This window comes from Sphaerotilus sulfidivorans (assembly GCF_013426975.1).
Lineage (GTDB): Bacteria > Pseudomonadota > Gammaproteobacteria > Burkholderiales > Burkholderiaceae_C > Sphaerotilus > Sphaerotilus sulfidivorans.
On the sequence record NZ_JACCPY010000001.1, the window covers coordinates 1 to 226,176 of the forward strand.

Here is a 226,176-nt window from a genome sequence, read left to right on the forward strand (position 1 = left end):
GTCGCGCTCTGGTCAGTGATCGGAGACGCCACCGTCGGCGCATCGTTGACGTTGGCGATCGTCAGCACGAAGGAATCACTGGCCGCGGCGTTGCTCCCGTCCTTCGCCGTCACCGTGATCGTCAGCGTGCCGACGTCGGCGTTGGCCGGTGTGCCGCTGAAGGTGCGTGTCGCCGCATTGAAGCTCAGCCAGCTCGGCAGCGTGCTCGTCGTGTAGCTCAGCGAGTCGCCCGCGTCGACGTCGGCGAAGGTGCCCGAAGGGATCTGGAAGCTGAACGGCTGATCCTCGGTCGCGTCCTGGCCGGCGATTGGCGTGGCGACTGTCGGCGCGTCGTTCACGTTCGTCACCGTCAGCACGAAGGAATCGCTGGCCGTGGCGTTGCTCCCATCCTTCGCCGTCACCGTGATCGTCAGCGCGCCGACATCGGCATTCGCCGGCGTGCCGCTGAAGGTGCGCGTCGCGGCATCGAAGCTCAGCCAGCTCGGCAGCGCGCTGGTTGTGTAGCTCAGTGAATCGCCTGCGTCGACATCGGCAAACGTCCCGGCGGGAAGCTGGAAGCTGAAGGGCTGATCTTGCGTCGCGCTCTGGTCGGCGATCGGAGACGCCACCGTCGGCGCGTCGTTCACATTCGTCACCGTCAGCACGAAGGAATCGCTGGCCGTGGCGTTGCTGCCGTCCTTCGCCGTCACCGTGATCGTCAGCGAACCGACATCGCCATTCGCCGGCGTGCCACTGAAGGTGTGCGTCGCCGTGTTGAAGCTCAGCCAGCTCGGCAGGGCGCTGGTTGTGTAGGTGAGTGAATCGCCCGCGTCGACATCGGCAAACGTCCCTGCAGGGATCTGGAAGCTGAACGGCTGATCTTCGGTCGCACTCTGATCGGCGATCGGAGACGCCACCGTCGGCGCATCGTTGACGTTGGCGATCGTCAGCACGAAGGAATCGCTGGCCGTGGCGTTGCTGCCATCCTTCGCCGTCACCGTGATCGTCAGCGCGCCGACATCGGCATTGGCCGGCGTGCCGCTGAAGGTGCGCGTCGCCGCGTTGAAGCTCAGCCAGCTCGGCAGCGTGCTCGTCGTGTAGCTCAGCGAGTCGCCCACGTCGACATCGGCAAACGTCCCGGCCGGAAGCTGGAAGCTGAAGGGCTGATCTTCGGTCGCGCTCTGGTCGGCGATCGGAGACGTCACCGTCGGCACGTCGTTGACGGCCGAGATCTGGATCGACCGGGTGGCAGCGGCGCTGGACAGGCCGGTGGTGTCGGTCACCGTGAAGCTCAGCGTGCGGCTGGTGCCGCTCGGGCTGTCGCTGCTGTTGGCGTAGCTGACCGAGCGTAGCAGCGTGCGGTAATCGGCCAGAGCGGCGGTGCCACTGAAGCTGAGCGTGCCGGTGGCAGCATTCCAGCTGCCGCTGATGCCCGTCACCGCGGCCCAGCTCAGCACATCCTGCGCCGCCACATGGCCAGCGCTGATGACGACGCTGGCACCGCTGAGCTGGGTGCTGTCGGCGTCCGAGAGCGTCAGCGCCGGGTCGACCGCCACCGGCGCGGCGTTCTCGACATAGCTGGCGCCGCCGGCGCTGGTGCCGAGCACCGGGGTCTGGGGCACGGTGTAGGCGACCGTCAGATAAGGCCGAAGCATCACATCGGCCGACTCGGAGGACGCAAAGGCCCAGGTGTCGGCGGCGTCCGACACGATCGCCCAGCCGAAGTTGGGCGCGCCATCCACCCAGGCCTGGACGGCGGCGGCCAGGCCGGAAATGTTGATCCATCCCGACAGGCCGGCATCGATGGCGATGCCGCTGGCCTCGGCATCGCTGCCGTCGGCCTGGATGCCGTTGACCAGCGAAGCGTGGGTGGAGCTTTCGCTCCAGTCGATTCGCATCCGGTGCAGCACCACGGTGTCGGCGGCATCGCGTTCGGTCACATACAGCGACAGCGTCGCCGAGGTGATGGTGGCACCTGCCGGAACCTGGCCGGCACCGTTGCCGATGATCTGGTCGAAGCGGATCAGCGCGGTCTGGCGTGGCGAACCGTCATCGGCGCGCACGGCGGTCGAGGTGCCGAAGGCGCTGCCGGGCGCGCTGTCGTCGATGTAGGTGTCCTGCGTGCCGGCATAGCCGGCGCTGCCGTCACGGAAGCGCAGCGCGCCGACCTCCACGATGACGCTGCCGGTGGTGGTCAGCGTGCCGCCGGAGCCGCTGCCACCGAGATCGCTGACCGAGAAGCCGATCGTCGCGCTGCCCTGATAGGCCGCCGACGGCACGAAGCGCAGCCCGTCGAGCGCGGCGTTGATCGCGGCGGCGCTGCCGCTGAAGGTCATCGCCGTGTCGGCGCTGCCATCGCCGGCCGAGAAGCTCAGGCCGGTGGTGCCCGACAGCGTCAGCAGACCATGGCCATCGCTCGTCAGCGTGACCTGCAGCAGCGCCGCATCGGCATCGGCCACCTGCGGCGCCCGGCCCGAGGCGGAGTCGAGCACCAGCGGGGTGTCGACCGGGGTCGACTGCCGGCCCGGCAGGGCCAGCGTCGGCGCGTCGTTGACCGCGGTGATCGCCACCGTGACGCTGCCGGCGCCGGCCAGCGCGCCGCCGCTGCCCTGCGCGCCGGTGTTGCCGTCGGCCAGCGTCCAGGCGATCGTCACGCTGGCGGGCGGCGCGTCCGAGCTGTTCCAGTAGACGATGTGGCGCGCGAGCCGGTCAACGCGGTCCTGCGTGGCCTGTGCGCCGAAGCTGACCTGCATCTGGCCGCCGGTGAAGGTGTAGCTGCCGACCTGCACCCCGTCGACGAGGACCGCCGTGCCGCTGACGGTCACCACCAGCCCGTCGAAGGCGAGCTGGTCCTGGGCCTGCGCGCCGCCCTGGCGCGCCAGCGTCAGCGTCGCGCCGGCGTAGCTGCCGGCCTGGGCCAGATCGGCATCGTTCAGGCGCACGTCGGCGTCGAGCACGACCGCGGCGCTGTCCTCGGTCCAGGCCACCGTGCCGCCCAATGTCGCCGCCGCGCTGCCGACGCCCGGATCGAGCGAGCCGTCGGTCAGCAGCCCCAGCAGCAGCGGATCGCGCTGCGTGCCATCGGACGACCAGCCCGCGGCCACCAGCCGGCCGTCCGGGCGCAGCGCCAGCGCACCGGCGCCGGAACTCGCGCCGATCGCCTGCTGCACGAGGCCGCCCTGGCCGAAAGCGGTGTCGAGCGAGCCGTCGGCCAGATGGCGCACCAGCGCGATCCGACCCGAGCCGTCGTAGCCGGCCAGCACGATGCGGCCGCTGGCATCGCGCACCATCGCCTGCACGATGTCCGCGCCGCTCAGATCGGTCGTCACCCGGCCATCCCCGGAAAAGCCGGTGTCGAGGCTGCCGCTGGCCAGGTAGCGCAGCAGCGTGAAGTCGATGTCGCCGCCCGCCTGGGTCGAATAGCCGCCGGCGAGAATGCGGCCGTCGTCCTGCACCACCAGCGCGCGGATCATGTCGAAGCCGCCGGCCACGTCGGTGCGCACGATGCCGCCGCTGCCGAAGCCGGCATCCAGCGTGCCGTCGTCGTTCCAGCGCACCAGGGCATGATCGTTGCCGGCCGATCCGCCAAGCAGGATGCGGCCGTCGGACTGGATCGCCAGCGCGCCGACCAGGTCGGCACCGAGGCCGGCATCGACCCAGGCATAGCCGTTGCCGCCGCCGAAGGCGGTGTCGAGCATGCCGTCGACCGTCACCCGCGCGACCGCGGTCGCGCCGCTGACCGTGCCGCCCAGCACGATGCGCCCCTGCGCATCGATCGCGACCGCGCTGGCCTCGCAGAACTGGCTGACATCGCCCCACAGCGCGGTGCCGTCGCCGGAGAAGCTGCTGTCGAGGCTGCCGTCGGCCAGGTAGCGCTGCACCAGCGCGTACTGCACGCCGCCGACCGTCGTCTGACCGGCCAGGACGATCGCGCCGTCGGCCTGCACCGCCATCGCCCAGACCTGGGCGGTGGTGCCGCCGAAGCTCGCGGCCGCGACCGTGACCCGGCCGCCGCTGCCGAAGGTGGTGTCGAGCGTGCCATCGGCCCGGTAGCGCATCAGCAGCACGTCCTGGGCGCCGCCGGCACCGGGCTGATGGCCCGCGACGAGAATGCGACCGTCGTCCTGGATCTGCATCGCGCGGATCCAGTCGTCGCCGCCGCTGACCGCGGTGATGACCTGGCCGCTGGCGGCGACGAAGCCCGGCGCGGTGTTGGCCCGTGCGGCGACCGTGACCGGCACGGCCGCCTCCGAGGTGCTGCCGCTCGATACCCGGGTCGCCGTCGCGGTGACCGTCGCTCCGGCCGCCAGGCTGGCCTCGAGCAGCACGTCGATGCTGGCGCGGCCGCCGGCATCCGACGTGACCGTGGTCTGGCCGAGGTAGACCCGCGCATCGCCCTGCCCGCTCGGATCGGCGAAGAACTCGATCCGGTACAGCGCCGAGGCCGCGCTGTCGAGCTGGCCGAGCACCCGCAGCGTGCCGGCGCCCAGCGTCGCGCTGCTCAGCAGCGGATGGTTCTGCAGGTCGTTGACGCCGCTGTCGGCGTCGAGCGAGTCGTTGCCGTCGAGCCCGTCGACGCCGAGGTTGATGTCCTGACCGACATTCGAATACAGCGTGTTGCGACTGATCAGGTTGCTGCTGCCGGCGGTAGGCAGCAGCTCGATGCCGGCGGTGTAGACCCCGCCCTGGCCGCTGAAGGCCACCGTGTTCTCGACGATCGAGGTCTGCGCCGCGCCGTTCTCGAGCCGGATGCCGTTCTGCTGCGCGCCCAGACTGGCGGTGCCGGCCAGATCGGTGCCGACGCGGTTGCCGCGGATCGTTGTGCCGGTCGAGTCGCCGTCGATCTTGATGCCGACCAGACCGGCTCCGATGACCCAGTTGCCCTCGCCCGGCGCGGCGCCGCCGATGCGGCTGCTGTCGGCGCCGTTGCGGATGAAGATGCCGTCACCGCCATTGCCCAGCGCTGCGGTGCCAGCGGCATTGCTGCCGATCCAGTTGCCCAGCACCGCGTTGCCATCGCTGTTCTCATCCGTGATGCGCACGCCATCGCGGCCATTGCCGCTGATGACATTGCGCAGACCCGCGCTCGCGCCGCCGAGGGTGTTGCCGCTGGCGCCGTTCTCGAGCCGGATGCCGTCGAAGGTGTTGCCGATCGCGCTGCTGCCGGCGGCCGACAGGCCGACCCAGTTGCCCAGGATCTGGTTGCCGCTGGCCGACCCGCCCGACAGCACGATGCCGTCGCCGTTGCCCGAGACGATGTTGCGCGCGCTGCTGCCCGTACCGCCGAGGGTGTTGCCGGAGGACTCGACGCGCAGGCCGGCGCGGGCGTTGCCGAGCGCTGCGGTGCCGGCCGCGTTCAGGCCCAGGGTGTTGCCGGCGACCAGCGTGCCCGAGGCCCCGGAGCCGAGCATGATGCCGTCGTAGTTGACGGTGGCCGCGATCACGTTGCCCTGGCCGATGACGGTGCCGCCGAGGGTGTTGCCGGCCGACTCGACCAGGATGCCGAAGTTCAGGTTGCCCACCGCCGCCGCGCCGGTGCTGTCCAGGCCGATCCAGTTGCCCTCGATGCGGTTGGCGGTGGAGCCACCTCCGATGTAGATGCCGACGCCGCTGTTGCCGGAAATGATGTTGCGGTCAGCCTCGCTGCTGCCGCCGATCCGATTGCCGCTGGTGTTCCAGAGGTTGACGCCCTGCTGGTTGCCGGCGGCGCCGCTGCCCAGGCTGTCCAGGCCGATCCAGTTGCCGGCGATCACATGGTTGCCGCTGCCGGAAATGTCGATGCCGTCCTGCGAGAAGTTCTGGATGCGCAGGCCGCGCACGGTGCTGCCGTCCGAGCCGCTGTAGAGCTGCAGCCCGTCCGCGCCGCCCCCCAGGAAGCGGCCGTCGAGCGTCACGGTCGGCGCGCCGCTCGACGAGGCGTCGATCGACACGGTGCCGGTGATCGTCGGCAGCATCGAGCTCAGCTCGATCGTCATCGGCACGCCGAAGTTGGCGAAGGTGATGGTGTCGGCGCCTGCACTGGAGTTGGCCGAATCGATCGCCGCACGCAGCGTGAAGAACGAGAACGGGTTGTCGCTGAAGTCGGTGACGGTGTAGCTCGCCAGCCGCCCCTCCCAGCGCGCCAGGGCCTCGGCCGCCGGCGCGGACAGCGTCGTCTCGACGGTGCCGCGTGCGGCCTCCAGCTCCCAGTCGGCGTCGGCGGCGCTGCCGCCGGTGGCGTCGGTGCTGGCCGCCACGTCGGCGCCGGTCAGCGCCTGCAGCGCCTCGAGCAGCGCCTCGCCCTGCGAGCCCGCGCCGGTGTCGCAGCCGTAGAGCAGCAGGTCGCCGTTCTCGGCCAGGGCCTGGCCCCAGGCACGCAGCGCCGCCTCATGCCGCGCCAGCGTGCCCGCGTCGATCGCGTCGCCGCCGAAGGAGAACTGTCCGGCCGTGCCGTGGCCGACCAGATGCAGCGCCGCCAGCCCCTCCTGTCCGCCACGTGCAGCCAGCAGCTCGCCGATCTGGCTCAGGCCGTCGCGCGACGGATCGGTCACGATGACCTCGAGCGTGCGGGTGCTGTTCTCGTCCTGCCACCACAGGGCGGCCAGCGCCCCGGCGCCCTCGATGCGACCGTCGATGATGACCAGCTCGCGCCGCACGGCCAGCGTCCAGTCCTCGGCCGGGCCGGTCTCGACCGCGGCCGCCAAGGCGGCGGCGACCGGCGGCGGCGACGGTGGCGGTGGTGCGGCATCCAGCGCGCTGCGGCCCAGCCAGGCGCGCCCGTCGGCATCGGTCCAGGCGGCGACCAGCGCAGCCTGCGCGCCATCGCCCTCGCCGACGGCGGTGCGCAGCGCGGCGCCATCCTCGTCCGGCTCGACCCAGCGCAGCTGCAGCGGCCGCGACGGATCCAAGGCCTGCGCCTCGGCCAGCAGGCGGTCCCAGTCCTCGGCGCGGCGATCGACCAGCAGCCAGCGCGCGCCGCTGTCGTCCTGCGAGGAGGCCGCAGCCGACGCGGAGGCGACCTGGCGCACGTCGGCCACCGGCAGCCCGCCCAGCAGCAGCGCCGCGTCGGCCGAGTACAGCAGACGCGGCTCGATCTCCTCGAGGCCGGGACGCGGACCGCTGGGCAGCATGGAACGGACAGGCCCGGCTCAGCGCAGCACCGCAGGCCGCAGATCGCGCGTCGGCGTGGCACCGGAGGTGCCGGACGCCGCCTTCGCATCGCCCCAGTCCGCGACGCAGCGCACGCCCGCAGGGATCGCATGCTCCGGATTGGGCAGCGTCAGCCGCGCGCGGAAAGTGCGGCTGGCCGCATCGACCACCCGGTCGACGCGCTCGACGGTGGCACTGCGCGTCGGCGCGCCGGGATAGTCGGGCTTGAGCGTGATCGTGTCGCCCGCCTTCAGCCGGCCCATGTCGGCCAGCGGCAGCACCAGCTCGACCCGCAGCGGATCGAGCCGGGCGATGCGCAGGATCGGCTTGTCGTCGACCCGCTCGCCCGGATTCAGGAAGCGCTCGGTGACGATGCCGTCGAGCGTGGCGGCCAGCTCGCGCTGCGCGAACTGGGTGCGTGCGGCCTCGGCGTCGCTGGCGGCGGCGCGCTGCTGCTCGCGCACCGCGTCGACGCGGCGCTGCGCCACCTCGGCCTCGGAGCGCGCCTGCTCCAGCGCGACCTCGGAGATGAAGTTCTGCCGGCGCAGATCCTCGGCGCGCGCGAGCTTGCTGAGCGCCAGGTCGGCGGCGGCACGGGCCGCGCGCAGCTCGGCCTGGACCTGCGAACGCGCGGTGGCCGCGCCCAGGTTGGCACGCTCGACATCGCGGCGCAGCGTCGCCACCACCATGCCGCGGCGCACCGCGTCGCCGCGCTCGACCTCGACGCTGGCGATCACGCCGACCACCGGCGAGCCGATGTCGACCACCTGCGAGGGCTCGATCAGGCAGGCCAGCGGCGCGGCCGCCGCCAGACCTGACGCGCCCGCCAGGACTGCAGCCAGCAACAGCGTCGTCATCGATGGCAGCTTGGGTAGATCAGGTGCATTCAGGTTCATCGCCTCACTCCTCCGGCCCGCTCCAGGCCATGCGCTCGGCCTGCCGGCGGTCCTGTCGCTGCAGCGCATGGCGGGCCCGGATGCCGTCGAGCTCGTCCAGCCACTGGGCCAGGCGCCACAGCCGCTCGGTCAGGCGCGAGCCGGCCGGCCTGCCGACGAGGGTAATCGCCAGCCAGCGCGGCAAGCGCCGGAACAGCACGCCTTCCGCGCAGCTCAACAGGGTTTCTGCCGATCCCGGATCGCCCTGGCGGGCGCAGCGCCCGACCAGCTGACGCCAGGCGCGCCGACCGAAGTCGTCGGCGCAGGCCAGCACATGCAGGCCGCCCCGCCGGTGGACCGCCGGGTCGAGCGCGATGTCGGTGCCGCGCCCGGCGATCTGGGTGGCCACCGTGATGCGCCCAGGCCGACCGGCCCGCGCGATGACCTCATGCTCGAGCGCGCCCTGCAGCGCATGCAGCACCAGCGGCCGCAGCCCGCGCTCGCGCAGCAGCGCCGCGATCCGCTCCGATTCGGCCACCGAACCGGTGCCGATCAGCACCGCACGCCCGTCCTGCGCCAGGGCCTGCGCCCGCTCGCAGGCGGCCTGCCAGCGCTCGGACGCATCGGCGAACACCCGGATGCCGCCGAGCTGCAGCCGCGAGGGCCGGTGGCGCGGCAGCCTCAGCACCGGCGTGCCGAAGGCCAGCGCCAGATCCAGCCCGACCTCGGACAGCGTGCCGCTGAGACCGCCCAGCAGGTGATAGCGCGAGAACAGCCGCCGGTAGGTGAGCTGCGCCAGCGTCTGCTGCGCATCGGGCAGCGCCAGGCCCTCCTTGAGCGCCAGCAGCGCATGCAGGCCGCGGGACCAGCGCCGCTCCGGCGCGGCACGCCCGGTCAGCGCATCGACCAGCACCACCGCGCCGTCCTGCACCACATAGTCGCGGTCGCGCTGCAGCCGGTGCTGCGCGGTCAGCGCCCGCAGCAGGCCGTCCTCATGCCAGCGGCTGTCCGACCAGGGCCGCGGCAGACAGGCCGCCAGCGCCGGCAGCGCATGCCGTCCGGCCGGGGTCAGCCTCACCGCTGCGCCGTCGACCACGAACTCGATGCCCTGCCGCCAGCCACCGGCCTGCGCCAGCAGCTGACGCAGCACCGGCTCGGGCAGATCCTGCGGTGCAGCCGCGGCCAGCACCAGGGGCACGCGGGCCTCGTCGCAGAGCACGCTGTCGACCTCGTCGATCAGCGCCAGGCACAGGCCGCGCAGACGCGGCGCCGTGCCGCTGCGCTGCACGCGGGCCTGCCAGGCCAGGCTGCCGTCGGGCCGGCCGAAGTCGACCCGGTCGCGCAGATGGTCGAAGGCCAGCTCGCGCGCGGGCGCATGCACGACATCGCAGGCATAGGCGGCGCGGCGCCCGGCCTCGTCGGTGCCGCTGGCGATCCAGCCGGAGCTCAGCCCGAGCGCCTGGTAGAGCGGCGCGAGCCGGCGGGCATCGCGCTCGGCCAGATAGTCGTTGGCGGTCAGCACATGGACCGGCACGCCGGCCAGCGCCGCACTGGCTGCGGCCAGGAAGGTGGCCACCGTCTTGCCCTCGCCGGTGGCCATCTCGACCAGGCTGCCCTGCAGCATCGCCCAGGCCGCGAGCATCTGCGGCGGATGCGGCATGAAGCCCAGCTCGCGCTGCACCAGCAGGCCGAGCCGGTGCAGCACCTCGGCCATCAGCGCCGCCTCGAAGCCCTCGCCGCGCAGGCGGGCGCGCCACTGCGGCGCAGCCAGATCCTCGAAGGCGGCCGTCCCGCCGGCCAGCGCCTGCAAGCGGCGCAGGAACAGCGGTCGTGCGCGCTACAGGCGCAGCCGCGTGCGCAGCGCCTGCCAGGGCGGCGGCGGCTCGCTGCGCAGCGGATAGGGGCCCCAGACCGGCCCCGGCCGGACCCGGGGCGGGCCACCGTCAGCGGGCGATGCACGCATCGCGCGCTCAGCCGCCCGCGGGCACGTCGACCGCCTCGCCGAAGCGGCCCAGCACCAGGCGCTGCAACGCCTCCAGCAGCCGGCCGCCCAGCGGGCGCGGACCGTGGTCGAAGCGCACCTTCAGCCGGCCGCCCAGCCGGTCGGCCGCCAGCGCCGGCACCTCCACATCGATCACCGCCACCGGCGCGAGGGTGCGCAGCCCCTCCGCATCGGCCGGATCGACCTCGATGGCGCCGCCGCCGCTGCTGCCCAGCGCGCGCACCGGCAGCCGCAGCGCGGTCTGCGGCAGCACCCCGTCCCAGCGACCGGCCTGCGGCCGCGCGGGCGCCTCCAGCGCCAGCACCTCGACCACCTGCACGCCGCGCATCAGGTCGGCCACCCGCTCCCCCGGCACCGCGACCCGGGCGATCAGCCGGTCGCCGGCCAGCACATGGCCCAGCACCTCGCCACGGCTGACGATGCGCCCGGCCACCAGCCGCTCCGGCGCGATCCAGCGCAGCTGCCCGGCACGCCGGCTGGCACTGTCGAGCTGCGCCAGCCGCCGGGACAGCTCGTCTTCCTGCTGCTGCAGCGCCTGCGCACGGGCCTCGGCGCGCGCGGCGCCGGCCGGATGGCGGATCTGCTGCTGCAGCGCCTCGATCTCGAGCGCGATGCGCTGCGCGTGCACCTCGGCCCGCTCGACCTGCAGAGCCGGGCTGTGCAGGCGCAGCAGCGGCGCGCCGGACTCGACCCGCTGCCGGTCGGCCGCCTGCACCGCGACGATCTCGCCGTCGGCGGGCGCACGCACCAGCGCCTCTTCCGGCATCCAGGCCACCGCCTCGGCCACGGTGGCATGCGGCAGCGGCAGCCACAGCAGCACCGCCAGCAGCGTCGCACCCGGCAGCAGCAGCTGCAGCGCCACCCGCAGCCGACGCCCGCCCAGCTCGGGCGCGCCGGCCAGCCAGCGCATCAGCTGCAGCAGCGGCCGCAGCAGCAGCGTCCAGCCCGACAGCGCCGCCACCAGCAGCGCCAGCAGGGCCGACACATGCGCCAGCCACAGCACCACCGACACCGCCACGCCCACGCCGAACAGCCAGGCCAGCGGCGCATGCAGCGCCAGCGCCAGGCGCTGCGCGCGGCCCGGCCGCGCCCGCTGCGGACGCGGCTGGCGCAGCAGCGCGCTGCGCAGCGCCTCCAGCCAGGCCGAACGGCTGCGCGAGGCCAGATTGGGCAGGTCGAGCAGGTCGGCCAGCACGTGGTAGCCGTCCATGCGCACCAGCGGATTGGCATTGGCCAGCAAGGTCGATCCGGCCCCGACCAGCGCCAGGGTCAGCGCCAGATCGCGCACCGGCCCGGGCTGGAGCACCGACCAGGCCAGCACGCCGAGCGCCGCCAGCACCAGCTCGATCGCGATGCCGGCCAGCGCGACCGCCGCGCGCTCGCGCCGTCGCGCCAGACCGCTGGCCGCCGAGGCATCCACATACGGCGCCGGCAGCAGATAGATCACCGCGATGCCGACATGGCGCACCTCGGCACCGAAATGCCGCACCGCCAGCGCATGGCCCAGCTCGTGCAGCGCCTTCATCAGCGGATAGACCGCCCAGACGCTGGCCAGGAAGACCGGGCTGGCCAGGCGCTGGCGCACATCGGCCAGCAGCGCCGGCCCCTCCAGCAAGGCCTGGGCGGCGCCCAGCAGCACCAGCAGCAGCGCCGCCAGCAGCAGCAGCGGATGCGCCAGCAGCCGGCCGAGCGGATCCAGCCGCACCAGCCAGCGCCCCGGATCGCCCAGCGGCAGCCGCCAGGACAGCGGATTGATGCGGGCCTGGCGGTGGCGCCGCTCCTCGCGTTCCTGTCCGCGCAGCAGACCGGCCAGATCGGGCAGGCGATCGCACTGCAGCAGGCCCGCGGCATCGAGCCTCGACAGCCATTCGACGATCTCGTGCTGGGTCGGCGGCTGGCGGCCGTTCTCGCCCAGCCACTGCCACAGCTCGCCGATGCTGCGCCGGCCGTCGAAGCGGCCGACAAAGGCCCAGGCCGCCTCGTCGAGCAGATGGTGGCGGCCGGTGAGCGTGTCGGCCAGCAGATGGCGCGCCGCCTCGCCCTCGCCGCGGTGGCGCACCCGCACCGTCGGCCGCAGCCGCGGCACCAGGTCGGCGACCCGGTGCCACAGCGGGCTGTCGATCATCGCTGGAGGCTGCATCGCCGTGTGCCGCCTCAGCCCAGCAGCGTCCACCAGCCGATGCGCAGGCTGTCGGGCAGACGGCCCAGCAGCGCCTGCAGCAGCAGCTGCCGCCCGGCCCCGATCCGGGCCACGCCCTCGAAGCCGGGACGCAGGCCCGGTGCCGCACCGCTCAGCGCCGCCTCGACCTCGAAGCCGTTGCGCCCCTCGCGGGTCACCGCCACCGGCGTGACCCGGGTCACCGTCAGCGCCAGCGCCTGGCCAGGCCGGGCCGCCACCCGCAGCATGCCGGACGAGCCGACCCGCACCCGGGCGACATCGCGCTCGTCGACCCACAGCACCAGCCGGAAGCCTTCGGCCGGCGCCACCGTCATCAGCACCTCGCCGCGACGCACCGGCGCGCCCACCGAGCGGCTCAGGTCGCCATCGACCACCAGACCGTCCATCGGCGCCAGCACCCGGCTGCGCTCCTGATCCTCGCGGGCCTGCTCCAGGCGGGCCCGCGCCTCGTCGACCCGGGCCATCTGCACCACCAGCTGGGCCTGGTCATGGCGGGCCAGCGCCTCGCTGACCGCGGTCTCGGCCTGGCTCAGGCTGGCCTCGGCGGCGCGCTGGGCCTGCCGGACCGCCTCGCCGTCGAGGTCGAGCAGCGGCTGGCCCTCGGCGATGCGCACGCCCGGGCGCGCATGGACCACCGCGATGAAGCCATCGCGCGGCGCCACCAGCTGGCGCTCGTGCAGCCCGCGCACCTGCGCCGGCGCGACCACCTCGCGCTCGACCGGCAGCAGCGCCAGCGCGCTCAGCAGCGCCAGCGCGCCGATGGCCAGATGCGGACGCAGCGGACGCAGCCAGGCCGGGCCGTCCGGCAGCGCATCCAGCGCCAGCCGCCGTCGCCCGGCCAGATGCAGCCGCAGCATCGGCGCCAGGAACTGCGCCGCCTGCTCCAGCCGAAGAATCTCCTCGGTGCGGAAGGGAGCGCCCAGGTCGCGCTGCAGCGTCAGCGCGCCGATCACCCGCCCGTCGAGCGCCAGCGGCACGCTGCAGACCGCGCAGGCCCCCAGCACCCGGCCGAGCTGCACATGCGCCAGCCCCGGATGCAGCGGCAGCGCCCGGCGCGAGGGATGGGTCAGCGTGCAGGCGCTGGCCGCAGCCTCCATCATCGCCGCGTGAAGATCGCGCACCAGCTCGCCGGCATCGGCTGGACGCACCAGGTCGGACACCGCCAGCACCTCGATTTCCGAGCGGCTGCGTCGACGCAGGCCCAGCGCGACACGGTCGCAGCGCAGGCTGGCGGCCAGATGCAGCACCAGCGCCCGCAGCGGGTCGGTGCCGCGCGGCGCCTGCAGAAAGGCCGCCAGCGTCTCCATCAGCCAGCCGGCGGCGGGCATGGGCAGAGGCAGCCCGTCCTGACCGTTCAGGTCTTTCGGGCCGTTCGGACGGAGAGGATGGGGAGCATTCACCGTCCGGTATTGAAGCGCTCCGGCGGCGCCGCGGTACCGCGATGAAAGCGGAAAAATCCGCTCAGACGCCCAGCAGATCGGCCAGCCGCGCCAGATCGGGCACGGTCAGATGGTGCAGATGGTCGAGCGCATCCTGCGGCTGGCCGCTGGCCGGCCCGGGCCGGTGCGCGGCATCGCTGCGACGCACCCAGGCGCTGTGCAGCCCGGCCTGGCGGGCGCCCACCACATCCAGCGCCCAGTCGTCGCCGACATGCAGCACCTCGGCCGGCGACACCGCCAGCGCCGCGCAGGCCGCGGCGAAGATGCGCGCATCGGGCTTGGCCACGCCGCAGTCACGCGCGCTGATCACGCCGCGCAGGTGCGGCGTCAGCCCGGTGGCCTCCAGCCCGGCATTGCCGTTGGTCAGGCCGAAGAGCACGAAGCGCCGGCCCAGACGCGCCAGCGCCTCGGCCACATCCTCGTACCAGGTCACCTGCTGGCGCGCGGCGAAGAAGACCTCGAAGGCCGGATCGGCCAGCCCCGTGTCGTCGCCCGAGGCCGCGAGCGCCTCGCGCAGCGTGATGCGGCGCAGCTCGGTCAGGTCATGCGCCAGATCGGGCCGGCGCCGCGCCACCTCCTGGCGCAGTGCCACCATGCGCTCGACGCCGAAGGCCGCGGCGGTGGCCGGCGCCTGCGCGCGCAGCCAGTCGTGCAGCATCTGTTCGGCACGCACCAGCGTCGGCCCGACCGGCCAGAGCGTGTCGTCGAGATCGAGCGTGAGCACCCGGATCGGGCCGGCAGCGCCCGGCGGCAGGGAGGAGAAGGCTGGACAGTCGATCGACATCATGAACAGGGAAGACGGCACGGCCCCGCAGTGTCGCCGAGTGGGCGAGAATCCGCCCCGCCATGCGATATGCCCCCGAACCCGAACACCGTCACGGCCGTGCCACCCGCACCGGCGTGCTGCTCGTCAACCTCGGCACGCCGGATGCGCCGACCGCGCCGGCGGTGCGCCGCTACCTGGCGCAGTTCCTGTCCGACCCTCGGGTGGTCGAGATCCCGGCGGCGCTCTGGAAGCCGATCCTGCACGGCATCATCCTGCGGGTCAGGCCGGCGAAGTCGGCCGCCAAGTACGCCAGCATCTGGACGCCCGAAGGCTCGCCGCTGGCGGTCTGGACCCGTCGCCAGGCCGAGGAACTGCAGCGCCTGGCCGATGCCGCCGGCGAGGTGCTGACGGTGCGCCATGCGATGCGCTACGGCCAGCCCTCGATCGCCACCGGGCTCGACGCGCTGAAGGCCGAGGGCTGCGAGCGCATCCTGGTCGTGCCGATGTATCCGCAGTACTCCGGCACCACCACCGCCAGCGTGATGGACGACGTGCACCGCTGGCAGCTGGTGCAGCGCACGCTGCCCGAGATCCGCTGGGTGCGCCAGCACCATGACGAACCGGCCTACATCGACGCGCTGGCCGCGCGGGTGCGCGACCACTGGGCGCGCGAGGGCCGCGGCGACCACCTGCTGCTGAGCTTCCACGGAGTCCCGGAGCGCACGCTGCACCTGGGCGACCCCTACCACTGCCATTGCTACAAGACCCGGCGCCTGCTGGCCGAGCGCCTGGGCCTGACGGCAGACCAGATCTCGCTGAGCTTCCAGAGCCGTTTCGGCAAGGCCAAGTGGCTCGAGCCCTACACCGAGCCGACGCTGCAGGCGCTGGCGAAGAAGGGCGTCAGGCACCTGCAGGTCTTCTGCCCCGGCTTCGCCGCCGACTGCCTGGAGACGCTCGAGGAGATCGCCATCGAGGGCTCGCATGTGTTCCTGCAGGCCGGCGGCCAGCGCTTCGAGCACATTCCCTGCCTGAACGACCATCCGGCATGGATCGCCGCGCTGCACGCGATCGTGCGGCGCCACAGCGCCGGCTGGCCGCTACAGCCCGCGGAGCTGCCGCGCGCGGCCGAACGCGAGGCGCAGCGGCTGCAGGCACTGGCGCTGGGCGCAAAGCAGTAGGCGACGGCAGAGCCGCCCCGCGATCACGGGGCGTTCAGCCCTGCGGAAGAAACCTCTTCTTACAATCGCGGCCCATGCGCCGCCCCACCCTGCTGCCCTCGCTCGACTCGGCCCACTCGGCCCGCCGGATCGCCCCGATCTGTCTGACGCTGCTGCTGACGCTGCCGCTGACCGCCTGCCTGGAGCGGGAGGGCGAGCTGGCCCTGGCACCGGCCCCGATGCCGACATCGACCTCGACGCCGTCGAACACCGCGCCGGGGCCGGACGCCGCGCGGCCGACCGGCTCCTTCGCGCGCATCATCACCCTGGACGGCCTGCCGCCCCAGGCGCTGCGGCCGCCGGCCGGCGAGACCGATGCCGCCTCGACCGGCACCGAGCACCGCCCGCTGGCGGCTGCGGCCGGCGGCGGATGCAGCTGCGGCCTGCGCCACGCCCAGGCCGGCAGCGTCGGCCGCTGGCATCTGATCAGCGAAGAACAGCTGCCCTGACCGTTGCTCAGGCGGCGCAGAGGCGCGGCTCAGGCCGCCGGGCCCTGCTCCGACGTCTCGCCAGAGGATGAAGCCGAGGGCGCCGCTGCCGGCGGCGCCAGCAGCCAGGCCGGCAGCACCGGCACCGGCGGGCGCTGCGGCGGCGCGGCCTGCGGCTCGGCGGCTGTCTCGGTCTCGCCGCCGGCACGGCCTTCATCGAAGATCGAATCCAGCGCCTGCGCGATGTCGCGGAAGACCGACAGGTCCATGCCGGGCGCGCGCATCAGCGCGGGAGGCGCCGCCACCGGTGCTGGCGCGGCGGCCGGCGCCGGCTCGTCCTCCAGCGGCAGGGCCAGCTGGCGCAGCGCGCAGCCGGCGACCAGCTCGCGCACCGACTGCACCGCCACGCCGGCCTGCTGCGCCAGCGCCCGCACATCGGCCGGCATGCTCAGCAGCGCCGCGCCGCGCAGCCGCGCCAGCACCACCAGCTGACGCCGCTCCAGGCTGGCCGCCTTCAGGGCCACCGCCAGCGCGGCGCCCTCGCCGGCCAGCCGGGCCTGCTCGCGCGCGGCCCGCTCGTCGAAGGGCAGCACCTCGACCACCCGGTGCGCATGCAGCGTGCGCCAGGCGCCCTCGCCGGCCCGGCCGGTGTCGGTCAGCACCTCGGCCAGCACGGTGGCCGGCACCAGCAGCGTGCCGCGCTGCTGGTCGATCTGGTCCAGCCAGGCAGAACGGCTCGCCACCGGACGGTGCTCGGCATCGTCATGCTGGCCCAGCAGCCAGGTCAGGGCATCGGCGTCGGTGAGATAGCGCATCGGGATCATCGGTCGGAGCGGGCATGAATGCAGCAGGCCCGCACGGCGTGATGTCGTGCGGGCCTGCAGGGGCGTCATGGTAACGCCGCGGGAGAATCCACCGAAGCGGCGGCGCGGGAATCAGCCCTGGCGGCGCAGCATCTTCACCAGGCGAGGCAGCACCAGCACCGAGACGATCACCGCCAGCAGCGTGGCCGACATCGGCCGCTCGACCAGCACGCTCCAGCGGCCCTCGCCGATCGACAGCGCGTTGCGCAGCTGGGCTTCGGCCAGCGGGCCCAGGATCATGCCGACCACCACCGGTGCGGTCGGGAAGCCGAAGCGGCGCATCACCACGCCCAGCAGGCCGATCGCGAACATCAGGAACAGGTCGAACGCGCTCTGGCGCATGCCGTAGACCCCGACGGTGGCGAAGATCAGGATGCCCGCATAGAGCGGCGGCTTCGGAATGCGCAGCAGGCGCACCCACAGCCCGACCATCGGCAGGTTCAGGATCAGCAGCATCACGTTGCCGATGTACAGCGACGCGATCAGCGCCCAGACCAGCGCGGCATTGGTGTCGAAGAGCTGCGGACCCGGATTGATGCCGTAGTTCTGGAACGCGCCCAGCAGGATCGCGGTGGTGTTGGAGGTGGGGATGCCCAGCGTCAGCAGCGGGATCAGCGTCGCGGTGATCGCGGCGTTGTTCGCGGCCTCGGGGCCGGCCACGCCTTCGACCGCGCCGGTGGTGCCGAACTCTTCCTTGTGCTTGGAGAGCTTCTTCTCGGTCGCGTAGCTCAGGAAGGTCGGGATCTCGCTGCCGCCGGCCGGAATCGTGCCGAACGGGAAGCCGATGAAGGTCGCGCGCAGCCAGGCCGGCCAGGAGCGGCGCCACTCGTCGCGGGTCATGTGGACGCGGCTCATGCGGTTGTAGCTCTCGACCTCGCGGCCCTGGTAGAGCACCGCGTAGAGCACCTCGGCCACCGCGAACAGGCCGACCGCGACCAGCACCACCTCCAGGCCGTCCATCAGCTCGGGCACGCCGCCGGTGTAGCGCGCCTGGGCCGAGATCTGGTCGATGCCCACCAGGCCCATCGCCAGGCCCACGCCCAGCGCGGTCAGCCCGCGCAGCGTGCTCTGGCCGAGCACCGCGCTCACGGTGCAGAAGGCCAGCAGCATCAGCATGAAGTATTCGGGCGGGCCGAGCTTGACCGCATGCTCGGCCACCAGCGGCGCGAACATCGTCACCAGCACGGTGGCGATGGTGCCGGCGACGAAGGAGCCGATCGCCGCGGTGGCCAGCGCGGCGCCCGCGCGGCCGCTCTTGGCCATCTTGTTGCCTTCGAGCGCGGTCACCATCGAGCCGGCCTCGCCGGGCGTGTTGAGCAGGATCGAGGTGGTCGAGCCGCCGTACATCGCGCCGTAGTAGATGCCGGCGAAGAAGATCATCGAGGCGGTCGGATCCACCTTCAGCGTGATCGGCAGCAGCATCGCCACCGCGGTGGCCGGGCCGATGCCGGGCAGCACGCCCACCGCCGTGCCCAGCGTGCAACCCACCAGGGCCCACAGCAGGTTGACCGGCGTGCCGGCCGTCATGAAACCGTTCAGCAGCTGCTGCCAGAGATCGAGGTTGCCCATGTCAGATCCATCCCGTCTGGGTCAGGCCGGGAAGGCTGATCGCCAGGCCCTTGGTGAACATCCAGAAGACCGGCGAGGCGATCGCCAGCCCGACCAGCGCGTCGGTGATCCAGGCACGTGCGCCGCCGACGGCGCTGCCCTGCGCGCGCCGGAAGCCCTGCACCGCCAGCAAGTAGCACAGCGCGCAGCTCAGGATGAAGCCGATCGTGGTGATCAGCGAGGCATTGAGCAGGATGCCGGCGGCGACCCAGACGAAGCTGCGCCAGTCGCCCTGCTCGGCGCCGTCGACCTCGTCGAGATCGCGGAATCCTCCGGTCAGCGCCTCGCGCAGCATGAACACGCCGCACAGCCCCAGCAGCACGCTCACCACCCACGGCAGGAAGTTCGGTCCGACGCCGGCATAGCCGGCATCGGCGGGAATCGACGCCGCCCCCCAGGCCAGCCATGCGGCCACGGCGAGCGTGCCCAGGCCGACGAGCACCTGCGGCAGCGGAGAGATGGCGGCGGGCATCTGCCCGGCCGCGGGCGCAGACACCGGCACGGAGGACGTCGCACTCATCAGACCATTCCCGCCTTGACCATCGTGGCCCGCAGCGAGGCGAACTCGCGCTCGACGAACTCGTCGAAGGCCGGGCCGGCCAGCCAGGCGTCGGTCCAGCCGTTGCGCGCCATCGCCTCGGCCCAGGCCTTGGACTTGACCGCCTTCTGCACCATCGCGGTCAGCGCCTTGCGCTGATCGGGCGTGATGCCGGGCGCGGCATAGACACCCCGCCAGTTGCCGATCTCGACATCGAAGCCCTGCTCCTTCATCGTCGGGACGCTGGGCGCGTTCTTCAGGCGGGCGGCCGAGGTCACGCCGATCGGACGCATCTTGCCGGACTCGATGTACTGCTGGAACTCGCTGTAGCCGCTGCCGCCGACCGACACGTTGCCGCCCAGGATGGCCGCGGTGGCCTCGCCGCCGCCGCGGAAGGGCACATAGTTGATCTTCGCGGCGTCCAGGCCGGTGGCGCGCGCCAGCATCGCCGCGGCGATGTGCTCGGTCGATCCGCGCGAGCCGCCGCCCCACTTGACGCTGCCCATGTCCTTCTTCATCGCCTCGACCACATCCTTCATCGACTTGAAGGGCGAGTCCGCCGGCACGACGAAGACGTTGTATTCGCTGGTCAGGCGCGCCACCGGAGTCGCCGCGGTCAGCGACACCGGCGGCTTGCCGGTGATGATGCCGCCGATCATCACCGCGCCCATCACCATCAGCGCGTTCGGATCGCCCTTGCTGGCGTTGACGAACTGCGCCAGACCGATCGCGCCCGCCGCACCGCCCTTGTTGTCGAACTGCACCGAGGCGGCCGCACCGGCATCCTGCAGCGCCTTGCCCAGCGCCCGGCCGGTGGTGTCCCAGCCGCCGCCCGGATTGGCGGGAATCATCATCTTCAGGTTGGCATTGGCCAGCGCGGGCAGCGGCAGCGCACCGGCAGCGGCCAGCGCGGCCAGCGACTTCAGGAAGGTGTCTCGACGCATGGGACCAGTCTCCAGGAGGGTTTTCGATGGGAGGAGGGACAGCGCCGATGCTCCTGTCGGTGGCTGTCAAACGGCTGTCCGTGACCCTAGGGGAAACGCCAAGCACCACGGCGGCTGCGCGCCCGTGCCGATGGCGCTAGGCTTCGCGCCCATGAAACTGCTGCTGGTGGAAGACAACCCGACGATCCAGACGACCCTGCGCCGCGCCTTCGAGCGCCGCGGCATGCAGGTGATCGGCTGCGAGGATGGCGCGCGCGCGCTCGACCGCTGGGAGGCCTCGATGCCCGATGTGGTGCTGCTCGACCTGAGCCTGCCGGGGCTGGACGGGCTGGAGGTGCTCTCTCGCGCCCGTGCCGCCGGGCTGCGCACGCCGGTAATGATCCTGACCGCGCGCGGCACGGTCGGCGACCGCATCCTGGGCCTGAACACCGGCGCCGACGACTATCTGGCCAAGCCCTTCGACCTGGACGAGCTGGAGGCGCGCATCCGCGCGCTGGCACGCCGGGCGGCGCCGACCCTGCCCGGCGCCAGCGCGCAGGCGCCCACCTTCTGCGGTCTGCGCATCGACGCCGAGAGCGGCGCGGTCTGCCATGACGACCGGCCGATGGACCTGACCGCGCGCGAGCTGGCACTGCTGCGCGCGCTGCTGGCGCGGCCCGGCCAGGCGGTGGCCAAGGAGCGGCTGTTCGAGCTGGTCTTTCCCGGCGAGCGCGAGGTGCAGACCGAGGCGATCGAGGTGGTGGTCTACCGGCTGCGCAAGAAGCTGGCGCAGACCGGCGTGCAGCTGGTGACGCTGCGCGGCCTGGGCTATCTGCTCAAGGCCGCGCCGGCACCGGCATGAGCGCGGCCACCCCGGGACCGCTGGCGCGGCTGCGCCAGCGCCTGGCCCACCGCATCGCGCACCTGTCGCTGCGCGCCGAGCTGCTGGCGGGCATCCTGCTGCCGGTCACGGTGCTGGTGGTGATCCACACCGTCAGCCTCTACCACGAGGCGAGCGAGGCCGCCGGCATCGCCTACGACCGCACGCTGCTGGCCTCGGCCAAGGCCATCGGCGAGCGGCTGGAGGTGCGCGCCGGCAGCGGCGGAGCGCAGGTCGCGGCCGACGTGCCCTACTCGGCGCTGGAGGCCTTCGAGGCGGACAACCGCAGCCGCATGTTCTTCCGCGTCAGCGGCTTTTCCGGCGAGATGGTCAGCGGCTTCGAGGACCTGCCGCGCTGGGACGGCCGCATCCCGCAGCGCAGCGTCTATGCCGCGCTGGTCGACTTCCAGGATGCCGAGTACCGTGGCATGCCGGTGCGCATGGCGGTGCTGCTGCAGCCGGTGGCGGGCCAGGCCGGCCAGGGCATGGCCACCATCCAGGTGGCCGAGACGCTGGAGCTGCGCCACACGCTGGCGCGGCAGATCCTGATCGGCACGCTGTGGCGCCAGGCGGCGCTGGTGGCGGTGATCGCGCTGGTGGTGGTCTGGGTGGTGCAGCACGCCACCCGGCCGGTGCGCCGGCTCAGCGAGGAGATCGCCCGCCGCGCCGAGGACGACCTGACCCCGCTGGCGACCGAGGAGGCACCGCGCGAGCTGCGCCCGCTGGTGGAGGCCACCAACGCGATGATGGACCGCAGCGCGCGGCTGCTCGAGCACCAGAAGCGCTTCGTGCGCGATGCCGCGCACCAGCTGCGCACGCCGCTGGCGGTGCTGAAGGTGCAGGTGCAGTCGGCCCGGCGCGGCGACACCGACAGCGCCACCGCGCTGGCCGAGATCGAGCACACCGTCGACCGCGCCACCGGCCTGGCCAACCAGATGCTCGCGCTGGCCAAGGTCGAGCAGCTGCGCCAGCAGGGCCAGCCGCCGCTGGCCGACTGGGAGGCGCTGGTGCGCGATGTCGCGCTGGATCTGGCCGCGCTGGCCGCCGAGCGCGATCTGGACTTCTCGGTCGAGACGGTGCCGGCCACGGTGCGCGGCCATGAGTGGGCGCTGCGCGAGCTGGCCCGCAACCTGCTGCACAACGCGATCAAGTGCTCGGCGCCGGGCGGCATGCTGGCGGTGACGATGCACCGCGACGGCCACCACGCCACGCTGACGATCGCCGACAGCGGCCCCGGCATCGCCGAGCCGCTGCGCGAGCGCCTGTTCAGGCCCTTCGCCGCCGGCCCCGAGCGCGGCGACCTGAGCGGCGGCTCCGGCCTGGGCCTGGCGATCTGCCGCGACATCGTCGACTCGCTCGGCGGCACGCTGGTGCTGGACAACCGCATCCGCCGCTCCCGCATCACCGGGCTGGATGCCACGGTGCGCCTGCCGCTGGCAGGGCCTGCCAACCCGGCCGGGCCCGGCGCGGTGCATCATTCAACCTCCTGAGTTCGATTTCCCGAGCCGTCTGCCCGACACGATGAGCCGATCCGCCCGATCTTCCTCCCCCGCACCTGCTGCCGGCAGCCCGGCCGGCCAGCGCCTCGACAAGTGGCTCTGGGCCGCCCGCTTCTTCAAGACCCGCTCGCTGGCGGCCGACGAGATCGAGCGCGGCCGGGTGCGCGTCAACGGCCAGGATGCCAAGCCCTCGCGCGAGGTGCGCGCCGGCGACCGCGTCTCGGTGCGCCAGGGCGACTGCCCGACGCCCCGCGAGGTCGAGGTGCTCGGCCTGTCGGCGGTGCGCGGCCCGGCGCCGCAGGCGCAGCGGCTCTACCGCGAGACGCCCGAGAGCGTGCTGGCCCAGGCCGAGTGGCGCGAACGGCGCCACTACGCCGCCGACCCGGCGCTGAGCATCCAGCAGGGTCGGCCGACCAAGGCCGACCGGCGTCAGCTCGCCGACTGGCAGCGCTGGAGCGTGTCGGTCGACGACCTCGCCTGAGCCTCCGGGCGCATGCCGGCCAGGCGGGCGGCGGTGTCCCCGGAGGTATCGTCCGGCGCCGGCTGTCCGGGCGAGCGCTCATGACGATCGTCCGTCGAAGGGTGCAGGCGCACCCGCCGGGCCTGCAGCAGGCCCTCGGCCGACAGCGTGCCCTCGATCTCGACCAGCCGGCCCTCGGCCGCCAGCGTCGCCAGCAGGTCGGCCGAGCCCCGCACCGGATCGCGCCAGTGGGTGGACTCGCTCCAGCTCACCACGATCTCGCGCACGCTGCCGTCCCCGGTCGTCTGCTGCAGCGTCAGCCGGCGCGCCTGCACATCGAAGGACAGGATGCGGCCCTGGCGGGTGATCTGCGCGGTGCCGTCTCGCGGCTCCTTCAGGCAGCGCACCCGATCAGCCACGATGCCGCGCGATCCAACGCTGCCGGTCACCTCGACATGCAGGCCGTCGACCAGCGTCGCGGTGGCCGCGGCGGCGATGCAGTCCCCCAGGTCCAGCACGGTGGCCGAGGTCAGCGTGACCCGGGTGTCGCGCACCCGGAAGCTGGCCGGACTGTCGGCGGTGGCGGCCGACCAGTCCGACAGCGTGCCCACCAGCAGCGCCGAGCCGGTGGTGGCGACCGCCTCGATCGAGACCGCCTGCCAGCGCAGCGCGTCGCTGCTGCGCAGCGCCACTACCCGGGCATGCAGCCCGTCGGCCGGCAGCAGCGTGGCCGGCTTCAGCACGGTGGCGGCGTCGACCTCCATCGTGATGCCGTCGATCGTCAGGCTGCGCCCGCTCCAGCCGGCGATCAGGCCGGCGCGCTCGATGCGCGATCCGGCCGCCACCAGCGTCGAAGCCGCATCGACCTGCACGCGCGAAGCCCGCAGCACCAGCGTCGCGGCATCGAAGTCGGCGGGGGGCGCATGCAGCGTCAGCATCTGGCCGGCCTGCGCCTGCTCGCCGGCCGGCAGCCAGACGGTGAGCGCGCCGATGCGGACCTGCTGGCGCGAGGTGCCGGCACGGTCGGCCAGGACTTCGCTCACCGGCGCGACCAGGCGCAGCGTGTCCGGCGAGGCCGGGGTGTCGATGCGGGTGGCCAGCAGCCGACGCGCGCCGCCCGGCGCGCCGGTCACGATCGCATGCAGCTCGACCGCCTCGCCCAGGGCGATGTCGGCCGCGCTGCGCCAGCGCTCGCCCAACACGGTGATCGGGCCGCGGGTCGGATCGGCATTGATCACCACCGTCTGGCCAAGCACGCCCAGCGTGTCGGCTGTGCGCTCGCTCACCCGGCCGACCAGCGAGGGTCGCACCTCGATGCGGCCCAGCACCTCGGTGCCGGCGGCGTCGGTCGAATACTCCAGCACCACCCGCTGGCCGAGCCGGATCTCGGCGCTGTCGCGCCCGCCGTCGGCGCGCTCGCGCTCGACCCGCGCGGCGCTGTCATCCCTGCGCACCCCGTCGACGACGACGCTGCCGAAGCCCGACACCGTGCCCACGCTCTGCGACAGCGGCACCGGGCTGCCGGTGCCGTTGCTGCCGACGCCGCTGCCGCCGCAGCCGCCCAGCAGGCCACCGCCCAGTCCGATCAGACCCAGACCGGCCGCCCGGCCGAACAGCCGCCGGCGTTCGGGCTGGAATTCAGCGGCGCGGTCGCGCTCGACCCGCGTCGTTGTCGTCATCGGCATCCTCCATGTCGGTGAAGTAGTAGACCCCGAAGCGCATGCGCGCAACCGGCGCGGCTTCTGCGGACGCTGCGGCGTCGCGGTCACGGTCGAGCCGCTGCTCGGCCTCGTGCACCATGCGCTCGAGCGCCTCGGCCCAGATCGCGCGGGCCAGCACGCCCAGCTCGGCGCCAGCCTGCGGCGACAGGCCCTCGGCGAAGACGCTCTGCTCGAGCAGGCGCTGTCCCGGCCGATCGCAGCCCAGGTTGTGCACCGCCGCGGCCAGATGGTCGGCGACATTGACCGCCATCGCCTGCGCGGCCGCCGGGTCGCGGCCCGGCAGCACGAAGCGATCGCTCAGGCGCAGCACCTCCTCGCCCTCGGCCCGCACCAGGCCCAGGCGCTGCAGCTCCTCGAGCAGGGTGCGCGGATGCACGTCGCTGCAGACCTCGCGCGCGAGCGACTCGAAGCTGGGCGCCCGCCCCTGGCGCGGCAGGCGGGTCCGGGCCCGGCCCTCGGCATCGCGGCAGGACAGATCGGTGATCCAGCGGGTGAACAGCATCGCCGCGGGGGTAGGCGCCAGCGCCGGCCGGCCCGGCAGCTCGGTCGGCATCTGGCGCACATCCTTGCGGTGCACGCCCGTCAGCACGCTCAGCGCCGAATCGGTGACCCGCTGGCCGCGGCGCTCCAGCTCGCGGCGACCCTCGTCGAGATAGACCTGCTTGAGCGTGCGCGTGAGCGCGCCCAGCGGCACGCCATGCCCGAGCAGCCAGCGCACCATCGGCGCGAGCATGACCGCCGCATCGGCCAGCACGGCGGCGGCCGGGTCGTCGACGGCATCGGAGTCGGGGTCGGGGGAAGAAAGACTCATGATCAGCGTGACAGTTTGCATGAAACCGCGACGCACCCGTGACCGTGCCGCCCGGTGACGCCCTGTCGTGCCGATGCAGCAGCCTCTTGAAGCCCCTGGAGCCGACCCCATGTCGCACCGGGATGCCGCTCCAGCGGCCAAGGAAGAGACCATGTCCGACACCCAGAACACCCCGCCCTTTCCCGACACCGAACCGGCCTCGATGAACGGCGCAGCCGCCCAGGCCGACACCAGCGAGGCCCTGGCCCGCGTGGCCGAGCTCGAGGCGAAGAATGTCGAGCTGGCCGACGCCTATCTGCGCGCCAAGGCCGAGATGGAGAACATCCGCCGCCGCGCCGACGAGGAAGTCGCCAAGTCGCGCAAGTTCGCGGTCGAGTCCTTCGCCGAGAGCCTGCTGCCGGTCTGCGACAGCCTGCATGCGGCCATCGCCGCGCAGAGCGCCGGCCAGGGCACGCCCGAGCAGCTGCTCGAGGGCGTGCAGGCCACGCTGCGCCAGCTCTCGCAGGCGCTCGAGCGCAACAAGGTGGTCGAGGTCAATCCGCCGGCCGGCACGAAGTTCGATCCGCACCAGCATCAGGCCATCAGCATGGTGCCGGCCGATCAGGATCCCAACACCGTGGTGAGCGTGCTGCAGAAGGGCTACCTGATCGCCGAGCGCGTGCTGCGCCCGGCGCTGGTGATGGTGGCCGCGCCGAAGTGACGCCGCCGCCCGGTCACCCCTGAAAAGACCCTTCCGCACACACAGAAAAGCGCGCGACCGGCAAGCAGGGCTCTTGAAACCCGCCGGTCCATCCGCAGATCAGCAGCAACCAGACAATTTCCCCGGAGTCAGCAACACCATGGGCAAGATCATCGGCATCGACCTCGGCACCACCAACTCGTGCGTGGCCATCATGGAAGGCAACACCACGAAGGTGATCGAGAACTCGGAAGGCGCGCGCACCACGCCCTCCATCATCGCCTACCAGGAAGACGGCGAGATCCTCGTCGGCGCCTCGGCCAAGCGCCAGGCGGTCACCAACCCGAAGAACACGCTGTACGCGGTCAAGCGCCTGATCGGTCGCAAGTTCACCGAGAAGGAAGTCCAGAAGGACATCGACCTGATGCCCTACACCATCACGGCCGCCGACAACGGCGACGCGTGGGTGTCGGTGCGCGGCAACAAGCTCGCGCCCCCGCAGGTCTCGGCCGAAGTGCTGCGCAAGATGAAGAAGACCGCCGAGGACTACCTCGGCGAGCCGGTGACCGAAGCGGTCATCACCGTGCCGGCCTACTTCAACGACGCGCAGCGCCAGGCGACCAAGGACGCCGGCCGCATCGCCGGCCTGGATGTCAAGCGCATCATCAACGAGCCCACCGCCGCAGCGCTGGCCTTCGGCCTGGACAAGGGCGGCAAGGGCGACCGCAAGATCGCCGTCTATGACCTGGGCGGCGGCACCTTCGACGTCTCGATCATCGAGATCGCCGACGTCGACGGCGAGATGCAGTTCGAGGTGCTGTCGACCAACGGCGACACCTTCCTGGGCGGCGAGGACTTCGACCAGCGCATCATCGACTACATCATCGGCGAGTTCCGCAAGGAACAGGGCGTCGACCTGACCAAGGACGTGCTGGCCCTGCAGCGCCTGAAGGAAGCCGCCGAGAAGGCCAAGATCGAGCTGTCGTCGTCGACCGCCACCGACGTCAACCTGCCCTACATCACCGCCGACGCCACCGGCCCGAAGCACCTGAACATCAAGCTGACCCGCGCCAAGCTGGAGTCGCTGGTGGAGGAGCTGATCGAGCGCACCATCGCGCCGTGCCGCACCGCGATCAAGGACGCGGGCGTCTCGGTCGGCTCGATCGACGACGTCATCCTGGTCGGCGGCATGAGCCGCATGCCCAAGGTGCAGGAGAAGGTCAAGGAGTTCTTCGGCAAGGAGCCGCGCAAGGACGTCAACCCGGATGAGGCGGTGGCCGTCGGCGCCGCGATCCAGGGCCAGGTCCTGGGCGGCGAGCGCACCGACGTGCTGCTGCTCGACGTCACCCCGCTGTCCCTGGGCATCGAGACCCTGGGCGGCGTGATGACGAAGATGATCAAGAAGAACACCACCATCCCGACCAAGTTCGCGCAGACCTTCTCGACCGCCGACGACAACCAGCCGGCGGTGACGATCAAGGTCTTCCAGGGCGAGCGCGAGATGGCCGGCGGCAACAAGCTGCTGGGCGAGTTCAATCTGGAAGGCATCCCGCCGTCGCCGCGCGGCGTGCCGCAGATCGAGGTCTCCTTCGACATCGATGCCAACGGCATCCTGCATGTCGGCGCCAAGGACAAGGGCACCGGCAAGGAGAACAAGATCACCATCAAGGCGAACTCGGGCCTGTCGGAGGACGAGATCCAGAAGATGGTGCGCGATGCCGAGGTCAACGCCGCCGAGGACAAGAAGAAGCTCGAGCTGATCCAGGCCCGCAACCAGGGTGACGCGATGGTGCACTCGGTGCGCAAGTCGCTGACCGAGTACGGCGACAAGATCGAGGCGGCCGAGAAGACCGCGATCGAGGCCGCGATCAAGGAGGTCGAGGAAGCGATCAAGGGCGACGACAAGGACGCCATCGAGGCCCGGACCAACGCGCTGATGACCGTGAGCCAGAAGCTCGGCGAGAAGATGTACGCCGACATGCAGGCCCAGCAGGCCGCCGCGGGCGCAGCTGCCGGTGCAGCCGGCGCCGGTGCGGCCGGTGCCGGCGAGGCCCCGAAGAACGACCCGAAGGATGCGGACGTCGTCGACGCCGAGTTCAAGGAAGTCAAGAAGTGATGGCGCCGGACGCGCGCCGCGGCGGGGCCTGAACCCGGCTGCGCCCGCGTCCGCCGTGCCTGTCGCCGCGCTCGAGTCGCCGGCCCTTCGCGGGCCGGTGCCGCTCGGCGCGGCGTTCCTGTTTCACCGCTGTCGCAATCCGGACCACTTCCATGGCAAAGCGTGACTACTACGAAGTCCTTGGCCTCGCCAAGGGCGCGAGCGAAGACGACATCAAGAAGGCCTATCGCAAGCTGGCGATGAAATACCACCCTGACCGCAACCAGGGTGAAGGCGCGAAGGTGGCCGAGGAGAAATTCAAGGAGGTCAAGGAGGCCTACGAGATGCTCTCCGACCCGCAGAAGCGCCAGGCCTACGACCAGTTCGGCCACGCCGGCGTCGACCCGAACGCGGGCGGCTTCCGTCCGGGCGGCCCGGAGGGCTTCGGCAACGGCGGCTTCGCCGAGGCCTTCGGCGACATCTTCGGCGATATCTTCGGCCAGGGCGGCGGTGGTCGCCGAGGCGGTGGCCAGCAGGTCTACCGGGGCGCGGACCTGTCCTACGCGATGGAGATCACGCTCGAGGAGGCGGCCCTGGGCAAGGAGGCGCAGATCCGCATCCCGTCCTGGGAGGACTGCGACACCTGCCACGGCAGCGGCGCCAAGCCCGGCACCAGCGCCAAGACCTGCACCACCTGCCATGGCTCGGGCACGGTGCATCTGCGCCAGGGTTTCTTCAGCATCCAGCAGACCTGCCCGCACTGCCACGGCAGCGGCAAGATCATTCCCGAGCCCTGCACCACCTGCGGCGGCAAGGGCCGGATCCAGAAGCACAAGACGCTCGAGGTCAAGATCCCGGCCGGCATCAACGAAGGCCAGCGCATCGCGCTGCGCGGCCACGGCGAGCCCGGCACGCATGGCGGCCCGGCCGGCGATCTGTATGTCGAGATCCGCATCAAGCAGCACGACATCTTCGAGCGCGACGGCGACGACCTGCACTGCACCGTGCCGGTCAGCATCATCACCGCGTCGCTCGGCGGCACGGTCGCGGTGCCGACGCTCGGCGGCGAGGCCGAGATCGAGCTGCCCGAGGGCACCCAGCACGGCAAGACCTTCCGGCTGCGCGGCAAGGGCGTCAAGGGCATCCGCTCGAACTATCCCGGCGACCTGTACTGCCACATCCAGGTCGAGATTCCGGTCAAGCTCACCGAGCACCAGCGCAAGCTGCTCAAGGATCTCGACGAATCGCTGAAGAAGGGCGGCGACAAGCACTCGCCGAACGCCAAGAGCTGGACGGATCGGGTCAAGGACCTGTTCAAGTAAGCATCGCCGCAGGCCGATCGGCGATCATCCCCAGGCGTGCCACGATCTGGCACGCCTTTTTTCATGGCTGACGACGACGTGATGCCAATCCTGGAAGGATGTTCCGATGCCCTGCGTGCCCGTGCCCCCCGTTCCCCAGATGCCGGCCCTGCCCGCGCTGCCCGCCGCCGCCACCGGCGACCTGATCCGTCAGATGACCGAGATGACCTTCTCGGTGCCCTTCGTCGTCAACCATCGGCTGACGCGCATGGCACTGGCCGGCCCGAACCCGTCGGCGCGCGACCGCCAGGAATTCATGACGATGGGGCTGGAGAAGGTCACCGCCTTCCAGCAGTCCTGGCTGGCGATGATGTGGACCGGTGCCGGCGTCTCGCAGGACCTGATGGCCGCCAGCCTGCGCTGGTGGATGATGCCGTGGTCCGCAGCGCCGGCCAGCAAGGCGATGGAGGTGATGCACCATGCGCCGATGAAGGTCGCCAGCGCCGGGCTGAAGCCGGTCAGCCGGCGTGCCGGCGCCAACGCGCGCCGGCTCTCGCGCAGCGCCCCCAAGCCCTGATCAGTCCCGCGCCGGCTCGCCCAGCCAGTCGGCGAGCACCGCCGCGCCGTCCTGCCCGAGCACCGGCGGCGCGCTGCGGTAGACCGGCGGCGTGGCCGACAGCCGGATCGGGCTGGCCACGCCCGGCACGCTGCCCGCCACCGGGTGCGGCAGATCGACCCGCAGCCCGCGGGCGACGACCTGCGGATCGGCGAACACCTCGTCGAGCCGGTTGACCGGCCCGCAGGGCACCGCCTTCGACTCCAGCGCCGCGATCCATTCGCGCGTCGTGCGCATCACGGTCGCCTGGCGCAACAGCGGGATCAGCACCGCGCGGTGCGCCACCCGCGCCGCGTTGGTGGCGAAGCGGGTGTCGCTGGCCCACTCGGCATGGCCGGCAACGTCGCAGAAGCGCGCGAACTGGCCGTCGTTGCCGATCGCCAGGATCATGTCGCCGTCCGCAGTCGGGAAGTCCTGGTAGGGCACGATGTTGGGGTGCGCATTGCCCATGCGCTTCGGGACCGTGCCGCCGATCAGCCAGTTGGCGGTCTGGTTGGCCAGCGCGGCCACCTGCACGTCGAGCAGCGCCAGGTCGATGTGCTGGCCCTCGCCGGTGCGGTCGCGGTGGCGCAGCGCGGCCAGGATGCCGACCGCCGCATGCAGCCCGGTCATCACGTCGGTCAGCGCCACGCCGACCTTCTGCGGCCCGGCGCCCTCCTCCGCGTCGCCGCGGCCGGTCACGCTCATCAGCCCGCCCATGCCCTGGATCAGGAAGTCGTAGCCGGCGCGCGGCGCATAGGGCCCGGTCTGGCCGAAGCCGGTGATCGAGCAGTAGACCAGCCGCGGGTTCAGCGCATGCAGGCTGGCGAAGTCCAGGCCGTAGGCCTTCAGGCCACCGACCTTGAAGTTCTCGACCAGCACGTCGGCCTCGCCGGCCAGCCGGCGCACCAGCGCCTGACCCTCGATTGTCGCGATGTCGATCGCGATCGAGCGCTTGTTGCGGTTGGCGCAGCAGAAATAGGCGGCGTCCGGGGTGTCGCGGCCCTGCGCGTCCTTCAGCCACGGCGGTCCCCAGGCGCGGGTGTCGTCGCCGGCGCCGGGACGCTCGACCTTGACGACATCGGCGCCGAGATCGGCCAGCGTCTGCGTCGCCCACGGCCCGGCCAGCACGCGCGACAGATCGAGCACCTTCAGGCCATCAAGCGCGGTGGCCATGCTCAGAACGCCGCGATGCCGGTGATCGCGCGACCGAGAATCAGCGCGTGGATGTCGTGCGTGCCCTCGTAGGTGTTGACCACCTCCAGATTGACCAGGTGGCGCGCCACGCCGAACTCGTCCGAGATGCCGTTGCCGCCGAGCATGTCGCGCGCGGTTCGAGCGATGTCGAGCGCCTTGCCGCAGGAATTGCGCTTCATGATCGAGGTGATCTCGACCGAGGCGGTCCCGTCGTCCTTCATCCGGCCCAGGCGCAGGCAGCCCTGCAGGCCCAGGGCGATATCGGTCAGCATGTCGGCCAATTTTTTTTGCACCAGCTGGTTGGCCGCCAGCGGACGGCCGAACTGCTTGCGGTCGAGCGTGTACTGGCGCGCGGTCTCCAGGCAGAACTCGGCCGCGCCGAGCGCGCCCCAGGCGATGCCGTAGCGGGCGCTGTTCAGGCAGGTGAACGGGCCCTTCAGGCCACGCACCTCGGGGAAGGCGTTCTCCTCCGGGCAGAAGACCTCGTCCATGACGATCTCGCCGGTGATCGAGGCGCGCAGGCCGACCTTGCCGTGGATCGCCGGGGCGGAGAGGCCCTTCCAGCCCTTCTCCAGCACGAAGCCGCGGATCTGGCCCTCGTCGTCCTTGGCCCAGACGACGAACACGTCGGCGACGGGTGAGTTGGTGATCCACATCTTCGCGCCGCTCAGGCTGTAGCCGCCGTCGACCTTGCGGGCGCGCGTCACCATGCTGCCGGGGTCGCTGCCGTGGTTCGGTTCGGTCAGGCCGAAGCAGCCGATCCACTCGCCGGTGGCGAGCTTCGGCAGGTACTTCTGCTTCGTGGCCTCGTTGCCGAATTCAAAGATCGGCACCATCACCAGCGAGGACTGCACGCTCATCATCGAGCGGTAGCCCGAGTCGACGCGCTCGACCTCGCGGGCGATCAGGCCGTAGCTGACGTAGTTCAGGCCGGCGCCGCCGTAGGGCTCGGGGATCGTGGGCCCGAGCAGGCCCAGCTCGCCCATCTCGCGGAAGATGGCCGCGTCGGTGCGCTCGTGACGGAAGGCCTCGGTGACGCGCGGCATCAGCCGGTCCTGGCAGTAGGCGCGTGCGGCGTCGCGCACCGCGCGCTCGTCGTCGAGCAGCTGGCTGTCGAGCAGCAGCGGGTCGTTCCACTGGAAGGAAGCGCGGGACGTGCGGGGGGTGCTGGCCATGACGGGTACTCCTCGAAGGTTCTGAAGTTCGATGGATGCAATCCTAGGGAGCCCGGCCTGCAGGCACAACCGAATAATATGCATCGATCTGTTCCATGAACGCACTCCGAGATCGTCCCCGATGAGCGAACTCTCCCGCCGCCGCCTGCCCGGCACGACCGCGCTGGCCGTCTTCGAGGCCGCCGCGCGCCACGAGAGCTTCACCCGCGCCGCCGAGGAGCTGGCGATGACGCAGAGCGCGGTCTGCCGCCAGGTCGCGGGGCTGGAGGCGCTGCTGGACGTCAAGCTGTTTCGCCGCACCCGCCGCGGCGTGCGCCTGACCGAGGCCGGCAGCGGCTACGCGCTGCGGGTGGCCGACTGGCTCGACACACTGGAGCGCGACACCCGCGAGCTGATGGCCGGCGCCGGGCGGGTGCCGGTGATCGAGCTGGCGGTGGTGCCCACCTTCGCCACCTGCTGGCTGCTGCCGCGGCTGCCGGCCTTCCGGCCTGGGCGGGTGCAGGTCAACCTGCACAGCCGCACCCGCCCCTTCCTGTTCGACGAGACCCGGCTGGACGCGGCCATTCACGCCGGCGACGGCCACTGGCCGGGCTGCACCAGCCGGCCGATCCTGTCGGAGCGGCTGATCCCGGTGGCCAGCGCCGGCCTGCTGACCGCGCACGGCCTGGCGCCGGACGGCGCGCCGCTGCCGGCCGAGGCGCTGGCGCGGCTGCCGCGCCTGCAGCAGACCACCCGGCCGCTGGCCTGGCGGCGCTGGTTCGCCGCCGCCGGCCTGCGGGTGGCCGACGACCAGAGCGGGCCCGCCTACGAGCAGTTCTCGATGAGCGTGCAGGCCGCCGCGCTCGGCCTGGGCGTGGCGCTGGTGCCGGACTTCGCCGCGGCCGCCGCGCTGGCCGACGGCCGCCTGCGCGGCGTGGCCGCCGCGCTCGACAGCGAGCTGGCCTACCACTATGTCGTGCCCGAATCCCATGCCGACGACGCGCTGCTGCGCGAGTTCGGCGACTGGCTGGCAGCGCAGGCGGAGACACATCGTGAAACTTTTCATGCCGCCCGCTCGACGGATCTGAAAGAATGACACGGCACCTCCCACCGCCCCCCCGGACCGATCCCCTGACCGATCCCAGACCGATGCCCACCGAAGATGCTTCACCCCATGCGACTGATCCTCTGGCTGGGCCTGGTCATGACGGTCACGGTCGCGGTGATCGTGTCGATCGGCCGCAGCCCGGCGCTTGACGGCCCGCAGAGCCCGGGCCCGGACCGTCCGCTGCGGGTCGGCTACGCGATCGAGGCGCCCTATGCCTTCCGCGATCCGGGCGGTGGCCTGCAGGGCGAGGCCGTCGACATGATGCGCGCTGCGCTGCGCCGCATCGGCCGGCCGGAGCCGGTCTGGATCCATGCCGAGTTCGGCGCGCTGATGCACGAGCTGGACATGGGCCGCATCGACGCCATCGCCTCCGGCCTGTTCATCACGCCGGAGCGGGCGGCCCGGCTGGCCTTCTCCCGCCCCACCGCCGCAGTGCAGCCAGGACTGCTGGTGGCAGCCGGCAACCCGCTCGGGCTGCACAGTCTGGCCGATGTGGTCGGCGATGCGCGGACACGGCTGTGCGTGCTGGAGCAGTCGGTCGAACAGGACATGGCCCGACGCGCCGGCCTGCCGGATTCACGGCTGCGCACCCGCACCAGCGCGGCCGGCTGCCTGACCGAGCTGCAGCAGGGTGCGGTCCAGGCGATGATGCTGTCGGTGCCCTCGCTGCGCTGGATGGTGCGGCAGCTGGAGCAGCAGGCACGCAGCATCTCCCAGGCACGGGCGCAGCCTCTGCCCGAGCTGGCCCAGCCCTTCTGGGTCTCGTCCGGTCCCGACGGCGCCGCGATCGGCTATCCGGCGCTGGCCTTCCGTCGCGGCGACCGGCTGCGCGACGAGATCGACGCGGCGCTGGCCGCCTACATCGGCAGCCCGGAGCATCTGCAGCGGGTCAGCGTCTACGGCTTCGACGAAGGCCTGATCGCGCCGGTGCGCGGCGAACCGCTGGCAGGCCTGCGCGGCACGGCAACGCGATGAACCGGTCTGTGCCACGGTCCTCGCCGACTTCGCTGCCCTCGCTGATGCTGCCGGCCCTGGCGCTGTTCGGCATGCTCTGCCTGGGCCTGCTCGGCTGGAGCCACCAGCTCTGGAACGAGACGCTCACCGACGCGATGCTGCCCGGCAGCACGCTGGCGCAGATGCGGCTGAACCTGAGCCAGGCCAGCACCCATGCGGAACACGACCTCCACGAGGGCGAGCACGGGGATCTGAGCCGGGTCGACGCGGAGCTGGAGAACGCCCGCCTCGGCGGTCTGCAGCTGGTGGCCCAGGTGGAGCGGATCCAGACCACGCCGGCGCATGCCGACCAGCTGCGCCGGCTCGCCAGGGGCTTTGTCGACTCGATCGACGGCATTCGCGACACCCTGCGCCATCGGGCACTCACGCCGGACGATCGCTCGCGGGTCGCGCTCGATCTGCAGCAGGGCCGCATCGACAGCGCAGTGCGCGAGATGGAGGCGATCATCGAGACGATCCGCCATGAGCGGCTGCAGCGCCAGGCGCGTCTCGGCATGGGCATGGCCGCGCTGATCGGCCTGGGCGTGGGCCTGCTGCTGCTGCACCACCGCCAGAGCCATCTGCGCCAGGCGCTGCTCGAGGCGCTGCAGCAGCGCGAACGCCACATGCAGGCCTTTGCCGAAGCGGTGCCGGACCTGTCCTTCGTGCTCGATGCCGAAGGGCGCTACATCGAGATCTACGGCAGCCGGGACCGGCTGGTCGCGACACGCGAGCAGCTGCTGGGGCAGCAATTCCAGGAGATGCTGCCGCCGCTCGCGGCCGCGCGGGTCGAGGCGGCGGTGCGCCGGGCGCTGGAGACCGGCGAGGTCTGCCGGACCGAATACAGCCTGGAGATCGACGGCAGGGCCTGCTGGTTCGAGGCCCGCACCCATGCGCTGCCCGGCGAGCTGGACCGGGTAGCGCTGATCAGCTGGGATGTGACCGAGCGCAAGCGCAACGAGCAGCGGGTGGCCACGCTGGGTCGGCTCTACAGCTTTCTCAGCCAGGTCAACCAGGCCATCGTCTGGACCCGCCAGCCGCCGGAGCTGCTGCAGCGCATCTGCAATGTCGCGCTCAGCCACGGCAGCTTCCGCGGCGCCTGGATCGCCGCGTCCGGCCCCGACAACCGCACGCTGGTGCCGGTGGCGGTCGGCCCCGGCAACCGCGAGCTGCCGGCCGGCCGGCAGGCGGCGCGGATCGACCCGGACCTGCACCCTCAGCATGTCGTCACCCTGACCTGGCGCAGCGCCGAGCTGCGCTGGGACACGCCGGCCGGCGGCAGCGCGCTGCATGCGGTGGCCATTCCGATCACCTGCGAAGGCCGCATGCACGCGGTGCTGGTGCTGATCCGCGACCAGCTCTCGAGCGAGGATGCCGAAGAGCGCGCGCTGTTCCACGAGATCGGCTCGGATCTGTCGCATGCGCTGACGCAGATGCGCCAGCAGAAACGCTGGCTGCAGGACCAGGAAAGCATGCGCCTGCATGCCGCGGCGCTGGAGAGCACGCAGGACGGCGTCATCGTCTGCGACCGCTCGGGGCGGATCGTGTCGGTGAACCGGGCCTTCTCGACGATCACCGGGCATCGGCGCGAGGACTGGATCGGCCAGCCGCTCGGCCGGCTCGATCCGCAGCCCGGCACGCAGCCCGGCACGCCGGATGACGCCGAGCGTGGCGTCGACGGCTTCGGTCCGCTGCTCGAGCAGGTCGTCAGCCAGGGCGCCTGGTCCGGGGAGATCCGCAGCCGCCACCGCGACGGCCACCTGCAGACGCTGTGGGCCTCGGTGGCGACGGTGCATGACGAGCAGCAGGTGCCCACCCATCTGGTCACCGTCTTCACCGACATCAGCGCGAAGAAGCAGGCCGAGCACGACCTGCACCAGCTCGCCCATGTCGACCCGCTGACCCAGCTGCCCAACCGGCGCCGGGTGCTCGAACGGCTGCGCCAGGCGCTGGCGGCCGCACAGCGCCAGCATCACCGCGTCGGGGTGATGTTCATCGACCTGGACAACTTCAAGACCGTCAACGACAGCCTCGGCCACAGCTGCGGCGACCGGCTGCTGCGCGACGTGGCCGAGCGCCTGGCGCAGCGCACCCGGCGCGAGGACACGCTCGGGCGGCTGGGCGGCGACGAATTCATCCTGGTGCTGGAGGCGCTGCGCGAGCAGGAGGACGCCGCGGTGGTCGCCCGCGAGCTGCTGCAGCTGCTGGAGAGGCCCTTCCAGATCGACGGCAGCGAGGTCTGGGTCCAGGCCAGCATCGGCATCAGCCTGTACCCGGAAGACGGCCATGAGGTCGAGGAGCTGCTGCGCGATGCCGATGCGGCGATGTACCAGGCCAAGCACGCCGGCCGCGGCACCTACCGCTACTACACCGAGGCGCTGACCCAGGCCGCGCAGAGCCGCCTGCAGCTCGACGGCCGGCTGCGGCGTGCGCTCGAGCGCGGCGAGTTCGAGCTCTGGTACCAGCCGCTCTACCGGCTGGCCGATCGCCATCTGATCGGACTGGAGGCGCTGGTGCGGCTGAACCAGCCCGGCCTGCCGCCGATCGGTCCGGCCGAGTTCATCCCGCTGATGGAAGACAGCGGCCTGATCGTCGAGCTGGGCACCTGGGTCACCCGCGAGGCCTGCCGGCAGGCGCTCGCCTGGCTGGACGAGGGCCTGGACTGCGGCCGCATCGCGGTCAACCTGTCGGCCGCAGAGATGCGGCGCGGGCAGACGCTGGCCCGGCTGAGCCAGGCGCTGGACGACAGCGGCCTGCCGGCGGCGCGGCTGGAGCTGGAGATCACCGAATCCGGCCTGATGGAACACATCGACGCGGTCGAGCCGGTGCTGCGGCAGATGCGCGAGATGGGCGTGCGGCTGGCGATCGACGACTTCGGCACCGGCTACTCCTCGCTGGCACGGCTCAGGCGGCTGCCGGTCGGCAAGCTGAAGATCGACCGCAGCTTCATCGCCGACCTGGGCGGCGAGACCGACCCGCAGGGCGCGCAGCTGGTCAGCGCGATGATCGCGATGGGCCGCGGCCTGGGCCTGTCGGTGCTGGCCGAGGGCATCGAGACCGAGGTGCAGGCCCGCCAGCTGATCGCGCTGGGCTGCGAGGCCGGGCAGGGTTATCTGTTCGGTCGCCCCGCGCCGGCGGCGGTCGCCCGACAATGGCTGTCCCCGCTGCCGGAGAACGCCGATGAAGCCCTCGCCCAGACGATCTGGCCCGACATCTGAGTCTGCGGCCGCCCCGTGGCCCGTCCTGCCGAAGGCCGTGGCGCTGGCCACCCTGCTGGCCACGACGCTGACGCCCTCCGCGCAGGCCGGTCCGGTGCAGACGCTGGCCGGCGGCTGGCAGGTCGAGACGATCGCCTCCGGCCTGGAGCATCCCTGGTCGCTGGCCTTCCTGCCCGATGGCCGCATGCTGGTGACCGAGCGCCCGGGCCGGATGCGCATCGTTCAGCCCGACGGCCGCCTCGGCCCGCCGCTGGCCGGCCTGCCGGCGGTGGTGGCCGGCGGCCAGGGCGGCCTGTTCGATGTGCTGCCCTCGCCCGACTTCGCCAGCAGCCGGCGGCTCTACTGGAGCTATGCGGCGCCTGCGCCGGGCGGCCGGGGCGCCAATTCCACCGCGGTCGCGCGCGGCCGCCTCGACGGCGAGCGCCTCGTCGAGGTCGAGGTGATCTTCCGCCAGCAGCCCGCGCTCGACAGCCGGCTGCATTTCGGCGGCCGGCTGGCCTGGGCCGGCGACGGGCGGCTGTTCGTCACGCTGGGCGACCGCTTCTGGCGCCGCGACGATGCGCAGACGCTCGACAACCACCACGGCAAGGTGGTGCGCATCGAGGCCGATGGCCGTGTGCCTGCCGACAACCCGCTGGTCGGCCGCGCGGGCGCGCGCCCCGAGATCTGGAGCTGGGGCCATCGCAATGTGCAGGGCGCCGCGCTGCATCCGCTCACCGGCCAGCTCTGGACCCACGAGCATGGCCCGCAGGGCGGCGACGAGCTCAACCTCACCCGCGCCGGCGCCAACCACGGCTGGCCGCGCGCGACCTGGGGCTGCGAATATGTGACCTGCTTTCGCATCGGCGAGAAATCGGTGGCCGGCCTGGCCGAGCCGCAGACACGCTGGGTGCCGTCGATCGCGCCCTCGGGGCTGGCCTTCGTCACCTCCGAACGCTATCCCGGCTGGAAGGGCAGCGTGCTGGTCGGCGCGCTCAAGGCCCGCGCGCTGGTGCGGCTGACGCTCGACGGCGAGCGCATCACCGGCGAGGAGCGGCTGCTGACCGATCTGGAAGAACGCATTCGTGACATCCGGCAGGGTCCGGACGGCTGGATCTACCTGCTGACCGATGCCCCTGAAGGACGCATCCTGAGGCTGGCTCCTACAATCGCCCGGTGAACAGCACCTGCCTCCTCAACGCCGACCTGCACTGCCACTCGATCGTGTCCGACGGCACGCTCAGCCCCGAGGATCTGGCCGCCCGGGCCAGCGCCAACGGGGTGGAGCTGTGGGCCCTGACCGACCATGACGAGATCGGCGGCATCGCCCGCGCCCGCGCCGCCGCCCACGCCGCAGGCATGGCCTTCCTGAGTGGCGTGGAAGTCTCGGTGACCTTCGCCGGCGAGACGGTGCACATCGTCGGCCTGGGCTTCGACGAGAACGACCCCGGACTGCGCCGCGGCCTGGAGTCGACCCGCGGCGGGCGCGAGGGCCGCGCCCGCGAGATGGCCGCCGAGCTGGCCCGGGTCGGCATTCACGGCGCCTTCGAGGGCGCGCTGAAATATGTCGGCAACCCGGACCTGATCTCGCGCACCCACTTCGCGCGCTACATCGTCGAGGTCGGCGCCTGCGGCGACACCGCGGAGGTCTTCCGCAAGTACCTGGCCGACGGCAAGCCCGGCTTCGTGCCGCACCGCTGGGCCACGCTGGGCGATGCGGTGCGCTGGATCCGCGAGGCCGGCGGCGTGGCGGTCATCGCGCACCCGGGCCGCTACCACCGCTTCGACGCCACCAAGGAATACGCGCTGTTCTCCGAGTTCCGCGAGCACGGCGGCCAGGGTGTCGAGGTGGTCACCGGCAGCCACACCGCGGCCGAGTACGTCAAGTACGCCGACATGGCGATCGAGTTCGGCCTGGCGGCCTCGCGCGGCAGCGACTTCCACTCGCCGGCCGAGAGCCGCACCGACCTGGGCCGGCTGCCGATGCTGCCGGGCAAGCTCACCCCGGTCTGGTCGCTGCTGCAGGAGCGTGTCGCGCTGCCGCCTCAAGCGGCCTGAGAAGACACGGGCACCGACCCATCTGGCGGACAATGCCGCCACCATGGCCCAGTTCTTCGAAGTCCATCCCGACAACCCGCAGCCCCGGCTGCTGCGCCAGGCCGCAGCGATCCTGTCGGCCGGCGGCATCGCGGCGATCCCGACCGATTCCAGCTACGCGCTGGTCTGCCACCTCGACGACAAGGCGGCGGCCGACGCGCTGCGCCGGGTGCGCGGCGTCGACGACAAGCACCACCTGACGCTGCTGTGCCGCGACCTGTCCGAGCTGGCCAGCTACGCGCGCGTCGACAACCGCCAGTACCGGCTGCTCAAGAGCGCCACGCCCGGGCCCTACACCTTCATTCTCGAGGCGACCAAGGAGGTGCCGCGGCGCGTCTCGCATCCGTCGCGGCGCACCATCGGCCTGCGCGTGCCCGAGCATGGCGTGACCCAGGAGCTGCTCGGCCTGCTCGGCCAGCCGCTGATCTGCACCACGCTGATTCCGCCGGGCGAGCGCGAGCCGCTCAACGACGCCGACGAGATCCGCGAGCGCTTCGAGCGCCAGATCCAGGCCATCGTCGCCGCCGGCCCCTGCCCGGCCGAGCCCACCACCGTGATCGACCTGAGCGGTGGCGAGCCGGTGGTGATCCGCGCCGGCCGCGGCGACCTGGCCGCCATCGGCCTGGCCTGAGCGCAGCAAGAACCGCAAGAACCTCAAGATCAGCACGATGGCGAAGAAGACCGCCCACGTCAGCGAGACGCCCGCCACCCAGTGGCTGCGGGCCCACCGCGTCGAGTTCACCGAGCACCCCTACGACTATGTCGACCACGGCGGCACCGCCGAGTCCTCGCGCCAGCTCGGCGTCGACGAGCACGCGGTGGTCAAGACGCTGGTGATGCAGGACCAGGACGCCAAGCCGCTGATCATCCTGATGCACGGCGACCGCCAGGTCAGCACCAAGAACCTCGCGCGCCAGATCGGCGCGAAGAAGGTCGAGCCCTGCAAGCCCGAGGTCGCGCAGCGCCACAGCGGCTACCTGGTCGGCGGCACCTCGCCCTTCGGACTGCGCAAAGCCATGCCGGTCTACGCGGAGTCGAGCATCCTCGCGCTGGAGCGCATCTGGATCAACGGCGGGCGCCGCGGCTTCCTGGTCGGCCTGGCGCCGACGGTGCTGACCGAGGTGCTGGGCGCCCAGGCGGTGCAGGCCGCCGACCCGGCGTCGGCCGGCTGAAGCCGCGCGCTTACACTGGCGGGCTGTTCCTCCGAACGATACGCATCCGTTCCCGTACACCATGACCACGCTCTGGATCGCGGCGGCCTTCGTCGCCGCCTACCTCATCGGCTCCCTCTCGTTCGCCGTCATCGTCAGCCGCGCGATGGGCCTGGACGACCCGCGCAGCTACGGCTCGGGCAATCCCGGCGCGACCAACGTGCTGCGCTCGGGCAGCAAGAAGGCCGCCGTGCTGACGCTGCTGCTCGACGCGGTCAAGGGCCTGATCCCGGTGCTGCTGGTGCGCCTGTTCGGCGAGCGCGTCGGCCTGGGCGAAGGCAGCGCGATGCTGGTCGGCCTGGGCGCCTTTCTCGGCCACCTGTGGCCGGTGTTCTTCCGCTTCCAGGGCGGCAAGGGCGTGGCGACCGCCGCCGGCGTGCTGCTCGGCTTCGAGCCGCTGCTCGGCCTGGGCGTGCTGGCGATCTGGATCCTGGTGGCGAAGACGACGAAGTACTCCTCGCTGGCCGCGCTGATCGCCTCCGGCGTCGCGCCGCTGCTGCACGCGATCTTCTGGGGCGGCTCGTCGGCGACGCTGGCGATCTTCGTGATGTCGCTGCTGCTGATCTGGCGCCACGCCAGCAACATCGCCAAGCTGATCAACGGCACCGAGAGCCGCATCGGTCAGAAGGCGAAACCGGCTGAGGCCGGTGGCGCTGCAGCGGCAGACGCGGCCCCGGTCGCCGCACCGGCCAACCGCGCCGAGCGCCGCCGCAATGCCCGCCAGGCCAAGCGCAAGACGCACTGAGCCTGCCGCCCCGACACGCCTCACCGGACCTGGATCTCGAGAGATGACGACCGCCTCCCCCACTCCGCTGCAGCGCTTCGACGTCGGCCCGCGCCTGTCGGAAATGGCCATCCACAACGGCACGATCTGGCTGGCCGGCCAGGTGCCCGACGACGCCAGCCAGGACATTCGCGGCCAGACCGCGCAGGTGCTGGCGATGATCGACCGCCTGCTCGAGCGCGCCGGCTCCGACAGGAGCCGGCTGCTGATGGTGCAGATCTATCTGGCCGACCTGGCCGACTTCGACGGCATGAACGCGGTCTGGGACGCCTGGGTGCCGGCCGGCCACACGCCGCCGCGCGCGACCGTGCAGGCGAAGCTGGCACGGCCTGACTGGCGCATCGAGATCGTCGCCACCGCTGCGGTGGCCTGAGCCGCGCCCCCGCACGCCGTCCGATGAGCGACACGTCGCCCCCCCGCCCGAGCCTCTGGACCCGCGCCCGCCAGAGCGGCCTGATCGCCGCGCTGGTGATCGGCGTGGCCGCCTGGGGCGTCGGCCGGCTGGTCCAGCAGCAGGCCCGCGACAGCCATGCCGAGACGCTGCGCCAGCTCGTCCAGCCCGGCGACCTGAAGCTGATCTCCTCGACCAGCTGCCTGTTCTGCACCCGCGCGCGCCAGTACCTGACCGAGCAGCGCATTCCCTTCGAGGAATGCTTCATCGAGCGCGACAGCGCCTGTCTGGCCGAGTACCGCGCCCGCGGCGCCGCCGGCACCCCGACGGTGCTGGTGCGAGGCCAGGCGCGGCTGGGCTTCGACCCAGGCCAGGTGGCCGAGACGCTGGCGGCAGCGCGCTGACGCTCGTGGGCCCCCGCCTGCGCGGGGGTGACGGGCAGCAGTGATGCCGTCATTCCCGCGAAGGCGGGAACCTACGTGTCACCACGGCCGCTGCCCTGCGTGGCCCCCCCGCCTGCGCGGGGGTGACGGTGGCGGCAGGCTCGCTCGTCGGCGTCAGACTGCCGGATCCCAGTAGCGGCGGCGCAGCGCGTCGATGCGCTCGAGCAGTTCGGGCGCGAGCGCCACGTTCCACGCCGCGACGTTCTCCTCGAGCTGCGCCACGCTGGTCACGCCGATGATGGTGCTGGCCACCGACCAGCGGCGGTAGCAGAAGGCCAGCGCCAGCTCGGTCGGCGTCAGGCCGTGCTCGCGCGCCAGCGTGTTGTAGGCACGCGCGGCCTCCAGCGCTTCGGGCCGGGCCCAGCGCTGCTTCTTCATGCTGTCGAACAGCGCCAGCCGGCCCGGCTGCTGCGCCGGATCATGCAGGCCGACCTCGTCGTACTTGCCGGTCAGCAGCCCGAAGCCCAGCGGCGAGTAGGCCAGCAGCGACACCTGGTGCTGGTGCATCGCCTCGTCCAGGCCGTTGTCGGGCACGCGGTTGACCAGGCAGTAGGCGTTCTGCACCGTCGCCACCCGCGCCAGACCGTGCTGCTCGGCCAGGCGGATGAACTCGCACACGCCGTAGGGCGTCTCGTTCGACAGGCCGATCGCGCGCACCTTGCCCTCGCGCACCAGCCGGTCGAGCGCGCGCAGCTGCGCCTCGATCGGGGTGACCTGCGCCTTCGCCGCACGCACCGGATCGAAGTAGGTCGCGCCGAACATCGGCACCGGCCGGGTCGGCCAGTGCAGCTGGTAGAGATCGATCGTCTCGACGCCCAGGCGGCGCAGGCTGCCCTCGCAGGCCGCGACGATGTCGTCGGCCGTCAGGTCGGCGCTGCCCGCCCGGATCCAGTCCATGCCGCGCGACGGGCCCGCCACCTTGGTGGCGATCGTCAGCTTCTCGCGCACGCCCGGCCGCGCCGCCAGCCAGCGGCCCAGGATGATCTCGGTGGCGTTGAAGGTCTCGCGCCGCGGCGGCACCGCGTACATCTCGGCGGTGTCGATGAAGTCGATGCCCAGCTCGAGCGCACGATCCAGGATGCGGAAGGCGCCGGCCTCGTCGACCTGCTCGCCGAAGGTCATCGTGCCCAGGCAGACGGGCGAGACGCGCAGATCGCTGCGGCCGAGGGAAACGGATTGCATCGGGAGGACTCCTGCAGGAAGAATGCCGATCTTAGGCGACACCGCCGCGCGCCGCTTCACACGGGTTCTCGCCGCTTCAGCCCACCACGCTGCGCACGAATCGGGTGCAGACCTCGCCCGGGTTCTCGTAGGCGTAGGCACGGGCGCTGTCGTAGATCGCGTGCGCGCCGGCCTCCAGGCGCAGCGTCTCGTCGTCGAAGCGCAGCAGCAGGCAGCCGGCGGTGACGACGATCATCTCGTGCCAGCCCGGCGGGTCGGGCTCGGCGCGGTAGATCTCGCCGGGGCCGAGCGTCCAGGACCACAGCTCGACGCTGCTGCGTGCCGGCGCGCTGCCGAGCAGCACCGCGCGGCTCTCGGCATGGCCGCCGCGCCAGGCCAGCGCGTCGACCCGCTGGCGTGCGGCGCCTGGCGCGGCCACCAGCGTGACGAAGTCGGTGCCCAGCGCACGCGCCAGCCGGTCCAGACCGGCCAGGCTGAGGTTGGCCTCGCCCGCCTCCAGCCCGACGATGGTGCGCCGGCTCAGGCCGGCGGCCGCAGCCAGCGCGGCCTGGCTCAGCCCGGCGGCCGCACGCAGCCGGCGCAGATTGGCCCCGACATGCGCCAGCACCGGCACCTCGCTGGCCTCGGCGTCGGTCTCCGGTTGACTGCGCAATATTTTGCTCATACGCTCAGACTTTTCGTGATGCGCGATATTTTGCGCAATTTCTTGCCCGCATCGTCCATCTCCATGTCCGCCTTGCCCTCTTCCGCCTCGCGCAGCACGCTGCGCACCGATCTGCTGATGCTGCTGACCGCCGCCATCTGGGGCTCGACCTTCGTCGCGCAGCAGATGGGCATGGACTCGGTCGGACCCTTCACCTACACCGCCTCGCGCATGCTGCTGGGCGCGCTGCTGGTGGCGCCGCTGTGGTTCTGGCGCGGCGGGCCGTTCGCGGCCATGCCGGTGGTCGAGAGCCGCGGCTGCATCGGCGCGGGCGTGCTGCTCGGGCTGGTGCTGTTCATCGCGATCAATCTGCAGCAGGTCGGGCTGCTGGGCACCTCGGTCAGCAATGCCGGCTTCATCACCGGGCTGTATGTGGTGGTGGTGCCGGTGCTGATGCGCCTGGGCGGCGCCAGCGTGTCGGCGCAGGTCTGGGGCGCGGTGCTGCTGTCGGCGGCCGGCCTGTACTTTCTCAGCGTCAAGCCGGATGCGGGCATCGCACCGGGCGACTGGCTGCAGCTCGGCGGCGCGATGATGTGGGCGGTGCATGTGCTGCTGGTCGGGCATCTGGCGCGCCGGCATGATCCGCTGCGGCTGTCGGTGCTGCAGTACCTGGTGGCGGGCGCGCTGTCGTGGGTGGCGGCGCTGGTGCGCGAGCCGGTCAGCCTCGACGGCATCCTGCAGGCCGGCGGCGCCATCGCCTGGGGCGGCATCCTGTCGATCGGCGTGGCCTACACGCTGCAGGTGATCGCGCAGCGCGACGCCAAGGCCTCGCACGCCGCCATCATCTACAGCAGCGAGGGCGTGTTCTCGGCCATCGGCGGCTGGCTGGTGCTGGGCGAAAGCATCGGGCTGCGTGGCTGGAGCGGCGCCGGCCTGCTGCTGGCGGCGATGCTGCTGGCGCAGTGGCAGCGCGAGCCGAAGACGCCGGAGGCACCGGAGGTTCCGAAGGCACAGGACAAGCCTGTCGCGGCTTCGCCCTGAGCTTCACCCGGATCAAGGACAGCTCAGGACGACACGGCACAATCGCGACCCACAATCGCGCCCCATCATGTCCGTCACCTTTCCCCATCCCGACGCCCTGCAGCGCGCTGACAGCCAGCGCGCCGCCTCCTGCCTGCGCGAGCAGGGTTTCGTGCGGCTGTCGGCCGCCGCGCTGGCCGAGATCGCCGGCACCCCGAGCGAGGCGCTGCAGGCGCTCGGCGCGAGCTGGCGCGAGCTGCCCGCCGACGAGCATCTGAAGGACGGCGGCCGCTACCGCCGCCGCCGCCACGGCAGCCTGGTGCAGGACACCCGCACCGGCCGGCTCGAGACGGTGCCGCACCGCCCGCACTGGCAGCCGACCACCTACAACGCGCTGCACGGCGGCATGCTGCGCCACTTCGCGCCGCTGGACGCGGCGATGGCCGCCTCGCCCGCCTTCCTGGCGCTGGTGGCGCGACTGGGCGAGGTCTTCGCCGCGGCCGCGCACGACACGCCAACCGAGCCGGCCTTCGACGGCCGCTGGTTCATCGAGGCCCACCCCTTCCGCATCGACACCACCGGCGGCGTCGGCCGGCCGACGCCGGAGGGCGCGCACCGCGACGGCGTCAATTTCGTCGCGGTGGTGCTGGTCGACCGCCAGGGCGTGCGCGGCGGCGAGACGCGCGTCTTCGAGGCCGAGGGCCCGCACGGCGTGCGCTTCACGCTCGACGAGCCCTGGAGCGCGCTGCTGCTCGACGATCCGCGGGTCATTCACGAGAGCACGCCGATCCAGCCCGACGGCGATCGCGGCTGGCGCGACACGCTGGTACTGACCTACCGCGCCGGCGGCTTCCAGGACCCGCCCTCGGCCTGAGGCACGGCATCGGCGCCCCCGGCGCCGGCATCGATCGCGCGCAGCAGCGCGATCTTGTCGTGCACGCCGAGCTTGCGGTAGACCTGCTGCAGCTGGCTGCGCACCGTGTCGGGCGCCACGCCCATCGCCCGGGCGATGACCTTGTAGGACTCGCCCGCGGCATAGCGGCGCGCCACCTCGGCCTCGCGCGCGCCGAGCCGCGCCAGGCAGGATGGCGGCGCGGGCCGGCCGGCGGCCTCGGCCTGCGCCAGCCGCGTCGCCAGCCGGTGCGCCTGACGCCAGAAAGGCAGCGCCTGCGCCAGCGCGAGCTGCTCTCGCCCACCCAGTGGCCGGTTCGCCTCGGCGCGGTAGAGCGTCAGCCAGACCAGATCGTCGCCATCGCCCTCCTCCAGGCCGCCGAGCATCAGCTGGGCGATGTCGTACTGCGCCAGATAGTCGCGCAGGTCGGCGTGGCCGGCGGACCGGTACAGGCCGAGCGGCCCGTCGACAGCACCGCCGCGCACCGGCCGCGGCGCGGCGATGAAGGCCGCCGTCAGCGGATCGGAAGCGGCCACCGCCGCATAGTCGCTCAGCAGGCCGTCCGGGCGCTGGTGCACCACCGCATGCCGGATCCGCATCGCGCCGCCCTCGCGCCGTCCCCAGCCCCAGACCGCGCCGTCGCAGTCCAGCGCCTCGGCCAGCAGGCGCAGCGCCTGGCGCTCGAAGCGCGGCAGCGGCTCGTCGCCGGCGCAGTCGAACAGCGCCAGCAGCGGCAGCACCGGAAGCAGCGACAGATCGGACGGATTCGTGGGGGGCGATGAATGATGCATCTGCATGATGGATCGACGGATCGCGACGCCCGATCATCGCCGACACCCGAGGAGGAGACACCCGATGCGAACCCGAACCCCGATCGCGCTGGCAGCCGCCACCGCGCTGGCCGCGCTGGGCACCAGCGGCTGTGGCAGCCTGTCCGACGAGGACGATCTCAACACCCGCCCGAGCTGGCTGGGCAGCGTCAGCGCCGCCTCCTACGACGGCAGCAGCGACGACCTGCTGAGCGCCGGCCTGGGCAAGACCGGCCTGGGCTCGGCCACTGCGCCGACCTTCGCGACGCCGACCGCCCCGACCGCGGCCGAACTGCGCCGCCTGGCCATTCACACCAACTACCGCGCGCTGGCCGACATGACGGCCAACGGCGGCTACGGCCGGCTCTACGGCCCGAACATCGACCTGGCCGGCAACGACACGCTCGGCGAGGGCCGGATCGCCGGCATCGAGTACCGCGCGCTGATGGACGACGGCTCCGGGCGCGACAATGTCGGCGTGATGGTGCAGGTGCCGGCGAGCTTCAATCCGGATGCGCCGTGCATCGTCGCGGCGCCCTCGAGCGGCTCGCGCGGCATCTACGGCGCGATCGGCACCACCGGCGAATGGGGCCTGAAGCGCGGCTGCGCGGTCGCCTACACCGACAAGGGCACCGGCAGCGGCGCGCACGAGCTGTCCACCGACACCGTCACCCGGCTCGACGGCACGACCGCCGCGGCCTCGGCCGCCGGCAGTGCCGCGCACTTCAATGCCGGACTGAGCGCCGCGGAGCGCGCGGCCGTCAACACCGCCCGGCCGAACCGCTACGCCTTCAAGCACGCGCACTCGCAGCGCAACTCGGAGAAGGACTGGGGCCTGTGGACGCTGCGCTCGATCCAGACCGCCTTCTGGCTGCTCAACGAGACCTACGCCGGGCTGGATGCGAAGGACCGGCGCAAGGTGCGGCTGCGCCCGGACAACACGCTGGTGATCGCCGCCAGCGTCTCCAACGGCGGCGGCGCGGTGCTGGCGGCGGCCGAGCAGGACAGTGGCGGCCTGATCGACGGCATCGTCGCCACCGAGCCGCAGGTCAGCCTGCCGGCCCATGCCGGCATCGCGGTGCGCCGCGGCGGCATGGCGGTCAGCGCCTCCGGCCGGCCGCTCTACGACTATTTCACCACCGCCAACCTCTACCAGCCCTGCGCCGCGATCGCCGCGTCCAACGCCGCCAGCCCGTTCAACACCATCAACGCCACCCGTGCGGCCAACCGCTGCGCCAGCCTGAAAAGTGCCGGCCTGCTGAGCGCCGCCACCACCGCCGAGCAGGCCGAGGAAGCCCGGCAGAAGCTGCGCGACGCCGGCTGGGAGGCCGAGACCGACCTGCTGCACGCCTCGCACTGGGCGACGAACGCCACCGCCGGCGTCGCGGCGACCTATGCGCAGGCCTACAGCCGCGCGCGGGTCGACTCGGCGGTCTGCGGCTACTCCTTCGCGACGGTGGCGGCCACCACCGGCATGCCGACTGCGGCCGCCACCAGCCCGATGACGACCATCTTCAGCATCGGCAACGGCGTGCCGCCGACCAGCTCGATCGCGCTGATCGCCGACAACGCGCCCGGCGGCGCGATCAACTACCTGCTGGCCCGGTCCGCATCGAGCAACACCGAGGATCTGGACTTCGATGGCGCCAGGTGCCTGCGCGACAAGCTGAGCGACGCCACGCTGGCCGCCGGCATCGACGCGGTGCGCCGCAGCGGCCGGCTGCAGGGCAAGCCGACGCTGATGCTGCACGGCCGCGCCGACACGCTGGTGCCGGTCAACCACAGCTCGCGGCCCTACTTCGGCCTGAGCCGCCAGGTCGACGGCAGCGCCAGCCGGCTGAGCTACATCGAGGTGACCCACGCGCAGCACTTCGACGCCTTCATCGGCCTGCTGCCCGGCTACGACACCCGCTTCGTGCCGCTGCACCACTACAACCTGCAGGCGCTGAACTGGATGTGGGACCACCTGCGCTCGGGCAAGGCGCTGCCGCCCTCGCAGGTGGTGCGCACCACGCCGCGCGGCGGCACCGCAGGCGCCGCGCCGGCGATCACCGCGGCCAATCTGCCCGCCATCAGCGCCAGCCCGGCCAGCGCCGACCAGATCGACTTCGCCGCCGGCACGGTCAGCGTGCCGGACTGATCCGGTGGCCGCGGCGAGCGTCACCGGCCGGACACCCGGCCAGGGCGGCCAGCCCCTACAGTGGCGCGGATGCACACCTCCACCGCCACCCCCGCACCTGCCCTGCCCTACGTCCCGCGCCGGCGCGCGCGTTCGCTGTTCGTGCCGCTGCGCGGGCTGCGCTGCCATGTGATGACCTGGGGCGAGCCCGCGCTGGCCACGCCCGAGCGGCCGCCACTGGTGCTGGTGCACGGCTGGATGGACGTCGGCGCCTCCTTCCAGTTCCTGGTCGATGCGCTCGACGCGCTCGAGGCCCGGGACGGCGGCGGCGCGGCGCGCTTCATCATCGCGCCCGACTGGCGCGGCTTCGGCCGCAGCGACAGCGCGCCCGGCGGCCAGCGCACCGACACCTTCTGGTTCCCGGACTACCTGGCCGACCTCGACGCGCTGCTGCGCGCGCCCGGCCTGGGGCTGGCGCACGAGCCGGTGGTCGATCTGGTCGGCCACAGCATGGGCGGCAACGTGGCGATGATGTATGCCGGCATCCGCCCGGCGCGGGTGCGCCGCCTGGTCAATCTGGAGGGCTTCGGCCTGCCGCAGAGCCACCCGGCGCAGGCGCCGGGCCGCTACGCGCAGTGGCTCGACCAGCTGCGCGAACCCGCCACGCTGCGCGACTACGACAGCCTGGACGCGGTGGCCGCGCGGCTGAGGAAGAACAACCCGCGCCTGCGCACCGACTTCGCCGACTGGCTGGCGCCGCACTGGTCACGGCGCAACGAGGCCGGCCGCTTCGAGATCCTCGGCGACCCCGCGCACAAGCAGCTCAACCCGGTGCTCTACCGCAAGGAGGAGGCCGTGGCCTGCTGGTCCCGGATCACCGCGCCGGTGCTGTGGGTCGAGGGCCGCCAGACCGACGTGAGCAAGTGGTGGGGCGACCGCTACCCGCGCGAGGACTTCGAGGCACGCCTGGCCGCCGTCCCGCAGCTCGCGCGCGCCACGCTCGACGACTGCGGCCACATGCTGCACCACGACCAGCCCGAGGCGCTGGCGGGGTGGATGGCGGGGCATCTGGGGGCGGCCCCGCGAGGCCCAGGTCACGCTCTAGCCGCAGGAGATGCCCGGTTCGGGTGTGGCAGGCATCAGACACCCTCGATTTCATGACTTATGTACATCGCGCCGCAAGTTCTGCAGAGCATTCTTAACAGAATCCAAGCACGATCAACCCTGACAATGCGGGTCAACCCTGGTGGCGTCAGCATCCGTGCCTGGCTCATCCGCTAAAAAGGCGGACCGCTGGGATCTGGATTCCAATGCTGGCGTCCAGTCTGCAACCTGAACACCATTTCGCACTTCTTTTCGCGCTCCTGTCGGGCGCTTCGTTTTTGAGGACATCCAAGCAATGAAAGTCACCGTCATCGGCACCGGCTATGTGGGACTCGTGACCGGCGCGTGCCTGTCGGAAATGGGCAACCATGTGATGTGCCTGGACGTGGATCCGGCCAAGATCAGGATCCTGAACGACGGGGGCATCCCGATCCACGAGCCGGGGCTGCTGGAGGTGGTGCGGCGCAACGTGGCGGCGGGCCGGCTGGAGTTCACCACCGACATCGAGAAGTCGGTGGCGCACGGCACGCTGCAGTTCATCGCGGTGGGCACGCCGCCGGACGAGGACGGCTCGGCGGACCTGCAGTACGTCACCGCGGCGGCGCGCAACATCGGCCGGCTGATGACCGACCACAAGGTGATCGTCGACAAGAGCACGGTGCCGGTGGGCACGGGCGACAAGGTGCGTGCGGCGGTGGCCGACGAACTGGCCAAGCGCGGCCTGTCGGAGATGGAGTTCTCGGTGTGCTCGAACCCCGAGTTCCTGAAGGAAGGCGCGGCGGTGGCGGACTTCATGCGCCCGGACCGCATCGTGGTGGGCGCAGAGGACGAGCGCGCGATCCTGCTGATGAAGGCGCTGTACCAGCCCTTCGTGCGCAACCGCGACCGGATGATCATCACCGACATCCGCTCGGCGGAGTTCATCAAGTACGCGGCCAACTGCATGCTGGCCACGCGCATCAGCTTCATGAACGAGATGAGCCGGCTGGCCGAGAAGGTGGGCGCCGACATCGAGATGGTGCGGGTGGGCATCGGCTCGGATCCGCGCATCGGCACGCAGTTCCTGTACCCGGGCGTGGGCTACGGCGGCAGCTGCTTCCCGAAGGACGTGAAGGCGCTGGCGATGATCGCGGCCGAGAACGGCATGCCGAGCAAGATGCTGACGGCGGTCGAGGAGGTCAACGAGGAGCAGAAGATGGTCCTCGTGCACAAGATCGTCGCCCGGTACGGCGAGGACCTGTCGGGCAAGACCTTCGCGATGTGGGGCCTGGCGTTCAAGCCCAACACCGACGACATGCGCGAAGCCCCGAGCCGGGTGATCATCAAGGAGCTGCTGGCACGCGGCGCCAAGGTGCAGGCCTATGACCCGGTGGCGGCCACCGAGGCGCAGCGGGTGATGGAGGGCTGGGCGGGCCTGAGCTATGCCGAAGGCCAGAAGCAGGCGCTGGAAGGCGCCGACGCGCTGCTGATCGTCACCGAGTGGAAGGAATTCCGCACGCCGGACTTCGACGGCATCGCCGCCAGCCTGCGCGACAGGATCGTCTTCGACGGCCGCAACCTGTACGAGCCGGAGCTGATCCGCTCCTTCGGGCTGGAGTATCTGTCGATCGGCCGGCGCTGAGCGGCCGGACGCCGGATCACGGGCCGAAGCCGGCCCGCAACGACAAGGGGCGCCGCGGCGCCCCTTCTTCATGCATCCGGCATGCGCTCGGCGCGCTCAGTGCGCTCCTCAGCGCAGATAGATCTGGCCGGAGCAGCTGTAGGTGGTGACCTTGTACTGGGTCGACAGCTGACTGGTGGTGGCGTAGGACACCGAACGGTTCGCCCAGGTCAGGCCGCAGCCCAGATCGATGTTGCGCATCAGCGCGTAGCTGACATTCAGCGACAGGCCGGTGGTGCGGTCGCTGCCGCTGATCAGGCCCTGCTCGAGCGAGCGACGTGCGTAGGTCAGGCCGGCATCGACGCCGATCTTCGCGGTCGCCTGCCAGTTGGCGCCCAGCCGCAGCGAGGTGGTGTTCTGGGCCTGGTCGGTGTTGGCGCGCAGCAGGTTGCTGACATAGTCGAAGCTGGCGTTGCTGGTGTCGCGGCTCAGGCGCAGCTGGGTCGAGAACTTGCCGGTCGGCCTCCAGTTCCAGCCCAGCGAGCCGGTCCAGGCATTGCGGTCGCGCTCGAGGCCGGTGGCATAGGTGTAGGCCTCGCGGGTCAGGCTCAGGCGGGCGTCGTAGCTGCTGGCGCCACCCGGATTGACGAAGGCCAGCAGGTCCAGATCGTTGCGGCCCACCTCGCTGCCGACATCGACATAGTCGACCTTGCCATGACGCAGGCTGGCGCCCAGCGTCAGGCCGCTGGCCGGGCGCACCCGGAAGCCGGCGTTGAACGAGGTCTGGTCGGCGTTGGAGCCACGGTAGGCCGCCGCGCTGTAGCGGGTCTGGCTGGCGGCCGCGCCGGCCTCGAAGGTCCACATCGTCACCAGACCGACCCGGCCGGTGGCATTGAGCGAGCGGGTGCTCAGCAGGTTGCGCTGGCCGGTCGTCAGGTAGTTGGAATCGGTCGGCAGGCTCTGCGCGGCACGCAGCACCACCACGCCGGACACCCGCTCGACCGTCTCGAGATCGAGCCGGGCGTCGAGCGCGTAGTCGGTGTTGTTCAGGTAGTCGAGGCTGCTGTAGCGGTTGTGGTTGGCGCTCAGGCTGGCCGACAGGCGCTGGCGGCTGATCGGCTGGTCCAGGCCCAGGCGCACGCCGGTCGAGGAGATGGTGTCCGACAGCGCCTTGTCGTCGACGCCGTAGAAGACATTGCTGTTGCGGGTGAAGGCCTGGGAGGCGCCGACGTACCAGGGGCTGGTCTCGGCCTGCGCGGCCTGGGCGGCCAGCAGCAGCATGGCGGTCAGCGGAAGAAGGCGGGCAGCGTGTCGGTTCATGGGGGCGGTCCCTGTCGATTCGGTCGGTTGGCTCGAAGCGCCCGCGATCCTAATGCACCCCGGGCCTGCACGGATTCTGTCGCCATGGAACCCCAGGTTTCCAGGCCAAGCCCCGCCGAACCGGCACGATTACCGCGGAATCTCGCCGCACCGCCGGCAAGGCCGCCGGCACTGTGGCTCAGACGCCGCGCCCGGCTCGGCGCCTGAGCCAGCGAACCACCTCGTCGGCCGGCATCGGATGCGCGAAGCGCCGGCCCTGCAGGGTGTCGCAGCCCAGCCCGCGCAGCACCTGCTCCTGCAGGTCGGTCTCCACCCCTTCGGCCACCACCCGCAGCCGCAGCGAGCGCGCCAGCGCCACCACCGCCGTCACCACCGCGGTGCTCTGCTCGCGCTCGCCGAGATGGCACACGAAGGAGCGGTCGATCTTGAGCTCGCGGATCGGCAGCTGGGTCAGATAGGCCAGCGAGGAGTAGCCGGTGCCGAAGTCGTCGATCGCGATCTCGATGCCGGCCTGGGTCAGCCGGTGCAGCACCGGGATGACCTGGTCGAGATTGCGCATCAGCCCGGTCTCGGTGATCTCGAGCTGCAGCGCACGCGCCGGCAGCCCGGCGGACTGCGCGGCCTCGCGCACCTGCTCGACCAGATCGAAGCGCTCGAAGGCGCGGCTGGGCAGATTGACCGCCACCACCAGCTCGATGCCGTGATGGTCGCGCCAGGCGGCGATCTGGCGCGCGGCCTCGCCGATCGCCCACTCGCTCATCGGCACGATCAGGCCGGTCTCCTCGGCCACCGGGATGAAGTCAGCCGGCTGGACCAGGCCGCCGCCGTCCCGCCGCCAGCGCATCAGCGCCTCGACCGCGCGCACCCGGCCATCGATCACGTCGACCTGCGGCTGGTAGTGCAGCACCAGCTCGCCGCGCTCGAGCGCCTTGTGCAGCGCGGTCTCGATCTCGAGCTTCTCGCGGCCGCGCCCGACCAGATCGGGATGGAAGACATGGCGGGCATTGCGCCCGTCGGCCTTGGCGGCGTACATCGCCATGTCGGCATTGCGCAGCAGATCGACCACCGAGACGCCGTCGCGCGGATACAGGCCCACGCCGATGCTGGCGGTGACGAAGTACTCGCGCCCGGCCAGCACCACCGGCTCGCGCAGCGCCTGCAGCATCGCGTCGGCCACCGCGACCGCCTGCGCCTCGTCGGCCACCTCGGGCAGCAGCGCGACGAACTCGTCGCCGCCGAGCCGGCCGACCGCCTCCAGCGCGCGGTGCGAGCGCAGCGTGGCGCTGTCGATGCCGGGATCGAGAATCTGGTCGCAGTGATGCACGCAGCTGCGCAGGCGCCGGCCGATCTCCACCAGCAGGTCGTCGCCTCGCGCATGGCCGAGGGTGTCGTTGATGGTCTTGAAGCGGTCCAGGTCGATCAGCAGCAGCGCGAAGGTGTGGCCCAGCCGCTGTGCGCTCTCCAGCGCCTTGCCGGCACGCCAGATCAGCTGGTGGCGGTTGGGCAGCTGGGTCAGCGAGTCGAAGTTGGCCAGCACCCGGATCTTGTCCTCGGCCTGGCGGCGCTCGGTCACATCCTGCAGGATGCCGCCGTAGCCGGCCAGCCGGCCCTGCTCGTCGAACTGCGGCTCGGCCTCGACATGCAGCACCCGCTCGCCGCGGATCGCCACATCGCAGTCGATCATGCAGGCCTGGCGCACCGCCTCGCGCAGGCGCACCAGCATCGGCCGGCGCTGCGCCGGCACCACCAGATGAAGCACCTCCACCGGAGACAGCGCGCCGGCATGGCTGCGCCCCAGCACCCGCAGGGCCTCGGGCTCGAGCACCAGGCCCTGGCCGTCGCGCCACTCGAAGCTGCCCATGCGGGCCAGATCCTGCGCCCGCGACAGGCGCGCCTGGCTGCGCAGCAGCTCCATCTGCACCCGGGCCGAGCGCAGCAGGTAGTGCAGCCGTGCCGCCAGCAGCGTCCACTGGTGGGACTTGACGAAGAAGTCGGTCGCGCCGGCCTCGAAGGCCTGCTCGATCGAACCCTCGTCCTCCAGCCCGGTCAGCATCAGCACCGGCATCAGCTCGAAGCCGGGCAGCTCGCGCAGCTCGCGGCAGGTCTCGAAGCCGTCGATGCCCGGCATCATCGCGTCGAGCACGATCACGTCGGGCAGCCAGTCGGCGAGCTGGCGCAGCGCCGCCAGTCCGCCCTCGGCCTCGCTCACGGAAAAGCCGCGATCGCGCAGCGCGGCGGCGGTCAGCAGCAGATTGACCGGATCGTCGTCGACCAGCAGGACACGCGGCGCGCGGTCGCCCTGCCCGAGGTCGGGCATGTCCAGCTCATCGCCAAGATCCCTGCCCCTGTCCCTGTCCATGTGTCGAAGATTCACTGCAATCGTCCTGTCTGCGCGGCCTTGACCGGGGCCGCCGCCGTCATCGTCTCCAGCCGCTGCCGCACCCCGGTCTGGATGCGGATCATCTCCTCGCTCAGGCCCTGGAGCATCGTCGCCAGGGTCCGGGCATCCTGGCCCTGGCGCAGCGCCTGCTCGCACTCGCCGCACAGCGCCGCCAGCCGCAGCGCCCCGAGGCTGGCCGCCGACGAGCGCAGGGTATGGGTGACATGGCGCACCGCGGCCGGATCATGTCCGAGCGGCCCGGGCTCGAGCATCGGCAGCAGCCGGCTGATCGAGGCGTCGAAGGCCTGCATCACCCGGCGCACCAGCTGGTTGCGCCCGCCCGGGTCGAGGTCCTGCAGGCGCTTCATCGCCTGCGGATCCAGCAGTTCGGCCGGCGGTTCCGGCTCCGGCTCGGGCAGGTCCAGCCGCAGCGAATGCTCGATGCGCTCGAGCTCGGCATCGACCCGTGCCGGCGCGAGCTCGCCCGGCGCGGTGTGCGCCGCCGCCTCGACCTCGGCCATGCCCTCGGGCCCGAGCCGATCGCCCAGGAAGCGCGCCAGCAGCGCCAGCAGCTGGGTCTGGCGATAGGGCTTGGCCAGATAGGCATCGAAGCCCAGCGACAGGAAGCGGTCCTCGTCGCCTGCGAGCGCATTGGCGGTCACCGCGATGACCGGCGTGCGCCGCGGCGTGACGAAGCGCCAGCGCGCATCCGGGCCGCTGCGCAGGCAGCGCAGCGCCTCGATGCCGTCCATGCCCGGCATCTGGATGTCCATCAGCACCAGGTCGAAGCGGCGCTCGCAGAGCTGGCGCAGGCCCTCCATCGCCGAGCCGGCCACCCGCACCGCGCAGCCCAGGCGCTGCAGCATCTGGCCCATGACCTCCTGATTGACCGGGTTGTCCTCGACCACCAGCACCTGCGCGCCGAACTGCGGCGCCGCCACCTCGCCGGCCGGCCGGGCCTCGGCGCCCAGGCCCAGGATCAGCTGGCGCAGCTCGGTGCGGCGCACCGGCTTGTGCAGGAACAGATCGAAGCCGGCATCGCGGGCGATGCGTGCGTCGTCAGGCGCCGCCACCGACGACAGCAGCACCTTGTGCGCCTGCCGGGCCAGGCCCTGCTGCCGCAGGTGCTGCGCCAGCGCGATGCCGTCCATGTCGGGCATGTGCCAGTCGATCAGCAGCAGGTCGAAGGGCAGCTCGCCCGGGCGCTGCGCCTGCTGGCGCAGCAGCGCCAGCGCCTGTTCGCCGCCGCCGGCCAGCGTCACCCGCAGTCCCCAGGCGCCGAGCAGGTTGCCGAGCACCGTGCGGTTGGTCTCGTGATCGTCGACCACCAGCACCGACAGGCCCGGCAGCGGGGCCGTCTCGGCCGGATCGCCCAGGGCGGGATCCTGCGGCGGCGAAGCGGCAGCCGGCCCGACCTCGGGCGCCGGGCCGGGCGCGCCCGCTGCCGGCAGGCCGACCGGCACCGTGAAACGAAAGACCGAGCCCAGACCGGGCCGGCTCTCGACCTCGATGGTGCCGCCCATCAGCTCGACGAGCTGACGCGAGATCGCCAGGCCCAGGCCGGTGCCGCCGTAGCGCCGCGCCATGCCCTCATGCACCTGGGTGAAGGCGGTGAACAGCCGCGGCACCGCCTCCGGCGCGATGCCGATGCCGGTGTCGCGCACCTCGAAGACGAGGTCATGGCGCACACCGTCAGCCGGATCGCCGTGCGAGGGCTGGGGGGGCGACAGCAGACGCAGATCGACCGTCACCTCGCCGCGCTCGGTGAACTTGATCGCGTTCGAGACCAGATTGCTCAGCACCTGGCGCAGCCGCAGCGCATCGGCACACACCACCGGCGGCAGCTCATCACCGGCCTGCGCGATCAGCTCCAGTCCCTTTTCGTGCGCACGCGGCGCCAGCAGCTCCAGCGTGTCGTCGAGCAGCGCATGCAGGCCGAACTCGGTGGTGACCAGCTCGAGCCGACCGGCCTCGATCTTGGCGAAGTCCAGCACGTCGTTGATGATCTCCAGCAGCGACTCGCCCGAGCGGTAGACCGCCTGCGCGAAGCGGCGCTGGCGGTCGTCGAGCCGGGTGCCGAGCAGCAGCTCGGTCATGCCGAGAATGCCGTTCATCGGCGTGCGGATCTCATGGCTCATCGTCGCCATGAACTGGCTCTTGGCCCGGCTGGCGCTCTCGGCGGCATCGCGCGCGGTCTGCAGCTGCAGCTCGCGCTCGCGCTCCTCGGTCACATCGTCGAGCAGGCCGTAGACACGCATCTCGCCGCCGGGCAGCTGGCGCACCCGGGTGCGCTGACGCAGCCAGCGCAGGCCGTGCACTGGGTGGTGGATGCGCAGCGTCACGTCGCTGGCACTGCCCTGGCGCTCGAGCTCGCGCTGGCGCGCCAGCAGCGGCCGGTCCTGCTCGAGCACCCGCAGCGACAGCAGCCCGTCGGCCGGCCAGGGCGGCTGGCCCGGCAGGCCCAGCATGTCGAGCACCCGCGCACCGACATAGCTCGGCTCCGCGCTGCGGTTGCTGGTGACGAAGACACCCTCGTCGATCGCCTCGACCAGCTCGCGGTAGCGCTCCTCGGACTCGCGCAGCTGCTGCGCGTCGCGGCGCTGCTGGGTGATGTCGCGCAGCTGGCAGATCAGCACCGTCGGACGGCCCAGCCGGTTGCGCACCGCGACATGGCGGGCGCTGAACAACCGCTCGCCGTCTGCGCCGCCCGGACAGGAAAATTCATGCTCGACCGAGCCGGTGCTGCCAAGCGCACGCACCAGCTGCGGGCGCAGACGCTCCTCCACCGGTGCGCCCAGCAGCTCGTCGAGCCCCCAGCCGCTGGCCTGCTCGCCCGCCACCGAGAACTCCAGCTCGGCCTGCTGGTTCAGCGACACCACACGGAACTGCTGCGCATCCAGCACCACCAGGCTGATCGGAATGTGCTCGGTCAGCACCGCCAGCAGCGCACGCCCCTCGTCGATGCCGAACTCGCGCTCCTTGCGGTCGGTCACATCCCGGCAGACGCAGACCCGCCGCGGCTGGCACTCGACGGTGTCGATGACGATGCGCCCGTCGATCTCCAGCCAGTAGCTGCCGCCGGGCAGCACATCGTCGACGCCGCGCAGCGCCACCATCTCGCGCACGAAGTCGTCGCCGCGCAGCAGGCTGTCGCGCAGCATCAGCGCGGCGCGCGTGTCCTCGCCCCCCGTGCCGGGCAGGATCTCCCAGAGCCGTCGGCCCTGCAGGCGCTCCGGCGCATGGCCGCTCACCTGGGCGAAGCCGGGATGCACCCACTCGACCCGGCCCTGGGCGTCGGTGATCAGCACGCCCCGGCCGATGCGCGAGGCCAGCATCTGCAGCCGGGCCTCGCGCCGGCCCGCCTGCGCCAGCCGCTCGCGCTGGCGGTCACGCTCGGCCAGCAGCCCGAGCGTCTGCCCGAGCCATTCGAGTTCCAGGCGGGCCTCGGCGGCCAGCGGGCGCGGCTGGTGCAGCTCCAGCACCGCCACCGCGCGGTCGGCGCAGACCACCGGCAGCACCAGCAGAGCGCTCAGGCCCGGCGGCCACCAGGGCATCGGCACGAGGGCATCGGGGCGGATCCGGCCCTGGGCCGGCGCCAGCGTGGACAGGGCCTGACCGAGCGCGCCCTGGCCCGGCGCACAGGGCGCCAGCTGGTCGAGATCGATGCGGTCCTCGTCCGGCCATGACGACAGCGGCCAGGGCCGCAGCAGCACGCAGCCCGGCTGTCCGTTCTCCACTTTCAGTACGCTGCCGCCGGACGCGCCGGTGTGCTGGCGCAGCCCCTCGAGGGCCTGCGCCAGCGCCTCGCCCAGAGTCGTGCAGGCGCGCAGCCGCCGGGCCAGCCGCAGGACCGGGCTGCCCGCCTCGGGCTCGTGGTGCAGGACGGAATCAGGCGACATGGCAGACAGGATCGGCGGGCAGGACCGGGATCGGAGACGGGTTTCTCAGGACGGATGCGCGACCACCGGATCCGGACTGCGCGCAGCATAGGCGCTGCCCATCCGCCTCAAGCCGCGAAGAAGCGGCACCAGACCCCTCGAACGCGCAATTTCGCCGAACTCGGAAACGGGCATGATGCTTTCCCGCATCGGTGCCGGGCATCGGCGGGAGCCGTCCCTACAATCGCCCGCCATGTCCCTGCCACCGCGCGAACCGGCCTCCTGGCCCCTGGCAGCCCGCCTGGGCGGCATCGTCGTGACCGCGACGCTGCTGCTGCTGTGCGTGCACTGGCTGGCCGGTCCCCGCCCGCCCTGCCGATGGCCGCCCTGCTGACCCTGCTCATGCTGGTGCTGGCCGCGCTGGTGGCGCAGCTTCAGGCCCTGCTGATGCGCCTGGCGGGTCTGACAGGACTGAAGGGTCTGCATCGATCGACCGAGGCGGAGCCGCCTTCAGGGGCCTCGCGACTGCCGCAGCAGCCCGGCGCCGAGGCCCTGCAGCCCCCGGCGCTGCGCCTGAGCGTCGCCCAGCTGCTCGAGCTGCAGCGCCAGCTGCTGCAGGGCCTGCCCGGGCCAGCGGTGCTGCTGCGGCCGTCCCGGGCGGCGACATCGCCGTGGCAGCTGCTGAGCGCCAACGAGATGGCCCGCGCTACCCTGCCACCGCAGGACAGCCTCGCGCTCGACCGGATGCTGGCGGAGCTGGTGGGCCGCAGCGCGGCCCCTGGCGCGCGGGCGCGACGCATCGACCTGCCGGACGGCAGCCTGGTGCTGTGGCTGCCCCCGGCCGCCGAACCCGAGTCCCCCACCCCGCCGTCCCCGCCCGAGGCCTCGGCCGACGCCTCGTCCGCCACCGAGGCCGCACCCGAAGTCCGCGCCGCCGAGGACGACCGCGCCGCGATCGTCTACACCGTCTCGCACGACCTGCGCGCGCCGATCCGCGTCATCGAGGGCTTCACCCGGATCGTGCGCGAGGACTACGGCCACCTGCTCGACCGGGTCGGCAACGACCATCTCGAACGCATCATGGGCGCGGCCACCCGCATGAACGGCATGATCGACGCGCTGCTGGCGCTGTCGCGGCTGTCGACCCAGCCGCTGCAGTCGGTCGAGGTCGACCTGAGCGCGATGGCCCGGCAGGTCATCGAGGAGCTGCGCCAGCAGTCGCCCGAGCGCCAGGTCGAGGTGCAGATCGCCGAGGGCCTGCGCGCCAGCGGCGACCCGGCCCTGCTGCGCATCGTGCTCGACAACCTGATCGGCAATGCCTGGAAGTACTCGTCGCGCCGCGAGAACGCGCGGATCGAGTTCGGCCGCGCCCGCGACCCGGTGCACGAGCGCGAGTCCTTCTTCGTGCGCGACAACGGCGCCGGCTTCGACATGCGCTTCGCCAGCCGGCTGTTCGGCGCCTTCCAGCGCCTGCACGGCGCCACCGAGTTCGCCGGCACCGGCGTCGGCCTGGCCTCGGTGCGGCGCATCCTGCGCCGCCACGGCGGCGACATCCGCGCCGAGGCGGCGGTCAATCAGGGGGCGACGTTCTGGTTCACGCTGGGCTGAACGCTGGGCCGAACCACGCCCGGCGGCGACCAAGGCCGAAGCTCAGATCCCCCCCGCCAGCGCCAGCCGCTCCAGCGCCTCCACCATCGCGCGACAGCTCTGCGGCAGCGGCCGGCCTTCCTGGCGAGCCAGGCGCTCCAGGCGCTGCAGCGCGGCGGCGCGGTCCAGCGAGAAGCGGTGCATCACGATGCCGACCGCGATCGCGACCATGTCGTCGAGCGGCTTCGGCTCCGCCGGCGCCTCGGCCGGCACGCGGGTGACGGCCGCCACCGGCACGGACTCGGGCGGCTGCAGCACGGCGTCGCGCTGGCTGCGCACCTGCGCCAGCGCCTGCTCGACCGCCGGGATGATCTGCGCGATGTCGAGCGGCTTGACCAGCGAGGCCAGCGCGCCCAGCGCACGGATCTGCGCCAGCGTCGCCTCGTCGGAGAAGGCCGACAGGAAGACGAAGGGCACCTGCAGCGCGTCGCGCAGGTAGCGCGCGACATCGAAGCCGCTCATGCCGTCCATGCGGATGTCGAGCAGCGCCAGGTCCGGGCGGTGCTCGCGCGCCAGCAGGATGGCGTCGTCGCCGTTGTCGGCATCGATGATGTCGAAGCCGGCGTCGGCCAGCCCGTGCACCACGGTGGCCAGCACCAGGCGGTCATCGTCGACGACCAGGATGCGACCGCGCGAGGCGGCAGCCGCAGGAGGAGCCGGGAAAGGGGCGGCGGATCTGTCAGACACCGTGTTCCTGCCTTGCTGATGCATGCGTTGCGGGGGAGGTGGAAGGCGAAGGGGCCGACGATTGTCGCGCGGCGGCAGCCGCTCCGGCACCGTCGCGCACCACGGGCGGGCCGAGCCGCACGGTGGCGCGCACCCAGCCGTCCGCCGCGTCCATCGTCAGGCTGGCCTGGCGGCGCGGCAGCAGCGCACGCACCAGGCCCAGGCCGGAAACGGTGGCCGGCCGGTGATCGATGCGGAAGCCCTCGTGCAGCCGCCCGGCATTGCGGATGACGATCTCGACCGCATCGGCCTGCAGCGCCAGCCGGCAGTGCACCGGCGCCTCGGCCGAGGCGCTGTGCTTGACCGCGTTGGTGAACAGCTCGTTGAGCGTCAGCGCGATCGGGATCGACTCGGCCTCGGGCAGCACCCAGGCGGGCGCGCCGTCACGCTGATCGAGCTGCAGCTCGATCGGGTGCCCGAAGGTGCGCTGCACCGACTGCGCGATCGCCTCGACCACGCTGCGCACCGCCAGCAGTCCGGTGTTGCCGACCTGCAGGCCGTAGACCTGCGCGATCGCCTGGACCTGGCCGACCACCTCGGCGATCAGCGGACGCACTTCGGGGCGGCGGTTCGCCGCCTGCTGCATCAGGCCGGCCACGCCCTGCAGATTGTTCTTGATGCGGTGGTGAACCTCCTGCACCAGCATCTCGCGCTGCGCGATCGCCGCCTCCAGCTCGGCCTTCTGGGCCGCACGCTGGGCGCTGACATCGGTGGCCACCATCAGCAGCTGGTCGACCCGGCCTGCGCCGCGCGCCAGCGGCAGGAAGCGCGCGTCCCAGACCTCGTCGACCCCCTTGCGGCGCAGCATGTACTCGCGCTGCGTCACGCCTTGCGGCTGCGCCAGCGCGGCGTCGAAGTCGGCGCGCAGCCGCTGCGCCACCTCCAGCGGATAGAGATCCTCGGGTGTGCGGCCGATGGCCTGCTCGGGCGCGACCACGCCGCACAGGCCGGCGGCAACATGGTTGAGCTGCTGCACCGCCATCGTCGCGGCATCGCAGACCGCGATCGCCATCGGCGCGGCCTCGATGATGCGCTGCAGCGAACTCTGCGCCTCCGCGATGCGGGCCTCGGCCTGGCGGCGCTGGTCGATGTCCATCATCGCGAAGGTCATCTCGCGCCGGCCGTCCAGCCCCTGGGTGGCCACCGCATTGCCGACGATCCAGAAGGTGCGCCCGTCGCAGGCCTGGACCTGGCACTCGAACTGCACCGCCTCGCCGTCGCGCAGCGCCTCGAACAGCGCCACCGTGCGGCGGAAGGGATGCGAGGCCTGCGTCGTGGCGACGATGTCGAGCGGCCGGCCGAGAAAGTCGCCCAGGTCACCGCCGAACATGCGCCGCGCCGAGCGGTTCAGCCACAGGATGCGACCGCGCTCGTCGGCGGTCACGATGCCCACCAGCACCGAGTCGAGCACCGCACGGGTGCGGTCGGCCTGCTGGCCCAGCGCCAGCGCCATGCGCTCGCGCTCCAGCGCCAGATGCTCGAGCTCGACCTGCTGGGTCTTCAGCCGGGTGATCTCGCTGAGCACCGCGATCGCCTGCGGCGCCTCGCCGGGCGGGCCGATGCGGCGGATCGACAGCGCGTGCCAGTGGGCCTGGCCATCGTCGCCACGCACCTCGATCTCGGTCTCGTGCAGGCCGCCATCGGCCAGCGCCGCGCCGATCGGGCCGTCCTCGTCATAGGCGGTGTCGGCCGCCTCGCCGGTGCCGGTGCACAGCAGCCGGCGGATGTCGGCGCCCAGCGCCTCGCCGGCGGGCACCTGAAGCATGCGCTCGAAGCGCCGGTTGCTGTGCACCACGCGAAAGCCCCGCAGCGAGGCGATGCCCACCGGCGAGCTCTCGACGATGCCGCGCAGCTCCTCCAGCATCTGCTCGGCCTGGTCGCGCTGGTGTTCGGCGCTGCAGTCCTCGATCAGACCGAGATAGCGGCGCACGCCCTGGCGCAGGCCGCTGCAGCGCACCCGTGCACGCAGCCAGCGCCCGGTCTGGCCGGCGGACTCCTGCAGCTGGCACACCCGCCAGCTGCCGTCGCCAGGCTGCAGGCTGTCCAGCACGCCCTCGCCCCAGCCCAGCAGGCCGCGCAGCAGCGCGCCGGCCTCGCCCAGGTCGACCGGCACCTCGCCGACCAGCTGGGCCAGCCGCACATTCGACTGCAGCACCAGCCCGGTCGCGTCGAACAGCACCAGACCGACCGGCACCGATTCGAACCAGTGCAGATGCTCGTGCGACAGCCGCTCCAGCTGCTCGCGCAGCGCCGTCGCCTCGTCGGCGGGCAGCGACGCCAGATCCGGCCCGGCGGGGCCCTGAGCGGCCGGCAGCACCAGGGCCCAGCGCCCCTGGCCGAGCGCCACCAGCGCGCCGGCATCGCCCGGGGCGGGCGGCAGCGGCCTGTCTCCGACCAGCGCCGCATGCAGCCGGGCATGCAGGCGATCGCCCAGCACCGGGCGCAGATCGGCCAGTGCCGTTCCGGGCTCGAGCGCCAGACGGCGCAGCGCAGCACGGTTGAGCCGCTCGAGCCGCGCATCCGGCCCGATCACCAGGACCGGGTCGGACAGCGCATCGAGCAGCGCGGACGGCAGCAGGAGAAGATCGGCGGCAGCCGACGGAGCAGGCGCGAACATGGCTGCAGTGTAGGCAGCCCCCACGGACTTTTCCGGATCCAGCAGCCTGTCTGCCCGGCCTCAGGCCGGGGGCTGTCCGCTATGTCACGCCCTCATGGGGTGTCGCCTGCGGATCAGCCCACATGCAGCGCGCTGCCCAGCGAGCGCAGCAGCGCCCGATTGACATGCCGCATCGACAGATTGCAGGCCTGGACATGGTCACGCACATCCAGGCCGCTGCCCCCTTCCAGCGTGCGCACCAGCTCGAGCACGCAGTGGTAGGGGCCGCTCTCCCCGACCAGCGCCGCATGCACATCGGCGGGCACCGGCAAGGTCGACAGCAGCTCGTCGAAGGGCTTCTGGAACATCCGGTCCAGCAGCGAGAACACGCCGCAGATGAACATCTCGCTGCGCTCCTCGCTGCCGGCGTTCTCGCCGGCCAGCGCCTCCATCAGCAGGCCGCGACGCACCGCGGCGAACATGACCGGGCGCTGGTTCTGGTCATTGCCGGCGGTCACCAGCAGCAGCGACAGCCAGCGCTTCAGGCGCTGGTAGCCCAGCAGCATCACCGCATGCGAGAACGAGGTCACCTCGACCGTCAGCCCGAAGACCGGCGAGTTGATGTAGCGCATCAGCTTGAAGGCCAGCGAGGGATCGCGCTTGAGCGTGGCCTCGAGCACCGACAGCGGCTCCTCGTTGTTGACCTGGTTGATCAGGTCGAGCGTGACCTGCAGGTCCGGGCGGATGCCGCCGCTGCTGCCGCGACGCGGCTTGACCGCCTCGTCGACCGGCCAGCCCAGCACCGCGATCGCGCCGCGCCGGAAGGCACCCTCCATCTGCGCGATCGTGGTCACGCCCTCCTGGAAGAAGCCGATCGAGCGGGTCACGCCCGGCGGCGGCGGTCCGGCATCGAGCCGGCGCTCGTCGGCCAGGTCGATGATCGAGTAGCGGAAGGCGCCCAGCAGCTCGCGCGGCAGCGGATGGTTGGGCCGCCCGGACAGCAGCAGCATGTTGCCGTTGGCCGCCAGCTGCAGGATGTCGTCGCGGTGCGCCGGATCGCCCGCCATGAACTTCGGCACCTCGATCACCACGTTGGCGGACGGCTGGACCATCAGCAGATCGGCCAGCAGGCTCTCGCAGCGCACCGACAGCACCACCTGAGGCCCGTCCTGCGGCCAGACCTCGCTGACGGTGCGCAGCAGCTCGCCCACCGGCAGCCAGCGGGCCTGCCCGAGCGGGAAGACCGTCAGGCGGGTGGCCATCACGTTGCGGTGACGGTCGATGATCGGGCAATAGCTCAGCGCGACCTGCCCGAGGATGGGGGCGTCCGGAAACAGCATGATGGGAAGATCGGGCTCGGGAGTTGATCGGCGGCGACGAGTCGCGCGGGCGGCGGCATCAGGTGCCGATGTAGTCGAACAGCGACATCTTGCCCATGGTCGCGTAGGACTTCAGTGCCGCCTGGTAGACCGTTTCCTTGGTGCTCAGATCGGAGATCGCCTCGGCCAGATCCAGATCCTCGGCCTTGGAGCGGATGACCTGATCGGCCTCGATGCGGCTGTCGGTGCGCGACTCGAAGCCGTCGAGGCGATTGAGCGTGTCACCGGAGCGCGAGCGCATCATCTGCAGGTTCGACAGCACCTGGTCGATGTCGCGCAGTCCGGAGTTGCGCGCCTGATCGAGCGCACCGCTGCCCGCCGACTTGTCCGACAGCACCGAGATCACCTTGTCGAGCGCGTCGAAGACGCTGAGATCCTCGGTCGAGGGCTCGACGGTGAAGACATCGCCCGCCTGCGGCGTGCCGCTGATCGCGAAGCTCATGCCCGGCAGCGCGGTGATCGTCTGACCGGACACATAGGCCCGGGTGCTGCCAGCCGCATCCGGATAGGGCGAGCTGCTGCCGTCGGCCGCGATGCGGGTCACGGTGTAGGTGGAACTGTCGGAGAAGGTCAGCGCATAGCTCTCGCCCGCGCCCAGCTCCAGCGCCGACGGGTTGCTGACGCTGCCTGCGCCGATCCAGGCGGTGCTGCCCGCGCCAAGGTTGCCGGGTGCGGTCTTGAACACGCCGTTGCCGCTGCGCGCGCCCAGCCAGGCGGCCTCGCCGTCGAGCGTCAGCGGCAGCGCCTCGTCGAGCGAGCCCTGCGCACTCTCGGCCACGCCATTGAAGACCACGCCGCCCGCGGTGTCGACGAAGGGCACCCGTTCGGCCGCCTGGCCGCCGAAGATGTAGTGGTCGCCGGTGTCGGTGGTGTTGGCCAGACGCAGCAGCTCGCCGCGCACATGCTTGAGGCTCTCGGCCAGCGAGGTGCGGTCGGCGGCGTTGTAGATGCCGTTGCCGGCACCCACGATCGTCTCGCGTGCGCCCTGCAGCAGCTCGATCGCGCCGCCCATCGTCGATTCGGCCAGCGACATCGCGGTGCGGCTGGCCTCCATCGAGCGCAGCAGACCCTCGCTGCGGGTCTGGTTGACGCGGGCCCGCTCGGCGCGGGCTGCGGCGGCCGGATCGTCGCTGGGCTTGTCGACCCGACGCCCGCTGATCAGGCGCTCTCGCGCCTCGCTCAGGGACTTCTCGTGGCGCTGCAGCGCGATCAGGCTGGAATCCCGGCTCTGGGCCGAGGCGATGCGGTAGCTCATGGCAAGGCTCCTGGTTCGTTGCCGTCTCAGGGCAGGCTCAGTTCATGATCGACAGGATGGTGTCGAAGATCTTCTGGGTGGTGGTCAGCACCTTGGCCGCCACCTGGTAGTTCTGCTGGAACTGGATCAGGCGCGCTGCCTCCTCCTCGAGGTTCACGCCGGTCTCCGAGCTGATCTGCTCGGTGACCCGGTCGGCGACCTTGGTCGAGGCATCTGCATCGGACTCGGCGCGCTGCACCTTCACGCCCAGGTCGGCGACCATGCGCGAGTGCGCGTCGGTGAAGGAGCGGCCCTCGAAGGTCTTGGCGGTGGTCAGCGCCTGCAGCTTCAGCGCGTTGGCATTGCCCGAGCCGGCCGAGCTGGCGCCGGCTGCGGCGATGCGGCGGCCGTCGGTGATGGCCGAGCGGGCATTCTGGGCCGCCTGGCTGACCGGCTGCAGCGTGAAGCGGTCGCCCGTGGCCATCGCCGCACCGCTGATGTCGATCCGGAAGCCGTCGATGGTCGTGCCACTGGCCACGCCCGAGAAGACGGTGCCGTCCGAGGTCCGGGTGACCTGGTAGGCGGACGGATCGGCCGGATCGGCGCGCAGCTCGTAGTCGCTGGCGCGCAGCGCGCTGCCCTGGCCGGCGACCCGGGTGATCTGCACCGAGGTGGCCGGCTGGCCGAAGGCATCGCGGGCATTGCGGTCCGACGGGCGCACGGTGGCCTCGCCGACGCTGAGCAGGTCGCCGCCGGTGCGGCCGTCCAGATCGGTGCCCTGGGCATGCTGGGTGTTGATCGTGTCGGCCAGCACCGCGGCCAGCATGCCGAGCTGGCTGCGCGCCTCCGGCAGATCCTCGTTCTGGAAGCGCAGCAGGCCACCGATGCTGCCGCCGGTCACGCTGGCCGAATCCAGCGGCCGCTTCGTGCCGCTGGCCTCGATCTCCAGGCTGGCCACCTGCGGCGAGCCCTGCGAGATGCGCACGCCCAGCTCGCGGGTGTCGCCCCCCAGCACCAGCGCCTGGCCGCCGGCGACGAACAGGCTGACGGTGCCATCGGGCTTGCCGTCGGCGCCGCGGGTCTCGACGCGGCTGACATCGATGTGCTGGCTCAGTTCCTTGATCAGCTGATCGCGCTGGTCGAGCAGATCGTTGGGCTGGTTGGCCTGGGCGCCGGTGCCAGCCAGCTTGCCGTTGAGCGTGGCGATCTTGGCGGTCAGGCCGTTGACCAGCGAGACCTGGTCCTCGATCTCCGACAGCGTCGACTCGTGCAGCTGCTCGATCTGGTCACCGGTGGAGCGGAAGCGCGAGGTCAGCTCCTGGACCTTGCCCAGCACCACCTCGCGCACCGACTCGTCCTTCGGTGCGCTCGACAGGTCGGAGAAGGAGGCATACAGATCGGCGGTGGCCTGGCCCAGACCCTCCTCGCCCATGCCGTAGGCGCTCTCGAGCTGCTCGAGCAGACCGAAGCGGGCCCCGTCGGCCGCGGCCTGCGACTGGGTCTGGATCACCTGCCCACCGAGAAAGGTGTTGTGCGAGCGCTCGATGGTCTGCACCGACACGCCCCGGCCGATGTAGCCGGCGGACGTCTCCTGGCCGGCCATCGTGCCGAGCTTGACCTCCTGGCGCGAGTAGCCCTTGACGCTGGCGTTGACGATGTTGTGGCCTGCGGTGGCGATCTGCGCCTGCGCGGCGAACATCGCCTGCACGCTCATGTTCATCAGGATGGAGGTGCTCATGACGGTCTCGGTGATGTCTGGATCGGAACGCTGGAATTCGGAAAGTCAGGATGTCGAGGCGGTGGCCAACCCGCATCACGCAAAGGCCGCACTCGAACTGCAAGAACTCATGAGGTGATGTCGGCAGAACCCAGGTGGCGCTGAAGCCTGCGAGTCGTATCAATCACACGCTTGAGCTTGCCGGCGTAGTCCGGATCGGTCGCATAGCCGGCGCGCTGCAGGCTGCCGGCGAAGGCGGCGGCGTCGCCGGTCGAGCGCATCGCCTCGGCATAGCGCGGACTGGTGCCGATCAGCCGGGCGTAGTCGCGGAAGCTCTCCTCGTAGGACGCATAGGCGCGGAAGTTCGCCCGCACCTTGCGGGGCATGCCGTCGATGACCTCGGTGGTGGTGATGGTCACCGTCGGGCCGGTCCAGCCGGCACCGGCCTTGATGCCGAACAGGTTGTGCGAGTTGCTGCCATCGCTGCCGCGGATCTCGCGCCGGCCCCAGCCGGTCTCGTGGGCGGCCTGCGCCAGCATGAAGTCGGCCGGAATGCCGCTGCTGCGCGCCACCGCCTGCGCCGCCTCGGCATGGCGGCCGATGAACTGGCGGGCGCTGGCGCCAGGATCGCGCGCCACCGCGCCGGCAACGCTGGCCTCGTCGTCGCGGTCGACCGGCGCGACTGCAGGTGCGGCACGGCGCCCGGCCATCGCGTTCATCGCCCAGGTCGACATCGGCAGCATCGTCATCGCGCCCGGCTCCGGGGCAGCGCCGCCCAGGCCGGCGGCACCCGCCGGCAGACCGGCCTGACGCTCGAGCTGGCGCGCGATCGCCGCGGCCAGGCCGCCGGGCTGGCCCGACATCTGCACCGCGTACTGCTGGTCGAGCATGTCGCGGCCCATGCCGGTGGCCTGGTTCTCGAACAGGCCCTCCGACATCGTGGTGGAGCGCATGCTCTTCATCAGCTCCTGCATGAACAGCGCCTCGAACTGCTTCGAGACCTCGCGGATCGCCGCCTTCGGATCCTCGGCGGCGGCACGCCGCAGGGCCTGGAGGGAAGCGCCGCCGGCGGCGAGCTGCTGCGGGGACGAGACCATGTCAGATCACCTCGAGTTCGGCCTGCAGGGCACCGGCCGCCTTGATCGCCTGCAGGATGGTCAGCAGATCGGCGGGCGTGGCGCCGAGCGAGTTCAGCGCCTTGACCACCTCGGTCAGCCGGGTGCCGGCGGGCAGCTGGATCAGCGCGCCGCCGTCCTGCTGCATCTTGATGTCGCTCTTCTCGGTCACCACGGTCTGGCCGCCCGACAGCGGCGCGGGCTGGCTGACCTGCGGCGTGGTGCTGATGGTCACCGAGAGATTGCCGTGCGCCACCGCGCAGGGACCGAGCGTGACGGCCTGGTTCATCACCACCGAACCGGTGCGGGCATTGACCACCACCTTGGCCGCCGGTGCGGCCATCTCGACCTTGAGGTTCTCGACCTCGGCCATGAAGCTGACCCGCTCGTCGGGCGTGGGCGGCAGACGCACCTTGACAACCCGGCCGTCGAGCGCCTGGGCGGTGCCGGCGCCGAAGCGGGTGTTGATCGCACCGGCCACCGCGCGGGCGGTGGCGTAGTCGCTGCTGGAGAGATCGAGCTGCAGCGCATCGCCCTGCCCCAGCGGGCTGAGCACGCCGCGCTCGACGGTGGCGCCGCCCGGAATGCGTCCGGCCAGCAGATGGTTGACCTGCACCTTCGAGCCACCGGCCGAAGCGCCGGCGCCGCCCACCATCAGGTTGCCCTGGGCCAGCGCATAGATCTGGTTGTCGGCGCCGCGCAGCGGCGTGGCCACCAGCGTGCCGCCGCGCAGGCTCTTGGCATTGCCCAGCGAGGAGACGGTGATGTCGAGCAGCTGGCCGGGCTGCGCGAAGGGCGGCAGCGTGGCGGTCACCAGCACCGCGGCGACGTTCTTCAGCTGCATCGAGGTGCCGGCCGGCACCGTGACCCCGAGCTGCTGCAGCATCGCGTTCAGGCTCTGGGTGGTGAAGGGCGTCTGCGTGGTCTGGTCGCCGGTGCCGTCCAGGCCGACCACCAGGCCGTAGCCGATGAGCTGGTTGGGCCGCACGCCCTGCACGGTGGCGACCTCCTTGATGCGTGCGGTGGTGGCGGTGGCCGGCTGCACCACCGGCGCCGCCGCCGGCGCAGCCTGCACCGGCGTGACCCAGGCCGACAGCAGCGCCAGCAGCATCACCACGCCGACCGGCAGGACCGGCGAGCGCCGGAGCATCAGGAGACTGGACATCGGGAACTCCGCCGATCGTGCTGCCCGCAAGGGCCTCAGATCGGCATCAGGTTGAGAAAGAAGCGCGACAGCCAGCCGATCTGCTGCGCGTCGGCCTGGCCGCCCCGGCCCTTCTGCTCGACACGCACATTGGCGATCTGCGCCGACGCGACCTGGTTGCCCGGCTGGATCACCCGCGGATCGATCTGGCCGGAAAAGCGCAGCACGTCGACGTTGTCGTTGACGCCGATCTGCTTCTCTCCGGCGACGATCAGATGCCCGTTGGGCAGCACGTCGACGACGGTGGCGGTGATCGTGCCGCTGAAGTTGTTGCTGTTCTGGGTGCCGCCCTTGCCGCTGAAGGTGTTGGCACTGCTGCCGCCCACGCCCGCACGGGTGAAGGAGTTGGCCGACAGCATCGGCAGCGCGGTGATCGAGCCCGACAGCTCGCCCTTCTTCTCGACCGTGCTGGTCGAGTTGGAGCTGGCGCTGACCCGCTCGATGATCTGCACCGTGATGGTGTCGCCCACCAGCCGGGCGCGGTGATCCTCGAACAGCGGCCGGTACTGGCTGGCCTGGTAGATCGAGCCGTTGGCGCGCACCGGCACCGGCTGCGCGTAGGGGCGCACCACCGGCGTCTCGGGCATGTCGACCTTGGCGACCGTGGGCAGCATCGTCGTCTGGCAGCCGGCCAGCAGCAGGGCGCCGGCCGACGCGATGCGCGCCGCACCCAGGACGCATCGCCGCGAAGCCGGCGCGGTCACAGCTGCGCCAGACGCTGCAGCATCTGGTCCGAGGTCGAGATCGCCTTCGAGTTCAGCTCGTAGGCGCGCTGGGTCTGGATCATGCCGATCAGCTCCTCGACCACATTGACGTTCGAGGACTCGACGAAGCCCTGCGCCAGGCTGCCGGTGCCGTCCGCGCCGGGCGCGGCCACGTTCGGCGTGCCCGACGAGGCCGTCTCGGTGTACAGATTCTGGCCGCGCGGCTCCAGACCGGCCGGATTGACGAAGTTCGCCAGCGTCAGCTGGCCGACCTGCTGCGGCGCAGCCTGACCCGGCACCGCCACCGAGACGGTGCCGTCGGCGCCGACGGTGACCGACTGGGCATTGGCCGGAATCGTCACGCCGGGCAGCACTTGCTGGCCGTTGTTGGTCACCAGCTGGCCGGTCGAGCTGACCTGGAAGGCGCCGTCGCGGGTATAGCCGGTGGTGCCGTCGGGCATCTGCACCTGGAAGAAGCCGTTGCCCTTGATCGCGACATCCAGCGGATTGGTGGTCTGCTGCAGCGTGCCCTGGCTGAACTGGCGCGAGGTCGCCACCGTGCGCACGCCCAGGCCGACCTGCAGGCCGGTGGGCAGCTGCGCCTGCTCGCCGTTGGAGGCACCGGTCTGGCGCAGCGACTGGTACATCAGGTCCTCGAAGACCGCATGCGACTTCTTGAACCCGTTGGTGGCCACGTTGGCCAGATTGTGCGAGACGACATCCAGCTGAGTCTGCTGGGCTTCCATGCCGGTCTTCGAGATCCACAGCGCGCGCATCATGGCGTCGGCTCCTTGTTCATGGTCGGTTCAGATCCGTTCGGGATCCGTTCGGGATCCGTTCGGGATCAGTTCATCGACAGCAGCTGCTGGGCCTGCTGCTCGTCCTTCTCGGCGGTCTGCATCGCCTTGGTCTGGGCCTCGAACTGGCGCGCGGCGGCGATCATCGCCACCATCGTGCCGACGGCGCTGACATTCGAGCCCTCCAGCGCGCCCTGGGTGACGCGTGCGGTCGGCTCGGCCGCCAGATCGCCGCCCTCGGCGCGGAACAGGCCGTCGTCGCCCCGCTTGAGCGCGGCCTCCGGCACCACCAGCTTGAGCCGGCCGACCGCGGTCGAGGCGCCGCCCGGCACCTTGGCCGCGACGGTGCCGTCGTCACCGATCGTGACCTCGGCATTGGCGGGAATCGAGATCGGGCCGCCCTCGCCGATCACCGGCAGGCCGCCGGAGCGGGTCACCAGCGTGCCGTCGGCGGTGGTCTCGAAGCCGCCGGCGCGGGTGTAGGCCTCGGTGCCGTCCAGCGCCTGGACCGCAAACCAGGCATTGCCCTGAGCCGCGACGTCGAGCGCGCGGCCGGTGGCCATGACCTGGCCCGGCGCCGGGTTGTAGCCGGTCGTGGTCTCCAGCGCATAGGCCCGCGTCGTGGCGCCGTCGCCGCGCACCGGCACCGCGCGGAAGGCCTGCAGCTCCTCGCGGAAGCCTGCGGTCGACACATTGGCCAGATTGTTGGCCAGCACGTCCTGGCGCTGCATCGTCGCCTTCGCGCCCGACATCGAGAGGTAGATCCTGCGGTCCATCGCCGGCTCCGTTCAGTGGATGGGCCGGCCGCTCAGCGCAGGCTCACCAGCGTCTGCAGCACCGAATCCTGCGTCTTGATCGTCTGCGCATTGGCCTGGTAGAGGCGCTGCACGGTGATCATGTTGACCAGCTCGGCGGTCATGTCGACGTTGGACTCTTCCAGCGCCCCCGACTTCAGCAGGCCCAGCGTGGCCGATCCCGGCACGCCGGCGATCGGATCGCCCGAGGCGAAGCTCGAGGCCCAGACATTGCCGCCCATCGACTTCAGGCCCTGCGGGTTGCGGAAGTTCGCCAGCTCGATCTGGCCGGCGGTCTGGGTCATGCTGTTCGAGTAGCGGGCGGTGATGACGCCGTCCTCCTCGATGGTGAGCTGGGTCAGCTGGCCCGGCGCATAGCCGTCCTGGCTGACATCGGTCACGCCGAAGTTGCCGCCGAACTGGGTCAGGCCGGACAGGTCGAGCTTGATGTTGCTGATCGGATCGTAGGCCGCACCGCCCCCCGGAATGTTCAGCGTCAGCTCGGTCACGCTGGGATTCAGGCCGTTGGAGTCGAAGGTCACCGCCGAGACGTCGATCTGCTCGGGCGTGCCGTCGCCGTTCACGTCCGGTGCGGTGGTGTAGATGTTCCAGCTGTCGGTGCCGGTCTTCTGGAAGTACAGCGTCACGTCGACCGGCTGGCCCTTGGCGTCGTAGATGCGCACCGAGGTGGCGTTGTGATAGGTGGCCGGATCGTCGTAGTCGATGGCACCGGCCACCGCGGTCTTGCGCGAGTCCAGGTTCATCTCGAACTTGACCTCCTCGGTGGCTTTCGGGGCGATGCCCACGGTGGGCAGCTGCAGCTGCGAGCGCACCTGCGTCACCAGATTGCCGACGTTGTCGACCGGATAGCCCAGCAGGCGATGCCCGGCGCCGTTGACGATGAAGCCATCGCTGTCGAGCTTGAACTGGCCATTGCGCGAATACAGCATCTGGCCGCTGGTGTCCTGCATCTGGAAGAAGCCGTCGCCGTTGATCGCCACATCCATCAGGTTGTTGGTCGAGACGATGCCGCCCTGGGAGAACTGCTGTGCGATGTTGGCCACCTGCACGCCGATGCCGGCCGCATTCGCGCCACCGAGCGAACGGGCATAGAGGTCGGCGAACTCGGCCCGCGCGGCCTTGGCGCCATAGGTGCCGGCATTGGCGATGTTGTTGCCGATGACCTCGAGGCTCTTGCTGGTGGCGTTCAGGCCCGACAGGCCTTGCTGAAAGCTCATGGGGGACTCCTGGGGGGAAATTCGGGGAGAGAAGACGACGGGTTCAGCTGCCGAAGGCACGCACTGCGCTGTAGGCGACGGTCGATCCGTCCTTCAGCGTCAGGTTCATCGAGGCGCTGCCGCTGCTGCCGGCGGCCACCGAGGTGATCTGCTGGCTCTGCAGCGCGGTGCTGCTCACCGCGGCGGTGCCCCGGGTGGCGCTGACGCGGAAGCGCAGGCCGGTGGTGTCGACGCCCTCGGCCGGCGTCCAGCTGAACTGGTGGCGGCCGGAGGTCTCGGCGCCGATGTCGATGGTGTCGATCACCCGCCCGGCGCTGGAGAGCACATCGACCTTGACCGAGTCGGCCGCGCTGGACAGCTCGAACTGGCCGGTGGCCTTGCCGTCGGACACCGTCAGCGCGTTGCCCGGCACGATCACCGAGCGCCCGACCAGCGAGGCGCTCTGCATCGCCTGCATCTGCAGGAACTGGCTCGACATCGACGAGATGCTCTCGTTGACCTTCTCGAGGCCGGAGACGGTGTTGATCTGCGCGAGCTGGCTGGTGAACTGCGCGTTGTCGGTCGGGTTGAGCGGGTCCTGGTTCTGGATCTGCGTGATCAGCAGCTTCAGGAACTGGTCCGACATCGCCTTCGTGGTGCTGGCGGTGCCGCTCGAGCTGCCTGACGAGCTGGCGTTGATCTGCGCGACCAGCGCGCTGGTGGACGATGCGGTCGACGAAGTGGTGGTGGTCATGGTGGTCCTGCGGCCTGGTGTCAGCCTCAGCCCTGGCCCATCTGCAGCGTCTTCAGCAGCAGGGACTTGGCGGTGTTCATCACCTCGACGTTGTTCTGGTAGGAACGCGAGGCGGAGATCATGTTGACCATCTCCTCCACCGGATTGACGTTGCTGAAGGTCACATAGCCCTCGGCATCGGCATTCGGGTGGGCGGGGTCGTGGATGCGGCGGCCCGGCGTGTCGTCCTCGCGCACCGCCGAGACCTTGACGCCGACGCTGCTGGCGTCGTCGCTCATCGGCAGGGTCTGGAAGACCACCTGGCGGGCCTTGAAGCTCTTGCCGTCCGGGCCGGCCACGGTGTCGGCATTGGCGAGATTGGACGAGACGGTGTTGAGCCGCTGGCTCTGCGCGCTGACCGCGCTGCCGGAGACATGGAAGATCCTGAGCAGAGACATCATTGCCCCTTGATGGCATCGAGCATGGTGCGCACGCTGCCGTTGATGAAGCGCAGCGAGGCCTCGTACTTGACCGCGTTGTCGGCGAAGCTGGCACGCTCGCGGTCCATGTCGACGGAATTGCCGTCGAGGTTGGTCTGGCTCGGCAGCGCGTACAGCAGCGAGGCCTCACGTGTGGCGGGCAACCGGCCGATACCGAGGTGGCGCTCGCTGGTGCCGGCCATCGCCACCGCAGGCACCGTGGAGCCGCCGGTGGCCTGACGCAGCGCGGTGGCGAAGTCGAGATCGCGCGCCTGGTAGCCGGGCGTGTCGGCATTGGCGATGTTGCTCGCGATCAGCCGCTGGCGCTCGGCGCGCAGCAGCAGGGCCTGGGACTGGAAGCCCAGCGAGCTGTCGAGACGGTTCAGCATGACATCCTCGGCATCGGGGTCGGGGTTCGGGGATCTGGCGGCATTCTTGATGCCCCCCCGGGACCGCGCTCACCGGAAAAGGCCGACGCGTGCGCCCCATCTTGGGCACTGGAACGCCCGGGGCGCAACCTACAGTGGCGTGTCATGATCGAGTCACCGTCCCCCTCTGCTGCCCTCGCTGCGCCTCGGCCTGCACCGTCTGCCCGGTGCACCGCGCCACGCCTGGCTCTGGCCGGGGCACGGACGCTCGCGGCGGTGGCCTTGCTGATGCAGGCGCTGGCGCTGCCGGCGCACGCCGACGCACCGACGCCAATTCCCATGCAGCAGCTGATGGAACTGGCCCGTGGCGGTGCCGCCGCGCTGCCCGCCGATGTGCGCATCGAGATCGAGCCCGGACAGCTCGATGCCCGCCTGAAGCTGGCGCCATGCCGGCGCATCGAACCCTACCTGCCGACCGGCTCGACCGCCTGGGGCCGCACCCGCGTGGGCCTGCGCTGCACCGACGGACCGGTGAACTGGAATGTCTTCCTGCCGGTCACCGTGCGGGTCTGGAGCCCGGCGGTGGTGAACGTCGGACCGCTACAGGCCGGCGCCGAGATCCGTGCCGAGGACCTACAGATCCGCGAGGTCGACATCGCCAGCGCCGCAGCGCCGGTGTTCCGCGATCCGCAGCTGCTGGTCGGACGGCTGCTCGCCGCCACGCTGCCGCCCGGCACCCCGCTGCGCCCGCAGCACCTGCGCGTGCGCCAGTGGTTCGCCGCCGGCGAGACGGTCACGCTGGTCTATGTGGGCGAAGGCTTCTCGGCCAGCACCGAGGCCCAGGCCCTGTCGAACGGCCTGGACGGACAGGCGGTCCGGGTGCGCACCCCTTCCGGCAAGATCGTGACCGGATGGCCTGCCGGCGAGCGTCGCGTCGAGGTGCGCTCATGAGCCGCAAGATCCGCCGTGATGCCGAACGAGACGGCCATCCCTGGCTTGCGGAGCCCGGGATGGCCCACGGACCTGAAGTGCATCTTCACGCAGATTTGATACACAAGCAGATACAACTTCTCCACGCTCCGGCTAAAGTGACCGGCGGGCAGACCGATACCCAACTTGACACAGAGGTTGCGAGAATTCGGTCACACGCCACGACACAGGGGTTGTGTTCTGGCAGTCGAATGCTCGACACCCGGAACAAGGACCACCCAAGGTCTGCAGGAGTACGTGATGAAGATCGGCAACAGCAATCCCCTGAACACCCCGGCGCCAGCCCTGGCGGCGGTCAATCCAACGGCCCCGCCCGTCCGGCAGGAGGCCGCACCGCGTGATGCCACGCCTCCGGCTCCGACCAGCGGCACGCCGGCCGATGCCCCGGACAGCAGCACCAACGTGCAGATGTCCGAGACCAGCGCCGCGCTGCGCGAGGGTGGCATGGCCGACGCGAATGCGGAGTTCGACACCGAGAAGGTGCAGCGCATGCGCCAGGCCATTTCCGACGGTGTCTACCGCATCAATGCGGAAGCCATCGCCGACAAGCTGCTGGCCAATGCCCAGGATCTGCTGGGCCAGATCGGAACCGGTCGCTGAGGACAGGGCGCCCTGCCCGCTCGCCGCGGCGACCGCCAACGCGAGACCCCGTCGACCATGAACTCTTCACGACACACCCCGCCTCCCGCCCCGAACGCCCTGTCACCCGAAGCGCTGATGGGCCGCCTCGAGCGCGAGATCGCGCTGCTCGAGCATGCGCTGAGGCTTCAGGACCATGCTCGCATCGAGCCGCAGGCCCGGCGCCTGCATGAACTGCTGGCCTGCACGATGGACACGCTGACCCCGGCGGCCCGTCAGGGCCGGCTGTCGACAGCGATGCGCGACCGGCTGAGCCAGGCCTCGGGCCGCGTGCGCGAAGCCTTGGCGCGCCTGCAGCGCAGCCGTGCGCCGGTCGACCGGGCGGTGGCGGTGCTGGCCGGCGAGGAACAGGATCCGGTCCGACGCAGCTACAGCGCCTGAGCCAGAGGCCGGGTCGTCACAGGAAGCGACGGGAAGTCAGCGCGCAACGGCCTGCAGCAGGCCGAGCGAGGCCCGCACCACCTCGCCGATCAGCAAGGCGTCGACCGGCTGGCTGTAGCGGAACTTCAGGATGCGCATGCCCCGGCCGACGCCGTCGAGCTGGGGAAAGCGCATCATCAGCTCCGCCCCGTTGAGCACCTGCAGATGCGCCTGGCCCTTGTGCAGCGCCATCGCCATCAGGTTGCTGCCGCGATACAGGAACATCAGATTGCCCCAGCGCACCGTCTGGGCCAGATCAGGCTCGGCAGCGATCACCGCCTGCTGGATCGCGGTTGCCGTCGCGACTTGCGCAGGCGGCAGCATGTCGAAGAAGTTGGCCACCAGTGCGGCGGGCCGGACAAGATGTCGCATGGAGGAATTCCGTCGCGGCGGAATGTCTGGGGGAGCGGATGCGCCTCGTCCGTGGTGCCGCGATGCGGCAGGGTTTCACGCCCGACCCGCATTGACGGGATGGGACGAACAGCCGTTCGATGTTAGCAAAGCGCCCCGGAAACGGACCGGGGCAATCCCCCATGGGCGCTCAGGTGCGCGGCAGCGTGACGCCGGTCTGGCCCTGGTACTTGCCGCCGCGGTCGCGGTAGCTGGTCTCGCAGATCTCGTCGGACTCGAAGAACAGCACCTGCGCGCAGCCCTCGCCGGCGTAGATCTTGGCCGGCAGCGGCGTGGTGTTGGAGAACTCCAGCGTCACATAGCCTTCCCACTCGGGCTCGAAGGGCGTGACGTTGACGATGATGCCGCAGCGCGCGTAGGTGCTCTTGCCCAGGCAGACGGTCAGCACGCTGCGCGGGATGCGGAAATACTCGACCGTGCGCGCCAGCGCGAAGCTGTTGGGCGGGATGATGCAGACCTCGCCCTTGAAGTCGACGAAGCTCTTCTCGTCGAAGTTCTTCGGGTCGACCACCGTGGAATGCACGTTGGTGAAGATCTTGAACTCGTCGGCGCAGCGGATGTCGTAGCCGTAGCTCGAGGTGCCGTAGCTGACGATCTTGTGGCCGTCCGGAGCGAAGCGCACCTGGGACGGCTCGAACGGCTCGATCATGCCGTGCTGATCTGCCATGCGGCGGATCCACTTGTCGCTCTTGATGCTCATACGGACTCGGGGTCGGAGGGGGAAACGGGGCGTGATTCTATGCCCAGGCGACAGGCCGGCATCGGCCGCTCAGCGGATCAGCCCGGCCTGCCGGGCCGCATCGCGCACCGGATCGAAGGCCTCGGGCGGCGCCAGCACGAAGCGGCGGGTGCCGTGGCTGCGCAGGATGTCCTTGCCGCCGGGCACCGCCTCCAGCGCCAGGAAGGCCGCCGCGATCGCGTTGCGGTGGCCTTCGCCGAAATCGCCGCGCACGCTCAGCGAGCGGTCGGCGCGGGGCTCGGTGCTCATCAGCACCCGCCACTGGCGAGCATCGACGCGCGCGGCCGCGCTCCAGCCCTCCCAGGTGGACTGGGAGAACGCCGCCGCGTCGACCTGACCGGCCTGCAGTGCCTGCAGCACCGCGTCCTCGCTCTGCGCATGGCTGACCTTGAAATCGCGGCCGGGCTCGATCCGGGCCGCCAGCAGCGCCGCGCGCGGCATCAGGTGCGCCGCGGCGCTGCTGACCGGCCCGAAGCCGAGCGTGCGCCCCTTCAGGTCCTGCGGCTTGCGCAGGGCCGAATCGGCGCGCACGACGATGACCGAGCGGCTGCGCGCATCCTCGTCACGCTGCACCAGCGGCAGCACCTGGCCGGGCGCCTGCGCCTGCAGCATCACCAGCGTGCCGGCCGGAATCCAGGCCAGGTCGACCTTGCGGGCCAGCAGCGCGGCCGAGAGCTGCGCCTCGGTCTTGAACGGCACCCACTGGGCGCGGGTCTTCAGCCGCTTCGACAGGTACTCGCCCAGCGGCTCGAACTGCTCGGCCTGCTGCTCCGGCGTGCGGCCGTCGGGCGCTGCACTGATGCGCAGCACGCTCTGCGCGGCGGCGGCGCCGGTCAGGCCGGCCAGCAGCAGGCTGGCGCCCCAGCGCAGCAGGAATCGGTTCATGGCGATCGCTCCTCGTGTCGGGCCGGTTCGGTTCGTCTCAGTGGGGAAAACGCAGCCCCAGCCGCGCCGCGGTGACCACCGCCTCGGTGCGCGAGCCCACGTCGAGCTTGCGGAACAGCGCCAGCAGATGCGTCTTGATGGTGGACTCGGCCAGATCGAGCTCGCGGCAGATGATCTTGTTCGACTGCCCGGCCGCCAGCAGCCGCAGCACGTCGACCTGACGCGGCGACAGGCCGAGCCGGTCGATGATCTCGGCATTGCGCGCGTCCTGCGACACCGAGGGCACCGAGGCCACCGGCGCAGGCGCCACCGCGTTGTAGACCGCTGGCGGCAGGTAGACGCCCCCGCCCAGCACCACCCGCAGCGCACTCTCGACGCCGCCGCCCCGGGTGGTCTTCGGGATGAAGCCCGCCGCGCCCTCGTTGAGCGCGGCGATCATGGTCTCGGCGTCATCGGTGGCCGACATCACCACGATGGTCAGCTCGTCGGACACCGCACGCAGCTGGCGCAGCGTCGACAGGCCCTGGCTGTCGGAGACGCCCAGATCGAGCAGCACCAGCTCGATGTCGGGCTCGGCCTGCAGGCGCTCGAGCGCCTCGCGCACGCCGCCGGCCTCGCGCATCTCCACCTCGGGAAAACGGGCGGACAGCAGCATCATCAGGCCGGAGCGGAACAGCGTGTGATCGTCGACGAGGAGAGCCTTCATGCAGCGGCCAGCGAATCGGAGGAGCCCCGACTATAGCCAAGCCGGCCTGCGTTCAGCTTGCAGGCGCCTGTGCCGCCCTCCGTGCTGTCACCGGTGTGGTGACAGCGCGTCGGCTGCCTCGGCCAGGCAGCGGCAGCCGGTCAGCGCCATCGCGATCTCCAGCTCGTCGCGCAGCAGGCGCAGCATGTGCGCCACGCCCTGCGCGCCGGCCACCGCCAGCGCGTGCACCTGCGGGCGGCCCACCAGCACCGCAGACGCGCCCAGGCCCAGCGCCTTGAGCACATCGGTGCCACGGCGGATGCCGCCGTCGACCAGCACCGGCAGCCCGTCCGCCGCCGCGACGATGCGCGGCAGCAGCTCGGCGGTGGCCGGCAGGGTGTCGAGCGTGCGCCCGCCGTGGTTGGAGACGACCAGGCCTGCGGCGCCCGACTCGCGCGCCAGACGCGCATCCTCCGGATGCGTGATGCCCTTGAGCAGCACCGGCAGCCGGGTGTGCCCGACCAGCCAGGCCACATCGTCCCAGGTCGGCATGGCGGCCAGCAGGCCGTCGAAGAGTGCGCTCTGGCCGGGCAGCAGCGCCGGTGCCGGCGGCGGGCGCAGGCCCTCCAGATGCACCGCACGCACGCCCGGCGGCAGCCGGAAGCCGGTGCGGCGCTCGCGGTCGCGCGCGCCGCTGACGGGGGCGTCCACCGTCAGCACCAGCGCCTCGCAGCCGGCCGCTTCGGCACGGCGCACCAGCGCCAGCGTGAAGTCTCGGTCGGGCTGGATGTAGACCTGGAACCACAGCGGCCCCGAGTCCGGATCGCGGCGCATGATGTGCGCCACCGCCTCGACCGGCACGCTCGACTGGGTGCTGAGCACCATGCCCGCCTGCAGCGCGGCCGCCGCCTGCGCGGTGGCGAGTTCGCCCTCCGGATGCGCCAGGCGCTGGTAGGCCACCGGCGCCAGCAGCACCGGATGCGCCAGCGTGCGCCCGAGCAGCTCGACCCGGGTGTGCGCACCGGCCATCGGGCGCAGCACCCGCGACTGCAGCCCGATCTGCTGCCAGGCGCGCAGATTGGCCGCCAGCGTCAGCTCGTCGGCCGCGCCGCCGTCGAAATAGGCGCGGGCCTGGGCCTCCAGCCGCTCGGCAGCAGCGGCGGCATAGTCGGGCAAGGCGACCGGCAGCGCCACCGGCGGCGTCACGGCTCGGGCTGGCTGACGAAGCCGACCTTGCTCAGGCCGGCCTTCGTCGCATCGGCCAACGTCTGCGCGACATGGCGGTAAGGCACGTCCTGGTCGGCGCGCAGATGGATCTCGGGCTGCACCGGCTTGAGTCCCTCGGCCTGGAAGCGCAGGGCCGCCTCCTCGCGGCTGACGCGCTCGCCGTTCCAGTAGCGCTGGCCCTCGGCATCGATGGCGAACTCGATCTTGTCGGGCACCGGCAGGTTCTCCTGGCTGGTGGCCTGCGGCAGCTGCAGCTTGACGGAATGCGTCAGCAGCGGCGCGGTGACGATGAAGATCACCAGCAGCACCAGCATCACGTCGATCAGCGGCACCATGTTGATCTCCGACACCGGGGCGCCGGAGGACTGTCGGTCGAAACTGGCGAAGGCCATGTCGGTTCTCCCGGTTCCGCGCGATCAGGCCGCAGCCGGACGCAGCGGGCGCACCGCACCGGCCTCGGCGCCACGATCGCGGCCGTTGTCGGCCAGCGTCGAGCCGGTCGACAGGAAGGTCAGCAGCTCGAAGGCGAAGGCGTCGAGCTTGGCATTGAGCACCCGGTTGCCACGGTTGAAGGCGTTGTAGGCGATGACCGCCGGAATCGCCACCGCCAGACCGATGCCGGTCATGATCAGCGCCTCGCCGACCGGACCGGCGACCTTGTCCAGCGTGCCCGCACCGCTCATGCCGATGGCCAGGAGCGCGTGGTAGACGCCCCAGACGGTGCCGAACAGGCCGACGAAGGGCGCGGTCGCGCCGACGGTGGCCAGCAGCGTCAGGCCGTTCTCCAGCCGGGTGGTCTCCTCGTCGAGCACCTTCTTGATGGTGCGGGTGACGAATTCCTGGCCGGTGCCGGCCTCCTGCAGCTTGGCCGCGCCGTACTTGGCGTGGTGGGCCTGGGCATGGATCGCATGCGCGGCCAGGTGGCCGAAGGGATCCTGCACGCCATGGGCGCGGATCTCTGCATCCACCTCGTCGAGCGAGCGGGCATTCCAGAAGAAGTTCAGGAACTTCTCGCTGCGACGACGGCGGATGAACTGCGACAGGCCCTTGATGATGATCAGGGCCCAGGAGGCCACCGACATCAGCACCAGCACGCCCAGCAGCGCCTTGCCGACGAAGTCGGCCTGGGCGATGAAGTGGCCGAAGCCCATGGCCTGGCCGGCAGCGGCGGTCTGGGCGACCGCCTGGGTGGCGGTGGCGGCAGCGGCATCGGCCGCCGAGGCGGCCAGCGTGGCGGCCGAGGCCGCGGTATCGGTCGTGGACGGGTTCATCGGAGCTTCCGTTTCAGTCTGTTCGTGTTCGTGTTCGGTTCGTGTTCATGTTTCCGGATGCGATCGGGCAGGCGCCCTCACTCCAGCTCGAAGGCCAGCGGCATCGCGATCCAGAACTCGAAGGGCACGCCGTTCTCGGTGCGCGGCTTGACGCGGGCGCCCATCGCCGCACGCAGCGCCGCCTGGTCGAGGCGGGCATGGCCGGAGGAGCGCTGCAGCAGCACCTGCTTCGGCGCGCCGCGGGTGTCGATCAGCGCGCGCACGATCACGGTGCCCTCCTCCTTGAGCCGGCGCGAGGCCAGCGGGTACTCGATCTCGGGCACCCGCACCCAGTCGCTGTCGGTCAGCACCACGGTGCGCGGCGCCGCCGGTGCGGGCGCCGGCGGCGTCGGCGGTGCAGGAGGAGCCGGCGGTGCCGGGGGCGCGGGCGGCACCGGCGGCGCTTCCGGCGCGGGCAGCGGCGGCGGCTCGGCCGGTGGCGGCGGCGCGACGAAGGCCGGCTGCGGCACCGGCAGCGGCGGCGGCTTGGCCGCCAGCACCGGTGCGGGCGGCGGCGGCGGGGTCTTCGGGCGCGGCTGGGGCGGAGGCGGCGGCTTCGGCGCCTCGGGGGTCGGCGCGATCAGGTCGACCATCATCGGCGCCATCTCGGCGGCGGCCTCGCGCACGGCAGGCACCTGCAGCAGGGCCCAGCCGGCCAGCAGATGCGCGCCCAGCATCGAGCCGACCAGCACGCGGCGCGCGCCCGGGCCCAGCGCATCGGGCGAGGCGCTGCCCAGGTGCAGCGGCGGCAGCGGTGCCGGCGGAAGGGGTGCGGTGGTGTCCATCGGGTTCAGGTGTCAGCCCACAGGCGCAGCAGGTTGTGGTACGAGCCGGTCAGGCCGACCACGCCGGCATCGGTCTCGCCGACGGTGCTGCGCAGGTGCATCAGGTGGCGGTCCATGTCGTGGAGCAGGCGGCGCTGCTCGTCGCTGCGCACCATGCTCTCGACCCAGAAGAAGCTGGCGACACGGTGGCCGCGCGTCACCGGCTCGACCCGGTGCACGCTGGTGCCGGGATAGACGACCATGTCGCCGGCGGCCAGCTTGACGCGCTGCTCGCCATAGGTGTCGTCGATCACCAGCTCGCCGCCGTCGTAGTCGGCCGGATCGGCCAGGAACAGCGTGCAGCTGATGTCGGTGCGCACCCGCTCGGGCGGCAGGCCGCCGCGCGCCGGCACATAGCGCACCGCGTTGTCGACATGGGCGCCGTAGGTGTTGGTCCGCCCGCCATAGCGGTTGAACATCGGCGGAAAGACCCGCTTGGGCAGCGTCGCCGAGAAGAACAGCGGGTGGCGGTCGAGCGCCGACAGGATCAGCCCCTGCAGCGCCTGCGCCACCGCGCTGCCGACCGGCAGCTGCTCGTTGTTCTTGACGGTCAGGGCCTGGGCGCCGGCGGTGACCGCGCCGTCGCTCCACGGCGCATCGGCCAGCAGGCGCCGGGCCTGCGCGAGTGCCGCGGCATCGAGCACGGCGGGAATGCGGATCAGCATGGCGCCCGGCCCTTTCCGATCAGAACTTCAGCGAGCCGGTGACCTGGATCAGGCGGCCGGCACCCGGCACATAGTGGCCGGAGTACAGCGAATCCGCATACAGCTTGTTGGTCACGTTGCTGACATTGGCCTTGACGGTGAAGTCCTCGCTGACCTTGTACTCGGCCATCAGGTCGCCGGTGATGAACTTCGGTGCGGCCCAGCCGGGGTTGCGGTTCGGGGTCTGGCTGCTGCGGGCGTTCAGGCCGCCACCGACACGCACCTTCGGGGTCAGCTGGTAGGTGGTCCAGATGGTGCCGCTGTGCTTGGGCGTCAGCGACGGACGGGTGCCCTGGCCTTCCGAGCCGGCCACGCCGACATCGATGTTGGCCACCGGCAGCCACATGTACGAGCCGAAGACTTCCCACGCCGGCGTCAGGCGGCCCGACAGGTCGATCTCGGCGCCCGCCACATGGCGCTTGCCCGACAGCGTGACCAGCGCGCTGTCCGGATCGGTGTTGCGCTCATGCAGCTTGGTGGTGCGGAAGATCGCGAAGCGGCCGGTGAAGTTGCCGTCGGCCGAGGTCAGGTAGCCACCGAACTCAGCGTTGATCGACTGCTCCGGCGGCACCGCAGCGTTGCCCGCGCTCAGCGAGTAGGCATCACCCGAGGTGTTGAACGAGGTCGCACCGGTCAGATGGAAGGACATGCGCTCGCTCGGCTGGAAGATCACGCCGGCGCGCTTGCTCCACTCCGAAACTTCCATCTTGTAGCTGGTGGTGGTGACCGGGCTCAGCGAGGCGGTCGGCACGGTGTAGATGTCGTAGTCGCCATCCAGTCGGTCGTAGCGGGCACCGACCAGCACCTTCCACATCGGCGCGACCTGCACCAGATCCTGGGCATAGAAGCCCACGCCGCGCGAGACGTACTCGTTGCCGGTGCGGAAGCTGCGCAGGCTCTCGTCGACCCAGCCGCTGCCGCTGTCGGCGCCGACGGTGGTGGTGGCCTTGGTCGGCACCACGCCGCCCTGGGCCGCGGTCACCTGCGCGTAGACCTTCTTCTTCTCCAGCGCGTAGTCGGCACCGGCAAGCACCTCGTGCCTGACGCCCAGGCCCTCGAACTTGCCGCTGAAGTCGGTCTGCGCATAGATGTTGCGCACGTTCTGCACCTTCAGCTGCGTGCCGCGGGTCAGCACCGTCGCATTGCTGAAGTTGGCCAGGCTGGCCGCGACGCCGCCGGGCTGCAGGGTCGCCGCCGCCAGACGCACGGTCGAGGCGCGCTGGTTGCGGTCGTAGTCGCCGATGCGCACCTTGGTGTTCAGCTCCATCGTCGGCGAGAAGCGGTGCACATGACCGAAGCCGACGGTGGTGGCCTCGCCCTGGTTGCGGTCGCTGGTCATGCCGTAGTAGGCGCTCGGATCGACCGGCAGCAGCGTGGTCGTGCCGACGGCGGACGTCGCGGTCGGGCGGACCCACGGCAGGCCGTAGTTCATGCCGTTGTCGTTGTCCAGATGGTAGAAGGACAGCGTGAACTCGTCCTTCTCGCCGATGCCGGTGCGGTAGGTGCCGGCCAGGCCGGTCTTGTTGATCGACGAGCCGGCGCCGTTGTTGTCGGCCTGGGTGTCCATCACGCCCAGACGCAGCGCCGAGCTGTCGCCAGTGCGGATGTTGAAGTCGCCCACCACCCGCAGGTAGCTGTGGCTGCCGACGGTCACATCGACCTGGTTCTCGTTGATCAGACGCGGGGTCTTGGTGACCTGGTTGACCGCGCCGCCGGTCGAACCCCGGCCGAACATCATCGACGCCGAGCCACGCAGCAACTCCAGACGATCCAGGAAGAAGGTATCGCGGTCGTAGAAGGCCGGATCACGCATGCCGTCGACGAAGACGTCGCCGGTCGACTGCAGCGGGAAGCCGCGCAGGCGGATGTCCTCCTCGCCGCCTTCGGCCGCCAGGAAGCTGATGCCGGCGGTGTTTTTCAGCACATCCTTCATCGTGTCGAGATTGCGATCGTCGATCAGCTTCTCGGTGACCACGGTGACCGACTGCGCCACGTCGCGCAGTTCCTGCCGGCCCTTGCCGATGGTGGTGGTGGTGGCCTGCAGGCTGTCCTTGCCGCGCTCCTCGTCCTTCTTGCCCTTGACGGTGATCTTGCGCAGCGTCGAGACCTCGGCGGCAGCCGGCTCGGTGGCGGCGGCAGGCGCCTGCTGGGCCAGCACCTGCGGCGCCAGGCAGGCCAGGCCGAAGCCGGCGGCCAGCGCGCCCAGCGGCAGCGCCTGGGCCAGAGAAGGACGGGTTGCGGGAGCTGCTGGCGCAGCAACGGAGCGGGAACGACGGCGAGCCATGTCGGAGTCCTGATGCAGTGAAGTCGTTGGGGAGAGCGCGATGCATCGACGATCTGCCTGGCTCGCGGCTGGGTGTCATCGTCAGTTCATTAATGATAACGATTCTTATTATTTTGACTGCAACCCTTCTTGATCTTGCTGGAGCGCAGGCGCTGCAGAAGGCAAAACCGTCGCCAAAGAGCAACAGATCATGGGCAAAGAAGAAGTCGAGACCTTTGAACGTGCGTCAGATCACATCCGACACAAAAATAACATTAGTAAGAATGAGTCGCAAAAAGATTGCCGCCAGATCGGTGCATGCTTCGCACAGGTGCCCTTTCCCCCATGCAGTTCCCGCACACCATGCCCACGCCCCTGAACGCCTCCTCGTCGACCCGCAACGGACTGGAGATCCTGCAAGGCCGCAGCGGCTTCGCGCAGCTCGCGCCGGAGTGGCGGCGGCTGGTGGAGACGCAGACGCCGGCGCAGACCAGCCCTTTCCAGCATCCGGACTGGATCGGCGCCTGGCTGGCATCGATCTGCACCGAGCCGGACGGGCTGCGGCTGCTGGCGCTGCGCCACCACGGCGAGCTGGTCGCGGTGCTGCCGCTGGTGCCGCATGCCTGCCCGCTGGCGCGGCTGCTGCCGCAGTGGACGATGATCCAGGGCCCGCACATGGTGCTGACCGAGCTGGCCGGCGGCCCCTCGCGCTGGCCCGCGATGCTGCAGGCGCTGCTCAGGCAGCGCACGCTGCGCTGCAGCGCGCTGCAGCTGCCGGCGGTGATCCATGAACTCGCCCCGGCCGCCGAGGCCCTGCCCGCTGGCAGCACGATGCGCCGGGTGCACCGCAGCGAATCGGCCTGGCTGGACTGCAGTGGCGACATCGAGCAGGCGCTGGCGCGGGTGCAGCGCTCCTTCCGGCAGAACCTGCGCCGGCTCGGCCGTCGCGCCGACAGCCAAGGCCAGGTCGCGCTGGAGGTGGCCGACACGCCCGCGGCGCTGGAGGAGGCGCTGACGCATTTCCTCGACATCGAGGCCTCCGGCTGGAAGGGCCGCAGCGGCTCGGCGATCCGCGACGATGCGCGGCTGGTCGGCTTCTACCGCGCGCTGGTGCGCGACTTCGGCGCACGCGGCCAGTGCCGCATCCACCGGCTGACGCTCGACGGCCGCACCGTCGCGGCCCAGTTCGCGCTGCGGAGCGGGCGGCAGCTCAACCTGCTGAAGATCGGCTACGACGAAGCCTTCTCGGCGATCGCGCCCGGCCATCTGCTGATGATGCGCATCATCGAGCGCAGCTGCGCCGACCCGGATCTCGACCGGCTCAGCCTGGTCACCCATCCGTCATGGGCGCATCTGTGGAAGCCGCAGCTGGCCGAGGTCGATCACCTCACGCTGACCATGCCGGGCTGGGACGGCCGGCTGCTGGGCCGCCTGATGCAGTGGCGCGACCAGCGCCGCGCCCGCACGGCCGCGACTCCGGACGAGCCGGCGGCCAGCTCGGGCCTGCCGACCCGGACTCAGTTCGACGGCACCTGAGCCGCAGCCGTCGAGATGGCCTGCTCCAGCCCGCGCACCAGACCGCTGGCGCTCGGCCGGTCGACGAAGACGCACTGCTTGCCGGTGCGCCGGCAGTGGTCCTTCACCCGCCAGTAGGCGTTGTGGCTGATGCAGCCGGCCTGGCAGATCACCAGATCGGCCGCCGCCAGATGCGCATCGAGCTGGCCGGCGGCATCCTCCTCGCCGCCGTCATGGTGCAGGAAACGTGCGCCGCGCACCTCCACCAGCTGCCGGTAGACCGGCACGCTGGCGGTGCGGCCGCCCACGCAGAGCACCGCCTTGTCGCGCAGATCCTCGGCGACCAGCACCGCACCACCGGGCGGGACCGCCGCGACCGGCACGGCCACCACCGGCGACGGCACCGGCCGGCCGGCATCGGCCCGCTCGGTCGGCCGTGGCGTCTGCCACTGACGACGGCTGCCCTGCAGCCGCATCTCCAGCTCGCGGATGCGTGCCTGCTGCTGCTCGATCTGGCGCGCCATCGCCTGGCGGCTGCGCAGCGAGGGGGACGCGTCCTCGAGCTGCGCGACCTGGGCGCGCAAGTCGTCGATGGTGGTGTCGCGGGTGATCAGCCGCGCGCGCAGCCGCACCAGCTCGGCCTGCTGGCGCTCGATCTGTGCCGACTTCTCGGCCAGCATCTGGGTGGTGCGCTGCTGCGCGGCGGCCAGCTCGCGGCCCAGCGTGCCGTTCTCGCGCTGCAGCGCGTCCAGGCGCTGCACGTCGGCGCGCACGCCCACGCCGGCCTGATGCTGCAGCATGTGGATGTCGCGCTGCACCTGTTCCTCGAGCGCGGCATCGCAGTCGGGATGGGTCAGCGTGACCCACAGCGCCGCGGCCACCTCGCTGCCCGCGCAGGCCTGGCGCCAGTGCGCGACCAGCGCCGCATGGCCCTTGATGGCACGCGACTGGCGCACCGCCCGCTCGAAGCGGGTGTCGAGCTCGCGCTGCAGCCGCTCGGACAGCTCGCTGCGGCGCGCGCTCTCGGCGATGGCGCGGCAGTGCAGCTCGTAGTCGTCGACGGCCGCGCAGTCGGGCAGCACCGCCGCCGTCAGCCGGCGCAGCCGGTCGATCGTCAGGCAGGTGCCCAGCACCGGACAGAAGACATTGCGCGGCAGCTCCCAGAGCCGCCGGCGCCGGGACGAGCGCTCGACCGGCACGGGCTCCGTGGCCGCACCGGCTCTGGCCTGGACCTGGCGGGCGACCGCGCGAGCCAGGTCGGAGCCCGCCGCGTCATCGGACGCCGCGAAGCCGCGGCGCAGCAGATCGCTCAGCGGGGTGGAAGAGGAGGTCTGGCACATCGAATCGATCCCGCGTTTCTGCTCGTCTCAGTTCAGCTCGTCTCAGTTCAGCGCCTGCTGCAGCGCCAGGCGCCAGCCGCAGGGATCGCCCCGGCCGGCGCTTGCCGCCGGACCGAGACGCGCCAGCAGCTCGCCACCAGGCCCGCCCAGCTCCAGTCGCTGGTGCAGCCCCCGGGCGCTGGCATGGCCGACCAGCTCCAGACGGGCCAGCCGCATCTCGTCGAGCTGCCAGAGCCGCGCCTCGCCCCGCACCGTCAGCCGCCGCCGTCGCATGCACAGCGCGACCTGCTCCGGCATGAAGCCGATCTGCAGGCGGGCGGCCTCGCCACCCACCTCGGCCTGCAGCGCCAGCCGCTGCAACCGGGCCTCGTTCAGGATCTGGTGCAGGACCTCGATGTCGCAGCCCTGGCGCCAGGCCGGATCGACAGGCACCCCAGCGGCGGGATGCGCATCGAAGCCCGTCGGCGCCGTCCAGGCCAGGCCTTCGCTGCCGCAGGCCAGCAGACTCTCCCAGGCCAGGGTCGGCACGGGCGAGCGCCATTCCAGCGTCAGCACCGTCTGCCCGCACACATCATGGAACTGCAGCCGGCGCCAGACGGCACCGCGCGGCGAGAGCATCTCGAGCGCAAAGCCCCGGGCCCAGCGCCGCGGGTCGGCCTCGAGCCGGGCGGGCAAGCACTGCGGCGAGTCCGCCGCCACCAGCGCCAGCCGTCGGGCCGACGCCGGCACCCGGCACCACCGCGCATCGACCTCGATGCGGCAGCTCGCGTCGCCGCAGCCGAGCCGGGCCGGACCGAAGGCCTCGATCCGGTCGAACAGCCCGGGCATGTCCTCAGGCAGCCGCACCGCGCGCAGCACCACCTCCTCAGGCCCTCTTTCCATCGCGACTCCTCGGACCGACGACAGGATTCATCGGGAGAAAAAAGCGCGGGCTGGCAGGAACCCGGCCGGGTTCCCTGGTGACAGGCTGGCTGGCGCAGACAAAAGGCAGGCGGACCGCCAGGACCGTTCTGCCACCCTCATTCGAGGACCGGCGACTCTTGTCGCCGATCCGGTCACTTCATCACTTCACTTCGTCAGGATCAGCTTGCCCAGCGCGGTGACACGCAGCCGGTACAGCATGCCCTCATGCTCGATCTCGACCTCGCGGGCCGGGCCCAGCAGATCGCGGCTCGACAGGCGCGGCGCCGACGGCTGGGCCGGCCCGACACCCGAGCTGGCCAGGATGCGGGCATCGGCGCGTTCGTGGGACATCGGCTGGGGGAGTGCGGAAGTGATCATGGCTCGATATTAATGAGAACGATTCTTATATGCAAGAAAAATCTCGCCAGGGCCTCAGCCGATCGTGCCCCCACCCGGCGGACGCCGGCGCGCGGTCCCGATGCCGGGACGCTCCTGGCTGCAGCCGCCGCAGATGCCGAACATCGCCAGCCGGTGCTCCACCAGCGAGAAGCCGCGGCTGCGCGCCACCTCATGCTGCAGCGCCTCGATCTGCGGATCGAAGAACTCCTCGACACGGCCGCAGTGCACGCACACCAGATGGTCGTGATGGCCGCCGTGCTCGATCTCGTACACCGCCCGACCGGCATCGAACACATTGCGGCGCACGATGCCGACCTGCTCGAGCTGGCCCAGCACCCGATAGACGGTGGCCAGGCCGATGTCCTCCCCCTGGAGCAGCAGCCGGCGATGGATCTCGTCGGCGCTCAGATGCGCGCGCTCCTCGCGCAGCACATCGAGCACCTTCATCCGCGGCAGCGTCGCCTTCAGGCCGTGAATGCGCAGGTTGTCGTCATGGTTCATGCAGTCATGATAATCATTCCCATTAATAGCGAAAAGCCGTCGACAGCGATCTTGAATAGCAAATGGCTATCTGAAACAAAAAAACAGTCAATTGGCACTATGTACCGGGTCGAGCCTAAGATTCATCCCGTCGGTGCTGCAGTTCCCGGCCGGTGCAGCCGGCCCGCACCGCACCCAGACACCTGTCGATCCATCAACCCAGCTCGAGGAGCGCGATTCATGTCCCTGATCAACACCCCGGTCCAGCCGTTCAAGACCACCGCCTTCGTCAACCGCGCCGGCAAGGGCGAGTTCATCGAGGTCACCGAGGAGAGCCTGAAGGGCAAGTGGTCGGTCCTGATCTTCATGCCGGCCGCGTTCACCTTCAACTGCCCGACCGAGATCGAGGACGCCGCCGACAACTACGCCGCCTTCCAGGCCGCCGGCGCCGAGGTCTACATCGTCACCACCGACACCCACTTCTCGCACAAGGTGTGGCACGAGACCTCGCCGGCGGTCGGCAAGGCCAAGTTCCCGCTGGTGGGCGACCCGACCCACACCCTGACCAACGCCTTCGGCGTGCACATCCCGGAAGAAGGCCTGGCGCTGCGCGGCACCTTCGTGATCAATCCGGAAGGCGTCATCAAGACCGCTGAAGTGCACTCGAACGAGATCGCCCGCGACGTGTCGGAAACCCTGCGCAAGCTGAAGGCCGCCCAGTTCACCGCCGCCAACCCCGGCCAGGTCTGCCCGGCCAAGTGGAAGGAAGGCGCCGCCACCCTGGCCCCGTCGCTGGACCTGGTCGGCAAGATCTGATCCTGCTGCCGTGCCTGCCCCTCGCCGGGGCAGGCCTCGGGCGGGACCGGTTCTCGCTCCCGCCCGCTCGCCTCGATCCCCGGGGCCCCAAAAAAGACCTCAACCCCTCGCCGACGGACCCGAAGGATTGCAGAGCCTGCAGCCCTTCCGGCCTGACACGCCCGTACCCCACCCCCCTCTCAAGGAGCACCCACCATGCTGGACAGCAACCTCAAGACCGCACTGAAGGGCTACCTCGAGCGCCTGGTGCAGCCGATCGAGATCGTCACCTTCGCCGACGACGGCGAGAACTCGCGCCAGATGCTCGAACTGGTCGCCGACATCGCCTCGGTCGCGCCGGCCGGCCGCCTGAGCGTGCGCAGCGGCTCGACCGCCGGCGAGCGCCTGCCCTCCTTCCAGATCACCCTGGCTGGCCTTGACACCGGCGTGCGCTTCGCCGGCCTGCCGATGGGCCACGAGTTCACCTCGCTGATCCTGGCGCTGCTGCAGACCAGCGGCTACCCGGCCAAGGTCGAGGCCGACCTGATCGAGCAGATCAAGGCGCTCGAGCCGGCGCAGGAACTGGTCTTCGAGACCTACATGTCCCTGACCTGCCACAACTGCCCGGACGTGGTGCAGGCGATCAACCTGATGGCGGCGCTGAACCCGAAGATCCGCCACACCACCATCGAAGGCTCGATGTTCCAGGCCGAGGTCGAGTCGCGCCAGATCATGGGCGTGCCCTGCGTGTTCCTGAACGGCGAGATGTTCGCCAGCGGCCGCATGGAGCTGGGCGAGATCCTGGCCAAGATCGACACCGGCGCGGCCGACCGCGAGGCGAAGAAGCTCTCGGCCAAGGAGGCGTTCGACGTGCTGGTGGTCGGCGGCGGCCCGGCCGGCGCGGCGGCGGCCATCTACGCCGCCCGCAAGGGCATCCGCACCGGCGTGGCGGCCGAGCGCTTCGGCGGCCAGGTGCTCGACACCCTGGGCATCGAGAACTTCATCTCGGTCAAGGAGACCGAGGGGCCGAAGCTCGCCGCCGCGCTGGAGCAGCACGTCAAGGAATACGACGTGGACATCATGAACCTGCAGCGCGCCACCGCCCTGGTTCCGGCGGCCGCGCCGGGCGGCCTGATCGAGGTCAAGCTCGAGAACGGTGCCAGCCTGCGCAGCAAGAGCGTGATCATCTCGACCGGCGCGCGCTGGCGCTCGATGAACGTGCCCGGCGAGGCGGAATACCGCACCAAGGGCGTGGCCTACTGCCCGCACTGCGACGGCCCGCTCTTCAAGGGCAAGCGCGTCGCGGTGATCGGCGGCGGCAACTCGGGCGTCGAGGCGGCGATCGATCTGGCCGGCATCGTGGCCCATGTGACGCTGATCGAGTTCGACTCGAAGCTGCGCGCCGACGCGGTGCTGCAGACCAAGCTGCGCAGCCTGCCGAACGTCACGATCCTGATGTCGGCGCAGACCACCGAGGTGCACGGCGACGGCCAGAAGGTCAACGGCCTGTCGTACAAGGACCGCGTCAGCGGCGAGCTGCGCCGCGTCGATCTGGAAGGCATCTTCGTGCAGATCGGCCTGCTGCCCAACAGCGACTGGCTCAAGGGCACGGTCGAGCTGAGCCCGCGCGGCGAGGTCATCGTCGACAGCCACGGCCAGACCTCGGTGCCGGGCGTGTTCGCCGCCGGCGACGTGACCACGGTGCCCTACAAGCAGATCATCATCGCGATGGGCGAAGGCGCGAAGGCCTCGCTGGGCGCCTTCGACCACCTGATCCGCAGCAGCGTGGCCGGCTGACCCCCCTGCCCCCCCTGGCTCGCGATGCCGGCGAGCCGGCCGGCTGCAGGTGCGGCCGGGCAGAGAGCGCGCAGATCTGAAAGAACGTGACCCCGATCACGAAACGCTCAGACTGCCGGCGCACAGGTCGATAAGCGTGATGGATCCCCGGCCCCGTTCCGGGGGGTTCAGACGACCCGACCCTCTGCCCGAATCATGCCGAACCTAGCATCGCGGTCCATGAAAACCTCTCTTGCGCTGCTGATCGGCGCCCTGCTGCTGGGGGGCGCGGCCGCCGGCGGGCGAGCACAGCAGATCACCACGCTGTCCACCGGCTCGAGCCTGGTCCCGCAGGGCATCACGCTGCTGTCGCGCACACCGCAGCTGGTGCTGCGGGTACGCGGCTCGCTGGTGCGCGGGGTCGGCCCGCGCATGACGGTGCGCCTGAACGGCCAGCCGCTCGGCACCGTCGCGGTCGACCACACCGACTGGCGCGACCATGCCTTCACCGTGCCGGCGCTGCTCGCCAGCGGCACGACGCTGGAGATCGTCTTCGACAACGACGCGGCGGCCGGCGGCGAGGACCGCAATCTCTTCATCGCCTCGGTCGGTCAGGGCAGCACCCGCTTCCAGCCCGGCCCGCTGCAGTCGGTCTATGACCGTGGCGCCGGTGCGCGGGCCTTCGACGGCCGGGAGGTGTCGGCTGGCCGCAGCGATCTGCCCTGGGATGGCGCACTGCGCATCACCTGGCCTGAAAGCTTGACCCCGCTGGCCACCACCGCGCGCCTGCAGCGCCAGCAGGCCGCACGGCTGCTGCAGCAGGCCAGCTTCGGCGCCCTGCCCGGCGAGATCGAGCAGCTCGCCGTCACCGGACTGCCGGCCTGGATCGACCGGCAGCTGGCCCTGCCGGCCTCGGCCGACTTCGTCGGCGCGGTCCAGGCCCGCTACGACCTCGGCCCGGAACACCGGCCGCGCGGCGCGCAATACCACCCGCACCAGATCGGACACCATTTCTGGCGCCATGCCAGTCAGGCGCCGGACCAGCTGCGCGCGCGCACTGCCTTCGCGCTGCACCAGATCTTCATGGTCTCGCAGCATGACGACAGCCTGTGGCTGCATGCACGCGCCTACGCCAGCTATCTCGACCTGCTGAACCGCCAGGCCTTCGGCAATTTCCGCGACCTGATCGAGGAGATCGCGCTGTCGCCGGCGATGGGCCTGTACCTGTCGCACATGCGCAACCAGAAGGAAGACCCCACCCGCGGCCGCCTGCCCGACGAGAACTTCGCCCGCGAGCTGATGCAGCTCTTCACCATCGGCCTGCATGAGCTGCGACCGGACGGCAGCGTGGTGACCGACGCCAGCGGACGACCGGTCGAGACCTACGGCAATGCCGACGTGATGGCGCTGGCACGGGTCTTCACCGGCTACGGCTGGGCCTTCCCGGACAGCGAGCTGACCGAGGCGAAGCTGCGCGCCGGCTGGCCCGACTACAGCGCTGACGGCGACCGGCGCATCGACCTGCAGCGCATGAAGGCCTATCCGGGACAGCACTCGCCGCTGGAGAAGCGCCTGTTCACCGGCAAGCCCTGGGAGCGCAGCATCGCGGCCGGCGGCAGCGCCGCCAGCGACCTGAAGATCGCGCTCGACACCCTGTTCAACCATCCGAACGTGGGCCCCTTCATCGGCCGGCAGCTGATCCAGCGCCTGGTGCGCAGCGACCCCAGCCCGGCCTATGTGGGCCGCATCTCCGCGGTCTTCGCCAACAACGGCCGGGGCGTGCGCGGCGATCTGGGCGCGGTGGTGCGCGCCATCCTGCTCGACCCGGAGGCACGCAGCCTGCCGACCGCCGGCACCGGCCACAAGCTGCGCGAACCGGTGCTGCGGGTGACGCAGTGGATGCGCGCCTTCGAGGCACGCTCGCAGACCGGCCAGTTCCGCATCGACACCGAGATGGATGCCACCGGACAGCGGGTGATGATGTCGCCCTCGGTCTTCGGCTACTTCCGTCCGGGCCATGTGCCTGCCGGCACGGCGATGGGTGCGCAGAGCCGCACGCTGCCGGAGTTCCAGCTGGTCAGCGAGACCTCGATCGCGACCTGGGCCAATCTGGCGCTGCGCATGAGTGGCGCCGGCCTGGGCTGGACCGGCTCGAGCGCCGACGTGAGCGCGCGCTATGACGCGCTGGCCGAGCTGGCCGGCCGCGGCGATCTCGAGGGCGTCGTCGACCAGCTCGATCTGCGCCTGTTCGCTGGCGGCATGAGCGCCGGCCTGCGCCAGACCCTGATCGACACCATGGCCGATGTTCGCGGCCATGACGCGACCAGCCATCTGAACCGCGTGCGCGCGGCCGTGCTGTTCGCGCTGGCCTCGCACGAGTACCTGATCCAGCGCTGAATCCAGCACGGAACCCCGCACTGAAGCCGATCGGCCGGAGATTTCCGCATGAGTTCTTCATCCCCCTCTTCCCGCCGCGCCTTCCTGCGCACGCTCGGCCAGCTCGGGCTGCTGGGCGGCCCGGTGGCGGCGGCGCGACCGGCCTTCACGCTCGGCCTGGCCGGCCTGGGCGCAATGGCGGCGCAGTCGTCGAGCGCCGCACAGCTCGACCGGCCCTATCGCGCGCTGGTCTGCCTGTTCATGAACGGCGGCAACGACGCGCACAACTGGCTGGTGCCGCTCGACAGCGCCGAGCATGCGGCCTACACCCGCGCACGGGGCGATCTGGCGCTGCCGGCCAGCGCGCTGCTCGAGATCGCCAGCCGCAGCCAGCAGGCGGGCCGGCGCTTCGGCCTGGCGCGCGAGCTGCAGCCCCTGAGCACCTGGTACGGGCGCGGGCGCTGCGCCTTCGTCGCCAATGTCGGCCCGCTGAGCCAGCCGACCACGCTGGCCGATGTGCAGGCCGGCCGCGGACTGCCCGCCAAGCTCTACTCGCACAACGACCAGCAGGCGACCTGGCAATCCCTGCAGCCCGAAGGCATCGCACGCATCGGCTGGGGCGGCCGGATGGCCGATCTGCTGGCCTCGGCCAACCAGAACACGGTGCTGACGACGATTTCCGCCGCCGGCCAGGCGATCTTCCTGAACGGCAGCGGCGTGCAGCCCTACCAGATCGACCCGGAGGGCCTGGTGGACGTGCGTGCGCTGCAGTCCGGCGCCTGGCTGCACGGCAGCGCCGGCGCGCAGGCGCGGCTCGAGGCCCTGCTGCGCAGCAATGGCAGCACCGACCTGCAGGCCGAGCACGCCCGGGTGACCCGCCGGGCGCTCGACACCGCAGCGCAGCTGCGCGGTGCGCTGGCCGGCACGCCGGAGCTGCCGCTGGGCGCGGTCACGCTGACCGACGGCAGCCGGCTCGATCTGGCGAAGGATCCGCTGGCGCGCCAGCTGCGCATGGTCGCGCGGCTGATCGCCGCCGCGCCGGCGCTCGGCCTGCGCCGCCAGGTCTTCATGGTCTCGATCGGCGGCTTCGACACCCATGCGCAGCAGGCGGCGCGCCATCCGCTGCTGGGCGCGCGGGTCGCGCATGCGGTCGACGCCTTCCTGAACGGCCTGCAGGGCCTGGGCCGGCTCGACGATGTGCTGCTGTTCAGCGCCAGCGACTTCGGCCGCACCCTCACCAGCAACGGCTCGGGCAGCGACCATGGCTGGGGCGGACACCATTTCGTCGCGGGCGGTGGCATCCGGGGCGGCGACATTCTCGGCCGCTTTCCCACGGTCGCGCTGGGCACCAGCACCGATGTCGGCTCCGGCCGGCTGCTGCCGACCACCTCGCTGACCGAGTACGCCGCCTCGCTCGGGCGCTGGATGGGCCTGAGCCCCAGCGAGCTGCTGACGGTGCTGCCCGGACTGGAGCGCTTCGCCACCGCCGGGCCGGATCTGGGCGGAGGCTGAGCGCCGAGCCCGTGGTCCAGCCCGACAACCCCTGGCAGCGCTGGCCTCGGCCGCGCTGAGCGCCAAACGCCGGACTTCAGCCGGCGAAGCGCGAGAACACCAGCGTCGCGTTGGTGCCGCCGAAGCCGAAGCTGTTCGACATCACGGTGTCGACGCGACCGTCGCGGCGCTCGCGCAGGATCGGCAGGCCTTCGGCGGCCGGATCCAGCGTCTCGATGTGGGCCGAGGCGGCCAGGAAGTCGTTCTGCAGCATCAGCAGCGAGTAGATCGCCTCCTGCACACCGGCCGCACCCAGAGAGTGGCCGGTGATCGACTTGGTCGAGCTGATGAAGGGCACTTCCTCGCCGAAGACCTGGCGCACCGCGCCCAGCTCGGCCAGATCGCCCACCGGGGTGGAGGTGCCGTGGGCGTTGATGTAGTCGATCGGCGTCTTCACGGTCGACATCGCCTGCTGCATGCAGCGCATCGCGCCCTCGCCCGACGGGGCCACCATGTCGTGGCCGTCGGAGGTGGCGCCGAAGCCCACCAGCTCGGCCAGGATGGTGGCGCCGCGCGCCTGCGCATGCTCCAGCGACTCCAGCACCAGCATGCCGCCGCCGCCGGCGATGACGAAGCCGTCACGGCTGGCATCGAAGGCGCGCGAGGCGTTGGTGCCCGGCTCGTTGTACTTCGAGGACATCGCGCCCATCGCGTCGAACAGCAGCGACAGCTCCCAGCTCTCCTCCTCGCCGCCGCCGGCGAAGACCACGTCCTGGTTGCCCCAGGCGATCAGCTGCGCGGCATGGCCGATGCAGTGCGCGCTGGTGGCGCAGGCCGAGGTGATCGAGTAGTTGACGCCCTTGATGCCGAACGGGGTGGCCAGGCAGGCCGACACGGTGCTGCCCATCGTGCGGGTGACCATGAAGGGGCCGACGCGCTTGATGCCCTTGGCGCGCAGCGTGTCGGCGGCCCAGACCTGGTTCAGGCTGGAGGCCCCGCCTGAGCCGGCGACCAGGCCGGTGCGCGGGTTGGAGACCTGCTCCGGGGTCAGGCCCGACTGCGCGATGGCCTGCTGCATCGACAGGAAGGCGTAGGACGCGGCGTCGCCCTGGAAGCGCAGGTCGCGGCGGTCGATCGCCGCCGCGAGGTCGATGTCCGGGCGGCCGCTGACCTGCGAACGCATGCCCTTTTCCGCATAGACCGGGTTGAACTTCAGGCCGCTGCGCGCCTCGCGCAGGCTGGCGGTGACTTCCTCGGCGTTGTTGCCGATGCTGGAGACGATGCCCAGGCCAGTGACGACGACACGGCGCATGATCAGAAGTCCTGGGTCGAGGTGAACAGGCCGACCTTCAGGTCGGTGGCGGTGTAGATCTCGCGGCCGTCGACGAACATCTGGCCGTCGGCGATGCCCATGACCAGCTTGCGCTCGATGACGCGCTTCAGGTGCAGGCGGTAGGTGACCTTCTGCGCGGTCGGCAGCACCTGACCGAAGAACTTGACCTCGCCGGAGCCCAGCGCGCGACCGCGCCCCGGGTTGCCGCGCCAGCCCAGCCAGAAGCCGACCAGCTGCCACATCGCGTCCAGGCCCAGGCAGCCGGGCATCACCGGATCGCCCTCGAAATGGCAGCCGAAGAACCAGAGGTCCGGGTTGATGTCGAGCTCGGCCTCGATCAGGCCCTTGCCGTGGTTGCCGCCGGTGTCGTCGATGCGGACGATGCGGTCCATCATCAGCATGTTGGGCAGCGGCAGTCGCGCGTTGCCCGGGCCGAACAGCTCGCCGCGGCCGCAGGCCAGCAGCTCTTCGCGGCTGTAGGCGTGACGACCCAGTTCTCGCTGGCTGGTGGTCGGGGGGGCAGAAGTCATGGTGGGGTCGGTGGAGCGGGTCATCGGACTCTTGCCCGCGAGGGCAAGAGAGAAGGGAAATCGCTGCGGGCGGCCCGGCGCTGCCGGACCTCGCAAAGTTCCCGATCTTATTACGCCCGCTGCCGACCGACCTGACACCCGGCTCCGGGTGGGGTCCCGGAGCGGGTCTGGGAAGGCAGAGAAAGGATCAGTCCGGCCTCAGGCGGCGCTGTCGGCCGCAGCCGCCTTGCGCAGGATGACGTAGAGCTGGTCCTTCAGATGCAGCTTCTCCTTCTTGAGCGTCTCGATCTCCTCATGGGTGCCGCCGACGATGTGGGCCTCCATGTTCTTGATCTTCTGGTCCAGCTCGTTGTGGCGGTCGAACAGGTTCACGAAGTGATGGTCAGTGGTCTTGAGCTGGGTGATCAGGTCGCGGTATTCGGGGAACATCGTTCGGACTCCTGGTGTGTGCGGTGAAGGGGGACGCCTCCAATCTAAGCCCGCGGCGACGGCTCAAACTCGATCCAGGTCAAGGTCTGCTCAGGTGCGGGGCGTCAAGTGCTTGCCACTCGGCATGGGCGCTCCTGAGACAATCCACCCCATGCTGATCTTCCCGCCCACTTGCTTGCACAGGAGCCGCCAATGCTGACACGCCTGCAGATCAAAGGCTTCAAGAATCTGCATGACGTGGACTTGCGCTTCGGTCCGTTCACCTGCATCGCCGGGCGTAACGGGGTAGGCAAGTCGAACCTGTTCGACGCGATCACCTTCCTGAGCGACTTGGCCTCGATGCCCTTGCTGGCGGCGGCCCTGAAGGTGCGGGGAACGGGTGACCGCATCGGCGGCATCGAGAACCTGTTCGCTCGATCGGATGCCGAATCGAAGCAGATGACGCTGATCGCGGAGATGATCGTTCCGGGCGAAGTCACGGACGACTATGACCGCCAGGCCACAGCAAGCGCGACCTTTCTTCAATACACACTGGTCCTGGGCCTAGACACCCAGCGATCTGACGATTTAGGGAGGGATCCGATCTACATAGAAAAGGAAGAACTGATTGCGCGCAGCTCGAGTGACGCGGCAAAGCAGTTGCCTTTCCAGCCGAGCAAGGAGTGGCTGATGCGCCATGTCATTGGCCCGGGCAAACGCACAACCCCGTTCATCGCCACCGAAGGCATCGAAGAGCCCGCCATCAAGATTTACGGCGAAAAGACCAGCGCCCGTCGCCCGTCGACAGTTCCTGCCAAAAAGTCACCTCAGACCGTCTTGTCAGGCGTCAATGCCTCGTCACACCCGACTGCGCTGGCGGCTCGCCGTGAAATGCAGTCGTGGCGACTGCTGCAGCTTGAACCCAGCGCACTGCGCGCGCCCGACGAGTATCGTGGTCCGGCACGCCTGAGCGCCACCGGCGGCCATCTGCCCAACACGCTGATGCGCATCGGCAGCCAGAACGAAGTGGCTGAGCAACTGGCCGAACTGATTCCGGGCATCGTCTCGGTGGATGTGGACAGCGACGACGTCCGCCAGCAGCGCACGCTGGGCGTCACGATGCGCAACCGGGAGCGCTATGCGGCCAGTTCACTGTCTGACGGCACGTTGCGCTTCCTGGCACTGGCCGTGCTGGCTTCGGATCCACAGGCCTCTGGACTGACCTGCCTGGAAGAGCCAGAAAACGGCATCCACCCTCAACGCATTCCAGAAATGCTTCGGCTGGTGCGCCGGCTGGCCGAGGAGGTCGAGCCAGAGGAGAAGCACTTGGTGCCCCCGTTGCGCCAGGTGATCATCAACACGCACTCACCTCTGGTGGTCGCCGAATTGCACGATGGCGATCTGCTGATGGCCGAAACCCTTCGAGCTCGCCGAGCAGAGTGGATCCACTTCAAGCCTCTGGGCAACACCTGGCGCGCCACGGGTCTGGAGCCCACGGAACTGATCAGCAAGGGTGAGCTTCAGGCCTACCTGGGCGGCCCGACCACACGTGCTCCCGGCACGCAGCGGAGGGTGCTCGATCATTACAACCAGCAGTTGGACATGTTCAATGCACCCGCCGATCGGAGCGCCTGATGCACGCCACACGGCACAAGCCGCTGACCTGCACGCTGGTCGCTGATGGCAGTTCCGACCGAGTGCTTGTTCCACTGATCGAACTGTTGCTCGACGAGCACTGTGATCGCGCCTATCGATCACCCCACTTCGCAGAACTGCCTGCAGGAACTCCGCTGGAACAACGCATAGCCAGCGCACTGGACCAGTTTCCGTGCGATCTGCTGTTCGTCCACCGCGACGCAGAAAAGCAAAGCCCGGCGCACCGAAACGAAGAAATCAAGCAGGCCATGGCCTCGCTGAAGACGCCTCCCGACTTCGTGGCTGTCATCCCGGTGCGCATGACAGAGTCCTGGCTGCTGGTCGACGAAAAAGCCATCCGGACCGCAGCCGGCAACCCGTCCGGCAAGGTGCGACTCGATCTGCCGACGCTGGCCCGGATCGAATCCTTGCCCGATCCCAAGCAGGTCCTGTTCGACGCCCTGCGCACGGCCAGCGAGCTGTCTGCCAACCGGCTTCGCAAGTTCAACCCCGAAGAGAAGCGGCATCGGGTCTCCGACCTGATGGACAGCCTGGACCGGCTACGCCAGATTCCCTCGTTCGCGCACCTGGAAGACCAGATCCGCGCCCATTTCGCCGCCTGAATTTCCCCATGCTGCAATTCGACCTCCTCGCCACCGAAGGCCATGCCCGCCGCGGCCGCCTGACCCTGAACCACGGCGTCATCCAGACGCCGATCTTCATGCCCGTGGGCACCTATGGCACCGTCAAGGGCGTGATGCCGCGCGACCTGGAGGCGATGGGCGCGCAGATCATCCTGGGCAACACCTTCCACCTGTGGATGCGCCCCGGGCTGGACGTGATGAAGCAGTTCGGCGGCCTGCACAAGTTCGAGAACTGGAACAAGCCGATCCTGACCGACTCCGGCGGCTTCCAGGTCTGGAGCCTGGGCGACATGCGCAAGATCAGCGAGGAAGGCGTCAAGTTCGCCTCCCCCGTCAACGGCGACAAGCTCTTCATGACGCCCGAGGTCTCGATGCAGATCCAGACGGTGCTCAACTCCGACATCGTCATGCAGTTCGACGAGTGCACGCCCTACTGGCAGGGCGCCAAGGGCTCGGGCCACATCACCAGCGAGAAGGAAGCGCGCAGCTCGATGGAGCTGTCGATGCGCTGGGCCAAGCGCTCGAAGGCCGAATTCGAGCGCCTGGGCAATCCGAACGCCCTCTTCGGCATCGTGCAGGGCGGCATGTTCGAGAACCTGCGCGAGGAATCTCTGGCCGGCCTGGTCGAGATGGACTTTCCCGGCTACGCGATCGGCGGCGTCTCGGTGGGCGAGCCGAAGGACGAGATGCTGCGCATCATGAACCACACGCCGCACCGCCTGCCCGCGCACAAGCCGCGCTACCTGATGGGCGTGGGCACGCCCGAGGATCTGGTCGACGGCGTGGCCGCCGGCGTCGACATGTTCGACTGCGTGATGCCGACCCGCAACGCGCGCAACGGCCACCTCTTCACCCGCTTCGGCGACCTGAAGATCCGCAACGCCCGCCACCGCAGCGACGAGCGCCCGATCGACGAGACCTGCAGCTGCCACACCTGCCAGAACTTCAGCCGCGCCTACCTGCACCACCTCGACCGCTGCGGCGAGATGCTGGGCCCGATGCTGACCAGCATCCACAACCTGCACTACTACCTGAACCTGATGCAGGAGGTACGCGATGCGCTCGACGCCGGCCGCTTCGAGGCCTTCCGCGCCCAGTTCAAGGCCGACCGCGCCCGCGGCGTCTGAATGCGCATGAGCGACGCACACGCCGCCCTCGAGGCCGGTCTGGCCGCGCTGGCCGCCGCGCTGGGGCAGCCGCTGCCGGCGGACTACCTGGCCTTGCAGCGCGCGCCCGGCCCGGTGCCCGGCCCCTTCGGCGCCCATGAATGGCTGCGCCCGGCCGCCGCCCTGGCGCAGTGGCAGCAGAACCAGGAACTGCACGGCAGCGGCACGCTGCGCGCGCTGCCGGTGGCGGCCGATGCCGGGGTGCGGGCCCAGGCCTGGCATCCGGGCTGGCTGCCGCTGACGCACGACGGCGCCGGCACCCTGGCCGCACTAGATCTCGCCCCGGCCGAGGGCGGCCAGGCCGGACAGGTCATCCTGGTCGATGCCGAGGGCGGACGGCGGCGCCGGCTCGGCCGCGATCTGGCGGACTGGCTGGCCCGCCCTGGTGCCGGCCTGGCGGACGACGCGGGCTGAGCGCCCGACTCAGCTCGCCAGCAGCTCGTCGATCACCTCGATCCAGTGCCGCACCGGCGTCGGGGTGCCGCTCTGTAGATGCTGGATGCAGCCGATGTTGCCCGAGACGATCAGCGGCGCCTCGCGCGCGGCCAGGGTCTCGAGCTTGCGGTCGCGCAGCCGGTAGGCGATGTCGGGCTGCAGCACCGAGTAGGTGCCGGCCGAGCCGCAGCACAACGCCGCGTCCTGCAGCGGCAGCCGCACCTCGAAGCCCAGCGCGCCCAGCGCCGCCTCGACCTGGCCGCGCAGCTGCTGGCCATGCTGCAGCGAGCACGGCGGGTGATAGGCCAGCACCCCGCTGGCGCGCCGGTTGCCGAGCGCCGACTTCAGCGCTCCGGTCAGGCCCGGCAGCAGCTCGGAGAGATCGCGGGCGACCTCGCTGACGCGCCGCGCCTTGTCGGCATAGTCCGGATCATGGGCCAGCGCGCGGCCGTAGTCCTTGACCGACACGCCGCAGCCGGAGGCGTTGACGACGATCGCCTCGACCGGATCGAGCCCGCCCAGGCCCTCGACCTGCGGCCACCAGGCGTCGATGTTGCGGCGCATGTCGACCAGCGCACCCTCATGGTCGCCGAGGTGGTCGCGCACCGCGCCGCAGCAGCCCGCCTCGTCCGAGACCAGGGTCTGGATGCCGCAGGCGTCGAGCACGCGGGCGGTGGCGCTGTTGATGTTGGGCGCCAGCGAAGGCTGCACGCAGCCCAGCAGCATCAGCACCTTGCGGGCATGCTGGCGGGTCGGCCAGCGCTGCGCATGGGCCAGTGCGCGGGCGCTGGGCTTCGGCGGCACCTTGTTCTTGAGCATCGCCGGCAGCAGCGCGCGCACGTTCTGGCCGGCACGCAGCGCCGGACCGAAGCTCGGCGAGGTCATGCCCTCGCGCAGCATCCAGCGCACGCCGCGCTCGGCACGGCTGCGCTCGACCTTGCGATCGACGACCTTGCGGCCGATCTCGAGCAGGTCGGCGTACTCGACGCCCGACGGGCAGGTGGTCTCGCAGCTGCGGCAGGTCAGGCAGCGGTCCAGATGCTCCTGGGTGCGGCGGGTGGGCATCGCGCCCTCCATCACCTGCTTGATCAGGTAGATGCGTCCGCGCGGGCCGTCGAGCTCGTCGCCGAGCAGCTGGTAGGTCGGGCAGGTCGCGGTGCAGAAGCCGCAGTGCACGCAGCGGCGCAGGATCTCCTCGGCGCGTTCGCCTTCGGGGGTGTCCTGGAATTCGGGAGCCAGATGGGTCTGCATGCGTCTCAGAGCCCCGGATAGAGGCGGCCGGGATTGAACACGCCGTCGGGATCGAAGGCCTGCTTCAGCTCCTGGTGAATGCGGTCGAGCGGTGCCTTCAGCGGCGTGAACACGCCCAGCCCGCTGGAGGCGACGGCCTTGTCGCGGGCCCGGAACAGCGTGGCATGGCCGCCGCTGGCCGCGGCGATCTGGCGCACCCGCGCAGCCGACTCGCGGGTGACCCACCAGCGCTGCGCCCCGCCCCACTCGATCAGCTGCTCGCCGGGCAGCGGCACCGGCGGCGCCCCGGCCGGCAGCGACAGCCGCCACAGCGCCGCGCCCTCGGCCAGCGAGCGTCGGGCATCGACGAAGAAATCGTCGGTCTGGTCGCGCATGCCCAGCCAGAAGCGCTGCGCCAGCGCGTTGTCGATCGGCTCGCCGCCCATCTTCTGGTTGGCCGAGGCCACCGCTGCGGTGGCACCCGCCAGGCGCACCACCAGCGCGCCCTGCCACCAGGCGGTGGCGTTGACCGGCAGCGGCTGGCCGGCCCAGCGCTGCATCAGGTCGAGCGCCTCGCCCTCCGAGCAGTCGAAGCGCAGCGTGCTGGTGTAGGACGGCACCGGCATGACCTTCAGCGAGACCTCGCAGATCACGCCCAGGATGCCCAGCGAGCCGGTGACCATGCGCGCCACGTCATAGCCGGCGACGTTCTTCATCACCTGGCCGCCGAAGCTCAGCACCTCGGCCTTGCCGGTGAGCAGGGTCAGGCCGAGCACATAGTCGCGCACGCCGCCCACCGCCGCGCGCGACGGCCCGGCCAGGCCGGTGGCGACCATGCCGCCGATGGTGCCGCCGCGCTGGCCGGGGCGCTCGATGTCGGGGTAGCGCGGCGGCTCGAAGGCCAGGTACTGGTTGCGCCGCGCCAGCTCGGCCTCGACCTCGGCGATCGGGGTGCCGGCGCGCGCGGTGATGACCAGCTCGCTGGGCTCGTAGCGGGTGATGCCGCTCAGGCAGCGCACGTCAAGCAGGCGCCCCTGGACCGGCTCGCCGTAGAAGGACTTGGTGCCGCCGCCACGGATCGCCAGCGTGCCGCGCGCCTCGCGGGCCACGCGGACCCGCTCGATCAGGCTGTCGAGTGCCTTGATGCTCATGGGAGGTGTGTTCTGTGTTCTTCGGTTCGTCGTCGGGTGCGGTGCGGCGGCCGGGCTCAGAAGCGCGGCAGCTCGCTGAAGGGCAGCAGCCCGCGGCGCACATGCATCTTGCCGTATTCGGCACAGCGGTGCAGCGTCGGGATCGCCTTGCCGGGATTGAGCAGGCCGGGCGCATCGAAGGCGTGCTTGACCGCGATCATCATCGCCAGTTCCTCGGGCGAGAACTGCACGCACATCGAGTTCAGCTTCTCGACGCCCACGCCGTGCTCGCCGGTGATCGTGCCGCCCATCTCGACGCTGAGCTCGAGGATCTCGGCGCCGAAGGCCTCGGCGCGGCGCAGCTGGTCGGGATCGTTGGCATCGAAGAGGATCAGCGGATGCAGGTTGCCGTCGCCGGCATGGAAGACATTGCAGCAGCGCAGGCCGTGCCTGTCCTCCATCGCGGCGATCGCGCGCAGCATGTCGGCCAGGCGACGGCGCGGAATGGTCGAGTCCATGCACATGTAGTCGGGGCTGATGCGCCCCGAGGCCGGAAAGGCGTTCTTGCGACCCGACCAGAACTTCAGGCGCTGCGCCTCGTCGCGGCTGACCTCGATGCCGCTGGCGCCGCAGCGCGTCAGCACCTCGGTCATGCGGCCGATCTCCTCCTCGACCTCCTCGGGCGTGCCGTCGCTCTCGCACAGCAGGATCGCGGCCGCGTCCAGGTCGTAGCCGGCATGCACGAAGTCCTCGACCGCGGCGGTCATCGGCTTGTCCATCATTTCCAGGCCGGCCGGAATGATGCCGCTGGCGATGATCTCGGCCACCGCCTCGCCGGCGGTCTCGACGGTGGGGAAGCTTGCCATGATGCAGCGTGCCAGCTGCGGGCGCGGGATCAGCCGCACCACCACCTCGGTGACGACCGCGAGCATCCCCTCGCTGCCGATGACCACGCTCAGCAGGTCCAGCCCCGGCGCATCCAGCGACAGGCCGCCGAACTCGACCGCCTCGCCGTCGATGGTGTAGCCGCGCACCTTCAGCACGTTGTGCAGCGTCAGGCCGTACTTCAGGCAGTGCACGCCGCCGGAGTTCTCGGCGACATTGCCGCCGATGGTGCAGGCGATCTGGCTGGACGGATCGGGCGCGTAGTAGAGGCCGTAGGGCGCCGCCGCCTCGCTGATGGCGAGGTTGCGCACGCCGCACTGCACGACGGCGACGCGCTCGCGCGGATCGACCTTCAGGATGCGGCTGAACTTCGCCAGCGACAGCGTGACGCCGTCGCGGTGCGGCATCGCGCCGCCGGACAGGCCGGTGCCGGCGCCGCGCGCCACCACCGGCACCGACAGCTCGCGGCAGGTCCTGAGCACCGCGGCGACCTGCGCCTCGGTCTCGGGCAGGGCCACCAGCAGCGGACGCTCGCGGTAGGCGCTCAGGCCATCGCACTCGTAGGGAATCGTGTCTTCGGCATGCCACAGCAGCGCGTGGGCCGGCAGCACGCCGCTCAGCGCCGAGACCAGACGCTGCTGGCGCTCGCGGCGGGCCGACAGGGTCTGAGCGGTATCAGGTCGCACGCTGCCAGCGGCCGGGCCGGCGGCCAGCGCATCCTGCGGCAGGGGGGCATTCATCGGACATCTTCTCCAGCTGGGGCGGGCAGCTCGCCGGCTGCCTCGCATGGGGGCGCACTGTAATGGCTTGACCCCCTGTTTTGCGGGCTTGCGCTCAATATTCCACGAAGACCGTGAGAACTCCGGTGTACCCGTACAGATGGCGCCGGGCGATCTCGCCCCCCGCGAAGAAGCCGACCAGCGGCACCTCGCCCAGCGCATGGCGCAGGATCTGCAGCTCGGCCGACGGTCCGCCGAAGTGCGGGCCGCCCCGGCCGGAGCAGCTGACATAGATCGCGCCGAGAATGCGGCCCGGCGCACTGCCGTCCTCGGGCGAGAGCTCCTCGCGGATCTCGGCGCAGATGCGCATCAGGTCGCGCCGCGCCGCCTCGGCATCGCGCCGGCAGAAGGTCATCGACATGCCCGCCTCGACCCGGTCGGCGATCGCCACCGCCGAGCGCATCGGGTCGAGGCCGATCAGGTGGCGCACCCGGGTGTCGGCGCCGAACTGGCCGCGCGAGAGCACATCGTCGCCGGCGTCGGTCAGGCCGACCAGCGTGGAGCGCAGCCGGGGCACCGCCTCGCGCGGACGGCCCAGGTCGATGCCGAGATCGTCGAGCAGGCACTGCAGCGCGCTCTGGCCGTCGAGCTTCAGCACGATGTTGTCCTGCGCGGCCTCGACCCGGCGCACCGGACCGACCGGCTGGCAGCCCTGGGTGACCCGCGACAGCAGCGCGACCTCGGCGGTGAAGGCGACGCCGGACATGCCGCTGTCGTAGAGGCCGGCCGGCGCCGGCAGCCCGGCAGGCGGCACCGGCGCGCAGAACTGCACCCCGCGCCGGCGCGAGGCGCTCAGGCCGCCGAACAGGTAGCCGCTGCCGACCCGCCCGGCCAGCTCGCCCACCAGCTCGCCGATGTCGGGCATCGCCCCGTCGGCATGCACCAGCGCGGCGTGCAGATCGTCGCGCAGCAGCGGACGCTCGCCGCTGAACAGCTCGAAGCTGCCCGGCGGCAGCTCGGCCAGCATCAGCACCAGCGCCGGCTCGTCGAAATACTCGACCCCGCAGACCGCCACCCCGATGCCGACCGAGCCGACCCAGGGCACGCCCGGCCAGCGCAGCTTCAGCTCGGCCAGCAGCGCGTCGGCCTGGTCGGCATGGTGGTCGGTGATGTAGATGAAGCCCAGCGGTGCCAGACGCCCGCGATCGACCGGCGCACGCGAGGCGCGCTGCCCGTCGAGCTGGGCGGCCGCCAGCGCCAGCGCCATCGTCGCGTCGGGATGGGTGGCATGGGCGATCAGGAAACCGGGGGTCGGCACGCGGGACACCTGCTGCTCGGGGCCGGCCGCCGCTCAGGTCTTGCGCGACGCGGCCGCGGTCTTGCGGGCGGCCTTCCTGGCCGGCGCCGGCGCCGATGCAGGCTCTGCAGGCGGGCTGCGGCGCGCGGCAGCCTTCTTCGCCGCGGCGGGCGCCGGCTCCGGTGCGGCCGGGGGCGTGACGGCGGCCGCGGCCACGCTGCTCATCACATCCTGCATCGCGCCGGCGGCACGGGCCTGGGCCTCGGCGGCGGCGCTCGAAGTGGCCTGCACGGTCTGGGTGGCCAGCTCGGTGAACTGCTGGGTGAGCGCACCCCACCACTGCATCGGATCAACCGCCGGCGGCGCCGGCTCGGCGGCGGCCGGGGCCGGGGCCGCTGTGGCCGGAGCGGGCGCCGGGGCCGGGGCGGATGCCGGCGCCCGGGCCGGAGCGGCCGCGGCCGCGGCCGCGCTGAAGACATCGGGCACCCGCACCTTCAGCGCCTCGCCGAGATCGGCCATCGGCACGTTCATCGTGCGCAGCGTGCCCAGCGTCATGCGCTGGACCTCCAGCGCCTGCACGGTGGTGGCGATCATTCGCGCGTTCTGCTCGAGCCAGAACTGCACGGTGCGCAGCTCGCCGATGCGCTTGTCGAGCTCCTGCGGATCCAGGGTCGGCGCCACCCACTGCCCGATGCTGGGCAGGGTCTGGCCGGCGTTCTTCACCAGGCCCTGCAGAAAGTCGAAGCCGGGCACGAACTTGGCGAAGGCCTCGGTGCAGGCCTGCGAGTAGGTGTTGCCGAACGGGTTGCTGCTGTCGCTCATCGGATGCTCCTCATGTCTTCGTGCCGTCGTGTTCGTGTGTCTTCAGGAAGCGCAGGATGCCTGCATTTCCTTCATTTCCACCGCGCCGGCCCATTGTGCCGACCGATGCCGGACGTGTCACTGACGTCGCCGACGTCAATGACGCCCCGCCTGCGGCAGCAGCAGCTCGACCTGGAAGCCGCGCCGGGCCAGCAGCGCCGGCAGCCCCTCGGGGCCGGTCATGTGCAGGGCGCCGACCGCGGCGAAGACCCGCGCGCCGCGCTGATGCAGCGTGGCGATGCGCTCGGCCATGGCGGGATTGCGCGCCAGCACGCCCGCTTGGTGCGCCTGGCGCTCGGCCTCGCTCTCGAGGCAGCCGCACCACTGCGCGAAGTTCTCGATCGCGGCCAGATCCGACGCGGCCCAGTGCTCGGCCAGCCGCAGCGCCACCCGGCGGGTGGCCGGATCCTCCAGCTCGTCGAGGCCGCGGCGCACCACCGTCGCCACCTCGGCGGGACGCGGCGCCACCAGGAGCGCGACCTGCTGCTCCGGCGTCTCCAGCGAGAGCACCGTCTGGCGACGCGCATGGGCCAGCCGCGCCAGCCAGCCGTCGATGCCCCAGGCCGGATCGAGCCCGTCGCCGCGCAGCGACAGCGACACCAGCGTGATCACCTGCAGCTCGGGCCTCAGACCCTCGAGCAGGCTGCCGACGCAGGCCAGCGAGCGCTGCTGCGCCAGGCGCTCGGCCAGATCGTCCGGCAGACGGGGCTGACCGGCCGGAACACGGGCGGCGCGCTGCAGGCGCTGCAGCACATCCGGATCGAGCAGATCCAGCTCGAAGGCGACCCGGTCGGCGGCCGCCAGCGCCGCCATCACCTGGGACCCCGGCGAGATCCAGTCCGGGCGACCGACATGCACCGTGCCATAGAGATGCGAGACGCGCCCGTCCTTCTCGATCCGCCACAGCAGGCCGCGATCGACCGGGCCGGGCAAGGCCTGCAGCCACTGCGCCTGCGCCGGCGGTTCGGCCAGCGGCGGGCACAGCGCCTCGGCGGCCAGCGGCGCCTCGAGCGCCTGAGCCCGCAGCAGACCCGGTGCCATCAGCAGCGGCAAGGACAGCAGCACGGCCAGCAGCCGGCGCGCAAGCAGCTTGGAGAGCATCCGCCTCGGCCCTCAGTCGCGCCGCAGCCGGCGCAGGCCGACGTCCAGCGTGCCGAGCGGCATCTGGCCACGCGGCGCCAGCGCCGCCAGCACCACCCGCTCGACCTCGCCCAGCGGCTGCGCCGCCGGACCCAGCGCCAGCAGCGTGCCGGCCCGCACGCCCCGCGCCCGGGCCAGCCGGGCCAGCAGCGGCCCGATCGGCGTCGAGGGCTGCACCGGCGCGCCGGCCGGTGGCAGGCCCTCGGGCGCCAGGCTAGGCGTCAGGCTCAGCGCCAGCCGGCCGCGCCCCTCGCCACGCTCGCCCGCCTGCAATGCGTCCGGCGTCATCAGCACCGGCGCCAGGCTCAGCCAAGGGCGCGGGCAGGCCTCGTCCCGCTGCTGCCACTGCAGGCCTGCACCGACCAGACGCACGCTGCCCAGCGCCTGCTCCGGCGAGGCCCCGACCGGCAGCTCGCCGCTCAGCACGATCCAGCGGGGCGCCACCGCCAGCGTGGCCGCCGGGCCCGCCAGCGACACCTCGTCGCAGGCGCCCAGCAGACCGTCGCCCGGCAGCGGCTGCCAGGCCTGGGCCTCGTCCCCGCCCGATTCGTCGCCAAGCTGCACCTCGACCGCCCGGCAGGCGCGCGGCAGCGGCGCCATGCACATGCGCGGATCGAAGGGAAAGGCATGGCGGGCCCGGCCCTCGTCGAGCGTGCGCGCCAGATCCTGCAGCTGCGGTGACAGGAAGGACCAGTCATCGAGCACCTGCTGCAGCCGCGAGGCGATCGCGCTGACATGGTGGGCGGTGGTCAGATCGGACGAGACGACGACGAGCTGGCCGTCGCGCGAGCCGTCCTTGTAGGTCGCGAGCTTCATGGGCGCAATGATCGCAGACGTGGCAGACTGGGGCGAACGCCACTTGAATGCGCCACGGAGGTCCGCCGCTTGCTGCCCGATCGCCCTGCCCTTGCGGCCCCGCGCCGCGCCGTGCGCTCCCGACGGGCGCTGGCCGGCCTGCTGGCGCTCAGCGCCGGGCTGCATCTGTGGCTGATCGACCGCTGGCAGCCGGCAGCGGCGACTTCTTCCTCTGCATCTGCCACCGCCCCTGCCCCTGCATCCGTTGCGGCTGCGCCTCCCGCACCGGCCCGCCCGGTCGAGCTGCTGTCGATCCCGGCGCCGCTGCCTCCGCAGGCAGCGCCCGTGCCGCCCGCACCGGCTGCGGCCCTCGTCACCCAGGCGCAGGTTCAGGCCCCCGCGCCGATGCCGGCGCCCCGCGCGCCTGCCGCCCCCGCACGATCGGACCCGCCGGTCCAGGCCCTGCCCGCCCCGATACAGACAGCCGCCACCCAGTCCGAGACCCCGCCAGCCGAACTGCTGGCCGTGGCAGCCCGGCCGCTGGTGTCGCTGCCAGCGGCCGGGCCGGTCGTGCCGCCTTCGGTCCGACTTGACTACCGCATGAGCCGCGGCGCGCTGGTCGGCCGGGGTCAGATCGACTGGGACAGCGACGGCCAGCGCTACCGCATGCGGCTGGAGGCCCGCGTGCCGGTGGTCGGGCTGATCCTGGCGCAGAACAGCAGCGGCCGCATCGATGCACAGGGCGTCGCGCCCGAGCGCCACACCGAGCGGCGACTGCGCCGCAGCGAGCGCGCGGTCAGCTTCGTGCGCGAGGGCGCCAGCCCGCATGTGAGCTTCTCCAGCCGCGAGGGCCAGGAGCCGCTCGAGCCCGGCATGCAGGACCGGCTGAGCTGGATCGCGCAGCTGACCGCGCGGCTCGATGCCCCCGGCCTGAAGCCGGGCGGGCAGATCCTCATGCCAGTGGCCGGCACCGGCGGCGAGGTGCAGCACTGGGTCTTCACGCTGATCGAGCGCGACGAGGCCGGCCGCTGGCACCTGCGCCGCGAGCCTGAGGGCCCCTTCGACACCCGCGCCGAGGTCTGGACGCTGCCGCAGGCGCCGCACTGGCCGCAGCGGCTGCGCCTGAGCGAGGCCGACGGCGACGCGCTCGAGCTGCTGCTGCTCGCGTCTTGAATCCCGCCGCGCCTGCCCCAGATTTCCTCCAACCGTCACTCAACCGTTCCTCAACCGTTTCCCAAGGAGATCACGATGCACATGCTCTACAACTCCGAGAACTTCGCGGTGATGCAGCACATGGGCGACGGCCATCCGCACGGCGGCTTCGAGATCGTCGACAAGACCTCGCGGCGCGAGATCTATCTGGCGGGCCTGCTGGCCGAGCATTTCCAGGCCGGCGTCGAGCGGCTGATCGGCGACGAGGTCGACGAGATGCACATCGACGATTTCCTCGCGGCCTACACCACGCTGGCCCACCATCCCGTGGTGCTGCACTGAACCTCGGGCGTCGGGCCGGTCGCGCGCCGTCGCCCCATCACCCCCGGACCGCGTCGGGGCGCGCGGTCCGGCCTTGCATGTCTCGCCCGGTTGGCGCGAAGATGGCAGACCAGCAGGCCGAAGAAGGCCTCGAGATGGCCCGAGAATTTCCCGAGATCGCGAGGAGACCGCATGCGCAAGGAAGTGTCCCGCCCCGAGCCGGTCCGCCGCTCGCGCAGCCGCAAGGGCGGCGCGCCGGTGCTGCTGTCGCCGGGCCTGCTGGACTCGCCGGTGCTCGATCAGCTCTGCACCCATTTCGTGCTGACGCTGACGCTGCGCCAGGCCGGCCGCTTCGCCGGGCGACGCGACTGGAACAGCCTGCTGTCGCTGACCGCGCGGCATCTGGTCTGGCCGGTCAGCGTGCTGCAGCGGCTGCGCGAGTTCCTGGGCCGCCGGGTGCGCGACCATGAGGCCTGGTCGGACCATGCGCAGCTCGACGACGCGGCCTTCCTGGAGCGCCACGGCTGGTGGGGCGGCCCCTACGAGGAAGGCACGCTCTACTTCTACCTCGACGAATACATCAAGGACGCGCCCAAGGACCTGATGGCGATCCTGGGCACCACCGGCGACTGGCTGGCGCAGCACCTGCGGCAGAACGACACGCTGGTCGAGAAGAACGTCGAGCTGCTGGCCGGCCTGCTGCAGCTCAATCCGGCCGAACGTGCGCTGATCCTGTACGGCACGCTGGCGCGCTACCAGCGCGACCTGCGCGGCCTGCTGGTCGAGTTCAAGGTCGCCAGCGCCCAGGAGGCCTACGCGACGCTGGCCGAGGTGGCCGGCGTCGACCAGCGCGATGTGGCCGAGGCGCTGCGCGCCGGCAGCCGGCTCGAGCGCATCGGCATGATCGAGAACCTGATCTCCGAGCACAACATCACCGACCTGGCCGACCTGATGAAGGTCTCCGACCAGCTGCCGCCTGTGCTGATGCGCGAGTACCGCGACCCGCAGGACCTGATGGCGGTCTTCACCCGGCCCTCGGTCAAGAGCGAGCTGACGGCGGCGGACTTCCACTTCGTCGCCGACGAGGTCGAGGTGCTGACCGCGCTGCTGAGGAACGCGGTCGCGCGGCGCGAAGGCGGCGTCAACGTGCTGATGTACGGCCCGCCCGGCACCGGCAAGACCGAACTCGCCCGGGTGGTGGCGCAGCAGGCCGGACTCGAGCTCTACGAGGTCGAGCATGCCGACCGCGACGGCAATTCGCTGTCGGGCCGCGACCGCTACCGCTCGCTGCAGATCAGCCAGGTCTTCCTGAAGGCCAGCCCGGAGGTGGCGCTGCTGTTCGACGAGGTCGAGGATGTCTTCCCGCCGATCTCCTCGGACGCGGCGCAGCTGATCGCCCGGCTCGAGAGCAGCGGCGATGGCGGCGCCTCCGGCTCGGTCAACGGCAAGGCCTGGGTCAACCAGATCCTCGAGAGCAATCCGGTCCCGGTGATCTGGGTCACCAACCGCATCGAGCAGATCGATCCGGCCTTCCGGCGCCGCTTCCAGTACCACCTGGAGCTGAAGTCGCCACCGCCGGGCGCGCGCGAGGCGCTGGTGCGCCGGGCGCTGGGCCCGGCCGAGGTCAGCGCCGAGTTCATCGAGCGGCTGACGCAGCGCAAGGCGCTGACGCCGGCGCAGATCCGCACCGCGGTGCGCTTCGCCCGGCTGGTCGGCGAGACGACACCCGGCGACGCCACGGCGCTGGAGCGCCTGATCGAGCGCCAGATCGCGCACGCCGACCTGGCGCTGGGCAACACCGACGCGACCCGCCCGGCCGCGCGCCCGGCGGTGACCGGCTATGACCTGGCGCTGCTGAATGTCGAGAGCCGCTTCGAGGTGCCGCGCATCGTCGAGGCGCTGCGCCGGCGCGGCCACGGCGCGCTGTGCTTTCACGGCGCGCCCGGCACCGGCAAGACCGCGCTGGCCGAGCACATCGCGCAGGCCCTGGGCCGCCCGCTGATGATCCGCCAGGCCAGCGACCTGGTGAGCAAGTTCGTCGGCGAGACCGAGCAGAACATGGCGCGCATGTTCGCCGAGGCCGGCGCCGAGCAGGCGGTGCTGCTGCTCGACGAGGCCGACAGCTTCCTGCGCACCCGCCGCCGCGCCGAGCGCAGCTACGAGGTGACCGAGGTCAACGAGATGCTGCAGGGCATGGAGCGCTTCGGCGGCGTCTTCATCTGCACCACCAACCTGTTCGAGGATCTCGACGAGGCAGCCCTGCGGCGCTTCACCTTCAAGATCCGCTTCCTGCCGCTGCGCGCCGAGCAGCGCGAGCGCATGTTCGTCGCCGAGGCGCTGGGCGGCGCGGCCGAGCGGCTGAGCGACGAGCAGCGCCGGCGCCTGGCGCTGCTCGACCAACTCGCCTGCGGCGACTTCGCTGCGGTGCGCCGCCAGGTCGACATTCTCGGCGAGGCCTTCGAGCCCGACGAGTTCCTGGCCCAGCTCGAGAGCGAGCACCGGGTCAAGCCGCAGGTGCGCGAGCGCCGCTCGATCGGCTTCACGCACTGACGCTGGGCGACGGCGCCCCCCGGGAGACTGCGCCGCCGGGCGCGTCCCGGCCGGCGGGGCCTGGCCTCAGCGGCGCACGCCGCCCTTGAGCTCGGCGGCCAGCGCGGCGAAGCCAGCCTCGTCGCCGGCGGCCAGCAGCGCGGCCTGCTGCGGCCAGCTGGCCGGCTGGGCCAGCCGGAAGCGCGGGCCGGCTGCGGCCAGCACCGCCGCCAGTTGCTCCGCATGCGCGTCCGCCAGCGCGGCAAAGCCGGTGATGCCGGCTTCCTTCAACAGCGTGGCGATGCGCGGGCCGATGCCCTCGATGCGGGTCAGATCGTCGTCGACGGCAACCGCAGCCACCGGAACCGGATCGGCCACGGGCGCCGGCTCGACCGGCTCGACCGGCTCGGCCGGCGGCTCCGGCGTGGCCGTGCCCCCCTGCGAGGCCGGTGGCAGCCAGGCCGCCCAGGACATCCAGGCCCACCACTACGCTGCTGCGCCCATCAGCGCCAGCATCTGCTGTCCGGCCTGCACCGGCTCGAAGTCCTGTGTCGTGTCCATCCGTTCCTCTTTCTCTCCAGAGATCATCGAAAGCACGCTTCCCGCATTGAATCACCCTTGTCCTGCGGCACTGTTGCATCCCCGCCGCAGCAGCACGATTACCTACAATCTGCCGCCATGACCGCCCCGACCCCCGCCTATACCCGCGCCGCCCGCCTGCCCGAGCTGCTCCAGCAGCGCATCGTCATCCTCGACGGCGCGATGGGCACGATGATCCAGCGCTACAAGCTCACGGAAGCCGACTTCCGCAGCGAGCGACTGAAGGACCACCCCAAGGACCTCAAGGGCAACAACGACCTGCTGGTGCTGACCCGCCCGGACGTGATCGGCGAGATCCACCGCCAGTACCTGGCCGCCGGCGCCGACCTGATCGAGACCAACACCTTCGGCGCCAACCGGGTCGCGCAGGACGACTACGACCTGGGCGCGCTGTCCTACGAGATGAACGTCGCCGCCGCGCGGCTGGCGCGCCAGTGCTGCGACGCGTTCAGCACGCCGGAGAAGCCGCGCTTCGTCGCCGGCGCGATCGGCCCGACGCCGAAGACCGCCTCGATCAGCCCGGACGTCAACGATCCCGGCGCGCGCAACACCAGCTTCGACGAGCTGCTCGAGGCCTACAAGGAGCAGGCGCGCGGCCTGCTCGACGGCGGCGCCGACCTGTTCCTGATCGAGACCATCTTCGACACGCTCAACGCCAAGGCCGCGATCTTCGCGGTCGACGAGCTGATGGAGGAGACCGGCGAGCGTCTGCCGGTCATCATCTCCGGCACCGTCACCGACGCGTCCGGGCGCATCCTGTCGGGCCAGACGGTGGGCGCGTTCTGGAACAGCGTGCGCCACGCCCGCCCGATCGCGATCGGCCTGAACTGCGCGCTGGGCGCCACGCTGATGCGGCCGTATGTGGAAGAACTGTCGAAGATCGCTGGCGACACCTTCATCTCCTGCTACCCGAACGCCGGCCTGCCCAACCCGATGAGCGACACCGGCTTCGACGAGACGCCCGACATCACCGGCCGGCTGGTCGAGGAGTTCGCGCAGGCCGGCTTCCTCAACATCGCCGGCGGCTGCTGCGGCACCACGCCGGACCATATCCGCGAGATCGCCGAGCGGGTCGGCAAGTACCAGCCGCGCTGCCGCCATGCCGCGCCGTTCACCTCCCTCATCGGCGACTGAAGCCTGCAGGACCACAAGAACATGAACACCTCCCTCACCCCGCCGCCGATGCGCCTGTCGGGCCTGGAGCCGGTCGAGATCGGCCAGGGCAGCCTCTTCGTCAACGTCGGCGAGCGCACCAACGTCACCGGCAGCCGCGTCTTCGCGAAGATGATCCTGGCCGGCGAGTACGAGAAGGCGCTGGCCGTCGCGCGCCAGCAGGTCGAGAACGGCGCGCAGATCATCGACATCAACATGGACGAGGCCATGCTCGACAGCAAGGCCGCGATGGTGCGCTTCCTCAACCTGATCGCCGGCGAGCCGGAGATCGCGCGCGTACCGGTGATGATCGACTCCTCCAAGTGGGAGGTGATCGAGGCCGGCCTGAAGTGCATCCAGGGCAAGGGCGTCGTCAACTCGATCTCGCTGAAGGAAGGCGAGGCCGAGTTCAGGCGCCAGGCCACGCGGGTGCGCCGCTACGGCGCCGCGGCCGTCGTGATGGCCTTCGACGAGAAGGGCCAGGCCGACACCTTCCAGCGCAAGATCGAGATCTGCGAGCGCGCCTACCGGGTGCTGGTCGACGAGGTCGGCTTTCCCCCTGAGGACATCATCTTCGACCCGAACATCTTCGCGATCGCCACCGGCATCGAGGAGCATGACAACTACGCGGTCGACTTCATCGAGGCCACCCGCTGGATCAAGCAGAACCTGCCCGGCGCCAAGGTCTCGGGCGGCGTGTCCAACGTCTCGTTCAGCTTCCGCGGCAACGAGCCGGTGCGCGAGGCCATCCACACGGTGTTCCTGTACCACGCGATCCAGGCCGGCATGGACATGGGCATCGTCAACGCCGGCATGGTCGGCGTCTACGACGACCTGGAGCCCGAGCTGCGCGAGCGCGTGGAAGACGTGGTGCTCAACCGCCGCAAGGATGCCGGCGAACGCCTGATCGAGATCGCCGACCGCGCCAAGAGCGCCGGCAAGGACGAATCGGCCCGGCTGGCCTGGCGCGGCACGCCTGAACAGCCCGCGCCGGTCGAGCAGCGCCTGTCGCACGCCCTGGTGCACGGCATCACCGATTTCATCGAGGCCGACACCGAGGAGGCCTGGCAGGCGATCCGCGCCCGGGGCGGCCGCCCGCTGCATGTGATCGAAGGCCCGCTGATGGCCGGCATGAACGTGGTGGGCGACCTGTTCGGCGCCGGCAAGATGTTCCTGCCGCAGGTGGTCAAGTCGGCCCGCGTGATGAAGCAGGCGGTGGCCCACCTGCTGCCCTACATCGAGGCCGAGAAGAAGGCGCTGCAGGACGCCGGCGGCGACGTGAAGCCCAAGGGCAAGATCGTCATCGCCACCGTCAAGGGCGATGTGCACGACATCGGCAAGAACATCGTCACGGTCGTGCTGCAGTGCAACAACTTCGAGGTGGTCAACATGGGCGTGATGGTCCCGTGTCAGGACATCCTCAGGAAGGCCAAGGAGGAAGGCGCTGACATCATCGGCCTCTCCGGCCTGATCACGCCCAGCCTGGAGGAGATGCAATACGTCGCCGCCGAGATGCAGCGCGACCCCTACTTCGCCGAGCGGGCCACGCCGCTGCTGATCGGCGGCGCGACCTGCTCGCGCGTGCACACCGCGGTGAAGATCGCCCCGAACTTCAGCGGCCCGGTGGTGTACGTACCCGACGCCTCGCGCGCGGTGGGCGTGTGCTCGGACCTGCTGAGCGAGGAGCGCGCGCCCCAGTACATCGCCGAGCTGAAGGCCGACTACGACCGGGTGCGCGAGCAGCACGCCAACAAGAAGGCCACGCCAATGGTCACGCTGGCCGAGGCGCGCGCCAACAAGACGCCGCTCGACTGGGCCACCTACACGCCGCCGGCGCCGAAATTCCTCGGCCGGCGCGAGTTCCGCAACCAGGATCTGGCCGAGCTGGCCGCCTGCATCGACTGGGCGCCCTTCTTCCAGACCTGGGACCTGGCCGGCAAGTACCCCGACATCCTGAGCGACGAGGTGGTCGGCGAGCAGGCCACCCGCGTGCTGGCCGACGGCCGCCGGATGCTGCAGCGCCTGATCGACGGCCGCTGGCTGCAGGCAAGCGGCGTGATGGGCTTCTGGCCGGCCAACACGGTCGACGACGACACCATCGAGATCTACGCCGACGAGTCGCGCAGCCAGGTGCTGATGCGCTGGCAGCCGCTGCGCATGCAGACGGTGCGCCCGGTGATCGACGGCGTGGCGCGGCCGAACCGCTCGCTGGCCGACTTCATCGCCCCGAAGGGCACGAAGCCGGACTACATCGGCCTGTTCGCGGTCACCGCCGGCCTGAACGTCGAGAAGAAGGAGGCGCAGTTCCTCAGCGAACATGACGACTACAGCGCCATCATGCTCAAGGCCCTGGCCGACCGCCTGGCCGAAGCCTTCGCCGAGCGGCTGCACCAGCGGGTGCGCACCGAGCTGTGGGGCTATGCGGCCGACGAGGCGCTCTCCAACGAGCAGCTGATCGCCGAGGCCTACCGCGGCATCCGTCCGGCGCCCGGCTACCCGGCCTGCCCCGACCACCTCGTCAAGCGCGCGATGTTCGAGGTGCTGGATGCGCCGGCCATCGGCATGGGCCTGACCGAGAGCCTGGCGATGACGCCGGCCGCCTCGGTCAGCGGCTTCTATCTGGCCCACCCGCAGGCGACCTACTTCAACGTCGGCCGCATCGGCGAGGACCAGCTCGCCGACTACGCTGCCCGCGCCGGCCTCGATCTGGCCGACGCGCGGCGTGCCCTGGCCCCGGTGCTGGGCTGATCCGAGCCGGCGCCAACAGCCGGCAGCAAGCAGAAAGGGCACCCCGAGGGGTGCCCTTTTGCAAGGAGCGCACCGCGGACATCGTCCGCGGAAGACGCTCGCCGCGGTGACTCAGCCCAGGCGAGCCGCGCCCTTGCGGCGACGCGACATGAAGCCCAGCGCGCCCAGACCGGCCAGCATCATCGCGTAGGTCTCGGGCTCCGGCACCGGTGCCGAGATCGCGACGTTGTCGAGGGTCACGCCCGAGCCGAAGCCCGAGAAGTACAGATGGTAGGAGGTACCGGCCACGCCATTGAAGTTGTAGCTGGCGGTCACCGGGGTCGAGCCCCAGTCGGTGACCTCGTTGAGCACCGTGCCGCTGGTAGCCACCGGCGTGGTGAAGTTGCTCAGGCCGACATCGCTCGACAGGAACAGGCGCGAGCGGCCTTCGCCGGCCACGGTGAAGCTGATCTGGTAGACCGCCGTGCTCAGCACCGAGAAGGACTGGTAGACCGAGTCGCCTGCGTCCAGATCCAGCATGCCGCCGACCAGCTCGGGCGTGCCCGAGCCGATGCTCCAGGAACCGTTGGCATAGCCGAGATCCGAGGCGCTGAAGGTCGGGTCGAGCAGAGAAATGGACTGGGCCTGGGCGGCGCCCGCCAGAGCGGTCAGCAGGGCGGCGGCCAGCGGCAGGCGCTTCAGGAATCGGGTGGTCATCGGGGAAATCTCCTGGACATGGATCGGCAGACGCGATTGCTGCCGTGGTTTTCCAGTCTAGGCAAGCCCTGCGAACACGCCACCCTCATTCACGGGGTAGGTCGCGAAGACCGTCAGGCAATTCACCGACTTATTTCATGTTCCCCCGGAAACCGGGGGGACACCCCCGGGAACTCCTTGGGATTCAGAGCCGGACCAGGTTGTCGCGATGGATCAGCTCGGGCTCGTTGGCATAGCCCAGCAGCCCCTCGATCTGCGACGAGGGCTTGCGCGCGATGCGCCGGGTCTCGCTGGCAGCGTAGTTGGCCAGACCGCGCGCGATCTCGGCGCCGGCAGCAGTGCGCACCGCGATGACATCGCCGCGCGCGAACTCGCCGCTGACCTCGATCACGCCGATCGGCAGCAGGCTCTTGCCCTCGTCACGCAGCTTCAGCGCCGCGCCGTCGTCGACGACCACCGCGCCGCGCAGCTGCAGGTGATCGGCCATCCACTGCTTGCGCGCGGCGACCTTCTGCGTCGCCGCCACCAGCAGCGTGCCGATCGATTCGCCCTCAACCAGGCGCAGCAGCGCATCCTGCTCGCGGCCCCAGGCGATCACGGTGCTGGCACCGCTGCCGGCTGCGCGCTTCGCGGCCAGGATCTTGGTGATCATGCCGCCCTTGCCGATCGAGCTGCCGGCGCCGCCCGCCATCTGCTCGAGCTCCGGCGTGCCAGCCACCGCCTCGTGAATGAACTTCGCGTCCGGATCCTTGCGCGGATCGGCCGAATAGAGGCCCTTCTGGTCGGTCAGGATGACCAACGCATCGGCCTCGATCAGATTGGCCACCAGGGCGCCGAGCGTGTCGTTGTCGCCGACCTTGATCTCGTCGGTGACCACCGTGTCGTTCTCGTTGATGACCGGCACCACGCCCAGCTCCAGCAGCGTCAAGAGCGTCGAGCGGGCGTTGAGGTAGCGCTCGCGGTCGGCCAGGTCGGCGTGCGTGAGCAGCACCTGCGCGCTGCCCAGGCCCTGCTCGCGCAGCGAGGTCTCGTAGATCTGCGCCAGGCCCATCTGGCCGACGGCGGCCGCGGCCTGCAGCTCGTTGATCTCCTTGGGCCGGGTCGCCCAGCCCAGGCGCTTCATGCCCTCGGCGATCGCGCCCGAGGACACCATCACCACCTCGCGGCCCTGGCGCACCAGCGCCGCCAGCTGCACGCACCAGGCGTGGATCGCGGCGGCGTCGAGCCCGCGCCCCTCGTTGGTGACCAGGCTGGAGCCGACCTTGACGACGATGCGGCGGGCGTTCTTCAGGACATCACTCATGGCAGCGGGCCGCGGCGACCGCGGACGAAGAGGTGGAGACGGAATCAGCGGAAGCGGGGATCGTCGGAGTCGGGCACGTAGGCGGCCTCGTCGTCCTTCGGCGCGGTCGGCTTCAGCGCAGCCTTGGCACGGCGGCGCGGCGCGGGCGCGGCGACCTCGACCGGCGCCGGCTCGGCCGACTCCTCGATGAAGCGCACATCCGGGGCCTCGATCGGCGGCGCATTCAGCTTCGAGACATGGTCATAGAGCGCATGCACCAGCGGATCGCAGCCCTCGCGGGTCAGGGCGGACAGCTCGAACACCGGGCCCTTCCAGCGCAGCCGGCGCACGATGTCCTTCACCCGCGCCTTGCGCTCGACCGGATCGGGCAGCATGTCGAGCTTGTTGAGCACCAGCCAGCGCGGCTTCTCGTAGAGCGCCCTGTCGTACTTCTTCAGCTCGCGGGCGATCGCGCGGACCTCGGCGACCGGGTCGACGTTCTCGTCGAAAGGCACCGCATCGACCAGATGCAGCAGCACGCGGGTGCGCTGCAGGTGGCGCAGGAACAGGTGGCCCAGGCCGGCGCCCTCGGAGGCGCCCTCGATCAGGCCCGGCACGTCGGCGACGACGAAGCTCTGACTCGGACCGACGCGCACGACACCCAGGTTCGGATGCAGCGTGGTGAAGGGATAGTCGGCGATCTTCGGCCGCGCGTTCGAGATCGCGGTGATCAGCGTCGACTTGCCGGCGTTGGGCATGCCCAGCAGGCCGACGTCGGCCAGCACGCGCAGCTCCAGCTTGAGCGCCTTGATCTCGCCGGGCCAGCCCGGGGTCTTCTGGCGCGGCGCGCGATTGGTGCTGGACTTGAAGTGCAGGTTGCCGAAGCCGCCGTCGCCGCCCTTGGCCAGGACGATCTTCTCGCCGTGCTCGAGCAGCTCGGCGATGATCTCCTCGGTCTCGGCGTCGCGGATGATCGTGCCCACCGGCATGCGCAGCACCACGTCCTCGCCAGCAGCGCCGAACTGGTCCGAGCCGCGACCGGCCTCGCCATTGCGCGCCTCGTGGCGGCGGGTGTAGCGGAAATCGACCAGCGTGTTCAGGTTGCGGTCGCCCAGCGCGTAGACATGGCCGCCGCGGCCGCCATTGCCGCCATCGGGGCCGCCAAAGGGAATGAACTTCTCGCGCCGGAAGCTCGCGCAGCCGGCACCACCGTTTCCGGCGGCCACGTCGATCGTGACCTCATCGACAAATTTCATGCGTGTTCTCCGGACGAGAGATCTTTGCAATGCAAAAAGCCCCGGCACGCCGGGGCTTCATGCGCATGAGGCGAAAGGACAGGTGTGTCCGTTCGCTCAGACCGGCGTGACGACGACGGTCTTGCGGTTCTCGGCGCCCTTGACGGCGAACGAGATCGTGCCGTCGACCAGCGCGAACAGCGTGTGGTCACGGCCCATGCCAACGCCCGGACCGGCGTGGAAACGGGTGCCGCGCTGACGCACGATGATCGAACCTGCGCTCACGACCTGGCCACCGTAGGCCTTGACGCCGAGCATCTTCGGCTGGGAATCACGGCCGTTCCGTGTGGAACCGCCGCCTTTTTTCTGTGCCATGTTTCAGCTCCTGGGAGATCTGGAATGAGGACCGGGGATCAGGCCACGACCGCGCTGATCTGCAGCTCGGTGTAGTTCTGGCGATGGCCCTGGCGCTTCTGGTAGTGCTTGCGGCGACGCATCTTGAAGATGCGGACCTTGTCGTGACGACCGTGCGAGACGACGGTGGCCGTCACCGAGGCGCCATCCACCAGGGGTGCACCGACCTTGAGCTCCGCGCCGTTGCCGACGGCGAGCACCTGGTCGATCACGATCTCCTGGCCGACGTCCGCAGTGATCTGTTCTACCTTGATTTTTTCGCCGGCTGCAACCTTGTATTGCTTGCCACCGGTTTTTATGACCGCGTACATGTCAACCCTTTCGTGGGGAAAAGAACTTCCTGATCGCGCGCCGTGGCCTGCCTGCCTTGTGAAGCAGCAGACCCGTTCCGCGCGAAGCCGAAGATTGTAGCACGGCTCATGCAAGCAGTCCGCAATCCTGTCGGATCGGGCCGACGCACCCGCGCCGCCGGACTGTCGGGCGATACCGTCACGGGCAGGCGGGGGCCGCAGGCTTCCTATAATCCACGGATTGTGCCCTCCCGACCTGAGAAGTCCTCCCTCGTGAGCCTCGCCACCGATTCCTCGAACAACCAGGCCGCCATCACCGAACTGATGGCCGGCGAGATGGCGCAGGTTGACGCCGTGATCCACCGTCGGCTCGCCTCCGAGGTGGTGCTGATCAACCAGATCTCGCACTACATCGTCAGCGCGGGCGGCAAGCGGCTGCGCCCGATGCTGGTGCTGCTGTTCTCGCGCGCGCTCGGCTTCGAGCAGCCGGCCCGCTTCGAGCTGGCCGCCACCGTCGAGTTCATCCACACCGCGACGCTGCTGCATGACGACGTGGTCGACGAGTCCTCGCTGCGACGCGGCCGCCAGACCGCCAACGCGCTGTTCGGCAATGCCGCCAGCGTGCTGGTGGGCGACTTCCTGTACTCGCGCGCCTTCCAGATGATGGTGTCGGTCGACAGCATGCGGGTGCTCGAGGTGCTGGCCGACGCAACCAACGTCATCGCCGAGGGCGAGGTGCTGCAGCTGCTGAACATGCATGACCCCGACATCTCGGTCGAGGACTATCTGCGTGTCATCCGCTACAAGACCGCCAAGCTCTTCGAGGCCAGCGCCCGCATCGGCGCGGTGCTGGCCGGCAGCGACAGCCCGCTCGAGGAGGCCTGCGCGGCCTACGGCCAGGCGCTGGGCACCGCCTTCCAGATCGTCGACGACCTGCTCGACTACGAGGGCACCACCGCTGCGCTGGGCAAGAACGTCGGCGACGACCTGCGCGAAGGCAAGCCCACGCTGCCGCTGCTGGCGGCGATGAGCCGCGGCACGCCCGAGGAGCGCGAGCTGATCCGCCATGCGATCCAGAACGGCCAGGTCGAGCGCCTGGACGAGATCGTCGCCATCGTGCGCCGCACCGGTGCGCTGGACATCACCCGCGAAGCCGCCCGGGCCGAGGCCGAACGCGCTCGCGAACATATTTCTGCGCTCCCCTCTTCCCAATTCAAGGATGCGCTGCTAAGATTGACAGTCTTGGCGGTTGACAGAACTTCCTGAGCAATCAGACGAGTTCACGACTGAAGAGCACACGGGGTGTAGCTTAGCCTGGTAGAGCGCTACGTTCGGGACGTAGAGGCCGGAGGTTCGAATCCTCTCACCCCGACCAGCTTCTTCAGCATCCATGTCAGCCAGACGCCAAATTTCGGGGTGTAGCTTAGCCTGGTAGAGCGCTACGTTCGGGACGTAGAGGCCGGAGGTTCGAATCCTCTCACCCCGACCAGACATTTCCTTGCACGACAAGGACGCATCAAAGCCCCACCTGCTGGGGCTTTGTCGTTTCCGGCCCCGAGCGCTGTCGATCCTCGGGCGCGGCGGGCCAACGGAGTCAGAATCCCCCCATGACCCACGCCCCCTGCACGACCCTGCCCTCGTGGCCCCACGCCTATCCGGCCAGCGGCGCCCGCGCCACGCTGAAAGCCCTCAACGAGGACTTCATCGTCACCGAGCTGCCGCTGCAGCTGCCCGGAGGCACGGGCGAACATCTCTGGCTGGATGTCGAGAAGAACGGCGCCAACACCGCCTTCGTCGCGCAGCAGCTGGCTGCCGCCTCGGGCGTGACCGAGCGCGACGTCGGCTACGCCGGCCTGAAGGACCGCCACGCGATCACCCGCCAGTGGTTCAGCATCTACCTGCCGACCGGCAAGGCTGGCGAGACGCCCGACCTGACGACACTCGAGCACCCGGAATTCAAGGTGCTGGCCCAGAGCCGCCATGTGAAGAAGCTGCGCCCCGGCGATCTGCAGGGCAACCGCTTCCGCATCACTCTGCGCGACGTGAAGGGCGAGCGCGAGGCCATCGAGGCCAACCTGAAGGCGGTTGCCGCGCAGGGCGTGCCCAACTACTTCGGCGCGCAGCGCTTCGGCTTCGACGGCGGCAACGTCGAGCAGGGCCGGGCCATGCTGGCGCGCGAGATCCGCGTGCGCAACCCGAAGAAGAAGGGCATCTACCTGTCGGCGGTGCGCTCCTTCGTCTTCAACGAGGTGCTGGCGCAGCGCATCGCGCAGGGCCTGTGGGGGCAGGTGCTGCCCGGCGACGTGATGGACGAGGCCGGCCGCCCCACCGGGCCGCTGTGGGGCCGCGGCCGCGTGAGCACCGCCGACGAGGCGCAGGCGCTGGAGAACGGCGTGGCCGAGCGTCACGCCACGCTGTGCAGCGGCATGGAATTCGCCGGACTGGACCAGGAACGCCGCGCCCTGGTGGCGCTGCCGGCCGACATGACCTGGGAATGGCCGCAGGCCGACCAGCTGGTGCTGAGCTTCAGCCTGCCCGCCGGCAACTACGCCACCTCCGTGCTCGACGAGATCCTGCACACCACCGAGCCCGAGCGGCACGCCGAGAACGAGCCCGAAGCCGAAGCGCCATGACCGCCGCCGCCCGCCTGCTCGCCCTGCCCGTGCTGCTGCTGCCGCTGGCCGCGGCGGCCCAGACGCCACCGAACGCCGCGCCCGAGGCCACGCTGCAGGCCTGCTTCGCCGAATTGCAGCCTGCCGCCCGCGCAGCCGGCGTCACGCCCGAGACCTGGCAGCGCCACACCGCCGGCCTGGCCGCCCTGCCCGACGTGCTGGACAAGCTCGACCAGCAGCCCGAGTTCCGAACGCCGATCTGGGACTACCTGGCCGCACTGGTCGATGACGAGCGCGTCGCGCAGGGCCTGGCGATGCTGGAGCAGCACCGCCTGGTGCTGGACGAGGTGGCGCAGCGCCACGGGGTCGACCCGGCCACCGTGGTCGCCGTCTGGGGCGTCGAGAGCAACTTCGGGCAGACCTTCGGCAAGTACCCGCTGGTGCAGGCGCTGGGCACGCTGTCATGCCAGGGGCGGCGCCAGACCTTCTTCCGCGGCGAGCTGTTCGCGGCGCTGCGCATCCTGCAGGCCGGTCATGTCGCGCTGGAGCGGCTGGTCGGCTCCTGGGCCGGCGCTTTCGGACACACCCAGTTCATGCCGACCACCTACGAGCGGCTGGCGGTCGACTTCGACGGCGACGGCCGCCGCGACCTGATCGACAGCGTGCCCGACGCACTGGCCTCGACCGCGAACTTCCTGACCCGCGCCGGCTGGAAGGACGGCCTGCCCTGGGGCTTCGAGGTGCGGCTGCCGGCCGGCTTCTCCACCGAGGGCCAGGGCCGGCGGGTGCGCCAGCCGATGGCGCGCTGGCGCGATCTGGGCCTGCGCCGCGCCGACGGCTCGCCGCTGCCGGAACTCGAGCAGCCCGCCGGCCTGATGACGCCGGCCGGCGCACGCGGCCCGGCCTTCCTGGTGCTGAAGAACTTCGACGCGATCTACAGCTACAACGCCGCCGAGAGCTACGGGCTGGCGATCGCGCATCTGGCCGACCGGCTGCGCGGCGGCGGCCCCTTCGTGACGCCGTGGCCGACCGACGACGCCGGCCTGTCGCGCGCCGAGCGCCGCGAGCTGCAGCAGCTGCTGGCCGGACGCGGGCACGACATCGGCACGATCGACGGCCTGCTGGGCGAGCGCAGCCGTGCGGCGATCCGCGCCGAGCGCCAGCGCCTGTTCGGCGAGCGCACCCCGGACGGCCGCGCCGGCCAGAAGCTGCTGCGCACGCTGCGCGCCGAGGCGCTGCTGCCGGCGACCGACAGCGCAGCACCCGCCTCGCCCGACATGCCGATCAGCCGGTGAACAGCGCGCGGTGGGCGTCGCGCAGCAGGTTCTTCTGCACCTTGCCCATCGCGTTGCGCGGCAGCTCCGTCACCACGAAGGCGCGCTTGGGCACCTTGTAGCCGGCGATCTGCGTCTTCAGCCGCGCCACCAGCGCGTCGGCGTCGAGCGCGGCGCCCGCCTTGGGCACGATCAGCGCGATCACGCCCTCGCCGAAGTCCGGGTGCGGCACGCCGACCACCGCCGACTCGGCCACGCCGGGCATGTCGTTCAGCCAGCCTTCGATCTCGGCCGGGTAGACGTTGTAGCCGCCGCTGATGATCAGGTCCTTGCTGCGGCCGACGATGGTCAGGTAGCCCTGCGCGTCGAAGCGGCCGACGTCGCCGGTCCTGAACCAGCCGTCCACGGTGAACTCCTCGGCCGTCTTTTCCGGCATGCGCCAGTAGCCGCCGAAGACGTTGGGGCCGCACACCTGCACGTTGCCGATCTCACCCACGGGCAGCGCCACGCCCTGGTCATCGACGACGCGCACGCCCACGCCCGGCAGCGCCGGCCCGACCGTGCCACCCAGGCGACGCGGCTCCGGCTCGCCATCGGCGGCGCGGCAGGGGTTCGACGTCAGCATGATCGTCTCGCTCATGCCGTAGCGCTCCAGGATGGTGTGATGGGTGCGCGCCTGCCAGTCGCGGAAGGTCTCGATCAGCAGCGGCGCCGAGCCGGAGATGAACAGCCGCATGCGCGCGCAGGCCTCGCGCGTCAGCCCGGCCTCCTGCAGCAGCCGCACGTACAGCGTCGGCACGCCCATGAAGACGGTCGCGCGCGGCAGGCGCTCGACCACCGCCTTGGGGTCGAACTTCGCCAGCCACAGCATCTTCGAGCCGTTCAGCAGCGCGCCGTGGCTGGCGACGAACAGGCCGTGGACATGGAAGATCGGCAACGCGTGGATCAGCACGTCGCCCTCGCGCCAGTCCCAGAAGTCCTTCAGAACCTGCGCGTTCGACAGCAGGTTGCCGTGGCTGAGCATCGCGCCCTTGCTGCGGCCGGTGGTGCCGGAGGTGTAGAGGATCGCGGCCAGATCGCCGGCCGCCTTCGGCGCGATCTCGTGCGTGTCGGGAAAATGCGCGGCGCGGTCGAGTAGCGTGCCGGTGCGATCGTCGTTCAGCGTGAAGACATGTGCCACGCCCTTCTGGAAGGCGAGCTGGCTGATCCATGGGAAGTTCCTGCCGGCGCAGACCACCACCGCCGGCTCGGCGTTGCCGATGAAGTAATCCAGCTCGGCCGCCTGGTAGGCGGTGTTCAGCGGCAGGTAGACGAAGCCGGCGCGCAGGGTCGCCAGGTACAGCATCAGCGCCTCGACCGACTTCTCGGTGTGCGCGGCCACCCGGCTGCCGGCCGGGATCTCCAGCGACTGCAGCAGGTTGGCCAGCATCGCGGTGGCGCGGTCGAGGTCGCGCCAGGAGTAGTCCAGCCCGCTGTCGGTCTCGATCGCGATCGCGTCGAGGTCGGCGGGAAAGGCGGCGCGCAGGGCGGCGAAGAGGTTGGGATTGGCGGCGGGGCTCATGGGCGGCGGGCGTGGATCCCCGCCTGCGCGGGGATGACGGAAGGAAGGGGCGGACTCAGGCGCCGAAAGGCTCAGGTGCAGGCGGACTCAAGCGCCGGTGAACCTCGGGGCGCGCTTCTCGATGAAGGCGGTGATGCCTTCGCGGTGGTCGGGACCGCTGGCGTAGGCGGCGAGCTGCTGGCGCTGGGCCTCGGAGAACGCGAACTGCGGCGCGACCAGACGCAGCGCCTGCTTGTTCAGGCGCGCCGCGCGCGGGGCGCCGGCGGCGATGCGCCGCGCGGTGGCCTCGGCCTCCTGCGCGACCTCCTCGTCGGGCATCACCCGCTGCACCAGGCCGCGCTGCAGCGCGACCTCGGCCTCGAGCAGCCGCGCCTCCAGCAGGATCTCCGCGGCGGTGGCCAGCCCGGCCACCCGCGCCACGCCGGCAAGCTCGTCGATCGCCATCGGGAAGCCCAGCCGGGCGATCGGCGCGCCGAAGCGGCTCGAGCGCCCGGCGATGCGGATATCGCACTGGCAGGCGATCTCCAGCCCGCCGCCGACGCAGGCGCGCTCGATCTGCGCCACCAGCGGGATGTCGCAGCGGTACATCGCGTCGAGCGCCGGCGCGACGATGTTCTCGTGGAAGTCGCGCACCGTGTCCGGCTCGAAGCGGAAGGCCGGGAACTCCTCGATGTCGCCGCCGGAGACGAAGGTGCCGCCCTCGCCGCGCACGATCACGCAGCGCAGGTCGGGCTCGCGCGCGGCCAGGCCGTCGAAGATCTGGCGCAGCTCGCGCCACATCGCGACATTGACGGCGTTGAGCTTGCCCGGGTTGGACAGGGTGAGCACCGCCACGCCCGACAGCGTGGCGTGGGGTTCGAGGCGGACGGCGGACGGGGCCGGGGCATTCATGCGGGACGATCTCCAGAGAAGTCCTGAAAGGACGGATGCGCAGGCATCGGGGGCGACGATGCTAGGCCGGCTCGCTGACCGCAGGCTTGAGCGGCGCCCGGCTCACTTCAGCGCATCCCACAGCAGCTTGACGCCGGTCAGGAACATGCCCCACTGCACCAGCCGGTAGAACCAGCGCGGCGAGACATGCTTCGTCGCCTGGATGCCGATCAGCACGCCGGCGGCGGCCACCGGCATCAGCGCCGCCGAGGTGGCGAGCTGCCCCCAGTCCAGCAAGCCCAGCAGCCCGTAGGGCACCCACTTGGCGGCGTTGATCGCGGCGAAGAACACCGCCGAAGTGCCGGCATAGGCCAGCGGCGCCATGTGGCGCGGCAGCAGCGCCATCACGATCGGCGGGCCGCCGCTGTGCGCGATGAAGCTGGTGAAGCCGGAGGTCAGCGCCAGCGCGCCGCTGGCCGCCGCGCCGGGCGGTGCGGCATCGGCCTGCGGCGGGAACTTCAGGTTCCAGGCCAGGAAGATCAGCGTGACCAGGCCGGTCAGGCCGCCCACCCACTGCGGCGACAGCACGCCGAAGCCGATCCAGCCCAGCACGATGCCGATCAGGCCGGCGGGCAGCAGCTGGCGCAGCACCGTCCAGTCCGCATGACGGCGCAGCGTCATCAGACCCATGACGTCGGAGAGGCACAGCAGCGGCAGCACCAGCGCGGCGGCCTGCGGCACGGTCACGCTCATCGCCAGCAGCGGCGTGGCCAGCGCGCCGATCCCGGAGGCGAAGCCGGACTTGGAGATGCCCACCAGCAGCGCGGCCGGCACCGCGACGGCGTAGAACGCCGGATCGGTGATCACAGGATGCGGCAGGCGTCGTCGAAGTCCAGGCGCGCGGCACGCGGGCGCAGGCCGGCGGGGTCGCCGTGGCCGAGATTGCACACCAGCAGCGTCTTCACCGCGGTGCCGCCCCAGAAGGCGGCGTCCACGCCGGCGGCGTCGAAGCCGGCCATCGGGCCGCAGTCCAGGCCCAGCGAGCGCGCGGCCAGGATGAAGTAGCCGGTCTGCAGCGTGGCGTTGAAGCGCGCCATGTGCTCGACCTTGGCCGGCTGGCCCGCGAAGGCGGCAGCAGGCACATGCGGCGCCAGCCGGCCCATCGTCGCGGGAAAGTCGAGGTCGGCGCCCAGCACCGCCACCACCGGCGCAGCGGCGGTCTTGGCACGGTTGCCCTCGGCCATCAGCGGCAGCAGCGCAGCACGCGCCTCGGCCGAGACGATGAAGCGCACCCGCAGCGGGCCGCAGTTCATCGCCGTCGGCGCCCATTTCAGGCGCTCGTGCAGCTCGCGCAGCAGTTCGGGCGCGACCGGGCGATCCTGCCAGGCGTTGTGGGTGCGCGCCTCCGAGAACAGCTGCGCAGAGGTGAGCGTGATCGTTTCCGGCGAGGTCGTCATGGCGGGGCCGTCCGGCCCGCAGCCGGCAGCGACAGTGGAAAAAGGCCACAATTGTCGGATGTTTGCCCCCAGCCAGAACGACGTCCGGACATTCTTCTGCGAGGCCTGGCGCAAGTCGCGCGCCGGCGAGCCGCTCTCGCCGATCGAGACCCTCGCGTCGCAGTGGATCGAGCTCCACCCCGAATACCATGCCGAGCTGGCCGACCTGCCCGCCGCGCTGGCCGCCGTCTACCAGGTCGAGGACGGCCGCACCAATCCCTTCCTGCACCTGTCGATGCACCTGAGCATCAGCGAGCAGGTCTCGATCGACCAGCCGCGCGGCATCCGCCAGGCGGTCGAGCTGCTGGCCGCCAAGCGCGGCGACCTGCACGCGGCGCAGCACGAGGTGATGGAGTGCCTGGGCGAGATGATCTGGGCCTCGCAGCGCAGCGGCCAGCCGCCCGACCCGCACGCCTACCTCGACGGCGTGCGCCGCCGCGCCACCGCCGACCGCGGCTGAAGCGGCAGATCGCCCCATGAGCGCCACCTCCCCCGCCGCCACCACCGTGGCCCGCCCGGCCGATCTGATCATCGCCATCGCGCTGGCGCTGCTGCTGGGCCTGCAGCCGGTCTCGACCGATCTCTACCTGCCGGCGCTGCCCGGCATCAAGACCGAGCTGGGCGCCTCGATGGTCGCCACCCAGCAGACCATGGCCGCACTGCTGCTGGCCTTCGGCTTCGGCCAGCTGGTCTGGGGGCCGGTGGCCGACCGCTTCGGCCGCCGGCCGGTGCTGCTGGTGTCGCTGTCGGCCTATCTGCTGTCCAGCCTGGCGGCGGCCGCCGCGGCCGACATCCAGGCGCTGATCCTCACCCGCATCGTGCAGGGCGCGGCGATGTCGGGCGCGGTGGTGGTGGCCCGCGCGATGGTGCGCGACCTCTACCAGCCCAGCGAGGGCATGCGCATCATGTCGCTGGGCATGTCGGGGCTGGGGCTGATCGCGCTCTCCAGCCCGCTGCTGGGCGGCCTGGTGACCGGCTGGTTCGGCTGGCGTGCCAGCTTCGTGACGATTGCGCTGATCGTGCTGGGCGCGCTGCTCTTCGTCGCGCTGCGCCTGCCCGAGACGATCCGCGAGCGCAATCCACACGCACTGCAGCCGGGTCCGCTGCTGCAGGGCTGGTCGCGCATCCTGCGTCATCCGACCTTTCTCGGCTGGTCCGGGCTGACCGCGGCGACCTACGGCGGCCTGTTCCTGTTCCTGTCGGGCTCGTCCTTCGTCTACATGCAGGTGCTGGGCCTGAGCGCGACCCAGTACGGCCTGGCGCTGTGCAGCAGCTCGGTGGCCTATCTGGCCGGCACGGTGGTGTGCCGGCGCTGGCTGGTGCGCCACGGCCCGACCGGCGCGGTGCGCCGCGCGGCGCTGATCTCGCTGGCCGGCGGCCTGTCGATGGCCGCGCTGGCGCTGGCCGGCGTGCAGACGGTCTGGGCGGTGCTGCTGCCGCAGCTGGCCTATGCCTTCGGCCACGGCACGCACCAGCCCTGCGGGCAGGCCGGCGTGGTCGGCCCCTTCCCCCAGCAGGCCGGCATGGCCTCGGCGCTGTCGGGCTTCATTCTGGCGGCGACCGCCTTCCTGCTCGGCCAGTGGCTGGGCGGCGCGCTCGACGGCACGACCCGGCCGCTGGCCTGCGGCGTGGGCGCGGCCTCGGTGGCGGTGGCGCTGATCGGCTGGACCGTGGTGCAGCGCCACGGCCTGCCGGCGGAGAAACACGCATGAGCGCCGCCCCGGTGCTGGTGATCGCCGGCCCGACCGCCTCGGGCAAGACCGGCGCGGCGCTGGCGCTGGCGCGTGCGGCGCGCGCGCGCGGCCTGCCGCCGGTGGAGATCATCAGCGTCGACTCGGCGCTGGTCTACCGCGGCATGGACATCGGCACCGCCAAGCCCACGCCGGCCGAGCGGGCCGAGGCGCCGCACCACCTGATCGACCTGATCGAGCCGACCGCCGCCTACTCGGCCGCCGAGTTCGTCGCCGACACGCGCCGGCTGATCGGCGAGATCCGCGCGCGCGGCGCCGAGCCGGTGCTCGCCGGCGGCACGATGCTCTATCTGAAGGCGCTGTTCGACGGCCTGGACACGCTGCCGCCGGCCGACGCCGCGCTGCGCGCCGAGCTGGACGCGCAGGCCGCGCAGATCGGCTGGCCGGCGATGCACGCGGAGCTGGTGCGCATCGACCCGGTCACCGCCGCGCGGCTGGCGCCGAACGACGCGCAGCGCATCCAGCGCGCGCTGGAGGTCTGGCGCCTGAGCGGGCAGCCGCTGTCGGCCTGGCACACCGGACGCTTCGACCGCGCGCGGGTGGCCGAGGCGGCCCGGCCCGACGAGTTCCGGCTGCTGTCGCTGGAGCCGCAGGAGCGCGCCTGGCTGCACGCGCGCATCGCGCAGCGCTTCGAGGTCATGCTGGCCGAGGGCTTCGTGCCCGAGGTCGAGCGGCTGCGCGCGCGCGGCGACCTCGACCCCGGCCTGCCGTCGATGCGCTGCGTCGGCTACCGCCAGGCCTGGGAGGCGCTCGACGGCCTGTGGCCGGCCGACGAGCTGGCCGAGCGCGGCATCGCCGCGACCCGCCAGCTCGCCAAGCGCCAGCTCACCTGGCTGCGCGGCATGCCGCAGCGCGAGGTCATCGCCGCCGACGGGCCCGACCCGGTCGGCGCGGTGCTGGCGCGCGGCCTGCCGCTGCTGGAGGCGCGGGCACGATGACGCCGGCACCGCTGCTGCGCCTGCAGGGCCTGGGCAAGGCCTACCGCGACACGCCGGTCTTCGACGCGGTCAGTCTGGAGATGGCGCCGGGCGAGGTGGTGGCGCTGGTGGGCGACTCCGGCGTGGGCAAGTCCACGCTGCTGAACTGCATCGCCGGGCTGGACCGCGCCGACCGCGGCCAGGTCGAGATCGCCGGCCGCGAGGTGCAGTCGCTCGACGATCACGCCGCCGCGCTGCTGCGCCGCGAGGCGCTGGGCTTCGTCTTCCAGGCCTTCCATGTGCTGCCGCATCTGAGCGTGGCCGACAACATCGCGCTGCCGCTGCTGCTGCTGGGCTGGCGCGAGCGCACGGCCATCGACGCCCGCGTGGCCGAGCTGCTGGCCGAGGTCGATCTGGCCGGGCTGGGCCCGCGCCGCCCGCGCGAACTCTCCGGCGGCCAGCTCCAGCGGGTGGCGATCGCACGCGCGCTGGTGCACCGCCCGGCGCTGATCCTGGCCGACGAGCCCACCGGCAATCTCGATCCGCGCACCGCGCAGCGGGTGCTCGACCTGCTGGTCGGCCAGGCACGGCGCCACCGGGCCGGCTGTCTGATCGTCACCCACTCGGAGAGCGCCGCCGCGCAGGCCGACCGGCGGCTGCGGCTGCGCGCCGACGGCATCGAGGCGCTGCGATGAACCCTGCCGAGCGGTCCGCGACCTCAGCCGCCGAGCGACAGCGGCAGGGTGTGCACCCGGTCGCGGCCGGCACGCTTGGCGTCGTAGAGCGCCTGGTCGGTGGCACGGATCAGCGCATCCAGCGTCGGCGTGGCCGCGCTCATCGCCACCACCCCGAGACTGATGGTCACCGGCACCTGCAGCGGATGCTGCGGATCGCGCAGCCCGGTCTGCACCGCCTGGCGCATGCGCTCGGCCAGCCGCACCGCCTCGCGCTGGCCGGTCTCGGGCAGCAGCACGATGAACTCCTCGCCGCCGAAGCGCGCCAGCAGATCGGTGCGCCGCAGCGTCGCCGCGCAGGTCTGCGCGATCTCGACCAGCAGCCGGTCGCCGGTCTGGTGGCCGTGCTCGTCATTGACACGCTTGAAATGATCGACATCGATCAGCACCAGCGCCAGCGCACGGCCATGCCGGGTGGCACGCTCGAACTCCAGCGCGGCCTGGGTCATGAACCAGCGGCGGTTGCGCACACCGGTCAGCGCATCGGTCAGCGCCAGGTGCTCGGCACGGCTGCGCGCCTGGTCGAGCGCGACGATCAGCCGCAGCGTGATGCCTGCGCCCAGCCCGGCGATCGGCACCGGCAGCAGCGTGGCCAGCAGCAGCGAGCGGGTGCTCAGCGGCCAGCCCGCCAGCAGATGCCACAGCACATCGAGCAGCACCGACAGCAGCACGCTGGAGCCGACGATGGCCAGCGTGGCCTGCCTCACCCCGATCCGGTGCACCCAGTCGGCCAGCCGGTCCATCCACGGACCGAAGCCGGTCGGCAGGCGCTGCGCCGCCTCGACCGGTTCACCCACCGCCGCCGGATTGGCCAAGTTTGCCGGATGGGTTTCGGGATCGTTCATGTTCTTGGATTGAATCTGGAACGTGGATCAGGTACTGCAACGGATTGTGCGCTCAAATCTGCTCACAAACGGTACCGAACCGTTGCAATGCAGACACGCCTGTGACGACCTCGCCTGCCTCGCCCCCCCTCGTGCGCCCGAGTCGCCCGGCCGGCGCCCTGCCGCTGCTGCTGACGCTGATCGCGCAGGAGATGCGCCACCATCCCGGCCGGGTCGCGGTGGCGCTGCTGGCGGTCGCGCTGGGCGTGGCGCTGGCCTTTGCGGTGCATCTGATCAATGCCTCGGCGCTGGCCGAATTCGGCCAGGCGGTGCGCACCGTCAACGGCCAGCCGGATCTGGAGCTGCGCCCGGCCGGCGCCCGGCAGCTCGACGAGGCGCTGTATGCGCAGGTCGCGGCGCGGCCGGAGGTGGCGCTGGCCAGCCCGGTGATCGAGATCGACACGGTCGCGCTGGACGCGGGCGGGCGCAAGCGCGGCCTGCGGGTGATCGGCCAGGACATGCTGGTGGCCGCGTCGCTGGCGCCGGCGCTGCTGCCGCGCGCCGATCCGGCGCTGCGCGAGGCCTCGGGTGACGCGCCCCGGCTGGCGGCGCTCGATCCGGACCGTGTCTTCCTGAACCCGGCGGCGCAGCGCCTGTTCGGCGTGGCCCCGGGGGGAACGCTGCGGGTGCAGAGCGGCGGCCGGCTGGTGGCGCTGACGGTCGGCGGCTCGGTGGCGGCCGACACCGCGCCGCTGGCGGTGATCGACATCGCCGGCGCGCAGGCGCATTTCGACCGGCTCGGCCAGCTCGGCCGCATCGACCTGCGCCTGGTGCCCGGCGCCGACCGCGCAGCGCTGCTGGCCGCGCTCGGCCCCGGCGTGCGCGCGGCCGCGCCGGACGAGGCGGCGCAGCGGGTCTCCAATCTGTCCCAGGCCTACCGGGTCAATCTGACGGTGCTGGCGCTGGTGGCGCTGTTCACCGGCGCCTTCCTGGTGTTCTCGGTGCAGTCGCAGGCGGTGGCCAAGCGGGTGCCGCAGCTCGCGCTGCTGGGCGTGATCGGCATGACCGGCCGCGAACGGCTGGCGCTGGTGCTGCTGGAATCGGCGCTGCTGGGCGGCGCGGGCGCGCTGATCGGCCTGGCGCTGGGCGCCGGTCTGGCGCTGCTGGCGCTGCAGGTGCTCGGCGGTGATCTGGGCAGTGGCCTGCTGGGCGGCGGTGCGCCGGCGCTGCAGTGGTCCGGCCGCGCGGCAGCGGTCTATGGCGGCCTGGGCCTGCTGGCGGCGCTGGCTGGCGGCTGGCAGCCGGCGCAGGTCGCCGCCCGGCTGGCCCCGGCCCAGAGCCTCAAGGGCCTGGGCGGCGAGGATCTGCAGGCGCGCCGGCCCTGGCTGGGCCCGCTGCTGCTGGCGCTGGGCGTGGCGCTGGCCTTTGCGCCGCCCTGGCAGGGCCTGCCGCTGGGCGCCTATGCGGCGGTGGCGCTGCTGCTGGTGGGCGGCATCGTCACCGTGCCGCTGCTGGTGGGCGGGGTGCTGGGCCGCCGGCCCGGTGCGCGCCAGCCGATCCTGCTGCTGGCGCTCGAGCGCGCCCGCGACCAGCGCGACAGCGCCACCATCACGGTGGCCGGCGTGGTCGCCAGCCTGGCGCTGTCGGTGGCGCTGACGGTGATGGTGGCGAGCTTCCGCGACTCGGTCACCGGCTGGCTCGACGAGGTGCTGCCGGCCGACCTGTACGCGCGCACCGCCGCCACCGTCGCCCAGGCCGACGGCGCCTATCTGGAGCCGGACTTCGTGCGCGCCGCCGCCGCCCTGCCCGGCGTGGCGCGGGTGCAGGCGCAGCGCATCGTGCCGGTCGATCTGGATCCGGCGCGGCCACCGCTGGCGCTGATCGCCCGCGAGATCGGCGACGCGCGACGCACGCTGCCGCTGGTGGGCGAGCCGACCGAGCCGGCCGGCGACGGCCTCCCCGAGATCTGGGCCAGCGAAGGTGCGGTCGCGCTGCATGGCCTGGCGCCGGGCCGGGTGCTGGCGCTGCCGCTGCCCGATGGCCGCCGCATCGAGGTGCGGGTGCGCGGCGTCTGGCGCGACTACGCGCGCCAGAGCGGCGCGCTGGCGATCGAGCGCGACACCTGGCAGCGCCTGAGCGGCGACCGGCGGGTCAACGATCTGGCGCTGTGGCTGGCGCCGGGCACCGATCCGGGCGCGGTGCAGGCCGGCCTGCGCGCGCTGGCGGCCGATGCGGCGCTGCTGGAGATCGCCACGCCGGCGCAGATCCGCGCCACCTCGCTGGCGATCTTCGACCGCAGCTTCGCGGTGACCTACTGGCTGCAGGCGGTGGCGATCGTCATCGGGCTGTTCGGCATCGCGGCGAGCTTCTCGTCGCAGGTGCTGGCGCGCCGGCGCGAGTTCGGCGCGCTGCAGCATCTGGGCATGGCGCGCCGCCAGGTGCTGGCGCTGGTCTGCGCCGAAGGGGCGGTGTGGACCGGCTTCGGCGCGCTGCTCGGGCTGGCGCTGGGGCTGGCGGTCAGCGTGGTGCTGGTGCATGTGGTCAATCCGCAGAGCTTTCACTGGACGATGGAGATGGCCCTGCCCTGGGGCCGGCTGGCCGCGCTGGTCGCGGCGGTGCTGGCCGCCGGCACGCTGACCGCCTGGATCGCCGGCCGGGCCGCCGCATCGCGCGAGATGGCGCTGGCCGTCAAGGAGGACTGGTGATGACACCGATCTCGCCGCCCCCACCACCACGCCGGCTTTCACGCCGCGCGCTGCTGCGTGCCGCCGCACTGACAGCACCGCTGCCGGCCGCTTCGGCCCCCTCGGCACCGGCCGGCGTGCGCCCGCGCGCACTGGTCTTTCCGGCCGACTTCGGCGCCCATCCCGACACCCGCACCGAATGGTGGTACGCCACCGGCTGGCTGGCCGACCCGGCCCGGCCCGGCGAGCCCACCCACGGCTTCCAGGTGACGTTCTTCCGCTCGCGGACCGCGCTGGCGCAGCGCCAGCCGCCGCATCCGAGCGCGTTTGCCGCGCGGCAGCTGATCTTCGCCCATGCCGCGCTGACCGATCTGGGCGCGCGGCGCCAGCATCACGACCAGCGCATCGCGCGCGAGGGCTTCGGCCGCGCCGGCGCCGCCCTCGGCGACACCCGCGCCACGCTCGGCGACTGGCATCTGGCCCGCGAAGCCGGCGTGAACAGCGACACCAGCCTGTACCGAGCCCGGGTCGGGTCGGCCGCGCTGGGCGGCACGCTGAAGCTGGTGCTGCGCACGACGCAGCCGCTGCTGCTGCAGGGCAGCGCCGGCTTCTCCCGCAAGGGCCCGGACCCGGAGCAGGCCAGCCACTACTACAGCCAGCCGCAGCTGGCGGTCGAGGCGCGCTGGCAGCCCGAGGGCGCTGCGGCCGCCGCACGCACGCTGGCCGGCCGCGGCTGGCTCGACCATGAGTGGAGCGAAACGCTCCTGCACCCGCAGGCGGTCGGCTGGGACTGGATCGGCATGAACCTGGACGACGGCAGCGCGCTGACCGCCTTCCGGCTGCGCCGCGCCGACGGCAGCACGCTGTGGGCCGGCGGCTCCTGGCGCCGCGCCGGCCAGACGCCGCTGCAGGCCCGGGCCTTCGGCCCGGACGAGGTGCGCTTCACGCCCGGCCGCCACTGGAGCAGCGCGGCCACCGGCGCACGCTACCCGGTCGAATGGCAGGTCGGGACGCCGGCCGGACGCTGGACGGTGCAGGCCCTGCTCGACGCGCAGGAACTCGACAGCCGCGGCAGCACCGGCACCGTCTACTGGGAAGGCCTGAGTGCGCTGATCGGGCCCGACGGCCGCCGCGCCGGGCTGGGCTACCTCGAGATGACCGGCTATGCCGGCCGGCTGGCGCTGTAGGCTGCCCCGACCTCCCCACTGGATTGCACACGACTTTGCACACGATTGCGCACGATGTCCGCACCCGCACGATGAGCCCGCCTCGACCTGATCGCCCTGCCGCCCCCACCGCCCGCCCGCTGGCGGCGCTGCGCCCTTTCTTCGCCCCCTACCGCCCGCAGATCCTGCTGGCGGCGATCTTCCTGCTGCTGGCCGCGGCCAGCACGCTGCTGCTGCCCTTCGCGCTGGGCACGCTGGTCGACCGCGGCCTGGTCGCGGCCGATCCCGGCGACCGCATCATGGCGCTGCGCGAGCATTTCCTGGCGCTGTTCGCGGTCGGGGCGGCGATCGGGGTGTTCTCGGCGGCGCGCTACTACATGGTGAGCTGGCTGGGCGAGCGCATCACCGCCGACCTGCGCTCGGCCATCTACGCGCATGTCATCCGCCAGAGTCCGGCCTTCTTCGAGACCACCCGCGGCGGCGAAGTGCTGTCGCGGCTGACCACCGACACCACGCTGGTGCAGACGGTGGTGGGCTCGAGCCTGTCGATGGGGCTGCGCCATCTGGTCACCGGCCTGGGCGCGCTGACCGTGCTGGTGCTGACCAATCCGGGCGTGATGCTGCCGGTGCTGGGCGTGCTGATGCTGGTGGTGCTGCCCACGCTGCTGGTGGGGCGGCGGGTGCGCCGGCTCAGCCGCGCCAGCCAGGACCGGGTGGCCGACACCAGCGCGATCGCCGCCGAGGTGATCGCCGCCATCCCGGTGGTGCAGGCCTTCGGCCAGGAGGGACGCGAGGCCCGGCGCTACCGCGACGCGGCCGAGGCGGCCTTCGAGACCGCCGGGCGGCGCTCGCGCATGCGGGCGCTGATGATGGCCTTCATGATGACCGCCACCTTCGGCGCGGTGCTGTGGGGCCTGCACCAGGGCACCGGCGCGGTGCTGCGCGGCGAGCTCTCGGCCGGGCATCTGGGCCAGACCGTGGTCTATGTGGCGCTGCTGGTGGGCAGCGTGGCGGTGCTGTCGGAGGTCTGGGGCGACCTGCTGCGCGCCGCCGGCGCCACCGAGCGCCTGATGGAGCTGCTGGCCGAGCGCTCGCCGGTGCAGGATCCGCCCGCGCCGCGCCGGCTGCCGCCGGCGGCCGGCGGCGCGGCGCTGAGCCTGCGCGGCGTGGTCTTCCACTACCCGTCGCGGCCCGACCGCGCCGCGCTGGCCGGCATCGACCTGGAGATCCGGCCCGGCGAGACGATCGCGCTGGTGGGCCCCAGCGGCGCGGGCAAGACCACGCTGCTGCAGCTGCTGCTGCGCTTCCATGATGTCGATGCCGGCGCGGTCGAGATCGACGGCGTCGACGTGCGCACTCTGGCGCTGGCCGAGCTGCGCGCGCGCATCGGCCTGGTGCCGCAGGACAGCACGATCTTCTCGGCCGACGCGATGGAGAACATCCGCTACGGCCGCCCCGATGCCAGCGACGAGGCGGTCTTCGCCGCCGCGCGCGCCGCGCAGGCCGACGGTTTCATCCGCGCGCTGCCCGAGGGCTACCGCACCTTCCTGGGCGAGCGCGGCGTGCGGCTGTCGGGCGGCCAGCGTCAGCGCATCAGCATCGCCCGCGCCATCCTGGCCGACGCGCCGCTGCTGCTGCTCGACGAGGCCACCAGCGCGCTGGACGCCGAAAGCGAGCGTCTGGTGCAGAGCGCGCTGGACGCCGCCATGAAGAACCGCACGACGCTGGTGATCGCGCACAGGCTCGCGACGGTACAGCGTGCCGACCGGATCATCGTGCTGGACAATGGCATGATTGCCGAACAGGGGCGGCACGCCGAACTGGTCCTGCGCGGAGGACTCTATGCCCGGCTGGCCGCCATGCAATTCCAATCCAGCGCCACGACATGACGACACCCACCCAGCGAGGATCGATCGACGACCGCAAGGAGCCGCGCTACCAGGTCAACTGGCGCGCCCGCATGACCCTGCCCGACGGGCAAGTGCTTGATGTGCGCGTGCAGGACATCTCGCAGAGCGGCGTAGGCATGCTCAGCGATGTGCCCGTTCAAGGCAACACGGTCATGAACGTGGTGATGGGCGTGCCTGACCCGGACAACCTGGCTCGGGTGATGGGCGTGCCGGTGCAGGTCCACATGGCCTATGTGGTGCTGAACAACCACGACTTCCGCGTCGGCGGCAAATGGGTCAACCTGCAGCCGGCGGCACGCGACCTGCTGCAGGCCTGGATCCGGCGCCTGAGCTTCCAGGACTGAAGGCGGCCGGAGCGCGGGCCGGCCGACCGGGCCGGCGCATGACAGAATCGCGGGCCTTTCCCTGTCCGCTGTCCTGCCCCTGCCGCCGATGAGCCCGTCCACCGATTCCCGCCCCGTCCGCACCCCGTACGAGGACTTCCTGCGCCATGTGCAGCAGCACGGCACGCCCAAGTCCGACCGCACCGGCACCGGCACCCTGAGCGTCTTCGGCCACCAGATGCGCTTCGACCTGCGCGAGGGCTTCCCGCTCATCACGACGAAGAAGGTGCACTTCCGCTCGGTGGCGCTGGAGCTGCTGTGGTTCCTGCGCGGCGACTCGAACGTGAAGTGGCTGCAGGAACGCGGCTGCACCATCTGGGACGAATGGGCCGACGACAGCGGCGACCTCGGCCCCGTCTACGGCGTGCAGTGGCGCTCGTGGCCGGCGCCGGACGGCCGCCACATCGACCAGATCGCCCAGGTCATCGAGCAGCTGCGCAGCAACCCGGACTCGCGCCGCATCCTGGTCAGCGCCTGGAACGTCGCCGATCTCGACCGCATGGCGCTGATGCCCTGCCACGCGCTGTTCCAGTTCTACGTCGCCAACGGCCGCCTGAGCTGCCAGCTCTACCAGCGCTCGGCCGACCTGTTCCTGGGCGTGCCCTTCAACATCGCCAGCTACGCGCTGCTGACGCACATGGTGGCGCAGCAGTGCGACCTGGAGGTGGGCGACTTCATCTGGACCGGCGGCGACTGCCACATCTACAGCAACCACGCCGCGCAGGTGGCCGAGCAGCTCTCGCGCGAGCCGATGTCCTTTCCCACGCTCAAGCTGGCGCGCCGGCCGGCGTCGATCCTCGACTACGAGCTGGCCGATTTCGAGATCGTCGACTACCGCCACCACCCGGCGATCAAGGCGCCGGTGGCGGTATGAGCGGCCCGGCCCGCCCGATCGTCGCGCTGATCGCCGCGGTGGCACGCAACCGCGTCATCGGCCGAGGCAACGAGCTGGTCTGGCACGACCCGGCCGACGCGCGCCATTTCCGCAGCAGCACGATGGGCTGCCCGGTCATCATGGGCCGGCGCACCTGGGAATCGCTGCCGGCGCGCTTCCGGCCGCTGCCCGGCCGGCGCAATGTCGTCGTGACCCGCCAGACCGACTGGAGCGATGCCGGCGCCGAGGTCGCGCACAGCCTGGATGAGGCGCTGGCGCGGCTGGCCGAGGCGCCCAGGGTCTTCGTCATCGGTGGCGGCCAGCTCTACGCGCAGGCGCTGGCGCTGGCCGACGAGCTGGTGCTGACCGAGATCGACGCCGACTTCGACGGCGACACCTTCTTTCCCGAGTGGCGCGGCGCGGAGGCCGGCTTCGTCGAGGTGACGCGCCAGGCCGGCACGCCACAGCCGGGCGGCCCGGCCTTCGACTTCGTCAGCTGGCGGCGGACGGCGCCTCTGCCTCATCCGGCAGCGTGAAGCCGATCAGCGCCAGCCACAGGCGCTGGGTGTCGGCCAGGCGCCAGGCGCCGGGCTCGAAGGCCAGACCGGCCAGCAGCGTGGCGGTGTCGCTCAGCCAGGGCTCGACACCCGCTTCGCGCAGCAGGCCGGCCAGATCGCTCATGCCGCGGGTCAGCGCGACCTGATGCGCCGGCGTGGCCTGCTCGTCGGCCACCTCGGCCGCCAGTGCCAGCACCGGGCGCAGCAGCGCCGCCACCCGCGCGCCGAAGGGCGCCTCCTGCGGCAGCGTCACGAATTCCGGCAGCGGCGCGACCGTCTCGCCGCGCGCCAGCCGGTCGCCGCGCTCGGCCTTGCTGCGCACGTCCAGCCACAGCCCGAAGGCCTCGACCCACAGATAGGACTGCGCCAGCAGCCCGTGCGCCGAGCCGTCCAGCAGCTCGAACTCGATCTCGTGCACCGGCAGCGTCGCGCTGCCCGCCTCGATCGTGCCGATGTCCAGCGCCAGCTCGACGCGGGCGCCCTCAGCCTCGATCTCGCGGCTCAGGCGCTGGATGTCGGTGGAGAACTGCAGCGCCAGGTCGGCCTCGCCCAGGCCGCGGCTGGCCAGCAGCGCCGCCAGCGCGATGCCGGCGGGCGTGCCGGCGTGGCGTCCGAGCGACAGGGCCGGCACCGCATCGGCGCCGGCGCGCGGCGGCAGGTCGACCGGCGCGTTGTGCTCGAGCCGGCGCATCATGCCGTCGCCGCGGCCCTTGAGCGTCTGCACCCAGCCCTCGTGCTCGCGACGCAGCCGCAGCGCGAAGGCCGCGCCGGCCAGGTCGCGCGCCGCGGTGTCGAAGTAGCGCGCCTGCAGCCGCACCGCCCGCACCGCGCCGTCCTCGTCGACGGTGCTCGCCAGCGCGTCGCGCCCGCGTGGCGGAATCTGGAACTTCAGCTCGATCTCTTGCATGGATGGCCTGAGTGACAAGGATGGTTTGTAGAATCGGGGGTTACTCTAACCCTTCACCTGCCGCCATGCCGCTCTTCTGGAAGCCCTATCAGTCCGACGCCACCCAGTTCATCGAGAGCCTGAAGAAGCAGGATCCGCAGCTCGAGCAGCGCCAGCGCGAAGGCCGCGCGCTGCTGTGGGACCGCGAGCAGGACCGCTCCGCCCAGGCCGGCTTCAATGAAGCCCGCGTGGCCCAGCAGCCCTACGTCTACCAGACCAAGGCCTGATGAGCGTGCCAGCCGCTGCCGGCGAGACCGCCGGTGACGGCGACGGCGGCGCCCCGCCCGACAGCGCCGAAGCGCCTGCGGCGCGTGCGCTGCTCTACGGCGAGCCGCTGCTCGACCTGCCGCAGGACCTCTACATTCCGCCGGAGGCGCTCGAGGTCTTTCTAGAGGCCTTCCAGGGCCCGCTGGACCTGCTGCTCTACCTGATCCGGCGCCAGAACTTCAACATTCTCGACATCCCGCTGGCCGAGGTCACCCGCCAGTACCTGGGCTATGTCGAGCAGATCCGCCGCAGCAATCTCGAGCTGGCCGCCGACTATCTGGTGATGGCGGCGATGCTCATCGAGATCAAGTCGCGGCTGCTGCTGCCGGCGCGGCCCAGCGAGCCCGGCGCCGAGCCGGAAGACCCGCGCGCCGAGCTGGTGCGCCGACTGCTCGAGTACGAGCGCATCAAGCTCGGCGCGCTGCAGCTCGACGAGCTGCCGCTGCGCGGGCGCGACTTCCTGGTCGCGCAGGTCCACATCGAGCAGGCGGTGGCCGAACGATTCCCCGATGTCAGCGCCGACGAGCTGCGCGCGGCCTGGGCCGACATCGTGCGCCGCGCCCGACTCACCCAGCACCACCGCATCAGCCGCGAGCAGCTCTCGGTGCGCGAGCACATGACGCTGGTGCTGCGCCGGCTGCAGGGCCGGCGCTTCGTCGAGTTCCACGAGCTGTTCGAGATCGAGCGCGGCGTGCCGGTGCTGGTGGTCACCTTTGTCGCGCTGCTGGAGCTGGCGCGCGAGCGCCTGCTCGAGATCACCCAGGCCGAGGCCTTCGCGCCGATCTACGTGCGTCTGAGCTGGCAGCCGGCCTGAGCCCTGGATCCATCGGGAAGTCCCCGCCCGATGTGCAATATTTACATTGATCTGCAAAAATGCAGCGCGATCCGCGTGCTGTTCTCGACCTTGCTGTTCCGGTCGACGGTCTGTCGCACCCGCCACACCCGACCCACAGGAACGATCCGAGACCATGCTCCGCCTGCCGACGCCGTCCCTCCTTGCGCTGCATGGGCTGTGCGGGTTGATCGCCGGCCTGGCCAGCGCCACGGCCGTGCAGGCGGCAACGCCGGACCTGCTCTACACCGTCCGCCCGGGTGACAGCGCCTGGAGCCTGATGCAGCGCCACCTGAACGATCCCGCGCGCTGGCTGGACCTGCGCCGCCTCAACCGGCTGCAGGGCGACCGGCTGCGCCCCGGCCAGGTGCTGCGCATTCCGGTGCCCTGGCTGCGGCTGCACAGCCGCCAGGTCCGGCTGCTGGCGCTGAGCGGTCAGGTCCGCACCGGGCCGGCGGGTTCGCCCGGTCAGTGGACAGCCGCCCGCGAAGGCATGACGCTCGGCCCGGAGCAGGTGCTGAGCACCGGCGCGGACGGCAGCGCGACGCTGCAGGTCGACGACGGCAGCGTGCTGCTGCTGCGGCCCGACAGCGAGCTGCAGCTGCGACCGGTCGATGCCGAGCGGGCCCGCCAGGCCCTGTCGCGCAGCCTGGACAGCCCCGCGAGCGGTCCGGCCGCACCGCCCGCGACACCGCAGATCGGCCTGCGCCTCGAGCTGCTGCGCGGCGGCCTGGAAAGCCGGGTCGCGCCGCAGCGCGACGGCACCCGCCTCGAGGTGATCACCCCGTCGGCGGCCACGGTGGTGCGGGGCACCGAGTTCCGGATCCGCGCCACCGACCAGGGCAGCCTGGCCGAGGTGGTCCAGGGCGAGATCGGCTTCGGCAATGCCGCTGGCGAGATCGCGCTGGGCCGCGCCACCGGATCGGTCGCCGCGGCGGCCGGTGGCGCGCCGCTGCCGGCGCAGCCGCTGCTGCCGGCCCCGGACCTGGCGGCCCTGCCGTCGCGCCTCTCGGTCACCCGGCTGCGCCAGATCGACTGGTCGCGCCCGTCCGGCGCCGGTCCGCTGCAACTGCAGTGGCTGGACCGACCGGCCGATGCAGCGCCGCCCGAGCCCGCGGCGCCCCTGCCCCGGCTGGTCGCCGAACACCGGCTCATGCCGGATGCCAGCGGCCGGCTGCCGCAGCTGCAGCCGCCGCCGCCCGGCGCCTACCGGCTGCGCGTGCGCGGTGTCGACCGGCACGGTCTGGAGGGCCTGTCGGCCGAGCGCGAGGTCGAGATCATCGCCGTCGAGCCGCCGCGCCCGCTGCTGCCGCCTGACGAGGGCTGGATGCCCTCGGGCCTGCCGCTGCTGCAGTGGAGCGCCTCGGCCGGTGCCGACCGCTACCGGCTGCGCATCGAGGCCCAGGACGACCGCCCGGCGATCGAGGTCGAGGTCGATCGACCGCAGTGGCAGGCGCCGCGGCTGCCCCCGGGGCGCCACCTGTGGCGCATCGCCGCGCTCGAGTGCGCGAGCCGGGCCGGCCCATGCTGGCCGGCCGGCGACTTCGGCCCGGCACGCGCGCTCAATGTGCCCTGGCCGGCGCCGGAGCTGCTCGAGCCGCAGCTCGACGGGCACGGCCGGCTGCTGCTGCAGTGGCGCGGCATCGAGCCGGAAGCCCTGGTGCAGCTGCAGATCGCCACCGACGAGGACTTCCGCGAGGTGCTGCTCGACGAACCCCGGCACGGCGACCAGGTGCGGCTGCCGCTCCCCCCGCCCGATCTGGCCGGCCCGCTGCATGTGCGGGTGCGACCGCTGCCGGCCGGCGGCGGCCTGGGGCCGTGGTCAGGCACCCGCCTCGTGCACGGCCCGATGCTGCGGGCAGGCCGGGACTGAGCATGACCGGAACCTCCTGGCGCGGGCTGCGCGCGCTGGCCGCTCCGGCCCGCCTGCCCTGGCTGCTGGCGCTGCTGCTGGCCCTGGCCCTGCTGGGGCCGGCGCAGCCGCTGCGGGTGCGCATCGACCTGCTGGTCCATGACCTGGTGTCCACGCTGGCGTCGGCCCGTCTGCCAGGCCAGGCGACCGACCCCGCAGACGGCACCGAGGGGCCGGTCATCATCGCCATCGACGATGCCAGCCTGCAGGCCCTGGGCCCCTGGCCCTGGCCGCGGACGCTGCATGCCGAGCTGATCGACACCCTGCGCCGCGCCGGCGTGCAGGCCATCGGCTATGGCGTGATGTTCGCGGAGCCCTCGCGACAGCCCGAGGATGATCTGAGACTGGCCGCGGCGATGCGCGCCCAGGGCCGGGTGGTGCTGCCGGTGCTGCCGCTGCGCGACGGCTCGGGCCGGCCGCAAGGGGTGCTCGAGCCGCTGCCGCTGCTGGCGGCCAGCGCTGCCGCACTCGGTCATGCCGAGGCACCGATCGACGCGGACGGCCGCATCCGCGGACTGGCGCTGCAGGCGGGCAGCGGTCTGCAGCGCTGGGAGGCGCTGCCGCTGGCGCTGCAGCGGGTCGCGGCCACCGGCAGCGGTGGGGGTGGTGGCAGCCCCGGCAGCAGGCTGACCGAGCCGCCGCCAGAGCCGGATCCGACCCTGCCCTGGTGGCGCCACGACCTGCGCCTGCTGCCCGACCGCCCGGCGCGGCTGCACGAGATCTCCGCGATCGACCTGCTCGGTGATCCGGCGCGGGCCGGCGCGCTGCTCGGGCGCAGTGTCTGGGTCGGCGTGACCGCCACCGGCATCGATCCGGCCCTGCCGACCCCGGGCCGGGCCGGCCAGGTCGATCTGCTCAGCACGGTGCAGTGGCAGGCCCGGGTACAGGCCGCGCTCGAGCAGGGCACGCTGGTGCGCCCGCTCGGCGGCCTCTGGCTCTGGCTGCTCACGCTTCTGCCGCTGCTGGGCATGCTGCTGCGGCCGCTGCCGGCGTCCCCTGCGCTGGCGCTGGGCTGGCTGCTGCTGCCCTGCGCGGCGGCCACGCTGCTGCTGACGACGCAGGCGCTCTGGCTGCCGGTCGGCACGCTGGCCTGCGCGGGCGCCCTGGCGCTGCTGCTGGAGCGCCTGATGGCGCTGCAGGGCGCACGGCGCGGCCTGCGCGAGGAACGCGAGCTGGCGCTGGCCACGCTGCAGGTGCTGGGCGAGGCGGTGATCTCGCTCGACGGCCAGGGCCGCATCGTCCAGCTCAATGCCCGCGCCCGCCAGTGGCTCGGCGCCGATGCCGCACCGGGACGGGCGCTGGCGCCGCTGCTGCGCATGCCCGCGCTGGACCGGCGCATCCTGCTGCAGGCGCTCGACGACAGCCGGCACCAGACCGCGCCGCTGACGCCGGACCTGCCGCTGCGGCTCGCCCGCGACCCCGGCCAGGCCGACCGGCCGCTGCTGGCCTCGATCCAGCCCCTGCCCGCGCCGCGCGACGACCAGCTGGTGCTGGTCCTGACCGACCTGAGCGAGGTGATGAGCGCACGGCGCCAGATCGAGCACGACCGCCGGCATGACCGACTGACCGGCCTGCCCGAGCGGCGCCTGTTCATCGAGCAGCTGACGCAGCAGCTCGGCGCGGGGCCCGCCGGGCCGGACGCGTCAGGTTCGTCGGCGCCGGCGCCGCGGCTAGCACTGCTGTTCATCGACATCGACCGCTTCGCCCGCATCGGCGACCACCTCGGCCATGCGCAGGCCGACGAGGTGCTGCTGCGGCTGGCGCGCCGGCTGCAGGACGGCTGCCACCGCTCCGAGCTGCTGGCGCGCTGGGGCGGCGACCAGTTCGTGATGCTGCTGCGCCAGGCCTGCGACCCGGACGCGGCACTGGCGCGTGCGCGGGAGCTGCTCGAGCTGGTGTCGCCCGACATCGAGGTCGGCGGACTGGCGCTGGGCCTGGGCGCCAGCATCGGCGTGGCCTGCGCGCCGCGGGACGGCCGGGATGCCGACACGCTGCTGATGCGCGCCCGCACCGCGATGGGCCGTGCCAAGGCGGCCGGCGGCCACCGCGTCGCCGGTGGCGGGACCGATCCGGCGCCGCCACCCGACCCACGCCAGCTCGGTCTGGAAACCCGGCTGCGCCAGGCCATCGAGCAGGACGAGTTCGTGCTGCACTACCAGCTGCAGTTCGCGCTGGACGATGGCCGTCCGGTCGGCGCCGAAGCGCTGCTGCGCTGGCCGCGCGAGGACGGGCTGTGGCTGCCCGGGCGCTTCATCGGCCTGATCGACGAAGGCGGCATGACGGTGGCGCTGGGCGAGCGGGTCATCGCGCAGGCGATCGCGCAGCTGCGGCGCTGGCGCGAGGCCGGCCTGGCGCCGGTGCCGGTGTCGGTCAACATCTCGCCGCGCCAGTGCCTGGACACGCGCCTGCCCGAGCTGGTGGCCGAACGGCTGGCGCAGGAGCAGGTGCCCGCCGCGCTGCTGAAGATCGAGATCACCGAGAGCGCGGCGATGCATGACCCGCAGCATCTGCGCGGACTGCTCGAGCGGCTGCGCGCGATGGGCGTGCAGATCGCGCTCGACGACTTCGGCACCGGCTACTCCTCGCTGGCGCATCTGCGCGACATGCCGGTCGACCAGATCAAGATCGACCCCGGCTTCGTCGGCTCGATGGAGCAGCATGCCGGCTCGCGCGCGATCGTCGAGGCGACGATCGCGCTGGCGCACGGCCTGAAGGTGCCGGTGGTGGCCGAAGGCGTGGAGAGCGCCCGCCAGCTCGAGCTGCTGCGCGAGCTGGGCTGCGACCAGGTGCAGGGCTTCCTGCTGGCGCACCCGCTGCCGCCTGACGCGCTGGCCGCGATCCTGGCCAAGCGCCTGCGCGCCGACGCGCCCTCGCCTCACATCAGCAGATGCTCTCCGGCGTTGTCGCCGCCCAGGATCACGTAGTTGACGCGGCGGATGTCGGCCAGCCGGGTGCCACCGGCATACGAGATCGAGCTCTGCAGGTCTTCCTGCATCTCGCGCAGCGTGTCGGCCAGCCGGCCCTTGACGGGTTCGAGGATGCGCTTGCCCTCGACATGGCGGTACTCGCCCTTGTTGAAGTCGCTGGCCGAGCCGTAGTACTCCTTGTAGAGCCGGCCGTCGACCTCGACCGTCTTGCCCGGCGACTCCTCGTGGCCGGCGAAGAGCGAGCCGATCATCACCATGGCCGCACCGAAGCGCACGCTCTTGGCGATGTCGCCGTGGTGACGGATGCCGCCGTCGGCGATGATCGGCTTCGTCGCCACCCTCGCGCACCACTTCAGCGCCGAAAGCTGCCAGCCGCCGGTGCCGAAGCCGGTCTTCAGCCGGGTGATGCAGACCTTGCCCGGGCCGATGCCGACCTTGGTGGCGTCGGCGCCCCAGTTCTCCAGGTCGATCACCGCCTCGGGCGTGCCGACATTGCCGGCGATGACGAAGGCCTGCGGCAGCCGCGCCTTGATGTGCTCGATGGTGCGGCGCACCGATTCGGCGTGCCCGTGCGCGATGTCGATGGTGATGTAGTCGGCGCCCAGGCCCTCGGCGGCGAGGCGGTCGATCACCGCGAAGTCGTGCGGCTTCACGCCCGAGCTGATCGAGACGAACAGGCCCTGCTCGCGCATCGAGCGCGCGAAGGCGACCGTGTCGAGGTCGAAGCGATGCATCACGTAGAAATGGCCGTTCGCCGCCAGCCAGGCGGCCAGCGGCGCGTCGAGCACCGTTCTCATGTTGGCCGGCACCACCGGCAGGTGGAAGCGGCGGCCGCCGAAGACGACGGAGGTGTCGCACTCGCTGCGGCTGTCCACGCGGCACTGGCGCGGCAGCAGCAGCACATTGTCGTAGTCGAAGATGTCCATGACGGGAAAGGCTCTCGGAGTCGGTGGGGTGCGGCGACGGGAATGCAGTGCCGCCGCAGGACTGCGAGCGCTTGACCTGGGGACCGGTCGAAGGCGGCTGGGGAAGCCGCCGGCACCGGGCCGCAGAATTTGGGCCCGATGAACGATTCTACGCGGGGTCGTGACATCTTCGGCGCCACGAATTGGCATCTGCACGCCCGCCCGATGGACAGAAAAGCGCCGGAATTCTCCACTTCCATCCTCGATCAAGATTTCAGATCGGGACACATCAGGAAGGAAACCGCGCATGAGCACCACCCCGACCAGCGCCCCGAAGAAGCGCGCCACCCCCCGCCCGGCCGCATCGGCCTCCGCCGCTGCCAAGCGCCGGGCGCTGTCGCTGCACATCGGCCTGAACAAGGTCGATCCCGGTCACTATGCCGGCTGGGACGGCGAACTCTTCGCCTGCGAGGCCGATGCGGCCGACATGCGGGCCCTGGCGCTGTCGAAGGGCATGAAGCCGACGGTGCTGCTCGGCGCCCAGGCCAGCCGCGCGGCGGTGCTGAAGGCGCTGCGCGCGGCATCGGGAACGCTGAAGTCGGGCGACTATTTCCTGCTGACCTTTTCCGGCCACGGCGGCCAGGTGCCCGACACCAGCGGCGAGGAAGTCGATCGCCTGGACGAGACCTGGTGCCTGTGGGACGGCCAGCTGATCGACGACGAGCTCTACCTGGAGCTGAGCCGCTTCGCCGCAGGCGTGCGGGTGCTGGTGCTGTCCGACAGCTGCCACAGCGGCACGGTGACCCGCGCGGCGCCGGCCTCGCCTCCAGTGGTGCTGCCGGGCCAGCCGCGCCCGCGCCTGATGCCGCGCCAGATCGCGCGCAAGACCTACCGCGATCACCAGGACTTCTATGACGGGCTGCAGCAGGAGGTCGCGGCCGAGGCCGCCCGGTCCGGCGGCGTGATCGATCCGGATGCGGCGCTGGCGCAGGTGCGCATCGACAGCAGCCGGCTGACCGGCGTGGTCACGAAGTTCCTGCCTTCGGTCATCCTGATCTCGGGCTGCCAGGACAACCAGACCTCGATGGACGGCGAATTCAACGGCGCCTTCACCGGCCGGCTGCTGGAGGTCTGGAACCAGGGCCGCTTCGGCGGCAACCACACCCAGTTCCGCCATGTGATCGTCGCCGGCATGGAGCCGACGCAGACGCCCAACCTCTACACCCTGGGCCCCTGCGCCACCTTCCTGGCCCAGAAGCCCTTCACCGTTTGAGCGCGGACACGGACGCCGCCACGGCCGCCCCACCCGCCCGGCCGACGCTGAGCGTGCTGGTGCGTGCCGGCGATCTGCGCGGCCTCGCGCTGCCGCTGCTGGTCGGGCAGCATGAGCAGGATCCGATCGCCGGACCGCAGGCGCTGATCGACCAGACGCTCGACGGCGCCCTGAGCGATCGCCATCGGCTCGGCCTGTACGCCGGCCCGATCGGCACCGCGACCGTGGTGCTGCGCGGCGGCCAGAGCGACAGCGAGCCGCTGCGCGGCGCGGTCGTGACCGGACTCGGGCCCTATGACGGCACGCTGGGCAGCCTCGGCCTGACCGAGGCGGTGCGCACCGGCGCGCTGCGTCTGCTGCTGCAGGTGCGCGACCAGCTCGGCCCCGGCCCGCGCGCCTTCACGCTGGGCACGCTGCTGCTGGGCAGCAACTCGGCCGCGAATCTGGGCCTGGAGACCGTGGTCGAGGCGCTGGTGCTCGGGGTGCTGCAGGCCAGCCAGCGCTTCGCCGAGGTGGCCGGCAGCGCCATCCGCATCGCTCGTCTCGAGCTGGTCGAGCTTCGCCCCGACCTGGCGCAGGCGGCGGCGGAGCAGCTCGACCGGCTGGCGCCGCGGCTGCAGCGGCTGGCCGAGCACGGCGGCCTGACGCTGGACTGGCAAGGCACGCTGCTGCGCAGCCGCGGCCATCGTGTGCGTGCCGCCTCGGGCTCGACCGTCCATGGCGGCTCGAACGCGGCCGGCACCGCTGGCAGCTACTGGCCGCGGCTGCTGGTGCGCACACGCGCCGACGGCGCGCTGGACTATCTGCACCTGGGCGCACGGGCACGCGCCGAGGCGGTCGGCCAGCCGCTGCAGCCCGGTCTGCTCGATGCGCTGCTGCGCCCGGCAGACATCGCTGGCGCGCCGGGCTGGGATGCCGAGCTGGGCCGAACGCTCTTCCATCTGCTGGTGCCGCCGGACTTCCGGGAAACCGTGCGCCAGCTGTCGCGCGCGGTGCTGGTGGTCGATGCGCACAGCGCCGCGGTGCCCTGGGAGCTGCTGCTGGCCGAAGATCCTGCCATCGGCCCGGCCGAGCCTCTGGCGCTGCGCATGCCGCTGGTGCGCCAGCTCGCCAGCAGCAGCTTTCGCCGCCAGGTGCGGCGCAGTCCGGGCCAGGCGGCGCTGGTCATCGGCAATCCCTCCACGCTCACCCGCAGCGGTCAAGGCAGCGGCGACCCGCTCGAGCCCCTGCCCGAAGCGGCCGAGGAGGCGACGCAGATCCACCGGCTGCTGCAGGACTGCGGCCAGGCGTCGACGCTGCTGGTCGGCGAAGAGGCCCTGGCGGGCCGGGTGCTGCGCCAGCTCCATGCCCGGCCGCTGCATCTGCTGCATGTCAGCGCGCATGGCCGGCTGCCGGACGGCCCCGGCGGGCGCTGCGGCGTCATGCTCTCCGACGACCTGATGCTGACCGCCATCGAGATCGGCGCGATGGACCCGGTGCCGGAACTGGTCTTCCTGAACTGCTGCCATCTCGGCCGTCTGGACGACGGCCGCACGACACCGCCGCAGCGCGCCGCCAGCCTGGCGCAGACGCTGATCGACATCGGCGTGCGCTGCGTGCTGGTGGCGGGCTGGGCGGTCAGCGACGCGGGCGCGGCACAGTTCGGCACCACCTTCTACCGCGAGCTGCTGCAGCACGGGCGGCCCTTCGGCGAAGCGGTCTTCCGGGCTCGGCAGAGCGCGCGCGAACGGGCCCTGGCGGGCGACCTGAGCTGGGGCGCCTTCCAGGCCTACGGCGATCCGGCCTGGACGGCGGTGCGGCCGGCACGGCCGTCCGCACCGGTCAGCATCAGGTCAGCGCCCGCAGCCGGGCGCCCGCGCCGCTGACCCGGCGGTCGTTCATGCCGGGCGGCAGCGGCACCACACGCCGGCGCCGCTCGGACGGCAGGTCGACACCGCCCTCGTCCGCGCCGGTGCCGCTGACCCCGGTGCCGCGCAGCGCCAGCCGCACCGGACCGGCACGGCGCCCCTCGGCCGCCACCGCCGAGCGCGAGACCGGCGGCAGACGCTCCACCCGCGCCTGCAGCCGCGCACGCGCCGCATCCGACTCCTCGAGCAGGCCGAGCAGCTGGGCCACTTCGGCACGCGCGGCCGCGAGCTGGCTGCGCAGCGCCTCGACCTCCCGGCGATGCGCCGCGCGCTCGCCGCCGATCTGCCGGTCCTGCTGCACCAGCTGCTGGCCCAGGGCCTGCTCGACATGACGGCGCGCCGCCTGCAGCGCCTCGATCTCGCGCTGCAGCTCGGCCTCGCGCCAGACCGCCTCGTCGCGCACCTGGCGCAGCGCGGGCAATTCGCCCTCGAGCGCCTGCAGCCGCGCCTGATGCTCGTCGAGCCAGTGGTCCTGCTCGGTCCAGCACTGGCGCTGGTGCGCATCGAGATGCGCGCGCACCCGCTGCCGGGTCAGCAGATGCATGCCGCCCGCGCCCGCCAGCAGCAGCCCCGCCGCAGTCGCCAGCCCGCCCAGTCCATGCCACAGTGCCATCGCTTCCATGTCGCCCTTGGCCTCCCGCAAGTAACAAAAAGAAACAAATTGAATGATGCCCGGGGCCTGGCGGAACATCTTGAAGAGAGCCTGAGCACATGCCGCCGCCCCCCCGCCCTGCAAGCGGAACACAAGGACAGGAGCGCCCCGGGCTGCTACCTTGGCTGGCATCGCTTTCAACCGGAAACCGCCGGAACCTTGACCTCATGAACCAGCTGCGCATCGTGGTGATGGAAGACGGGCCGCTGCAGGAGCAGGACCATGACGCGACGCTGCGTCATCTGGGCCTGATCGATGCCCGCACCGGTCTGCCGCACCGTGACCTGCTTCTCGACCGGCTCGGCCAGGCGGTGGCCTCGGTCAGCCGGGGTGGCGCGGCCTTCGCGCTGATGTGCATCGGCATCTCGGTGCTGCCCGGGCCACCCGGCCCCAGCCGGGCCGAACCCGAGGCGCTGCGCGACGAGTTCGCGCATCAGCTGCTGGCGATGAGCCGCCATACCGACAGCTTCGCGCTCAGCGGCCCGGACGAGTTCCTGGCGCTGATTCCCGGCAATCCATCGGTCGGCGGCCTGATGACGATGGGCCAGAAGATGGCCGCGGGCTTCGCCGGACGGCTGCAGGTGCACATCGGCGTGGCGCTGTGCCCGCGCCATGCGGCCGATGCCGGCGTGCTGCTGCAGCAGGCCTGCGCCGCGCTGGAGCAGGCCCGCGGCGCACAGGTCATCACCGCGCTGTACGAGCCGCGCGGCCTGGGCACCGCCAGCCGCTGCGAACCCGCGCCGGAGCCCGAGGACGAGGCCTGCACACCCGGCTTCGTGCCGGTGATCGACCTGCAGGAAGGCGGGCTGCTGCGACTGCAGATCGTGGCCGGCGCCGGTGGCCCGGGCAGCGGCAGCAGCACCGACTTCGCACCGACCTCGATCGGCGCGCCGCCACGCCAGGACCGCAGCCAGCAGCAGCATCAGCTGCTCGGCCTGCTGGACCGGGCGCTGCAGGCCGCCAGCGGCTGGCGCCGCCAAGGCCTGAAGGTCAGGCTGTCGCTGCCGCTGCCCGGCCGGCTGCTGGACGAACCGACGCTCGCACCCGCGCTGCTGGCCCTGCTCGACCGCCACCGCTGGCCGGCACCCGACCTGACGGTCGAGGCCCGCAGCGCCGCGATCATGCAGCGCGGCGCCGAGGTGATCGAGGCGCTGAGCAGCGCCGGCGTGCCGCTGTCGATCGACGACGAGGGCGACGGCATGGCACTGCATCTGGCGATGGCCGCCCCGGCCAGCGTGGCCGAGCTGAAGTTCGACTCCACCTCGCTGGGCCTGCTGCGCAGCGAGGCCCAGCGCATCGCGGTGGTGCGTGCGCTGGTCGCACTGGCACAGGGCTGGCAGGCGCGGGTGGTGGCCACCGGCGTCGACGATCTGCTGACCCGCGCCTGGCTGGCCGAGCTGGGCTGCGATGCGGCCCAGGGCCCGGCCTGCGGACGCGAGCTGCCCGCCGATCAGGTGCCTGCCTGGTGCGCCGGCCGCTCGGGGCCGCCGGGCCTGTCGACGAACACCGCCGCGACTCAGGCCACGATGCCCGCCTCGGCCGCGGGATCCAGGCTGGCACACGGCCAGAGCGGCGGCGCCAGCGCGGCAGAAGGCTCGCGGCCGCGCTGACAGGCGGCGGCCATCCGCGCGAGCCGCTCACGCTGAGCGGCAGCCGGATCGGCATCCCCCGGCTGCGCGGCCAGCGCCCGCACCAGGCAGACATCGGCCGCGCCGGCGGCCATGACCGCCTCGACCTGCGTCTCATCCAGCACGCCGCCGATGCCGACCACCGGCACCGGCGCCATGCGCGCCCACCAGCCCAGGTTGTGCAGGCCCTGCGGCGTCCACGGCATGTCCTTGGTCGTCGTCGCCCAGACCGGGCCGCAGGCGACATAGGCCGGCTGCAGCGCGGTCGCGCGCGCCAGCTCCCACAGGCTGTGCGAGCTCAGGCCCAGCCGCAGCCCGCGCGCCTGCGCCGCGGCCAGCCGCGCGCGCCCGGCCGCGCCCAGCGCCAGCATGTCTTCCTGACCCAGGTGCAGCGCGATCGACGCCGCGTCCAGCCGGCCGGCCTCGATCGCGTCGAGCACCAGCGCGTGGTGGTCGTTGATCACCAGCACCGGGCGGCGCGCGGCCGGCAGCGCCGCGATCGCCGCCTGCGCCTGGCCGATCTGCGCCTGCAGCGCCTCGGCGAAGGCTGCGTCGTCCAGGCCGCGGTGTGCGGTGCGCTTGATGCGCAGCTGCAGCGCGCACAGGCCCGCCACCTCGGCGGCGGCGGCCAGCAGCGGCGCGGCCTGCGCGAACGAGTCGCTGATCGCGTAGAGGCCGCCCGGCCACCGCTCGGGCGGTACGACCACCGGCCCCGGCGGCGTCTCGTCGCAGCCCAGGCGCGGCAGCCGGCGCGCATCGCCCGCGAAGCCCGCATCGAAGCCGACCGGCCCGGCGCCCTGGCCCGCCGCATGGCCGGCCGCGATCGCCGCGGTGGTCGCCATCTTGGCCAGCACCAGCGCGTCGGCGGTGACGAAGCCGCGCGCCATCGCCGCGGCGGCGCTGGTCGCGAAGGTGCAGCCGGTGCCGTGCGTGTGGCGTGCGTCCAGCCGCGGCAGCGCGAGCCAGCCGCGCGCCAGCGGCGTGTCGATCCAGTCGAGCGCATCGGCGCCGTCCGCGCTGTCGCCGCCGGTGATCGCCACCGCGCCGGCCCCGAGCGCACGCAGCGCCGCGGCCTGCGCCGGCACCTCGGCCGACGTCGCGGCGTCAGCAACGCCCAGCAGCCGTGCCGCCTCGCGCCGGTTCGGCGTGATCAGGTCGGCGCGCGGCAGCAGCCGCTCGCGGTAGGCCGCCAGCAGCGCGTCATCGCAGAAAGCCGCGCCGCCCGCGCTGGCGCCCAGCACCGGATCGACCACCAGGCGCACGCGCGGCCCGCCCTCGGCATCGAAGCGCGCCAGCCAGCGCATCAGCACCGCCACGCCCTCGGCGCTGCCGATCAGCCCGGTCTTGATGACGCTCGGGCGCAGGTCGGCCGCCAGCGCGGCGAGCTGTGCGTCGAGCACCTCGGCCGCCACCGGCACGACGCGGTCGACGCCGAGCGAGTTCTGCGCGGTGATCGACGCGACCACCGGGCAGAGGTGGACCGCGCAGCCCTCGGCGGCCCGGGCGTCGGCGCTGAGACCTGCGCCGCCGCCGCTGTCGTTGCCGGCGACGCTCCAGAGAACAGGACGATCCGACATCCGTGCGGCCGTCACAGCAGGAAGGGCCGGCCGCTGACCGGCGTGGTCGCCACCGCCATCGCCTGCGGCGCCATCACGCCGGCCTCGAAGCCGAGCCGCCCGGCCTGCACCGCGCGCCCGAAGGCGGCGGCCATGCGCACCGGGTCGCGCGCCTGCGACACCGCCGAGTTCAGCAGCACCGCGTCATAGCCCAGCTCCATCGCCTGCACCGCATGCGCGGGCGCGCCGATGCCGGCGTCGACGATCAGGGGCACATGCGGCAGCCGCTCGCGCAGCGTGCGCAGCGCCCACGGATTGATCAGGCCCTGGCCGGAGCCGATCGGCGCGCCCCAGGGCATCAGCACCTCGCAGCCCACGTCGAGCAGGCGCTGGCAGGTGACGAGGTCGTCGGTGCAGTACGGGAAGACCTGGAAGCCCTCGCGCACCAGCTCCTCGGCGGCCAGCACCAGCTCCCACGGGTCGGGCTGCAGCGTCTGCTCGTCGCCGACGACTTCCAGCTTGATCCAGGCGGTGCCGTACAGCTCTCTGGCCATGTGCGACAGCTCGACCGCCTCGCGGGCGGTGCGGCAGCCGGCGGTGTTGGGCAGCAGGCGTGCGCCCTGCTCGCGCAGCGCCGAGCGGATCGCGGCGATGTGGCCGTTGTCGCCGCCACCCTCGCCCGCATGGACGCGGCGCAGGCCGACGGTGACCACCTCGGTGCCCGAGGCGACGATGGCCTCGTGCAGCGCCTGCGGCGAGGGATAGCCGGCGGTGCCGAGCAGCAGGCGGCTGTTCAGCGTGACGCCGTAGGCGTGCCAGGCGGACGGGTTCAGCGTGGCATTCAGGGCGCTCATGGCGTTTCAGCCTCCGACGATGGGTTGGAACAGCGTGACCGACTCGCCGTCGGCCAGCACCCGCGTGGCGCGGGCGGCGCGCGGCACATGGCGGCCATCGACCGCGCTGCCGACCGCCTCGGGCGCGTGGCCCAGGCGCTGCAGCAGCTCGGCCAGCGTCGTGCCCTCGGGCAGCTCGACGGGGTCGCCGTTGACGTGGATCTTCATGATGACAAGGTCGTGTGTTGCAGCGCCTGCTCGATCAGGGCCGGCGCGAGCAGCCAGCCGTGGCGGAACAGGCCGTTGATCGCGACGCGGCCGGGTTCGATGTCGAGCCGCGGCGCGTTGTCGGGCAGCGCCGGGCGCAGATTGGTTTCCATGTGCAGGATGCGCGCCTCGGCCAGCGCCGGCAGCACGCTGTGCGCGGCGGCCATCAGCTCGACCGCGCTGCGCAGGCTCACCGGCGAGCGGTCCTCGCTCTCGATCTCGCTGGCGCCGATGACGATGCGATCGTCCGGCCGCGGCACGATGTAGACCCGGTGGCGCGCATGCAGCAGCCGCAAGGGGCGCGACAGCAGCACGCCCGGCGCATGCAGCCAGATCACCTCGCCGCGCACGCCGCGCAGGGTCGCCACCTGCGGCCGCGCGCCCAGGCCGCGCACGTCGAAGACGAGGTCGAAGCCGTGCGCCGTGCCGTCGTCCAGCGTGATCGTGCCGGGCGCGGTCGAGGCCACCGCGCGGCCCCAGTGCCAGCGCACCTCGCGGGCCAGGGCGCATAGCGCCGGCAGCAGCGCCTGCGGCATGACCTGGCCCTCGCCGTCGAGGAACCAGGCGTGCAGGCCCGGCAGCAGCGCGGGCTCGAGGTCGAGCAGCGCCGGGCGGGTCAGCCGGCGCGGCTCGGGCAGACCGGCCGGCGCGGTCGACAGGCGCGCGAGCACCCGCTGCGCCGCGCCCAGGTCCGGCCCGTGGGCCAGCATCAGGCTGCCGCGCTGGCGGAAATAGCGCGTCGCATCGCCCTGACCGTCGAGTGCGGCCAGCCGCTGCGCGACCTCGGCCCACAGCGGCACCGAGCGCAGGCCCAATGTCGCCACCTCCGGCCCGGCCGCGTCCAGCTCGGCCAGCGGGCTGAGCATGCCGGCGGCGGTGAAGCCCGCCGGCCCCAGGCCGTCGCCGCGCGGCTCGGGCCCGGGAGCCGGGTCGAACACCTCGACCGCATGCCCGGCGTGCGAGAGCTGCCAGGCCAGCAGGCGGCCCAGCACGCCCGCGCCGGCGATGCCGATGCGCAGCAGCATGGCTCAGCCCTTCGCCGGCTGGATCGGGATGTAGAACTCGCCGCCCGCCGCCTTGAACTCGGCGGACTTCTCGGCCATGCCCTTCTCGGCATAGTCCCGCACGTCCTGCGTGATCTTCATCGAGCAGAACTTCGGCCCGCACATCGAGCAGAAGTGCGCTTCCTTCGACGAGTCCTTCGGCAGCGTCTCGTCGTGGTATTCCTCGGCAGTCTGCGGATCCAGGCCGAGCGCGAACTGGTCGCGCCAGCGGAACTCGAAGCGCGCCTTGCTCATCGCGTCGTCGCGCGCGCGCTGGCCCGGATGGCCCTTGGCCACGTCGGCGGCATGCGCGGCGATCTTGTAGGCGATGATGCCGGCCTTCACGTCGTCGCGGTCCGGCAGGCCCAGGTGTTCCTTCGGCGTCACGTAGCACAGCATGGCCGTGCCCATCCAGCCGATCATCGCCGCGCCGATCGCCGAGGCGATGTGGTCGTAGCCCGGGGCGATGTCGATGGTCAGCGGGCCCAGCGTGTAGAAGGGCGCTTCCTTGCAGTGCTTGAGCTGCTCGTCCATGTTGGCCTGGATCATGTGCATCGGCACATGGCCCGGGCCTTCGATCATGGTCTGCACGTCGTGCTTCCAGGCGATCTCGGTCAGCTCGCCCAGGGTGCGCAGCTCGGCGAACTGCGCCTCGTCGTTGGCGTCGGCACCCGAGCCCGGGCGCAGGCCGTCACCCAGCGAGAAGGTGACGTCGTAGGCCTTCATGATCTCGCAGATTTCCTCGAAGTGCGTGTAGAGGAAGTTCTCCTTGTGGTGCGTGATCATCCACTTGGCCAGGATCGAGCCGCCGCGGCTGACGATGCCGGTGCGACGCTTCGTGGTCATCGGGATGAAGGGCAGGCGCACGCCGGCGTGGATGGTGAAGTAGTCCACCCCCTGCTCGGCCTGCTCGATCAGCGTGTCGCGGAAGATCTCCCAGCTCAGGTCCTCGGCGATGCCGCCGACCTTCTCCAGCGCCTGGTAGATCGGCACCGTGCCGATCGGCACCGGCGAGTTGCGCAGGATCCAGTCGCGGGTGGTGTGGATGTTCTTGCCGGTGGACAGGTCCATCACCGTGTCGCCGCCCCAGCGGATCGACCAGACCAGCTTTTCCACTTCCTCTTCAATCGAAGAGGTGACGGCCGAGTTGCCGATGTTCGAGTTGATCTTCACCAGGAAATTGCGGCCGATGATCATCGGCTCGACTTCCGGGTGGTTGATGTTGGCCGGGATCACCGCGCGGCCGCGGGCCACCTCGTCGCGCACGAACTCCGGCGTGATGATCTCGGGGATGCGCGCGCCCATCGCGTTGCCCTTCAGGCGGGCCTCGCGCTCGGCGTCCTGCAGGTACTCGCGCATCCACTCGCGCTTGCCGTTCTCGCGGATGGCGATGTATTCCATCTCCGGCGTCACGATGCCCTGGCGCGCGTAGTGCATCTGCGAGACGTTGGCGCCGGCCTTGGCGCGGCGCGGCATGCGCTGCAGGCCGGCGGCCTCGGCGCGCAGCTGCTCGATGCGGCCGCCGTCGCGCTCCTCGTTCTTGCCGCCGTCGTCCAGCGCGACACGCTGGCGGCCGGTGTAGCTTTCGGTGTCGCCACGCGCCTCGATCCAGCCGGCGCGCACCGGCGCCAGGCCCTGGCGGATGTCGATCGCGGTGGTCGGGTCGGTGTAGGGGCCGGAGGTGTCATAGACCGTGACCCGCTCGCCGTTGGTCAGCGCGATCTCGCGCATCGGCACGCGGATGTCGGGCCGGCTGCCTTCGACATGGACCTTGGTGGAGGCGGGGAACGGCTCGCGGGTCAGCGTGAGCAGTTCCTGGAGCTTGTCGGGGGCGTTCATCGGAGGGTTCCTTCGGTTTCAGGCGGTCGGGTCGCGCTCCGAAGGGACTCCCGGGGCCGCGGTGCCGGTCGTCGCGAGAGAGGCGACGGACTGGCAGGGGCCGAGGTGCAGGCTCTTCTTACGCCGGTATTAACCGGGTCAAGTACAGCGGGTTCGGTCTTCGACCATCTCAGCACATCGGATCCGCAAGACCTCGTCCCGGTCCGGGATGAGGCTTTGCCGACCCGGGGCACCCCGGAGCGTGGGGCGCATTGTGGTGACATGCCCTCCAGGCGTCAAGCCGGGGTCATGCAGCAACAGGTCCGTGTCACGATCGCGGTCCGCGCGCGGCCCGGCTCGCGCGTTGACCCACCTGAAGCCCCCTCGAAGAACGATCCCGCCGCCGCTGATGACTGTCGACGTCCCCGAGAACACCCGCCCGCACCGCCCTCACCGGCTGCTGCGTGCCGCCACGATCATGCTGGCCGGCCTGCTGCTGCTGTGGCTGCTGGCCTGGCTGGCGCTGCCGCCGCTGCTGAAGTCGCTGGTCGAGCGCCAGGCCAGCCAGGCGCTGGGGCGGACGGTCACGCTCGAGCGGGTCAGCATCCGTCCCTGGGCGATGGATCTGGCGATCGAGCGGCTGCGCATCGGCGCCGCGCCCGGCGCGCCATCGGCCGAGCCGCTGCTGGAAGTCGCACGGCTGCGGGCCGATCTCGACGCGGCCTCGCTGTGGCAGCTGGCGCCGGTGGTGGCGGCGCTGGAGATCGAGGCGCCGACACTGCGCCTGACCCGCACCGCCAAGGGCCGTTACGACATCGACGACCTGATCGCCCGGCTGGCCGCGCCATCGCCCGCGCCGCAGCCCGAGCACGGCCCGGCACGCTTCGCGCTGCACAACCTGCGCCTGAGCGGCGGCTCGGTGCATTTCGACGACCGGCCGACCGGCCGGATCCACCAGCTCGGCGAGCTGACGCTCACGCTGCCCTTCCTGTCGACGCTGCCCTCGCAGGTCGAGATCGAGGTGGCGCCGCGGCTGGCCTTCGTGCTGGATGGTGCGCGCTTCGACAGCCAGGCGCAGGGCCGGCCGTTTGCGCCGCACCGCCGCACGCAGGCGAGCTTCTCGCTGCCGCAGCTCGACCTGGCGCCGTGGCTGGGCCACTGGCCGGCGGCGCTGCCGGTGCGGCTACTGCGCGGGCGCATCGGCACCGAGCTGAAGCTCGACTTCGACGCCCCGGTCGGTGCGCCGCCGGTGGTGCGCCTGAGCGGCCGGGTGCAGGCGCAGGCGCTGGCCTTTGCCGACCGCGACGGCCGCGCGCTGCTGGGCTGGAACGACCTCGACATCGCGCTGCGCGACGTGCAGCCGCTGGCGCGGCGCCTGGCCTTCGGCGCGATCACGCTCGACGGGCTGACGCTCGACCTAGCACGCGACGCGCAGGGGCGGCTGAATCTTGCCAGGCTGGCGGTACCGGACAGTGCCGCGTCGCCGGCCTCCGCCGCGGCCACACCGGCCTGGCAGGTCAGCGTCGAGGCGCTGGCGCTGCACGACACCCGCATCGGCTGGCAGGACGCGACGACGCAGCCCGCCGCCCGCCTCGCGCTCGAGCGCCTGTCGCTCGAGACCGGCGCGCTGGCCTGGCCGATGCAGCAGCCCGCGCGGCTGAAGCTCGAGGCCGCGCTGGCCGCACCGGCGCGCGGCACGCTGGCGGTCGAGGGCCAGGCCGATCCGGGCGCGGCCGATCTGGCCCTGAAGATCGACGCGCTCGGGCTGGAGGCCTTCGCGCCCTATCTGCGCCCGGTGCTGAAACCGCGGCTCGACGGCCGGCTGGCGGCGCAGGCGCGGCTGCGCTGGCAGGCGGGCGACGCGCCGGCACTGAACATCGCGCTCGAACGCGGCGAGCTGACCGCGCTGAAGCTGAGCACGCCCGACGCCCCGGCCGCCACGCCGCCGCTGGCGACGCTGGAGCGCCTGGAGATCGAGGCGGGCCAGATCGACCTGAACGCCCGCCAGGCCGAGATCGGCCGGCTGCGGCTGCAGCAGCCGCGCACCCGGCTGGAGCGCGACGCGCAAGGGCGCCTGAATCTGGCCGACTGGCTGGCCGCGCCCCCGGCGGCATCCACGTCGGCGCCCCCGAAGGCGTCGGCCGCCGTCGAGCCGTCGACGCCGGGCTGGTCGCTGCGGCTCGGCACGCTGCAGATCGAGGACGGCCGCCTGGGCTGGCGCGACCTGCAGCCCGAGGACGATGTCGCGCTCGAGATCGAGCGGCTGCAGCTCGGCGTGCAGGACCTGCAGTGGCGCGGCGACCGGCTGGCCGCGCCGCTGCGCTGGCAGCTCGCCGCCGACCTGCGCGGCGAAGGCGGCACCCGCCGCGCCGGCCCGAGCGCGCCGGTGATCGACGCCCGCGGCCAGCTCGCGCTCGAGCCGCTGGCGGTGTCGGCCCGGCTGCATCTGCAGGCGCTGCCGCTGCACCTGCTCGCGCCCTACGCGCCGCCGATGCCCGGCGTCGAGCTGGTGCGCGCGCGGCTGGGCTGGGACGGCGAGCTGACGCTGCGCCAGCCCGCCGCCGGCCTGCAGCTCGCGCTGCGCGGCGACGGCCGGCTCGCCGACCTGCAGCTGCACACCCGGCAGCGCAGCGCCGGCGCAGGCAGCGGCAGCGGCAGCGGCGGCAGCACCGAAGGCGACGACGGCGCCGAGCTGCTGAGCTGGCAGACGCTCTCGCTGCAGGGCCTGGACGTGGCGCTGCAGCCGGGCGCGCGCCCGAAGGTGCGCCTGCGCGAGACCGCGCTCGACGGCCTGTTCGCGCGGCTGATGATCACGCCGGAGGGCCGCTTCAACCTGCGCGACGCCGGCGAGCGGCCGGTCGCCGTCACGTCCGCACCGGCGGCAGCATCCGCGGCGGCCTCGGCGGCGTCCGCGCCCGCCTCGAGCCCGGCGGCGGGCGCACCACCGGCCGAGCTGCCGGTCGACCTCGACATCGGCCCGACCCGGCTGAGCCGCGCGCGCATCGACTTCGAGGACCGCTTCATCCGCCCGAACTACAGCGCCGACCTCGACGACCTGCACGGCCAGCTCGGGGCCTGGCGCAGCGGCTCGCGCGAGATGGCAACGCTGACGCTGGCCGGCAAGGTCGCGCGCACTGGCGACCTGTCGGTGTCGGGGCGGCTGCAGCCGCTGGCCAGCCCGCCGGCGCTCGACATCCAGGCGCGCGCCAGCGACATCGAGCTGGCGCCGCTGTCACCCTATTCCGGCAAGTACGCGGGCTACGGCATCGAGCGCGGCAAGCTGTCGATGGACGTGGCCTACCGCATCGACGAGAGCGGCCGGCTCGACGCGAAGAACCGGCTGGTGCTCAACCAGCTCACCTTCGGCGAGGCGGTCGACAGCCCCGACGCGACGAAGCTGCCGGTGCGGCTGGCGGTGGCGCTGCTGAGCGACCGCCACGGCGTCATCGACCTGGACCTGCCGATCGGCGGCTCGCTGAACGATCCGCAGTTCAGCGTCTTCGGCCTGGTGCTCAAGGTCATCGGCAACGTGCTGAGCAAGGCGCTGACCGCGCCGTTCGCGCTGCTGTCGGGCGGCAGCGGCGAGGACCTGAGCCGGGTGGCTTTCCTGCCCGGACTGGCGCAGCCTCAACCGGATGCACCGGCGCTGCTTGACCGCGTCGCGCGCGCGCTGGCCGACCGGCCGGCCCTGACGGTGACGCTGGCCGGCGAGGCCGACCGCGAGGCCGAGCGCGCCGCCTGGCAGGCCGCGGCGCTCGAGCGCCGGCTGCAGGCGCTGCACCGGCGCGAGCTGGCCCGCGCCGGCGCGCGCGCCGATCTGGCCGACGAGACCGCCCGCGCGATGACCGACGCCGAGCGCCAGCGTCTGCTCGCGCTGCTGGTGACGCAGCGGCTCAAGGGCGGCGTGCCCGCCGGCAGCACCGCCACCGCCGCGCTGGCCGCGGCCGAGCCGGTCGACGACGAGGACTGGCGCGAGCTGGCCACCGCACGCGCCGAAGCGGTGCGCGACGCGCTGCGCGAGCGCGGCCTGGCCAACGAGCGGGTCTTCGTCGCCGCGCCGAAGCTGCTGGCGGGACAGGCCGGCTGGACGCCGCAGGTCGGCATGACGCTGTCGGCGCGCTGAGGGCACCGACAGCGGGCGGTCCGCTCAGCCGCGCAGGCGCCGCCCCAGGCCTTTCAGGAAAGCCACCGGCGCCAGCTTCGAGTGCAGGTTCCAGACCGACAGGCGCCGGGTCTGGAGGCAGTCGTCGTACCAGGACATCGCCGAGGCCGCTGCCCCGGCGGGCTCGCGCAGATTCACCAGCCGGCTCTCGGTCGCGGTGGTGGCGAAGCCGTGCTGCAGCGCCTCGAGCAGCAGCAGCAGGCTGGGCGTGTGCGCAGCGCGGGCCGGATCGAAGCAGGCGTGGCGCTCGATCCAGATGTGGCCGCTGCGCAGCCGCAGCAGACCGGCGACCTCGCCCTGCTCGACGCTGCCCAGCAGCCAGACCGCCGCGTCGCCGTCGGCCGCCAGGCGCGGCAGCCACTCGCGGTAGAAGGCGACCCGGCGCTCGTCGCTGCCGATCGTCACGCCGCCGCCCTGCTCGCGCAGCCCGGCCTCGAGCGCGAGATAGCGGTCGAAGGCGGCCAGGATGTCCTGCGGCGTGTCGGCCACCGCCACGCACAGCCCCGGCATGGCCGCGGCCAGCTGCTGGCGCGCCTGCAGCCGCTGCTCGCGCAGGGCCTCCGGTCGGCGAGACAGATGGGCCGGCCAGGTGCCGGTCAGCGGCTGGAAGGTCGAGATCACGTCATCGCCCAGCTCGGCCTGGAAGCCCGGACCCGGCTCGGCCAGCTCGCGCAGCGGCCAGCTGCCGGGGTCGAGCTCGCGCAGGTCCAGCACCTGCCAGTCGGCCCGGGTCGCCTGCAGATGGCGCCACAGCGCGGCCCAGACCGCATCGGCATCGTCCAGCGCGAGCACGCCCGGGCGGTCGCCCTCCAGGATGCCGATCTGGCGCAGCACCTTCAGCGTCATGCCGTAGTGGCGCTCGCTGGTGCGCAACAGCGGCAGCACGCCGATCAGGCGCTCGTCGTCGGCGCGAACCGTCAGCACATGCAGCTCGTCGCCGGCGCCGAGCAGGTGACGCGCGGCCAGCTGCACATGACGCCAGCGCACGAAGGGCCCGCCATGCACCGCCCGGCGCTCGAGCGCTTCCCAGTCGGTGCGCAGCGCGCTCAGGCCGTCGGCATCACGCACGACGCTGACGCTCGGTTCGATGGCAGGGGACAGCAGCGGAGCGGGGGCGGAGACGTTCATGGGGTCGGTGTCGATGTTCTGGAAAGGGAATGAATGTCGAGCAGTTGCTGCACCTGGTGCTGCAGGGCTTCCGGCGTGAGCCCGCGGGCGGGCATCGGCGCGGCCACCGCCACGCCGATGCGGCTGAACAGACCCCGGCGCAGCGGCCGGGCCAGCGCGCGGCCGCCCTCGATGCGAGAGAAGCTCGAGCCCCACAGGTCGAGCAGCGCCACCGGCACCACCGGCACCGGATCGCGCTCGATGATGCGGGCGATGCCGCCGCGGAAGGGCTGCAGCCGGCCGTCGCGGGTGATGCCGCCTTCGGGAAAGATGCCCAGCAGGTCACCATCGGCCAGCACCTTCGAGGCGGCCTCGAAGGCACGCTGGTAGACCACCGGATCCTCCTTCTGCGGCGCCACCGGAATCGCGCCGGCCAGCCGGAACAGCGCGCCCAGCACCGGGGTGGCGAAGATGCGGTGGTCCATCAGGAAGCGGATCGGCCGCGGACTGGCCGCGGCCAGCACCAGCGCGTCGACGAAGCTCACATGGTTGGCGGCGATGACCGCCGGCCCCTCGGTCGGAATGTGCCCGGCGCCGCTCACCCGCAGCCGGTAGACGACATGGGTCAGCAAGAAGGCGACGAAGCGCAGCAGGTACTCCGGCACCAGCAGGAAGATGTAGCCCGCCACCAGCGCATTGGCCAGGCCGGTGGCCAGGAAGACCTCCGCGATGCTGAAGCCCGCCGACAGCATCGCGCCGGCCAGCAGCGAGCTGGCGATCATGAAGAGTGCGTTGAGGATGTTGTTGGCGGCGATGATGCGCGCGCGGTGGCTCTTCGGGGCGCGCAGCTGGATCAGCGCGTACATCGGCACGCTGTAGAGCCCGGCCGACAGTGCCATCAGCGCCAGGTCGAGCATCACCCGCCAGTGCGCCGGCTGCGCCAGGAAGCCCGCCACACCCCAGGGCGCGGCCGGCGTGGCCAGACCGCTCGACGCGAAGTACAGGTCGACCGCGAACACCGTCATGCCGATCGCGCCCAGCGGCACCAGGCCGATCTCGACCTGGCGGCGCGACAGCACCTCGCACAGCAGCGAGCCCGCGCCGATGCCCACCGAGAACACCACCAGCAGCAGCGAGGCCACCCGCTCGTCGCCGTGCAGCACCTCCTTGGCGAAGGCCGGGAACTGGCTCAGGAAGACCGCTCCGAAGAACCACATCCACGAGATGCCCAGCAGCGAGCGGAACACCACGAGGTGGCCATGCGCGAGCTTCAGGTTGCGCCAGGTCTCGGTCAGCGGGTTCAGGTTGATGCGCAGGCCCGGATCGGTCGCCGGCGTCGCCGGCACCTGATGCGCGGTCAGCCGGCCCAGCAGCGCCAGCGCCACGCAGGCCACGGCCACCGCCGCCGGCCCCACCTGCGGCAGGCCGATCAGCAGGCCGCCGGCCACATTGCCCAGCAGGATGGCCACGAAGGTGCCCATCTCGACCATGCCGTTGCCGCCGGTGAGCTCGCGCTCGGACAGGTGCTGCGGCAGGTAGGCGAACTTGACCGGGCCGAACAGCGTCGAGTGCAGCCCCATCGCGAAGACGCAGGCCAGCAGCGTGGCCACCCGCACCTGGTCGTCGGTCTGCACGAAGGCCCAGCCGGCCAGCGCCATGATGCCGATCTCGAGCGACTTGACGAAGCGCATCAGCAGCGCCTTGTCGAGCTTGTCGGCGAGCTGCCCGGCGGTGGCCGAGAACAGCACGAAGGGCAGGATGAACAGCGCCCCGATCACCAGCCCGGCCAGCGACGGCGGCAGCCAGGCCAGCTGCAGCTGGTAGGTCACCAGCACGGTCAGGGCGAACTTGAACAGGTTGTCGTTGGCCGCCCCCAGGAACTGGGTCCAGAAGAAGGGCGCGAAGCGGCGCTGGCCGAGCAGCGCGAACTGGCTCGGCTCGGCGGCAGGCGTTGACGGGGTATCGATGGGCATCATCGCGGTCAGGCTTCAGGCGCACGGCGGGAACCGTGCCGATGATCGCGGCAATCCGGAGAATCCCGCGCGCGGAAAGAACGGTTTTGCCGGTTCAGTTTTTCCGGATCCGATCAGGATCCGGTGCGCAGACCCTCAGGGAATCGCCTGTGCCGGGCCGGCCAGTCTCGCACTCTGCAGGAAGGCGAACACCGAGTCCACGGTCACCGTGTCGATGCGGTCGGAGAAGCGGCGGGCGCCGGGATGATCGTCGAAGGCGATGTTGGCGGTGCCGACGCGGGCGCCCAGGCGCTGGCCGGCGCTGAGGTTCAGCGTGGTGGGCTGGTAGCCCTTGAACTGCAGCCAGGCCTGGGCACGGCTGCGGTCGCAGGCGCCGGGCTCCATCGCGCAGGCCAGCGTTTCCAGCGCCCACTGGTTGCTCTGCTGATAACGCTGCGCCCAGGGATAGGCCACCATGCTGTAGGGCTTGTGATGCAGCACGGCCGCCCGGGCATTGTCCTGCAGCATGGGCAGCAGCGCCTCCTGCACGGCCGGCGTCGGGACCATCAGGCCGGCCTCGAAGGCGTAGAGATCGTCGCTGAAGAACTCGGCCAGCCCCTGCCGGTAGAGCGCGGATTCGGCCGTGCCGCATTGATTGAGCTTGTGGACCACACGCCAGGCCTTGGCCGCATCGTCGCGGTAGACATAGCCGAGGTGCGAGTAGCGCAGACCGTAGCGGTCGAGGTTCTGGCCACGCCGGGCGATGACGACCAGTCTGGCGCCGCTGTCGTCCAGCCAGCGCGCCGTCTTCACGGCCAGATCGAGCGAGCGGCGGATCTGCTCGATGCCGGGCGGCTTCTCGGTGCAGTTCTGGCCGGCCTGCGCCGGCACCGCGGCCAGCCCGGCGGCCAGGGCCAGCGCCGCGGCGGCCACGGCACGGATCGCGGCGGTGCTCATCGCGTCATCCGTTCGTTGTGGATCAGCGAAAGGCCGATCTCGTTGGGCACGAAGCACAGCGCCTTGCCCGCCGCCGACAGGATCCAGCCGGCACTCAGCGCGGTCACCACCACGGCGGTGCCGGCGGTGACGGAGACGGCCTCGGCACCGGCTGCGCTCAGCGTCAACACCACACTGGCGCCGGTCGAGGCCTGGGTCAGCACCCAGACCGTGCCGGCAGCGGCGACCTGCACGCTGGCCACCGTCAGCGTGGCGCCGGCCGAGAGCAACGCCGCGGCCGGCGCCGCCGAGATCGCCAGCGGCACGCCCAGCGACAGGGCGGACAGGACGCTGGCTTCGGAGCCGTCCCGGTGGGCGTGGGTGGCCATGGGGGCCACGGCGAGGGCGGCGGCCAGCAGGAGGCCGAGGAGCTTGTTCGGGGTCTTCATGAGGTCACCTGGTGGGGTGGGTGCCCGCTTGCGCGGGCATGACGGAGAAGGGTTGCGGCGGGATCAGGCTTCGTCGCGGGCTTCGCGGCGGCCTTGCAGGCGGGCTTCGAGCACATCGGCCTCATGGGCATCGCGCAGCGTCTTGGCCAGCGTGAACACCGAGGAAATCAGGTAGAGCCAGCTCACCACCAGGTAGGCCTTCCACACCGGCTGCACCTCCATGCGCCACAGGCCCCAGCCCGTCAGCACCATGGCCAGGAAGAAGCCGCCCCAGACGACCCACTTCCAGCCCGGGGTGTCGCTGCGGCGCTTCTCGTTGTCGCGAATGAACTTCGACAGGCCGAAGGCCGAGGTCAGGCAGAACAGATAGCCCATGACCATGAAGGCGCGGTCCAGATCCTGGCCGGGCAGCCACGCCAGCCCGGTGGCGCACAGCATCGCCGCCAGACCGAAGGAGATCCAGACCTGGGCGCGCCAGGCGCGGGTGTCGCGGCGCACGACCGGCGCAGGCATCGAGACCGAGAACGGGGAAGAGGCATCGGAAGACATGACGTGCGACCTTTCGGCAGAGAGTTGCGGGGCACGGGACGGATGCTCCGTGCATCCCCTGCACGGTGCAACAAGGCGCCACGGAATATCGGATAACGCCCATAAAAGTATCATCAGAAGATACTTTTCAGACCTTGTCCCTTCTCCATGAGCACCACCGCCGACCTGATCCGCGTCCTCAAGGCCGAACTGAAGAGCGCCGGCATCACCTATGCCGCGCTGGCGGCGCAGCTCGGCATGGCCGAGTCCAGCGTCAAGCGCATGTTCGCGCAGGGCGACATGCCGCTGTCGCGCATCGACGCGATCTGCCGGGTGCTGCGCACCGACTTCGCCGAGCTCTCGCGCCGGCTCGCCGACGAGCAGCCCGCGCGCACGGAGCTGACGCAGGAGCAGGAGCGCGCGGTCGTGGCCGACCGGCGTCTGCTGCTGGCGGCGATCTGCTGCCTGAGCCAGTGGACCTTCGAGCAGATGCTGGCCAGCTACCGCTACGAGCCGGCCGAGCTGGTGGGCCTGCTGCTGCAGCTCGACCGGCTGGGCATCATCGAGCTGCGCGAGCACAACCGCTACCGGCTCAAGGTCAGCAAGACCTTCCGCTGGCGCCCGCACGGGCCGGTGATGCAGTTCTTCCGCGCCGAGGTGGTGCCGGACTATTTCCGCGGCGGCTTCGACGGCGAGGGCGAGCAGCTGATGCTGGTGCACGGCGAGATCAACCGCGCGCTGGCACCGGTCTTCAACGAGCGCCTGGCGCGCCTGGGCGCCGACTTCGCGCGCCAGCACCTGGCCGACCAGCGCCTGCCCGAAGACCAGAAGCAGCCCTTCACGATGGTGCTGGGCCTGCGCTCATGGCTGTTCGGGCCGTTCCGCGATCTGCGGCGGCCGTAAGGCCAGCGCGCCCCTGGGCAGGCCAGAATCGACCCTTTTCCTCTTGCATTGCCCCCACTCCTGCAGCGACGAGCACGACAAGCACAATGGCCAGCACGATCAAGGATGTCGCCCGCCTGGCGGGCGTGGGTGTCGGAACCGCCTCGCGGGTGATCTCGGGCAAGGGCCCGGTCGCGCCGGAGACGGCCGCACGGGTGCAGCAGGCCATCCAGACGCTGGGCTTCCGGCCCTCGAGCATCGCGCGTGCGCTGTCGCGCAAGAGCCTGGACATGCTGGGCGTGTACGTGCCGCAGTACCAGGGCCTGTTCCACGGCGCGGTGCTCGAGACGATCGGACGCGAGCTGCGCGATGTCGACCGCCACATGGTCACCGCCAGCGGCGGCGCCTGCGGCGACGCGCGGCTGCAGGCGCTCGACGGCATCGACTTCCTGCGCCAGCGCGAATGCGACGGTCTGCTGCTGATGAGCCACGCGCTGCACGACGACGACCTCCGCCAGCTGCATGCGCAGATGCCGCAGATCGCGGTGCTCAACCGCATCGTGCCCGGGCTGGAATCGGTGTGCTTCTCGAGCGACCACGCGCTCGGCGGCCGGCTGGCCGCGCAGTGCCTGCTCGAAGCCGGGCACCGCGAGGTCGCCATCATCAGCGGCCCGCACCACGCGCCCGACAACGAGGCGCGGCTGCACGGCTTTCTCGACACGCTCGGGGCGGCCGGCGTGCGGGTGCCCTCCGAGCACATCATCACCGGCGACTTCACGCCGGCCTCCGGGCGGGCGGCCGCCGAGGCGCTGCTGGCGCGCTGCGGCCCGGCGCCCCTGCCCTTCTCGGCGCTGTTCTGCGCCAACGACCCGATGGCCATCGCGGCGATCAGCGTGCTCGCGGCCGCCGGCCTGCGCGTGCCCGAGGACCTGTCGGTGATCGGCTACGACGACTGCGAGTTCGCCGCCCATGTCTGGCCGGCGCTCACCACGGTGCGCATCGACATCGGCGCGGTCGCCACGCAGGCCACGCGCGACCTGATCAACCGCTGCTACGGCCGCGACCGCCCGGTGATCCGCGATGTCGCGCCCGAACTGGTGCGGCGGCAGTCGGTGCGCCGGGTCGACGCGGCCTGAGGGGAAAGGCGTCGGGGCGTACAGTCCGGGAACCCCGTCACCCGGGCCCGCCGGCCCGCCCCGACCATGTCCACGCCCGACGCCGATCTGCCCGCACCGACCTTCCTGCCCCTCGGCTTCCCCTGGCCGACGCAGGACCCCTTCCTCTTCTGCGTCCACCACGACGACCGCTACCCCGCCGGCAACGGCCGCTTCGGCCCGGCGGCGTCGCTGGCCGGCCGCCAGATCGGCAGCGACTTCTCCTGCCGCGACGGCTGGAGCATGTACCACGGCCAGTCGGTCCCCGGCTTCCCAGCCCACCCGCACCGCGGCTTCGAGACGGTGACGCTGGTGCGCACCGGCCGCATCGACCATGCCGACTCGGCCGGCGCTGCGGCGCGCTACGGCGACGGCGACGTGCAGTGGCTGACCGCCGGGCGCGGCATCCAGCACAGCGAGATGTTCCCGCTGCTGCGCACCGACGCGCCCAACCCGCTCGACCTGTTCCAGATCTGGCTGAACCTGCCGGCGCGCAGCAAGTTCGCCGAGCCGCACTTCACGATGTTCTGGGCCGACACGATGCCCCGCCACGTCGAGACCGATGCCGAGGGCCGGCGCGCCAAGCTGCTGTGCGTGGCCGGCGCCCTGCCCGATCTGGCCGCCCCGCCCAGCCCGCCGCCCGACTCCTGGGCCAGCGTGGCCGAGGCCGACGTGGCGATCTGGACGCTCAGGCTCGACGCCGGCGCGCGGCTGACGCTGCCGGCCGCGCGGGGTGGCGCGGCGACGAAGCGCCGGCTCTATTTCTTCCTCGGCGACGGCCTGCGCATCGCAGACCAGCCGGTGCCGGGCCACTGCGCGATCGACCTCGCCGCCGAGCGGCCGGCCGAGATCGTCAACACCAGCACCACGCCGGCCGAGCTGCTGATGCTGCAGGGCCGCCCGATCGGCGAGCCGGTGGCGCAGTACGGCCCCTTCGTGATGAACACCCAGGCCGAGATCCGCCAGGCCTTCGCCGACTACCAGCGCACCGGCTTCGGCGGCTGGTCCTGGGACGACGCCGCGCCGGTGCACGGACCGGACGCCGCCCGCTTCGCCCGGCACCCGGACGGCCGCGTCGAGCGGCCGGAGTGACACGCTGCCCGTCCCGTCACCCCAAAGTCCCGTCACCCCCGCGCAGGCGGGGGCCCACGCAGGGCACGGCGGCGGCGACTCGTAGGTTCCCGCCTTCGCGGAATGACGGGGCTGCGGCGGGAGCGCCGCTCAGCCGCCGATCACCCCGCCGTCGTCCTTGGTCACCACCACCGTCGCCGAGCGAGGGCGGCCGCCGGGCGCGGGCCAGCCGGGGTCGGGGTGCTGGATGTTGAGGAAGAGCGTGCGGCCGTCAGGCGTGATCACCGGGCCGGTGACCTCGCAGCCCGGCGGCGCGACCAGGAAGCGGCGCATCTGCGGCCCGCCCGGCGCCACCGGATCGCAGGCCAGCAGCTGGTTGCGCGGCAGCCAGAGCCGCTCGCCGGGCGCGGCCTCCAGCATCGGCGCCGCGTCGGTGGCCACCCAGAGCCGGCCGAAGGGGTCGACCGTCAGGCCGTCGGGGCCGCTGAAGGCGTCGCCCGCGGTCTCGCCGCCGCCCAGGGCCACGATGTCCCACTGGAAGGTCTCGGCCGCCAGGTCGCCGCCGTGGCGCCAGCGCAGGATGTGGCCGGTCGGGTTGGGCGCACGCGGATTGGCCGCGTCCGCGCCGGGCAGGCCGGGCTTGCCGCGCTGCGCGTTGTTGGTCAGCGAGACGAAGACCTCGCCGGTGACCGGGCTGATCGCGGTCCACTCGGGACGGTCCATCTTCGTGCCGCCGAGGCGGTCGCTGGCCTCGCGGGTGCGGATCACCACCTCGCCCTGGTCGGCAAAGCCGTTCTCGGGCGTCAGCCCGCCCTGCCCGTGCGTCAGCGCCAGCCAGCGCCCGCGGCCCTGGGCATCGAAGCGCGCGACGCTGAGCGTGCCGTGATCGAGCAGGTCGCGGTTGGCCGCGAAGCCGCCGGGGCGGACCCGGTCGCGGCTGACGAAGCGGTAGATGTATTCGAAGCGCGCGTCCTCGCCCATGAAGACCACCGCGCGGCCGTCCTTCGACACGCCGGTGGCGGCGCCTTCGTGCACCGCGCGGCCCAGCGCGGTGCGCTTGACCGGGGTCATCGTCGGATCGTGGGGATCGATCTCGACCACCCAGCCGAAGCGGTGGAACTCGTTGGGATGGCGGCGCAGGTCGAAGCGCTCGTCGTGCAGATGCCAGCGCGCCCAGTTGCCGCGCCCGCCCGCCTGCAGGCCCCAGCGCCGCTGCGAGGCATCCAGCTCGGCCGGCGGCTCGAAATAGCCCTGGATGTTCTCCTCGCAGGTGAGGTAGGTGCCCCAGGGCGTGGCGTTGGCGGCGCAGTTGGCAAAGGTGCCCAGAATGCGCCGGCCCTCGGGATCGGCGGCGGTGCGCAGCAGCGCGTGGCCTGCGGCCGGGCCGCTCACCGACATCGGCGTGCGGGCGGTGATGCGCCGCGCCTGGCGCGAGGGCCGCACCACCGACCAGGCGGCGGCCGCGCCCTCGCTGCGCACCTCGATCACCGACACGCCATGCGCGGCCTGCGAGCGCGCGACCTGCTCCGGCGTGCGCGCGCCGCCCGCCAGCGAGGCGTCATCGCGGTGCAGCAGGCGCTCGTCGGTGTATTCATGGTTCAGCGCCAGCAGGCCGTGACGGCCGTTCAGCACGCCGCGCCCGCCCAGCGGGAAGAAGGCCATGCCGTCGTGATGCATGCCGGCCTGCAGCGTCTGCTCGGCCGGCGTCGGCACCGCATCGCTGCGCCACGGCGGGACGGCGGCCTGCCCGGTGGCGTCGCCCCAGGCGTAGAGCACCCGCGCGGTGTAGCCCGGCGGCACCGCCAGCGGCGCCTCCACCGTCATCGGCACCGGCGTGAAGGCCAGTGCCGGCGTCGTGCCGGTGCGGCCTGCCTGCGCCCGCCCGGCGCCCAGGCTGGCCAGCATCATCCAGGCCGCCGTCGCGCCCAGCCCGCGCCGGCGTGCCGGATCGGCCGGAAGAAGATCGTCGGCTTCGGTCATCGCGTCCATCCTTCGCCGTCGTGTTCCCCCAGGCGCGGCGCCGGCCGGAACAGGCCGCCGGGCGTGTCGCCGAGCTTCGGGACCACGCCAGGCACCTCCAGCGCCAGCCCGTCGGCGGTGACGATGCGCTCGATCATCTGCCGCGCGCGGTAGTGCGGATCGGCGGCGATGTCGCGCACGGTGTAGATGCGCCCGACCGGCACCTGCACCGCCTGCAGCGCGGCCACCACCGCGTCGACCGGGCGCTGCACCGTCCACTGCGTGATCGCCGCGTCGATCTCGTCGACCCGGGCGACGCGGCCGGCGTTGCTGGCCAGATCCGGCGCCTCGGCCAGATCGGCGCGGCCGATGGCGCTCATCAGCCGGCGGTAGATCGAGTCGCCGTTGCCGCCGATGACCACCTGGCCGTCGGCGCAGCGGTAGGCATTGCTCGGCGCGATGCCGGGCAAGGCCGAGCCGGCCGGCTCGCGCACCGCGCCGAAGGCGCTGTACTCGGGCAGCAGGCTTTCCATGCAGTTGAAGACCGCCTCGAACAGCGCCACGTCGACCACCTGGCCGCGCCCGGTGCGCGCTCGCGCCTGCAGCGCCAGCAGCACGCCGATGACGCCGTGCAGCGCCGCCAGCGTGTCTCCCAGGCTGACGCCGGCGCGCACCGGCGCACGGCCCGGCTCGCCCATCAAGTGGCGCATGCCGCCCATCGCCTCGGCCACGACCGCGAAGCCCGGCAGGTCGCGGTAGGGGCCGGTCTGCCCGTAGCCGCTGATGCGCAGCATGATCAGGCCGGGGTTGTCGCGCGCCAGATCGTCGAAGCCCAGGCCCCACTTCTCCATCGTGCCGGGCTTGAAGTTCTCGATCAGCACATCGCACTCGGCGGCCAGGCGGCGCACGTCGGCGCGGCCCTGCTCGGTGCGCAGGTCGAGCGCGACGCTCTTCTTGTTGCGGCTCTGCACCTGCCACCAGACGCTGGTGCCATCGTGCAGCAGGCGCCACTGGCGCAGCGGATCGCCGGTGCCGGGCGGCTCGACCTTGATGACCTCGGCGCCGAAGTCGCCCAACGTCTTGCCGGCGAAGGGTCCGGCGATGAGCTGGCCGAGCTCGAGCACCTTCAGCCCGGCCAGCGGGCTGCGCGAACGGGCGGCGTCGGAGGAATGGGAGGGGGTGGCGGTATCGGACATGGCACCGAATCTACCGCGACACGCCGCCCGCCGGCACCAGGGGCTAGGCCAGACAGGTCTCGAACTCGCCGACTGGCACCGGCGGCCGCGTTGGCACCTGCGGCAGCGCCCGCATCACCGCACGCCCCAGCGCCGAGCGGAAGAAGTCCGGCCACAGCCCATGCCGGGCCAGCCAGCCGGACGACAGGCCGTCATGCGCCTTCAGATCGGCAGCCAGGCCAGCGACCGCCTTCGACGGCGTGAACAGGCTGGTCGCCCGGTCGAGCGCGGCGATGCGGCGCGCCCAGGCATCGCCCGGGGCGTCGCCGACGCCGGCCCAGCTGCGCGCCAGCGACGCGGCGAAGGAGCGCAGCAGCGGCCCGTCCTGGTCGAAGCCGTTGGCATAGCCGGCGAGCAGTTCGACCCGCCAGCGCGCCGCCGCGGCAGCATCGCCCCGCGCCAGCGCCGCCGGCAGCACCTGCTGCCAGTACAGCGCGATCCGCTCCGGCTCGACCAGCGGCAGCGGATCTTCGCCGTCCACCCAGAAGGCCAGCGGCAGCCGGCGCCATTCGGCGCGCGCCAGACCCCGGCGCGGATCGGCGCCCGCCTGCGCCAGGCGCTGGCGCAGCAGCACCCCCAGCCGCTGCGCGTCGCCCGGCACCGGATCGACCGGCGGCGCGGGATCGGGGCGGCGCAGCTGAGCCGCCAGCGCCTCGACCGCCGCAGCAGTCTGCGACCAGTGTTCGGCGGCGCTCATCGCGAGGCGGCCGCGTCGGCGGCGCGGGCCCGGGTCAGCGTGGCCTCCAGCTCGGAAGGCGTGCGGTAGGTCAGCACGATGCGCAGATCGACGCGGCGGTTGCGTGCATCCGTCGGATCGATGCCGGGCAGCAGGCGCTTGTCGCCATAGGCGCTGAAGGAGAACAGCGGCTGCGCCAGCCGGTTGCGGTAGCCGTTCAGCGGGCTCTGCTCGACCAGCGCCGCATGCACCGCCCGCGCGCGGTCCAGCGACAGGCTGGTGTTGTCGTAGGCGCCGCGCGCCATCGGGCGGCTATCGGTGTGGCCCTCGATGTAGATGGTGTCGATCTCGTGGCCGGCGCGGTTGCCGGCGCAGCCGCTGGCCACCTTCTGGTTGGCCACATAGCAGGGCAGCACCTCGACCAGCCCGTCGACCGCCGCATGCAGCGCCGCACGCCCCTGGGCCCCCAGCTCGGCACGGCCGATCGGGAACAGCACATCCTCCGGCAGCGAGATCACGCCGGTGACCGGATCGATGCGCACCGTCGGCATCGCCGCCAGCATCGCCTGGCCGATGGTGTCGGTCACCTTGCCGCGCGGATCGGCCTGGCCGCGCAGCTCGTTCTTGCTCGCCTCGATCTCGATGGCCTGGCGGCGCTGCTCCAGCGCCAGCACCACCACCAGGATGATGAAGACGAAGAGCAGACCGATCATCAGGTCGGAGGCCGAGGCCAGATAGCCGCCCTCGCCCCGGGCGGGAGCGCCGGGAGCCGCAGGCGCGGTGCGTCGGGTCATCAGCATGATCGTCGTCGCTCCGGGATCAGACCGCCGCGACCCGCTCCTCGAGCAGGTCCTCGAGGCTGCGGGTGAAGGTGGCCAGCTCGCGCACCGCGCCGCCGATCTGGCCGACCGCGCGGGCCAGGTGGCCGTCGAGCTGCTGCTGCTGGGCCAGCGCCTGCGCGGCGCCCTGCTCGATGCTGCTGCGCACCGACTCGACCGCGGCGGCCAGCACCGCACTGCTGCCGGTCAGCGCGTCGCGGCCGGACTGCATCGCCGCAGCGGTGTCGCGGCCGGACTGCTCCAGCATCGTGCCGACCTGGCGCACCGCCTCGAGCGCCTGCGGTGCGCTCTGGCCGACCGTCTCGACCAGCGTCTGCTGCTGCCGGGCCAGCGTCTCGACGCTGGCCAGCGCGCGGCCGATCTCCTCGGCGATCTGGCCGAGGCGGTCGGTGGTGCCGGCCCAGCGCGGCTGCACCTGGTCCAGCTGGGTGAGGGTGTCGCGCAGCTGCTGCGCCACCGCGCGGATCTGGTCGGCGCCCTGGCGGCCCTGGCTGCTCATGTCGGCCAGCACATCGCGCATCGCCACCGCGCTGGTGGCGAGCTTGTGCTGCGCCGCATCAAGATCCTCGGCGCCACGGCCCAGCACGCCGCCGATGCGGGTCACGCCGCTCTCCAGCTCGCTGCCAGCCTGCTGCAGCGACTGCGTGGCCTGCGCGGCGCTCTGGCTGAAGGAGGCCACCGCCTGCTCCATCGTGCTGCCCAGCGTGGTGCCGGCACGGCCCAGCGCGTCGACCGAAGTGGCGATGCTGCTGCCGAACGCGTTCGAGGTCGCCTGCGCCGAGTCGCTCCAGGCGCGCGAGGCGGCGGTGAGCTGCATCTGCAGGTCCTGGCCGGCGCCGCGCAGCACGCCGGCGACATCGTCGGCGCCGTTGACCAGCGTGCCGGCCGAGGCCTGCAGGCGCTCCGACATCAGCGTCAGCGCCGCGCGCAGCTCGCCCATCTCGTGGCGGGTCGACTGCTGGATCAGGCCGGCGTGGTCGCGCATCATCTGCTCGAGCGCCTGCTGGTTCATCGCCGAGATCTGGCCGGTCAGGCCGTCCAGGCTGGCGACGATGCGCCGGCTCATCGCCTCCATCTCGGGCACGATGGAGGCGCTGATCGAGCGGCCCAGGTGCTCGGCGACCTGATCGCGGAACTGCGCGAAGAGCTGGCGCTGCTCGCGTGCGACCGTCAGCAGCTCGCCGGCGCGGGCATGGCTGGCGTCCAGCCGGGTGTTGACCGCCTCGCCCTGGCGCAGCTGCTCGACCAGTGCCAGCTCGGTGCCGTTGGGCGGCAGCCGCTCGGCCAGCGCCTCGAGCAGCAGCTCGCAGCGGTCCTGCACCCGCGCCATCGCCCGGCGGGCCGCCACCGTCCAGCCCACCGAGGCCCCCAGGCCCGCCAGCGAGGTCAGGAACTTGCCGCCGGCGGTGTCGAGCAGCCCGCGGGTGGCATCCAGCAGATCGGCCGAGGCGCCGCCCTGCTGCGACAGCGCCGAGGTCGCGCCCATCAGCGCGCCGGTCAGGAACAGGAAGGTGAAGAACAGGCCGATGCCGACCAGCAGATTGGGCACTGCCTCGGCCAGCTCGACATTGAGCCGGCCGGCCAGCAGCCGGTTCGGCGTCCAGAGGTCGCGCGGCGAGCCGAGCATCAGCACCCGCAGCCGGCCCGACACCGGCACCGCGATGATGCGCTGCTCGGTCTCCTGCCAGGCCTGGCGCAGCTCGGGGTGAGCCGCGACCACCTGGCGCACGGTGGTCGAGCGGTCGAGCGTCCACGGCTCGCCGGCCGGCCCGAGCGCGGCCAGCGTCTCGGACAGCGCCGCGCCCAGCCGGCGCAGCGGCGGCAGGAACCAGAACAGGAACAGGCCGATCGCCGACAGCAGGATGCCGGAGAACACCAGCCAGATCAGCATCTCGCCACGAAGGAAGGAAAAGGCATTCAAGTCACGACTCCCGACTCGACTGCAGGCCACGGAAGCTGCAGGACGGGCCGATTCTTGAATCCGCCCCCGGCCGGGAATCGCCGGAAAAGCAGGGCTTATTTCGGCGGCGTGACTTTCTTCCTCAAGTTCCGGCGCGACCGGTTTCAGATTCAGCCGGGTTCAGCCGGGTTCAGCCGGATTCAGGCCTTCAGGAACTCCATGCGCCCGCCCAGCCAGCGCTGGATGTGGGCGGCGGCCGCGGCCGGATGGCGCTCGAGCAGCGCCGGCGCGACCGCGCGGGCGCGCTCGAGCAGCGCGCCGTCCTGCCCCAGATCGGCGAAGCGCAGCAGCGCGTCGCCCGACTGGCGCGCACCCATGAACTCGCCGGGGCCGCGGATCTCCAGGTCGCGCCGGGCGATCTCGAAGCCGTCGGTGGTCTCAGCCATCGCCTTCAGGCGCTCGCGCCCGGTCGGCGACAGCGGCGAGGTGTAGAGCAGCACGCACACGCTGGCCACCGCGCCGCGCCCGACCCGGCCGCGCAGCTGATGCAGCTGCGCCAGCCCGAAGCGCTCGGCGTGCTCGATCACCATCACGCTGGCGTTGGGCACGTCCACGCCGACCTCGATCACGGTGGTGGCCACCAGCACGCTCATGCGGCCGGACGAGAACTCGGCCATCACCGCCGCCTTGTCGCTGGAAGGCATGCGCCCGTGCAGCAGGCCGACCGCGACGCCGTCGAAGGTGGCGGCCAGCCGCGCGTGCGTCTCGGTGGCGTTCTGCAGGTCCAGCGCCTCGGACTCCTCGATCAGCGGCACCACCCAGTAGACCTGGCGGCCCTTGGCCACCTCGTCGCGCACCCGCTCGATGATCTCGTCGCGGCGGCCGTCGGCGAAGACGCGGGTGACGATCGGCGTGCGCCCGGGCGGCAGCTCGTCGATGGTGCTGACGTCCAGGTCGGCGAAGTAGCTCATCGCCAGCGTGCGCGGGATCGGCGTGGCGCTCATCATCAGCAGGTGGGGCTCGAGCGCCTGCGCGGCGAGCTTGCGGCGCAGCTCCAGCCGCTGCGCCACGCCGAAGCGGTGCTGCTCGTCGATCACCGCCAGCCCCAGCCGCGCGAAGCGCACCTCCTCCTGGATCACCGCGTGCGTGCCGACCACCAGCGCGGCTTCGCCCGAGGCGACCCGCTCGAGCATCGCGGCGCGTGCCTTGCCCTTGCGGCTGCCGGTCAGCCAGGCGACACCGATGCCCAGCGGCTCCAGCCACTGCAGCAGCTTCCTGAAATGCTGCTCGGCGAGGATCTCGGTGGGCGCCATCAGCGCGCACTGCCAGCCCGCGTCGATCGCCACCGCCGCCGCCAGCGCCGCCACCACCGTCTTGCCCGAGCCGACATCGCCCTGCAGCAGCCGATGCATCGGCTGCGGCCGCGCCAGATCGGCGGCGATCTCGGCGCAGACACGCTGCTGCGCGCCGGTCAGGCCGAAGGGCAGTGCCGCCAGCAGGCGCGCGTGCAGGCTGCCCGGCGCGCCCTGCCCGTCTGCGGCGGCCAGCACCGGCGCGCGCAGCCGGGCGCGCTCGCGCTGCGCCGTCAGCTGCGAGAGCTGCTGCGCCAGCAGCTCGTCGAACTTGATGCGCGCCCAGGCCGGATGGCTGCGCTCCTCGAGCTGCCAGGCCGAGGTGCCCACCGGCGGATGGTGCAGCAGCTGCAGCGCCTCGCGCAGCGCCGGCAGGCCGCGCGGCACCACGCCGGCGGGCAGCACCTCGTCGAGCGGCGCACGGCGCAGGCCCGACTCGACCGCCTTTCTCAGGTAGGCCTGCGGCAGCTGCGCGCTGGCCGGATAGACCGGCGTGAGCGCCTCGGCCAGCGGCGCGCCGCCCTCCGGGACCGCCTTGAAGACCGGATGCACCATCTCGCGGCCGAAGAAGCCCGCGCGCACCTCGCCGCGCACCCGCACCCGCGCGCCCACCGCCAGCGTCTTCTGGTGCGACGGAAAGAAATGCACGAAGCGCAGCACCAGCTCGGCCGCGCCCTCGACCAGCCGCACGACCAGCTGGCGGCGGGTGCGCGTCTCGACCACGCACGAGCGCACCACGCCCTCGACCTGCGCGCTGTCGCCCTCGCGCAGCGCCGCGATCGGCGTCAGGCGCGTCTCGTCCTCGTAGCGCAGCGGCAGGTGCAGCGCCAGGTCGATGTCGCGCACCAGGCCGAGCTTGTCCATCGCCCGCTGCGGGGCGGAGCGGGCCGCGGCCTTCGGGGCGGCGGCGTCCGTGGTGGTGTGGTCAGCGCTCACGGGCCGTCATGTGCCGGCGCAGCCAGGCGGCCAGCTCATCCTCGGTCAGCTCGCCCGCGGCCAGCGCCAGCGTGGTCAGCACGCACGCGGCGTCATCCGCGGCCAGCTGCTGGCCATTGAGCAGCAGGCACAGCTCGATCGCGACGAAGGCCGTGCGCTTGTTGCCGTCGACGAACGGATGATTGCGTGCCAGCCCGTAGCCATAGGCCGCCGCCAAGGCGGCCAGGTCCGGCTCGCCATACATCACCAGATGCCGGGGTCGCGCCAGCGCCGACTCGAACAGGCCGATGTCGCGCACGCCCGGCGCCCCGCCGTGCTCGACCAGCTGCTCCTCGTGAACCGCTCTCAGCACGGCCGCGTCGATCCAGACCCATGCCGGGTTGGCCGGCTCGCTCATTTGGCCAGCTCGTGCAGCACCGCGCGGCGCGCCTTCATGACCTCGCGCGCCTGTTTCATCTGTTCCTCGAACACCGGATCCTGCCGAGTCAGGCGCAGTCCGTCCGGGCTGTCGGTGAGGTAGAGGGAGTCGCCCTTCTCGAGCTTCAGCCGCGCCAGGATCTCCTTGGGCAGGATGACGCCGACCGAGTTGCCGATCTGGGTAAGCTTCAGTGCGTGCATGGCGGACTCCGGTTATAACCAATGTTATACGATGCACCATTCTGCGCCGCCGCCCTTCCCTTCGCAAGCTCTCCCGCGTGAACCCGTGAACCACACCGTCGCCGACTTCGACTTCGACCTGCCCCAGGAGCTGATCGCCCAGCATCCGACGCCTGAACGCAGCGCCTCGCGCCTGCTCGACGGGCGCGCGCTGCCGGCCACCGAGCGGGTGTTCCGCGAGCTGCCCGACCTGCTCGAGCCCGGCGACCTGCTGGTGTTCAACGACACCCGGGTGATCCGCGCGCGGCTGCACGGCGCCAAGGACACCGGCGGCAGCGTCGAGGCGCTGGTCGAGCGGGTGCTGCCCGGCACCGAGGACGGCCGCCACGAGGTCTGGGCGCATCTGCGCGCGAGCAAGTCGCCGCGCGCCGGCCAGACGGTGCATTTCCACAATGCCGCCGGCGAGCGCTTCGCCGCCGAGGTGCTGGGGCGCTGCGGCCCGGAGAACGGCCTCTTCCACCTGCGCCTGCCCGGCGACGCGCTGACGCTGCTGGAGCAGTTCGGCCATGTGCCGCTGCCGCCCTACATCACGCATGCCGACGACGAGGACGACGCACGCCGCTACCAGACGGTGTTCGCGCGCGTGCCCGGCGCGGTGGCCGCGCCCACCGCGGCGCTGCATTTCGACGAGGGCGTGCTGGCGGCGCTCGAGGCCCGCGGCGTGCGCCGCGCCAGCGTGACGCTGCATGTGGGCGCGGGCACCTTCCAGCCGGTGCGGGTCGAGTCGATCAGTGACCACCGCATGCACAGCGAATGGTTCGAGGTGCCGCAGGCCACCGTCGACGCCATCGCCGAGACCCGCGCGCGCGGCGGGCGGGTGATCGCGGTCGGCACGACCACGCTGCGCTCGCTGGAATCGGCCGCGCTGGGCACACCCGACCGGCTGCCGCGCGCCGGCGCGCGCGACACCGACATCTTCATCACGCCGGGCTTCGACTTCCGCGTCGTCGACCGGCTGGTGACCAACTTCCACCTGCCGCGCAGCACGCTGATGATGCTGGTCAGCGCCTTCGCCGGCTTCGACGCGATCCGCACGCTCTACGCCGACGCGATCGCGCGACGGATGCGCTTCTTCAGCTACGGCGACGCGATGCTGCTCCAGCGTGCAGCATCTGCCGGCAACGACGGCGATCCATCTGGCAACAGCGCTGTGCCACGCTGACAAAAGCCGCCGCACGCTTGATCTTGCGCAACCTTGGGGCGCGGCGCGCCACTACCTTGGAGGCATCCGATTCAACCCGCGGCCGAAGCCGCGACTCCAGGAGCCACCATGAAGACCCGCACCCAAGCCCTCGCCGCCGCGATCGCCCTGCTCGCCAGCGGCGCCGCCCTGGCCGACAAGGCGAAGGATGACGCGATGCTGGCGCTCGCCACCAAGAGCGGCTGCATGACCTGCCACCACATCGAGCCGGGCGCCAAGGGTCCGGACGGCCTGGCGCCGATCGGCCCGGCCTGGAAGGATGTCGGCGCCAAGTACAAGAGCGACAAGCAGGCCGCCGACACCCTGACCCAGATCGTGCTGAAGGGCTCCAACCCCTACGACAGCCACTGGAAGGGCAAGGCCTCGGGCCTGGCCATGCCGCCCAACGCGGTCGCCATCAAGGAAGCGGATGCCCGCGATCTGGTGAAGTGGATCCTGGCGCTCTGATGCACCACTGAAGCGCCGCCGAGGCGCTGACGGCGGCGGCCGGCTCTGCGATCATCGGCGGCGCCGATGACCGCTCCGCCCCCTCCCCCGCCCTTGCCACCGCCTGGCGCCCGTTCCGCCACGCTCGCCCTGATCCGCTCCAGCCCGCGGCTCAGGGCCGGGCTGCTGTTGCTGGGCGGCCTGATCCTGACCGCGCTGGCGGTGGTGCTGGTCCTGCTGCTGGCCGGTCCGGACGATGCCCGCGGCATGGGCACCACGCCGGCCACCCTCGCGGACGGGCGGGCGCCGGGCGCCGCACCGATGCAGATGATCGAGCTGAGCGAGGCCGAGTTCCGCCTGCGCCCGCGCGATGCCTGGCAGCCGGTGCCGCTGCCCGACACCTGGGCGCGCCGCGGCCTGGCCAGTGCCGGGCTCGGTCACTACCGCATCGAGTTCACGCTGGGCGCACGGCCTGCGGGCCTGTGGGTGCTGTGCATTCCGCGCATGAGCCGGGTGCATGAGCTGCGGCTCAACGGCGAGCTGCTCGGCGGTGCGCTGATCGATCCCTTCGAGCGTCCGCCCGGCGACACCGGGGGCCGCGACCATCTGGTCAGCGTGCCGCCCCACCTGCTGCAGGCCGGCCTCAACCGCATCGAGCTATCGGTGGTCCACAGCCGCAATGCCGGCCTGTCGATGCTGATGCTCGGCCCGGCGCAGGCCCTGCCGACCGGCGCCCGACTGATCCACCAGATGGCCTGGATCCCGAGCAGCCTCTATCTGGTCGGCGCCGGTCTGGCGGTGTTCATGCTGGCGATCTGGTGGCGCCGGCCCAGCGAGCGCATCTGCGGCCAGTTCGGACTGATCTGGATGCTCTGCCTCCTGATGCATCTGCTGGTGCTGCTGTCGCCGCCGCAGCCCGACGCGCTGCATGACGGCCTGCTGCTGCTGCTGCAGATCGGCACGCTGGCGCTCGGGGCCGCGATCGCGCTGCGGCTGAGCGGCCAGCTGCAGTCGGCCAGCGCCGGCGTCGCCCAGGCGACGCTGCTGCTGGCGGTGGCGCTGGCGCTGTGGGGCGCGCTGACCGGCGTGATCGACGCGGTCCGCCTCTGGCTGCACCCGGTGCTGATCCTGGTCTGCGCGCTGCTGATGCCGCTGGCCTGGAGCGGCTGCCGGCGCCTGCCGGGGCCGGCGCGCCTGCTGCTGGCCGGCCTGCTGGCGGCGCTGCTGATCGCCGCCGGCCATGATCATCTGGTCTGGATGGGGCTGAGCTCGGTGATGGACCACTACTGGCTGCCGCTGGCGCTGCCGCTGGCGCTGCTGGCGATCGGCAGCCTGATGATCCGCCGGCTGGTCGAGGCGCTGCGGCAGGTCGAGCAGCTCAACGCCGACCTGGAGCGTCGGGTGGCCGAGCGCACCGCCGCGCTGCAGCAGGCCAACCAGGCCAAGACCCGCTTCCTGGCCGCGGCCAGCCATGACCTGCGCCAGCCGGTGGTGACGATCAGCCTGCTGATCGACCTGCTGCGCGAGCAGGTGCCCGCACCGCTGCGGCCGATGACCGACCGGGTCGACGAGGCGGTGTCCTCGATGGAGGATCTGCTCAAGGGCCTGCTCGACCTGTCGCGGCTGGAGGCCGGCACGGTGCGCCCGCGCCCGCAGCCGGTGGCGCTGCAGCCGCTGTTCGACGCGATCGCCACGCACGAGGGCGAGACCGCTCGGCGCAAGGGCCTGAAGCTGCGCTTCCGGCCCAGTGGCGCCACCGTGGTGTCCGACCCGGTGCTGCTGGACCAGATCCTGCGCAATCTGGTCAGCAACGCGGTGCGCTACACCGAGCACGGCGGCGTGCTGGTCGGCGTGCGCCGCCGCGGCGAGCGGCTGCAGCTCGACGTGATCGACACCGGGGTCGGCATCGCGCAGGAGGACCAGGATGCGGTCTTCGAGGAGTTCGTCCAGCTCGACACCCCGATCGGCAGGCCGCGGCGCACCCTGGGCGACAGCAGCCGCGGCCTGGGGCTGGGCCTGTCGATCGTGCAGCGCAGCTGCGCGCTGCTGGGCCACCGGCTGCTGCTGAACTCGCGCCCCGGGCGGGGCAGCCGCTTCTCGGTGCAGCTCGACAGTGCCACGCCGCTGCCGGCACTGCCGGTGCCGGCGCTGCCGCGCCGGCTGCCGCTGCAGGGCCTGCGGCTGACGGTGGTCGAGGACGAACCCGCGGTGCAGGACGCGCTGCGCGCCCGCCTGCAGGCCTGGGGCGCGGTGGTGCAGTGCCATGACGGACTGGCACCGCTGCGCCACCAGCTGGCGCAGCGCCCGCGCGGCCACAGCGGCATCGACCTGCTGATCACCGACCACCGGCTGCGCGGCGCCAGCGGGCTGGATGTGGTCGAGGCGGTGCGCAGCTACGGCGGACCGGTCCCGGTGCTGGTGATCACCGGGGACACCTCGCCGGGCGATCTCTCGCTGCTGTCGGCCAGCGGGCTGCAGGTGCTGCACAAGCCCTTCCGCGCCGAGGCGCTGCTGGCGGCGATCGAGCAGGTGCTGGCCACCGCAGAGGCCTTCGGGATCACAGCCGCTCGAGCAGCGCCGGGCAGCCCGGCCAGTCGTCGCGGCTGAAGGCGAACTTGCGCGAGACCTCGCCCAGGCCGCGGCCGGCGCGCACCGCATCGATCGCGCCGGCCGGATCGGTGATCCAGCGCCCGCCGATCCGGGTGACGCCGCGCGCGAACAGCGCATCGGGCAGGCAGCCGGCGCTCGGGCCCAGCAGCGCCAGATGATGTGCGTGGCGCAGGTGCGGCAGCAGCGCCTCGAGACTGCCGTTGATCAGCGTGGTGGCGGTGCAGACGATGCGCCGGCAGTCCTGCAGCGCCGCCGGGTCCAGCGTCACGGTCAGCGCGTCGCGCCGGCCGGCCAGCTCGGGCTGAAGCTCCAGCACCGTCAGCCGCAGTCCGGCCTCCAGCAGCGGCGCCACCATCGGCGTGAACAGCCCGACCATGCCGAGATGCTCGCCCGGCAGCGGCGCCGGCCGGCCCCAGGGATCGCCGCTGCGCGGCACCTCCAGCCCGGCGCGCTCGACCAGCCAGCGCGACAGCGCGCCCAGCGCCGCCCAGGCCACCACCCGGCGCGCGCCGCGCGCGGCCCCGAACGAGGCGGCCAGCGCCAGCGCGTCCGCGCCCGCGAGCGCCTCGGCGCCGTGGCCGAGCAGCAGCGCCTCGTGATCGTCGTCGAGCATGACGTAGGCGGCGCCGGGCGTGCCGTCGTCGAGCTCGAGCAGGCAGAACTCGCCGCGGCCGGCCCGGCGCGCCGCCTGCACCGCCTCGCGCGGCGGCAGGTGCAGCGCGCGCACCTTCGGCAGCGCGAAGCGCTCGGCCACCGCACGCAGCGGGGCCACCAGTTCATCGTCAAGGCGCATGGCGCAGGCTCTCCGGGTCCGGACGCAGGGACAGGAGCCGGAGCATAGCGGCGCCCGCGGCGCCGCCCCCTGCGCTGCGTCAGGCCTCGACCGGTGCGGTGGCCGCCGCGGCCGCGCGGGCCTGGGCCTGCTCGCGCTTGAGCAGCGAGCCCACCTTGATCAGCGCCTCCCCGTCGATCACCACCGTGCCCTTGACGGTGCAGACCGTCTCGAGCAGCACGCGGCAGCGCTCGGGCTGGACCTCCTTGACCCGCACCGTCGCGTGCACCGTGTCACCGGGCCGCACCGGCGCCTTGAAGCTCATGCGCTGGTCGAGGTAGATCGAGCCCGGGCCGGGCAGCTTGTTGGCCACCGCGGCCGAGATGACGCTGGCGGTCAGGAAGCCGTGGGCGATGCGGCCCTTGAACGGCGTGCCCTGCGCGAACTCCTCGTTGGTGTGCACCGCGTTGCCGTCGCCGGACACGCCGGCGAACAGCACGATGTCCGCCTCGGTGATGGTCTTCGAGAAGGTCGCGGTCATGCCGACGCGCAGGTCCTCGATGTCATGGCCTTGAAGATCGTTCATCGTCGTCTCCCCCGTCCGGTCGTTTCACGGTCTCAGCCGATGGCCGAGGCCGACTTCATCTGCTGGCGCAGCATGAACTTCTGGATCTTGCCGGTCGAGGTCTTGGGCAGCGTGCCGAAGACCACGCGCTTGGGCACCTTGTAGCGCGCCATGTGCTGGCGGCAGTATTCGACGATTTCCTCCTCGGTCGCCTCGGCGCCCTCGCGCAGCTCGATGAAGGCGCAGGGCACCTCGCCCCACTTCGGGTCCGGCGCGGCGACGATCGCCGCCACCATCACCGCCGGGTGGCGGTAGAGCACCTCCTCGACCTCGACGCTGGAGATGTTCTCGCCGCCCGAGATGATGATGTCCTTGCTGCGGTCCTTGATCTTGACGTAGCCGTCCGGGTGCATCACCGCCAGGTCGCCGGTGTGGAACCAGCCGCCGCGGAAGGCCTCGGCGGTCGCCTCGGGGTTCTTCAGGTAGCCCTTCATCACCAGATTGCCACGGAAGAAGATCTCGCCCATGGTCTGGCCGTCGGCCGGCACCGGCTGCATCGTCTCGGGATCGAGCACCGCGATGGCGTCCTGCATCGGGTAGGCCACGCCCTGGCGGGCGTTGAGCTCGGCGCGCTCGCCGATGGAGAGCTTCTCCCAGCCTTCCTGCTTGACGCAGACCGCCGCCGGACCGTAGACCTCGGTCAGGCCGTAGACATGGGTGATGTCGATGCCGATGCGCTCGCAGCCCTCGATGATCGCCGCCGGCGGCGCCGCGCCCGCGATCAGGCCGTGGATCGGGTGATCGATGCCGGCGCGCAGCTGCTCGGAGGCATTGATCAGCAGGCCGTAGACGATCGGCGCGCCGCACATGTGGGTCACGCGGTGCTCGCGGATCAGCGGGAAGATCAGCGTCGGATCGACCCGGCGCAGGCACACGCTGGTGCCGGCCTGCAGCGCCATCGTCCACGGGAAGCACCAGCCGTTGCAGTGGAACATCGGCAGCGTCCACAGGTAGACGGCGTGGCGCGGCATCTCCCAGGTGACGACGTTCGAGGTGGCGTTCAGGTAGGCGCCGCGGTGGTGCGTGACCACGCCCTTCGGGTTGCCGGTGGTGCCGCTGGTGTAGTTCAGCGCGATCGCATCCCACTCGTCGACCGGCGGCTGCCAGGCGAAGTCCGGGTCCCCCTCGGCCAGGAAGGCCTCGTAGTCCTTCTCGCCGAGCAGCACGCCGCCCTCGAACAGCGCGTCGTCGACGTCGATGACCAGCGGGCGCGGGCCTTTCACCAGGTCGAGCGCGCGGCGGATGATCGACGAGAACTCGCGATCGGTCAGCAGCACCTTGGCCTCGCCGTGGTCGAGCTGGAAGGCGATCGCCTCCGGGTCGAGCCGGGTGTTGAGCGTGTTGAGCACCGCGCCGGCCATCGGCACGCCGAAGTGGCACTCGTACATCGCCGGCGTGTTGGGCAGCATCGCCGCGACGGTGTCGCCGGCACGGATGCCGCGTCCGCGCAGCGCGCTGGCCAGGCGGCGGCAGCGCCGGGCCGTCTCGCGCCAGGTCTGGCGCAGCTCGCCGTGGATCAGCGCGATGCGCTCGGGATGGATGCGCGCGGTGCGCTCCAGAAAGGTCAGGGGCGTCAGGGCGGCGAAGTTCGCGCGGTTGCGATCGAGGCCCTGGTCGTAGGCGGAATGACCCATTCGGCTGTCTCCGGAGAACATGTGGGGACGCCCGCGCGGCTGTCGTGCCGTCTGGGGGCATCCTGCGGAGCAGCGATGATCCCGATCGAACCTTGCATCACCTCGGATCGAATGTATCGAATGTTTGCGTCGACCCGGCGGCGCGTGCCAGGTCGGACCCGCACGCACGCACGGAAGGTCTCGGTCAGCTCGCTGCCTAGAATCGGTCCGATGGATCCGACCCTTTCTCTCCCCGAGTCCGCCGATCCCGGGTCGGCGCCCCGCGATGCGCTGCTGGCCGAGCTGCGCCTGAGCGAGGCGCGGCTGCGCCTGATCTTCGACAACGTGCCGGCGCTGATCGGCTACTTCGACCGCAACCATGTCTACCAGTACGCCAACAAGGGCTACACCGACTGGTTCGGGCGCGGGCGCGACATCGCCGCCGGGCGGCCGATCGTCGACGTGCTGCCGCCCGAGGTCTACGCGGTGGTGATCCCGCATGTGGTGCTGGCGCTCAAGGGCAGCCGCCAGCGCTACGAGTACGAGATGGCGCGCGACGACGGCCGCATCGTCAACGCCCGCACCGAGCTGGTCCCGGAGTTCGGGCCGGACGGCGAGGTGCTGGGCTGCTTCGTGCTGTCGGTCGATGTCAGCGAGGTCAAGCAGGCGCAGGTGGCGATCGCTCAGGCGCAGAAGATGGAGGCGGTCGGCCAGCTCACCGGCGGCATCGCGCACGACCTCAACAACATGCTGGCGGTGATGATCGGCAACCTCGCCGCGCTGCGCGACCGCCGTCCGGGCGATCCGGAGCTGGCCGAATTCCTGACGCCGGCGCTGAAGGCTGCGCACAGCGGCGCCGACCTGATCCGCCGGCTGCTGACCTTCGCGCGCCAGCAGCCGCTGGCGCCGCGTGCGGTCGATGTCGGCGAGGTGGTGGCCGACGCCGCGCAGCTGCTGGTACGCTCGCTGCCCGATTCGGTGCGGCTGCTGACCTCGCTGGCGGCGCCGCGCCAGCGCCTGATCGCGCGCACCGACGCGCATCAGCTCGAGAGCGCGATCCTGAACCTGGCGATCAACGCGCGCGACGCGATGCCCGAGGGCGGCGAGCTGCGCATCGAGACCGACGAGTGCCTGCTCGACGCGGCCGAGGCGGCCGAGGCCGAGGTGCTGCCCGGCCGCCATGTGCGCATCAGCGTCACCGACACCGGCATCGGCATGGACGAGGCGACGCGGGCGCGGGTCTTCGAGCCCTTCTTCACCACCAAGCGCTTCGGCCAGGGCAGCGGCCTGGGCCTGCCGATGGTCTACGGCTTCGTGCGCCAGTGCGGCGGCGGCGTGCTGCTGCACAGCCGCCCCGGCGCCGGCACCCGGGTGACGCTGCTGCTGCAGCCGGCCGAGATGCCGGCGGCGGCCACCGCACCGACCACCGCGGCACCGGGAACGCCTGCGGATGCCGCGGTCATCGAGAGTCCGCAGGCCGCAGACATGCCGCCGCGCCCTGGCCGGCCGCTGGTGCTGCTGGTCGACGACCAGGCCGAGCTGCGCCGCATCGTGCGCCGCGAACTCGTCGCGCTCGGCCACCCGGTCATCGAGGCCGGCGACGGCGACGAGGCCCGCGAGATCCTCGACGCGGTGCCCGGCATCGGTCTGCTGATCACCGACATCGTCATGCCCGGGCGCACCGACGGGCGCGCGCTGTGCCGCCACGCCGCGCGCACCCGCCCCGGGCTGCGCATGCTGATGATCAGCGGATACTCCGACGAGCAGCCCGGCCGGGCGAGCGACCCCTGGCCGCTGCTGCGCAAGCCGTTCACGCCCGAAGAACTGAGATCCACGCTCGAGGAGACACTGAAATGAGCCCGAAGAGCTCGCCCAGCCCCAACCGCTCGCCCGGAGACGGCGCACGCATCCTGATCACCGAGGACGACGCCGAGGTGGCGCGGCTGCTCCAGACCGTGCTGCGCGACTTCGGCTTCGAAGCGCATCCGTGCCGCAGCGCCGCCGAGACCCGCCAGCAGCTCGCGCTGCAGGTGCCCGACCTGTGCATTCTCGACCTCGGCCTGCCCGACGGCGACGGCATGGAGCTGATGCAGGAGATCCAGCGCCGCCATGACTGCGGCCTGCTGATCCTGAGCGGTCGCGCCTGGATCGGCGACCGGGTCATGGGCCTGGAGCTGGGCGCCGACGACTATGTCACCAAGCCCTTCGAGCCGCGCGAGCTGGTCGCGCGGGTGCGCAGCATCCTGCGCCGGCGCGGCCAGGGCAGCGACGAGCGCGGCCCGCAGCTGGCGCGCTTCGGCAACGGCTGGACCTTCCAGCCCGACACCAACCTGCTGCGCAGCGCCAGCGGCCAGGAATGGACGCTGAGCTCGGGCGAGGCGCGGCTGCTGGCGACCTTCCTGCAGCGGCCCAACCGCATCCTCGCGCGCGAGCAGATCTGCGGCGACCCCGACCTCTCGCCGCTGGACCGCAGCATCGACGTGCGCATCTCGCGGCTGCGCCGCAAGATCGAGACCGATCCGCACAACCCGAAGATGATCCGCACCGTCTACGGCGCGGGCTATCTCTTCGCCAGCGAGGTCAGCTGGAACTGACCGGGGCCGGCGCCGGCGTCAGCAGCCGGCGGGCGTGGCTGTAGGCCACCGCCCGGTCGCCGCGCACGAAGCCGGCCAGCACCAGGCCGGCGGCCTCGGCGGTGCGCACCGCCAGCCCGGTCGGCGCCGACACCGCCGCCAGCAGGCCGAAGCCGGCATGCGCGGCCTTGTAGACCATCTCGTAGCTGGCGCGGCTGGTGACGACGACGAAGCCCGTGGCCGGATCGGTGCCGGCGCGTGCCAGCGCGCCGATCAGCTTGTCGAGCGCGTTGTGGCGGCCGACATCCTCGCGCACCGTCAGCACCTCGCCGTCGGGCGCGCACCAGGCGGCGGCGTGGGCCGCGCCGGTGGCCTTCTGCAGATGCTGGTGGCTCGGCAGCGCCGCCATCGCCCGCTCGAGCGCAGCAGCCTCGATCTCGATGCAGGCCGCCTCGCGACCCACCGGGCGCACCGCCTCGGCCAGGCTCTCGGTGCCGCACAGGCCGCAGCCGGTGCGCCCGGCCAGCGTGCGCCGGCGCTCCTTCAGCCGCATGAAGCAGCGCAGCGTCACCTTCAGTTCCACCGACAGGCCGCGCTCGGTGGTGCCAGCCAGCGCGACGCTCTCGCCCAGGTCGGCGGGCAGGATCTCGGCATCGAGCAGGTCGTCGGGCGAATCGATGATGCCCTCCGACAGCGAGAAGCCCAGCGCGAAGTCCTCCAGGTCGGCCGGCGAGGCCAGCATCACCGCATGCGAGATGCCGTTGTAGACCAGCGCGACCGGCAGTTCCTCGGCCAGCGTCTCGACATGCGGCTCGCGCCGGCCGGCCTGCAGGCGCTCGACCGGCCGGGTTCCGGTCGGATCGGGCAGGGATTCGTGATCGTCTTCATGCATGGAAGCGATTCTGGCACCGGCATCGTGTCACGGTGTCGACGCGGAGATGTGCGACCGGATCCGGAAAAGCCCCTCGAATGGAGGATGATCGCGGGTTCGCAAGATCGATGCTCCGAAGTCCGGCCTGACGCATGAAACCCCGCTGCTCCCTGTTCCTCGCCACCACGCTCGACGGCTACATCAGCCGCCCCGACGGACGCATCGACTGGCTCGACGAGGCCAACCGGCACATTCCGCCCGGCGAGGACTGCGGCACCGCCGACTTCCTGGCCACCGTCGACGCGGTGGTGATGGGCCGAGGCACCTTCGAGCTGCTGCTGGGCGATGGCATCTGGCCCTACGGCAGCCGGCCGGTGCGGGTGATGAGCCGCCGGCCGCTGGCCATTCCCGAGGCGCTGCGCGCCACCGTGCAGGCCAGCGCGGCCACCCCGAAGGCGGTGCTCGAGGAGCTGGGCCGGCTCGGCGCGCGCCATGTCTATGTCGACGGCGCGCGGCTGCTGGCCGCCTTCCTCGCCGAGCGCCTGGTCGACGAGATCACGCTGACGGTGGTGCCGGTGCTGATCGGCCAGGGCCGGCCGCTGGGCGGGCCGCTGCAGGCCGACCTGAAGCTCGCGCTGGTGTCGACCCGCGCCTACGGCTTCGGCTTCGTGCAGCAGCGCTACCGGATCGACGCCACCGGCTGATGTCTTCAGCCCGGGCCCCGGGTCCGGAGCGTGACATTCTTCGCGGCAACACCCGCCGCGAACCCCACCGGGGCCGCAACCGGAAAAGCCGGGAATTCACTTTCTTTTGCGCGGATCGAAATCCTCTGATCGCCCCGAGGAGATCGAGATGCCAGAGAAGTCCGACTGCGCCCTCGCCCAGATCCGTCACCGCCACCGCCCCCGATCCCACCCCTTGTCCCCCACCCTGGCCACGCTGGGGCTGGTCCTGCTGCTGTCCGCCTGCGGTGGCGGCGAGGACGGGAGCACGCCCCAGGCCTCTGGCCGCGAGCCGCAGCGGCTGATCGTGCAGCTGCACCCGGCCGCGCTCGCCGCCGATGAGGCCGGCAGGGCCCGAGCGCTGCAGACCGCAGCCGGCACGCTGCAGCAGCGCACCGAGGCGGCCATCCAGGCCCAGAGCCTGCGGCTGCTGGGCCCGGGCGGCCCGCGGGCCGGACTGCATTTCTCGCGCATCTGGCCCGGCTTCACCGTCGAAGTGCCCGGGCACGAGGCGCAGGCGCTGCAGCAGCGCCTCGCGCAGGATCCGGCGGTACTGTCGGTGCGGCCCGACACGCTGGCCTCGACCGGACAGACCGTCTCCGAGCGCACGCTGAGCGAGTTCGGCCACTGGGGCCTGGACCGCATCGACCAGCGCCGGCTGCCGCTGAACCAGCGTCTGACCACCTCGGCACGCGGACAGGGCGTGACCGTCTTCGTGCTCGACTCCGGCATTTCCGCTCATCAGCAGTTCGGCGAGCGCCTGGCGCCCGGCACCGACTACATCCGCGACGGCTACGGCAGCGCCGACTGCCGCGGCCACGGCACCCATGTGGCCGGCACGATCGGCGGCAGTCTGGCCGGGGTGGCGCCGGGCGCAACGCTGGTGTCGGTGCGGGTGCTGGGCTGCAACGGTTCGGGGCCGATCAGCAAGGTGCTGGCCGGCATCGACTGGATCCTGAACCGTCAGGAACGCCCGGCCGTGGTCAACATGAGCCTGGGCGCGGATGCCCACCCGATGCTGGACGACGCGGTGCGCAGCCTGCTGCTGGCGGGCTTCCATGTGGTGGTGTCGGCCGGCAACGAGAACAGCAATGCCTGCCTGCGCTCGCCGGCGCGGGTGCCGGGCGCGATCACGGTCGGCGCCAGCGACAACACGGACAAGCGCGCGGTCTTCTCGAATTTCGGCAGCTGCGTCGACCTGCTGGCGCCAGGCCAGTGGGTGTCGGCACCGGACTGGCGCAGCCAGACCGCGGAGCGCATGCTCAGCGGCACCTCGATGGCGGCACCGCATGTGGCCGGCACGCTGGCGCTGCTGCTGGAGTCCCGCCCGACGCTGACCCCGACGCAGCTGACGCAGCAGCTGCTGGCGCAGTCCACCCCGTCGGTGCTGGCGCAGCTCTCGGGCAGTCCGAACCGGCTGCTGTTCGCGGGCAGCGCCACCGCCCTGAAGTTCCCGCCTGCGCACGAGCTGAACATCGGCCTGCTGCAGGGCGACACCGCCATCAGCCGGGGCCGCTGGACCGCACGCGCCACGGTGCGCGTCGTCAACGCCAGCGGCAAGCCGATGGGCGGCGTCAAGGTCAGCGGCCTGTTCCAGGGGGCAAGCGCACCGGTGAGCTGCAGCACGGCAGCCAGCGGCCTGTGCACGCTGGTCTCGCTGCCGCAGGGTGCCGATATGGCCCGGCTGTCGGTCGCCGTGAAGGCGCTCGAAGGCGCAGCCTTCACCTACCGGCGCGAGCGCGACCAGGCCCGCGCGATCACGATCCAGCGGCCGGGCGTGCTGGCGCCGCGCTGAGCACACACCACCGACGTCGAGCAGGAAACCGGGACACACCGGCCTGCCGCACGCCAGGACACATCCACCCGGCCGGCCGATGCCCGGCCCGACTCCCAGGGAGTTCCTTGATGATCTCGACCCTGACATCGCCGCGACCGATGCGGCGACGCCCCGCCATCCGGCCCGTGCCCGGCCTGCTGTGCAGCCTTGTGTCCGCGCTGCTGCTGAGCGCCTGCGGCGGTTCGGCGCCGGAGGACCCGCCGGCGACACCCACGTCGGACACGCTCGGCGACACCGTGCGCCATCTGGTGCTGCTCAACGAAGCCGCGGTGGCCGGATCGGACCGGATGCGCCAGGCCCGCACGCTGGCCGTCCCGACCGCCGAGGACACGCCCACGGCACGCACAGCCGCCACGGTGCGAGCCTTGGGGCAGCGACTGATCGCCGGCACCGCAGAGGCCCGCATCGACGCGGTGCTCACGCATGTGGCCCAGGGGCTGATCGTCGAGGTGCCGGCCGCACGGTCAGCCGCACTGACGCAGCAGCTTCTGGCCGATCCTGCGGTGCTGTCGGTCGCTCTGGACCTGCCGATCCAGGCCGAGGTCGAGCCCCTGTCCGTCGAAAGTGCCGCAGCCACGCTGGACACGACCGTCAACCAGAGCGTCGCCGACCTGTGGGGGCTGGACCGCATCGACCAGCGCAAGCTGCCCTTGAACAGCACGCTGGTGCGGCGTCCGGCACTCGACGGCACCGGGGTGACCGCCTATGTGATCGATTCGGGCGTGTCGAACCATGTCGAACTGCAAGGGCGACTCGGCACAGGCCGGGGCTTCGATGTCAGCACCAGCGGCACCGACTGCAACGGGCACGGCACCCATGTCGCCGGCACGATCGCCGGCAAGACCACCGGCGTGGCCCCGGGCGCGCGCATCGTGTCGCTGCGGGTGCTGGGCTGCAAGGGCAGCGGCTACGCCAGCAGCGTGCTCAAGGCCCTCGACTGGGTGCTGGCCAACGGCGTGCGGCCGGCGGTGGTCAACCTCAGCCTGGGCATCGACGGCTCACTGAGCTGGATCACCGACGCGGTCAAGCGCCTGACCGATGCCGGCTTCGTGGTCGTCGTCTCGGCGGGCAACGCCCAGAAGCCGGCCTGCCAGCAGTCGCCGGCCTCGGCGCCAGACGCGCTGACGGTGGCGGCGAGCACCTATCTCGACAGCCGTGCCAGCTACTCCAACTTCGGCAGCTGCGTCGATCTGTTCGCGCCAGGCTCGTCGATCAAGGGTCCGGCCCATCCAGGGTCCCGAGCCTACATCTACAAGAGCGGCACCTCGATGGCCTCGCCGCATGTGGCCGGTGCGGCAGCCCTGCTGCTGCAGCGTCATCCCTCGATGAGCGCACGCCAGGTCAGCGCCGAGCTGATCCGGCAGTCGACACCCGACCTCATCACCCAGGCCGGCACCGAGACGCCCAACCGGCTGCTGCATATCAGCGCACTGCATGCGGTCGAACTGCCGATATCGACCGATCTGCGACTGCTGCCACCGACCGGCACGGTGAGCGCTCAGCGTCAGCGTGGCCAGCTGGTGCGCTGGCAGGCCAGGATCACGCTGGCCGTGCACACGCCGCAGGGCCAGCCGGTGGCCGGCGTCCGAATGGAGGGCCGCTACAGCCATCTGGACAAGCGCATCACCTGCACCACCAGCGCTCAGGGGCTTTGCCTGCTCGACACCGGCACCCTGCCTCGAACGCTGGCGTCCACCACCTTCGCGGTGTCGAGCCTCAGCCATGCGACCATGAGCTGGCGCCCGGCCGATCCGCTGGCGGCCAGCCTCACGCTGGCTCGGCCCTGAGCGCCGGATCGAGCCGTCCACGCCGCGTCAGCACCGCCTCGCGCACCAGCGGCGCCAGACCCTCGCCCTGCGCGGCGCCGTCGAGGTGGGCATAGAGCGCGCGGCGCATGCGCGGCTCCCAGAACTTCGCCAGGTGCTGGGCGATGCCGTCGAGCGCATCCTCTCGCTCGGGAAAGGCAGCGAAGAACTCGCCGATGCGGTTGGCCAGCCGCACCAGCGTGGCGGCGGTGTCGACGGTGGGGCTCATCGGGCGTGCTCCGGCAGCAGGCCATGCTGCAGACGGTCGAAGTCGGAGAAGTCGCGCTGCCAGCGTGCGGGCTGCGTGACCCGCGCCACCTGCACCGCAGTCACCTTGTACTCGGGACAGTTGGTCGCCCAGTCGCTCGAATCCGTGGTGATGACATTGGCGCCGGACTCGGGGAAGTGGAACGTCGTGTAGACCACCCCGGGCTGCACCCGCTCGGTGACGGTGGCGCGCAGCACCGTCTCGCCGGCGCGGCTCGTGATGCCGACCCAGTCGCCGTTCTGGACGCCGCGCTCCTCGGCGTCATGCGGGTGGATCTCCAGCCGGTCCTCCTCGTGCCAGCGGCTGTTCTCGGTGCGCCGTGTCTGGGCGCCGACGTTGTACTGGCTGAGCACCCGACCGGTGGTGAGGATCAGCGGGAAGCGGCGCGTCACCTTCTCGTCCGTCGCCACATACTGCGTCGGCAGGAAGCGCCCCTTGCCGCGCACGAACCGGTCGACGTGCATGATCGCCGTGCCCGCTTCGTCGGTCGTCTCGTTGCACGGCCACTGCACGCTGCCCAGACGCTCGATCTTCTCGAAGCTCACGCCCGCGAAGCTGGGGGTGAGCGCGGCGATCTCGTCCATGATCTGCGACGGGTGGCTGTAGTGCATCGGATAGCCGAGCGCGTTCGCGAAGGCCTGCGTCACCTCCCAGTCCGCCTTGCCGGAGAGCGGCGGCATCACCTGGCGCACGCGGCTGATGCGGCGCTCGGCGTTGGTGAAGGTGCCGTCCTTCTCCAGGAAGGAGGCGCCCGGCAGGAAGACATGCGCGTACTTGGCGGTCTCGTTCAGGAAGATGTCCTGCACGACCACGCATTCCATCGCCGAGAGCGCCGCCGCGACATGCTGCGTGTTCGGGTCGGACTGCGCCGGGTCTTCGCCCTGCACGTAGAGCGCCTTGAACGAGCCTTCGAGCGCCGCGTCCAGCATGTTCGGGATGCGCAGACCCGGCTCCGGGTTCAGCGTCACGCCCCAGGCCGCCTCGAACTGGCTGCGCACCGTCGAGTCGCTGATGTGGCGGTAGCCGGGCAGCTCGTGCGGGAAGCTGCCCATGTCGCACGAGCCCTGCACGTTGTTCTGGCCGCGCAGCGGGTTCACGCCCACGCCCTCGCGCCCGACCATGCCGCAGGCCATTGCGAGGTTGGCGATGCCGATCACCATCGTCGAGCCTTGCGCATGTTCGGTGACGCCGAGGCCGTAGAAGATCGCGCTGTTGCCCTGGCCGCCGCGTCCACCGCCCGCGTAAAGCCGCGCCGCGCCACGCACGAGCTCGGCCGGCACGCCGCTGACCTGCTCGAACGCTTCGGGCGAGTTCTCGGGTTTCGACACGAACTCGCGCCACTGCTGGAAGCTCTTCGGGTCGCAGCGCTCGGCGACGTAAGCCTCGTTCACCAGCCCTTCGGTGACGATCACATGCGCCAGCGCGGTGATGACAGCCACATTGGTGCCGGGTTTCAGCTGCAGGTGGAAGTCAGCCTTGATGTGCGGCGCGTCCACCAGGTCGATGCGGCGCGGGTCGACGACGATCAGCCGCGCGCCCTGGCGCAGCCGCTTCTTCAGCCGCGAGGCGAACACCGGGTGGCCTTCGCTCGGGTTGGCGCCGATGACCATCACCACGTCGGTGTGCTCGACCGACTTGAAGGTCTGCGTGCCGGCCGAGGTGCCGTAGGTCTGGCCGAGGCCGTAGCCGGTCGGGCTGTGGCAGACGCGGGCGCAGGTGTCGACGTTGTTGGTGCCGAAGGCGGCGCGGATCAGCTTCTGCACGAGGTAGGTTTCCTCGTTGGTGCAGCGGCTTGACGTGATGCCGCCGACCGAATCGCGGCCGTAGGTCGACTGGATGCGGCGGAACTCGCCCGCGGCGTGGCTCAAGGCCTCGTCCCAGCTCACCTCGCGCCACGGGTCGGTGATCTTGTCGCGGATCATCGGCCGGGTCAGGCGGTCCTTGTGCGTCGCGTAGCCCCAGGCGAAGCGGCCCTTGATGCAGCTGTGCCCCTCGTTGGCCTTGCCGTCCTTCCAGGGCAGCATGCGCACGACCTGCGTGCCCTTCATCTCGGCCTTGAACGAGCAGCCCACGCCGCAGTAGGCGCAGGTGGTGATGACGCTGTGCTCGGGCTGGCCGAGTTCGATCACCGTCTTCTCGGTCAGCGTCGCGGTCGGGCAGGCCTGCACGCAGGCGCCGCAGGAGACGCACTCGCTCTGCATGAACGGCTCGTCCATGCCCGGCGACACCCGCGACTCGAAGCCCCGACCCGAGATGGTCAGCGCGAACGTGCCCTGCACCTCCTCGCAGGCGCGCACGCAGCGGTTGCAGACGATGCACTTGCTCGGGTCGTAGGTGAAGTACGGGTTGGATTCGTCCTTGGCGTGCGCCAGATGGTGGCGGCCGGTGATGCCGGCCACCGCGCGGTCGCCGACGCCATAGCGCACATTGCGCACACCGACCACGCCGGCCTGGGTCTGCAGCTCGCAGTCGCCGTTGGCGGCGCAGGTCAGGCAGTCGAGCGGATGGTCGCTGAGGTAGAGCTCCATCACGCCCTGGCGCAGCTTCTGCAGCCGCGGGCTCTGGGTGCGCACCGTCATGCCGGCCTCGGCCGGCGTGGTGCAGGACGCCGGCGTGCCGCGCCGGCCCTCGATCTCGACCAGGCAGAGCCGGCACGAGCCGAAGGGCTCGAGACTGTCGGTGGCGCAGAGCTTGGGCACCTGGATGCCGGCGTCGATCGCCGCGCGCATCAGCGAGGTGCCCTGCGGCACGGTGACCTGGAAGCCGTCGATGCTGAGCGTGACGGTCTCGGTGGCGCGGCTGGCCGGCGTGCCGCGGTCGATCTCGGGCTGGCGGCAGGCGTCCAGCGTCCTGATCGTCGAGATCGCCTGGATCGGGATGACAGGGTGGTTCATCGCGTCGCCTCCTCGACGGCAGCGGCGAGCGGCGCCGCATCGAGGCCGAAGTCGGCCGGATAGTGGTCCAGCGCCGACAGCACCGGATAGGGCGTCATGCCGCCCATCGCGCACAGGCTGCCACCGATCATCGTGTCGCAGAGATCGCGCAGCAGCTCGAGCTGCTGATGTCGCACGCCGGGATTCTTCCTGTGCAGCACGATGCGGTCGATCACCTCGACGCCGCGGGTCGAGCCGATGCGGCAGGGCGTGCACTTGCCGCAGGACTCCAGTGCGCAGAACGCAAACGCGTAGCGCGCCAGCTGCGCCATGTCGGCGGTGTCGTCATGCACCACCACGCCGCCGTGGCCGACCACCGCGCCGATGGCCGCATAGGCCTCGTAGTCCAGCGGCACGTCCCACTGCGACTCGGGCACATAGGCACCGAGCGGCCCGCCGACCTGGATCGCCTTGACCGGCCGCCCGCTGGCAGTGCCGCCGCCGAAGCCGAAGACCAGCTCGCGCAGCGTCAGCCCGAAGGCCTTCTCGACCAGCCCGCCGTGGCGGATGTTGCCGCCGAGCTGGAAGGGCAGCGTGCCGTGCGAGCGCCCGACGCCATAGCCGCGGTAGAAGTCAGCGCCGCGCGCCAGGATGGTCGGCACCGCGGCGAAGGTCAGCACGTTGTTGATGACGGTCGGGCAGCCGAACAGGCCGTGGACCGCCGGCAGCGGCGGCTTGGCGCGCACGATGCCGCGCCGGCCCTCCAGGCTCTCGAGCATCGCCGTCTCCTCGCCGCAGACGTAGGAGCCGGCGCCCATGCGCACCTGCAGCCGGAACGCACGCCCCGAGCCCGCCACGTCCGCGCCCAGCCAGCCGGCGGCCTCGGCCCGGGCCACCGCCTCGCGCAGCGTCGCCACCGCATGCGGGTACTCGGAGCGCACATAGATGTAGCCCTCGGTCGCGCCGACCGCCAGCGCGGCGATCGCCATGCCCTCGATCAGCAGGCAGGGATCGCCCTCCATCAGCATGCGGTCGGCGAAGGTGCCGGAGTCGCCCTCGTCGGCATTGCAGACGATGTATTTGGTCTCACCGGCGGCGTGCGCGACGGTGCGCCACTTGATGCCGGCCGGAAAGGCCGCGCCGCCGCGCCCGCGCAGGCCGGAATGCGTGACCTGGTGCAGGATGTCGGCCGGCGCCATCGCGGCCGCCGCCTTCAGCCCGGCCCAGCCGCCGTGCGCGGCGTAGTCGTCGAGCGAGAGCGGATCGGTGATGCCGACGCGCGCAAAGGTCAGGCGCTCCTGCAGGACCAGATAAGGCATCTGCTCAGCGAGGCCGTGGCGCAGCGGATGCGCGCTCGCCTCGCCGCGTGCCTCGGCGCACAGCGCCGGCCACAGCGCCGCCACGTCCTCGGGCATCACCGGCCCGAAGGCGACCCGACCGTGCGGCGTGTCGACCTCGACCAGCGTCTCCAGCCAGAGCAGCCCGCGCGAGCCGTTGCGCACCAGCGCCAGCGGCACGCCCTGCAGGGCCGCCAGCGACTGCAGCGCATCGGCCACCGTGTCGGCGCCGACCGCCAGCGCGGCGCTGTCGCGCGGCACCCACAGGCGCAGCATCGGGGTCGCGTTGTCGTTCGCGCTCATGGCTGCTCCTGGGCCAGCAGCGCATCGAGCCGCGCCGGCGTCAGCCGTGCATGCAGCCGCTCGCCGAGCATGCCGGCCGGCGACTGCGCGCACAGGCCCAGGCAGTAGGCGGGCTCCAGCGTGTCGCAGCCCTGCGCCTCGACCGCCGTCTGCGCATGCGCCCACAGCGCCTCGGCGCCCATCGCGCGGCAGGCTTCGGCGCGGCAGATCTGCAGCACCCGGCCGCGCGGCGGCGCGGTGCGGAAGTGGTGATAGAAGCTGACGACGCCGTGCACCTCGGCGCGCGAGAGGTTCAGCGCGCGCGCGATGGGCGGCAGCGCCGCCGGCGGCACGAAGCCGAGCCGGTCCTGCAGCGCATGCAGGATCGGCAGCAGGGCGCCAGCCTGGCCGGCATGTGCGGCCAGCACCTGGTCCAGCGCCGTCTGCTGCAGCGCGTCGAGGGGGGGTCTTGTCTCCATGCGCCGATCATCGAGCGGGCACCCCGGCGCTGTCCAATCACGTCGGTGAACCGCCCGATAGCGCCGGCGAATGATGCACCGCAGCATCGACCGCATCCGCGACATCGGCGCCGCCGAGGTCGACCGTCTCGCGCCACCAGCCGGCGTCGGCCACGCAGCCCAGCGCCGCCTGCTGCGCCAGCGACAGCCGCCCGCCCTGCGGCACCAGCAGGCCCATCTTCACCGTGACCTCCGGCTCGACCAGCGGCACGATCTCCAGCTGCGCATCGCGCCGGGCCTGGCCGGCCAGCACGCCGGGCATGATGCTGGCGGCCACCGCGCCCTCGGTCACCGCCAGCAGCAGCGCCAGCACCGAGTTGGTCTCGAAGACCGGCCGCACCGCCACGCCGGCCTGCGCGAAGGCTGCATCGACGATGTGGCGGTTGTGCATCTCCGGCGTCAGCAGCCCCAGCGGCAGCGCGGCGGCCTCGCGCCAGCGCAGCGGCACCACCCGGCGGACGCGGCCGCGGGCCGACGGATCACGCCGGCGCAGCAGCACATGGCGCTCGCGGTAGGACGCCGCCACCCGCGCGCGCACACCACGCGCCTCGATGCGCTCGGCATAGCCCAGCGCCAGGTCGATCGACAGCTCCTCCAGCCCGGTCTCGATCTCGGGCGAGCTGAGCGAGCGCAGCGTCGGGCGCAGCGCCGGATGCGCCGCACGCAGCCGCGCCACCAGCCGCGCGGCCACCGGCAGCGCGGTCGGCACGCAGGCCAGCAGCAGCGGCCCGCCGGGCGCGGCACGCGCCTGGCCCAGCTCCTGGCGCAGCGCCTCGCGCTCGTGCAGCATGCGGTGCGCGCTGGCCAGCACCCGCTCGCCCTCGGGCGTCAGGCCCTCGTACTGGCGGCCGCGGCGCACGATGGTCACGCCGAACTCCTGCTCGAGCGCGCGGATCGCGTTCGACAGCGCCGGCTGGGTGATGTGGCAGGCCTCGGCGGCGCGGCCGAAGTGGCGCGCCTGCGCCAGCGCGCTGAGGTAGCGCATCGCGTCGAGCAGGTTCATGGCGCAATTCTGAGGGCCGGCTTGCCGCTGCGGGTCAGTCCCGACGCCAGGATGTATCGCAACGCTATAGTCGGCGACCAAATCGAAAGAATCAGGAGCCCATGAAACCGTCCGCCCTTGCCTTTGCCCCTGAGCATCGCCGCCAGCGTCAGCGTCACGGCGGATGCCAGCGCCTGCTGCGCACGCTGGTGGCGCTGAGCCTGGTGACGGGCGGCCTGCTGGCCGGCGCGGCGCAGGCGGCCCCCGGCGGCGGCGCGGCCGAGGCAGGACCCGAGCGCATCGGCGGCAGCGGCAACGGCAGCCGCGGCGCGACCCTGCTCAGGGTTCACGCGACCCGCAGCCACATGCACTGTCCGCTGCCCGGGCGTCAGCAGCGCCTGATCGGCATCGACTCGCCGGCCGAGTGGGAGGACACCATCGAGCAGCAGGGCGAGGTCGCCGCGCTCGGCCGCAAGGTGCGCTGGAGCCGCGAGCGGGTGATCGTCTTCGCTGCCGACATGCAGGGCCGCCAGGCCGAGGCGGTGCGGCTGGAGTCGCCGGCGCGGGTGATCCGCCTCAGCGGCGGCGTGCTCTACTGGCCGGTGCGCAAGCGCACCCTGGACGATCAGCCGCCGCGCCAGGTGCGACCCTGCGTGATGGCCATCATCGACCGCGCCTTCTGGCACCGCATCCGGGTGGTGCCGACGCGGCCGCTGTGAGCGCCGATCAGGTCGACTTCGAGATGGTGATCGTCGGGAACTTCGACGAGTAGTCCTTGGCCTTGTCGGCGATGCGGATCGCGATGCCGCGCGCCACCGAGCGGTACAGCGCGGCGATCTCGCCATCGGGCTCGGCCACCACCGTCGGGCAGCCGGCATCGGCCTGCTGGCGGATCGACAGGTTCAGCGGCAGGCTGCCCAAATGGGCCAGACCGTACTCCTCGGCCATGCGCTTGCCGCCGTCGGCGCCGAAGATGTGCTCGACGTGACCGCAGTTCGGGCAGCAGTAGACCGCCATGTTCTCGACCACGCCCAGGATCGGCACGCTGACCTTCTCGAACATCTTCAGGCCCTTCTTCGCGTCGAGCAGCGCGATGTCCTGCGGCGTGGTGACGATGACCGCACCGGTGACCGGCACCTTCTGCGCCAGCGTCAGCTGGATGTCGCCGGTGCCCGGCGGCATGTCGACGATCAGGTAGTCGAGATCCTTCCAGTTGGTCTGGCGCAGCAGCTGCTCCAGCGCCTGGGTGGCCATCGGGCCGCGCCAGATCATGGCCTGGTCGTTGTCGACCAGGAAGCCGATCGACATCACCTGGATGCCGTGGCCGACCAGCGGCTCCATCGTCTTGCCGTCGTAGCTCTCGGGCCGGGCGCCGGTGATGCCCAGCATCGTCGGCTGGCTCGGACCGTAGATGTCGGCATCGACGATGCCCACGGTGGCGCCCTCGGCGGCCAGCGCCAGCGCCAGGTTGACGGCGGTCGTGCTCTTGCCGACGCCGCCCTTGCCCGAGGCGACCGCCACGATGTTCTTGACGCCCGGCAGCAGCTGGACACCGCGCTGCACCGCATGCGCGGTGACCTTCCAGCCGACGTTGGCGCTGACATTGCCGACGCCGGGCAGCGTGCGCACCGCCTCGATCAGCGCACGGCGCAGGCCGTCGACCTGGCTGCGGGCCGGATAGCCCAGCTCGACCTCGAAGGAGACATCGCTGCCCTCGACCTTCAGGTTGCGCAGCTGCTTGCCGGTGACGAAGTCCTTGCCGGTGTTGGGATCGATCACGGTCTGGATCGCGGCGCGGACGGTGTTCTCGTTCAGGGACATGACGGGAGGGCTTCGGGAGGGACGTCGAGGAAAGGCACGGGCGCACGGCTCACGGCGCGCCCGCGGCGGCGGTGCGCAAGTCTATCGCCACCCGGTTTCTCCCGCTGCGCTTGGCCTGGTAGAGCGCCTCGTCGGCCTCACGCAGCATCGCGATGCCGTCGGCCGCATCGCGCGGCACCCGGCAGCACAGCCCCAGGCTGGCGGTGACCGCCACCGGACCGGCCACGCTGTCGACCGGCCGCTCGGCGATCACCCGGCGGATGCGCTCGGCCAGGGCCTGCGCCTGCGGCGGGCGCAGATCGGGCAGCAGCGCGATGAACTCCTCGCCGCCATAGCGCGCCAGCAGCGCCTCGCCACCCTCCTGCCCTGCCAGCAGCATCGCCACGCGCCGGGCCACCTCGCGCAGGCAGTCGTCCCCGGCCGGGTGGCCGAGCGTGTCGTTGATGCGCTTGAAGTGATCGAGGTCGAGCAGAAGCACGCCCAGCGGCCCTGCGCTCGCGATCGCACGCTGGACCGCGCCGGCATGGCGCTCGTCGAAATGGCGCCGGTTGGCCACGCCGGTCAAGGCATCGGTGCGGCTGGCCTGCTCCAGGCGCCGGTTGAGCTGCTCGAGATCGCGGGTGCGCTCGGCCACCCGCTGCTCCAGCCGCTCGTTGGCGCGGCGCTGGGTGGCCATCGCCTCGGCCTGGGCCTGCTCGCGCAGCCGGCGCTCATGCTGCAGCCGCCCGGCCAGCGACAGCGACAGCAGGATGACCTCCAGCGCGGTGCCGACCTGGGTGGCATGCTCGGTCAGCCCGTTGCGCGGCAGCAGCCCGAACTTGCTGGCCGCCAGCACCAGGCCGCCCGCCAGCACCAGGAACCAGGCCAGCAGGAAGATGCGTGCCGGCGCAAAGCCCTCGCGGCCGCGCAGCGCCGACACCAGCAGCGCGCCGAACATCGCCACCACCGCGCAGCCGATCGCCAGCCGGATCGCCATCGGATAGGGCAGCACGAAGGCCGACAGCAGCGCCAGCAGGCACAGCCAGGCGGTGGCCTGCGGCAGCCGCAGCATCCAGCCGCCCCGGCGCGCCAGTGCCAGGAAATCGATCATGAAGAAGGACGCGCTGGTGACCGCCAGCGCCAGGAAGACCACGATCGCCCGGTCGTTCCACTGCGTTGCCTCGGGCCACAGGTACTGGAAGGCCAGCCCGCCGATCGAGGCCTGGAAGCTGGCGATCGCCGCCACCCACAGCACATACCAGAGGTAGACGCGCTCGCGCATCACCCGCCACAGGAAGAAGTTGTAGGCGAGCATGCCCAGCATCACGCCCAGATAGAGGCCCTGCACCAGCTGGTCGAGCTGCTCGCCGGCCAGGAAGGCCTGCTCGGTCCACAGCCGGGCCGGCAACTGCACCGCGCTGCTGGTGTGCACCCGCACCAGGGCCCGCACCGCCTCCTGGCCGGGCGCGGCACGCGGCAGCGGCACGATGAAGTGGCGATGCGGCACCGGACGCTGGCCGAAGGGCTGCTTGTCGCCCAGCCGCCAGTGGCCGCGCTCGACCCCGTCGCGGTCGAACAGCCGGATCTCGACCTGGTCCAGCACCGGATAGGCCAGCTCCAGCTGGCTCCAGCGCCCGCCGCCGGGCGGCGGATCCCAGCGCAGGTCGAACCACCAGACCGCGTCGGAGTAGCCCAGATTGGGTGCGCCGGCCGGCAGCGCCCGCCAGCCCGGCGCGGCCAGCACCCGCGCGGCATCGAGTGCGCCGGCGGCATCCTCCAGCACCCGCATCGTCGGCTCGGTCGGCGAGGCCGCCGGCACGGCGCGTGCCGGCAGCGGCAGCGGCACCAGCAGCAACACCAGCAGCGCCAGCAGGAGCCCGGGCAGCAGACGCGGCGCCGGCCACGACCGCACCGCCGAGCCCCGAGGGCCGACACCCGCCATCCCGCCTGATCGACTCCAAACTGCCATCGACACCTTCCCGCGACCGGCCCGATTGGACCTGCAGCCGGCGCGGTGAAATCGGCCGATGACCGGGGCGATCAGCCGCCGTCTCGGCCGCCGTCTCGGACTTCAGCGCGGGGCGGTGCGCGGATCCAGGGTGGCGTCGATCGCCACGTCGCCGTCGGCCAGCGCGACGCAGGGCAAGGTCCAGCCGCCCTCGGCGCGCTCCTCCGGGCTCAGGCCGGGCCAGTCGACGCGGTAGCGCAGATGGGCCTCGCCGGCCGTGACCCGGCACAGGCAGACACGGCAGGTGCCGTTGCGGCAGGCGCTGCGCAGCCGCAGGCCGGCGGCGCGCGCGGCCTCCAGCAGCGACTGGCCCGGCGCCAACGGCACGCACCGACCCAGGGCGGTCAGCGTCAGCACCGGGGCGGGAGAGGTCGGCGAAGGCGTCATGCGGCGACGATATCAGGGACGGCGCCCTAGAATCGACGGCTTTCCGACACGCCACCGCCTCAAGCGGCGCCACGAGCGCCCACGGACGCCACCATGACCCGCCAGCTCTTCGTCACCACCGCCCTGCCCTACGCCAACGGCAAGTTCCACATCGGCCACATCATGGAGTACATCCAGGCCGACATCTGGGTGCGGTTCCAGCGCATGCGGGGCCACCAGGTGCACTTCGTCGGCGCCGACGACGCGCACGGCGCGCCGATCATGATCGCCGCCGAGAAGGCCGGCAAGACGCCGCAGCAGTTCGTCGCCGACATCGCCGCCGGCCGCAAGGAATACCTCGACGGCTTCCACATCTCGTTCGACAACTGGCATTCGACCGACGGCGTCGAGAACCACGAGCTGGCGCAGGACATCTACCGCGGCCTGCGCGACAACGGCCTGATCGAGGTCCGCGCGATCGAGCAGTTCTTCGACCCCGAGAAGGGCATGTTCCTGCCCGACCGCTTCATCAAGGGCGAGTGCCCGAAGTGCGGCGCGAAGGACCAGTACGGCGACTCCTGCGAGTCCTGCGGCGCGGTCTACAGCCCGACCGAGCTGAAGAACCCGTACTCGGCGCTGTCGGGCGCCACGCCGGTGCTCAAGACCAGCGACCACTACTTCTTCAGGCTGTCGGACCCGCGCTGCGTCGAATTCCTGCAGAACTGGACCACCGAGCCGGGCAAGCTCCAGCCCGAGGTGCTCAACAAGATCAAGGAATGGTTCACCAAGGATGAAGAGGGCCAGGGCGGCCTGGGCGACTGGGACATCAGCCGCGACGCACCCTACTTCGGCATCGAGATCCCGGACGCGCCGGGCAAGTTCTTCTATGTCTGGCTGGACGCGCCGATCGGCTACCTGGCCTCGCTGAAGAACTGGTTCGACAAGGGCGGCCCGGCCGCGAAGTACGGCGACACCCGCAGCTTCGCCGAATTCATGGCCTCGCCCGACATCGAGCAGTACCACTTCATCGGCAAGGACATCACCTACTTCCACACGCTGTTCTGGCCCGCGACGCTGCACTTCAGCGGCCGCAGGACGCCGACCAACGTCTTCGTGCACGGCTTCATGACCGTCAACAACGGCGAGAAGATGAGCAAGAGCCGCGGCACCGGGCTCGATCCGCTGAAGTACCTGTCGCTGGGCATGAACGCCGAGTGGCTGCGCTACTACATCGCCGCCAAGCTCAACTCGCATGTCGAGGACGTCGACTTCAACCGCGACGACTTCACCGCCCGCGTCAATGCCGACCTGATCGGCAAGTACGTCAACATCGCCTCGCGCGCGGCCGGCTTCATCGCCAAGCGCTTCGGCGGCCGGCTCAGCGCCGATGTCGGCGTCGAGGGCCGCGTGCTGCTCGACACGCTGCGCGCGCACCGCGACACGGTGACCGGCCTGTACGAGGCGCGCGAGTTCGGCAAGGTGCTGCGCGAGATCATGGCGCTGGCCGATCGCGTCAACGAGTACGTCGACCAGAACAAGCCCTGGGAGATCGCCAAGCAGGCCGGCCAGGATGCGGTGCTGCAGGACGTCTGCACCGTCTGCATCGAGGCCTTCCGCCTGCTGACCATCTACCTGAAGCCGGTGCTGCCGGCGCTGGCCGCGCAGGTCGAGGCCTTCCTGCAGGTCGAGCCGCTGGACTTCCACGCCACCGAGCGCGCGCTGGGCGCACATGCCATCGGCAGCTATCAGCACCTGATGCAGCGCGTCGATCCGAAGCTGCTCGAAGAGCTCTTCGCCGCGCCCGAGCCCGAGAAGGTCATTCCCGGCGGCGAGGACATCGCGCCCGAGATCAAGATCGACGACTTCACCAAGGTCGATCTGCGCATCGCCAGGATCGTCAAGGCCGAGACGGTGGACGGCTCGACCAAGCTGCTGCGCCTGACGCTCGACGCCGGCGAGGGTCGCACGCGCAACGTCTTCAGCGGCATCGCCAGCGCCTACAAGCCGGAAGACCTGGAAGGCAAGCTGACCGTGATGGTGGCCAATCTCGCGCCGCGCAAGATGAAGTTCGGCGTCAGCGAAGGCATGGTGCTGGCCGCCAGCCATGCCGACGAGAAGGCGAACCCCGGCGTCTTCGTGCTGGAGCCCTTCCCCGGCGCGCAGCCGGGCATGCGCGTGCGCTGAGCGGCGCCCCCGCTGCCGCCCCGCTCAGCGCACCAGCGGCAGCAGCGCCCGGAAGTCCGCGGTGCCGGCGCGCTCCAGCCACTCGTAGATCACCATCTCGGTGGTGACGATCTCGGCGCCGTGGCGGGCCAGCCGCGCCAGGCCCGCCTCCCGGTTCGCCCGGGTGCGCGAGGAACTGGCGTCGGCCACCACCGCCAGCGCGAAGCCCGCCTCGAGCAGGCCCAGGCCGGTCTGCAGCACGCAGATGTGCGCCTCCATGCCGGTCAGGACGATCTGGCGGCGCCCGAAGCCGCGCAGCCGCTCGAGAAAGCCCGGCTCGCGGGTCGCGCCGAAGTGGATCTTCTCGATCACCGTGGCGCCGGCCGCGGCCATCGGCGCCTGCAGCGGCTCGACCGTCGCGCCCAGGCCCTGCGGATAGTGCTCGGTCACGAGCACCGGCACCTGCAGAGGCTGCGCCGCCTGCAGCAGCCGGCGGTTGTTCTCCACCGCCGCCGCGCCCTCGTCGATCGCCGGCGCCAGCCGCGCCTGCACGTCGACCACCAGCAGCAGCGAGCGCCGCGCGTCCACCGTCGTCTGCATCATGCCTGTCCTTTCCGCTGTCCTGCCGTGATCGGACTATGCTGCACTGCCGCGCCCCTTGCGGCCCATCCGTGATTCCTCCAATGATTTCTCCAGTTCCAGGAGACTGAACATGTTCAAGAAGCTGGCCTCCGAGGCCCTCGGCCTGAGCGACATCGGCACCATCATCCAGCCCAAGGACTACGGCAGCGTCGACGCCGACGACTACCTCTTCCACGAGGACGGCGAGAAGATCTTCTTCCTGATCAAGTCGCGCAAGGACGAGTACTGCTTCACCAACCTGGCGCTGATCCATGTCGACGGCGACTCGGCCGTCTCGTCCAAGCGCACCATCAAGCGCCACGACTACGCCGACTCGGTCATCGAGCGCGTCACCATCGAGACCGCCGGCACTGTCGACATGGACGTGGAGCTGAAGTTCTCGATCGGCGGCACCGCCTTCAGCATCGATGTGCGCAAGCAGTTCCTCGAGCAGCTGAAGGACGTCTACAAGGCGCTGATCGCGATCGGCCGGCTGCAGGCGCGCGACGAGGAAAGCCGCAGCAACGCCTTCAAGGTGCTCGGCGCGATGTCGTCGATGTACCGCATCGGCCAGGTCGGCCTGCCGCGCGACCTGCCCGACCAGTTCAACGCGCTGCTCGACAACCTCAACGAGGCGGTGCTGGTGCGCCACGCCCGACGCGACTTCGGCGAGGTGTTCGGGCGCTACATCCACGCCTGAACGGCACGCATCAGGATCGTCTGACCGCAGCCGGCGCACGCCGGCAGGCCTCGGAGCAGTACTTCACCTCGTCCCAGCAGCGCGCCCAGGCGCGCCGCCAGCTCATCTCGCGTCCGCAGGCGGCACAGGGCTTGCTGGGCAGGCTGGACTTGTTGCCGCGAAAGCCGCGCGGCGATGACGAGGAAGGCGAACGCGAGGACATGAGCGATCCGGAGACAAGGCAGCCATCGTCGGCGATCCAGTCCGTGCCCGCACCGGCACGCGCGCATTCACCGATCCGCAGCCGCACCATCGCGATGCACAATCGCGACACCATGCACGCGGTTCCCCGCCCGAAAGACGCCGTCCGGCCCCTGAGCCGGCGCCGGCGCTTCATCGCGCTGCGCCACCACTGCGGCCCGCCCGCACGCACGCTCTCCTGATCGCCCCCGCGCCTTCCGCCCGCCGCGCTGGACGCGCGCCCGGCCCAGGCTCCGTTCCGTCTCCGGAGTGCCCGCGTGAATTCCCGTTCCCTGTCCGACACCCTGTCCGGTGTGCTCGCCACCCTGCCCGAGCGGCTGCACCGCTTTCGTCCCCGGCTGCTCGACAGCCTGCGCGGCTATGACCGCGGCCGCTTCCTGACCGACCTGGGCGCAGGCGCCACGGTGGGCATCGTCGCGCTGCCGCTGGCGATGGCCTTCGCGATCGCCAGCGGCGTCAAGCCCGAGCAAGGCCTGTACACCGCGATCATCGCCGGCTTCCTGATCTCGCTGCTGGGCGGATCGAGCGTGCAGATCGGCGGGCCGGCCGGCGCCTTCATCGTCATCGTCTTCGGCATCATCGAGCGCCACGGTCTGGCCAACCTGCTGATCGCGACGATGCTGGCCGGCGTGCTGCTGTTCCTGATGGGGCTGCTGAAACTGGGCGCGCTGGTGCGCTACATCCCGGTGTCGATCGTCATCGGCTTCACCAACGGCATCGCGGTGCTGATCGCGCTGTCGCAGCTGCGCGACCTGTTCGGACTGGACATCGCGAAGATGCCCGCCGACTTCTTCGCACAGATCCACACGCTGTGGCTGCACCGCGAGAGCTTCAACCCCTGGGCCTTCGGCCTGGGCAGCGTCTGCCTGGCCGGACTGTTCGTCTGGGCACGGATCTTCAAGCCGGGAACCTTCCTGCCGCGCGAGATCGTCGAGGGCCGCAGCGCCCGGGTGGTCTCGCGCCTGCCCGGCCCGATCGTCGCGCTGGTCACGCTGACCGCCTTCAGCACGCTGCTGGGGCTGCCGGTGGAGACGATCGGCTCGCGCTTCGGCGGCATTCCGCAGTCGCTGCCCGGCTTCGAGCCGCCGGACTTCGACTGGGCCACCGCCAAGCAGCTGCTGATGCCCACGCTGACCATCGCGCTGCTGGGCGCGATCGAGTCGCTCCTGTGCGCGCGGGTGGCCGACAACATGATCGACGCGCCCCGCCACGACCCCAACCAGGAGCTGATGGCCCAGGGCGTGGCCAATGTGGTCGTGCCCTTCTTCGGCGGCATTCCGGCCACCGGCACCATCGCGCGCACCGTGACGAATGTGCGCGCCGGCGCCACCTCGCCGGTGGCGGGCATGCTGCACGCGCTGATCCTGCTGCTGATCATGCTGGCGGCCGCACCGCTGGCGCTGCATGTGCCGCTGGCGGTGCTGGCCGGCATCCTGCTGTTCGTCGCCTGGAACATGGGCGAGTGGCATGAGTTCGCGCGGCTGCGGCATTTCAGGCTGCCCTACCGCGCGGTGCTGCTGGGCACCTTTTTCCTGACGGTGATCTTCGACCTGACGGTGGCGGTCGAGGTCGGGCTGCTGCTGGCCTGCGGCTTCTTCATCTGGCGCATGAGCCAGCTCTTCCGCATCGAGCGCCTGGCGCCGGATCCCGAGATCGACGCCACCACCTTCCAGGACACCCTGCCCGGCGCCCAGGCCGGCATCGAGGTGCACAGCCTCTACGGCTCGCTGTTCTTCGGCGCGATCGGTCAGGTCGAGACACTGGCAGAGCGGCTGCGCCCCGACACCCGGGTGCTGGTGCTGGAGATGCACCGGCTGATCTCGGTCGACACCTCCGGCGTCGACGCGCTGGTGCAGCTGCACCGCCAGCTGCAGCGCCGCGGCGTGCGGCTGATCGTCGCGGCGCTCAACACGCAGCCGCGCTCGCTGCTGGAGCGCTCGGGCTTCGTCGCGCAGCTGGGAACCCATGGCGTGGCGCCCAGCCTCGGCGCGGCGATGGAAGCCGCGGCCCTGGCCTGCGCCGCCGCCCCCGCTACCATGCGCGCACCATGAAACTTGCCACCTGGAACGTCAACTCGCTGTCGGTGCGGCTGCCGCAGCTGCTCGACTGGCTCGCCGCCGCCACGCCCGACATCGTCGTGCTGCAGGAAACCAAGCTGAACGACGACAAGTTCCCCGCCGACGCGCTGCAGGCCGCCGGCTACGACTGCGCGTGGTTCGGCCAGAAGACCTACAACGGCGTGGCGCTGCTGGCCCGCTCAGGCCTGTCGATCACCGAGGTCACCCGCAACATTCCCGGCCTCGACGATCCGCAGGCGCGCGTGATCGCCGCGACGGTCGGAGGCCTGCGCATCGTCGGCGCCTATTTCCCCAACGGTCAGGCGCCGGACTCGGAGAAGTTCGTCTACAAGCGGGCGTGGCTGGCCGCGCTGCAGCGCTGGCTGGCGCAGGAGCTGGACGCGCATCCGGCGCTGGCACTGATGGGCGACTTCAACATCGCGCCGGAGGACCGCGACGTGCACGATCCGGTCGCCTGGGCCGGCCAGATCCACTGCACCGACGAGGAGCGCGCCGCCTTCCGGGCGCTGCTCGACCTGGGCCTGAGCGATGCGTTCCGCCTGTTCGAGCAGCCCGAGCGCAGCTGGAGCTGGTGGGACTACCGCAACCTGGCGTTCCGCCGCAACCAGGGCCTGCGCATCGACCACATCCTGCTGAGCGCGCCGCTGGCCGCACGCGCCTCGGCCTGCGGCATCGACCGCGGCCCGCGCCGCAACGAGCGCCCGAGCGATCACGCACCGGTCTGGGTGACGCTGCGATAGCGGCAACAAAAAAGGCGCCCCGCAGGGCGCCTGTCAATTCATGCCGGGAGAAGAACGGTCAGAAGGCGCTCAGGCGCGCTTGCCGTTCATGCGACGGCGGTTCATCAGGCCGAGTGCACCCAGACCGGCGAGCATCATCGCGTAGGTCTCGGGCTCCGGCACCACCGCAGCGACCGTCACGTTGTCGACGGTCAGCGAGTTGCTGAAGGTCGGCGGCAGCACGGTCGAGCCGAAGTACAGGCGATAGACATCACCGGTATTGAGCGAGTAGGCAGCCGACTGCAGCGTGGTCTCGGTGGCCTGCTGCACGAAGACGCGGTCCAGCTCGACGTTGGTGGAAGCGTTGTACAGCAAGTAGTAGCCATCGCCGACCGCATCGAAGCTGAGTTCATAGTCGCCGGCGGTGGTCACCTGGAAGGCAGACCAGATGACGTCGCCACCGTTGACACGAGCCGCCTGGTCGCCAGCCACGTCGACGATCGACGAGGTGCCGCTGTACGAGCCCCACTGGAGATTGTTCCAGCCCTGGGTGGCCGAGATGTTGGCGAAGTTCTCGAAGCCGCCCGTGGCGACATTCGACAGCTCGAAGTCGCCGTTGGCGATCACGTTCTGGGCCTGGGCACCGGCGGTGGCACCGATCGCCAGCAGGGCGACGGCGGCGGAAAGAATGGACTTGCGCATGAGGAATACTCCAGTCGAAGCGGGTTGGATGAGATGCAAACCCCTCTCGGGGCCGAGAAAGCACCATTTGCAGTCTAGGGTCCTGTCCCGGACAGCGATCGAAGATTAAGGCGAATGGAGATTCCCATCTCCCCCGCAAACTGATGCCAACCCATGAACAGGGGTCGGTCAAATATCATCCACCCACCCTTAAAAACCACCCCATCCGAGGGATCAAGTCAATCCAGGATATTATTCTTTCACTCAGGAAACCCTGAAACAAAACCCCTCGGCTCTGCGCCAGAAATAAAAACCCCCCGGACGCGGGCCCGGGGGGTGGAGGCGAGAACAACCGCACACCTGCCGCACGCGAGTGCGGCGGGTGGGTCAGGCAGGCATCAGGCCTTGCCGCCGAGGCGACGGCGGCGGCTCATCATGCCCAGCGCGCCCAGGCCGGCGAGCATCATCGCGTAGGTCTCGGGCTCCGGCACCGCTGCGGCCACCGACACGTTGTCGATGTTCAGCGTCGGGTGGAAGTCCGGCGGGGTGACCATGCCGCCGAAGTAGATCTTGTACGACTCGCCGGCCACCAGGTTCGCGCTGGCGGTCTGGCTGGTCCAGGCGGCCGACGGGGTGACGAAGGAGTAGTCGACGATCGACGGCGTCCAGCCGGCACCGGTCAGGCCCCAGATGCCACCGCCCGAGTAGTCGAAGCTGATGTCGTAGGTGCCGGTCACGGTGGCGGTGAAACCCGCGTACAGGATGTCGCCGGTGGCGATCTGGGCGAACTGCTCGCCCGCGACGTCGACCAGCTTGGTCACGCCGGTGCCGCCGGAGTAGTAGCCCCACTGCAGGTTGCCGAAGCCGACGGTGCTGACCTGCTCGAAGGTGCCGGTGGCCAGGTCGGGGTTGTCGAAGGTGCCGTTGGCGACCAGGTTGGTGGACGCGTGAGCGGCGGTGGCGGCCAGCAGCGAGGCGGCCAGGGCGATGAAGGTCTTGCGCATGAAATGGTTCTCCCGGTATGGAAAGGCTCGCGATGGACAGCCGCGACCCGCCTGTTTCCGTGGAATCCCGGCCTGGACCGGCATCCGCGGGGCTGACGACAGTGCCCACGGAATGCAGCGTACGCCGCCCGATCCGGAAAATGCACCCATTTCTTGGCTTGACCCCGTGAACGCGGGAGAAACTCGGGCGCCGCCTGTGAATATGCCTCGGTCAGAAATCACCACCAGGCCCGGACAGCAGACAGCCATGGTGTTTTGCCACGACAGCCGCACGGGCGGCAGCGACACCGCGCCCCGTCCATCCCCTGGACAGGGTGATCCGGATTCAACCGTGACATGCTGCACGGAAAATACAGAATGACCCTTCATGCGGGGATTCATTCATCGCTGCCTTTTCGTGCGGCGATGGTATCCATCATTCCTCGTTCAACCGACATGACGCCGATGATGATCGATCTGTCCTTCCTGAGCCGCTCGGGCTTCGGCCGGCGCGGCCTGCCGGCGCTGCTGGCGGCCGTGCTGCTGGCGGCCGGCTGCTCGAGCACGCCGGAGCGCGGCCAGCGCGGCAAGCGGGTCGATCCGGCCGCACGCGACGGCGCGCCGGCACGCTGGCCCTTCGACCTGAACCAGGTGCCCGATGCCGAGCCCCGGGTCGAACCGCTGCGCCGGGGCGGGCCGAACAAGCCCTATCAGGTGCTCGGGCGCAGCTATGTGCCGATGACCACCGACGAGCCGCTGCGCGAAAGCGGCCTGGCCTCCTGGTACGGCACCAAGTTCCACGGCGCTCCCACCGCCAGCGGCGAGATCTACGACATGTACGCGATGACCGCCGCGCACCCGACGATGCCGCTGCCGAGCTATGCGCGGGTGCGCAATCCGCTCAACGGCCGCGAGGTGATCGTGCGGGTCAACGACCGCGGCCCCTTTCACCCAGGCCGCATCATCGACCTGTCCCTGAGCGCGGCGGTGCGGCTGGGCGTGGCCGGCGGGGTCAGCCCGGTCGAGGTCGAGCGGCTGACGCACGACGACATCCGCAGCGGCCGCTGGCAGCGCTGACGCGCCCGCCCAGCGCTTCAGCCCACCACCACCGGCTCGGGCTCCAGGCGGATGCCGAAGCGGCCGTAGACGCTTTCCTGGATCGCACGCGCCAGCGTGATGACCTCCGCGCCACGGGCGTCGCCGCGGTTGACCAGCACCAGCGCCTGCTTTTCATACACGCCCGCGCCGCCCACCGTCTTGCCCTTCCAGCCGCAGGCATCGATCAGCCAGCCGGCGGCAAGCTTGAAGCTGCCGTCGTCCATCGGGTAGTGCACCACATGCGGATCGCGCGCGATGATGTCGCGGCACTGCTCGGGCGTGACCACCGGATTCTTGAAGAAGCTGCCGGCATTGCCGATCACCGCCGGGTCCGGCAGCTTGGCGCGGCGCACCTGGCAAACCCAGTCGAAGATCTGGCGCGCGTCGGGCGCGGTGATGCCGGTTTCCTCGATCTTGCGCTGCAGGTCCAGATAGCCCAGCTCGGGGCGCCACGGCCGCGGCAGGCGCAGGCACACCCGGGTGATGACGCTTTTCCCCGCCAGCTCGTGCTTGAAGACGCTGTCGCGGTAGCCGAAGCGGCACAGCCGGCCGTCGAGCGTGAAGCCCCGGCCGGTGACCAGGTCGACGCCGTCGAGCGACTCGAAGCGGTCCTGCAGCTCCAGCCCGTAGGCGCCGATGTTCTGCACCGGCGCGGCGCCCGTCGTGCCGGGAATCAGCGCCAGATTCTCCAGCCCCGGCAGGCCCTGGTCGATGGTCCAGGCCACCAGCTCGTGCCACGGCACGCCGGCACCGGCCTCGACGATGAAGGCGTCGCTGCGGGTCTCCAGCAGCCGGATGCCGCCGATGGCCACCTTCAGCACCACCGCGGAGACATCGCGCGCCAGCACGATGTTGCTGCCGCCACCGAGCACGAACTTCGGCGCACGGCCGAACTCGGGATGATCGACGACGCGGCGCACGTCGGCCTCCTCGTCGATGTGGATCAGCGTCTGGGCGATGGCGGGCAGGCCGAAGGTGTTCCAGGCCCGCAGGTTGACGGCGGTTTCGATGCGCATGGCAGAATTTTCCCCTGTTTCCGAACCCCTTCGACGCCCGTCGTCCAGAAAGAGAACCCGCCATGCCCAGCTTCGACACCGTCCTCGAACCCGATCTCGTCGAGGTGCGCAATGCCATCGACCAGTCGAACAAGGAAATCAGCACCCGCTTCGACTTCAAGGGCAGCGATGCCAAGGTCGAGCTGAAGGACAAGGAGATCACGCTCTTCGCCGACAACGACCTGCAGCTGAAGAACGTCACCGACATCGTGCTGGGCAAGATGGCCAAGCGGGGCGTCGACATCCGCTTCCTCGACCTGACCGCCACGCCGGAAAAGATGAGCCATGACAAGCTCAAGCAGAAGGTGACCGTGAAGGCCGGCATCGAGAGCGATCTGGCCAAGAAGATCCAGAAGGCGATCAAGGACAGCAAGATGAAGGTCCAGGCCAGCATCCAGGGCGACACGGTGCGCGTGACCGGCGCCAAGCGCGACGACCTGCAGGCCGCGATGGCGCTGTTGAAGAAGACCGTCACCGAGGCGCCGCTGAGCTTCAACAACTTCCGCGACTGATGGACTGACCGAGGGCGCTGGCCCTGACCGCGCGCGTCGAGACGCGCCGTGCCGCTCAGCGCGGCGTATCGGCCTCGGCGGCGGTGGAGGTCTCGGCCATGCGGCGGCGCTCCACCGGCCGGTTCAGCAGCGTCGGCAGCGAAGGCGGCAGCACCTGGGCCGGCGCGGTGCGGCTGCTGCGCCGCCGCCGCCGCGCCGGGGGCGTCACTGGCTCCAGCACCTCGCCGACGGGCATGTCCGCCGGCTCCAGCCCGGCCTTCAGATGGCGGCGCACCACCCCGCCGATCAGGTCGCTCTCGCGAAATCCCAGCCCGTCGACCGCCAGGAAGCGCGAGGAATACTCGCCCAGCTCGCCCTCGGTGTCGCGCACCTTCCAGCCGGCGCCCCGGTAGCGGCGCGCGATGCCGCGGTTGAGCACCCATCCGGTGATCAGCATCGACAGGCCGGAAGACATCAGCGCCAGCGCCAGCGAGGCCACCACCGGCCAGGTGCGCAGATGGCGCCACTGGCGCGCATGGGCCAGCGCGATGCCGGCGCCCAGCACCGGCCAGGACAGACCGCCGCCACCGCCGGCGTCCAGCAGCACGAACAGCTCGGCCACCGCCGCAGCGACGCCGCCCAGCACCAGCACCGCATCGGTCCCGAGGGACACGTCGGTGTGCCGGTGCAGCACGGGATGGACGAAGGTGAGCGTCTTCTTCATGTCGTCGGAGGCGGATCGCCGGCACTGGTACCAGTTCGTAGCATCGGCATTCCAGGCCCGAACTTGACGCCCGCATGCCGGATCCGGATCAACCCGGAGCTGTCCCGGCAGCGACAAGACCGGCCGGCAGGCGATTTCTACACTGCGACGCCAGCACCCGATGCCTGAGGAGTCCGCCGATGCAGCTGTCCTTCACCGACGAGGAAATCGCCTTTCGCGCCGAGGTGCGCGCCTGGGTCGCAGAGAGCCTGCCGGCCGACCTGGCCGCCAAGGTGCACGGCGCGCTGCGCCTGTCGCGCGAGGACCTGCAGCGCTGGGCGCGCATCCTGGGTGCGAAGGGCTGGCTGGGCTGGGGCTGGCCGAAGGAATTCGGCGGGCCCGGCTGGAACGCGGTGCAGCGCCACCTGTTCGAGGAGGAATGCGCGCTGGCCGGCGCACCGCGGGTCGTGCCCTTCGGGCCGGTGATGGTCGCACCGGTCATCATGGCCTTCGGCACGCCCGAGCAGCAGCGCCGCTTCCTGCCCGGCATCGCCAGCGGCGAGGTCTGGTGGAGCCAGGGCTACTCGGAGCCCGGCTCGGGCTCGGACCTGGCCAGCCTGAAGACCCGCGCCGAGCGCGTCGGCGATCGCTACATCGTCAACGGCCAGAAGACCTGGACCACGCTGGCCCAGCACGGCGACTGGATCTTCTGCCTGGTGCGCACTTCGACGGAAGGCAAGCCGCAGACCGGCATCAGCTTCCTGCTGATCGACATGAAGTCGCCCGGCGTGACGGTGCGGCCGATCCTCACGCTCGACGGCGAGCACGAGGTCAACGAGGTCTGGTTCGACAATGTCGAGGTGCCGGCCGACCAGCTCGTCGGCCCGGAGAACCAGGGCTGGACCTGCGCCAAGTACCTGCTCGCGCACGAGCGCACCAACATCGCCGACGTCAACCGCGCCAAGCGCGAGCTCGAGCGCCTCAAGCGCATCGCGCGCGCCGAGGGCCTGTGGGAGGACACGCGATTCCGCGACCAGATCGCGCTGCTGGAGGTCGACATCGTCGCGCTGGAGATGATGGTGCTGCGGGTGCTGTCGGCCGAGCGCGGGGGGAAGAAGTCGCTGGACGTGGCCGGGCTGCTGAAGATACGCGGCAGCGAGATCCAGCAGCGCTACACCGAGCTGATGATGCTCGCCGGCGGCCCCTACAGCCTGCCCTTCCTCTTCGAGGCAATGGAGGCCGGCTGGCAGGGCGACGCGGCGCTGGGCGGCGTCTGGCCGGGTGGCGCGGCGCACGCGCACTGCATCCCGCTGACCTCGACCTACCTGAACTACCGCAAGACCACCATCTACGGCGGCAGCAACGAGGTGCAGCGCAACATCGTCGCGCAGACGCTGCTGGGCTGACGCCGACACGCACACGAGGAGACGGCGATGGACTTCGATTTCAGCGACGAGCAGGAGCAGCTGCGCGAGGCGGTGCGGCGCTGGGCCGAGCGGGCGCACGGCTTCGAGCGCCACCGCGCGATCGTGCGCGACGAGGGCGGCGACAGCGCGGCGGTCTGGGCCGAGCTGGCCGGACTGGGCCTGACCGCGCTGGCGGTGCCGCAGTCGCACGGCGGGCTGGGCTTCGGCCCGGTCGAGGCGATGGTGGTGATGGAGGAACTCGGCCGCGGCCGGGTCGGCGCGCCGTATGCGGCGGCGGCGCTGGTGGCGCCGGTGTTGCTGTCGGGCGCGCCCGAGGCGCTGCAGGCGGCCTGGCTGCCGCGCATCGCCGCCGGCGACGCGCGGGTCGTGCTCGCGCACCAGGAAAGCGGCGCGCGCTACCGGCTCGACCGGGTCGAGACGAGGCTGGCGGCCGCGGACGGCGGCTGGCGCCTGAGCGGCCGCAAGAGCCTGGTGCCGGTCGGCGACCGCGCCGAGGCCTTCGTCGTCAGCGCCCGCGACGACGACGGCCGGCTGGCGCTGGCGCTGGTCGAGCGCGACGCGCCCGGCGTGACGGCGCGCGGCCACCTGCTGCACGACGGCACGCGCGCGGCCGAGCTGACCTGGCAGAACGCACCGGCGCAGCGCCTGAGCGCGGCCGGGACCGACGCGCTGCCCGCGCTCGAGCATGCGGCCGACGTGGCGATCGCCGCGCTGTGCGCCGAGGCGGTCGGGCTGATGGACTTCCTGGTCGCGCTGACCGCCGGCTACCTGAAGACACGGCGCCAGTTCGGCGTGCCGATCGCCAGCTTCCAGGCGCTGCGCCACCGGCTGGCCGACTGCAAGATGGCGCTGGAGCTGGCGCGCTCGATGAGCTACCTGGCCACGCTGCGCCTGGCGGACGCGCCTGAGTTGCGCCGGCGCGCCGTCGCGCAGGCCAAGGTGCAGCTCGGCCAGTCAATGCGTTTCGTCGGCCAGCAGTGCGTGCAGATGCACGGCGGCATCGGCATGACCGACGAATATGTCGGCGCGCATGCCTTCAAGCGCCTGACCTGCATGGAGCTGCAGTGGGGCGACACGCTGCACCACCTCGGCGAAGTCGGCGCGCAGATGCAGGACACCGCCGGCGTGTTCGGCTGAGCCGGCCTGCGGGCTGGCATCATCGCGGCCCATGACAAGCAGCAAGCCAAGCAGCAAGCCCCCCTCCCCGCGAAAGAAGCGCCCGCGCGCCCTGCTGATCGCGCTGGCCGTGGTGCTGGCGATTCCCGCGGCCCATGTCGGCCAGCGGGTCTGGAATCGCTATCTGCGCCCGGATGTGCCCGGCCCCTACGACCGCCGCGCCGACGCCCAGGCCGACATCGGCCGCGCGGTCGACCAGGCCCGGCGCGAGAACCGGCGGGTGCTGGTGATGTTCGGCGCCAACTGGTGTCCGGAATGCCGCCGTCTGGCCGACGACCTGGCCCAGCCGGCGCTGGGGGCGCCGGTGGCCGAGCGCTTCGTCACCGTCAAGGTCGACATCGGCCATTTCGACCGCAACGGCCGCATCATCCAGCAGCTCGGCAATCCGGTCGACGACGGCATTCCGGCGCTGGTGGTGCTGGACGCGACCGGCCAGCGCCAGGGCATGCTGACCGGCAAGCAGGTGGTCGGCCTGCGCCAGTCCGGCGAGCCCGCGCCGCTGCTGGCCGCGCTCGACGGCCTGGGCGGCGCCGCCTCCACGCTGCCCGCCGCCAGGCCCTGAGCCCCGAACCCTCTTTTCCACTTTCCGCGATGGCCAAGAAATCCTCCCGCCGCGCTGCGGCGCTCTCCGTCTCGCAGGCGCTTTTCTCGCAAGGCTTCGGCACCCGCCGCGACTGCGACGGCCTGGTGCTCAACGGCCGGGTCGCGATCGCCGGCCGGGTGATCGACGACCCGGACGAGCCGGTCGAGACCGACGGCCTGGTGCTGACCGTCGAGGGCCGCGACTGGCCCTGGCACGAGAAGGCGCTGATCCTGCTGCACAAGCCCGCCGGCTACGAGTGCTCGCAGAAGCCCAAGCACTGGCCCAGCGTGATGACGCTGCTGCCGCCGCCCCTGCGCTGGCGCAGCGGCGGCGACCTGCAGCCGGTCGGCCGCCTCGACCAGGACACCACCGGCCTGCTGCTGCTGACCGACGACGGCGCGCTGATCCACCGCCTGACCCACCCGAAGAAGCATGTCGACAAGGTCTACGAGGTGAGCTGCGCACGCCCGGTCACCGAGGAGCAGCTGGCGAAGCTGCGCGCCGGCGTGGTGCTCAACGACGACCCGGCGCCGGTGCGCTCCGAGGAATGCGAGATCACCGGCGAGTTCACGCTGCGCATGATGCTGACCGAGGGCAAGTACCACCAGGTCAAGCGCATGATCGCGGCGGTGGGCAACCATGTCGAGGCGCTGCACCGCAGCCGCTTCGGCCGCCTGACGATCCCCGACGGGCTCGCCCCGGGCCAGTGGTGCTGGGTCGATCCGGGCTCGATCTGAGCCGCGATCCGGGCGGCACCGGATAATCGCGTCCCATGCGA

The 226,176-nt window shown here is 71.6% G+C and carries 195 protein-coding genes, 2 tRNA genes and 1 pseudogene (1 of these 198 only partly in view); 90 read left to right on the forward strand and 108 right to left on the reverse strand.

Annotation, left to right across the window (positions count from 1 at the left end; genetic code table 11):
- The 7 genes from HZU84_RS00005 to HZU84_RS00030 all read right to left on the reverse strand — a co-directional run.
- Window positions 1-7,088, reverse strand: a 7,088-nt coding sequence (locus tag HZU84_RS00005) for a putative Ig domain-containing protein (RefSeq protein WP_180692714.1), incomplete at its 3' end; no start/stop codon positions are given.
- A gap of 18 nt (window positions 7,089-7,106) precedes the next feature.
- Window positions 7,107-7,964 (reverse strand): efflux RND transporter periplasmic adaptor subunit, encoded by an 858-nt coding sequence (locus HZU84_RS00010; RefSeq protein WP_180692715.1) that lies wholly within the window; start codon window positions 7,962-7,964, stop codon window positions 7,107-7,109.
- A 43-nt stretch (window positions 7,965-8,007) separates the two neighbouring features.
- A complete protein-coding gene (locus HZU84_RS00015; RefSeq protein ID WP_180692716.1) occupies window positions 8,008-9,792 on the reverse strand; it encodes a preprotein translocase subunit SecA in 1,785 nt (594 codons plus the stop codon).
- Window positions 9,793-9,819: 27 nt separating this feature from the next.
- Window positions 9,820-9,945 (reverse strand): hypothetical protein, encoded by a 126-nt coding sequence (locus HZU84_RS20360; protein WP_257644481.1) that lies wholly within the window; start codon window positions 9,943-9,945, stop codon window positions 9,820-9,822.
- 7 nt (window positions 9,946-9,952) lie between these two features.
- The gene (locus tag HZU84_RS00020) at window positions 9,953-12,124 is read right to left on the reverse strand and encodes a hypothetical protein (protein ID WP_149502982.1); all 2,172 of its coding nucleotides are present in this window, start codon (window positions 12,122-12,124) and stop codon (window positions 9,953-9,955) included.
- A gap of 14 nt (window positions 12,125-12,138) precedes the next feature.
- Window positions 12,139-13,491, reverse strand: coding sequence for a GAF domain-containing protein (locus HZU84_RS00025; protein ID WP_149502981.1), 1,353 nt, complete (start codon window positions 13,489-13,491; stop codon window positions 12,139-12,141).
- Between the two features lie 133 nt (window positions 13,492-13,624).
- Window positions 13,625-14,389, reverse strand: coding sequence for an HAD family hydrolase (locus HZU84_RS00030; protein WP_244954434.1), 765 nt, complete (start codon window positions 14,387-14,389; stop codon window positions 13,625-13,627).
- Between the two features lie 59 nt (window positions 14,390-14,448).
- On the opposite strand from HZU84_RS00030, the gene hemH reads away from it, so the two are divergent.
- Entirely contained in the window at window positions 14,449-15,546 is a 1,098-nt protein-coding gene (hemH, locus tag HZU84_RS00035; protein ID WP_149502980.1) for a ferrochelatase, read from the forward strand.
- A 74-nt stretch (window positions 15,547-15,620) separates the two neighbouring features.
- Window positions 15,621-16,034, forward strand: coding sequence for a hypothetical protein (locus HZU84_RS00040; protein ID WP_149502979.1), 414 nt, complete (start codon window positions 15,621-15,623; stop codon window positions 16,032-16,034).
- A 29-nt stretch (window positions 16,035-16,063) separates the two neighbouring features.
- Here HZU84_RS00040 and HZU84_RS00045 read toward each other — a convergent pair whose 3' ends face one another.
- From HZU84_RS00045 to HZU84_RS00060, 4 genes are all read right to left on the reverse strand, one after another.
- On the reverse strand, window positions 16,064-16,828 hold the full coding sequence (locus tag HZU84_RS00045) for a PIN domain-containing protein (RefSeq protein ID WP_180692717.1): 765 nt from the start codon (window positions 16,826-16,828) through the stop codon (window positions 16,064-16,066).
- Window positions 16,829-16,948: 120 nt separating this feature from the next.
- Window positions 16,949-18,445, reverse strand: a complete 1,497-nt coding sequence (locus HZU84_RS00050; RefSeq protein ID WP_149502978.1) for a tripartite tricarboxylate transporter permease — start codon at window positions 18,443-18,445, stop codon at window positions 16,949-16,951.
- A 1-nt stretch (window position 18,446) separates the two neighbouring features.
- Window positions 18,447-19,004: a tripartite tricarboxylate transporter TctB family protein gene (locus tag HZU84_RS00055; protein WP_149502977.1), complete on the reverse strand. Its 558-nt coding sequence runs from the start codon at window positions 19,002-19,004 to the stop codon at window positions 18,447-18,449.
- Window positions 19,004-19,966 (reverse strand): tripartite tricarboxylate transporter substrate binding protein, encoded by a 963-nt coding sequence (locus HZU84_RS00060; RefSeq protein WP_149502976.1) that lies wholly within the window; start codon window positions 19,964-19,966, stop codon window positions 19,004-19,006. Before HZU84_RS00060 ends, HZU84_RS00055 begins: the two co-directional genes overlap by 1 nt.
- A 151-nt stretch (window positions 19,967-20,117) precedes the next feature.
- On the opposite strand from HZU84_RS00060, the gene HZU84_RS00065 reads away from it, so the two are divergent.
- Genes HZU84_RS00065 through HZU84_RS00075 form a run of 3 tightly spaced genes read left to right on the forward strand, consistent with a single transcriptional unit; the run spans window position 20,118 to window position 22,805 of the window.
- The gene (locus HZU84_RS00065; protein WP_149502975.1) at window positions 20,118-20,807 is read left to right on the forward strand and encodes a response regulator transcription factor; all 690 of its coding nucleotides are present in this window, start codon (window positions 20,118-20,120) and stop codon (window positions 20,805-20,807) included.
- The gene (locus tag HZU84_RS00070) at window positions 20,804-22,315 is read left to right on the forward strand and encodes a sensor histidine kinase (RefSeq protein WP_149502974.1); all 1,512 of its coding nucleotides are present in this window, start codon (window positions 20,804-20,806) and stop codon (window positions 22,313-22,315) included. The genes HZU84_RS00065 and HZU84_RS00070 overlap by 4 nt, the downstream gene beginning before the upstream one ends.
- Before the next feature lie 31 nt (window positions 22,316-22,346).
- A complete protein-coding gene (locus HZU84_RS00075) occupies window positions 22,347-22,805 on the forward strand; it encodes an RNA-binding S4 domain-containing protein (protein ID WP_149502973.1) in 459 nt (152 codons plus the stop codon).
- Here the strand turns inward: HZU84_RS00075 and HZU84_RS00080 are convergent.
- Together HZU84_RS00080 and HZU84_RS00085 are read right to left on the reverse strand one after the other, a co-directional pair.
- Entirely contained in the window at window positions 22,754-24,463 is a 1,710-nt protein-coding gene (locus HZU84_RS00080) for a DUF5666 domain-containing protein (RefSeq protein ID WP_149502972.1), read from the reverse strand. The two genes, HZU84_RS00075 and HZU84_RS00080, sit on opposite strands and share 52 nt — an antisense overlap.
- On the reverse strand, window positions 24,423-25,316 hold the full coding sequence (locus HZU84_RS00085) for a DUF6502 family protein (protein WP_149502971.1): 894 nt from the start codon (window positions 25,314-25,316) through the stop codon (window positions 24,423-24,425). Before HZU84_RS00085 ends, HZU84_RS00080 begins: the two co-directional genes overlap by 41 nt.
- Before the next feature lie 151 nt (window positions 25,317-25,467).
- On the opposite strand from HZU84_RS00085, the gene grpE reads away from it, so the two are divergent.
- From grpE to HZU84_RS00105, 4 genes are all read left to right on the forward strand, one after another.
- Window positions 25,468-26,016 (forward strand): nucleotide exchange factor GrpE, encoded by a 549-nt coding sequence (gene grpE / locus HZU84_RS00090; protein ID WP_149502970.1) that lies wholly within the window; start codon window positions 25,468-25,470, stop codon window positions 26,014-26,016.
- Window positions 26,017-26,155: 139 nt separating this feature from the next.
- Entirely contained in the window at window positions 26,156-28,111 is a 1,956-nt protein-coding gene (gene dnaK, locus HZU84_RS00095; protein WP_149502969.1) for a molecular chaperone DnaK, read from the forward strand.
- Window positions 28,112-28,263: 152 nt separating this feature from the next.
- Complete coding sequence (gene dnaJ, locus HZU84_RS00100; protein ID WP_149502968.1) at window positions 28,264-29,412, forward strand: molecular chaperone DnaJ; 1,149 nt, start codon at window positions 28,264-28,266, stop codon at window positions 29,410-29,412.
- A gap of 106 nt (window positions 29,413-29,518) precedes the next feature.
- On the forward strand, window positions 29,519-29,968 hold the full coding sequence (locus tag HZU84_RS00105) for a polyhydroxyalkanoate granule-associated phasin (RefSeq protein WP_244954433.1): 450 nt from the start codon (window positions 29,519-29,521) through the stop codon (window positions 29,966-29,968).
- Here the strand turns inward: HZU84_RS00105 and HZU84_RS00110 are convergent, their stop codons facing one another.
- Window positions 29,969-31,162 (reverse strand): CaiB/BaiF CoA transferase family protein, encoded by a 1,194-nt coding sequence (locus HZU84_RS00110; protein WP_149502967.1) that lies wholly within the window; start codon window positions 31,160-31,162, stop codon window positions 29,969-29,971.
- Window positions 31,163-31,164: 2 nt separating this feature from the next.
- Window positions 31,165-32,358: an acyl-CoA dehydrogenase gene (locus tag HZU84_RS00115; protein WP_149502966.1), complete on the reverse strand. Its 1,194-nt coding sequence runs from the start codon at window positions 32,356-32,358 to the stop codon at window positions 31,165-31,167.
- A 121-nt stretch (window positions 32,359-32,479) separates the two neighbouring features.
- On the opposite strand from HZU84_RS00115, the gene HZU84_RS00120 reads away from it, so the two are divergent.
- The 10 genes from HZU84_RS00120 to HZU84_RS00165 all read left to right on the forward strand — a co-directional run bounded on the left by HZU84_RS00120 (window position 32,480) and on the right by HZU84_RS00165 (window position 42,522).
- The gene (locus HZU84_RS00120; protein ID WP_149502965.1) at window positions 32,480-33,433 is read left to right on the forward strand and encodes a LysR substrate-binding domain-containing protein; all 954 of its coding nucleotides are present in this window, start codon (window positions 32,480-32,482) and stop codon (window positions 33,431-33,433) included.
- A 78-nt stretch (window positions 33,434-33,511) separates the two neighbouring features.
- On the forward strand, window positions 33,512-34,420 hold the full coding sequence (locus HZU84_RS00125) for a transporter substrate-binding domain-containing protein (RefSeq protein ID WP_180692718.1): 909 nt from the start codon (window positions 33,512-33,514) through the stop codon (window positions 34,418-34,420).
- Window positions 34,421-34,464: 44 nt separating this feature from the next.
- Window positions 34,465-37,656 (forward strand): EAL domain-containing protein, encoded by a 3,192-nt coding sequence (locus HZU84_RS00130; RefSeq protein WP_180692719.1) that lies wholly within the window; start codon window positions 34,465-34,467, stop codon window positions 37,654-37,656.
- 37 nt (window positions 37,657-37,693) lie between these two features.
- Window positions 37,694-38,815: a PQQ-dependent sugar dehydrogenase gene (locus HZU84_RS00135; protein WP_375139010.1), complete on the forward strand. Its 1,122-nt coding sequence runs from the start codon at window positions 37,694-37,696 to the stop codon at window positions 38,813-38,815.
- Entirely contained in the window at window positions 38,812-39,693 is an 882-nt protein-coding gene (locus HZU84_RS00140) for a 3',5'-nucleoside bisphosphate phosphatase (protein WP_149502961.1), read from the forward strand. The genes HZU84_RS00135 and HZU84_RS00140 overlap by 4 nt, the downstream gene beginning before the upstream one ends.
- Before the next feature lie 43 nt (window positions 39,694-39,736).
- Window positions 39,737-40,363, forward strand: a complete 627-nt coding sequence (locus tag HZU84_RS00145; RefSeq protein ID WP_149502960.1) for an L-threonylcarbamoyladenylate synthase — start codon at window positions 39,737-39,739, stop codon at window positions 40,361-40,363.
- Between the two features lie 37 nt (window positions 40,364-40,400).
- Window positions 40,401-40,904, forward strand: coding sequence for a Cys-tRNA(Pro) deacylase (gene ybaK / locus HZU84_RS00150; protein ID WP_149502959.1), 504 nt, complete (start codon window positions 40,401-40,403; stop codon window positions 40,902-40,904).
- Window positions 40,905-40,965: 61 nt separating this feature from the next.
- A complete protein-coding gene (plsY, locus tag HZU84_RS00155; protein ID WP_149502958.1) occupies window positions 40,966-41,688 on the forward strand; it encodes a glycerol-3-phosphate 1-O-acyltransferase PlsY in 723 nt (240 codons plus the stop codon).
- 43 nt (window positions 41,689-41,731) lie between these two features.
- Window positions 41,732-42,100, forward strand: coding sequence for a RidA family protein (locus HZU84_RS00160; RefSeq protein ID WP_149502957.1), 369 nt, complete (start codon window positions 41,732-41,734; stop codon window positions 42,098-42,100).
- A 23-nt stretch (window positions 42,101-42,123) separates the two neighbouring features.
- Window positions 42,124-42,522 carry a glutaredoxin family protein gene (locus HZU84_RS00165; RefSeq protein WP_149502956.1) on the forward strand — a complete coding sequence of 133 codons (399 nt, stop codon included), beginning with the start codon at window positions 42,124-42,126 and terminating at the stop codon, window positions 42,520-42,522.
- A 153-nt stretch (window positions 42,523-42,675) separates the two neighbouring features.
- Here HZU84_RS00165 and HZU84_RS00170 read toward each other — a convergent pair whose 3' ends face one another.
- Together HZU84_RS00170 and HZU84_RS00175 are read right to left on the reverse strand one after the other, a co-directional pair.
- Window positions 42,676-43,743, reverse strand: coding sequence for an aldo/keto reductase (locus tag HZU84_RS00170; protein ID WP_149502955.1), 1,068 nt, complete (start codon window positions 43,741-43,743; stop codon window positions 42,676-42,678).
- A 76-nt stretch (window positions 43,744-43,819) separates the two neighbouring features.
- Window positions 43,820-44,407, reverse strand: coding sequence for a helix-turn-helix domain-containing protein (locus HZU84_RS00175; protein ID WP_149502954.1), 588 nt, complete (start codon window positions 44,405-44,407; stop codon window positions 43,820-43,822).
- A gap of 63 nt (window positions 44,408-44,470) precedes the next feature.
- On the opposite strand from HZU84_RS00175, the gene HZU84_RS00180 reads away from it, so the two are divergent.
- Both HZU84_RS00180 and HZU84_RS00185 read left to right on the forward strand, forming a co-directional pair.
- A complete protein-coding gene (locus HZU84_RS00180) occupies window positions 44,471-45,427 on the forward strand; it encodes a DMT family transporter (protein ID WP_149502953.1) in 957 nt (318 codons plus the stop codon).
- A 64-nt stretch (window positions 45,428-45,491) separates the two neighbouring features.
- On the forward strand, window positions 45,492-46,280 hold the full coding sequence (locus HZU84_RS00185; protein ID WP_375139011.1) for a 2OG-Fe dioxygenase family protein: 789 nt from the start codon (window positions 45,492-45,494) through the stop codon (window positions 46,278-46,280).
- Here HZU84_RS00185 and HZU84_RS00190 read toward each other — a convergent pair.
- Complete coding sequence (locus HZU84_RS00190; RefSeq protein ID WP_149502951.1) at window positions 46,241-47,095, reverse strand: helix-turn-helix transcriptional regulator; 855 nt, start codon at window positions 47,093-47,095, stop codon at window positions 46,241-46,243. The genes HZU84_RS00185 and HZU84_RS00190 overlap by 40 nt on opposite strands.
- A 58-nt stretch (window positions 47,096-47,153) precedes the next feature.
- Between HZU84_RS00190 and HZU84_RS00195 the strand changes: the two genes are divergently transcribed.
- The 3 genes from HZU84_RS00195 to HZU84_RS00205 all read left to right on the forward strand — a co-directional run bounded on the left by HZU84_RS00195 (window position 47,154) and on the right by HZU84_RS00205 (window position 51,951).
- Window positions 47,154-49,247 (forward strand): 3-hydroxybutyrate oligomer hydrolase family protein, encoded by a 2,094-nt coding sequence (locus HZU84_RS00195; protein WP_149502950.1) that lies wholly within the window; start codon window positions 47,154-47,156, stop codon window positions 49,245-49,247.
- A gap of 69 nt (window positions 49,248-49,316) precedes the next feature.
- Window positions 49,317-50,387 (forward strand): alpha/beta fold hydrolase, encoded by a 1,071-nt coding sequence (locus HZU84_RS00200; RefSeq protein WP_149502949.1) that lies wholly within the window; start codon window positions 49,317-49,319, stop codon window positions 50,385-50,387.
- A gap of 238 nt (window positions 50,388-50,625) precedes the next feature.
- Window positions 50,626-51,951, forward strand: a complete 1,326-nt coding sequence (locus HZU84_RS00205; RefSeq protein ID WP_149502948.1) for a UDP-glucose dehydrogenase family protein — start codon at window positions 50,626-50,628, stop codon at window positions 51,949-51,951.
- A gap of 108 nt (window positions 51,952-52,059) precedes the next feature.
- Here the strand turns inward: HZU84_RS00205 and HZU84_RS00210 are convergent, their stop codons facing one another.
- The 3 genes from HZU84_RS00210 to HZU84_RS00220 form a co-directional block, all read right to left on the reverse strand.
- Window positions 52,060-53,250 (reverse strand): porin family protein, encoded by a 1,191-nt coding sequence (locus HZU84_RS00210; RefSeq protein WP_149502947.1) that lies wholly within the window; start codon window positions 53,248-53,250, stop codon window positions 52,060-52,062.
- Window positions 53,251-53,428: 178 nt separating this feature from the next.
- Window positions 53,429-55,567, reverse strand: coding sequence for a putative bifunctional diguanylate cyclase/phosphodiesterase (locus tag HZU84_RS00215; protein WP_149502946.1), 2,139 nt, complete (start codon window positions 55,565-55,567; stop codon window positions 53,429-53,431).
- Window positions 55,568-55,620: 53 nt separating this feature from the next.
- Window positions 55,621-59,529, reverse strand: a complete 3,909-nt coding sequence (locus HZU84_RS00220; protein ID WP_149502945.1) for a PAS domain-containing hybrid sensor histidine kinase/response regulator — start codon at window positions 59,527-59,529, stop codon at window positions 55,621-55,623.
- A gap of 232 nt (window positions 59,530-59,761) precedes the next feature.
- On the opposite strand from HZU84_RS00220, the gene HZU84_RS00225 reads away from it, so the two are divergent.
- On the forward strand, window positions 59,762-59,902 hold the full coding sequence (locus tag HZU84_RS00225; protein WP_180692720.1) for a hypothetical protein: 141 nt from the start codon (window positions 59,762-59,764) through the stop codon (window positions 59,900-59,902).
- Window positions 59,887-61,116 carry a sensor histidine kinase gene (locus HZU84_RS00230; RefSeq protein ID WP_180692721.1) on the forward strand — a complete coding sequence of 410 codons (1,230 nt, stop codon included), beginning with the start codon at window positions 59,887-59,889 and terminating at the stop codon, window positions 61,114-61,116. The genes HZU84_RS00225 and HZU84_RS00230 overlap by 16 nt, the downstream gene beginning before the upstream one ends.
- Before the next feature lie 42 nt (window positions 61,117-61,158).
- On the opposite strand, the gene HZU84_RS00235 is transcribed toward HZU84_RS00230, so the two are convergent.
- The 14 genes from HZU84_RS00235 to flgB all read right to left on the reverse strand — a co-directional run bounded on the left by HZU84_RS00235 (window position 61,159) and on the right by flgB (window position 76,239).
- The gene (locus HZU84_RS00235) at window positions 61,159-61,842 is read right to left on the reverse strand and encodes an ANTAR domain-containing response regulator (RefSeq protein ID WP_244954432.1); all 684 of its coding nucleotides are present in this window, start codon (window positions 61,840-61,842) and stop codon (window positions 61,159-61,161) included.
- A complete protein-coding gene (locus HZU84_RS00240; protein WP_149502942.1) occupies window positions 61,835-64,498 on the reverse strand; it encodes a sensor histidine kinase in 2,664 nt (887 codons plus the stop codon). The genes HZU84_RS00235 and HZU84_RS00240 overlap by 8 nt, the downstream gene beginning before the upstream one ends.
- Before the next feature lie 113 nt (window positions 64,499-64,611).
- A complete protein-coding gene (locus HZU84_RS00245; protein WP_149502941.1) occupies window positions 64,612-65,817 on the reverse strand; it encodes an EAL and HDOD domain-containing protein in 1,206 nt (401 codons plus the stop codon).
- A gap of 58 nt (window positions 65,818-65,875) precedes the next feature.
- A complete protein-coding gene (gene flgL, locus HZU84_RS00250; RefSeq protein WP_149502940.1) occupies window positions 65,876-67,111 on the reverse strand; it encodes a flagellar hook-associated protein FlgL in 1,236 nt (411 codons plus the stop codon).
- A 37-nt stretch (window positions 67,112-67,148) separates the two neighbouring features.
- Window positions 67,149-68,828 carry a flagellar hook-associated protein FlgK gene (gene flgK, locus HZU84_RS00255; RefSeq protein WP_149502939.1) on the reverse strand — a complete coding sequence of 560 codons (1,680 nt, stop codon included), beginning with the start codon at window positions 68,826-68,828 and terminating at the stop codon, window positions 67,149-67,151.
- 107 nt (window positions 68,829-68,935) lie between these two features.
- Window positions 68,936-69,904, reverse strand: a complete 969-nt coding sequence (gene flgJ / locus HZU84_RS00260) for a flagellar assembly peptidoglycan hydrolase FlgJ (protein ID WP_149502938.1) — start codon at window positions 69,902-69,904, stop codon at window positions 68,936-68,938.
- Between the two features lies 1 nt (window position 69,905).
- Entirely contained in the window at window positions 69,906-71,033 is a 1,128-nt protein-coding gene (locus HZU84_RS00265) for a flagellar basal body P-ring protein FlgI (RefSeq protein ID WP_149505168.1), read from the reverse strand.
- A gap of 89 nt (window positions 71,034-71,122) precedes the next feature.
- A complete protein-coding gene (locus tag HZU84_RS00270) occupies window positions 71,123-71,740 on the reverse strand; it encodes a flagellar basal body L-ring protein FlgH (RefSeq protein WP_149505167.1) in 618 nt (205 codons plus the stop codon).
- Between the two features lie 86 nt (window positions 71,741-71,826).
- Entirely contained in the window at window positions 71,827-72,609 is a 783-nt protein-coding gene (flgG, locus tag HZU84_RS00275; protein WP_149502937.1) for a flagellar basal-body rod protein FlgG, read from the reverse strand.
- A gap of 65 nt (window positions 72,610-72,674) precedes the next feature.
- Entirely contained in the window at window positions 72,675-73,403 is a 729-nt protein-coding gene (gene flgF / locus HZU84_RS00280) for a flagellar basal-body rod protein FlgF (RefSeq protein ID WP_149502936.1), read from the reverse strand.
- A gap of 32 nt (window positions 73,404-73,435) precedes the next feature.
- On the reverse strand, window positions 73,436-74,659 hold the full coding sequence (gene flgE / locus HZU84_RS00285) for a flagellar hook protein FlgE (protein ID WP_149502935.1): 1,224 nt from the start codon (window positions 74,657-74,659) through the stop codon (window positions 73,436-73,438).
- Between the two features lie 43 nt (window positions 74,660-74,702).
- Window positions 74,703-75,392: a flagellar hook assembly protein FlgD gene (locus HZU84_RS00290; RefSeq protein WP_149502934.1), complete on the reverse strand. Its 690-nt coding sequence runs from the start codon at window positions 75,390-75,392 to the stop codon at window positions 74,703-74,705.
- A 26-nt stretch (window positions 75,393-75,418) separates the two neighbouring features.
- Complete coding sequence (gene flgC, locus HZU84_RS00295; RefSeq protein ID WP_149502933.1) at window positions 75,419-75,829, reverse strand: flagellar basal body rod protein FlgC; 411 nt, start codon at window positions 75,827-75,829, stop codon at window positions 75,419-75,421.
- Window positions 75,829-76,239 carry a flagellar basal body rod protein FlgB gene (flgB, locus tag HZU84_RS00300; RefSeq protein WP_149502932.1) on the reverse strand — a complete coding sequence of 137 codons (411 nt, stop codon included), beginning with the start codon at window positions 76,237-76,239 and terminating at the stop codon, window positions 75,829-75,831. Before flgB ends, flgC begins: the two co-directional genes overlap by 1 nt.
- A gap of 255 nt (window positions 76,240-76,494) precedes the next feature.
- Between flgB and flgA the strand changes: the two genes are divergently transcribed.
- From flgA to HZU84_RS00315, 3 genes are all read left to right on the forward strand, one after another.
- Entirely contained in the window at window positions 76,495-77,169 is a 675-nt protein-coding gene (gene flgA / locus HZU84_RS00305; RefSeq protein WP_244954429.1) for a flagellar basal body P-ring formation chaperone FlgA, read from the forward strand.
- A 279-nt stretch (window positions 77,170-77,448) separates the two neighbouring features.
- A complete protein-coding gene (flgM, locus tag HZU84_RS00310) occupies window positions 77,449-77,808 on the forward strand; it encodes a flagellar biosynthesis anti-sigma factor FlgM (protein ID WP_149502930.1) in 360 nt (119 codons plus the stop codon).
- A gap of 57 nt (window positions 77,809-77,865) precedes the next feature.
- Complete coding sequence (locus HZU84_RS00315) at window positions 77,866-78,228, forward strand: hypothetical protein (protein WP_149502929.1); 363 nt, start codon at window positions 77,866-77,868, stop codon at window positions 78,226-78,228.
- Between the two features lie 36 nt (window positions 78,229-78,264).
- Here the strand turns inward: HZU84_RS00315 and HZU84_RS00320 are convergent, their stop codons facing one another.
- From HZU84_RS00320 to HZU84_RS00365, 10 genes are all read right to left on the reverse strand, one after another.
- Window positions 78,265-78,639 (reverse strand): DUF1801 domain-containing protein, encoded by a 375-nt coding sequence (locus HZU84_RS00320; RefSeq protein ID WP_149502928.1) that lies wholly within the window; start codon window positions 78,637-78,639, stop codon window positions 78,265-78,267.
- A gap of 169 nt (window positions 78,640-78,808) precedes the next feature.
- Window positions 78,809-79,378, reverse strand: a complete 570-nt coding sequence (dcd, locus tag HZU84_RS00325) for a dCTP deaminase (RefSeq protein ID WP_149502927.1) — start codon at window positions 79,376-79,378, stop codon at window positions 78,809-78,811.
- Between the two features lie 69 nt (window positions 79,379-79,447).
- Window positions 79,448-80,302, reverse strand: coding sequence for a phosphate/phosphite/phosphonate ABC transporter substrate-binding protein (locus HZU84_RS00330; protein WP_149502926.1), 855 nt, complete (start codon window positions 80,300-80,302; stop codon window positions 79,448-79,450).
- A 37-nt stretch (window positions 80,303-80,339) separates the two neighbouring features.
- Window positions 80,340-81,008 carry a LuxR C-terminal-related transcriptional regulator gene (locus HZU84_RS00335; protein WP_149502925.1) on the reverse strand — a complete coding sequence of 223 codons (669 nt, stop codon included), beginning with the start codon at window positions 81,006-81,008 and terminating at the stop codon, window positions 80,340-80,342.
- Window positions 81,009-81,095: 87 nt separating this feature from the next.
- Complete coding sequence (locus HZU84_RS00340; RefSeq protein ID WP_149502924.1) at window positions 81,096-82,193, reverse strand: alpha-hydroxy acid oxidase; 1,098 nt, start codon at window positions 82,191-82,193, stop codon at window positions 81,096-81,098.
- Entirely contained in the window at window positions 82,190-82,606 is a 417-nt protein-coding gene (locus HZU84_RS00345) for an ExbD/TolR family protein (protein WP_149502923.1), read from the reverse strand. Before HZU84_RS00345 ends, HZU84_RS00340 begins: the two co-directional genes overlap by 4 nt.
- Window positions 82,607-82,630: 24 nt before the next feature.
- On the reverse strand, window positions 82,631-83,365 hold the full coding sequence (locus tag HZU84_RS00350; protein ID WP_149505166.1) for a MotA/TolQ/ExbB proton channel family protein: 735 nt from the start codon (window positions 83,363-83,365) through the stop codon (window positions 82,631-82,633).
- Between the two features lie 197 nt (window positions 83,366-83,562).
- Window positions 83,563-84,309: an energy transducer TonB gene (locus tag HZU84_RS00355; protein WP_149502922.1), complete on the reverse strand. Its 747-nt coding sequence runs from the start codon at window positions 84,307-84,309 to the stop codon at window positions 83,563-83,565.
- Window positions 84,310-84,314: 5 nt separating this feature from the next.
- Entirely contained in the window at window positions 84,315-85,013 is a 699-nt protein-coding gene (locus HZU84_RS00360) for a Fe2+-dependent dioxygenase (RefSeq protein ID WP_149502921.1), read from the reverse strand.
- A 19-nt stretch (window positions 85,014-85,032) separates the two neighbouring features.
- Entirely contained in the window at window positions 85,033-87,336 is a 2,304-nt protein-coding gene (locus HZU84_RS00365) for a TonB-dependent receptor (RefSeq protein ID WP_149502920.1), read from the reverse strand.
- Between the two features lie 342 nt (window positions 87,337-87,678).
- On the opposite strand from HZU84_RS00365, the gene HZU84_RS00370 reads away from it, so the two are divergent.
- A complete protein-coding gene (locus HZU84_RS00370; protein ID WP_180692723.1) occupies window positions 87,679-88,851 on the forward strand; it encodes a GNAT family N-acetyltransferase in 1,173 nt (390 codons plus the stop codon).
- Here HZU84_RS00370 and HZU84_RS00375 read toward each other — a convergent pair.
- The 4 genes from HZU84_RS00375 to fur form a co-directional block, all read right to left on the reverse strand.
- A complete protein-coding gene (locus HZU84_RS00375; RefSeq protein ID WP_149502918.1) occupies window positions 88,833-90,170 on the reverse strand; it encodes a DUF2325 domain-containing protein in 1,338 nt (445 codons plus the stop codon). The two genes, HZU84_RS00370 and HZU84_RS00375, sit on opposite strands and share 19 nt — an antisense overlap.
- A 42-nt stretch (window positions 90,171-90,212) precedes the next feature.
- Window positions 90,213-91,052, reverse strand: coding sequence for a hypothetical protein (locus HZU84_RS00380; RefSeq protein WP_149502917.1), 840 nt, complete (start codon window positions 91,050-91,052; stop codon window positions 90,213-90,215).
- A 186-nt stretch (window positions 91,053-91,238) separates the two neighbouring features.
- Complete coding sequence (gene hemP / locus HZU84_RS00385) at window positions 91,239-91,424, reverse strand: hemin uptake protein HemP (protein ID WP_149502916.1); 186 nt, start codon at window positions 91,422-91,424, stop codon at window positions 91,239-91,241.
- A gap of 81 nt (window positions 91,425-91,505) precedes the next feature.
- Window positions 91,506-91,973 carry a ferric iron uptake transcriptional regulator gene (gene fur, locus HZU84_RS00390; protein WP_149502915.1) on the reverse strand — a complete coding sequence of 156 codons (468 nt, stop codon included), beginning with the start codon at window positions 91,971-91,973 and terminating at the stop codon, window positions 91,506-91,508.
- Window positions 91,974-92,192: 219 nt separating this feature from the next.
- On the opposite strand from fur, the gene ahpC reads away from it, so the two are divergent.
- The 4 genes from ahpC to HZU84_RS00410 all read left to right on the forward strand — a co-directional run bounded on the left by ahpC (window position 92,193) and on the right by HZU84_RS00410 (window position 98,411).
- Window positions 92,193-92,768, forward strand: coding sequence for an alkyl hydroperoxide reductase subunit C (gene ahpC, locus HZU84_RS00395; protein ID WP_149502914.1), 576 nt, complete (start codon window positions 92,193-92,195; stop codon window positions 92,766-92,768).
- 195 nt (window positions 92,769-92,963) lie between these two features.
- Complete coding sequence (ahpF, locus tag HZU84_RS00400; protein ID WP_149502913.1) at window positions 92,964-94,544, forward strand: alkyl hydroperoxide reductase subunit F; 1,581 nt, start codon at window positions 92,964-92,966, stop codon at window positions 94,542-94,544.
- A gap of 219 nt (window positions 94,545-94,763) precedes the next feature.
- The gene (locus tag HZU84_RS00405; protein ID WP_180692724.1) at window positions 94,764-96,920 is read left to right on the forward strand and encodes a DUF1800 family protein; all 2,157 of its coding nucleotides are present in this window, start codon (window positions 94,764-94,766) and stop codon (window positions 96,918-96,920) included.
- A 48-nt stretch (window positions 96,921-96,968) separates the two neighbouring features.
- On the forward strand, window positions 96,969-98,411 hold the full coding sequence (locus tag HZU84_RS00410; RefSeq protein ID WP_149502911.1) for a DUF1501 domain-containing protein: 1,443 nt from the start codon (window positions 96,969-96,971) through the stop codon (window positions 98,409-98,411).
- Window positions 98,412-98,487: 76 nt separating this feature from the next.
- Here HZU84_RS00410 and fabB read toward each other — a convergent pair whose 3' ends face one another.
- From fabB to HZU84_RS00425, 3 genes are all read right to left on the reverse strand, one after another.
- On the reverse strand, window positions 98,488-99,708 hold the full coding sequence (gene fabB / locus HZU84_RS00415; protein WP_219340814.1) for a beta-ketoacyl-ACP synthase I: 1,221 nt from the start codon (window positions 99,706-99,708) through the stop codon (window positions 98,488-98,490).
- Window positions 99,705-100,253, reverse strand: coding sequence for a 3-hydroxyacyl-[acyl-carrier-protein] dehydratase FabA (gene fabA, locus HZU84_RS00420; RefSeq protein ID WP_180692725.1), 549 nt, complete (start codon window positions 100,251-100,253; stop codon window positions 99,705-99,707). The genes fabB and fabA overlap by 4 nt, the downstream gene beginning before the upstream one ends.
- Before the next feature lie 198 nt (window positions 100,254-100,451).
- Window positions 100,452-100,682: an HP1242/YdcH family protein gene (locus HZU84_RS00425; protein ID WP_149502908.1), complete on the reverse strand. Its 231-nt coding sequence runs from the start codon at window positions 100,680-100,682 to the stop codon at window positions 100,452-100,454.
- A 192-nt stretch (window positions 100,683-100,874) separates the two neighbouring features.
- On the opposite strand from HZU84_RS00425, the gene HZU84_RS00430 reads away from it, so the two are divergent.
- From HZU84_RS00430 to HZU84_RS00445, 4 genes are read left to right on the forward strand one after another with little or no spacing between them, the layout of a single operon-like run.
- The gene (locus HZU84_RS00430; protein WP_149502907.1) at window positions 100,875-102,296 is read left to right on the forward strand and encodes an AAA family ATPase; all 1,422 of its coding nucleotides are present in this window, start codon (window positions 100,875-100,877) and stop codon (window positions 102,294-102,296) included.
- Window positions 102,296-102,919, forward strand: coding sequence for a DUF4276 family protein (locus tag HZU84_RS00435; RefSeq protein WP_149502906.1), 624 nt, complete (start codon window positions 102,296-102,298; stop codon window positions 102,917-102,919). Before HZU84_RS00430 ends, HZU84_RS00435 begins: the two co-directional genes overlap by 1 nt.
- An 8-nt stretch (window positions 102,920-102,927) precedes the next feature.
- The gene (gene tgt, locus HZU84_RS00440; protein WP_149502905.1) at window positions 102,928-104,067 is read left to right on the forward strand and encodes a tRNA guanosine(34) transglycosylase Tgt; all 1,140 of its coding nucleotides are present in this window, start codon (window positions 102,928-102,930) and stop codon (window positions 104,065-104,067) included.
- Between the two features lie 6 nt (window positions 104,068-104,073).
- On the forward strand, window positions 104,074-104,520 hold the full coding sequence (locus HZU84_RS00445) for an SMI1/KNR4 family protein (RefSeq protein WP_180692726.1): 447 nt from the start codon (window positions 104,074-104,076) through the stop codon (window positions 104,518-104,520).
- 9 nt (window positions 104,521-104,529) lie between these two features.
- Here HZU84_RS00445 and glcF read toward each other — a convergent pair whose 3' ends face one another.
- The 7 genes from glcF to HZU84_RS00480 all read right to left on the reverse strand — a co-directional run bounded on the left by glcF (window position 104,530) and on the right by HZU84_RS00480 (window position 112,619).
- On the reverse strand, window positions 104,530-105,792 hold the full coding sequence (glcF, locus tag HZU84_RS00450; RefSeq protein ID WP_149502903.1) for a glycolate oxidase subunit GlcF: 1,263 nt from the start codon (window positions 105,790-105,792) through the stop codon (window positions 104,530-104,532).
- Window positions 105,793-105,797: 5 nt separating this feature from the next.
- Window positions 105,798-106,922, reverse strand: a complete 1,125-nt coding sequence (gene glcE / locus HZU84_RS00455) for a glycolate oxidase subunit GlcE (RefSeq protein WP_149502902.1) — start codon at window positions 106,920-106,922, stop codon at window positions 105,798-105,800.
- A 56-nt stretch (window positions 106,923-106,978) separates the two neighbouring features.
- Window positions 106,979-108,526, reverse strand: coding sequence for an FAD-linked oxidase C-terminal domain-containing protein (locus HZU84_RS00460; RefSeq protein WP_149502901.1), 1,548 nt, complete (start codon window positions 108,524-108,526; stop codon window positions 106,979-106,981).
- A gap of 94 nt (window positions 108,527-108,620) precedes the next feature.
- Window positions 108,621-109,772: an FIST signal transduction protein gene (locus HZU84_RS00465; RefSeq protein WP_149505165.1), complete on the reverse strand. Its 1,152-nt coding sequence runs from the start codon at window positions 109,770-109,772 to the stop codon at window positions 108,621-108,623.
- 84 nt (window positions 109,773-109,856) lie between these two features.
- Entirely contained in the window at window positions 109,857-110,624 is a 768-nt protein-coding gene (locus tag HZU84_RS00470) for a PhaM family polyhydroxyalkanoate granule multifunctional regulatory protein (protein WP_149502900.1), read from the reverse strand.
- A 135-nt stretch (window positions 110,625-110,759) separates the two neighbouring features.
- A complete protein-coding gene (locus HZU84_RS00475; RefSeq protein WP_149502899.1) occupies window positions 110,760-111,764 on the reverse strand; it encodes a TraB/GumN family protein in 1,005 nt (334 codons plus the stop codon).
- Between the two features lie 12 nt (window positions 111,765-111,776).
- Window positions 111,777-112,619, reverse strand: coding sequence for a fumarylacetoacetate hydrolase (locus HZU84_RS00480; protein ID WP_180692727.1), 843 nt, complete (start codon window positions 112,617-112,619; stop codon window positions 111,777-111,779).
- Window positions 112,620-112,730: 111 nt separating this feature from the next.
- On the opposite strand from HZU84_RS00480, the gene HZU84_RS00485 reads away from it, so the two are divergent.
- From HZU84_RS00485 to HZU84_RS00495, 3 genes are all read left to right on the forward strand, one after another.
- Complete coding sequence (locus HZU84_RS00485; protein ID WP_149502897.1) at window positions 112,731-113,771, forward strand: DUF3108 domain-containing protein; 1,041 nt, start codon at window positions 112,731-112,733, stop codon at window positions 113,769-113,771.
- A 75-nt stretch (window positions 113,772-113,846) separates the two neighbouring features.
- Window positions 113,847-114,092, forward strand: a complete 246-nt coding sequence (locus HZU84_RS00490; protein WP_149502896.1) for a BTH_I0359 family protein — start codon at window positions 113,847-113,849, stop codon at window positions 114,090-114,092.
- 171 nt (window positions 114,093-114,263) lie between these two features.
- The gene (locus tag HZU84_RS00495; protein WP_149502895.1) at window positions 114,264-116,621 is read left to right on the forward strand and encodes an ATP-binding protein; all 2,358 of its coding nucleotides are present in this window, start codon (window positions 114,264-114,266) and stop codon (window positions 116,619-116,621) included.
- 66 nt (window positions 116,622-116,687) lie between these two features.
- Here HZU84_RS00495 and HZU84_RS00500 read toward each other — a convergent pair whose 3' ends face one another.
- Window positions 116,688-117,074, reverse strand: coding sequence for a DUF4332 domain-containing protein (locus tag HZU84_RS00500; RefSeq protein WP_149502894.1), 387 nt, complete (start codon window positions 117,072-117,074; stop codon window positions 116,688-116,690).
- 204 nt (window positions 117,075-117,278) lie between these two features.
- Between HZU84_RS00500 and HZU84_RS00505 the strand changes: the two genes are divergently transcribed.
- The gene (locus tag HZU84_RS00505) at window positions 117,279-118,334 is read left to right on the forward strand and encodes a homocysteine S-methyltransferase family protein (protein ID WP_149502893.1); all 1,056 of its coding nucleotides are present in this window, start codon (window positions 117,279-117,281) and stop codon (window positions 118,332-118,334) included.
- 21 nt (window positions 118,335-118,355) lie between these two features.
- Entirely contained in the window at window positions 118,356-121,100 is a 2,745-nt protein-coding gene (metH, locus tag HZU84_RS00510) for a methionine synthase (protein WP_149502892.1), read from the forward strand.
- A 111-nt stretch (window positions 121,101-121,211) separates the two neighbouring features.
- On the opposite strand, the gene HZU84_RS20365 is transcribed toward metH, so the two are convergent.
- The 5 genes from HZU84_RS20365 to rplU all read right to left on the reverse strand — a co-directional run bounded on the left by HZU84_RS20365 (window position 121,212) and on the right by rplU (window position 125,038).
- Window positions 121,212-121,796 carry a PEP-CTERM sorting domain-containing protein gene (locus HZU84_RS20365; protein ID WP_149502891.1) on the reverse strand — a complete coding sequence of 195 codons (585 nt, stop codon included), beginning with the start codon at window positions 121,794-121,796 and terminating at the stop codon, window positions 121,212-121,214.
- Between the two features lie 184 nt (window positions 121,797-121,980).
- Window positions 121,981-123,099: a glutamate 5-kinase gene (gene proB, locus HZU84_RS00520; protein WP_149502890.1), complete on the reverse strand. Its 1,119-nt coding sequence runs from the start codon at window positions 123,097-123,099 to the stop codon at window positions 121,981-121,983.
- 44 nt (window positions 123,100-123,143) lie between these two features.
- The gene (gene obgE / locus HZU84_RS00525; protein ID WP_149502889.1) at window positions 123,144-124,334 is read right to left on the reverse strand and encodes a GTPase ObgE; all 1,191 of its coding nucleotides are present in this window, start codon (window positions 124,332-124,334) and stop codon (window positions 123,144-123,146) included.
- A gap of 96 nt (window positions 124,335-124,430) precedes the next feature.
- Window positions 124,431-124,688, reverse strand: a complete 258-nt coding sequence (gene rpmA, locus HZU84_RS00530; protein ID WP_037478753.1) for a 50S ribosomal protein L27 — start codon at window positions 124,686-124,688, stop codon at window positions 124,431-124,433.
- Between the two features lie 38 nt (window positions 124,689-124,726).
- Entirely contained in the window at window positions 124,727-125,038 is a 312-nt protein-coding gene (gene rplU / locus HZU84_RS00535) for a 50S ribosomal protein L21 (protein ID WP_149502888.1), read from the reverse strand.
- A gap of 252 nt (window positions 125,039-125,290) precedes the next feature.
- Here rplU and ispB point away from each other — a divergent pair, with 252 nt between their 5' ends.
- The 5 genes from ispB (at window position 125,291) to HZU84_RS00560 (ending at window position 128,924) form a co-directional block, all read left to right on the forward strand.
- A complete protein-coding gene (gene ispB, locus HZU84_RS00540) occupies window positions 125,291-126,283 on the forward strand; it encodes an octaprenyl diphosphate synthase (RefSeq protein ID WP_256365874.1) in 993 nt (330 codons plus the stop codon).
- A 32-nt stretch (window positions 126,284-126,315) separates the two neighbouring features.
- Window positions 126,316-126,392 (forward strand) — tRNA-Pro (locus HZU84_RS00545).
- 37 nt (window positions 126,393-126,429) lie between these two features.
- Window positions 126,430-126,506: transfer RNA gene (locus tag HZU84_RS00550), tRNA-Pro, on the forward strand.
- Between the two features lie 118 nt (window positions 126,507-126,624).
- Window positions 126,625-127,650: a tRNA pseudouridine(13) synthase TruD gene (gene truD, locus HZU84_RS00555; RefSeq protein ID WP_149502886.1), complete on the forward strand. Its 1,026-nt coding sequence runs from the start codon at window positions 126,625-126,627 to the stop codon at window positions 127,648-127,650.
- Complete coding sequence (locus HZU84_RS00560) at window positions 127,647-128,924, forward strand: lytic murein transglycosylase (RefSeq protein WP_149502885.1); 1,278 nt, start codon at window positions 127,647-127,649, stop codon at window positions 128,922-128,924. The genes truD and HZU84_RS00560 overlap by 4 nt, the downstream gene beginning before the upstream one ends.
- On the opposite strand, the gene HZU84_RS00565 is transcribed toward HZU84_RS00560, so the two are convergent.
- The 4 genes from HZU84_RS00565 to HZU84_RS00580 all read right to left on the reverse strand — a co-directional run bounded on the left by HZU84_RS00565 (window position 128,914) and on the right by HZU84_RS00580 (window position 132,791).
- A complete protein-coding gene (locus tag HZU84_RS00565; protein WP_149502884.1) occupies window positions 128,914-130,464 on the reverse strand; it encodes a malonate--CoA ligase in 1,551 nt (516 codons plus the stop codon). The genes HZU84_RS00560 and HZU84_RS00565 overlap by 11 nt on opposite strands.
- 87 nt (window positions 130,465-130,551) lie before the next feature.
- Window positions 130,552-131,355: an enoyl-CoA hydratase/isomerase family protein gene (locus HZU84_RS00570; RefSeq protein WP_149502883.1), complete on the reverse strand. Its 804-nt coding sequence runs from the start codon at window positions 131,353-131,355 to the stop codon at window positions 130,552-130,554.
- 102 nt (window positions 131,356-131,457) lie between these two features.
- Window positions 131,458-132,201, reverse strand: a complete 744-nt coding sequence (locus tag HZU84_RS00575) for a sulfite exporter TauE/SafE family protein (RefSeq protein WP_244954428.1) — start codon at window positions 132,199-132,201, stop codon at window positions 131,458-131,460.
- A complete protein-coding gene (locus tag HZU84_RS00580) occupies window positions 132,198-132,791 on the reverse strand; it encodes a malonic semialdehyde reductase (RefSeq protein WP_149502882.1) in 594 nt (197 codons plus the stop codon). Before HZU84_RS00580 ends, HZU84_RS00575 begins: the two co-directional genes overlap by 4 nt.
- A 58-nt stretch (window positions 132,792-132,849) precedes the next feature.
- Between HZU84_RS00580 and HZU84_RS00585 the strand changes: the two genes are divergently transcribed.
- Genes HZU84_RS00585 through HZU84_RS00600 form a run of 4 tightly spaced genes read left to right on the forward strand, consistent with a single transcriptional unit; the run spans window position 132,850 to window position 136,193 of the window.
- Window positions 132,850-133,290, forward strand: coding sequence for a DUF1841 family protein (locus HZU84_RS00585; protein WP_149502881.1), 441 nt, complete (start codon window positions 132,850-132,852; stop codon window positions 133,288-133,290).
- Between the two features lie 16 nt (window positions 133,291-133,306).
- A complete protein-coding gene (locus tag HZU84_RS00590) occupies window positions 133,307-134,542 on the forward strand; it encodes a multidrug effflux MFS transporter (RefSeq protein WP_149502880.1) in 1,236 nt (411 codons plus the stop codon).
- Window positions 134,539-135,519 (forward strand): tRNA (adenosine(37)-N6)-dimethylallyltransferase MiaA, encoded by a 981-nt coding sequence (gene miaA / locus HZU84_RS00595; RefSeq protein WP_149502879.1) that lies wholly within the window; start codon window positions 134,539-134,541, stop codon window positions 135,517-135,519. Before HZU84_RS00590 ends, miaA begins: the two co-directional genes overlap by 4 nt.
- Window positions 135,516-136,193 (forward strand): ABC transporter ATP-binding protein, encoded by a 678-nt coding sequence (locus tag HZU84_RS00600; protein ID WP_149502878.1) that lies wholly within the window; start codon window positions 135,516-135,518, stop codon window positions 136,191-136,193. Before miaA ends, HZU84_RS00600 begins: the two co-directional genes overlap by 4 nt.
- Window positions 136,194-136,216: 23 nt before the next feature.
- On the opposite strand, the gene HZU84_RS00605 is transcribed toward HZU84_RS00600, so the two are convergent.
- Complete coding sequence (locus HZU84_RS00605; protein WP_149502877.1) at window positions 136,217-137,077, reverse strand: GGDEF domain-containing protein; 861 nt, start codon at window positions 137,075-137,077, stop codon at window positions 136,217-136,219.
- Window positions 137,078-137,268: 191 nt separating this feature from the next.
- Between HZU84_RS00605 and HZU84_RS00610 the strand changes: the two genes are divergently transcribed.
- From HZU84_RS00610 to HZU84_RS00635, 6 genes are all read left to right on the forward strand, one after another.
- Window positions 137,269-139,761, forward strand: coding sequence for an FtsX-like permease family protein (locus HZU84_RS00610; RefSeq protein WP_149505163.1), 2,493 nt, complete (start codon window positions 137,269-137,271; stop codon window positions 139,759-139,761).
- Window positions 139,761-140,927 carry a lipocalin-like domain-containing protein gene (locus HZU84_RS00615; protein ID WP_149502876.1) on the forward strand — a complete coding sequence of 389 codons (1,167 nt, stop codon included), beginning with the start codon at window positions 139,761-139,763 and terminating at the stop codon, window positions 140,925-140,927. Before HZU84_RS00610 ends, HZU84_RS00615 begins: the two co-directional genes overlap by 1 nt.
- 71 nt (window positions 140,928-140,998) lie before the next feature.
- Window positions 140,999-142,795, forward strand: a complete 1,797-nt coding sequence (locus HZU84_RS00620) for an ABC transporter transmembrane domain-containing protein (protein ID WP_149502875.1) — start codon at window positions 140,999-141,001, stop codon at window positions 142,793-142,795.
- Window positions 142,792-143,160, forward strand: a complete 369-nt coding sequence (locus HZU84_RS00625) for a PilZ domain-containing protein (RefSeq protein ID WP_149502874.1) — start codon at window positions 142,792-142,794, stop codon at window positions 143,158-143,160. Before HZU84_RS00620 ends, HZU84_RS00625 begins: the two co-directional genes overlap by 4 nt.
- Before the next feature lie 88 nt (window positions 143,161-143,248).
- A complete protein-coding gene (locus tag HZU84_RS00630) occupies window positions 143,249-144,073 on the forward strand; it encodes a thymidylate synthase (protein WP_149502873.1) in 825 nt (274 codons plus the stop codon).
- The gene (locus HZU84_RS00635) at window positions 144,070-144,609 is read left to right on the forward strand and encodes a dihydrofolate reductase (RefSeq protein WP_149502872.1); all 540 of its coding nucleotides are present in this window, start codon (window positions 144,070-144,072) and stop codon (window positions 144,607-144,609) included. The genes HZU84_RS00630 and HZU84_RS00635 overlap by 4 nt, the downstream gene beginning before the upstream one ends.
- On the opposite strand, the gene HZU84_RS00640 is transcribed toward HZU84_RS00635, so the two are convergent.
- Window positions 144,566-145,537 carry a CYTH domain-containing protein gene (locus tag HZU84_RS00640; protein WP_149502871.1) on the reverse strand — a complete coding sequence of 324 codons (972 nt, stop codon included), beginning with the start codon at window positions 145,535-145,537 and terminating at the stop codon, window positions 144,566-144,568. The genes HZU84_RS00635 and HZU84_RS00640 overlap by 44 nt on opposite strands.
- 65 nt (window positions 145,538-145,602) lie before the next feature.
- On the opposite strand from HZU84_RS00640, the gene HZU84_RS00645 reads away from it, so the two are divergent.
- The 4 genes from HZU84_RS00645 to HZU84_RS00660 all read left to right on the forward strand — a co-directional run bounded on the left by HZU84_RS00645 (window position 145,603) and on the right by HZU84_RS00660 (window position 151,511).
- Window positions 145,603-145,803, forward strand: coding sequence for a DUF3460 family protein (locus HZU84_RS00645; RefSeq protein WP_037483976.1), 201 nt, complete (start codon window positions 145,603-145,605; stop codon window positions 145,801-145,803).
- Window positions 145,803-146,657: a segregation and condensation protein A gene (locus HZU84_RS00650; protein WP_149502870.1), complete on the forward strand. Its 855-nt coding sequence runs from the start codon at window positions 145,803-145,805 to the stop codon at window positions 146,655-146,657. Before HZU84_RS00645 ends, HZU84_RS00650 begins: the two co-directional genes overlap by 1 nt.
- A 154-nt stretch (window positions 146,658-146,811) precedes the next feature.
- The gene (locus HZU84_RS00655) at window positions 146,812-148,548 is read left to right on the forward strand and encodes a FecR domain-containing protein (RefSeq protein WP_149502869.1); all 1,737 of its coding nucleotides are present in this window, start codon (window positions 146,812-146,814) and stop codon (window positions 148,546-148,548) included.
- A 2-nt stretch (window positions 148,549-148,550) separates the two neighbouring features.
- Complete coding sequence (locus tag HZU84_RS00660; RefSeq protein WP_180692728.1) at window positions 148,551-151,511, forward strand: EAL domain-containing protein; 2,961 nt, start codon at window positions 148,551-148,553, stop codon at window positions 151,509-151,511.
- On the opposite strand, the gene HZU84_RS00665 is transcribed toward HZU84_RS00660, so the two are convergent.
- Window positions 151,463-152,440: a GMP reductase gene (locus HZU84_RS00665; RefSeq protein WP_149502867.1), complete on the reverse strand. Its 978-nt coding sequence runs from the start codon at window positions 152,438-152,440 to the stop codon at window positions 151,463-151,465. The genes HZU84_RS00660 and HZU84_RS00665 overlap by 49 nt on opposite strands.
- A gap of 286 nt (window positions 152,441-152,726) precedes the next feature.
- Here HZU84_RS00665 and HZU84_RS00670 point away from each other — a divergent pair, with 286 nt between their 5' ends.
- Window positions 152,727-153,692: a caspase family protein gene (locus HZU84_RS00670; protein ID WP_149502866.1), complete on the forward strand. Its 966-nt coding sequence runs from the start codon at window positions 152,727-152,729 to the stop codon at window positions 153,690-153,692.
- Complete coding sequence (locus tag HZU84_RS00675) at window positions 153,689-155,557, forward strand: CHAT domain-containing protein (RefSeq protein WP_180692729.1); 1,869 nt, start codon at window positions 153,689-153,691, stop codon at window positions 155,555-155,557. Before HZU84_RS00670 ends, HZU84_RS00675 begins: the two co-directional genes overlap by 4 nt.
- Here the strand turns inward: HZU84_RS00675 and HZU84_RS00680 are convergent.
- On the reverse strand, window positions 155,520-156,290 hold the full coding sequence (locus HZU84_RS00680) for a hypothetical protein (RefSeq protein WP_149502864.1): 771 nt from the start codon (window positions 156,288-156,290) through the stop codon (window positions 155,520-155,522). The two genes, HZU84_RS00675 and HZU84_RS00680, sit on opposite strands and share 38 nt — an antisense overlap.
- A 128-nt stretch (window positions 156,291-156,418) precedes the next feature.
- Here HZU84_RS00680 and HZU84_RS00685 point away from each other — a divergent pair, with 128 nt between their 5' ends.
- Window positions 156,419-157,861 (forward strand): GGDEF domain-containing phosphodiesterase, encoded by a 1,443-nt coding sequence (locus HZU84_RS00685; protein WP_180692730.1) that lies wholly within the window; start codon window positions 156,419-156,421, stop codon window positions 157,859-157,861.
- Here the strand turns inward: HZU84_RS00685 and HZU84_RS00690 are convergent.
- Genes HZU84_RS00690 through thiC form a run of 5 tightly spaced genes read right to left on the reverse strand, consistent with a single transcriptional unit; the run spans window position 157,768 to window position 163,417 of the window.
- The gene (locus tag HZU84_RS00690; protein ID WP_149502862.1) at window positions 157,768-159,456 is read right to left on the reverse strand and encodes a bifunctional hydroxymethylpyrimidine kinase/phosphomethylpyrimidine kinase; all 1,689 of its coding nucleotides are present in this window, start codon (window positions 159,454-159,456) and stop codon (window positions 157,768-157,770) included. The two genes, HZU84_RS00685 and HZU84_RS00690, sit on opposite strands and share 94 nt — an antisense overlap.
- 11 nt (window positions 159,457-159,467) lie before the next feature.
- The gene (locus HZU84_RS00695) at window positions 159,468-160,289 is read right to left on the reverse strand and encodes a thiazole synthase (RefSeq protein ID WP_149502861.1); all 822 of its coding nucleotides are present in this window, start codon (window positions 160,287-160,289) and stop codon (window positions 159,468-159,470) included.
- 6 nt (window positions 160,290-160,295) lie between these two features.
- Window positions 160,296-160,496: a sulfur carrier protein ThiS gene (gene thiS / locus HZU84_RS00700; RefSeq protein ID WP_149502860.1), complete on the reverse strand. Its 201-nt coding sequence runs from the start codon at window positions 160,494-160,496 to the stop codon at window positions 160,296-160,298.
- Window positions 160,493-161,560, reverse strand: coding sequence for an FAD-dependent oxidoreductase (locus HZU84_RS00705; RefSeq protein ID WP_180692731.1), 1,068 nt, complete (start codon window positions 161,558-161,560; stop codon window positions 160,493-160,495). Before HZU84_RS00705 ends, thiS begins: the two co-directional genes overlap by 4 nt.
- A 3-nt stretch (window positions 161,561-161,563) precedes the next feature.
- Window positions 161,564-163,417, reverse strand: a complete 1,854-nt coding sequence (thiC, locus tag HZU84_RS00710) for a phosphomethylpyrimidine synthase ThiC (RefSeq protein ID WP_149502859.1) — start codon at window positions 163,415-163,417, stop codon at window positions 161,564-161,566.
- Between the two features lie 388 nt (window positions 163,418-163,805).
- Between thiC and HZU84_RS00715 the strand changes: the two genes are divergently transcribed.
- Complete coding sequence (locus HZU84_RS00715) at window positions 163,806-167,519, forward strand: DUF748 domain-containing protein (protein ID WP_180692732.1); 3,714 nt, start codon at window positions 163,806-163,808, stop codon at window positions 167,517-167,519.
- Between the two features lie 24 nt (window positions 167,520-167,543).
- Here HZU84_RS00715 and HZU84_RS00720 read toward each other — a convergent pair whose 3' ends face one another.
- The 5 genes from HZU84_RS00720 to HZU84_RS00740 all read right to left on the reverse strand — a co-directional run bounded on the left by HZU84_RS00720 (window position 167,544) and on the right by HZU84_RS00740 (window position 172,551).
- Window positions 167,544-168,686 (reverse strand): GNAT family N-acetyltransferase, encoded by a 1,143-nt coding sequence (locus HZU84_RS00720; protein WP_149502857.1) that lies wholly within the window; start codon window positions 168,684-168,686, stop codon window positions 167,544-167,546.
- Window positions 168,683-170,641: an MFS transporter gene (locus HZU84_RS00725; protein WP_149502856.1), complete on the reverse strand. Its 1,959-nt coding sequence runs from the start codon at window positions 170,639-170,641 to the stop codon at window positions 168,683-168,685. The genes HZU84_RS00720 and HZU84_RS00725 overlap by 4 nt, the downstream gene beginning before the upstream one ends.
- A 132-nt stretch (window positions 170,642-170,773) precedes the next feature.
- A complete protein-coding gene (locus HZU84_RS00730) occupies window positions 170,774-171,574 on the reverse strand; it encodes a DUF2145 domain-containing protein (RefSeq protein ID WP_149502855.1) in 801 nt (266 codons plus the stop codon).
- Window positions 171,571-172,002: a hypothetical protein gene (locus HZU84_RS00735; RefSeq protein WP_149502854.1), complete on the reverse strand. Its 432-nt coding sequence runs from the start codon at window positions 172,000-172,002 to the stop codon at window positions 171,571-171,573. The genes HZU84_RS00730 and HZU84_RS00735 overlap by 4 nt, the downstream gene beginning before the upstream one ends.
- A gap of 63 nt (window positions 172,003-172,065) precedes the next feature.
- Complete coding sequence (locus HZU84_RS00740; protein WP_244954427.1) at window positions 172,066-172,551, reverse strand: YiaA/YiaB family inner membrane protein; 486 nt, start codon at window positions 172,549-172,551, stop codon at window positions 172,066-172,068.
- A 147-nt stretch (window positions 172,552-172,698) separates the two neighbouring features.
- Between HZU84_RS00740 and HZU84_RS00745 the strand changes: the two genes are divergently transcribed.
- The 3 genes from HZU84_RS00745 (at window position 172,699) to HZU84_RS00755 (ending at window position 175,658) form a co-directional block, all read left to right on the forward strand.
- Window positions 172,699-173,433 (forward strand): helix-turn-helix domain-containing protein, encoded by a 735-nt coding sequence (locus HZU84_RS00745; RefSeq protein ID WP_149502853.1) that lies wholly within the window; start codon window positions 172,699-172,701, stop codon window positions 173,431-173,433.
- 86 nt (window positions 173,434-173,519) lie between these two features.
- Window positions 173,520-174,548, forward strand: coding sequence for a LacI family DNA-binding transcriptional regulator (locus HZU84_RS00750; RefSeq protein ID WP_149502852.1), 1,029 nt, complete (start codon window positions 173,520-173,522; stop codon window positions 174,546-174,548).
- Window positions 174,549-174,614: 66 nt separating this feature from the next.
- Window positions 174,615-175,658: a pirin family protein gene (locus HZU84_RS00755; protein ID WP_149502851.1), complete on the forward strand. Its 1,044-nt coding sequence runs from the start codon at window positions 174,615-174,617 to the stop codon at window positions 175,656-175,658.
- A gap of 129 nt (window positions 175,659-175,787) precedes the next feature.
- Here HZU84_RS00755 and HZU84_RS00760 read toward each other — a convergent pair whose 3' ends face one another.
- The 8 genes from HZU84_RS00760 to HZU84_RS00795 all read right to left on the reverse strand — a co-directional run bounded on the left by HZU84_RS00760 (window position 175,788) and on the right by HZU84_RS00795 (window position 185,152).
- Complete coding sequence (locus tag HZU84_RS00760; RefSeq protein WP_244954426.1) at window positions 175,788-177,617, reverse strand: PhoX family protein; 1,830 nt, start codon at window positions 177,615-177,617, stop codon at window positions 175,788-175,790.
- A complete protein-coding gene (locus HZU84_RS00765; protein WP_149502849.1) occupies window positions 177,614-178,792 on the reverse strand; it encodes a CaiB/BaiF CoA transferase family protein in 1,179 nt (392 codons plus the stop codon). Before HZU84_RS00765 ends, HZU84_RS00760 begins: the two co-directional genes overlap by 4 nt.
- 43 nt (window positions 178,793-178,835) lie before the next feature.
- Complete coding sequence (locus tag HZU84_RS00770) at window positions 178,836-179,528, reverse strand: hypothetical protein (protein WP_149502848.1); 693 nt, start codon at window positions 179,526-179,528, stop codon at window positions 178,836-178,838.
- Window positions 179,525-180,301, reverse strand: a complete 777-nt coding sequence (locus HZU84_RS00775) for an OmpA/MotB family protein (protein WP_180692733.1) — start codon at window positions 180,299-180,301, stop codon at window positions 179,525-179,527. Before HZU84_RS00775 ends, HZU84_RS00770 begins: the two co-directional genes overlap by 4 nt.
- Window positions 180,302-180,326: 25 nt before the next feature.
- Entirely contained in the window at window positions 180,327-182,267 is a 1,941-nt protein-coding gene (locus HZU84_RS00780; protein ID WP_149502846.1) for a methyl-accepting chemotaxis protein, read from the reverse strand.
- A 179-nt stretch (window positions 182,268-182,446) separates the two neighbouring features.
- Window positions 182,447-184,462 carry an ATP-dependent DNA helicase RecG gene (gene recG, locus HZU84_RS00785; protein WP_244954499.1) on the reverse strand — a complete coding sequence of 672 codons (2,016 nt, stop codon included), beginning with the start codon at window positions 184,460-184,462 and terminating at the stop codon, window positions 182,447-182,449.
- Between the two features lie 61 nt (window positions 184,463-184,523).
- Complete coding sequence (locus HZU84_RS00790) at window positions 184,524-184,931, reverse strand: type II toxin-antitoxin system death-on-curing family toxin (protein WP_149502844.1); 408 nt, start codon at window positions 184,929-184,931, stop codon at window positions 184,524-184,526.
- Entirely contained in the window at window positions 184,928-185,152 is a 225-nt protein-coding gene (locus HZU84_RS00795) for an AbrB/MazE/SpoVT family DNA-binding domain-containing protein (protein WP_149502843.1), read from the reverse strand. Before HZU84_RS00795 ends, HZU84_RS00790 begins: the two co-directional genes overlap by 4 nt.
- A 31-nt stretch (window positions 185,153-185,183) precedes the next feature.
- Here HZU84_RS00795 and queA point away from each other — a divergent pair, with 31 nt between their 5' ends.
- From queA to HZU84_RS00810, 3 genes are all read left to right on the forward strand, one after another.
- Window positions 185,184-186,353, forward strand: coding sequence for a tRNA preQ1(34) S-adenosylmethionine ribosyltransferase-isomerase QueA (gene queA / locus HZU84_RS00800; protein WP_149502842.1), 1,170 nt, complete (start codon window positions 185,184-185,186; stop codon window positions 186,351-186,353).
- Window positions 186,354-186,461: 108 nt separating this feature from the next.
- Window positions 186,462-186,839: a c-type cytochrome gene (locus HZU84_RS00805; RefSeq protein WP_149502841.1), complete on the forward strand. Its 378-nt coding sequence runs from the start codon at window positions 186,462-186,464 to the stop codon at window positions 186,837-186,839.
- Window positions 186,840-186,905: 66 nt separating this feature from the next.
- The gene (locus tag HZU84_RS00810; RefSeq protein ID WP_149502840.1) at window positions 186,906-189,425 is read left to right on the forward strand and encodes an ATP-binding response regulator; all 2,520 of its coding nucleotides are present in this window, start codon (window positions 186,906-186,908) and stop codon (window positions 189,423-189,425) included.
- Here the strand turns inward: HZU84_RS00810 and HZU84_RS00815 are convergent.
- The 3 genes from HZU84_RS00815 to HZU84_RS00825 all read right to left on the reverse strand — a co-directional run bounded on the left by HZU84_RS00815 (window position 189,376) and on the right by HZU84_RS00825 (window position 192,459).
- Complete coding sequence (locus HZU84_RS00815) at window positions 189,376-190,221, reverse strand: Rossmann-like domain-containing protein (RefSeq protein ID WP_149502839.1); 846 nt, start codon at window positions 190,219-190,221, stop codon at window positions 189,376-189,378. The two genes, HZU84_RS00810 and HZU84_RS00815, sit on opposite strands and share 50 nt — an antisense overlap.
- Window positions 190,222-190,300: 79 nt before the next feature.
- Complete coding sequence (locus tag HZU84_RS00820; RefSeq protein WP_149502838.1) at window positions 190,301-190,786, reverse strand: MaoC family dehydratase; 486 nt, start codon at window positions 190,784-190,786, stop codon at window positions 190,301-190,303.
- Between the two features lie 32 nt (window positions 190,787-190,818).
- Window positions 190,819-192,459: an acyl-CoA synthetase gene (locus tag HZU84_RS00825; protein ID WP_149502837.1), complete on the reverse strand. Its 1,641-nt coding sequence runs from the start codon at window positions 192,457-192,459 to the stop codon at window positions 190,819-190,821.
- Between the two features lie 210 nt (window positions 192,460-192,669).
- Here HZU84_RS00825 and HZU84_RS00830 point away from each other — a divergent pair, with 210 nt between their 5' ends.
- Both HZU84_RS00830 and HZU84_RS00835 read left to right on the forward strand, forming a co-directional pair.
- Entirely contained in the window at window positions 192,670-194,295 is a 1,626-nt protein-coding gene (locus HZU84_RS00830) for a PAS domain-containing sensor histidine kinase (RefSeq protein ID WP_149502836.1), read from the forward strand.
- Entirely contained in the window at window positions 194,292-195,032 is a 741-nt protein-coding gene (locus tag HZU84_RS00835) for a response regulator transcription factor (protein ID WP_149502835.1), read from the forward strand. The genes HZU84_RS00830 and HZU84_RS00835 overlap by 4 nt, the downstream gene beginning before the upstream one ends.
- Here HZU84_RS00835 and fdhD read toward each other — a convergent pair.
- Entirely contained in the window at window positions 195,019-195,903 is an 885-nt protein-coding gene (gene fdhD / locus HZU84_RS00840; protein ID WP_149502834.1) for a formate dehydrogenase accessory sulfurtransferase FdhD, read from the reverse strand. The two genes, HZU84_RS00835 and fdhD, sit on opposite strands and share 14 nt — an antisense overlap.
- 131 nt (window positions 195,904-196,034) lie before the next feature.
- Here fdhD and HZU84_RS00845 point away from each other — a divergent pair, with 131 nt between their 5' ends.
- The 3 genes from HZU84_RS00845 (at window position 196,035) to HZU84_RS00855 (ending at window position 200,228) form a co-directional block, all read left to right on the forward strand.
- Window positions 196,035-196,586: a dihydrofolate reductase family protein gene (locus tag HZU84_RS00845; RefSeq protein WP_149502833.1), complete on the forward strand. Its 552-nt coding sequence runs from the start codon at window positions 196,035-196,037 to the stop codon at window positions 196,584-196,586.
- A 214-nt stretch (window positions 196,587-196,800) separates the two neighbouring features.
- Window positions 196,801-198,399, forward strand: a complete 1,599-nt coding sequence (locus HZU84_RS00850) for a S8 family peptidase (RefSeq protein ID WP_180692734.1) — start codon at window positions 196,801-196,803, stop codon at window positions 198,397-198,399.
- Window positions 198,400-198,509: 110 nt separating this feature from the next.
- Window positions 198,510-200,228, forward strand: coding sequence for a S8 family peptidase (locus tag HZU84_RS00855; protein WP_149502831.1), 1,719 nt, complete (start codon window positions 198,510-198,512; stop codon window positions 200,226-200,228).
- On the opposite strand, the gene HZU84_RS00860 is transcribed toward HZU84_RS00855, so the two are convergent.
- The 4 genes and pseudogenes from HZU84_RS00860 to HZU84_RS00880 form a co-directional block, all read right to left on the reverse strand.
- Window positions 200,209-200,475 (reverse strand): formate dehydrogenase subunit delta, encoded by a 267-nt coding sequence (locus HZU84_RS00860; protein ID WP_149502830.1) that lies wholly within the window; start codon window positions 200,473-200,475, stop codon window positions 200,209-200,211. The genes HZU84_RS00855 and HZU84_RS00860 overlap by 20 nt on opposite strands.
- A complete protein-coding gene (fdhF, locus tag HZU84_RS00865) occupies window positions 200,472-203,408 on the reverse strand; it encodes a formate dehydrogenase subunit alpha (protein ID WP_149502829.1) in 2,937 nt (978 codons plus the stop codon). The genes HZU84_RS00860 and fdhF overlap by 4 nt, the downstream gene beginning before the upstream one ends.
- A pseudogene (locus HZU84_RS00870) lies at window positions 203,405-205,485 on the reverse strand (NAD(P)H-dependent oxidoreductase subunit E). Before HZU84_RS00870 ends, fdhF begins: the two are co-directional and overlap by 4 nt.
- Window positions 205,486-205,522: 37 nt before the next feature.
- Window positions 205,523-206,527 (reverse strand): LysR family transcriptional regulator, encoded by a 1,005-nt coding sequence (locus HZU84_RS00880; RefSeq protein WP_149502827.1) that lies wholly within the window; start codon window positions 206,525-206,527, stop codon window positions 205,523-205,525.
- 101 nt (window positions 206,528-206,628) lie between these two features.
- On the opposite strand from HZU84_RS00880, the gene HZU84_RS00885 reads away from it, so the two are divergent.
- Entirely contained in the window at window positions 206,629-207,225 is a 597-nt protein-coding gene (locus HZU84_RS00885) for a hypothetical protein (RefSeq protein WP_149502826.1), read from the forward strand.
- A gap of 7 nt (window positions 207,226-207,232) precedes the next feature.
- Here the strand turns inward: HZU84_RS00885 and apbC are convergent, their stop codons facing one another.
- The 3 genes from apbC to HZU84_RS00900 all read right to left on the reverse strand — a co-directional run bounded on the left by apbC (window position 207,233) and on the right by HZU84_RS00900 (window position 210,701).
- The gene (gene apbC, locus HZU84_RS00890) at window positions 207,233-208,327 is read right to left on the reverse strand and encodes an iron-sulfur cluster carrier protein ApbC (RefSeq protein WP_149502825.1); all 1,095 of its coding nucleotides are present in this window, start codon (window positions 208,325-208,327) and stop codon (window positions 207,233-207,235) included.
- Between the two features lie 49 nt (window positions 208,328-208,376).
- On the reverse strand, window positions 208,377-210,248 hold the full coding sequence (locus HZU84_RS00895; protein WP_180692735.1) for a sensor domain-containing diguanylate cyclase: 1,872 nt from the start codon (window positions 210,246-210,248) through the stop codon (window positions 208,377-208,379).
- A 129-nt stretch (window positions 210,249-210,377) separates the two neighbouring features.
- Window positions 210,378-210,701 (reverse strand): 2Fe-2S iron-sulfur cluster-binding protein, encoded by a 324-nt coding sequence (locus HZU84_RS00900; RefSeq protein ID WP_149502823.1) that lies wholly within the window; start codon window positions 210,699-210,701, stop codon window positions 210,378-210,380.
- Between the two features lie 93 nt (window positions 210,702-210,794).
- On the opposite strand from HZU84_RS00900, the gene metG reads away from it, so the two are divergent.
- Window positions 210,795-212,864 carry a methionine--tRNA ligase gene (metG, locus tag HZU84_RS00905; RefSeq protein ID WP_149502822.1) on the forward strand — a complete coding sequence of 690 codons (2,070 nt, stop codon included), beginning with the start codon at window positions 210,795-210,797 and terminating at the stop codon, window positions 212,862-212,864.
- Between the two features lie 24 nt (window positions 212,865-212,888).
- Here the strand turns inward: metG and HZU84_RS00910 are convergent, their stop codons facing one another.
- Entirely contained in the window at window positions 212,889-213,443 is a 555-nt protein-coding gene (locus tag HZU84_RS00910) for an isochorismatase family protein (RefSeq protein WP_219340809.1), read from the reverse strand.
- A 112-nt stretch (window positions 213,444-213,555) separates the two neighbouring features.
- On the opposite strand from HZU84_RS00910, the gene HZU84_RS00915 reads away from it, so the two are divergent.
- Window positions 213,556-214,164, forward strand: coding sequence for a PH domain-containing protein (locus tag HZU84_RS00915; protein WP_149502820.1), 609 nt, complete (start codon window positions 213,556-213,558; stop codon window positions 214,162-214,164).
- A 10-nt stretch (window positions 214,165-214,174) separates the two neighbouring features.
- Here the strand turns inward: HZU84_RS00915 and HZU84_RS00920 are convergent, their stop codons facing one another.
- A complete protein-coding gene (locus HZU84_RS00920) occupies window positions 214,175-214,366 on the reverse strand; it encodes a DUF2256 domain-containing protein (protein WP_149502819.1) in 192 nt (63 codons plus the stop codon).
- Here HZU84_RS00920 and HZU84_RS00925 point away from each other — a divergent pair.
- The 3 genes from HZU84_RS00925 to xth all read left to right on the forward strand — a co-directional run bounded on the left by HZU84_RS00925 (window position 214,365) and on the right by xth (window position 217,222).
- A complete protein-coding gene (locus HZU84_RS00925; RefSeq protein ID WP_149502818.1) occupies window positions 214,365-214,586 on the forward strand; it encodes a hypothetical protein in 222 nt (73 codons plus the stop codon). The two genes, HZU84_RS00920 and HZU84_RS00925, sit on opposite strands and share 2 nt — an antisense overlap.
- Window positions 214,587-214,697: 111 nt before the next feature.
- Complete coding sequence (locus HZU84_RS00930) at window positions 214,698-216,455, forward strand: SulP family inorganic anion transporter (protein ID WP_244954498.1); 1,758 nt, start codon at window positions 214,698-214,700, stop codon at window positions 216,453-216,455.
- Window positions 216,452-217,222: an exodeoxyribonuclease III gene (gene xth / locus HZU84_RS00935; RefSeq protein ID WP_149502817.1), complete on the forward strand. Its 771-nt coding sequence runs from the start codon at window positions 216,452-216,454 to the stop codon at window positions 217,220-217,222. Before HZU84_RS00930 ends, xth begins: the two co-directional genes overlap by 4 nt.
- 69 nt (window positions 217,223-217,291) lie before the next feature.
- Here the strand turns inward: xth and HZU84_RS20370 are convergent, their stop codons facing one another.
- Together HZU84_RS20370 and HZU84_RS20250 are read right to left on the reverse strand one after the other, a co-directional pair.
- Window positions 217,292-217,903 carry a PEP-CTERM sorting domain-containing protein gene (locus HZU84_RS20370; RefSeq protein ID WP_149502816.1) on the reverse strand — a complete coding sequence of 204 codons (612 nt, stop codon included), beginning with the start codon at window positions 217,901-217,903 and terminating at the stop codon, window positions 217,292-217,294.
- 377 nt (window positions 217,904-218,280) lie between these two features.
- The gene (locus tag HZU84_RS20250) at window positions 218,281-218,886 is read right to left on the reverse strand and encodes a PEP-CTERM sorting domain-containing protein (RefSeq protein WP_219340810.1); all 606 of its coding nucleotides are present in this window, start codon (window positions 218,884-218,886) and stop codon (window positions 218,281-218,283) included.
- 444 nt (window positions 218,887-219,330) lie between these two features.
- Here HZU84_RS20250 and HZU84_RS00950 point away from each other — a divergent pair, with 444 nt between their 5' ends.
- Window positions 219,331-219,942 carry a septal ring lytic transglycosylase RlpA family protein gene (locus HZU84_RS00950; RefSeq protein WP_244954424.1) on the forward strand — a complete coding sequence of 204 codons (612 nt, stop codon included), beginning with the start codon at window positions 219,331-219,333 and terminating at the stop codon, window positions 219,940-219,942.
- 17 nt (window positions 219,943-219,959) lie between these two features.
- Here HZU84_RS00950 and murB read toward each other — a convergent pair whose 3' ends face one another.
- Entirely contained in the window at window positions 219,960-220,979 is a 1,020-nt protein-coding gene (gene murB, locus HZU84_RS00955; RefSeq protein WP_149502815.1) for a UDP-N-acetylmuramate dehydrogenase, read from the reverse strand.
- 62 nt (window positions 220,980-221,041) lie between these two features.
- Between murB and HZU84_RS00960 the strand changes: the two genes are divergently transcribed.
- A complete protein-coding gene (locus tag HZU84_RS00960; protein ID WP_149502814.1) occupies window positions 221,042-221,530 on the forward strand; it encodes a YajQ family cyclic di-GMP-binding protein in 489 nt (162 codons plus the stop codon).
- Window positions 221,531-221,585: 55 nt separating this feature from the next.
- Here HZU84_RS00960 and HZU84_RS00965 read toward each other — a convergent pair whose 3' ends face one another.
- On the reverse strand, window positions 221,586-222,233 hold the full coding sequence (locus HZU84_RS00965) for a hypothetical protein (protein WP_149502813.1): 648 nt from the start codon (window positions 222,231-222,233) through the stop codon (window positions 221,586-221,588).
- A gap of 179 nt (window positions 222,234-222,412) precedes the next feature.
- Here HZU84_RS00965 and HZU84_RS00970 point away from each other — a divergent pair, with 179 nt between their 5' ends.
- The 5 genes in view from HZU84_RS00970 to HZU84_RS00990 are tightly spaced (at most 35 nt apart) and all read left to right on the forward strand, a layout consistent with a single transcriptional unit that may run on beyond the window.
- Complete coding sequence (locus HZU84_RS00970; protein ID WP_149502812.1) at window positions 222,413-223,618, forward strand: acyl-CoA dehydrogenase family protein; 1,206 nt, start codon at window positions 222,413-222,415, stop codon at window positions 223,616-223,618.
- Window positions 223,619-223,645: 27 nt separating this feature from the next.
- Window positions 223,646-224,776 carry an acyl-CoA dehydrogenase family protein gene (locus HZU84_RS00975; RefSeq protein WP_149502811.1) on the forward strand — a complete coding sequence of 377 codons (1,131 nt, stop codon included), beginning with the start codon at window positions 223,646-223,648 and terminating at the stop codon, window positions 224,774-224,776.
- Between the two features lie 31 nt (window positions 224,777-224,807).
- A complete protein-coding gene (locus HZU84_RS00980) occupies window positions 224,808-225,377 on the forward strand; it encodes a thioredoxin family protein (RefSeq protein ID WP_149502810.1) in 570 nt (189 codons plus the stop codon).
- A 29-nt stretch (window positions 225,378-225,406) separates the two neighbouring features.
- Complete coding sequence (locus HZU84_RS00985) at window positions 225,407-226,135, forward strand: pseudouridine synthase (RefSeq protein WP_149502809.1); 729 nt, start codon at window positions 225,407-225,409, stop codon at window positions 226,133-226,135.
- Between the two features lie 35 nt (window positions 226,136-226,170).
- Window positions 226,171-226,176 carry the 5' portion of a bifunctional riboflavin kinase/FAD synthetase gene (locus HZU84_RS00990; RefSeq protein WP_149502808.1) on the forward strand. It continues 1,017 nt past the right edge of the window, so the window shows 6 of its 1,023 coding nt (coding positions 1-6); its start codon is at window positions 226,171-226,173; its stop codon lies beyond the right edge, outside the window.

Coding starts and splice junctions, on each gene's coding strand:
- hemH (WP_149502980.1), top strand. CDS start 14,449: ATGCGATATGCCCCCGAACCCGAACACCGTCACGGCCGTGCCACCCGC.
- HZU84_RS00915 (WP_149502820.1), top strand. CDS start 213,556: ATGTTCAAGAAGCTGGCCTCCGAGGCCCTCGGCCTGAGCGACATCGGC.
- thiS (WP_149502860.1), bottom strand. CDS start 160,496: ATGAAGATCCACGTCAACGGCGACCCCGTCGAGCTGCCCGAGGGCACG.
- HZU84_RS00650 (WP_149502870.1), top strand. CDS start 145,803: ATGAGCGTGCCAGCCGCTGCCGGCGAGACCGCCGGTGACGGCGACGGC.
- HZU84_RS00030 (WP_244954434.1), bottom strand. CDS start 14,389: ATGATGTCGATCGACTGTCCAGCCTTCTCCTCCCTGCCGCCGGGCGCT.
- HZU84_RS00720 (WP_149502857.1), bottom strand. CDS start 168,686: ATGAACGTCTCCGCCCCCGCTCCGCTGCTGTCCCCTGCCATCGAACCG.
- HZU84_RS00200 (WP_149502949.1), top strand. CDS start 49,317: ATGCACACCTCCACCGCCACCCCCGCACCTGCCCTGCCCTACGTCCCG.
- HZU84_RS00715 (WP_180692732.1), top strand. CDS start 163,806: ATGACTGTCGACGTCCCCGAGAACACCCGCCCGCACCGCCCTCACCGG.
- HZU84_RS00225 (WP_180692720.1), top strand. CDS start 59,762: ATGTCCCTGCCACCGCGCGAACCGGCCTCCTGGCCCCTGGCAGCCCGC.
- HZU84_RS00220 (WP_149502945.1), bottom strand. CDS start 59,529: ATGTCGCCTGATTCCGTCCTGCACCACGAGCCCGAGGCGGGCAGCCCG.
- glcF (WP_149502903.1), bottom strand. CDS start 105,792: ATGCAGACCCATCTGGCTCCCGAATTCCAGGACACCCCCGAAGGCGAA.
- HZU84_RS00265 (WP_149505168.1), bottom strand. CDS start 71,033: ATGCTGCTGGCGCTGCTGTCGGCCTGGGTCACGCCGGTGCAGGCTGCG.
- HZU84_RS00825 (WP_149502837.1), bottom strand. CDS start 192,459: ATGGGTCATTCCGCCTACGACCAGGGCCTCGATCGCAACCGCGCGAAC.
- HZU84_RS00755 (WP_149502851.1), top strand. CDS start 174,615: ATGTCCACGCCCGACGCCGATCTGCCCGCACCGACCTTCCTGCCCCTC.
- HZU84_RS00670 (WP_149502866.1), top strand. CDS start 152,727: ATGAGCACCACCCCGACCAGCGCCCCGAAGAAGCGCGCCACCCCCCGC.
- HZU84_RS00765 (WP_149502849.1), bottom strand. CDS start 178,792: ATGTCCGATACCGCCACCCCCTCCCATTCCTCCGACGCCGCCCGTTCG.
- HZU84_RS20360 (WP_257644481.1), bottom strand. CDS start 9,945: ATGCGTGCATCGCCCGCTGACGGTGGCCCGCCCCGGGTCCGGCCGGGG.
- HZU84_RS00745 (WP_149502853.1), top strand. CDS start 172,699: ATGAGCACCACCGCCGACCTGATCCGCGTCCTCAAGGCCGAACTGAAG.
- HZU84_RS00980 (WP_149502810.1), top strand. CDS start 224,808: ATGACAAGCAGCAAGCCAAGCAGCAAGCCCCCCTCCCCGCGAAAGAAG.
- HZU84_RS00480 (WP_180692727.1), bottom strand. CDS start 112,619: ATGAAGCTCGCGACCTACAAGGACGGCTCGCGCGACGGCCAGCTCGTC.
- HZU84_RS00590 (WP_149502880.1), top strand. CDS start 133,307: ATGAGCGCCACCTCCCCCGCCGCCACCACCGTGGCCCGCCCGGCCGAT.
- HZU84_RS00580 (WP_149502882.1), bottom strand. CDS start 132,791: ATGACGACCTCGCCGGAAACGATCACGCTCACCTCTGCGCAGCTGTTC.
- HZU84_RS00730 (WP_149502855.1), bottom strand. CDS start 171,574: ATGAGCACCGCCGCGATCCGTGCCGTGGCCGCCGCGGCGCTGGCCCTG.
- HZU84_RS00960 (WP_149502814.1), top strand. CDS start 221,042: ATGCCCAGCTTCGACACCGTCCTCGAACCCGATCTCGTCGAGGTGCGC.
- flgK (WP_149502939.1), bottom strand. CDS start 68,828: ATGAGCACCTCCATCCTGATGAACATGAGCGTGCAGGCGATGTTCGCC.
- HZU84_RS00685 (WP_180692730.1), top strand. CDS start 156,419: ATGAACCAGCTGCGCATCGTGGTGATGGAAGACGGGCCGCTGCAGGAG.
- HZU84_RS00425 (WP_149502908.1), bottom strand. CDS start 100,682: ATGTTCCCCGAATACCGCGACCTGATCACCCAGCTCAAGACCACTGAC.
- HZU84_RS00855 (WP_149502831.1), top strand. CDS start 198,510: ATGATCTCGACCCTGACATCGCCGCGACCGATGCGGCGACGCCCCGCC.
- fdhF (WP_149502829.1), bottom strand. CDS start 203,408: ATGAACCACCCTGTCATCCCGATCCAGGCGATCTCGACGATCAGGACG.
- HZU84_RS00445 (WP_180692726.1), top strand. CDS start 104,074: ATGAGCGACGCACACGCCGCCCTCGAGGCCGGTCTGGCCGCGCTGGCC.
- HZU84_RS00040 (WP_149502979.1), top strand. CDS start 15,621: ATGCGCCGCCCCACCCTGCTGCCCTCGCTCGACTCGGCCCACTCGGCC.
- HZU84_RS00950 (WP_244954424.1), top strand. CDS start 219,331: ATGATGATCGATCTGTCCTTCCTGAGCCGCTCGGGCTTCGGCCGGCGC.
- HZU84_RS00660 (WP_180692728.1), top strand. CDS start 148,551: ATGACCGGAACCTCCTGGCGCGGGCTGCGCGCGCTGGCCGCTCCGGCC.
- HZU84_RS00125 (WP_180692718.1), top strand. CDS start 33,512: ATGCGACTGATCCTCTGGCTGGGCCTGGTCATGACGGTCACGGTCGCG.
- HZU84_RS00145 (WP_149502960.1), top strand. CDS start 39,737: ATGGCCCAGTTCTTCGAAGTCCATCCCGACAACCCGCAGCCCCGGCTG.
- HZU84_RS00345 (WP_149502923.1), bottom strand. CDS start 82,606: ATGGCCTTCGCCAGTTTCGACCGACAGTCCTCCGGCGCCCCGGTGTCG.
- HZU84_RS00475 (WP_149502899.1), bottom strand. CDS start 111,764: ATGCTCTCCAAGCTGCTTGCGCGCCGGCTGCTGGCCGTGCTGCTGTCC.
- HZU84_RS00270 (WP_149505167.1), bottom strand. CDS start 71,740: ATGCTGCCCACGGTCGCCAAGGTCGACATGCCCGAGACGCCGGTGGTG.
- miaA (WP_149502879.1), top strand. CDS start 134,539: ATGAGCGCCGCCCCGGTGCTGGTGATCGCCGGCCCGACCGCCTCGGGC.
- HZU84_RS00565 (WP_149502884.1), bottom strand. CDS start 130,464: ATGAGCCCCGCCGCCAATCCCAACCTCTTCGCCGCCCTGCGCGCCGCC.
- rplU (WP_149502888.1), bottom strand. CDS start 125,038: ATGTACGCGGTCATAAAAACCGGTGGCAAGCAATACAAGGTTGCAGCC.
- HZU84_RS00625 (WP_149502874.1), top strand. CDS start 142,792: ATGACGACACCCACCCAGCGAGGATCGATCGACGACCGCAAGGAGCCG.
- rpmA (WP_037478753.1), bottom strand. CDS start 124,688: ATGGCACAGAAAAAAGGCGGCGGTTCCACACGGAACGGCCGTGATTCC.
- flgB (WP_149502932.1), bottom strand. CDS start 76,239: ATGCTGAACCGTCTCGACAGCTCGCTGGGCTTCCAGTCCCAGGCCCTG.
- HZU84_RS00245 (WP_149502941.1), bottom strand. CDS start 65,817: ATGCTGTTTCCGGACGCCCCCATCCTCGGGCAGGTCGCGCTGAGCTAT.
- flgM (WP_149502930.1), top strand. CDS start 77,449: ATGAAGATCGGCAACAGCAATCCCCTGAACACCCCGGCGCCAGCCCTG.
- HZU84_RS00075 (WP_149502973.1), top strand. CDS start 22,347: ATGAGCCGATCCGCCCGATCTTCCTCCCCCGCACCTGCTGCCGGCAGC.
- HZU84_RS00110 (WP_149502967.1), bottom strand. CDS start 31,162: ATGGCCACCGCGCTTGATGGCCTGAAGGTGCTCGATCTGTCGCGCGTG.
- HZU84_RS00615 (WP_149502876.1), top strand. CDS start 139,761: ATGACACCGATCTCGCCGCCCCCACCACCACGCCGGCTTTCACGCCGC.
- HZU84_RS00925 (WP_149502818.1), top strand. CDS start 214,365: ATGAGCGATCCGGAGACAAGGCAGCCATCGTCGGCGATCCAGTCCGTG.
- HZU84_RS00320 (WP_149502928.1), bottom strand. CDS start 78,639: ATGCGACATCTTGTCCGGCCCGCCGCACTGGTGGCCAACTTCTTCGAC.
- queA (WP_149502842.1), top strand. CDS start 185,184: ATGCACCATTCTGCGCCGCCGCCCTTCCCTTCGCAAGCTCTCCCGCGT.
- HZU84_RS00335 (WP_149502925.1), bottom strand. CDS start 81,008: ATGAAGGCTCTCCTCGTCGACGATCACACGCTGTTCCGCTCCGGCCTG.
- HZU84_RS00010 (WP_180692715.1), bottom strand. CDS start 7,964: ATGACGACGCTGTTGCTGGCTGCAGTCCTGGCGGGCGCGTCAGGTCTG.
- HZU84_RS00070 (WP_149502974.1), top strand. CDS start 20,804: ATGAGCGCGGCCACCCCGGGACCGCTGGCGCGGCTGCGCCAGCGCCTG.
- HZU84_RS00230 (WP_180692721.1), top strand. CDS start 59,887: ATGGCCGCCCTGCTGACCCTGCTCATGCTGGTGCTGGCCGCGCTGGTG.
- HZU84_RS00880 (WP_149502827.1), bottom strand. CDS start 206,527: ATGAACCTGCTCGACGCGATGCGCTACCTCAGCGCGCTGGCGCAGGCG.
- flgE (WP_149502935.1), bottom strand. CDS start 74,659: ATGAGCTTTCAGCAAGGCCTGTCGGGCCTGAACGCCACCAGCAAGAGC.
- HZU84_RS00570 (WP_149502883.1), bottom strand. CDS start 131,355: ATGAATGCCCCGGCCCCGTCCGCCGTCCGCCTCGAACCCCACGCCACG.
- HZU84_RS00120 (WP_149502965.1), top strand. CDS start 32,480: ATGAGCGAACTCTCCCGCCGCCGCCTGCCCGGCACGACCGCGCTGGCC.
- HZU84_RS00360 (WP_149502921.1), bottom strand. CDS start 85,013: ATGCTGATCCGCATTCCCGCCGTGCTCGATGCCGCGGCACTCGCGCAG.
- murB (WP_149502815.1), bottom strand. CDS start 220,979: ATGCGCATCGAAACCGCCGTCAACCTGCGGGCCTGGAACACCTTCGGC.
- HZU84_RS00830 (WP_149502836.1), top strand. CDS start 192,670: ATGGATCCGACCCTTTCTCTCCCCGAGTCCGCCGATCCCGGGTCGGCG.
- fabA (WP_180692725.1), bottom strand. CDS start 100,253: ATGACTTCTGCCCCCCCGACCACCAGCCAGCGAGAACTGGGTCGTCAC.
- HZU84_RS00055 (WP_149502977.1), bottom strand. CDS start 19,004: ATGAGTGCGACGTCCTCCGTGCCGGTGTCTGCGCCCGCGGCCGGGCAG.
- HZU84_RS00600 (WP_149502878.1), top strand. CDS start 135,516: ATGACGCCGGCACCGCTGCTGCGCCTGCAGGGCCTGGGCAAGGCCTAC.
- HZU84_RS00105 (WP_244954433.1), top strand. CDS start 29,519: ATGCCCTGCGTGCCCGTGCCCCCCGTTCCCCAGATGCCGGCCCTGCCC.
- obgE (WP_149502889.1), bottom strand. CDS start 124,334: ATGAAATTTGTCGATGAGGTCACGATCGACGTGGCCGCCGGAAACGGT.
- HZU84_RS00065 (WP_149502975.1), top strand. CDS start 20,118: ATGAAACTGCTGCTGGTGGAAGACAACCCGACGATCCAGACGACCCTG.
- HZU84_RS00435 (WP_149502906.1), top strand. CDS start 102,296: ATGCACGCCACACGGCACAAGCCGCTGACCTGCACGCTGGTCGCTGAT.
- HZU84_RS00025 (WP_149502981.1), bottom strand. CDS start 13,491: ATGCCCGCCGCCGGCTGGCTGATGGAGACGCTGGCGGCCTTTCTGCAG.
- HZU84_RS00115 (WP_149502966.1), bottom strand. CDS start 32,358: ATGGCCAGCACCCCCCGCACGTCCCGCGCTTCCTTCCAGTGGAACGAC.
- HZU84_RS00805 (WP_149502841.1), top strand. CDS start 186,462: ATGAAGACCCGCACCCAAGCCCTCGCCGCCGCGATCGCCCTGCTCGCC.
- tgt (WP_149502905.1), top strand. CDS start 102,928: ATGCTGCAATTCGACCTCCTCGCCACCGAAGGCCATGCCCGCCGCGGC.
- hemP (WP_149502916.1), bottom strand. CDS start 91,424: ATGTCCCACGAACGCGCCGATGCCCGCATCCTGGCCAGCTCGGGTGTC.
- HZU84_RS00430 (WP_149502907.1), top strand. CDS start 100,875: ATGCTGACACGCCTGCAGATCAAAGGCTTCAAGAATCTGCATGACGTG.
- HZU84_RS00460 (WP_149502901.1), bottom strand. CDS start 108,526: ATGAATGCCCCCCTGCCGCAGGATGCGCTGGCCGCCGGCCCGGCCGCT.
- HZU84_RS00170 (WP_149502955.1), bottom strand. CDS start 43,743: ATGCAATCCGTTTCCCTCGGCCGCAGCGATCTGCGCGTCTCGCCCGTC.
- recG (WP_244954499.1), bottom strand. CDS start 184,462: ATGGACAAGCTCGGCCTGGTGCGCGACATCGACCTGGCGCTGCACCTG.
- HZU84_RS00375 (WP_149502918.1), bottom strand. CDS start 90,170: ATGTGCCAGACCTCCTCTTCCACCCCGCTGAGCGATCTGCTGCGCCGC.
- HZU84_RS00610 (WP_149505163.1), top strand. CDS start 137,269: ATGCGCCACCATCCCGGCCGGGTCGCGGTGGCGCTGCTGGCGGTCGCG.
- dnaK (WP_149502969.1), top strand. CDS start 26,156: ATGGGCAAGATCATCGGCATCGACCTCGGCACCACCAACTCGTGCGTG.
- HZU84_RS00350 (WP_149505166.1), bottom strand. CDS start 83,365: ATGGGCTTCGGCCACTTCATCGCCCAGGCCGACTTCGTCGGCAAGGCG.
- HZU84_RS00175 (WP_149502954.1), bottom strand. CDS start 44,407: ATGAGCAAAATATTGCGCAGTCAACCGGAGACCGACGCCGAGGCCAGC.
- HZU84_RS00695 (WP_149502861.1), bottom strand. CDS start 160,289: ATGAGCGCCCTGAATGCCACGCTGAACCCGTCCGCCTGGCACGCCTAC.
- HZU84_RS00495 (WP_149502895.1), top strand. CDS start 114,264: ATGCGCAAGGAAGTGTCCCGCCCCGAGCCGGTCCGCCGCTCGCGCAGC.
- HZU84_RS00775 (WP_180692733.1), bottom strand. CDS start 180,301: ATGACCCGACGCACCGCGCCTGCGGCTCCCGGCGCTCCCGCCCGGGGC.
- HZU84_RS00690 (WP_149502862.1), bottom strand. CDS start 159,456: ATGTCGGATCGTCCTGTTCTCTGGAGCGTCGCCGGCAACGACAGCGGC.
- metG (WP_149502822.1), top strand. CDS start 210,795: ATGACCCGCCAGCTCTTCGTCACCACCGCCCTGCCCTACGCCAACGGC.
- HZU84_RS00655 (WP_149502869.1), top strand. CDS start 146,812: ATGCTCCGCCTGCCGACGCCGTCCCTCCTTGCGCTGCATGGGCTGTGC.
- apbC (WP_149502825.1), bottom strand. CDS start 208,327: ATGTCCCTGAACGAGAACACCGTCCGCGCCGCGATCCAGACCGTGATC.
- HZU84_RS00860 (WP_149502830.1), bottom strand. CDS start 200,475: ATGAGCCCCACCGTCGACACCGCCGCCACGCTGGTGCGGCTGGCCAAC.
- HZU84_RS00470 (WP_149502900.1), bottom strand. CDS start 110,624: ATGAGCGACAGCAGCAACCCGTTCGGCAACACCTACTCGCAGGCCTGC.
- fdhD (WP_149502834.1), bottom strand. CDS start 195,903: ATGCATGAAGACGATCACGAATCCCTGCCCGATCCGACCGGAACCCGG.
- HZU84_RS00760 (WP_244954426.1), bottom strand. CDS start 177,617: ATGACCGAAGCCGACGATCTTCTTCCGGCCGATCCGGCACGCCGGCGC.
- HZU84_RS00725 (WP_149502856.1), bottom strand. CDS start 170,641: ATGATGCCCATCGATACCCCGTCAACGCCTGCCGCCGAGCCGAGCCAG.
- HZU84_RS00365 (WP_149502920.1), bottom strand. CDS start 87,336: ATGGCTCGCCGTCGTTCCCGCTCCGTTGCTGCGCCAGCAGCTCCCGCA.
- HZU84_RS00405 (WP_180692724.1), top strand. CDS start 94,764: ATGAAAACCTCTCTTGCGCTGCTGATCGGCGCCCTGCTGCTGGGGGGC.
- HZU84_RS00970 (WP_149502812.1), top strand. CDS start 222,413: ATGCAGCTGTCCTTCACCGACGAGGAAATCGCCTTTCGCGCCGAGGTG.
- HZU84_RS00060 (WP_149502976.1), bottom strand. CDS start 19,966: ATGCGTCGAGACACCTTCCTGAAGTCGCTGGCCGCGCTGGCCGCTGCC.
- HZU84_RS00205 (WP_149502948.1), top strand. CDS start 50,626: ATGAAAGTCACCGTCATCGGCACCGGCTATGTGGGACTCGTGACCGGC.
- HZU84_RS00895 (WP_180692735.1), bottom strand. CDS start 210,248: ATGGCGGGTGTCGGCCCTCGGGGCTCGGCGGTGCGGTCGTGGCCGGCG.
- HZU84_RS00920 (WP_149502819.1), bottom strand. CDS start 214,366: ATGTCCTCGCGTTCGCCTTCCTCGTCATCGCCGCGCGGCTTTCGCGGC.
- flgL (WP_149502940.1), bottom strand. CDS start 67,111: ATGAGCTACCGCATCGCCTCGGCCCAGAGCCGGGATTCCAGCCTGATC.
- HZU84_RS00900 (WP_149502823.1), bottom strand. CDS start 210,701: ATGACGCCTTCGCCGACCTCTCCCGCCCCGGTGCTGACGCTGACCGCC.
- HZU84_RS00740 (WP_244954427.1), bottom strand. CDS start 172,551: ATGTCTTCCGATGCCTCTTCCCCGTTCTCGGTCTCGATGCCTGCGCCG.
- HZU84_RS20370 (WP_149502816.1), bottom strand. CDS start 217,903: ATGCGCAAGTCCATTCTTTCCGCCGCCGTCGCCCTGCTGGCGATCGGT.
- thiC (WP_149502859.1), bottom strand. CDS start 163,417: ATGAACGCCCCCGACAAGCTCCAGGAACTGCTCACGCTGACCCGCGAG.
- ybaK (WP_149502959.1), top strand. CDS start 40,401: ATGGCGAAGAAGACCGCCCACGTCAGCGAGACGCCCGCCACCCAGTGG.
- flgG (WP_149502937.1), bottom strand. CDS start 72,609: ATGATGCGCGCGCTGTGGATCTCGAAGACCGGCATGGAAGCCCAGCAG.
- HZU84_RS00290 (WP_149502934.1), bottom strand. CDS start 75,392: ATGACCACCACCACTTCGTCGACCGCATCGTCCACCAGCGCGCTGGTC.
- HZU84_RS00500 (WP_149502894.1), bottom strand. CDS start 117,074: ATGTCCTGGGCGGCCTGGCTGCCACCGGCCTCGCAGGGGGGCACGGCC.
- HZU84_RS00665 (WP_149502867.1), bottom strand. CDS start 152,440: ATGGACATCTTCGACTACGACAATGTGCTGCTGCTGCCGCGCCAGTGC.
- HZU84_RS00605 (WP_149502877.1), bottom strand. CDS start 137,077: ATGAACGATCCCGAAACCCATCCGGCAAACTTGGCCAATCCGGCGGCG.
- HZU84_RS00180 (WP_149502953.1), top strand. CDS start 44,471: ATGTCCGCCTTGCCCTCTTCCGCCTCGCGCAGCACGCTGCGCACCGAT.
- HZU84_RS00845 (WP_149502833.1), top strand. CDS start 196,035: ATGAAACCCCGCTGCTCCCTGTTCCTCGCCACCACGCTCGACGGCTAC.
- HZU84_RS00190 (WP_149502951.1), bottom strand. CDS start 47,095: ATGCAGATGCATCATTCATCGCCCCCCACGAATCCGTCCGATCTGTCG.
- HZU84_RS00965 (WP_149502813.1), bottom strand. CDS start 222,233: ATGAAGAAGACGCTCACCTTCGTCCATCCCGTGCTGCACCGGCACACC.
- grpE (WP_149502970.1), top strand. CDS start 25,468: ATGTCCGACACCCAGAACACCCCGCCCTTTCCCGACACCGAACCGGCC.
- HZU84_RS00050 (WP_149502978.1), bottom strand. CDS start 18,445: ATGGGCAACCTCGATCTCTGGCAGCAGCTGCTGAACGGTTTCATGACG.
- HZU84_RS00810 (WP_149502840.1), top strand. CDS start 186,906: ATGACCGCTCCGCCCCCTCCCCCGCCCTTGCCACCGCCTGGCGCCCGT.
- HZU84_RS00585 (WP_149502881.1), top strand. CDS start 132,850: ATGTTTGCCCCCAGCCAGAACGACGTCCGGACATTCTTCTGCGAGGCC.
- HZU84_RS00735 (WP_149502854.1), bottom strand. CDS start 172,002: ATGAAGACCCCGAACAAGCTCCTCGGCCTCCTGCTGGCCGCCGCCCTC.
- HZU84_RS00130 (WP_180692719.1), top strand. CDS start 34,465: ATGCTGCCGGCCCTGGCGCTGTTCGGCATGCTCTGCCTGGGCCTGCTC.
- HZU84_RS00795 (WP_149502843.1), bottom strand. CDS start 185,152: ATGCACGCACTGAAGCTTACCCAGATCGGCAACTCGGTCGGCGTCATC.
- HZU84_RS00640 (WP_149502871.1), bottom strand. CDS start 145,537: ATGCAAGAGATCGAGCTGAAGTTCCAGATTCCGCCACGCGGGCGCGAC.
- flgJ (WP_149502938.1), bottom strand. CDS start 69,904: ATGGTCTCGTCCCCGCAGCAGCTCGCCGCCGGCGGCGCTTCCCTCCAG.
- HZU84_RS00355 (WP_149502922.1), bottom strand. CDS start 84,309: ATGGACACCACCGCACCCCTTCCGCCGGCACCGCTGCCGCCGCTGCAC.
- glcE (WP_149502902.1), bottom strand. CDS start 106,922: ATGAGCATCAAGGCACTCGACAGCCTGATCGAGCGGGTCCGCGTGGCC.
- HZU84_RS00620 (WP_149502875.1), top strand. CDS start 140,999: ATGAGCCCGCCTCGACCTGATCGCCCTGCCGCCCCCACCGCCCGCCCG.
- HZU84_RS00835 (WP_149502835.1), top strand. CDS start 194,292: ATGAGCCCGAAGAGCTCGCCCAGCCCCAACCGCTCGCCCGGAGACGGC.
- HZU84_RS00645 (WP_037483976.1), top strand. CDS start 145,603: ATGCCGCTCTTCTGGAAGCCCTATCAGTCCGACGCCACCCAGTTCATC.
- HZU84_RS00210 (WP_149502947.1), bottom strand. CDS start 53,250: ATGAACCGACACGCTGCCCGCCTTCTTCCGCTGACCGCCATGCTGCTG.
- xth (WP_149502817.1), top strand. CDS start 216,452: ATGAAACTTGCCACCTGGAACGTCAACTCGCTGTCGGTGCGGCTGCCG.
- fur (WP_149502915.1), bottom strand. CDS start 91,973: ATGAACCATGACGACAACCTGCGCATTCACGGCCTGAAGGCGACGCTG.
- HZU84_RS00195 (WP_149502950.1), top strand. CDS start 47,154: ATGCGAACCCGAACCCCGATCGCGCTGGCAGCCGCCACCGCGCTGGCC.
- HZU84_RS00635 (WP_149502872.1), top strand. CDS start 144,070: ATGAGCGGCCCGGCCCGCCCGATCGTCGCGCTGATCGCCGCGGTGGCA.
- metH (WP_149502892.1), top strand. CDS start 118,356: ATGAACACCTCCCTCACCCCGCCGCCGATGCGCCTGTCGGGCCTGGAG.
- HZU84_RS00560 (WP_149502885.1), top strand. CDS start 127,647: ATGACCGCCGCCGCCCGCCTGCTCGCCCTGCCCGTGCTGCTGCTGCCG.
- HZU84_RS00020 (WP_149502982.1), bottom strand. CDS start 12,124: ATGCAGCCTCCAGCGATGATCGACAGCCCGCTGTGGCACCGGGTCGCC.
- ahpF (WP_149502913.1), top strand. CDS start 92,964: ATGCTGGACAGCAACCTCAAGACCGCACTGAAGGGCTACCTCGAGCGC.
- ahpC (WP_149502914.1), top strand. CDS start 92,193: ATGTCCCTGATCAACACCCCGGTCCAGCCGTTCAAGACCACCGCCTTC.
- HZU84_RS00080 (WP_149502972.1), bottom strand. CDS start 24,463: ATGACGACAACGACGCGGGTCGAGCGCGACCGCGCCGCTGAATTCCAG.
- HZU84_RS00750 (WP_149502852.1), top strand. CDS start 173,520: ATGGCCAGCACGATCAAGGATGTCGCCCGCCTGGCGGGCGTGGGTGTC.
- HZU84_RS00630 (WP_149502873.1), top strand. CDS start 143,249: ATGAGCCCGTCCACCGATTCCCGCCCCGTCCGCACCCCGTACGAGGAC.
- HZU84_RS00985 (WP_149502809.1), top strand. CDS start 225,407: ATGGCCAAGAAATCCTCCCGCCGCGCTGCGGCGCTCTCCGTCTCGCAG.
- HZU84_RS00160 (WP_149502957.1), top strand. CDS start 41,732: ATGACGACCGCCTCCCCCACTCCGCTGCAGCGCTTCGACGTCGGCCCG.
- HZU84_RS00705 (WP_180692731.1), bottom strand. CDS start 161,560: ATGCTGCTGCGCATCGGCATCGCCGGCGCGGGCGTGCTGGGCCGCCTG.
- HZU84_RS00680 (WP_149502864.1), bottom strand. CDS start 156,290: ATGTTCCGCCAGGCCCCGGGCATCATTCAATTTGTTTCTTTTTGTTAC.
- HZU84_RS00465 (WP_149505165.1), bottom strand. CDS start 109,772: ATGGCGCTGGCGCTGGCGGCCGCCCAGCTCGACGGGCAGCGCGCCTCG.
- HZU84_RS20365 (WP_149502891.1), bottom strand. CDS start 121,796: ATGACCACCCGATTCCTGAAGCGCCTGCCGCTGGCCGCCGCCCTGCTG.
- HZU84_RS00215 (WP_149502946.1), bottom strand. CDS start 55,567: ATGCCCGACCTCGGGCAGGGCGACCGCGCGCCGCGTGTCCTGCTGGTC.
- HZU84_RS00885 (WP_149502826.1), top strand. CDS start 206,629: ATGAAACCGTCCGCCCTTGCCTTTGCCCCTGAGCATCGCCGCCAGCGT.
- dnaJ (WP_149502968.1), top strand. CDS start 28,264: ATGGCAAAGCGTGACTACTACGAAGTCCTTGGCCTCGCCAAGGGCGCG.
- HZU84_RS00380 (WP_149502917.1), bottom strand. CDS start 91,052: ATGGAAAGAGGGCCTGAGGAGGTGGTGCTGCGCGCGGTGCGGCTGCCT.
- HZU84_RS00240 (WP_149502942.1), bottom strand. CDS start 64,498: ATGTTCGCGCCTGCTCCGTCGGCTGCCGCCGATCTTCTCCTGCTGCCG.
- HZU84_RS00815 (WP_149502839.1), bottom strand. CDS start 190,221: ATGCGCCTTGACGATGAACTGGTGGCCCCGCTGCGTGCGGTGGCCGAG.
- HZU84_RS00975 (WP_149502811.1), top strand. CDS start 223,646: ATGGACTTCGATTTCAGCGACGAGCAGGAGCAGCTGCGCGAGGCGGTG.
- truD (WP_149502886.1), top strand. CDS start 126,625: ATGACCCACGCCCCCTGCACGACCCTGCCCTCGTGGCCCCACGCCTAT.
- proB (WP_149502890.1), bottom strand. CDS start 123,099: ATGAGTGATGTCCTGAAGAACGCCCGCCGCATCGTCGTCAAGGTCGGC.
- HZU84_RS00085 (WP_149502971.1), bottom strand. CDS start 25,316: ATGAGTCTTTCTTCCCCCGACCCCGACTCCGATGCCGTCGACGACCCG.
- HZU84_RS00165 (WP_149502956.1), top strand. CDS start 42,124: ATGAGCGACACGTCGCCCCCCCGCCCGAGCCTCTGGACCCGCGCCCGC.
- HZU84_RS00820 (WP_149502838.1), bottom strand. CDS start 190,786: ATGAACGATCTTCAAGGCCATGACATCGAGGACCTGCGCGTCGGCATG.
- HZU84_RS00410 (WP_149502911.1), top strand. CDS start 96,969: ATGAGTTCTTCATCCCCCTCTTCCCGCCGCGCCTTCCTGCGCACGCTC.
- flgC (WP_149502933.1), bottom strand. CDS start 75,829: ATGTCTCTGCTCAGGATCTTCCATGTCTCCGGCAGCGCGGTCAGCGCG.
- HZU84_RS00370 (WP_180692723.1), top strand. CDS start 87,679: ATGCCCACGCCCCTGAACGCCTCCTCGTCGACCCGCAACGGACTGGAG.
- dcd (WP_149502927.1), bottom strand. CDS start 79,378: ATGAGCATCAAGAGCGACAAGTGGATCCGCCGCATGGCAGATCAGCAC.
- HZU84_RS00490 (WP_149502896.1), top strand. CDS start 113,847: ATGCACATGCTCTACAACTCCGAGAACTTCGCGGTGATGCAGCACATG.
- HZU84_RS00770 (WP_149502848.1), bottom strand. CDS start 179,528: ATGAGCGCCGCCGAACACTGGTCGCAGACTGCTGCGGCGGTCGAGGCG.
- plsY (WP_149502958.1), top strand. CDS start 40,966: ATGACCACGCTCTGGATCGCGGCGGCCTTCGTCGCCGCCTACCTCATC.
- HZU84_RS00315 (WP_149502929.1), top strand. CDS start 77,866: ATGAACTCTTCACGACACACCCCGCCTCCCGCCCCGAACGCCCTGTCA.
- HZU84_RS20250 (WP_219340810.1), bottom strand. CDS start 218,886: ATGCGCAAGACCTTCATCGCCCTGGCCGCCTCGCTGCTGGCCGCCACC.
- HZU84_RS00790 (WP_149502844.1), bottom strand. CDS start 184,931: ATGAGCGAGCCGGCCAACCCGGCATGGGTCTGGATCGACGCGGCCGTG.
- HZU84_RS00045 (WP_180692717.1), bottom strand. CDS start 16,828: ATGCGCTATCTCACCGACGCCGATGCCCTGACCTGGCTGCTGGGCCAG.
- HZU84_RS00505 (WP_149502893.1), top strand. CDS start 117,279: ATGACCGCCCCGACCCCCGCCTATACCCGCGCCGCCCGCCTGCCCGAG.
- HZU84_RS00330 (WP_149502926.1), bottom strand. CDS start 80,302: ATGAACCGATTCCTGCTGCGCTGGGGCGCCAGCCTGCTGCTGGCCGGC.
- flgF (WP_149502936.1), bottom strand. CDS start 73,403: ATGGACCGCAGGATCTACCTCTCGATGTCGGGCGCGAAGGCGACGATG.
- HZU84_RS00910 (WP_219340809.1), bottom strand. CDS start 213,443: ATGCAGACGACGGTGGACGCGCGGCGCTCGCTGCTGCTGGTGGTCGAC.